This window comes from Pseudomonas sp. MF6747 (assembly GCF_963890955.1).
In the GTDB taxonomy this organism is placed as follows: Bacteria; Pseudomonadota; Gammaproteobacteria; order Pseudomonadales; family Pseudomonadaceae; genus Aquipseudomonas.
Map to the genome: position 1 here is coordinate 57,672 of NZ_CAWPSZ010000045.1, position 230,686 is coordinate 288,357.

General features: G+C 61.6%; 181 protein-coding genes, 1 tRNA gene, 9 pseudogenes and 1 riboswitch (2 of these 192 only partly in view). Of the genes and pseudogenes, 96 read left to right on the forward strand and 95 right to left on the reverse strand.

Annotated features, from left to right (window positions below; all coding sequences use genetic code 11):
- The 4 genes from hflD to AACW30_RS24255 form a co-directional block, all read right to left on the reverse strand.
- Positions 1–616, reverse strand: partial view of a high frequency lysogenization protein HflD gene (gene hflD / locus AACW30_RS24240; protein WP_046068637.1) — the 5' portion only. Its footprint begins 8 nt before the window's first position; only the first 616 of its 624 coding nucleotides appear in the window; its start codon is at positions 614–616; the stop codon falls past the left edge of the window.
- Positions 613–1,737, reverse strand: a complete 1,125-nt coding sequence (mnmA, locus tag AACW30_RS24245) for a tRNA 2-thiouridine(34) synthase MnmA (protein WP_106579866.1) — start codon at positions 1,735–1,737, stop codon at positions 613–615. Before mnmA ends, hflD begins: the two co-directional genes overlap by 4 nt.
- Before the next feature lie 59 nt (positions 1,738–1,796).
- Complete coding sequence (locus AACW30_RS24250) at positions 1,797–2,243, reverse strand: NUDIX hydrolase (RefSeq protein ID WP_200623633.1); 447 nt, start codon at positions 2,241–2,243, stop codon at positions 1,797–1,799.
- 220 nt (positions 2,244–2,463) lie between these two features.
- The gene (locus tag AACW30_RS24255; RefSeq protein ID WP_200623634.1) at positions 2,464–4,689 is read right to left on the reverse strand and encodes an NADP-dependent isocitrate dehydrogenase; all 2,226 of its coding nucleotides are present in this window, start codon (positions 4,687–4,689) and stop codon (positions 2,464–2,466) included.
- Positions 4,690–5,182: 493 nt separating this feature from the next.
- On the opposite strand from AACW30_RS24255, the gene icd reads away from it, so the two are divergent.
- Positions 5,183–6,439, forward strand: a complete 1,257-nt coding sequence (gene icd / locus AACW30_RS24260; protein ID WP_028616796.1) for an NADP-dependent isocitrate dehydrogenase — start codon at positions 5,183–5,185, stop codon at positions 6,437–6,439.
- Positions 6,440–6,518: 79 nt separating this feature from the next.
- Here the strand turns inward: icd and cspD are convergent, their stop codons facing one another.
- Positions 6,519–6,830, reverse strand: a complete 312-nt coding sequence (gene cspD / locus AACW30_RS24265; protein WP_119736261.1) for a cold shock domain-containing protein CspD — start codon at positions 6,828–6,830, stop codon at positions 6,519–6,521.
- A gap of 223 nt (positions 6,831–7,053) precedes the next feature.
- On the opposite strand from cspD, the gene clpS reads away from it, so the two are divergent.
- The gene (gene clpS / locus AACW30_RS24270) at positions 7,054–7,422 is read left to right on the forward strand and encodes an ATP-dependent Clp protease adapter ClpS (RefSeq protein ID WP_005789091.1); all 369 of its coding nucleotides are present in this window, start codon (positions 7,054–7,056) and stop codon (positions 7,420–7,422) included.
- A gap of 29 nt (positions 7,423–7,451) precedes the next feature.
- A complete protein-coding gene (gene clpA, locus AACW30_RS24275) occupies positions 7,452–9,722 on the forward strand; it encodes an ATP-dependent Clp protease ATP-binding subunit ClpA (RefSeq protein ID WP_106579861.1) in 2,271 nt (756 codons plus the stop codon).
- Between the two features lie 239 nt (positions 9,723–9,961).
- On the opposite strand, the gene infA is transcribed toward clpA, so the two are convergent.
- The 3 genes and pseudogenes from infA to aat all read right to left on the reverse strand — a co-directional run bounded on the left by infA (position 9,962) and on the right by aat (position 11,723).
- A complete protein-coding gene (gene infA / locus AACW30_RS24280) occupies positions 9,962–10,180 on the reverse strand; it encodes a translation initiation factor IF-1 (protein WP_002553999.1) in 219 nt (72 codons plus the stop codon).
- A gap of 100 nt (positions 10,181–10,280) precedes the next feature.
- Positions 10,281–10,988 (reverse strand): arginyltransferase, encoded by a 708-nt coding sequence (locus AACW30_RS24285; protein ID WP_106579860.1) that lies wholly within the window; start codon positions 10,986–10,988, stop codon positions 10,281–10,283.
- A 56-nt stretch (positions 10,989–11,044) separates the two neighbouring features.
- Positions 11,045–11,723: pseudogene (gene aat, locus AACW30_RS24290) on the reverse strand (leucyl/phenylalanyl-tRNA--protein transferase).
- 498 nt (positions 11,724–12,221) lie between these two features.
- Between aat and AACW30_RS24295 the strand changes: the two are divergent.
- The 6 genes from AACW30_RS24295 to cysG are packed head-to-tail and all read left to right on the forward strand — an operon-like array spanning position 12,222 to position 19,723.
- A complete protein-coding gene (locus AACW30_RS24295; protein ID WP_106579858.1) occupies positions 12,222–14,630 on the forward strand; it encodes a DNA translocase FtsK in 2,409 nt (802 codons plus the stop codon).
- A gap of 54 nt (positions 14,631–14,684) precedes the next feature.
- Positions 14,685–15,308 (forward strand): outer membrane lipoprotein chaperone LolA, encoded by a 624-nt coding sequence (gene lolA / locus AACW30_RS24300; protein ID WP_106579857.1) that lies wholly within the window; start codon positions 14,685–14,687, stop codon positions 15,306–15,308.
- Positions 15,309–15,335: 27 nt separating this feature from the next.
- On the forward strand, positions 15,336–16,658 hold the full coding sequence (locus AACW30_RS24305) for a replication-associated recombination protein A (protein WP_106579856.1): 1,323 nt from the start codon (positions 15,336–15,338) through the stop codon (positions 16,656–16,658).
- Positions 16,658–17,032 (forward strand): fluoride efflux transporter CrcB, encoded by a 375-nt coding sequence (crcB, locus tag AACW30_RS24310; RefSeq protein ID WP_034098661.1) that lies wholly within the window; start codon positions 16,658–16,660, stop codon positions 17,030–17,032. Before AACW30_RS24305 ends, crcB begins: the two co-directional genes overlap by 1 nt.
- Before the next feature lie 15 nt (positions 17,033–17,047).
- Positions 17,048–18,328, forward strand: a complete 1,281-nt coding sequence (gene serS, locus AACW30_RS24315) for a serine--tRNA ligase (protein WP_106579855.1) — start codon at positions 17,048–17,050, stop codon at positions 18,326–18,328.
- Entirely contained in the window at positions 18,329–19,723 is a 1,395-nt protein-coding gene (gene cysG / locus AACW30_RS24320; protein WP_119736257.1) for a siroheme synthase CysG, read from the forward strand.
- A gap of 190 nt (positions 19,724–19,913) precedes the next feature.
- Here cysG and AACW30_RS24325 read toward each other — a convergent pair whose 3' ends face one another.
- The 6 genes from AACW30_RS24325 to tusD form a co-directional block, all read right to left on the reverse strand.
- Entirely contained in the window at positions 19,914–20,909 is a 996-nt protein-coding gene (locus AACW30_RS24325) for a glutathione S-transferase family protein (RefSeq protein ID WP_106579853.1), read from the reverse strand.
- Positions 20,910–20,997: 88 nt separating this feature from the next.
- A complete protein-coding gene (locus tag AACW30_RS24330) occupies positions 20,998–21,999 on the reverse strand; it encodes a glycosyl transferase family protein (protein ID WP_179677188.1) in 1,002 nt (333 codons plus the stop codon).
- A complete protein-coding gene (locus AACW30_RS24335) occupies positions 21,996–22,331 on the reverse strand; it encodes a TusE/DsrC/DsvC family sulfur relay protein (protein WP_200623635.1) in 336 nt (111 codons plus the stop codon). Before AACW30_RS24335 ends, AACW30_RS24330 begins: the two co-directional genes overlap by 4 nt.
- Complete coding sequence (tusB, locus tag AACW30_RS24340; protein ID WP_106579850.1) at positions 22,328–22,606, reverse strand: sulfurtransferase complex subunit TusB; 279 nt, start codon at positions 22,604–22,606, stop codon at positions 22,328–22,330. The genes AACW30_RS24335 and tusB overlap by 4 nt, the downstream gene beginning before the upstream one ends.
- Complete coding sequence (gene tusC, locus AACW30_RS24345; protein ID WP_106579849.1) at positions 22,606–22,956, reverse strand: sulfurtransferase complex subunit TusC; 351 nt, start codon at positions 22,954–22,956, stop codon at positions 22,606–22,608. Before tusC ends, tusB begins: the two co-directional genes overlap by 1 nt.
- Before the next feature lies 1 nt (position 22,957).
- Positions 22,958–23,350: a sulfurtransferase complex subunit TusD gene (gene tusD, locus AACW30_RS24350; protein ID WP_200623636.1), complete on the reverse strand. Its 393-nt coding sequence runs from the start codon at positions 23,348–23,350 to the stop codon at positions 22,958–22,960.
- Positions 23,351–23,507: 157 nt separating this feature from the next.
- On the opposite strand from tusD, the gene AACW30_RS24355 reads away from it, so the two are divergent.
- The gene (locus tag AACW30_RS24355; protein ID WP_200623637.1) at positions 23,508–24,689 is read left to right on the forward strand and encodes a CaiB/BaiF CoA transferase family protein; all 1,182 of its coding nucleotides are present in this window, start codon (positions 23,508–23,510) and stop codon (positions 24,687–24,689) included.
- A 91-nt stretch (positions 24,690–24,780) separates the two neighbouring features.
- Here the strand turns inward: AACW30_RS24355 and AACW30_RS24360 are convergent, their stop codons facing one another.
- On the reverse strand, positions 24,781–25,275 hold the full coding sequence (locus AACW30_RS24360) for a SprT family zinc-dependent metalloprotease (protein ID WP_064454959.1): 495 nt from the start codon (positions 25,273–25,275) through the stop codon (positions 24,781–24,783).
- 128 nt (positions 25,276–25,403) lie between these two features.
- The gene (locus AACW30_RS24365) at positions 25,404–26,006 is read right to left on the reverse strand and encodes a Yip1 family protein (protein WP_200623639.1); all 603 of its coding nucleotides are present in this window, start codon (positions 26,004–26,006) and stop codon (positions 25,404–25,406) included.
- A 361-nt stretch (positions 26,007–26,367) separates the two neighbouring features.
- Here AACW30_RS24365 and ttcA point away from each other — a divergent pair, with 361 nt between their 5' ends.
- Both ttcA and AACW30_RS24375 read left to right on the forward strand, forming a co-directional pair.
- Positions 26,368–27,192 (forward strand): tRNA 2-thiocytidine(32) synthetase TtcA, encoded by an 825-nt coding sequence (gene ttcA / locus AACW30_RS24370; RefSeq protein WP_106579845.1) that lies wholly within the window; start codon positions 26,368–26,370, stop codon positions 27,190–27,192.
- Between the two features lie 67 nt (positions 27,193–27,259).
- Positions 27,260–27,931, forward strand: a complete 672-nt coding sequence (locus AACW30_RS24375; protein WP_200623641.1) for a DNA-3-methyladenine glycosylase I — start codon at positions 27,260–27,262, stop codon at positions 27,929–27,931.
- 92 nt (positions 27,932–28,023) lie between these two features.
- On the opposite strand, the gene AACW30_RS24380 is transcribed toward AACW30_RS24375, so the two are convergent.
- The 3 genes from AACW30_RS24380 to arsC are packed head-to-tail and all read right to left on the reverse strand — an operon-like array spanning position 28,024 to position 29,391.
- Positions 28,024–28,443, reverse strand: a complete 420-nt coding sequence (locus AACW30_RS24380) for a DUF2069 domain-containing protein (protein WP_106579843.1) — start codon at positions 28,441–28,443, stop codon at positions 28,024–28,026.
- Complete coding sequence (gene wrbA / locus AACW30_RS24385; protein ID WP_106579842.1) at positions 28,427–29,041, reverse strand: NAD(P)H:quinone oxidoreductase; 615 nt, start codon at positions 29,039–29,041, stop codon at positions 28,427–28,429. Before wrbA ends, AACW30_RS24380 begins: the two co-directional genes overlap by 17 nt.
- Positions 29,038–29,391 carry an arsenate reductase (glutaredoxin) gene (gene arsC / locus AACW30_RS24390; protein ID WP_119736241.1) on the reverse strand — a complete coding sequence of 118 codons (354 nt, stop codon included), beginning with the start codon at positions 29,389–29,391 and terminating at the stop codon, positions 29,038–29,040. The genes wrbA and arsC overlap by 4 nt, the downstream gene beginning before the upstream one ends.
- A gap of 117 nt (positions 29,392–29,508) precedes the next feature.
- On the opposite strand from arsC, the gene AACW30_RS24395 reads away from it, so the two are divergent.
- The gene (locus tag AACW30_RS24395) at positions 29,509–29,970 is read left to right on the forward strand and encodes a TlpA disulfide reductase family protein (RefSeq protein ID WP_106579840.1); all 462 of its coding nucleotides are present in this window, start codon (positions 29,509–29,511) and stop codon (positions 29,968–29,970) included.
- Positions 29,971–30,086: 116 nt separating this feature from the next.
- Here AACW30_RS24395 and AACW30_RS24400 read toward each other — a convergent pair whose 3' ends face one another.
- The 4 genes from AACW30_RS24400 to AACW30_RS24415 form a co-directional block, all read right to left on the reverse strand.
- Positions 30,087–30,491: an META domain-containing protein gene (locus AACW30_RS24400; protein WP_200623642.1), complete on the reverse strand. Its 405-nt coding sequence runs from the start codon at positions 30,489–30,491 to the stop codon at positions 30,087–30,089.
- Positions 30,488–30,928, reverse strand: a complete 441-nt coding sequence (locus AACW30_RS24405) for a hypothetical protein (RefSeq protein ID WP_106579838.1) — start codon at positions 30,926–30,928, stop codon at positions 30,488–30,490. Before AACW30_RS24405 ends, AACW30_RS24400 begins: the two co-directional genes overlap by 4 nt.
- 71 nt (positions 30,929–30,999) lie before the next feature.
- A complete protein-coding gene (locus AACW30_RS24410) occupies positions 31,000–31,989 on the reverse strand; it encodes a 2-hydroxyacid dehydrogenase (protein ID WP_200623643.1) in 990 nt (329 codons plus the stop codon).
- A gap of 93 nt (positions 31,990–32,082) precedes the next feature.
- Positions 32,083–34,836, reverse strand: coding sequence for a response regulator (locus tag AACW30_RS24415; RefSeq protein ID WP_200623644.1), 2,754 nt, complete (start codon positions 34,834–34,836; stop codon positions 32,083–32,085).
- Between the two features lie 205 nt (positions 34,837–35,041).
- On the opposite strand from AACW30_RS24415, the gene AACW30_RS24420 reads away from it, so the two are divergent.
- The gene (locus AACW30_RS24420) at positions 35,042–35,767 is read left to right on the forward strand and encodes a response regulator transcription factor (protein ID WP_124417836.1); all 726 of its coding nucleotides are present in this window, start codon (positions 35,042–35,044) and stop codon (positions 35,765–35,767) included.
- On the forward strand, positions 35,754–37,112 hold the full coding sequence (locus tag AACW30_RS24425; RefSeq protein WP_200623761.1) for a sensor histidine kinase: 1,359 nt from the start codon (positions 35,754–35,756) through the stop codon (positions 37,110–37,112). Before AACW30_RS24420 ends, AACW30_RS24425 begins: the two co-directional genes overlap by 14 nt.
- 7 nt (positions 37,113–37,119) lie before the next feature.
- Here AACW30_RS24425 and AACW30_RS24430 read toward each other — a convergent pair whose 3' ends face one another.
- Entirely contained in the window at positions 37,120–37,635 is a 516-nt protein-coding gene (locus AACW30_RS24430; protein ID WP_200623645.1) for a DUF2062 domain-containing protein, read from the reverse strand.
- 135 nt (positions 37,636–37,770) lie between these two features.
- On the opposite strand from AACW30_RS24430, the gene AACW30_RS24435 reads away from it, so the two are divergent.
- The 8 genes from AACW30_RS24435 to murB all read left to right on the forward strand — a co-directional run bounded on the left by AACW30_RS24435 (position 37,771) and on the right by murB (position 44,627).
- The gene (locus AACW30_RS24435) at positions 37,771–39,996 is read left to right on the forward strand and encodes a DNA internalization-related competence protein ComEC/Rec2 (RefSeq protein ID WP_200623646.1); all 2,226 of its coding nucleotides are present in this window, start codon (positions 37,771–37,773) and stop codon (positions 39,994–39,996) included.
- A 109-nt stretch (positions 39,997–40,105) separates the two neighbouring features.
- The gene (locus AACW30_RS24440; RefSeq protein ID WP_106579832.1) at positions 40,106–40,741 is read left to right on the forward strand and encodes a MotA/TolQ/ExbB proton channel family protein; all 636 of its coding nucleotides are present in this window, start codon (positions 40,106–40,108) and stop codon (positions 40,739–40,741) included.
- Positions 40,738–41,166: an ExbD/TolR family protein gene (locus AACW30_RS24445; protein ID WP_106579831.1), complete on the forward strand. Its 429-nt coding sequence runs from the start codon at positions 40,738–40,740 to the stop codon at positions 41,164–41,166. Before AACW30_RS24440 ends, AACW30_RS24445 begins: the two co-directional genes overlap by 4 nt.
- Entirely contained in the window at positions 41,166–42,176 is a 1,011-nt protein-coding gene (gene lpxK / locus AACW30_RS24450; RefSeq protein ID WP_200623648.1) for a tetraacyldisaccharide 4'-kinase, read from the forward strand. Before AACW30_RS24445 ends, lpxK begins: the two co-directional genes overlap by 1 nt.
- 24 nt (positions 42,177–42,200) lie before the next feature.
- Positions 42,201–42,386: a Trm112 family protein gene (locus tag AACW30_RS24455; RefSeq protein WP_003174668.1), complete on the forward strand. Its 186-nt coding sequence runs from the start codon at positions 42,201–42,203 to the stop codon at positions 42,384–42,386.
- Positions 42,383–43,147 carry a 3-deoxy-manno-octulosonate cytidylyltransferase gene (gene kdsB, locus AACW30_RS24460; RefSeq protein ID WP_106579829.1) on the forward strand — a complete coding sequence of 255 codons (765 nt, stop codon included), beginning with the start codon at positions 42,383–42,385 and terminating at the stop codon, positions 43,145–43,147. The genes AACW30_RS24455 and kdsB overlap by 4 nt, the downstream gene beginning before the upstream one ends.
- Positions 43,147–43,611, forward strand: coding sequence for a low molecular weight protein-tyrosine-phosphatase (locus AACW30_RS24465; protein ID WP_200623650.1), 465 nt, complete (start codon positions 43,147–43,149; stop codon positions 43,609–43,611). Before kdsB ends, AACW30_RS24465 begins: the two co-directional genes overlap by 1 nt.
- Complete coding sequence (gene murB, locus AACW30_RS24470; RefSeq protein WP_179608623.1) at positions 43,608–44,627, forward strand: UDP-N-acetylmuramate dehydrogenase; 1,020 nt, start codon at positions 43,608–43,610, stop codon at positions 44,625–44,627. The genes AACW30_RS24465 and murB overlap by 4 nt, the downstream gene beginning before the upstream one ends.
- 62 nt (positions 44,628–44,689) lie before the next feature.
- Here the strand turns inward: murB and AACW30_RS24475 are convergent, their stop codons facing one another.
- Positions 44,690–45,361 (reverse strand): Bax inhibitor-1/YccA family protein, encoded by a 672-nt coding sequence (locus AACW30_RS24475; RefSeq protein ID WP_200623651.1) that lies wholly within the window; start codon positions 45,359–45,361, stop codon positions 44,690–44,692.
- Positions 45,362–45,513: 152 nt separating this feature from the next.
- Between AACW30_RS24475 and AACW30_RS24480 the strand changes: the two genes are divergently transcribed.
- Positions 45,514–45,604: transfer RNA gene (locus AACW30_RS24480), tRNA-Ser, on the forward strand.
- 127 nt (positions 45,605–45,731) lie between these two features.
- On the opposite strand, the pseudogene AACW30_RS24485 reads toward AACW30_RS24480, so the two are convergent.
- The 5 genes and pseudogenes from AACW30_RS24485 to AACW30_RS24505 form a co-directional block, all read right to left on the reverse strand.
- A pseudogene (locus AACW30_RS24485) lies at positions 45,732–46,797 on the reverse strand (tyrosine-type recombinase/integrase).
- A gap of 4 nt (positions 46,798–46,801) precedes the next feature.
- Positions 46,802–46,981: a hypothetical protein gene (locus AACW30_RS24490; protein WP_234452507.1), complete on the reverse strand. Its 180-nt coding sequence runs from the start codon at positions 46,979–46,981 to the stop codon at positions 46,802–46,804.
- A 100-nt stretch (positions 46,982–47,081) separates the two neighbouring features.
- Positions 47,082–47,564, reverse strand: a pseudogene (locus AACW30_RS24495) (DUF4406 domain-containing protein); the annotation flags it as partial.
- 199 nt (positions 47,565–47,763) lie between these two features.
- Positions 47,764–49,909 (reverse strand): annotated as a pseudogene (locus AACW30_RS24500) (DNA cytosine methyltransferase).
- 6 nt (positions 49,910–49,915) lie between these two features.
- On the reverse strand, positions 49,916–50,404 hold the full coding sequence (locus AACW30_RS24505; RefSeq protein WP_200623652.1) for an HNH endonuclease: 489 nt from the start codon (positions 50,402–50,404) through the stop codon (positions 49,916–49,918).
- Between the two features lie 82 nt (positions 50,405–50,486).
- Between AACW30_RS24505 and AACW30_RS24510 the strand changes: the two genes are divergently transcribed.
- A complete protein-coding gene (locus AACW30_RS24510) occupies positions 50,487–50,708 on the forward strand; it encodes a hypothetical protein (protein ID WP_200623653.1) in 222 nt (73 codons plus the stop codon).
- A 104-nt stretch (positions 50,709–50,812) separates the two neighbouring features.
- Here AACW30_RS24510 and AACW30_RS24515 read toward each other — a convergent pair whose 3' ends face one another.
- The gene (locus AACW30_RS24515; protein WP_234452508.1) at positions 50,813–51,352 is read right to left on the reverse strand and encodes a hypothetical protein; all 540 of its coding nucleotides are present in this window, start codon (positions 51,350–51,352) and stop codon (positions 50,813–50,815) included.
- A gap of 103 nt (positions 51,353–51,455) precedes the next feature.
- On the opposite strand from AACW30_RS24515, the gene AACW30_RS24520 reads away from it, so the two are divergent.
- Positions 51,456–51,749, forward strand: a complete 294-nt coding sequence (locus tag AACW30_RS24520) for a hypothetical protein (RefSeq protein ID WP_200623654.1) — start codon at positions 51,456–51,458, stop codon at positions 51,747–51,749.
- Positions 51,750–51,804: 55 nt separating this feature from the next.
- Here AACW30_RS24520 and AACW30_RS24525 read toward each other — a convergent pair whose 3' ends face one another.
- The 4 genes and pseudogenes from AACW30_RS24525 to AACW30_RS24540 form a co-directional block, all read right to left on the reverse strand.
- The gene (locus AACW30_RS24525; protein ID WP_200623655.1) at positions 51,805–52,290 is read right to left on the reverse strand and encodes a hypothetical protein; all 486 of its coding nucleotides are present in this window, start codon (positions 52,288–52,290) and stop codon (positions 51,805–51,807) included.
- Positions 52,291–52,369: 79 nt separating this feature from the next.
- Positions 52,370–52,888 carry a hypothetical protein gene (locus AACW30_RS24530; RefSeq protein ID WP_200623656.1) on the reverse strand — a complete coding sequence of 173 codons (519 nt, stop codon included), beginning with the start codon at positions 52,886–52,888 and terminating at the stop codon, positions 52,370–52,372.
- Positions 52,885–52,962: pseudogene (locus AACW30_RS24535) on the reverse strand (exonuclease); the annotation flags it as partial. The pseudogene AACW30_RS24535 and the gene AACW30_RS24530, both read right to left, overlap by 4 nt.
- Positions 52,963–53,094: 132 nt before the next feature.
- Positions 53,095–53,508: a DoxX family protein gene (locus tag AACW30_RS24540; RefSeq protein WP_200623657.1), complete on the reverse strand. Its 414-nt coding sequence runs from the start codon at positions 53,506–53,508 to the stop codon at positions 53,095–53,097.
- Between the two features lie 99 nt (positions 53,509–53,607).
- On the opposite strand from AACW30_RS24540, the pseudogene AACW30_RS24545 reads away from it, so the two are divergent.
- From AACW30_RS24545 to AACW30_RS24555, 3 genes and pseudogenes are all read left to right on the forward strand, one after another.
- Positions 53,608–53,832 (forward strand): annotated as a pseudogene (locus AACW30_RS24545) (hypothetical protein); the annotation flags it as partial.
- 629 nt (positions 53,833–54,461) lie between these two features.
- Positions 54,462–54,659 carry a hypothetical protein gene (locus AACW30_RS24550; protein ID WP_200623658.1) on the forward strand — a complete coding sequence of 66 codons (198 nt, stop codon included), beginning with the start codon at positions 54,462–54,464 and terminating at the stop codon, positions 54,657–54,659.
- A gap of 215 nt (positions 54,660–54,874) precedes the next feature.
- Positions 54,875–55,033 (forward strand): hypothetical protein, encoded by a 159-nt coding sequence (locus AACW30_RS24555; protein ID WP_177410126.1) that lies wholly within the window; start codon positions 54,875–54,877, stop codon positions 55,031–55,033.
- 59 nt (positions 55,034–55,092) lie between these two features.
- Here the strand turns inward: AACW30_RS24555 and AACW30_RS24560 are convergent, their stop codons facing one another.
- Complete coding sequence (locus AACW30_RS24560) at positions 55,093–55,227, reverse strand: hypothetical protein (protein WP_256660607.1); 135 nt, start codon at positions 55,225–55,227, stop codon at positions 55,093–55,095.
- A 468-nt stretch (positions 55,228–55,695) separates the two neighbouring features.
- Between AACW30_RS24560 and AACW30_RS24565 the strand changes: the two genes are divergently transcribed.
- Positions 55,696–55,992 carry a putative quinol monooxygenase gene (locus tag AACW30_RS24565; protein WP_106579817.1) on the forward strand — a complete coding sequence of 99 codons (297 nt, stop codon included), beginning with the start codon at positions 55,696–55,698 and terminating at the stop codon, positions 55,990–55,992.
- 2 nt (positions 55,993–55,994) lie between these two features.
- On the opposite strand, the gene AACW30_RS24570 is transcribed toward AACW30_RS24565, so the two are convergent.
- The 12 genes from AACW30_RS24570 to AACW30_RS24625 all read right to left on the reverse strand — a co-directional run bounded on the left by AACW30_RS24570 (position 55,995) and on the right by AACW30_RS24625 (position 72,052).
- Positions 55,995–57,044 (reverse strand): hypothetical protein, encoded by a 1,050-nt coding sequence (locus tag AACW30_RS24570; RefSeq protein WP_200623660.1) that lies wholly within the window; start codon positions 57,042–57,044, stop codon positions 55,995–55,997.
- Positions 57,045–57,056: 12 nt separating this feature from the next.
- Positions 57,057–58,865, reverse strand: coding sequence for a hypothetical protein (locus AACW30_RS24575; RefSeq protein ID WP_200623662.1), 1,809 nt, complete (start codon positions 58,863–58,865; stop codon positions 57,057–57,059).
- A 3-nt stretch (positions 58,866–58,868) separates the two neighbouring features.
- Positions 58,869–60,167: a hypothetical protein gene (locus AACW30_RS24580; protein ID WP_200623664.1), complete on the reverse strand. Its 1,299-nt coding sequence runs from the start codon at positions 60,165–60,167 to the stop codon at positions 58,869–58,871.
- Positions 60,168–60,225: 58 nt separating this feature from the next.
- The gene (locus AACW30_RS24585) at positions 60,226–62,589 is read right to left on the reverse strand and encodes a hypothetical protein (protein WP_200623666.1); all 2,364 of its coding nucleotides are present in this window, start codon (positions 62,587–62,589) and stop codon (positions 60,226–60,228) included.
- 10 nt (positions 62,590–62,599) lie between these two features.
- Positions 62,600–63,742: a hypothetical protein gene (locus AACW30_RS24590; protein ID WP_200623669.1), complete on the reverse strand. Its 1,143-nt coding sequence runs from the start codon at positions 63,740–63,742 to the stop codon at positions 62,600–62,602.
- The gene (locus AACW30_RS24595) at positions 63,712–65,157 is read right to left on the reverse strand and encodes an alkaline phosphatase family protein (protein ID WP_200623671.1); all 1,446 of its coding nucleotides are present in this window, start codon (positions 65,155–65,157) and stop codon (positions 63,712–63,714) included. The genes AACW30_RS24590 and AACW30_RS24595 overlap by 31 nt, the downstream gene beginning before the upstream one ends.
- A complete protein-coding gene (gene eboE / locus AACW30_RS24600) occupies positions 65,147–66,361 on the reverse strand; it encodes a metabolite traffic protein EboE (protein ID WP_200623673.1) in 1,215 nt (404 codons plus the stop codon). The genes AACW30_RS24595 and eboE overlap by 11 nt, the downstream gene beginning before the upstream one ends.
- The gene (locus tag AACW30_RS24605; RefSeq protein ID WP_200623674.1) at positions 66,358–67,242 is read right to left on the reverse strand and encodes a TatD family hydrolase; all 885 of its coding nucleotides are present in this window, start codon (positions 67,240–67,242) and stop codon (positions 66,358–66,360) included. Before AACW30_RS24605 ends, eboE begins: the two co-directional genes overlap by 4 nt.
- Positions 67,243–67,282: 40 nt before the next feature.
- Positions 67,283–67,966: an EboA domain-containing protein gene (locus AACW30_RS24610; protein ID WP_200623675.1), complete on the reverse strand. Its 684-nt coding sequence runs from the start codon at positions 67,964–67,966 to the stop codon at positions 67,283–67,285.
- Entirely contained in the window at positions 67,963–68,832 is an 870-nt protein-coding gene (locus AACW30_RS24615) for a UbiA family prenyltransferase (protein ID WP_200623763.1), read from the reverse strand. The genes AACW30_RS24610 and AACW30_RS24615 overlap by 4 nt, the downstream gene beginning before the upstream one ends.
- A 5-nt stretch (positions 68,833–68,837) precedes the next feature.
- Positions 68,838–70,703, reverse strand: a complete 1,866-nt coding sequence (locus AACW30_RS24620; protein ID WP_200623676.1) for a 3-dehydroquinate synthase — start codon at positions 70,701–70,703, stop codon at positions 68,838–68,840.
- 407 nt (positions 70,704–71,110) lie between these two features.
- A complete protein-coding gene (locus AACW30_RS24625; RefSeq protein ID WP_200623677.1) occupies positions 71,111–72,052 on the reverse strand; it encodes a LysR family transcriptional regulator in 942 nt (313 codons plus the stop codon).
- 110 nt (positions 72,053–72,162) lie between these two features.
- Between AACW30_RS24625 and AACW30_RS24630 the strand changes: the two genes are divergently transcribed.
- Together AACW30_RS24630 and AACW30_RS24635 are read left to right on the forward strand one after the other, a co-directional pair.
- A complete protein-coding gene (locus tag AACW30_RS24630; protein ID WP_200623678.1) occupies positions 72,163–73,659 on the forward strand; it encodes a CoA-acylating methylmalonate-semialdehyde dehydrogenase in 1,497 nt (498 codons plus the stop codon).
- Positions 73,660–74,383: 724 nt separating this feature from the next.
- On the forward strand, positions 74,384–76,807 hold the full coding sequence (locus AACW30_RS24635) for a hypothetical protein (RefSeq protein WP_200623679.1): 2,424 nt from the start codon (positions 74,384–74,386) through the stop codon (positions 76,805–76,807).
- Positions 76,808–78,612: 1,805 nt separating this feature from the next.
- Here the strand turns inward: AACW30_RS24635 and AACW30_RS24640 are convergent.
- From AACW30_RS24640 to argP, 5 genes are all read right to left on the reverse strand, one after another.
- Positions 78,613–79,878 (reverse strand): carbohydrate porin, encoded by a 1,266-nt coding sequence (locus tag AACW30_RS24640; protein ID WP_200623680.1) that lies wholly within the window; start codon positions 79,876–79,878, stop codon positions 78,613–78,615.
- A 58-nt stretch (positions 79,879–79,936) separates the two neighbouring features.
- Positions 79,937–82,345: a glucose/quinate/shikimate family membrane-bound PQQ-dependent dehydrogenase gene (locus tag AACW30_RS24645; protein ID WP_200623681.1), complete on the reverse strand. Its 2,409-nt coding sequence runs from the start codon at positions 82,343–82,345 to the stop codon at positions 79,937–79,939.
- Positions 82,346–82,672: 327 nt separating this feature from the next.
- Positions 82,673–83,560 carry a proline iminopeptidase-family hydrolase gene (locus AACW30_RS24650; RefSeq protein ID WP_200623682.1) on the reverse strand — a complete coding sequence of 296 codons (888 nt, stop codon included), beginning with the start codon at positions 83,558–83,560 and terminating at the stop codon, positions 82,673–82,675.
- A gap of 79 nt (positions 83,561–83,639) precedes the next feature.
- Positions 83,640–84,536 carry a bestrophin family protein gene (locus tag AACW30_RS24655; protein WP_106579800.1) on the reverse strand — a complete coding sequence of 299 codons (897 nt, stop codon included), beginning with the start codon at positions 84,534–84,536 and terminating at the stop codon, positions 83,640–83,642.
- 271 nt (positions 84,537–84,807) lie between these two features.
- The gene (gene argP, locus AACW30_RS24660; protein WP_234452509.1) at positions 84,808–85,839 is read right to left on the reverse strand and encodes an HTH-type transcriptional regulator ArgP; all 1,032 of its coding nucleotides are present in this window, start codon (positions 85,837–85,839) and stop codon (positions 84,808–84,810) included.
- Between the two features lie 104 nt (positions 85,840–85,943).
- Between argP and AACW30_RS24665 the strand changes: the two genes are divergently transcribed.
- The 4 genes and pseudogenes from AACW30_RS24665 to AACW30_RS24680 all read left to right on the forward strand — a co-directional run bounded on the left by AACW30_RS24665 (position 85,944) and on the right by AACW30_RS24680 (position 90,087).
- Positions 85,944–86,213 (forward strand): hypothetical protein, encoded by a 270-nt coding sequence (locus AACW30_RS24665; RefSeq protein ID WP_200623683.1) that lies wholly within the window; start codon positions 85,944–85,946, stop codon positions 86,211–86,213.
- A gap of 735 nt (positions 86,214–86,948) precedes the next feature.
- Positions 86,949–88,502, forward strand: a pseudogene (locus AACW30_RS24670) (Ice nucleation protein); the annotation flags it as partial.
- A gap of 393 nt (positions 88,503–88,895) precedes the next feature.
- Positions 88,896–89,474, forward strand: a complete 579-nt coding sequence (locus AACW30_RS24675; protein ID WP_119736146.1) for a papain-like cysteine protease family protein — start codon at positions 88,896–88,898, stop codon at positions 89,472–89,474.
- Between the two features lie 13 nt (positions 89,475–89,487).
- Positions 89,488–90,087 carry a hypothetical protein gene (locus tag AACW30_RS24680; protein ID WP_200623685.1) on the forward strand — a complete coding sequence of 200 codons (600 nt, stop codon included), beginning with the start codon at positions 89,488–89,490 and terminating at the stop codon, positions 90,085–90,087.
- Here the strand turns inward: AACW30_RS24680 and AACW30_RS24685 are convergent.
- The 3 genes from AACW30_RS24685 to AACW30_RS24695 form a co-directional block, all read right to left on the reverse strand.
- On the reverse strand, positions 90,045–91,001 hold the full coding sequence (locus tag AACW30_RS24685; RefSeq protein ID WP_200623686.1) for an HdeD family acid-resistance protein: 957 nt from the start codon (positions 90,999–91,001) through the stop codon (positions 90,045–90,047). The genes AACW30_RS24680 and AACW30_RS24685 overlap by 43 nt on opposite strands.
- 292 nt (positions 91,002–91,293) lie before the next feature.
- Positions 91,294–92,016, reverse strand: coding sequence for a FadR/GntR family transcriptional regulator (locus AACW30_RS24690; protein ID WP_200623687.1), 723 nt, complete (start codon positions 92,014–92,016; stop codon positions 91,294–91,296).
- A 47-nt stretch (positions 92,017–92,063) separates the two neighbouring features.
- Positions 92,064–93,800 (reverse strand): IlvD/Edd family dehydratase, encoded by a 1,737-nt coding sequence (locus AACW30_RS24695; RefSeq protein ID WP_200623688.1) that lies wholly within the window; start codon positions 93,798–93,800, stop codon positions 92,064–92,066.
- Positions 93,801–93,991: 191 nt separating this feature from the next.
- Between AACW30_RS24695 and AACW30_RS24700 the strand changes: the two genes are divergently transcribed.
- The 5 genes from AACW30_RS24700 to AACW30_RS24720 are packed head-to-tail and all read left to right on the forward strand — an operon-like array spanning position 93,992 to position 99,835.
- Complete coding sequence (locus AACW30_RS24700; RefSeq protein WP_200623689.1) at positions 93,992–95,314, forward strand: MFS transporter; 1,323 nt, start codon at positions 93,992–93,994, stop codon at positions 95,312–95,314.
- A gap of 15 nt (positions 95,315–95,329) precedes the next feature.
- The gene (araD1, locus tag AACW30_RS24705; protein ID WP_179677217.1) at positions 95,330–96,322 is read left to right on the forward strand and encodes an AraD1 family protein; all 993 of its coding nucleotides are present in this window, start codon (positions 95,330–95,332) and stop codon (positions 96,320–96,322) included.
- A 10-nt stretch (positions 96,323–96,332) separates the two neighbouring features.
- The gene (locus AACW30_RS24710) at positions 96,333–97,913 is read left to right on the forward strand and encodes an aldehyde dehydrogenase (NADP(+)) (RefSeq protein WP_200623690.1); all 1,581 of its coding nucleotides are present in this window, start codon (positions 96,333–96,335) and stop codon (positions 97,911–97,913) included.
- 15 nt (positions 97,914–97,928) lie between these two features.
- The gene (locus AACW30_RS24715; protein WP_200623691.1) at positions 97,929–98,792 is read left to right on the forward strand and encodes an SMP-30/gluconolactonase/LRE family protein; all 864 of its coding nucleotides are present in this window, start codon (positions 97,929–97,931) and stop codon (positions 98,790–98,792) included.
- A gap of 38 nt (positions 98,793–98,830) precedes the next feature.
- Positions 98,831–99,835 (forward strand): substrate-binding domain-containing protein, encoded by a 1,005-nt coding sequence (locus tag AACW30_RS24720; protein WP_200623692.1) that lies wholly within the window; start codon positions 98,831–98,833, stop codon positions 99,833–99,835.
- 143 nt (positions 99,836–99,978) lie between these two features.
- On the opposite strand, the gene AACW30_RS24725 is transcribed toward AACW30_RS24720, so the two are convergent.
- Positions 99,979–101,127, reverse strand: a complete 1,149-nt coding sequence (locus AACW30_RS24725; RefSeq protein ID WP_200623693.1) for an aldose epimerase family protein — start codon at positions 101,125–101,127, stop codon at positions 99,979–99,981.
- A 138-nt stretch (positions 101,128–101,265) separates the two neighbouring features.
- Between AACW30_RS24725 and AACW30_RS24730 the strand changes: the two genes are divergently transcribed.
- A complete protein-coding gene (locus AACW30_RS24730; RefSeq protein ID WP_200623694.1) occupies positions 101,266–102,033 on the forward strand; it encodes an SDR family NAD(P)-dependent oxidoreductase in 768 nt (255 codons plus the stop codon).
- Positions 102,034–102,038: 5 nt separating this feature from the next.
- On the opposite strand, the gene AACW30_RS24735 is transcribed toward AACW30_RS24730, so the two are convergent.
- Genes AACW30_RS24735 through AACW30_RS24745 form a run of 3 tightly spaced genes read right to left on the reverse strand, consistent with a single transcriptional unit; the run spans position 102,039 to position 104,200 of the window.
- Entirely contained in the window at positions 102,039–102,641 is a 603-nt protein-coding gene (locus AACW30_RS24735; protein ID WP_119736126.1) for a glutathione S-transferase, read from the reverse strand.
- 30 nt (positions 102,642–102,671) lie between these two features.
- Entirely contained in the window at positions 102,672–103,205 is a 534-nt protein-coding gene (gene mug / locus AACW30_RS24740; RefSeq protein WP_200623695.1) for a G/U mismatch-specific DNA glycosylase, read from the reverse strand.
- Positions 103,202–104,200: an AraC family transcriptional regulator gene (locus AACW30_RS24745; protein WP_200623765.1), complete on the reverse strand. Its 999-nt coding sequence runs from the start codon at positions 104,198–104,200 to the stop codon at positions 103,202–103,204. The genes mug and AACW30_RS24745 overlap by 4 nt, the downstream gene beginning before the upstream one ends.
- A 65-nt stretch (positions 104,201–104,265) precedes the next feature.
- Between AACW30_RS24745 and AACW30_RS24750 the strand changes: the two genes are divergently transcribed.
- Positions 104,266–105,456, forward strand: coding sequence for an MFS transporter (locus AACW30_RS24750; RefSeq protein ID WP_200623696.1), 1,191 nt, complete (start codon positions 104,266–104,268; stop codon positions 105,454–105,456).
- Positions 105,457–106,445: 989 nt separating this feature from the next.
- Here AACW30_RS24750 and AACW30_RS24755 read toward each other — a convergent pair.
- Entirely contained in the window at positions 106,446–106,919 is a 474-nt protein-coding gene (locus tag AACW30_RS24755; RefSeq protein WP_234452510.1) for a MarR family winged helix-turn-helix transcriptional regulator, read from the reverse strand.
- A gap of 274 nt (positions 106,920–107,193) precedes the next feature.
- Between AACW30_RS24755 and AACW30_RS24760 the strand changes: the two genes are divergently transcribed.
- Genes AACW30_RS24760 through yghU form a run of 4 tightly spaced genes read left to right on the forward strand, consistent with a single transcriptional unit; the run spans position 107,194 to position 113,821 of the window.
- Positions 107,194–110,373: an efflux RND transporter permease subunit gene (locus AACW30_RS24760; protein ID WP_200623697.1), complete on the forward strand. Its 3,180-nt coding sequence runs from the start codon at positions 107,194–107,196 to the stop codon at positions 110,371–110,373.
- Position 110,374: 1 nt separating this feature from the next.
- The gene (locus tag AACW30_RS24765; protein ID WP_179608544.1) at positions 110,375–111,544 is read left to right on the forward strand and encodes an efflux RND transporter periplasmic adaptor subunit; all 1,170 of its coding nucleotides are present in this window, start codon (positions 110,375–110,377) and stop codon (positions 111,542–111,544) included.
- On the forward strand, positions 111,537–112,982 hold the full coding sequence (locus tag AACW30_RS24770; RefSeq protein WP_200623698.1) for an efflux transporter outer membrane subunit: 1,446 nt from the start codon (positions 111,537–111,539) through the stop codon (positions 112,980–112,982). The genes AACW30_RS24765 and AACW30_RS24770 overlap by 8 nt, the downstream gene beginning before the upstream one ends.
- A gap of 2 nt (positions 112,983–112,984) precedes the next feature.
- Positions 112,985–113,821: a glutathione-dependent disulfide-bond oxidoreductase gene (gene yghU / locus AACW30_RS24775; protein WP_200623699.1), complete on the forward strand. Its 837-nt coding sequence runs from the start codon at positions 112,985–112,987 to the stop codon at positions 113,819–113,821.
- A gap of 1,086 nt (positions 113,822–114,907) precedes the next feature.
- Here the strand turns inward: yghU and rtcR are convergent.
- Positions 114,908–116,509 carry an RNA repair transcriptional activator RtcR gene (rtcR, locus tag AACW30_RS24780; RefSeq protein WP_200623700.1) on the reverse strand — a complete coding sequence of 534 codons (1,602 nt, stop codon included), beginning with the start codon at positions 116,507–116,509 and terminating at the stop codon, positions 114,908–114,910.
- Positions 116,510–116,722: 213 nt separating this feature from the next.
- Here rtcR and AACW30_RS24785 point away from each other — a divergent pair, with 213 nt between their 5' ends.
- The 4 genes from AACW30_RS24785 to AACW30_RS24800 are packed head-to-tail and all read left to right on the forward strand — an operon-like array spanning position 116,723 to position 120,798.
- Entirely contained in the window at positions 116,723–117,949 is a 1,227-nt protein-coding gene (locus AACW30_RS24785; protein WP_200623701.1) for an RtcB family protein, read from the forward strand.
- A 13-nt stretch (positions 117,950–117,962) separates the two neighbouring features.
- Complete coding sequence (locus AACW30_RS24790; RefSeq protein ID WP_200623702.1) at positions 117,963–118,751, forward strand: nucleotidyltransferase domain-containing protein; 789 nt, start codon at positions 117,963–117,965, stop codon at positions 118,749–118,751.
- Positions 118,752–118,759: 8 nt separating this feature from the next.
- Positions 118,760–119,785: an RNA 3'-terminal phosphate cyclase gene (gene rtcA / locus AACW30_RS24795; protein WP_200623703.1), complete on the forward strand. Its 1,026-nt coding sequence runs from the start codon at positions 118,760–118,762 to the stop codon at positions 119,783–119,785.
- A gap of 50 nt (positions 119,786–119,835) precedes the next feature.
- Positions 119,836–120,798, forward strand: a complete 963-nt coding sequence (locus AACW30_RS24800; protein ID WP_106579590.1) for a Dyp-type peroxidase — start codon at positions 119,836–119,838, stop codon at positions 120,796–120,798.
- 11 nt (positions 120,799–120,809) lie between these two features.
- Here AACW30_RS24800 and AACW30_RS24805 read toward each other — a convergent pair whose 3' ends face one another.
- A complete protein-coding gene (locus tag AACW30_RS24805) occupies positions 120,810–121,682 on the reverse strand; it encodes an undecaprenyl-diphosphate phosphatase (RefSeq protein WP_106579591.1) in 873 nt (290 codons plus the stop codon).
- A gap of 189 nt (positions 121,683–121,871) precedes the next feature.
- On the opposite strand from AACW30_RS24805, the gene AACW30_RS24810 reads away from it, so the two are divergent.
- Positions 121,872–122,378 (forward strand): GNAT family N-acetyltransferase, encoded by a 507-nt coding sequence (locus AACW30_RS24810; RefSeq protein WP_119736118.1) that lies wholly within the window; start codon positions 121,872–121,874, stop codon positions 122,376–122,378.
- 195 nt (positions 122,379–122,573) lie between these two features.
- Here the strand turns inward: AACW30_RS24810 and AACW30_RS24815 are convergent, their stop codons facing one another.
- Positions 122,574–123,515 carry a GlxA family transcriptional regulator gene (locus tag AACW30_RS24815; RefSeq protein ID WP_106579592.1) on the reverse strand — a complete coding sequence of 314 codons (942 nt, stop codon included), beginning with the start codon at positions 123,513–123,515 and terminating at the stop codon, positions 122,574–122,576.
- Positions 123,516–123,689: 174 nt separating this feature from the next.
- On the opposite strand from AACW30_RS24815, the gene AACW30_RS24820 reads away from it, so the two are divergent.
- The 3 genes from AACW30_RS24820 to AACW30_RS24830 all read left to right on the forward strand — a co-directional run bounded on the left by AACW30_RS24820 (position 123,690) and on the right by AACW30_RS24830 (position 126,206).
- Positions 123,690–124,304, forward strand: a complete 615-nt coding sequence (locus AACW30_RS24820; protein WP_179608531.1) for a TetR/AcrR family transcriptional regulator — start codon at positions 123,690–123,692, stop codon at positions 124,302–124,304.
- 24 nt (positions 124,305–124,328) lie between these two features.
- Positions 124,329–125,006 carry a type 1 glutamine amidotransferase domain-containing protein gene (locus AACW30_RS24825; protein ID WP_124417785.1) on the forward strand — a complete coding sequence of 226 codons (678 nt, stop codon included), beginning with the start codon at positions 124,329–124,331 and terminating at the stop codon, positions 125,004–125,006.
- 78 nt (positions 125,007–125,084) lie between these two features.
- Positions 125,085–126,206 carry an alkene reductase gene (locus tag AACW30_RS24830; protein ID WP_119736091.1) on the forward strand — a complete coding sequence of 374 codons (1,122 nt, stop codon included), beginning with the start codon at positions 125,085–125,087 and terminating at the stop codon, positions 126,204–126,206.
- A 161-nt stretch (positions 126,207–126,367) separates the two neighbouring features.
- Here the strand turns inward: AACW30_RS24830 and AACW30_RS24835 are convergent, their stop codons facing one another.
- Positions 126,368–127,366: an NAD(P)H-quinone oxidoreductase gene (locus tag AACW30_RS24835; RefSeq protein ID WP_106579596.1), complete on the reverse strand. Its 999-nt coding sequence runs from the start codon at positions 127,364–127,366 to the stop codon at positions 126,368–126,370.
- 144 nt (positions 127,367–127,510) lie between these two features.
- Positions 127,511–128,329 carry an alpha/beta fold hydrolase gene (locus tag AACW30_RS24840; RefSeq protein ID WP_119736088.1) on the reverse strand — a complete coding sequence of 273 codons (819 nt, stop codon included), beginning with the start codon at positions 128,327–128,329 and terminating at the stop codon, positions 127,511–127,513.
- A gap of 147 nt (positions 128,330–128,476) precedes the next feature.
- On the opposite strand from AACW30_RS24840, the pseudogene AACW30_RS24845 reads away from it, so the two are divergent.
- Positions 128,477–129,544: pseudogene (locus AACW30_RS24845) on the forward strand (NAD(P)-dependent alcohol dehydrogenase).
- A gap of 124 nt (positions 129,545–129,668) precedes the next feature.
- Here the strand turns inward: AACW30_RS24845 and mntP are convergent.
- The 4 genes from mntP to AACW30_RS24865 form a co-directional block, all read right to left on the reverse strand.
- A complete protein-coding gene (gene mntP, locus AACW30_RS24850; RefSeq protein ID WP_169367000.1) occupies positions 129,669–130,232 on the reverse strand; it encodes a manganese efflux pump MntP in 564 nt (187 codons plus the stop codon).
- Between the two features lie 12 nt (positions 130,233–130,244).
- Positions 130,245–130,412: riboswitch (yybP-ykoY riboswitch) on the reverse strand.
- 30 nt (positions 130,413–130,442) lie between these two features.
- Positions 130,443–131,225, reverse strand: a complete 783-nt coding sequence (gene scpB / locus AACW30_RS24855; RefSeq protein ID WP_200623704.1) for a methylmalonyl-CoA decarboxylase — start codon at positions 131,223–131,225, stop codon at positions 130,443–130,445.
- Positions 131,222–132,445: a CaiB/BaiF CoA transferase family protein gene (locus AACW30_RS24860; RefSeq protein WP_200623705.1), complete on the reverse strand. Its 1,224-nt coding sequence runs from the start codon at positions 132,443–132,445 to the stop codon at positions 131,222–131,224. Before AACW30_RS24860 ends, scpB begins: the two co-directional genes overlap by 4 nt.
- 17 nt (positions 132,446–132,462) lie before the next feature.
- Positions 132,463–133,758 (reverse strand): MFS transporter, encoded by a 1,296-nt coding sequence (locus AACW30_RS24865; RefSeq protein ID WP_200623706.1) that lies wholly within the window; start codon positions 133,756–133,758, stop codon positions 132,463–132,465.
- A gap of 136 nt (positions 133,759–133,894) precedes the next feature.
- On the opposite strand from AACW30_RS24865, the gene AACW30_RS24870 reads away from it, so the two are divergent.
- On the forward strand, positions 133,895–134,812 hold the full coding sequence (locus AACW30_RS24870) for a LysR substrate-binding domain-containing protein (RefSeq protein WP_200623707.1): 918 nt from the start codon (positions 133,895–133,897) through the stop codon (positions 134,810–134,812).
- A 106-nt stretch (positions 134,813–134,918) separates the two neighbouring features.
- On the opposite strand, the gene AACW30_RS24875 is transcribed toward AACW30_RS24870, so the two are convergent.
- Both AACW30_RS24875 and AACW30_RS24880 read right to left on the reverse strand, forming a co-directional pair.
- Positions 134,919–135,083 carry a hypothetical protein gene (locus AACW30_RS24875; protein ID WP_200623708.1) on the reverse strand — a complete coding sequence of 55 codons (165 nt, stop codon included), beginning with the start codon at positions 135,081–135,083 and terminating at the stop codon, positions 134,919–134,921.
- Positions 135,084–135,284: 201 nt separating this feature from the next.
- Positions 135,285–135,872: a LuxR C-terminal-related transcriptional regulator gene (locus AACW30_RS24880; protein WP_119736077.1), complete on the reverse strand. Its 588-nt coding sequence runs from the start codon at positions 135,870–135,872 to the stop codon at positions 135,285–135,287.
- A 130-nt stretch (positions 135,873–136,002) separates the two neighbouring features.
- Here AACW30_RS24880 and AACW30_RS24885 point away from each other — a divergent pair, with 130 nt between their 5' ends.
- The 4 genes from AACW30_RS24885 to AACW30_RS24900 all read left to right on the forward strand — a co-directional run bounded on the left by AACW30_RS24885 (position 136,003) and on the right by AACW30_RS24900 (position 140,639).
- A complete protein-coding gene (locus AACW30_RS24885) occupies positions 136,003–137,181 on the forward strand; it encodes an acetyl-CoA acetyltransferase (RefSeq protein ID WP_106579606.1) in 1,179 nt (392 codons plus the stop codon).
- Positions 137,182–137,184: 3 nt separating this feature from the next.
- Positions 137,185–138,720, forward strand: coding sequence for a class I adenylate-forming enzyme family protein (locus AACW30_RS24890; RefSeq protein WP_200623709.1), 1,536 nt, complete (start codon positions 137,185–137,187; stop codon positions 138,718–138,720).
- A 43-nt stretch (positions 138,721–138,763) separates the two neighbouring features.
- Complete coding sequence (locus tag AACW30_RS24895) at positions 138,764–140,092, forward strand: MFS transporter (protein WP_106579608.1); 1,329 nt, start codon at positions 138,764–138,766, stop codon at positions 140,090–140,092.
- Positions 140,093–140,165: 73 nt separating this feature from the next.
- A complete protein-coding gene (locus AACW30_RS24900) occupies positions 140,166–140,639 on the forward strand; it encodes a YbjN domain-containing protein (protein WP_177410121.1) in 474 nt (157 codons plus the stop codon).
- A 3-nt stretch (positions 140,640–140,642) separates the two neighbouring features.
- Here AACW30_RS24900 and AACW30_RS24905 read toward each other — a convergent pair whose 3' ends face one another.
- Positions 140,643–141,509, reverse strand: a complete 867-nt coding sequence (locus AACW30_RS24905; protein ID WP_200623710.1) for a LysR family transcriptional regulator — start codon at positions 141,507–141,509, stop codon at positions 140,643–140,645.
- Between the two features lie 93 nt (positions 141,510–141,602).
- Here AACW30_RS24905 and AACW30_RS24910 point away from each other — a divergent pair, with 93 nt between their 5' ends.
- Positions 141,603–142,163, forward strand: coding sequence for a DUF4865 family protein (locus tag AACW30_RS24910; protein WP_106579610.1), 561 nt, complete (start codon positions 141,603–141,605; stop codon positions 142,161–142,163).
- Here AACW30_RS24910 and AACW30_RS24915 read toward each other — a convergent pair.
- Both AACW30_RS24915 and AACW30_RS24920 read right to left on the reverse strand, forming a co-directional pair.
- Positions 142,153–142,881 (reverse strand): CbtA family protein, encoded by a 729-nt coding sequence (locus tag AACW30_RS24915; protein ID WP_124417775.1) that lies wholly within the window; start codon positions 142,879–142,881, stop codon positions 142,153–142,155. The two genes, AACW30_RS24910 and AACW30_RS24915, sit on opposite strands and share 11 nt — an antisense overlap.
- Positions 142,882–142,900: 19 nt before the next feature.
- Positions 142,901–143,113: a CbtB domain-containing protein gene (locus AACW30_RS24920; RefSeq protein WP_119736068.1), complete on the reverse strand. Its 213-nt coding sequence runs from the start codon at positions 143,111–143,113 to the stop codon at positions 142,901–142,903.
- A gap of 197 nt (positions 143,114–143,310) precedes the next feature.
- Between AACW30_RS24920 and AACW30_RS24925 the strand changes: the two genes are divergently transcribed.
- Genes AACW30_RS24925 through AACW30_RS24935 form a run of 3 tightly spaced genes read left to right on the forward strand, consistent with a single transcriptional unit; the run spans position 143,311 to position 145,398 of the window.
- Positions 143,311–143,865, forward strand: a complete 555-nt coding sequence (locus AACW30_RS24925) for a histidine phosphatase family protein (protein WP_200623767.1) — start codon at positions 143,311–143,313, stop codon at positions 143,863–143,865.
- Between the two features lie 45 nt (positions 143,866–143,910).
- Positions 143,911–144,666, forward strand: a complete 756-nt coding sequence (cobF, locus tag AACW30_RS24930; RefSeq protein ID WP_124417773.1) for a precorrin-6A synthase (deacetylating) — start codon at positions 143,911–143,913, stop codon at positions 144,664–144,666.
- 12 nt (positions 144,667–144,678) lie between these two features.
- Positions 144,679–145,398, forward strand: a complete 720-nt coding sequence (locus AACW30_RS24935) for an alpha/beta hydrolase (RefSeq protein WP_200623711.1) — start codon at positions 144,679–144,681, stop codon at positions 145,396–145,398.
- Positions 145,399–147,072: 1,674 nt separating this feature from the next.
- Here AACW30_RS24935 and AACW30_RS24940 read toward each other — a convergent pair.
- Together AACW30_RS24940 and AACW30_RS24945 are read right to left on the reverse strand one after the other, a co-directional pair.
- Positions 147,073–147,630: a hypothetical protein gene (locus tag AACW30_RS24940; RefSeq protein ID WP_124417768.1), complete on the reverse strand. Its 558-nt coding sequence runs from the start codon at positions 147,628–147,630 to the stop codon at positions 147,073–147,075.
- Positions 147,631–147,703: 73 nt separating this feature from the next.
- Positions 147,704–149,512 (reverse strand): monovalent cation:proton antiporter-2 (CPA2) family protein, encoded by a 1,809-nt coding sequence (locus AACW30_RS24945; RefSeq protein ID WP_106579619.1) that lies wholly within the window; start codon positions 149,510–149,512, stop codon positions 147,704–147,706.
- A gap of 303 nt (positions 149,513–149,815) precedes the next feature.
- On the opposite strand from AACW30_RS24945, the gene AACW30_RS24950 reads away from it, so the two are divergent.
- Together AACW30_RS24950 and AACW30_RS24955 are read left to right on the forward strand one after the other, a co-directional pair.
- The gene (locus tag AACW30_RS24950) at positions 149,816–162,499 is read left to right on the forward strand and encodes an autotransporter-associated beta strand repeat-containing protein (RefSeq protein WP_442793491.1); all 12,684 of its coding nucleotides are present in this window, start codon (positions 149,816–149,818) and stop codon (positions 162,497–162,499) included.
- Between the two features lie 327 nt (positions 162,500–162,826).
- Positions 162,827–163,723, forward strand: coding sequence for a LysR family transcriptional regulator (locus AACW30_RS24955; RefSeq protein ID WP_179608494.1), 897 nt, complete (start codon positions 162,827–162,829; stop codon positions 163,721–163,723).
- On the opposite strand, the gene AACW30_RS24960 is transcribed toward AACW30_RS24955, so the two are convergent.
- Entirely contained in the window at positions 163,713–164,114 is a 402-nt protein-coding gene (locus AACW30_RS24960) for a RidA family protein (protein ID WP_106579622.1), read from the reverse strand. The genes AACW30_RS24955 and AACW30_RS24960 overlap by 11 nt on opposite strands.
- Before the next feature lie 81 nt (positions 164,115–164,195).
- Complete coding sequence (locus tag AACW30_RS24965; protein ID WP_200623712.1) at positions 164,196–165,068, reverse strand: EamA family transporter; 873 nt, start codon at positions 165,066–165,068, stop codon at positions 164,196–164,198.
- Positions 165,069–165,165: 97 nt separating this feature from the next.
- Between AACW30_RS24965 and AACW30_RS24970 the strand changes: the two genes are divergently transcribed.
- The 3 genes from AACW30_RS24970 to AACW30_RS24980 all read left to right on the forward strand — a co-directional run bounded on the left by AACW30_RS24970 (position 165,166) and on the right by AACW30_RS24980 (position 168,950).
- Positions 165,166–165,948, forward strand: a complete 783-nt coding sequence (locus AACW30_RS24970; protein ID WP_200623713.1) for an AraC family transcriptional regulator — start codon at positions 165,166–165,168, stop codon at positions 165,946–165,948.
- 87 nt (positions 165,949–166,035) lie between these two features.
- The gene (locus tag AACW30_RS24975) at positions 166,036–167,589 is read left to right on the forward strand and encodes a DUF726 domain-containing protein (RefSeq protein WP_124417764.1); all 1,554 of its coding nucleotides are present in this window, start codon (positions 166,036–166,038) and stop codon (positions 167,587–167,589) included.
- Between the two features lie 41 nt (positions 167,590–167,630).
- Positions 167,631–168,950, forward strand: coding sequence for an Nramp family divalent metal transporter (locus AACW30_RS24980; protein ID WP_106579625.1), 1,320 nt, complete (start codon positions 167,631–167,633; stop codon positions 168,948–168,950).
- Between the two features lies 1 nt (position 168,951).
- On the opposite strand, the gene AACW30_RS24985 is transcribed toward AACW30_RS24980, so the two are convergent.
- On the reverse strand, positions 168,952–169,884 hold the full coding sequence (locus AACW30_RS24985) for a LysR family transcriptional regulator (protein WP_124418885.1): 933 nt from the start codon (positions 169,882–169,884) through the stop codon (positions 168,952–168,954).
- A gap of 117 nt (positions 169,885–170,001) precedes the next feature.
- Here AACW30_RS24985 and AACW30_RS24990 point away from each other — a divergent pair, with 117 nt between their 5' ends.
- The 3 genes from AACW30_RS24990 to AACW30_RS25000 all read left to right on the forward strand — a co-directional run bounded on the left by AACW30_RS24990 (position 170,002) and on the right by AACW30_RS25000 (position 171,208).
- Positions 170,002–170,490 (forward strand): DMT family transporter, encoded by a 489-nt coding sequence (locus AACW30_RS24990; protein ID WP_200623714.1) that lies wholly within the window; start codon positions 170,002–170,004, stop codon positions 170,488–170,490.
- A gap of 4 nt (positions 170,491–170,494) precedes the next feature.
- Positions 170,495–170,950: a DMT family transporter gene (locus AACW30_RS24995; RefSeq protein ID WP_200623715.1), complete on the forward strand. Its 456-nt coding sequence runs from the start codon at positions 170,495–170,497 to the stop codon at positions 170,948–170,950.
- An 87-nt stretch (positions 170,951–171,037) separates the two neighbouring features.
- On the forward strand, positions 171,038–171,208 hold the full coding sequence (locus AACW30_RS25000; protein WP_106579629.1) for a metallothionein: 171 nt from the start codon (positions 171,038–171,040) through the stop codon (positions 171,206–171,208).
- Positions 171,209–171,244: 36 nt separating this feature from the next.
- Here the strand turns inward: AACW30_RS25000 and AACW30_RS25005 are convergent, their stop codons facing one another.
- On the reverse strand, positions 171,245–171,517 hold the full coding sequence (locus tag AACW30_RS25005; RefSeq protein ID WP_179677237.1) for a hypothetical protein: 273 nt from the start codon (positions 171,515–171,517) through the stop codon (positions 171,245–171,247).
- A 119-nt stretch (positions 171,518–171,636) separates the two neighbouring features.
- On the opposite strand from AACW30_RS25005, the gene AACW30_RS25010 reads away from it, so the two are divergent.
- The 4 genes from AACW30_RS25010 to AACW30_RS25025 all read left to right on the forward strand — a co-directional run bounded on the left by AACW30_RS25010 (position 171,637) and on the right by AACW30_RS25025 (position 175,525).
- Positions 171,637–172,401 (forward strand): AraC family transcriptional regulator, encoded by a 765-nt coding sequence (locus tag AACW30_RS25010; RefSeq protein ID WP_124417763.1) that lies wholly within the window; start codon positions 171,637–171,639, stop codon positions 172,399–172,401.
- Positions 172,402–172,490: 89 nt separating this feature from the next.
- On the forward strand, positions 172,491–172,664 hold the full coding sequence (locus AACW30_RS25015; RefSeq protein ID WP_106579632.1) for a DUF1427 family protein: 174 nt from the start codon (positions 172,491–172,493) through the stop codon (positions 172,662–172,664).
- A gap of 30 nt (positions 172,665–172,694) precedes the next feature.
- The gene (locus tag AACW30_RS25020) at positions 172,695–173,654 is read left to right on the forward strand and encodes a quinone oxidoreductase family protein (RefSeq protein ID WP_200623716.1); all 960 of its coding nucleotides are present in this window, start codon (positions 172,695–172,697) and stop codon (positions 173,652–173,654) included.
- Between the two features lie 1,535 nt (positions 173,655–175,189).
- A complete protein-coding gene (locus AACW30_RS25025; RefSeq protein WP_119736030.1) occupies positions 175,190–175,525 on the forward strand; it encodes a DUF6124 family protein in 336 nt (111 codons plus the stop codon).
- A gap of 125 nt (positions 175,526–175,650) precedes the next feature.
- Here the strand turns inward: AACW30_RS25025 and AACW30_RS25030 are convergent, their stop codons facing one another.
- The 3 genes from AACW30_RS25030 to AACW30_RS25040 form a co-directional block, all read right to left on the reverse strand.
- On the reverse strand, positions 175,651–176,676 hold the full coding sequence (locus tag AACW30_RS25030) for a purine-nucleoside phosphorylase (protein ID WP_106579635.1): 1,026 nt from the start codon (positions 176,674–176,676) through the stop codon (positions 175,651–175,653).
- A 14-nt stretch (positions 176,677–176,690) separates the two neighbouring features.
- Positions 176,691–177,638, reverse strand: coding sequence for a nucleoside-specific channel-forming protein Tsx (locus tag AACW30_RS25035; protein WP_169366982.1), 948 nt, complete (start codon positions 177,636–177,638; stop codon positions 176,691–176,693).
- 154 nt (positions 177,639–177,792) lie between these two features.
- On the reverse strand, positions 177,793–178,731 hold the full coding sequence (locus tag AACW30_RS25040) for an AraC family transcriptional regulator (protein ID WP_169366981.1): 939 nt from the start codon (positions 178,729–178,731) through the stop codon (positions 177,793–177,795).
- Positions 178,732–178,941: 210 nt separating this feature from the next.
- On the opposite strand from AACW30_RS25040, the gene AACW30_RS25045 reads away from it, so the two are divergent.
- Positions 178,942–180,252: an ABC transporter substrate-binding protein gene (locus tag AACW30_RS25045; RefSeq protein ID WP_119736023.1), complete on the forward strand. Its 1,311-nt coding sequence runs from the start codon at positions 178,942–178,944 to the stop codon at positions 180,250–180,252.
- A gap of 18 nt (positions 180,253–180,270) precedes the next feature.
- Positions 180,271–181,044, forward strand: a complete 774-nt coding sequence (locus AACW30_RS25050) for an L-iditol 2-dehydrogenase (protein WP_124417757.1) — start codon at positions 180,271–180,273, stop codon at positions 181,042–181,044.
- Positions 181,045–181,182: 138 nt separating this feature from the next.
- Here the strand turns inward: AACW30_RS25050 and AACW30_RS25055 are convergent, their stop codons facing one another.
- Positions 181,183–181,875, reverse strand: a complete 693-nt coding sequence (locus AACW30_RS25055) for an NUDIX hydrolase (RefSeq protein WP_106579640.1) — start codon at positions 181,873–181,875, stop codon at positions 181,183–181,185.
- A 146-nt stretch (positions 181,876–182,021) separates the two neighbouring features.
- Between AACW30_RS25055 and AACW30_RS25060 the strand changes: the two genes are divergently transcribed.
- The 3 genes from AACW30_RS25060 to nadE all read left to right on the forward strand — a co-directional run bounded on the left by AACW30_RS25060 (position 182,022) and on the right by nadE (position 184,809).
- The gene (locus AACW30_RS25060; RefSeq protein WP_200623717.1) at positions 182,022–182,669 is read left to right on the forward strand and encodes a nicotinamidase; all 648 of its coding nucleotides are present in this window, start codon (positions 182,022–182,024) and stop codon (positions 182,667–182,669) included.
- Between the two features lie 11 nt (positions 182,670–182,680).
- A complete protein-coding gene (gene pncB / locus AACW30_RS25065) occupies positions 182,681–183,919 on the forward strand; it encodes a nicotinate phosphoribosyltransferase (RefSeq protein WP_200623718.1) in 1,239 nt (412 codons plus the stop codon).
- Between the two features lie 77 nt (positions 183,920–183,996).
- Positions 183,997–184,809 carry an ammonia-dependent NAD(+) synthetase gene (gene nadE / locus AACW30_RS25070; RefSeq protein WP_200623719.1) on the forward strand — a complete coding sequence of 271 codons (813 nt, stop codon included), beginning with the start codon at positions 183,997–183,999 and terminating at the stop codon, positions 184,807–184,809.
- 25 nt (positions 184,810–184,834) lie between these two features.
- Here nadE and AACW30_RS25075 read toward each other — a convergent pair whose 3' ends face one another.
- From AACW30_RS25075 to AACW30_RS25105, 7 genes are read right to left on the reverse strand one after another with little or no spacing between them, the layout of a single operon-like run.
- Positions 184,835–185,866: an ABC transporter substrate-binding protein gene (locus AACW30_RS25075; protein ID WP_179608471.1), complete on the reverse strand. Its 1,032-nt coding sequence runs from the start codon at positions 185,864–185,866 to the stop codon at positions 184,835–184,837.
- Positions 185,867–185,880: 14 nt separating this feature from the next.
- Entirely contained in the window at positions 185,881–186,978 is a 1,098-nt protein-coding gene (locus AACW30_RS25080; protein ID WP_179608469.1) for an NAD(P)/FAD-dependent oxidoreductase, read from the reverse strand.
- Positions 186,975–188,318, reverse strand: a complete 1,344-nt coding sequence (locus AACW30_RS25085) for an FAD/NAD(P)-dependent oxidoreductase (RefSeq protein WP_179608466.1) — start codon at positions 188,316–188,318, stop codon at positions 186,975–186,977. The genes AACW30_RS25080 and AACW30_RS25085 overlap by 4 nt, the downstream gene beginning before the upstream one ends.
- Positions 188,315–188,605: a (2Fe-2S)-binding protein gene (locus AACW30_RS25090; protein ID WP_106579699.1), complete on the reverse strand. Its 291-nt coding sequence runs from the start codon at positions 188,603–188,605 to the stop codon at positions 188,315–188,317. The genes AACW30_RS25085 and AACW30_RS25090 overlap by 4 nt, the downstream gene beginning before the upstream one ends.
- Positions 188,605–189,399, reverse strand: a complete 795-nt coding sequence (locus AACW30_RS25095; protein ID WP_124417750.1) for an ABC transporter permease — start codon at positions 189,397–189,399, stop codon at positions 188,605–188,607. Before AACW30_RS25095 ends, AACW30_RS25090 begins: the two co-directional genes overlap by 1 nt.
- Before the next feature lie 4 nt (positions 189,400–189,403).
- Complete coding sequence (locus AACW30_RS25100) at positions 189,404–190,249, reverse strand: ABC transporter permease (RefSeq protein WP_200623720.1); 846 nt, start codon at positions 190,247–190,249, stop codon at positions 189,404–189,406.
- The gene (locus AACW30_RS25105) at positions 190,246–191,274 is read right to left on the reverse strand and encodes an ABC transporter ATP-binding protein (protein ID WP_106579702.1); all 1,029 of its coding nucleotides are present in this window, start codon (positions 191,272–191,274) and stop codon (positions 190,246–190,248) included. The genes AACW30_RS25100 and AACW30_RS25105 overlap by 4 nt, the downstream gene beginning before the upstream one ends.
- 241 nt (positions 191,275–191,515) lie before the next feature.
- Here AACW30_RS25105 and AACW30_RS25110 point away from each other — a divergent pair, with 241 nt between their 5' ends.
- The 11 genes from AACW30_RS25110 (at position 191,516) to AACW30_RS25160 (ending at position 202,453) form a co-directional block, all read left to right on the forward strand.
- The gene (locus AACW30_RS25110) at positions 191,516–192,346 is read left to right on the forward strand and encodes an IclR family transcriptional regulator (RefSeq protein WP_200623721.1); all 831 of its coding nucleotides are present in this window, start codon (positions 191,516–191,518) and stop codon (positions 192,344–192,346) included.
- A 721-nt stretch (positions 192,347–193,067) separates the two neighbouring features.
- Positions 193,068–193,985 carry an urea ABC transporter permease subunit UrtB gene (gene urtB / locus AACW30_RS25115; RefSeq protein ID WP_053256607.1) on the forward strand — a complete coding sequence of 306 codons (918 nt, stop codon included), beginning with the start codon at positions 193,068–193,070 and terminating at the stop codon, positions 193,983–193,985.
- A 10-nt stretch (positions 193,986–193,995) separates the two neighbouring features.
- On the forward strand, positions 193,996–195,159 hold the full coding sequence (urtC, locus tag AACW30_RS25120) for an urea ABC transporter permease subunit UrtC (protein WP_200623722.1): 1,164 nt from the start codon (positions 193,996–193,998) through the stop codon (positions 195,157–195,159).
- Positions 195,156–195,914 (forward strand): urea ABC transporter ATP-binding protein UrtD, encoded by a 759-nt coding sequence (urtD, locus tag AACW30_RS25125; protein WP_106579710.1) that lies wholly within the window; start codon positions 195,156–195,158, stop codon positions 195,912–195,914. The genes urtC and urtD overlap by 4 nt, the downstream gene beginning before the upstream one ends.
- Before the next feature lie 10 nt (positions 195,915–195,924).
- Positions 195,925–196,614, forward strand: coding sequence for an urea ABC transporter ATP-binding subunit UrtE (gene urtE, locus AACW30_RS25130; protein WP_106579711.1), 690 nt, complete (start codon positions 195,925–195,927; stop codon positions 196,612–196,614).
- A 219-nt stretch (positions 196,615–196,833) separates the two neighbouring features.
- Entirely contained in the window at positions 196,834–198,063 is a 1,230-nt protein-coding gene (fmdA, locus tag AACW30_RS25135) for a formamidase (RefSeq protein ID WP_106579713.1), read from the forward strand.
- 2 nt (positions 198,064–198,065) lie between these two features.
- Positions 198,066–198,413: an FmdB family zinc ribbon protein gene (locus AACW30_RS25140; protein ID WP_200623723.1), complete on the forward strand. Its 348-nt coding sequence runs from the start codon at positions 198,066–198,068 to the stop codon at positions 198,411–198,413.
- Between the two features lie 15 nt (positions 198,414–198,428).
- A complete protein-coding gene (locus AACW30_RS25145) occupies positions 198,429–199,472 on the forward strand; it encodes an aliphatic amidase (protein ID WP_106579715.1) in 1,044 nt (347 codons plus the stop codon).
- A 3-nt stretch (positions 199,473–199,475) separates the two neighbouring features.
- Positions 199,476–200,432 carry an AAA family ATPase gene (locus AACW30_RS25150; RefSeq protein ID WP_200623724.1) on the forward strand — a complete coding sequence of 319 codons (957 nt, stop codon included), beginning with the start codon at positions 199,476–199,478 and terminating at the stop codon, positions 200,430–200,432.
- A gap of 67 nt (positions 200,433–200,499) precedes the next feature.
- Positions 200,500–201,072 (forward strand): DUF2239 family protein, encoded by a 573-nt coding sequence (locus tag AACW30_RS25155; RefSeq protein ID WP_200623725.1) that lies wholly within the window; start codon positions 200,500–200,502, stop codon positions 201,070–201,072.
- Between the two features lie 25 nt (positions 201,073–201,097).
- A complete protein-coding gene (locus AACW30_RS25160) occupies positions 201,098–202,453 on the forward strand; it encodes an MATE family efflux transporter (RefSeq protein ID WP_106579718.1) in 1,356 nt (451 codons plus the stop codon).
- Here AACW30_RS25160 and AACW30_RS25165 read toward each other — a convergent pair.
- The gene (locus tag AACW30_RS25165; RefSeq protein ID WP_200623726.1) at positions 202,437–203,036 is read right to left on the reverse strand and encodes a TetR/AcrR family transcriptional regulator; all 600 of its coding nucleotides are present in this window, start codon (positions 203,034–203,036) and stop codon (positions 202,437–202,439) included. The two genes, AACW30_RS25160 and AACW30_RS25165, sit on opposite strands and share 17 nt — an antisense overlap.
- A 141-nt stretch (positions 203,037–203,177) precedes the next feature.
- On the opposite strand from AACW30_RS25165, the gene AACW30_RS25170 reads away from it, so the two are divergent.
- Positions 203,178–204,350 (forward strand): MFS transporter, encoded by a 1,173-nt coding sequence (locus tag AACW30_RS25170; protein ID WP_200623727.1) that lies wholly within the window; start codon positions 203,178–203,180, stop codon positions 204,348–204,350.
- Here the strand turns inward: AACW30_RS25170 and AACW30_RS25175 are convergent, their stop codons facing one another.
- A complete protein-coding gene (locus AACW30_RS25175; RefSeq protein WP_200623728.1) occupies positions 204,351–204,716 on the reverse strand; it encodes a type II toxin-antitoxin system HicB family antitoxin in 366 nt (121 codons plus the stop codon).
- A complete protein-coding gene (locus AACW30_RS25180; RefSeq protein WP_169366966.1) occupies positions 204,713–204,964 on the reverse strand; it encodes a type II toxin-antitoxin system HicA family toxin in 252 nt (83 codons plus the stop codon). The genes AACW30_RS25175 and AACW30_RS25180 overlap by 4 nt, the downstream gene beginning before the upstream one ends.
- 209 nt (positions 204,965–205,173) lie before the next feature.
- Between AACW30_RS25180 and AACW30_RS25185 the strand changes: the two genes are divergently transcribed.
- Entirely contained in the window at positions 205,174–219,222 is a 14,049-nt protein-coding gene (locus AACW30_RS25185) for a non-ribosomal peptide synthase/polyketide synthase (RefSeq protein WP_200623729.1), read from the forward strand.
- Between the two features lie 3 nt (positions 219,223–219,225).
- Positions 219,226–230,686 (forward strand): annotated as a pseudogene (locus tag AACW30_RS25190) (non-ribosomal peptide synthase/polyketide synthase) (it continues 392 nt past the right edge of the window).

Consider the following 230,686-nt stretch of genomic DNA (forward strand, 5'->3'; position numbering starts at 1 on the left):
TGCGCATCAACGGGTAAAGCTCTTTGAGCAATTTGCGTCGGCTGATCACCAACTGCCAGCGATGACCACCCAACTGGCGCCACAACCGTGCCGAACGGATACCGGCCAGGAGCAGGGCGCGGATTTTCGAGGCGTTGTTCGGTTGCTGCAGGTTACGCATGTCGCCGTGCACCTGGATGCGTTGGCGCAAGGTGCTCAAGGTGTCCTGGTACAGCGCACCGCAGGCTGCGATCACGTTTTCGTGGGCCGGGCCAAAGTGCTCGACCTGGGATTGGATCTGCGGCAGCCGCTTGCCGATGGTCTCGAGCATGTCGTCACGCTTGGCCAATTGGCGCTCAAGGCCGAGCATCGACAGGGCGTAGCGCAGGGGTTCGCGCTGCAAGGTGCTCGGGTCGCGCTCCAGCGCGCCGATCAGCGCGCGATAGCCTTCGCGCAGCGCCAGGTCGTCGCCACCATAGACTTCCAGGGTGTCCTTGGGGTCGCGGATCAGCAGGCTGCCAAGCATGCAGGTCAGGCCTGCCTCGGTGACCTGGCCGGTCTTGGCGATCTTGTCGACCAGTACCGCAGCGAGGAAAACCCCGCCGAGTGCAGTCAATTGCTCCTGGGTCGGGCTCATGCCGGGTTGCTCCAGGGTTCGGCAACTTCAATCACACCGCCCCCCAGGCAAATTTCGCCGTCATAAAACACCACGGACTGGCCAGGCGTGACCGCGCGTTGCGGGTCATCGAACGTGGCGCGATAGCCACTGGCAGTCTTTTCCAGGGTGCAAGGCTGGTCGCTCTGGCGATAGCGCACCTTGGCGGTCAGGCGGCGCGGCGTGCTCAGGTCGATCGGGTTGACCCAATAGATCTCCGAGGCCAGCAGCGCACCCGAGAACAGCAGCGGGTGTTCATTGCCCTGGCCAACGATCAGCACATTGTTTTCCAGGTCCTTGACCAGCACGTACCACGGTTCTTCACCTGCGTCTTTCAAGCCGCCGATGCCCAGGCCCTGGCGCTGGCCGATGGTGTGGTACATCAGGCCGTGGTGGCGGCCGATGACATCACCTTCGGTGGTTTTGATGTCGCCCGGTTGTGCCGGCAGGTACTGCTTGAGGAAGTCGCTGAAGCGGCGCTCGCCGATAAAGCAGATGCCGGTGGAGTCCTTTTTCTTGGCGGTGGCCAGGCCGTGCTTCTCGGCGATCTTGCGCACTTCGGGTTTTTCCAGCTCGCCCACCGGGAACAGAGTCTTGGCGATCTGTTCGCCGCCGACGGCGTGCAGGAAGTAACTCTGGTCCTTGTTCGGGTCCAGGCCTTTGAGCAGTTCGGTGCGGTCATCCACGTCGCGACGGCGCACGTAGTGGCCGGTAGCGATCAGGTCGGCGCCAAGGATCATGGCGTAGTCGAGGAACGCCTTGAACTTGATTTCGCGGTTGCACAGGATGTCCGGGTTCGGCGTGCGGCCGGCCTTGTATTCGGCCAGGAAGTGCTCGAACACGTTGTCCCAGTACTCGGCGGCGAAATTGGCGGTGTGCAACTTGATGCCGATCTTGTCGCACACGGCCTGGGCGTCCGCGAGGTCGTCCATGGCGGTGCAATATTCCGTTCCATCGTCTTCTTCCCAGTTCTTCATGAACAGGCCTTCCACCTCATAACCCTGCTCCATGAGCAGAACGGCGGAAACGGAAGAATCCACGCCGCCGGACATACCGACGATGACGCGCTTCTTTTGTGTGTCAGAAGGGGCTGGATCACGCATAGGATTTCAACGGGTGTCTTTAAAAAGGACGCGATTCTAGCAGGCTCGCGTCCGCAAGGCTAAACAGAAGGGCGGATCAGTTCCAGACTGTGGCGCTGGCCGCTCAAATAATCATCGATGCAACGGATGATCAACTCGCTGCGCCAGTCGTCGCGCAGGGCCATCAGCTCGTCGCGGGTCAGCCAGCGGGCGCGGACGATGCCGTCGTCCAGTTGATAGTCCGGGTGATGTTTCAGCGCCTTGGCGGTGAAGCAGACGCGCTGGTAGGTCACGCCATTGCTGGGCGCGGTGTACAGGTAGATCCCGACAATGGCGGTGGCCTCGACGTCCCAGCCGGTTTCTTCGAGGGTTTCGCGAACGGCGGCTTCAGTCAGGGTTTCGTTCGGTTCCAGATGGCCGGCGGGCTGGTTGAGCACGGCGCGGCCGCCTTTGAGTTCCTCGACCATCAGGAAGCGGCCGTTGTCTTCGACGAGGGTGGCGACGGTGATGTGGGGTTGCCAGGTCATGGGAGGCCTCGATTCAAGATATGACGCGGTGTTTGGGCGCGATGGCGGTCAGTGTAGGAGGGGGCTTGCCCCCGATGACGGTATATAGGTTACCAATAGCTCGACTGATCCATCGCTATCGGGGGCAAGCCCCCTCCCACATGGGATCCGGTTTCTTGCGTTGAACGGTAGAAACAGAAACCCCGGCACGGGGCCGGGGCTTCTTTGCATCCTTACAACCTTACTTCAACTTGGCAATTGCCGCGTTGAGGGTGTTGCTTGGGCGCATGGCTTTGCTGGTCAGCTCTGGGTTCGGCGCGTAGTAGCCGCCGATGTCCACTGGCTTGCCCTGTACGGCGTTCAGCTCGGCAACGATGGTCGCCTCGTTGTCGCTCAGGGTTTTGGCCAGTTCGCCGAACTGCGCTTGCAGTGCAGTGTCTTCGGTCTGGGCGGCCAGGGCTTGAGCCCAGTACAGCGCCAGGTAGAAGTGGCTGCCGCGGTTGTCGATGTTGCCGACTTTGCGCGATGGCGACTTGTTGTTGTCGAGGAACTGGCCAGTGGCCTGGTCCAGGGTCTTGGACAGCACCAGGGCTTTCGGGTTGTTGTAAGTGACACCCAAATGTTCAAGCGACGCTGCCAGGGCCAGGAACTCGCCCAGGGAATCCCAGCGCAGGAAGTTCTCTTCGACCAGCTGCTGCACGTGTTTCGGAGCCGAACCGCCGGCGCCGGTTTCGAACAGGCCGCCGCCGTTCATCAGCGGCACGATCGACAGCATCTTGGCGCTGGTGCCCAGTTCCATGATCGGGAACAGGTCGGTCAGGTAGTCGCGCAGCACGTTGCCGGTCACCGAGATGGTGTCCAGGCCCTTGCGGGTGCGCTCCAGGGTGAACTTCATCGCGTCGACAGGCGACATGATGCGGATGTCCAGGCCTTCGGTGTTGTGGTCTTTCAGGTAGGCCTGAACTTTCTCAACCACCACGCCGTCGTGAGCACGCTTAGGGTCCAGCCAGAAAATCGCCGGGGTGTTGCTGGCGCGGGCACGGTTGACGGCCAGTTTGACCCAGTCCTGGATCGGCGCGTCTTTGGTCTGGCACATGCGGAAGATGTCGCCGGCTTCAACAGCCTGTTCCATCAGCAGGTTGCCCTTGCTGTCGGTGACGCGGACAACGCCGTCAGCCTTGATCTGGAAAGTCTTGTCGTGGGAGCCGTACTCTTCGGCTTTCTTCGCCATCAGGCCAACGTTTGGCACACTGCCCATGGTGGTTGGGTCGAAAGCGCCATTGGCCTTGCAGTCTTCGATGACGGCTTGGTAGATGGTGGCGTAGCAGCGATCCGGGATCACCGCCTTGGTGTCGTGCAACTGGCCGTCGGTGCCCCACATCTTGCCGGAGTCACGGATCATGGCCGGCATCGAGGCGTCGACGATGACGTCGCTCGGCACGTGCAGGTTGGTGATGCCTTTGTCGGAGTTGACCATCGCCAGGGAAGGGCGAGCGGCGTAGACCGCCTGAATGTCAGCTTCGATCTGCGCCTGTTGCTCGGCAGGCAGGGCTTTGATGCGAGCGTACAGGTCGCCGATGCCGTTGTTCAGGTTGAAGCCGATCTGTTCCAGCACGGCAGCGTGCTTGGTCAGGGCGTCTTTGTAGAACTCGGCAACGATCTGGCCGAACATGATCGGGTCGGAGACCTTCATCATGGTGGCTTTGAGGTGAACCGACAGCAGCACGCCTTGTTTCTTGGCATCTTCGATTTCGGCGGCGATGAACGCGCGCAGGGCTTTTTTGCTCAGCACGGCGGTATCAATGATTTCGCCGGCTTGTACCGAAGTCTTTTCTTTCAGCACGGTGGCGGTGCCGTCTTTGGCAACCAGCTCGATCTTCACCGCGTCAGCGGCTTCGATCTGTACGGCTTTTTCGCTGCCGTAGAAGTCGCCGTTGCTCATGTGAGCGACGTGCGACTTGGAGTCTGCAGCCCAGGCGCCCATTTTGTGCGGGTGCTTGCGTGCGTAGTTCTTGACCGACAGCGGCGCGCGGCGGTCAGAGTTGCCTTCGCGCAGTACCGGGTTCACGGCGCTGCCCTTGACCTTGTCGTAACGTGCACGGGTTTCTTTTTCCGCGTCGGTGGTTACTGTTTCCGGGTAGTCCGGCAGGGCGTAGCCCTGGGCCTGCAGCTCCTTGATCGCAGCTTGCAGCTGCGGGGTCGAGGCGCTGATGTTAGGCAGCTTGATGATGTTGGCTTCAGGCGTAACGGCCAGGTCGCCCAGTTCGGCGAGGTGGTCCGGGATAGCCTTGGTGCCCAGTTGCTCGGGGAAGCTTGCGAGGATGCGCGCGGCGAGGGAAATGTCGCGGGTTTCCACGGCAATATCAGCGGAAGCGGTGAAGGCCTCTACGATAGGCAGCAATGAATAGGTGGCGAGGGCTGGGGCTTCGTCGGTGAAGGTGTAGATGATCTTCGAGCGGGTGGGCATATTCGGATTAACTCTCTTCTTTGCTGAAAGCGTGCGCAGAAACTCGAGATGCGCCGGGTGGAGCGCGTTCGTTCAAAGTCATCCATGAGCGAAATGTCGAGGTTTCTTCGCGGTGATGTTGGGTTGCATCAGTCGAGCGTCAAGCGGGTGGACTATTGTAATAGTCCTGCTTTCTGGCTGAAGGCTACTGTCTAGAGCGGTCAGCTGTCGTGACTCTTGGGTCAGCGGCGGCATTATACATAGGTCGCTATGCTTACGCCGAGCCTTCATACAAAAGGTGCGTCGTCCATTGGTCTAAAGGTCGCAGGTTGCCAGGTGCTACTAACGTCGTACGATGTGCTCAAGATTGGCGATTTTGCCTTTGCTTTCAGGCTTGTAGGCGACCCAATATGCTGTTTTCGATGCAAATGAGCGGGGCGTGAGGTTTCAGTCGCCCTATATCTGGAGTAGGCTCGAACGCAGCCAGATGTTCAATCCATAGATGGAGTTCAGCATGGGATACAAGAAGATTCAGGTTCCGGCAGTCGGCGACAAAATCACCGTCAATGCAGACCATTCTCTCAATGTTCCTGACCAACCGATCATCCCTTATATAGAAGGCGACGGTATTGGCGTCGACATCAGCCCAGTGATGATCAAGGTGGTCGACGCCGCTGTTGAAAAGGCTTACGGCGGCAAGCGCAAAATCTCCTGGATGGAGGTTTACGCCGGCGAGAAAGCCACTCAAGTCTACGATCAGGACACCTGGCTGCCCCAGGAAACCCTGGATGCGGTCAAGGATTACGTGGTGTCCATCAAAGGGCCCCTGACCACGCCGGTCGGCGGTGGCATTCGTTCTTTGAACGTGGCCCTGCGTCAACAACTCGACCTGTATGTGTGCCTGCGCCCGGTGCGCTGGTTTGAAGGGGTGCCCAGCCCGGTCAAGAAGCCTGGCGATGTGGATATGACGATCTTTCGTGAGAACTCCGAAGATATTTACGCCGGCATCGAGTGGAAGGCCGGCTCGCCGGAAGCGATCAAGGTGATCAAGTTTCTCAAGGAAGAAATGGGCGTCACCAAGATCCGCTTCGACCAGGACTGCGGGATTGGCGTCAAGCCGGTCTCCAAAGAGGGCACCAAACGTCTGGCGCGTAAGGCCCTGCAATATGTGGTGGATAACGACCGTGATTCGCTGACCATCGTGCACAAAGGCAACATCATGAAGTTCACCGAGGGCGCCTTCAAGGAGTGGGCCTACGAAGTGGCCGCTGAAGAATTTGGTGCGACGTTGCTCGACGGCGGGCCGTGGATGCAGTTCAAAAACCCGAAAACCGGCAAGAACGTGGTGGTCAAGGACGCTATCGCCGATGCGATGCTTCAGCAAATTTTGCTGCGTCCGGCCGAATATGACGTGATCGCGACCCTCAACCTGAACGGTGACTACCTTTCCGATGCCCTGGCGGCGGAAGTAGGTGGGATTGGTATTGCGCCGGGGGCCAACCTCTCCGATACCGTGGCGATGTTCGAGGCCACCCACGGCACGGCGCCCAAGTATGCGGGCAAGGATCAGGTCAACCCGGGCTCATTGATTCTGTCGGCGGAAATGATGCTGCGCCATATGGGCTGGACCGAAGCGGCCGACTTGATCATCAAGGGCACCAATGGTGCGATTTCGGCCAAAACCGTGACCTATGACTTCGAGCGCTTGATGGATGGCGCGACGCTGGTGTCGTCATCGGGCTTTGGTGATGCGTTGATTTCGCATATGTAAATTACGCGCCATAAAAAACCGGCCATTCTGAAGTCTCGGAATGGCCGGTTTTTTTGAGGCACTTGCTGAAAAAAACTGATCAGGCCGTTTGCTTCTTTTTCGATTGAGTGGGCTGATCTGTCTTGAGCTTCTTTTCGTGCATTTCTTCAGGTGGCAGCGCCTCTGTTTGCGCCTCAGCCGCCGAGATTGCAACGGCGTGCAGTCCCTTGGGCCCCTGAATAGTTTCAAATGTCACTGCTTGGCCCGCTTTCAGCGTCTTGTACCCGTCCATGGTAATCGCTGAATAATGCGCAAAGAGATCTTCTTCGGGTTTTCCTTCTGCATTTATGAAACCGTAGCCTTTGGCATTGTTAAACCATTTGACCTTGCCATTGATCTTGACGCCAGACATACCATATCCCTCTGCACCAGACTCCATCACTGGAGTATCATCCAGTTTATCCGTCCTAACCCGAATAAATAAGGTTGACTGCGCGGACCTTTTTTACCCACTGTGGGCTCTATTGGTTGTAACACTGATTCGCCGATAGTCAAGGCGACCATTGGGTCAGAGTTGAAATTCTGACAGGTCGCCCCCATCACTGTACTTGAGCCACTGACGAACCTTTCTTTCCATGCATGCAAACAGCCAGATTCGACTAACATTCAATCAGGATCGCCCGGATCAGGAACATGACGACGACGGTTCTGCGGGCATTGCTGTTCAGGAAGCGAAGCCTGCCTTACAGGCGCCGCCGATGTACAAGGTGGTTTTGTTCAATGATGACTACACACCGATGGATTTCGTGGTCGAAGTACTCGAGGTGTTTTTTAACCTGAACCGCGAGTTGGCGACCAAGGTAATGCTGGCCGTTCACACAGAAGGACGGGCAGTATGTGGAGTGTTTACCCGCGACATCGCCGAGACAAAGGCCATGCAGGTCAACCAGTACGCCAGGGAAAGCCAGCATCCGCTACTCTGTGAAATCGAGAAGGACGGTTAACGCCGACCACTTGGGTATGAGGTGAAGCTATGTTAAACCGCGAGCTCGAAGTCACCCTCAATCTTGCCTTCAAGGAGGCCCGTTCGAAGCGTCATGAATTCATGACCGTCGAGCACCTGCTGCTGGCACTTTTGGATAACGAAGCTGCCGCCACCGTTCTACGTGCATGCGGCGCCAACCTCGACAAACTCAAGCATGACCTGCAGGAGTTTATCGACTCCACTACGCCACTGATCCCCGTGCATGACGAGGACCGCGAAACCCAGCCAACCCTGGGCTTCCAGCGGGTCTTGCAGCGTGCGGTATTCCACGTCCAGAGCTCCGGCAAGCGTGAAGTCACAGGCGCCAATGTGCTTGTGGCTATCTTTAGCGAACAGGAAAGCCAGGCAGTGTTTCTGCTCAAGCAGCAGAGCGTTGCGCGTATTGATGTCGTCAACTACATCGCCCACGGTATCTCCAAAGTGCCAGGGCACGGCGATCATTCCGAGGGTGAGCAGGATATGCAGGACGACGAGGGCGGTGAGTCTTCTTCTTCAAGCAACCCGCTGGATGCCTATGCCAGCAACCTCAACGAGTTGGCGCGCCAGGGGCGGATCGACCCGCTGGTGGGTCGCGAGCTTGAAGTTGAGCGCGTAGCGCAGATCCTCGCGCGTCGTCGCAAAAACAACCCATTGCTGGTGGGCGAGGCGGGCGTGGGTAAAACCGCGATTGCTGAAGGCCTGGCCAAGCGAATTGTCGATAACCAGGTGCCTGACCTGCTGGCCAACAGTGTCGTCTACTCCCTTGACCTGGGCGCGTTGCTCGCCGGGACCAAGTACCGTGGCGACTTCGAGAAGCGCTTCAAGGCGCTGCTCGGTGAGCTGAAAAAGCGCCCGCAAGCAATCCTGTTTATCGATGAGATCCACACCATCATTGGTGCCGGTGCGGCTTCCGGTGGGGTGATGGACGCCTCTAACCTGCTCAAACCGTTGCTGTCGTCGGGTGATATCCGTTGCATCGGTTCGACCACGTTCCAGGAATTTCGCGGGATCTTCGAGAAAGACCGTGCCTTGGCGCGTCGCTTCCAGAAAGTCGACGTGTCCGAGCCTTCGGTTGAAGACACTATCGGCATCCTGCGCGGGCTCAAGGGGCGTTTCGAAGCGCACCATGGCATCGAGTACACCGATGAGGCGCTGCGCGCAGCGGCTGAACTGGCGTCGCGCTACATCAATGACCGGCATATGCCAGATAAAGCCATCGACGTGATCGACGAAGCAGGTGCCTACCAGCGCCTGCAACCTGTCGAGAAGCGCGTGAAGCGCATCGACGTGCCTCAGGTTGAGGACATCGTGGCGAAGATCGCGCGGATTCCGCCAAAACACGTCACCAGCTCCGACAAAGAACTGCTGCGTAACCTGGAACGTGACCTCAAGCTCACCGTGTTCGGCCAGGACGCGGCCATCGACTCGCTGTCTACCGCGATCAAGCTGTCGCGTGCGGGCCTCAAGTCGCCGGACAAGCCGGTCGGTTCGTTCCTGTTCGCAGGCCCTACCGGCGTCGGCAAGACCGAGGCGGCGCGGCAGTTGGCCAAGGCCATGGGCATTGAGCTGGTGCGCTTTGACATGTCCGAATACATGGAGCGCCACACGGTGTCGCGCTTGATCGGTGCGCCTCCGGGCTACGTCGGTTTCGACCAGGGCGGTCTGTTGACCGAGGCGATTACCAAGCAGCCCCACTGCGTGTTGCTGCTCGATGAAATCGAGAAGGCCCACCCGGAAGTCTTCAACCTGCTGCTGCAGGTTATGGATCACGGGACCCTGACTGATAACAACGGGCGCAAGGCAGACTTCCGCAACGTGATCGTGATCATGACCACCAACGCCGGTGCTGAAACCGCCGCGCGGGCTTCGATTGGCTTTACGCATCAGGATCACTCCTCTGATGCGATGGAAGTGATCAAGAAAAGCTTCACGCCGGAGTTCCGCAACCGCCTGGACACCATTATCCAGTTTGGTCGCCTCAGCCATGAGGTCATCAAAAGCGTGGTGGACAAGTTCCTTACCGAGCTTCAAGCACAGTTGGAAGACAAGCGCGTGCAGCTGGATGTAACGGACGCGGCACGCAATTGGCTGGCGGAGGGTGGTTACGACGCGGCAATGGGCGCTCGCCCAATGGCACGTCTGATCCAGGACAAGATCAAGCGGCCACTGGCCGAAGAGATCCTGTTCGGCGAGCTTTCCGACCATGGTGGCGTGGTGCATATCGATCTGAAGGACGGCGAGCTGACCTTCGATTTCGAAACCACGGCCGAAATGGCCTGATATCGCTGACCGCAACAAAGCAAAAAGGCGCCCAAGGGCGCCTTTTTGCTGTCTGTCTCAAACGCTGAGGATCAATTGTGGGGGCTGGCTCGCCTGCGATCAGATAGATCAGTCAGCGACGTGCTCACTGTGATTACGCTATCGGCGGTAAGCCAACTCCCTTATTAATCTCGCGCGTCTGGATAGACAGCGCACACACAAAAACGCCCGGCAGAACCGGGCGTTTTGTATTGACTTGATTAACGAGCGCGGTAAGTGATGCGCCCTTTGCTCAAGTCATAGGGCGTCAGCTCAACGCGCACCTTGTCACCGGTAAGAATACGAATGTAGTTCTTGCGCATCTTGCCGGAGATATGCGCGGTTACGACGTGCCCATTTTCCAACTCCACACGAAACATGGTGTTGGGCAGGGTGTCGACGACAGTGCCTTCCATTTCGAAGCTGTCTTCTTTCGACATGCAGTAAAGCCCTCGGTATCCAGTGAATGGCCCGGTGCAACTGCGCCAGGCAAAAGCGGCGTGCATTGTGCCCGAAAAAGGGTGTTTAAGCCAAGGGGTTCTAGTTAAGCGTGACCCATCTTTGATTAATAAGTAGCTCAATGGGCCGATATTGGGTCTTGTAGTTCATCTTTTTGCAGTTTTTTATCCAGTAACCGAGGTACACCGCCTCCAGTTCCAGACGCAAGGCTTCGCCGATTTGCCACAAAATTGCAAAGCGTCCCAAGCTGCGACGTTCTTCGCCTGGCTCGTAGAACGTATACACCGCCGACAGGCCGTTAGGCAGCAGATCGGTCACGGCCACCGCGAGCAGGCGTCCGTCCAGGCGAAACTCATAGAACCGAGAAAACGGCAGGTCGCGCACCAGGAACGTCGAAAACTGATCGCGACTGGGTGGGAACATGTCGCCGTCGGCATGGCGTTGTTCGATGTAGCGCTGGTAGAGGTCGAAATATTCTTCGCTGTACTGAGGCTTGGTGGCAGTCACCGTCAGGTCGGCATTGCGCTTGAGGATGCGTTTCTGGTTACGGTCCGGCAAAAACTGCGCAGCCGGGATGCGTGCCGGTACGCAAGCATTGCAGTTCTGGCAATGGGGGCGGTACAGGTGATCGCCGCTGCGCCGAAAACCCATCTCTGACAGGTCGGCGTATACGTGCACGTCCATTGGCTGGCTGGGGTCGAGGAACAGCGTGGTGGCCTGCTCGTCGGGCAGATAGCTGCAAGAGTGGGCTTGAGTGGCATAAAACTTCAAGCGCGCCAGCTCGGTCATGATCAACCCTCGGGATAAGCTTTGAAATAAGTGTAAGCCACGTGTGAGGAAGTCGCCTAGGAAACCCACGGTCCAGAGCTGGGTTGGTCCAAATGGTTGCGCAGGAAGGCCGCGAAATCACTGCGCGGTATGGCGCGCGCCAAGGCTGTGCAAGTGGTCATTGGGCATCTGGCAGTCGATCAGCACAAAACCCCAGGCCTGCAGCTGCCGGGTCAAGGTGGCGAAACCGAATTTCGACGCGTTGTCGGCACGGCTGAACATGGATTCGCCAAAGAACAGTTGGCCCATCGCCAGCCCATACAGACCGCCAACCAGTTCGCCACCATCCCACACTTCCACCGAGTGTGCGTAGCCGCGCTGGTGCAGCTCCAGGTAGGCGTTCTGGATGCCCTCGGTGATCCAGGTGCCATCGGCGTAGCTGCGCGGTGCGGCGCACGCCTGGATGACGGCAGCGAAGTCCTGATCGAACGTCACGCTGTAACGCTGTTGACGCAGCAGTTTGCCGAGGCTGCGCGAGACATGCAGTTCGTCGGGGAATATCACGGTGCGCGGGTCGGGTGACCACCAAAGAATCGGTTGGCCTTGCGAGAACCATGGAAAGCAGCCATGCCGGTAAGCCTGGATCAGGCGTTCGGCCGACAGGTCGCCACCGGCGGCAAGCAGGCCATTGGGTTCGCGCATGGCCTTGGCCAGCGGCGGAAAAGTCAGGGAGTCGCGTTGTAACCAGGTCAGCATGGCATCCAGGCTTACGGAAGGGGAGGGGAGTGGCAGGCGGGTCGCCGGCCGCAGCAACGGTGATTATTGTCGACACAGCGCTGTGGGGCCAGCCCGAATCGGGTATCGGCGAGGATTAGCGTGAGCGCGTGTTTCTGCAACTCTGTGCCCGAGTCGCGGTCGTAATCGGGTCCAGACAATGCAGGCCATTTGCCAAGCTTGCCTGGATTGCTAAAAACAGCTCATAAGCCTTTGTCAGCAAAGACAATGCATGCTCAAATTGAACATGCTGTGACGCTTCATTTGTCTATGCTGCTCAGTGATGGGCAAGGGCGTGGCATCGCGGGCGCAAACCCGTACAATGCGGCCATTGTGGCGTTATCGCCATTTCACCCTTTCATCACCCAGTGTTAAAAGTAGATTCAGCGACGTTCGTTCATTTTTCAGCCGCTCGGATTGAGCGGTAGTGTGCAGTCATTCAACAGATGGACGCGCTAAAGGCGCAGGAAAAGACCCGTTTTGAAGAAATCCGCCGCAACACCTAAAGCAGCAGTCGTGCCGGCCTGGCGCCAGCACCTGCACTACCGACTCAAGGAAGGGGCGCTGATCGCCATCGGCGCCCTGTGCCTGTTCCTGATGATGGCCTTGCTGACCTATGGCAAGGACGATCCAGGCTGGAGCCACAACAGCAAGATCGAAGACGTGCAGAACTTCGGTGGACCTGCCGGTTCCTACAGTGCCGACATTCTGTTCATGGTGCTGGGTTACTTTGCGTACATCTTCCCGTTGTTGCTGGCGATCAAGACCTGGCAGATCTTCCGCCAGCGCCACGAGCCGTGGCAGTGGAGCGGCTGGCTGTTCTCCTGGCGTTTGATCGGCCTGGTGTTTCTGGTGCTGTCCGGTGCGGCCCTGGCGCACATCCACTTTCATGCGCCCACCGGTTTGCCGGCGGGCGCGGGCGGTGCGCTGGGCGAGAGCCTTGGCGACCTGGCGCGCAAGAGCCTGAATATCCAGGGCAGCACCTTGATGTTCATCGCGCTGTTCCTGTTCGGCCTGACGGTGTTCACCGACCTGTCGTGGTTCAAGGTGATGGACGTCACCGGCAAGATCACCCTCGACCTGCTCGAATTGTTCCAGGGTGCGGCCAACCGCTGGTGGTCGGCGCGCGTTGATCGCAAACGCATGGTTGCGCAGCTGCGCGAGGTGGACACCCGCGTCAACGAAGTGGTGGCCCCAAGCACACCGGACCGACGCGAACAGGCCAAGGTCAAGGAGCGCCTGATCGAGCGCGAGCAGGCCCTGAGCAAGCACATGTCGGACCGCGAGAAGCAGGTGCCGCCGGTGATCGCCCCAGCGCCGCCCAAGGCTCCCGAGCCGAGCCATCGCGTACAGAAAGAGAAACAGGCGCCGTTGTTTATCGACAGCGCCGTGGAAGGCACCTTGCCGCCGATCTCGATTCTCGACCCGGCCGAAAAGAAACAACTCAATTATTCCCCGGAGTCCCTGGCGGCCGTCGGCCATCTGCTGGAAATCAAACTCAAGGAGTTCGGCGTCGAAGTTTCCGTCGACTCGATCCACCCGGGCCCGGTTATTACCCGTTACGAAATCCAGCCCGCCGCCGGCGTCAAGGTCAGCCGCATTTCCAACCTGGCCAAAGACTTGGCCCGCTCCCTGGCGGTGACCAGCGTGCGTGTGGTGGAAGTGATCCCCGGCAAGACCACCGTGGGCATCGAGATTCCCAATGAAGACCGGCAGATCGTGCGCTTCTCCGAAGTGCTGTCGACGCCGGAATACGACAACTTCAAATCGCCGGTCACCTTGGCCCTGGGCCATGACATCGGCGGCAAGCCGGTGATCACCGACCTGGCGAAAATGCCGCACCTGCTGGTGGCCGGTACCACCGGTTCCGGTAAATCGGTGGGCGTGAACGCGATGATCCTGTCGATCCTGTTCAAATCTGGCCCGGATGACGCCAAGCTGATCATGATCGACCCGAAGATGTTGGAATTGTCGATCTACGAAGGCATTCCGCACCTGCTCTGCCCGGTGGTCACCGATATGAAGGACGCCGCCAACGCCTTGCGCTGGAGCGTGGCCGAGATGGAGCGCCGCTACAAACTGATGGCGAAGATGGGCGTACGAAACCTGTCGGGCTTCAACGCCAAGGTCAAGGAAGCCCAGGACGCCGGCACGCCGCTGACCGACCCACTGTACAAGCGCGAAAATATCCACGACGAAGCGCCGCTGCTGACCAAGCTGCCGACCATCGTGGTCGTGGTCGACGAATTTGCCGACATGATGATGATCGTCGGCAAGAAGGTTGAAGAGCTGATCGCACGTATCGCTCAGAAAGCCCGGGCGGCCGGTATTCACTTGATCCTGGCGACCCAGCGGCCATCGGTGGACGTGATCACGGGTCTGATCAAGGCCAACATCCCGACGCGCATGGCGTTTCAGGTTTCCAGCAAGATCGACTCGCGCACCATCATCGACCAGGGCGGCGCCGAGCAACTGCTGGGTCACGGTGACATGCTCTACATGCCGCCCGGCACCAGCCTGCCGATTCGGGTTCACGGCGCGTTCGTTTCCGACGACGAAGTACACCGTGTGGTGGAAGCCTGGAAACTGCGCGGCGCGCCGGAATACAACGACGACATCCTCGCCGGTGTCGAAGAGGCCGGCAGCGGCTTCGACGGTGGCAGCAGCGGTGGTGACGACGACGCCGAAACCGACGCGCTGTACGACGAAGCCGTGGCGTTCGTGCTTGAAAGCCGCCGTGCCTCGATCTCTGCGGTGCAGCGCAAACTGAAAATCGGCTACAACCGCGCCGCCCGCATGATCGAAGCCATGGAAAACGCTGGCGTCGTGACCGCAATGAACACCAACGGCTCGCGCGAAGTCATCGCCCCCGGGCAGATGCGCGACTGATCTCGTGCCGTGTGGTAGCACGCGGCTCGCCTTAACGACTCAATGAGGACTCCCATGCGTCTTATCCGCATGCTGTTGTTGCCGGCCCTGGCCCTGACTGCTGTTTCGGCCCACGCTGATCCGGCCTCCGTGGCCAGCCTGACCAACCTGTTGGACAAATCCAAGACCCTGACGGCGCGCTTCTCCCAGCTGACCCTGGATGGTGGCGGCACCCAGTTGCAGGAAACCGCCGGTGAAATGGCCGTACAGCGCCCGGGCCTGTTCTACTGGAAAACCGACGCGCCGAACGAGCAGACCATCGTCTCCGACGGCCAGAAAGTCACCTTGTGGGACCCGGACCTGGAGCAGGCGACCATCAAAAAGCTCGACCCGCGTTTGAACCAGACCCCGGCGCTGCTGCTGTCGGGCGATGTGTCGAAAATCAGCGACAGTTTTGATATCACCTCCAAGCAAACCAGCAACGTAATTGAGTTCACCCTCAAGCCCAAGTCCAAGGACACGCTGTTTGACAGCCTGCAACTGTCGTTTGGCAATGGCGTGATCAACAACATGCGCCTGATCGACAGCGTTGGTCAGCGCACCGATATCCTGTTCTCCGCGGTCAAGGCCAACGGCGTCGTGGATGCTTCCAAGTTCAAGTTCGTCATCCCCAAGGGTGCCGACGTGATCCAGGAATAAACTGTTTAGAGGTTTCAAGCGCTGCCCATGGATTTGTTTCGAAGTGACCCGATTGCTCAACCCTTGGCCGCGCGTTTGCGTTCGACCAACCTGGACGAGTACGTCGGGCAAGAACACCTGCTCGCTCGCGGCAAGCCATTGCGCGAAGCCCTGGAGCAGGGTGCGCTGCACTCGATGATTTTCTGGGGGCCGCCAGGCGTGGGTAAAACCACCCTGGCGCGCTTGCTGGCGAAGGTCTCGGATGCGCACTTCGAAACGGTTTCGGCGGTGTTGGCCGGGGTCAAGGAGATCCGTCAGGCGGTTGAGGTGGCCAAGCAGCAGGCCGGGCAATACGGCAAGCGCACCATCCTGTTCGTTGATGAGGTGCACCGCTTCAACAAGTCGCAGCAGGATGCGTTTTTGCCGTATGTCGAAGACGGCACACTGATTTTTATCGGCGCCACCACCGAAAACCCGTCGTTTGAACTCAACAACGCATTGCTGTCGCGGGCGCGGGTCTATGTGCTCAAGAGCCTGGACGAAGCCGCGATGCGCAAGCTGTTGCAGCGTGCATTGAGCGAAGACAAGGGCTTGGGCAAACGCCAGCTCAGCCTCAGCGACGAAGGCTTCAAGATTTTGATGAGCGCCGCCGATGGCGACGGTCGGCGCTTTCTCAACCTGCTGGAGAACGCGTCGGATCTGGCCGAAGACCACAGCGAGATCGGCGTCGACCTCCTGCAGAGCCTGCTGGGCGACACTCGCCGGCGCTTTGACAAGGGGGGCGAAGCCTTCTACGACCAGATCTCGGCGCTGCACAAATCCGTACGCGGCTCCAACCCCGACGGCGCGCTGTATTGGTTTGCGCGCATGATCGACGGCGGCTGCGACCCGCTGTACCTGGCGCGCCGTGTGGTGCGCATGGCCAGCGAAGACATCGGCAATGCCGACCCGCGCGCGCTGAGCCTGTGCCTCGCCGCCTGGGAAGTGCAGGAGCGCCTCGGCAGCCCGGAAGGCGAGTTGGCGGTGGCGCAGGCCATCACTTACTTGGCCTGCGCTCCCAAGAGCAACGCCGTTTACATGGGCTTCAAGTCGGCCCTGCGCGCTGCGGCCGAACACGGCTCGCTGGAAGTGCCGTTGCACCTGCGCAACGCCCCGACCAAGCTGATGAAACAACTGGGCTACGGTGACGAATACCGCTATGCCCATGATGAGCCGGACGCCTACGCCGCCGGTGAAGACTATTTTCCCGATGAGCTTGAGCCGCAGCCGTTCTACCAGCCGGTGCCCCGTGGGCTGGAGCTGAAGATTGGTGAAAAGCTCAATCACCTCGCCCAACTCGATCGCCTCAGCCCCAAACAGCGGAGAAAGTAGTGCTCAAGACCATTCTTGCCGTGTCCGTAGCCGGCATCGCTGGTACATTATTGCGTTTCGCCACCGGTACGTGGGTGAGCGCCAACTGGCCCAAGCATTTTTATGCGGCGACCCTGGCGGTCAACCTGGTGGGCTGCTTGATCATCGGGCTGTTGTACGGCTGGTTCCTGTTGCGCCCGGAAGTGCCGATTGAGATTCGCGCCGGCTTGATTGTCGGCTTTGTAGGCGGTCTGACGACCTTTTCATCCTTTTCACTGGATACGCTGCGCCTGCTGGAAAGCGGGCAAGCCCTGGTCGCCTTCGGCTACTTGGGCATCAGCGTGTTCGGCGGGCTGCTCGCCACCTGGGCTGGCCTGTCCTTGACCAAACTTTGATAACGAGAGACCGACATGCTCGATTCCAAACTGTTACGTAGCAACCTTCAGGACGTAGCGGACCGCCTGGCATCCCGTGGCTTTGCCTTGGATGTTGCGCGCATCGAAGCGCTGGAAGAACAGCGCAAGACCGTCCAGACCCGCACCGAAGCACTGCAGGCTGAACGCAATGCGCGCTCCAAATCCATCGGTCAGGCCAAGCAGCGCGGTGAAGACATCGCGCCGCTGATGGCGGACGTCGAGCGTATGGGCACCGAGCTGTCCGACGGCAAAGTCGAGCTGGAAGGCATTCAGAGCGAGCTGGACTCGATCCTGCTGGGCATCCCCAACCTGCCGCACGAATCCGTGCCGATTGGCGAAGACGAAGACGGCAACGTCGAGGTGCGCCGCTGGGGCACGCCTAAGGCCTTTGATTTCGAGATCAAGGACCACGTTGCGCTTGGTGAGCTGACCGGTGGCCTGGATTTTGAAACCGCCGCCAAAATGTCCGGCGCACGCTTTGCCTTGCTGCGCGGCCCGATCGCGCGCATGCACCGTGCCCTGGCGCAATTCATGATCAACCTGCACACCGGCGAGCACGGCTACGAAGAAGCCTACACCCCGTACCTGGTGCAGGCGCCGGCGCTGATGGGCACCAGCCAGCTGCCGAAGTTCGAAGAAGACCTGTTCAAGATCAGCCGCGACGGCGAAGCCGACCTGTACCTGATCCCGACGGCCGAAGTGTCGCTGACCAATATCGTCGCGGGCGAAATCCTCGATGCCAAGCAGCTGCCGATCAAGTTCGTGGCCCACAGCCCGTGCTTTCGCAGTGAAGCCGGCGCTTCGGGGCGTGACACGCGCGGCATGATTCGCCAGCACCAGTTCGACAAAGTCGAGATGGTGCAAGTGGTCGAGCCGTCGACCTCGATGGAAGCCCTGGAAGGCCTGACCGCCAATGCCGAACGCGTGCTGCAACTGCTGGAGCTGCCGTACCGCGTCTTGGCGCTGTGCACTGGCGACATGGGTTTCAGTGCCGTGAAGACCTACGACCTCGAAGTGTGGGTACCGAGCCAGGACAAATACCGCGAGATTTCGTCGTGCTCCAACTGCGGTGATTTCCAGGCCCGTCGCATGCAGGCGCGTTTCCGCAACCCGGAAACCGGCAAGCCGGAGCTGGTACACACCCTCAACGGTTCGGGCCTGGCCGTAGGCCGTACGCTCGTAGCCGTGCTGGAAAACTATCAGCAAGCCGACGGTTCCATCCGCGTGCCGGAAGTGCTCAAGCCGTACATGGGCGGCGTTGAGGTCATCGGCTAAATGGAATTTCTGCCGCTGTTTCATAACCTGCGCGGCAGTCGTGTGTTGGTCGTCGGTGGTGGGGAGATTGCCTTGCGCAAATCCCGGCTGCTGGCCGACGCCGGTGCGTTGCTGCGGGTGGTTGCTCCCCAGATCGAAGACCAGTTGCGTGAACTGGTGCTGGGCAGTGGCGGGGAACTGATTTTGCGCGGTTATCAGGAGCCCGACCTCGACGGTTGCACCCTGATCATCGCCGCGACCGATGACGAACCACTGAACGCGCAAGTGTCCAGTGATGCCAAGCGTCGCTGCGTGCCGGTCAACGTGGTGGACGCGCCAGCCTTGTGCAGCGTGATCTTTCCGGCGATTGTCGACCGTTCGCCCTTGGTGATTGCAGTGTCCAGTGGCGGCGATGCGCCGGTACTGGCGCGCTTGATCCGCGCCAAGCTGGAGACCTGGATTCCGTCCACCTATGGCCAATTGGCTGGGTTGGCGGCGCGTTTTCGTGCTCAGGTCAAAGGTTTGTATCCGGATGTGCAGCAGCGTCGCGCGTTCTGGGAAGAAGTTTTCCAGGGCCCGATTGCCGACCGCCAGTTGGCCGGGCAGGGCGATGAGGCTGAGCGCCTGCTGATCGAAAAGGTCAACGGGAAACCACCACATGCGCCGGGCGAAGTTTACTTGGTGGGCGCAGGCCCGGGTGATCCGGACCTGCTGACCTTCCGCGCCTTGCGTCTGATGCAGCAAGCCGACGTGGTGCTGTACGACCGCTTGGTGGCGCCGGCCATTCTCGAACTGTGCCGTCGCGATGCCGAACGGGTTTACGTGGGCAAACGTCGCGCCGATCATGCTGTGCCGCAGGACCAGATCAACCAGCAATTGGTGGACCTGGCCAAGCAAGGCAAGCGTGTACTGCGCCTCAAGGGTGGCGATCCGTTCATCTTTGGCCGTGGTGGCGAAGAGATCGAAGAGTTGGCGGCCCATGGCATTCCGTTTCAGGTGGTGCCGGGTATCACGGCGGCCAGTGGTTGCGCGGCGTATGCCGGAATTCCGCTGACCCATCGCGACTATGCGCAGTCGGTGCGGTTTATCACCGGGCATTTGAAAAACGGCACCTCGGACCTGCCTTGGCATGACCTCGTTGGCCCGTCGCAGACCTTGGTGTTTTACATGGGCTTGATCGGCTTGCCGATTATCTGTGAACAGCTGATCAAGCATGGTCGCTCGGCGGATACGCCGGCGGCGTTGATCCAGCAGGGCACCACCTCCAACCAGCGTGTCTTCACCGGCACCCTGGCGGATTTGCCGCGCATGGTGGCGGAGCATGAAGTGCATGCGCCAACACTCGTCATCGTCGGTGAAGTGGTGGTATTGCGCGAAAAGCTGAAGTGGTTCGAAGGCGCACAATCCCAGGTGTGACACCGCCCTTGAGTGCGTGATTTGAGTGTGGCGAGCGGGCTTGCCCCGCGTTGGGCTGCGCAGCAGCCCTAAAGCCAGACACCGCGGTTTGCCTGGCAGAACGCGGTGTTTTTACTGGGGCTGCTGCGCAGCCCCACGCGGGGCAAGCCCGCTCGCCACGAAAGCCCAATCGCTACCGGAAGAGGGGTTGTCAGTTCCAGACGGCCTTACCGCTCAGCCGCTCGCGATCATGGCCAGCATCAAAATTGTGCAACGGCCCTTTCGGCACAATCCCCGTCGGATTGATGGTCCGGTGGCTCGCGTAGTAATGCCCCTTGATATGCGCAAAATCCACCGTCTCGGCCACGCCTGGCCACTGATACATCTCCCTTAGCCAGTTCGACAAATTCGGATAATCGGCAATCCGCCGCAGGTTGCATTTGAAGTGGCTGTAATACACCGCATCAAAGCGAATCAGCGTGGTGAACAGCCGCACGTCGGCTTCGGTCAGGTATTCGCCGGCCAGATAGCGGTGCTTACCCAAGTGCTGCTCCAGGTGGTCCAGCTCGGCAAACACATCGTCAAACGCGCTTTCATAAGCCTTTTGCGAGGTGGCGAAGCCTGCGCGGTACACGCCGTTGTTCACCGCGGGGTAGATGCGCTCGTTCAGCGCGTCAATCGCCTCGCGAAGCTCCTCGGGGTAGAAGTCCAGCGTGTTGCCGGTCAGGTGGTTGAACGCGCTGTTGAACATGCGGATGATCTCCGCCGATTCATTACTGACGATGCGCTTGAGCGTCTTGTCCCACAGCACCGGCACGGTCACGCGGCCAGTGTAGTCGGCGGTGTCGGCGGTATAGCGCTGATGCATGTAGGCAAAATCATCGAGCTTGTCGCCGGTAGAGCCGTGGGCCTTGTCGAAGGTCCAGCCGTTTTCCAGCATCAACCAACTGACCACGGACACCTCGATCAAGCTTTCCAGGCCCTTGAGCTTGCGCAGGATCAGGGTGCGATGCGCCCAGGGGCAGGCGAGGGACACATACAGGTGGTAGCGACCGGCTTCGGCCTTGAAGCCACCTTCGCCACTCGGGCCGGGCTCACCGTCGGCGGTCACCCAATTGCGGCGCTGTGCCTGCTCGCGCTGGAAAGCGCCGTCTGCGCTACTTTCGTACCACTGGTCTTTCCAGTGTCCTTCGATCAGCAAACCCATGACTGGCTCCTTGGCTAATAAGCGTTGGAGGCCAGTCTAAAGGGATGAGTTCGAACTAAAAGCGCAAAGACTGCGGGGCAATGATCGATTAAATCGATTTGTCCCGCGCATCCCAGTATTGCTGGGCCAATGCGAACGCCTGCTCTCGCGGATGGCCGATGCCGCGTAAGGCCAGGGCCATGGTCGCGATCAGCGCCAGTTGCGGGTAACTGTCTTGAGCGTCACCACGCCACACGGCTTTCAAGTGTTCAGGTTCCAGGCTGGCAGGTTTGACGTGGCGTTGGGCGGAGAGGGCGGGCCATTCTTCATCCCAGCTTTGGCCGCCAGTGGTGCCATACAGGTGACTGATTGTGTCCGGGTTGATCTCGACTTCGCCGCCATCGCCCTTGACCACGATCACATTGTCGCCAAGCAGGCCGCTGGCATCGCGGTGTACGCCCTGGTAACCGGGATGGAAAATGCTTTGCAGGCCGCAGCGCGCATTCAGCGGGTTGAGCAGGCGCGCCAGCGAGTGGATCGGCGAGCGCAGGCCCAGGGTGTTGCGCAGGTCAATCATGCGTTGCAGTTGTGGTGCCCAGTCGCCCAGGGGAATAAACGCCAGGTTGCCGTGTTCGAACGCCGTTTCGACCTGCTGCCAGTTGCGGCACAACGGGATCTGTAAACCGTCCAGCAATTGCTCGGTGTACAACCGGCCGGCGGTGTGCGCACCGCCGCCGTGCATGAGGATGCGCACTCCGTTTTGCGCCAGGCACTTGGCCGCCAGCAAATACCACGGCAGATGGCGTTTTTTACCGGCGTAGGTTGGCCAGTCGACATCCACCTTCAGCGCCGGCGCGTTCAGGCGTTCGCGCACGGCTTGGGTGAAACCTGCGAGCTCTTCCGGGCTTTCTTCCTTGTGGCGCAGCAACATCAGGAAGGCGCCGAGCTGGGTGTCCTCGACCTTTTCGTCGAGCAGCATGCCCATGGCTTCACGGGCTTCCTCACGGGTGAGGTTGCGCGCGCCGCGCTTGCCTTTGCCCAGGATGCGTACGAACTGCGCAAACGGGTGCTCGGCAGGGGTTTCAAAGGTCAGCGGGGCAAAGTCGGTCATAAGCAATTCGTCGGCCTGGGCAGGCCCGCCAACTTGGCGGCGAGTTTGGCGGGAGTGCCGTTGAACAGTGTGTTGAGGTGCAGGCTGTTGCCCTTTTCCGGTCCCAGCTTCAAGGCGGTGTACTTGATCAGTGGGCGCGTGGCAGGGGACAGCTGGAACTCTTCATAGAACCCGCGCAGCAGTTCGAGGATCTCCCAATGGGCGGCGGTCAATTCCAGGGGCTCCGCGGCGGCCAGCGCGTTGGCGACCTCTGCAGACCAGTCATTGAGGTCGACGAGGTAGCCGTCCTTGTCCAATTCGAGGGGGCGTCCGCCTACGGTCAAGGTGTTCATAGCCAGCTGTTGACCTTGTCGTAGTCGATGGACAGCTGCACGAAACCCGGGTAGTCCACGCTGTCGGCCCAGTCCGGTAGCGGCAGATTGCGCGCCAGCATGTCTTCAGCCAGTACAAAAACCTTCACGCCCCTGGTTTGCAGCGCCGCGTTGTGCAGGCCGTAGGCGCCGTCGCCGCACAGCAGAATCGCGTCCGCACTGCCGCATACGCGCAGGCAACTGGCGAGGCGGCTATCGGTAAACGGTGAGTGAGACACCACATGTAAAGTCGACATCAGAGGGTAATCACCTGGTCGTAACGGTCAATCAATTTGCCAATAGCATCGTTGCCAAGTGCCTGGGCGCTGGCAGGGGCTGTGAGCCCGCGTTCGGCCAGGCTGTGGCCGCAGGCGAACACGTCATCAATGCCAAACAGGCCCAACGCTTGCAGGTTGGCGCTCAGGTCTTTTTGCTGCACGGCTTTGGCGTTTTGCTGCGGCGCCAGTTGAAACACGCCGTCGTCCATAAACAGCAGGCCGATCGGTAAGTCGAACGCACCGCCGGCCAGCACAATATCCAGGGCTTCGCGCGCGCTTGGCCCGGACCACGGCGCCTGGCGGCTGATGACCAATAAGGATTTGGACATGTCACGGCCCTCCAAAACAGATCAGGCGGTCGGCAGCCTGGGCGGCATCGTGCAATTGCCCAAGGCCCGACAACGCCCACGGCGCATCCAGGTTCACCGCGCTGCGTTGGTAGCGTTTGGCTTCTTCGCCATTGAGCACGCCACGGCGCAAGGCAGCGGCAATGCACACCACGCCGTCCAACTGGTGCGCGCTGACAAACTCGCGCCATTGCCGGGCAATATCTTGCTCATCCTGGGGCGCGACGATGTTGCTGGAGGCGCTGTACACGCCGTCCTGATAAAAAAACAGCCGCACAATCTCATGCCCACCGGCAATCGCCGCTTGGGCAAACAGCAAGGCGCGGCGCGAGGAGGGCGCGTGGGCGGCGGAAAACAGCGCAATTGCGAACTTCATGGAACACTCTGCAAGCAAACGTGGGCCAATGATAAAGCCGCCGCGGCGAAAAAGCCCGCCGTGATCAAAACGGTCACCCTCGCTGATCGTTCTGACGATTGCCGGTAGGATCAAGCCTGCCTACGCTGTGGGCATTCGAAACCGAAATGGAGTCTCCATGTCAGGTCCCTTGGCGTCCCTCAAAGTGCTGGATTTTTCCACCTTGCTACCTGGCCCGTTTGCATCCTTGATGCTCGCGGACATGGGCGCCGAGGTGCTGCGGATCGAATCGCCTACACGCGTGGACCTGTTGCGCGTTCTGCCGCCGCACGATCACGGCACGTCGGCCAGCCACGCCTACCTCAACCGCAATAAGCGCAGCCTGGCGCTGGACCTCAAGCAGGCCGAGGCGCTGGAGATCGTGCGTGAGCTGGTCAAGGACTACGACATCGTCCTCGAGCAGTTTCGCCCCGGCGTCATGGAGCGTTTGGGACTGGGCTATGCGGCGCTCAATGCGATCAACCCCAGGTTGATCTACGTGTCGATCACCGGCTACGGCCAGACTGGGCCCTATAAGGACCGTGCCGGACACGATATCAATTACCTGGCGCTGGCCGGCATTGCCAGCCACACCGGGCGCCAGGACAGCGGACCTCTGCCGCTGGGCGTGCAATTGGCGGATGTGGCCGGTGGTTCGCTGCACGCGGTGGTGGGGTTGCTGGCGGCGGTGATAGCGCGTCAGCACAGCGGCGTGGGCCAACACCTGGATGTGAGCATGACGGACTGTTCGTTCAGCCTGAACGCCATGGCCGGCGCGGGTTACCTGGCCTGTGGGGTCGAGCCGGATTGGGAGGCCCAGGTGCTCAACGGCGGCAGCTTTTATGATTACTACCGCACGCGCGACGGGCGCTGGATGTCGGTCGGCAGCCTGGAGCCTGCGTTTATGCAGCAACTGTGCGAGGCGTTGGGCCGACCGGAGTTGGCAGCGCAAGGCCTGTCGCCCAGGCCGGAACAGCAAAAAGCCCTGAAGCTTGCGCTGCAGGTCGAGTTTGAAAAGCGCAGCTTTGAGCAGTTGTGCGAGCTGTTTGCCGGGGTGGATGCGTGTGTGGAGCCTGTATTGAGCTTGAGTGAAGCGGTGGAGCATCCGCAGTTGAAGGCGCGGAAGCTGATCAGCCAGGTGCCACGCGGCGATGGCTCGACTCAGGCGCAAATCGCCTGCCCGTTGAAGTTTTCACAGGGGTTGCCAGAGCCTCGGCACACAGGTGCGGCGGTGGGGGCGCATTCAGATGAAGTGTTGGCTGAGCTGGGGCTCAGTGCGCAACGAATAGCAGCATTGCGTCAGGCCAAGGTGGTTGGGTGACTGCTCGGCCGCTTTCACGGGCCAGCCAGCTCCCACCTTTGATCGGCGGCTCGGTCAACAGGTGGGCGCTGGCTTGCCTGCGATGGGGCCCTCACTCCACCCGGGTTTCCCCGGTGTACACCAAGGTATGCCGGCAACGCCTGCACAAGTACCGTCGGCCCTGGTTCACCAACCCATGGCGCTGGGCTGAAAACGGGAAATCACTGTCGGCACATGGGCAGCGATAGATGTAGCGCGTGACTTGCCGACGCTTGATTGCATAGGTGTGGCAGCGATCCGGCGGCAGTTCGTATACCCCGCGCATGATCAATTGCCATTCCTCGCCATGGGGCTGGATGCGTTCGCCAAACAATTGATGGGCGATCAGGTGCGCAACCTCATGGGCCACGGTCTGCTTCAGGAAATGTTGGCTGTTTTCACGGTACAGCTGTGGGTTGAAGCGCAGCAGGTTCTCGTGCAAATGCGCGACACCGGCCTTCTGGCCCCGCAGCTTGAGGCTGACCTGGGGCCGTTTGAAGCTTCGTTTAAAAAAGGATTCTGCTTGCAGGAAACAATCTTCGACGCGGGTATTGAGTTGCTCGGGCATGCTGACCATATCTCCAGAGGCGCCCAGTATGCCGCAAAAGCAGGTGTTTCCGAATCTGTCAGGCGCCGAATGGTCATGCATGACGCACAAAGCCACCTTGCGGTGGCTTTGCCTGCGGGGTCAGCCGCTCAGTTGGTGTAGATCGGGCCTACGCCCAAGCCCCAGACGACCACGGTGAACGCCATGATCGCCACCAGTACCACCAGGCCCACCGCCAGCACCGAGCTGGAAAACAGGAACCCCTCGTCCGGGTCGATGCTCATGAACGTGGGCAGCCCCACATACAGCAGGTACACCGTGTAACAGATGGCGGCCGTGCCGACGACCATTCCCAGCCACATATGCGGATACAACGCTGCCAGCCCACCGATAAACAGCGGGGTAGCGGTGTAGGTGGCAAATGCTACGCACCGCGCCATGCTGGGGCTGGCGTCGTAGGTACGGGCCATCCAATGAATGAACGCGCCCATGACCGCCACGCCGCCGAGCATGGCCGCGTATGACATCAGGGTCATCCATAGGGCGCTTTCCTGGGTCAGCATCACCGGCGCGCGGCTGCCGATGACCCAGCCCACCCGGGTAGTGCCGATAAACGCCGATACGGCGGGGATTGCCGCGAGAATCAGGGTGTGAGTGAGGTACATGTGGCCGATGCTTTCTTCCTTATCGCCACGAATTTCCCGCCATTCCTGGTCGGGATGGGTAAACAGCCCCACGACGTGATGGATCATGCCAGTCACTCCTGTCGTTATTACCATCGCCCCCCATCGGAGCGCCCACGGGCCAAAGGCCTCAAAGGTCCCGGATAGCTGTGCGACCTTACGTCGCAGTATAGGAAGTGATGACCGGAAAAACTGCAGGGCTTTAGAGCAAATTGCGCTGTAAACAGGGGCGCTAATCGCGGTGAGGTCTGTCAGTAATGATGGGGTCCACCGTGGGAGCCGGCTTGCCTGCGCCAGCGATGGGTCAGCCAGTTACACGTGTGTGTCACAGCGCCATCGCAGGCAAGCCAGCTCCCACATTGGAACTCGGTCGGTCATGAAGGTAAAATGCCGGGCTTTTCGTCACACACCTCTAGCGGATCCAAGCGCCATGGGCACTCTTACGGTCAACCAGAACAAACTGCAAAAACGCCTGCGTCGCCTGGCCGGTGAAGCGGTCGCCGATTTCAACATGATCGAGGACGGCGACAAGGTCATGGTCTGCCTCTCCGGCGGCAAAGACAGCTACACCATGCTCGACGTGCTGTTGCACCTGCAAAAGGTCGCGCCGATCAAGTTCGAGATCGTCGCTGTCAACATGGACCAGAAACAGCCCGGCTTCCCCGAGCACGTATTGCCCGCCTACTTGAAAGCGCTGGGCATCGAGTACCACATCGTCGAAAAAGACACCTATTCGGTGGTCAAGGAGTTGATCCCGGAAGGCAAGACCACCTGCTCGCTGTGCTCGCGCCTGCGCCGTGGCACGCTCTACACCTTTGCCGATGAGATCGGCGCGACCAAGATGGCCCTCGGTCACCACCGTGACGACATCGTCGAGACGTTCTTCCTCAATATGTTCTTCAACGGCTCCCTCAAGGCCATGCCGCCCAAGCTGCGCGCCGATGACGGCCGCAACGTGGTGATCCGGCCGCTCGCGTATTGCAACGAGAAAGACATCCAGGCCTACTCCGACTTCAAGCAATTCCCGATCATCCCGTGCAACCTGTGCGGCTCCCAGGAAAACCTGCAGCGCCAGGTGGTCAAGGAAATGCTCGTGGACTGGGAGCGCAAGACCCCGGGCCGCACTGAAAGCATCTTCCGCAGCCTGCAGAATGTGATCCCCTCGCAGCTGGCCGACCGCAACCTGTTCGACTTCACCAGCCTGAAAATCGATGAGAGCGCCGCGTCGCGCTTCGTCAATGTTGTGAACCTCTAACCCGTTTCGACGCTCTGAAAGACGGCGCTCACGGGCGCCGTCTTCAATTCAATTGCCAGGAGAGGGCATGCGCGATTACAAGTGGCTGCACGAATATTGTCTGAACCGTTTTGGTTCAGCGGCCGAGTTGGAAGCCCATCTGCCTGTTCCCAAGACCCCGGCACAGTTGCGCAAAATCAGTGACGACCGCTACCTGTCGACCCTGGCCCTGCGGGTATTTCGCGCCGGTCTCAAGCACAGTGTGGTGGATGGCAAGTGGCCTGCGTTCGAGCAGGTGTTTTTCGGTTTTGACCCGGAAAAGGTCGTGCTGATGGGCGCCGAACACCTGGAGAGCCTGATGCAGGACACGCGCATCATTCGTCACCTGGGCAAGCTAAAGAGCGTGCCGCGCAATGCGCAGATGATTTTGGACATTGAGCAGGAAAAGGGCAGCTTCGGCGCCTTTGTCGCGGACTGGCCGGTGACCGATATCGTCGGCTTGTGGAAGTACCTGAGCAAGCACGGCCACCAGTTGGGCGGGCTGTCGGCGCCGCGTTTTTTGCGCATGGTGGGCAAGGACACGTTTGTACCGAGCTATGACGTGGTGGCGGCGTTGAATGCGCAGAAGATCGTCGACAAAGTACCGACCAGCCTGCGCGATCTGGCGACGGTGCAGGGCGCATTCAACCAATGGCATGCCGAGAGTGGGCGGCCGATGTGTCAGTTGTCGATGATGCTGGCTTACACAGTGAATCATTGAGACCGAGGTGAGGCTATCGCAGGCAAGCCAGCTCCCATATTTTGACCGCCGCCGATCAAGTGTGGGGGCTGGCTTGCCTGCGACAGCGGTCTTCAGGCCGGCTGCACATCTGCCGCCAGCCGCCGATTCAACTGATGCCGCCACCGCACATATAACAGTGCGGTACAAAACACCGCCAGGCTCGCGAGCATTTCCAGCACCCCGAACCACTGCCGGTTCGGGTCATAGGCCGCCAGCGCGCCCTTGATGAAATACAAATTCACCACAAAGCACATCCACGAATGCCCACGTGCGCTGCCGAGCAGCATGCCCGGCGCCAGCACCAGCAGCGGCACCAATTCGATCAGCAGGATCACCCACGGGCGCGCGCCGTGCAGGTCGGCGACGAACAGGTAATACCCGCACAGCAAACCCACTAGCCCAAAAAACGCCAGCAGGCTGAGCGCGCGTGCGACGTTGACCCGTGGTTCCAGCCACGCCTGGGGCGGCAGGACCTTAGGCTTTCTGGCCACGGCCGTTCTCCAGCAACATGGCGGTGGTGGCCAGGCGCAGGCCGAGGGCGCGGCACAGGGTGATTTCGTGTTGGTCGAGCATGCGCTTGCCGTCGGGCCCCGAGTGATGGCTGGCGCCGTACGGCGTGCCGCCGCCCTGGGTGTCGAGCAGTGCTTGTTCGCTGTAGGGCAGGCCGGTAATCAACATGCCGTGGTGCAGCAATGGCAGCAGCATCGACATCAGCGTGGTTTCCTGCCCGCCGTGCAGGCTGGCCGTGGAAGTGAACACGCCGGCTGGCTTGCCGACGAGGGCGCCGGTCAGCCACAGGTTGCTGGTGCCGTCGAGGAAATACTTGAGCGGCGCGGCCATGTTGCCAAAGCGGGTCGGGCTGCCAAGGGCCAGGCCCGAGCAGTTTTTCAGGTCATCGAGGCTGGCATACAGCGCGCCTTCGTCGGGAATGCTCGGTGCCACCGCTTCGCACTCGGTGGAGATCGCCGGCACGGTGCGCAATCTTGCTTCCATCCCGCCTTGCTCGATACCGCGGGCAATTTGCCGGGCCATTTCGCTCACCGAGCCATTGCGGCTGTAATACAACACCAGCACATAGGGCGCGGTCACGGCAGCAACTCCAGCAGGTTTTCCGGCGGGCGGCCAATGACGGCTTTATCGGCGGTTTCCAGGATCGGACGTTCCATCAGCTTCGGGTGTTCGGCAATCGCGGCAATCAGTTGCGCTTCGCTGAGGCTGGCGTCGGCCAGGTTGAGGGCTTTGTATTCGTCTTCGCCGGTGCGCAGCAATTGGCGTGCGCTGATGCCCAGCTTGCCCAGCAGCGCCTTTAATTGCGCGGCGTTCAGCGGGGTTTCGAGGTAGCGCACGACGGTGGGCGTGAGCCCACGGGCTTCCAGCAGTTCGAGCGCTCCGCGGGATTTCGAGCAGCGCGGGTTGTGATAAAGCGTCAGATCGGTCATGTGCGGGTCGCATCTTGCGTAAGGTGGCGGGTATTCTACCTGCGCAGCGTCCTGTCCTTAAACCGTAAGAGGCGATAGGTCGCAGCCAACGTTCATTTTTTTGCGAAGGATTACCCCATGACAAGGCGACTGATCGGTGCATTGGCGATCATCACAACCCTGCTGCTCAGCGGCTGCGGTAACGACTACGGCGTTGACCAATACGGTAACAAGGTCGCGTCAGAGCGCTTGGACAAACACTGGGTGGTGGTCAACTACTGGGCGGAATGGTGTGGCCCGTGCCGCACGGAGATCCCGGAACTCAATGCCTTGGCCGAGCAGCTGAAAGGACAGAACGTTGGGGTTTTCGGGGTCAACTTTGACAATGTGCAGGGTGAAGAACTCAAGGCCGCCAGCGAGAAGCTGGGGATCAAGTTCACCGTACTGGCGCAGAACCCGGAAGAGATTTTCGATATCCCGCGCAGCGAGGCGTTGCCGGTGACCTACATCATTGATGACAAGGGCAAGGTCCGCGAGCAGTTGATGGGCGAGCAGACGGCGCAAGGGGTGCTCGCCAAACTCAAAGCCCTACGCGGTTAACTGTGCGGGAGGCGGCTAGCCTGCGATGCGGGCGACCCGGTACGTCTGTGATACCGAGTCGATGCTGTCGCAGGCAGGCCAGCTTCCACAACAAAGCCCGTTTGCAATGATGTCGATCAGCCTTCTTCAAGCCACAGCCGAATAGGCTTGCCTTCAGCCGGCCAGAAACGCGTCTGCTCGATCGGCGAGATGTCCCAACGCTCGACGCCTTGCAGGGCCTGGAAGAAGCGGTGCTCCTGCTCCATCAAGGCCTCGGCGCAGAGTTTGCGCGTGCTGCCGATCTTGCCGAAGTTCAGCTTGTTACCCTCTACGGTGTACGGCGCAAACCAGTGGTTGCAACCGCCATTGCCGTAGGCGCGACCATCGGCGCCAAGGGTGACGGTCAGGTGCGCGTAATCCATCAGCGGCCGCTCACCAATCCATTCCACCACATAGCTGTGATCCTGCTTGAGCTTCACCGCGTCGCCGGCGCAGCCGGTCAAGCCTATGCCGACGGCCGCGAGCAGCAGCGGGCCTTTCATTGCGCGGCCTGCTGGCATTTAGGGCAGCGATGCTTGTCGCCTTCGCTGGCCCAGCCCAATGCCTTGATGCGCGCGTTGGCGGCAGGTTGCAGCGGCTCTTTGGTCAGTTTGGTTTCTACCGCGAATTCAAATTCCAGCACGGTGTCGCAGCTGTCGCAGTTGACCTTCCAGGTATGAATTTCCAGCTCGCCGAATTTTGGCCCCTGGGCCATGGCGACCCATTGGCCTGCCGGGCGAATGGAGTAGCGCGCATCACCTTCGACGGTCAGGCGCATCGACAGGGTTTTACTGCCACGCAGGGTGACGATCAGCACGTCGCCGTGTTTGATCGAACCACCGTTGCCGGTGACTTGATAACGGCCCGGCACCAGGGCGCGGCATTCGATCAGGGTGTGTTGCGGGCTCAGCAAGCTGAAGCGGAAATCGTGTTCGGCCATGGATCCTCCAAATAGGCGCGGCATCCTATCACGGGTGCCGGCCCATCATGAGCCTGGTATGTGACCGCCGATCATCCTTCGACCAGGTTCTGCGGCTGGCCTTTGGCCCACGCGGCAATATTGCCCAACGTGGTGCTGGCGATGGCGGCCAGGGCCTCGCGGGTGAGAAATGCCTGGTGGGCGGTGATGATCACGTTGGGGAACGTCAACAGGCGTGCGAGCACGTCGTCTTGCAGCGGCAGGTCGGAGCGGTCTTCGAAAAACAGCTGGGCCTCTTCTTCATACACATCTAGCCCGAGGTAGCCGAGTTGGCCGTCCTTGAGGGCTTCGATCAGCGCCGGCGTGTCCACCAGGCCGCCACGGCCGGTGTTGATCAGCATCGCGCCGCGCTGCATCTGCGCCAGGGAGCGGGCGTTGATCAGGTGTTGGCTGTCGGCGGTCAGCGGGCAATGCAGGCTGATGATCTGCGCGTGCGCCAGCAGCTCGGGCAGGCTCACGTAACGTGCGCCAAGGGCCTGCACCTGCGGGTTGGGGAAAGGGTCGTAGGCCAGCAATTGGCAGCCGAAGCCGGCCATTATCTTGGCGAACGTGGCGCCGATCTGCCCGGTGCCGACCACGCCGACGGTCTTGCCCACCAGGTCGAAACCGGCCAGCCCGTGCAAGCTGAAATCGCCATCGCGGGTGCGGTTGTAGGCGCGATGCAGGCGGCGGTTAAGGGCGAGAATCAGCGCCACGGCATGCTCGGCCACCGCGTGGGGCGAGTAGGCCGGCACCCGCACGATGGTCAGGCCCAGGCGCTGGGCGGCGGGCAGGTCGACATGGTTGTAACCGGCCGAGCGCAGGGCAATCAGACGCGTGCCGCCTGCGGCCAGTTGCTCCAGCACCGGGGCGCTGAGGTCGTCATTGATAAACGCGCAAACCACTTCGTGGTGTTCGGCCAGGGCCACGGTGTCGAGATTGAGCCGCGCAGGCTGAAATTGCAGCTCAAGGCCGGCCGGCAGTGGCTCGCCAAGAAAACTGTCGCGGTCGTAGGTCTGGCTGCTGAAAAGAATGACGCGCATTAAAAAGCTCCCTGCAAGTTGCGAGTTGCAAGCGCAGACCCTTGAAGACAGGAGCAAACCCGCGCCGCAAGTGCCCGCGCCTATAAAATAAACTCAGGCGCTGACGCGCGCCTCACTGGCCAGGCGGGCAATCGCCATGTCCAGTTCATCCAGGGCCGCCATGGCCTTGGCGTCGTCCTGCTTGAGCAAGGTCTCGGCGCGTTGGCAGGCGGCGCGCAATTGCGGCACACCGCAGTAACGAGTGGCGCCATGCAGCCGGTGGACGCGCTCGATCAGGGCATTGTTGTCTTTGGCTTCGCGGGCGAGGGTGATCGCCAGGCGGTCGGCTTCCAGAGAGGCCAGCAGCATGGCGAGCATGTCGGCGGCCAGATCGGATTTGTTGGCCGCCAGACGCAGGCCTTCCTCATGGTCCAGTACCAACAGTTTCACGCCTGTGCCCGAACTGTCGTTGGTGCGTTCCGGGCCCTGGTTGCGCAGGGCCAGGCCGGTCCACTTCAGCACCACTTGGGCCAGTTGGCGTTCGCTGATGGGTTTGGTCAGGTAGTCGTCCATGCCGCTTTGCAGCAGCGCGCGTTTTTCGTTGGCCATGGCATGGGCGGTGAGGGCTACCACCGGCAACGGCGTGCCGTGGCGCTCGCTTTCCCATTGGCGAATAGCCTCGGTGCTTTGGCGGCCGTCCATGCCGGGCATTTGTACGTCCATCAGCACCAGGTCGAATGTTTCCTGTTTCACCGCGTCAATGGCGGCATAGCCGCTTTCTACCGCCTGCACCTTGGCGCCCATGTCTTCGAGCAGGGTTTGTACCAGCAACAGGTTTGCCGGGTTGTCATCCACGCAGAGCACGCGCGGCGCTCGGCTGGACAGCGGCTCGCCGGGTTCGCTGCGCAAGGGGCGCGGGCTGATCAGGTCGGCCAGTGCGCGGCGCAACTTGCGCGTGCAGGCGGGTTTGGCCTGCAACTGACTGTTGGGGTTGGGCACCGACTGGTTGAACAGCATCTGCTCGGTGGTCGGGCACAGCACCAGCACTTTGCAGCCCAAGTGTTCCAGGTCCCACAAATGCTGGTTGAGGCGTTCGGGCGGAATATCATTGGCCGTGACGCCGAGTACGGCAAGGTCGATGGCCTGCTCGGTCTGATGCGCGCTGGTGATGCCGTTGGTGAGGCTTTCCAGGGTGTTGAACGGCGTCACTTCCAGGCCGCAATCCTCCAGTTGGTGTTGCAGGGCCTGACGCGCCAGCTCGTGGTTTTCCAGCACCGCCACGCGACGCCCCAGCAGTGGCGCAGAGGGCAGGTCGTCGACGTCATCGCGGGTTTTCGGCAGGTTGAGGCTGATCCAGAATTCAGAGCCTTCTCCCGGCGTGCTGTCGACACCGATCTCACCGCCCATCTGCTCGATCAGTCGTTTCGAGATCACCAGGCCCAAGCCGGTACCGCCCGGTTGCCGTGACAGGGAGTTGTCGGCCTGGCTGAACGCCTGAAACAGTGCGCGCACGTCCTGGTTGGACAGGCCGATGCCGGTGTCTTGCACACTGATGCGCAGCTGTACGCTGTCCTCCTGTTCGTCCTCGACCATCGCGCGGGCCACGATAGTGCCTTCGCGGGTGAACTTGATCGCATTGCTGATCAGGTTGGTGAGGATCTGCTTGAGTCGCAACGGGTCGCCGACCAGCGCCAACGGGGTGTCGCGGTACACCAGGCTGACCAGTTCCAACTGCTTGGCATGGGCGGCGGGCGCGAGGATGGTCAGGGTGTCTTGCAGCAAGTCGCGCAGGTTGAAAGGCACGCTGTCGAGTACCAGCTTGCCGGCCTCGATTTTCGAGAAGTCGAGAATTTCGTTGATGATGCCCAGCAGGTTGTCGGCGGACTTTTCGATGGTGCCCAGGTAGTCCAGTTGGCGCGGCGACAGTTCGCTTTTTTGCAACAAGTGAGTGAAACCGAGAATGCCATTGAGCGGGGTGCGGATTTCATGGCTCATGTTGGCCAGGAACTCCGACTTGATACGGCTGGCCTCCAGGGCCTCTTTGCGCGCCAGGTCCAGCTCGATGTTCTGGATTTCAATGGTTTCCAGGTTTTGGCGCACGTCTTCGGTGGCCTGATCGATGCTGTGCTGCAGCTCTTCCTGGGCATTTTGCAGGGTTTCGGCCATGCGATTGATGCCCGAGGCTAGTTGGTCCAGTTCCTGGCTGCCCAAGGGTGGCAAGCGGGTTTCCAGGTTGCCGTCCTTGAGTTGGGCCACGGCCAGCTTGATCTGGCCAATCGGCGAGTTGATCGTGCGGCTGATCCGCAGCGCAAGCGCGGCGGTGCAGATCAGGCCGATGGCGATCAACAGCAAGCTGGCGAACAGGCTGCGATAGCCGCGCAACAACATGCCATTGTGCGACAGCTCTACCTCGACCCAGCCCAGCAAACGATCGGCTTCATCGGGAATCAGCTCGCCTGCGAGGTTGCGGTGGCGGCCAAATACCGGCAGCAGGTAGCGCGTGGCGTCATTGCCGGTGCGCTGCAGCAGGTGGGAGCTGTTACCGACGGGCGGCTGGTTGAGCATGGTCGGGCCGGCGTGCGCCAGGGGCGAGCGGTCCGGCGCCAGAAACGACACGGCACGCACGTCCGGTTGTTCCAGCGACTGGGTGGCGATGCGTTCCAGCAGGTCGGTGTTCTTGCTACTCAGGGCAGGGGCTACCAGCGGCGCCAACTGCTCGGCAATCATTTCGCCACGCTGCAGCAATTGGGTTTGCAACTCCGAGAGCTGCATCCAGGTGAAATAACCCCCCAACAACAGGGCCATCAGGCTGGTCGGTAATAAGGTCAGCAACAGTACGCGGCCTTTTATCCCCATTCTTCTAAGCACGCCACTCTCCTGCTACCACATTGTTTTCGATTATCTGCGCGGGCATCCGGCCCACGCCACCTGCGCAGTGTAGCCATTTGCGCGGTCTGGAATCTCGCAAATTAATGACATACCGCAATCTTCGGGCCATTGAGAGCCGGGTGGCGATTGCCTGGGGCAGTTTAATCTTGAATAATCAGCGATTGAGAATGACTTGCAGACGCTAATGACTCCCGCAGCTGGCTCACCCAGTATCCTGACAATCGAAGATGACCCTGTGCTGGGTGCTTATGTGCATGAGCATCTGGGCCGCTGTGGCTTCCAGGTGACCTGGTGCCAGAACGGCCAGCAAGGTCTGCAAATGGCCCGCGACCAGGCGTTCGACGTGGTGTTGATGGATATCCTGCTGCCCGGGATGGACGGGTTGTCGATCCTCACCCACCTGCGCCAGAGCCATGCGATCCCGGTGATCCTGATGTCGGCGCTGGGCGCAGAAGCCGACCGTATCAGTGGCTTTCGCCTCGGTGCGGACGACTATCTGCCCAAGCCGTTCAGCATGATCGAGCTGCGGGTGCGCATTGAAGCGATCTTGCGCCGCGTGGCCCTGGATCGGCGCCCGCTGCCCACGCCTCGGGCGGTGCGCGACGACACTCGCACGCTGCGCTTTGACGACGAGCTGTGCGATGTCTTTTATCAGGCACACTGGGCCGGGCTGACCCGCAGCGAATACCGTCTGTTGGAAACCCTGCACCGCAATGCTGACGAAGTGCTCAGCAAAGCCTTCCTTTATCAGCATGTGTTGCAGCGCGGTTATGCGCCCCACGACCGCAGTCTGGACATGCATGTCAGCCAGATTCGACGCAAGCTCAAGGCCATCGGCTACAGCGAGTGTGAAGTGCGCACGGTATGGGGCAAGGGTTACGTACTGAGCGGCCATGATGAAGGGCTTTGAGCGGTTGCCGGGCAAGCATTCGTTATTCTGGAAACTGGCCTGCCTGCTGATCGCTTTCTGTTTGCTGATGATTTGGCTCAGTTGGTCCTGGGGCCGCTACATGGAAGAGCAGAATGCCTACGTGGCCGAGGAGTCGCGCGAGATTCTGCGGGGTTATGCCGCGGGCGCCGAACTGGCCTGGAGTACCCAGGGCAGGGCAGGCGTGGATGCCTGGTTAGCGCTTATGGCCAAGCGTGAGTCCACGTGGATCGGTGTGATCGGCAACGACTTGCAGTCTTTGAGCAGCACGCCACTGAGTGACAAGGAAAGCCAGCGCCTGACCTTTCTGCGCGGGTTGGAGTGGCCTGTCAGCCGGCATGTCAAAGGCCTGCCGTGGATGAAAATCCCGTTTCCGGTCGACCCAGGCGCGGGTTCACTGGTGATTGAACTGCCCCAGCGTTTCATGCCTGGGCGCTACCAGTTGTTTTGGCGCGTGGTGACCAATGGCGTGATTCCAGGCCTGTTTACGCTGTTGCTGTGTATTGGGCTTTACCGGCTTTTGATCATGCCCCTGAATCAATTGCGTGAGCAGGCCAATGCCTGGCGCGCCGATCAATTGAATACGCGCATGTCGCGCGAGGCTACCAGCCGTCAGGACGAGCTGGGTGAACTGGGCCGGGCCTTTGACCATATGTCCGAGCGCTTGCAGGGCACGGTGGTGTTGCAGCAACAACTGTTGCGGGACATGTCCCATGAGCTGCGCACACCGTTGAGCCGTTTGCGCGTGGCCTGCGACAGCGAACAGGATTTGACGCAGTTGCGTGAGCGCCTGGGCCGGGAAATCGATGCCATGCAGCGCCTGGTGGAAGACAGCCTGCAGCTGGCCTGGCTGGACAGCGAACGCACGCCGTTGCCCAATGAAGATATTCAACTTCCGGCCCTGTGGGACATGCTGAGGGAAAACGCCTGCTTTGAAAGTGACTGGCCGGCGTCGCGTTTACCTTGCCGGTTGCCCGCAGACTGCTGGGTACAGGGCAACCTGAACGCGCTGGCTCAGGCCCTGGAAAACATCCTGCGTAACGCCATTCGGCATTCGCCCCCGCACGGGCGGGTGCTGCTTGATGGCTGTCGAGACGCTGATTACTGGCATATCTGGCTGGAGGATCAGGGCGCCGGCATTGATGAGCGTGACCTGGAGCGAATTTTCGCGCTTTTCACACGCTTGGAAGGGTCACGGCCCGGTGATGGCGGTTTCGGCCTGGGCCTGAGCATCGCCCGTAATGCCATACAGCGTCAGGGCGGGCGTTTGTGGGCGGAAAATACCGGGCAAGGCCTGCGGGTCCATTTGCGTCTGTTGGCGCGTTAGCTTTTTTTCACGCGCGACGCTGCTTGCGCTTCTTCCACTGGTGCGCGACCCACCAACGCCAATAGCCCATGGTCAGGCAGTAGGCCATCGCGCCCAACACCAGCCCCAAGACCACCGACCCCAACAGGAATGGCTGCCACAGCGTGCTCAACTGGCCGCTGATCCACTCCCAGGTGAGGTTGTCCGGCAGGCTGCGCGGCGGCACGTTCATCAGCCAGGCACCGGTCAGGTAAGTGCAGATAAACACCACCGGCATGGTGATCGGGTTGGTCAGCCACACCAGGCTGACGGCGATAGGCATATTGCCGCGCACCACAATCGCCAGGATCGCGGCCAGCAACATCTGCAGCGGAATCGGGATGAATGCCGCGAACAGGCCCACCGCCATGGCGCGCGCGACGGAGTGCCGGTTCAGGTGCCAGAGGTTGGGGTCATGCAGCAACGTGCCGAGAAATCGTAAAGACTTGTGTTCCCTGATACTCGTGGGATCGGGCATGTACCGTTTGAATAAGCGGCGGGGCATAAGGGGTCCAGGTCAGTTCGAGGGGCAAGTATGCCCGCATTCTATAAACAGAAAATTCAGACTTTGTGACAAAACATCATCGGCAGCGCTGGGCGAGCGACTAAGACTGAGTGGATCACTTGCAAAGGATGATTCATGAAAATCGGCATGTTTGCGCTCGGACTTGGCCTGCTTTCGTTGCGACTTTTGCCCGCACTGCCGCCTACCGGATGGTTACTGGCCATTTGGGTGATTGCATTGATGTTGTTGCCTTTTCGCACCTACCCGGTGGCCTTTTTCCTGTTCGGATTGGGCTGGGTGTGCCTGAGCGCGCAGTGGGCGTTGGACGACCGTCTGAAGCCGGCGCTGGATGGTCAGACGCGCTGGGTAGAAGGCCGCGTGACCGGGTTGGCGCAGCAGACGAGCACCGGCGTACGGTTTGAACTGACCGACAGTCGGTCACGCACAGCCCGCTTACCCAAGCGCATTCGGGTGTCCTGGCACGGTGGCCCGCCAGTCAACAGCGGTGAGCGTTGGCGCCTGGCGATCACGTTGAAGCGGCCAACTGGGCTGCTCAACTTTCACGGTTTTGACCACGAAGCCTGGCTCCTGGCCCAACGTATCGGGGCCACGGGATCGGTCAAGGACGGCCAGCGCCTGGCGCCAGCCCGCAATGCCTGGCGCGATGCTGTCCGGCAACGCTTGGCGGCGGTGGACGCCCAAGGGCGCGAGGCGGGTTTGGCGGCGTTGGTATTGGGCGATGGCTCTGGGCTGGCTGCCAGCGACTGGCAGGTATTGCAGGACACCGGAACCGTGCACCTGCTGGTGATTTCCGGCCAGCACATCGGCTTGCTGGCAGGGTTGATCTACGGCCTGGTGGCCGGGCTCGCCCGCCACGGCTGTTGGCCTCGAGCCTTGCCGTGGCTGCCATGGGCGTGTGGCCTGGCCTTTGCCGCCGCGCTGGGATACGGCCTGTTGGCTGGGTCTGGTGTGCCGGTACAACGGGCCTGTGTGATGGTTGGCCTGGTATTGCTGTGGCGTTTGCGCTTCCGGCATTTGGGGATCTGGTGGCCACTGTTGTTGGCGCTCGACGCCGTGCTGGTGCTGGAGCCGTTGGCGAGTTTGCAGCCGGGGTTCTGGTTGTCGTTCGCGGCCGTCGCGGTGCTGGTACTGGCCTTCAGCGGGCGCTTGGGGCCATGGAGTCTGTGGCACGCATGGATGCGTCCACAGTGGTTGATTGCCATCGGTTTATTTCCGTTACTGCTGGTGCTGGGCTTGCCTGTAAGCCTGAGCGCGCCAGTGGCGAATCTGTTTGCCGTGCCATGGATCAGCCTGGTGGTATTGCCATTGGCGCTGCTGGGGACTGCACTGCTGGCGATTCCGTTTGTGGGTGAAAGCTTGCTGTGGCTGGCCGGCGGCACCCTTGATGGGCTTTTCAGGGCCCTGACGCTGCTGGCGAGCCAGCAGCCCGCCTGGATACCGGCCGAGGTGCCCCTGGTGTATTGGTGTGTAAGCCTGGCGGGCGCGGTGTTGTTGCTGCTGCCCCAAGGCCTGCCGTTTCGGCTGCTGGGCTGGCCAATGCTGATGCTCGCGGTCTTTCCACCCAGGCAGCCCGTGCCTGTTGGGCAGGTTGAAGTGGTGCAGTTGGATGTCGGCCAGGGACAGGCGCTGGTCCTGCGCACGCGTCATCACACCTTGCTTTACGATGCGGGGCCGCGTTCCGGCGAGTTTGATCTTGGCGCGCGTGTGGTGCTGCCCGCGTTGAAAAAGCTCGGGGTCGAGACCTTGGACCTGTTGGTGATCAGCCATGCTCACGCGGACCACGCGGGCGGTGCGGCAGCAGTTGCCCAAGGGCTTGCAGTCCAGCGGGTAATCGGAGGAGAAACCCAAGGCTTGCCGGCATTGCTCGATGCTCAACCCTGTGTCAGTGGCGAGCAATGGGAGTGGGACGGTGTGGCGTTTGAACTGTGGCAGTGGCCTGGCGCCACTAGCAGCAATCCGAAATCCTGTGTATTGGGTGTAAGCGCCAACGGCGAACGCCTGCTGTTGACCGGCGATATTGACCGCGCTGCCGAACGGGCCTTCCTCGCGTCCCCCCTGGCGGTACGGACCGATTGGCTGCAGGCGCCGCATCATGGCAGTCGCAGTTCTTCATCCTGGCCCTTGCTGGAACAACTTGCGCCCAAATCGGTCCTGATCTCACGGGGGCGTGGCAACGCGTTCGGTCATCCGCACCCGCAAGTGCTGGCGCGTTATCAGGCGTTGGGCAGTCGCGTGTACGACAGCGCCGAGCAAGGCGCCGTGCGGGTGCAATTGGGCGCCTTTCAACCACCTGATGTTGCTCGCAGTCAACGCCGCTTCTGGCGTGACGCGTTACCCTAAACCAACATCGCCCAGGGCCCGGGCCCGCGACGGGCGGGCCGGTGGCTGACGAGCCACGCTGACGAACCTATATGGTAAAGTGGCGCACTTTTTCGAGGGGACATTCACTGTGTGGGAATTGGTCAAATCCGGCGGCTGGATGATGTTGCCGATCATCTTGAGCTCCATCGCCGCACTCGGCATCGTCGCCGAACGCCTGTGGACCCTGCGTGCCAGCCGCATCACGCCCGAGCATTTGCTGGGGCAGGTGTGGGGCTGGATCAAAAACAAGCAACTGGATAAAGACAAACTCAAGGAATTGCGCGCCAACTCCCCCCTGGGTGAAATCCTGGCTGCCGGCCTTGCCAACTCCAAGCATGGTCGCGAGATCATGAAAGAGTGCATTGAGGAAGCCGCCGCCCGGGTCATCCACGAGATGGAGCGCTATATCAATGCGCTCGGCACCATCGCGGCCATGGCGCCATTGCTCGGCCTGCTGGGGACGGTGTTGGGCATGATTGATATTTTCAGCTCGTTCATGGGCTCAGGCATGACCACCAATGCCGCGGTATTGGCAGGCGGTATCTCCAAGGCCTTGATTACAACGGCTGCGGGTCTGATGGTCGGTATTCCTTCGGTGTTTTTCCACCGTTTCCTGCAACGCCGCATCGATGAACTCGTCGTCGGTATGGAGCAGGAAGCCATCAAACTGGTGGAAGTGGTGCAGGGCGATCGTGATGTCGATTTCGTCGAGGGCCGGGTGTGAAATTTCGCCGCAAGCAACGGGAAAACGTTGATATCAACCTCGCGTCGCTGATTGACGTGGTGTTCATCCTGCTGCTGTTCTTCGTCGTCACCACCACGTTCACCCGGCAAACCCAGCTGCGTGTCGACTTGCCGGAAGCGGTGAGCGGCTCGCCGGCCGAGGACCAGGATGCCAAGCAATTGGATATTGCCATCAGCGCCGACGGGGTGTTTTCGGTGAATAACCAATTGCTTGAGAAAAATGACCTCACCAGCCTGATGGACGCCTTGCAGAAAGAATCCGGCGGCGATACCAACATGCCACTTTCGATCAGTGCAGACGGCAAAACCCAGCATCAAGCCGTGATCACCGCGATGGATGCTGCCGGCAAGCTCGGCTTCACCCATCTGCGCATGACCACCGTAGAGGCGGCGGCCCAACCCTGATGGCCATGTCCGATCGTTTGCTCAAGGCCTGGTACGAAGGCCACCCGGCACTCACGCTGCTGCGGCCGCTGGAGTCTTTGTATCGCCGCGTGGTGCAGCGCAAACGTGCGCGTTTTCTGACGGGCGAGGGCGCGATCTATCAATCGCCGGTACCGGTGGTGGTGGTCGGTAATATCACTGTGGGCGGCACGGGCAAAACGCCGCTGATTCTGTGGCTTATCGATCACTGCCGGCGCAGTGGTTTGCGGGTAGGGGTGGTCAGTCGCGGTTACGGGGCCAAACCGCCGCAGTTGCCGTGGCGGGTCGAGGCCAGCCAAAGCCCTGAAGTGGCCGGTGACGAGCCGTTGCTGATCGTGCAGCGCAGCGGCGTCCCGCTGATGATTGACCCAGACCGCAGTCGCGCGGTGAAAGCGCTGCTGGCCAGCGAGCCCCTTGACCTGATTCTTTCCGACGACGGCCTGCAGCATTACCGCCTGGCCCGAGACCTTGAACTGGTGTTGATCGACGCCGCCCGTGGCCTCGGCAACCGCCGTTGCTTGCCGGCCGGGCCCTTGCGTGAGCCGGTCGAGCGTCTGCAGAGTGTCGATGCGCTGCTCTATAACGGTGCCGCGTCCGATCGCGAGGATGGCTTCGCCTTCCGTCTGCAACCCACAGCGCTGATCAATTTGAAAACCGGTGAGCGCCAGCCCGCCGATTATTTTCCGGTGGGCCAGCAGGTCCATGCGGTCGCGGGTATTGGCAACCCGCAGCGTTTCTTCACTACCCTTGAAACGCTACACTGGCTGCCGATACCGCATGCGTTTGCCGACCACGCGCCCTACAGCGCCGATGTCTTGAATTTTACGCCGGCATTGCCGCTGGTCATGACCGAAAAGGACGCGGTGAAGTGCCGCGCCTTTGCCCGTCCCGACTGGTGGTACCTTGCAGTGGATGCGCTGCCGTCACCGGCGTTTGTCGCCTGGTTCGACACGCAACTGATGCGCTTGCTGCCCGCCCGACTCTTGCCTTAAATCGCTTTTACCCAGGAAACGCTCATGGACACCAAACTGCTCGACATCCTCGCTTGCCCGATCTGCAAAGGCCCGCTCAAGCTAAGCGCCGACAAAACCGAGCTGATCAGCAAAGGCGCCGGCCTGGCTTACCCGATCCGCGATGGCATCCCGGTGATGCTGGAGAGCGAAGCCCGTACCCTGACCACCGATGAGCGTCTGGATAAATGACCACCGCCTTTACCGTTGTCATTCCTTCGCGCTACGCATCGACCCGCTTGCCGGGTAAGCCGCTGCAATTGATCGGCAACAAGCCGATGATCCAGCTGGTGTGGGAGCAGGCCTGCAAAAGCAGCGCCGAACGGGTCGTGGTGGCCACCGATGACCCGCGCATCATCGAGGCCTGCAAAGGTTTTGGCGCTGAAGCGGTGTTGACCCGCGAAGACCACAATTCCGGCACCGACCGCCTGGCCGAAGTCGCCACACAGCTGGGCTTGGCGGCGGATGCAATTGTGGTCAATGTGCAGGGCGACGAGCCATTGATCCCGCCGAGCGTGATCGATCAGGTCGCCGCCAACCTGGCTGCCCATGGCGAAGCGCGCATGGCGACCCTGGCCGAGCCTATTGAAGACATCGACACCCTGTTCAACCCGAACGTGGTCAAGGTGGTCAGCGACATCAATGGGCTGGCGCTGACCTTCAGCCGCTCGACCCTGCCCTGGGCGCGCGATGCGTTTGCCAAGCGCCGCGACGTCTTGCCGGAGGGCGTGCCTTACCGCCGCCACATCGGTATCTATGCCTATCGCGCAGGTTTCCTGCATGACTTTGTCAGCTGGGGCCCGTGCTGGTTGGAAAACACCGAATCTCTGGAGCAACTGCGTGCCTTGTGGCATGGCGTGCGTATCCATGTAGGCGACGCGCTGGAAGCACCGCCGGCCGGTGTCGATACCCACGAAGACCTTGAGCGCGTCCGTCGCCTGCTGGGGGCCTGATGGAGGTTCTGTTTGTCTGCCTGGGCAACATCTGTCGTTCGCCCACCGCCGAGGGCGTATTGCGCCATAAACTGCGCGAAGCGGGCTTGGCAGGCCAGGTCGAAGTGGCGTCTGCGGGCACCGGTGAATGGCATGTCGGCAACCCGCCGGACCAGCGTAGCCAGCGTGCGGCGTTGCTGCGCGGGTATGATCTGTCGGCTCAGCGCGCCCAACAGGTCTCGCGTGCCGACTTCGCGCGTTATGACCTGATTCTGGCCATGGACCACAGCAACCTGCGCAACCTCAAGGCGCTGCACACCGGGCAGGGTAAAGCAGAGCTGGACTTGTTCCTGCGCCGTTTTGAGTCTGAAGTGGACGAGGTGCCAGACCCTTACTACGAAGGTGAACAAGGCTTTGAACGGGTTCTTGACCTGATCGAGCGCGCCTGTGATTTATTGGTGATCGAATTGAAGGGGCGGTTATGACCTTGCACGTGCTTGCGCAGGTATCGCTCAAGCCATTCAACAGCTTTGGCATCGACGTACGCGCCCAATTGTTTGCCGAGGCCCATAGTGACGCCGATGTCCGCGAGGCCCTGGCTTATGCGACTGCGCACGCAGTGCCGCTGCTGGTGATCGGTGGCGGCAGCAACTTATTGCTGACCCAGGACATTCAAGCGTTGGTGTTACGCATGGCGACCCAAGGCATTCGCGTGTTGCAGGATGATGGGCAGCAGGTGGTGGTCGAGGCCGAAGCGGGCGAAGCGTGGCACCCGTTTGTACTGTGGACCCTGGAGCACGGTTTCTGCGGTCTTGAAAACCTCAGCCTGATCCCCGGCACTGTCGGTGCCGCGCCGATGCAGAACATTGGTGCCTATGGTGTAGAGATCAAGGATGTGTTTGCCGGCCTGACTGCTCTGGACCGCCAAACGGGCGAGCTGCGCGACTTCAGCCTGCAAGAGTGCAACTTCGCTTACCGCGACAGCCTGTTCAAACACGAAACCGGGCGCTGGTTGATTCTGCGCGTGCGTTTTGCCTTGAGTCGCACCAGTCACCTGAAGCTCGACTACGGCCCGGTGCAGCAGCGCCTGGCCGGGCAGGGGATCACCGAGGCGACGCCCAGCGACGTCAGCCGCGCAATCTGCAGCATCCGCCGCGAAAAACTGCCGGACCCGGCGGAGCTGGGTAATGCCGGGAGCTTTTTCAAGAACCCGCTGGTGTCTCAAGCGCTTGCCGCAGAGCTACAGGCGCTGTATCCGGACCTGGTGGCTTACCCGCAGGCTGACGGGCAGATGAAACTCGCGGCCGGCTGGCTGATCGATAAGGCCGGCTGGAAGGGCTTTCGTGATGGCGATGCGGGCGTGCATAAGATGCAAGCACTGGTGCTGGTCAACTATGGTGCGGCGACAGGGCACGATATTGCCGACCTGGCGCTGCGTATCCAGCAGGACATTGCTGAACGCTTCAAGGTTGAGCTGGAAATGGAACCTAATCGGTATTGAACCGTTAGAAACAAAAATGCCCCGCATCTTTCGATGCGGGGCATTTTTTATGGCGCTAGCAATCAGTCATCACGGCCCATGATGCCGAAGATCTGCAACAGGCTGATGAACAGGTTGTAGATCGATACATACAGGCTGATGGTCGCCATGATGTAGTTGCGCTCACCGCCGTGGATGATGGCGCTGGTCTGGAACAGGATGCAAACAGAGGAGAACAGCACAAACCCTGCGCTGATCGCCAACTGCAGGCCGCTGATCTGGAAGAACATGCCTGCGACCACTGCTGCCAGCAACACGAAGAAGCCAGCGGTGATGAAACCGCCCAGGAAACTCATGTCCTTGCGGCTGATCAGCACGTAGGCCGACAGACCACCAAAGACCAGGGCCGTCATGGCAAACGCCGAGCTGACCACTTCCGCGCCGCCGGCCATGCCGAGGTAGCGGTTGAGGATCGGGCCGAGTATAAAGCCCATGAAACCCGTCAAGGCAAACGCCGACACCAGACCCCAGGCCGAGTCACGCAGCTTGTTGGTCAGGAAAAACAGACCGTAGAAACCGATCAATACGACAAAGATATTCGGGTAGCCAACGCGCATTTGCTGCGCTACATACGCCATTAAGCCGCTGAATGCGAGGGTAAGGGCGAGCAAGCCGTACGTATTGCGCAACACGCGGCTGACTTCAAGCTGCTCAGCCTGCGCGTTACCATTCACTGCGTAATTCTGTTCGCGCATGGCGACACTCCTTCAGTTTTGAAACGTTCAGTCGCAAAGATCATAACAGACGCTCTGTAACAAGCGATGCCGAGAGTTTGACAGTGTGTTTCATTCGGGTATTATGGCGCCCGCTGACACGGGATGGGCTACTATAATCCTGTGATGCAAAAGGGAAATTGGCAGAGTGGTTGAATGCACCGGTCTTGAAAACCGGCGAACGTTAATAGCGTTCCCAGGGTTCGAATCCCTGGTTTCCCGCCAAGATTTACAAAAAAGCCTCGCGAAAGCGGGGCTTTTGCGTTTCTGGGGGTTGGTGTCGCCGCCATCTTAACGGCTGATCGTTTCCGCATCATTTCAGGCAGTTTCCGCAACTCGTTGCAAATTGCGGTCACCGAGTTGGCTTCACGATCTCTCCGACACGTCGATAAACTGTTTCGGTTATCCGCTTGTCCGTGTGTCCCAACAGTCGGCTTGCATCCCCCAGGTCGAGGATCTCGCTTGCCGCTTTCGGGCGAATATCACGGAATTGGAATTGGCGAATGCTGGCCGCCAACACCCCGTCGCCTTTCTCTTTGGCGGTTGCGATAGCCTTGTCGCGTGCGTCGTCGAAGCGAAGGCGAAGCATGTGCTTGGTAACCTGCCGGCCATCCTCGGTGATGATCAGGTATGGGTTGCGCACTCCTCGCGAATGTCTCTGCTCGATAAGTCTTGCAACCAGGGTGCCCAGGTCATTGAACGCGCCGGCGGCGGTCAGGCGTATGCGCAGCTTCTTGGATGTCTTGCCTTGGGATACCTGCAGGAATTCGTTAACGGCGTCCGCCTCCCGCATCGACAGCGTGTCCGCTGGGCGTTGGGCAGTAAGATAGGCCAAGCCCATTGCATCACGCAGTTCCGAGGCCGCAACTGCGTATACCGCGCTCCATATCTCCTCGGTAGCGTAAAAGTCTCGCGGAGCTTCTTTGTTCTTGCGCACGCCGGCAGCAGGGTTGTTTTCAGTAAGACCCCATTCGCGCGCTATGTTGTAGATGTGCGACAGCAGTGAGAGCTCGCGGTTGGCCCGTACCTTCGCTGTCCTGCTGTCTCTGTACTGCGCGATGATCTGCGGCGTCACAGCATCAATGGGCGCATCGTTGAACGCTTTGCGCAGTTGCTTCAGGCTCAGCAGATTATCGCTTTGTGTCTTTGGCGCCTTGCCTGGGATGATCTCCCGCTCGTAACGATCGAACACCTGGGTCAGCAGTGCGTTTTTCGTCGGCACTGGCCTTGCAATCGAGCTTTGCCCATTCAGCCTTGGCGATATCCAAGTCACCCCCGAGCGGGATCTCAACCCGCTTCCCGTCTTCATCCCTCCCGTCGTAGTAATACCCAACCCACTCATTACCACCTTTCAGCGTGCGCACCCGCCGAATCATTCGCGGCGGTAGGTCCCTGTTTGCCGCCTTTTTTGCTCGCATCGTTTTATCCTACTTTTGACAGATCCAGCGACCAGGCTTCAGCCGCGACGTTTTCTGCTGATGGTTTCACGCCGGCCAGCTTCAGCCGGGCATAGACCCGTCCGACAACCGGCCGGCGCGCTCGGGTCAGCAGGTACTTCCAGCCGTTCCGGTTGTGCCAGGCGATCTGGCCTGACGGGATCATGTAGCCAGTGATTGCCACTCTGAAAGGGGGGATGGTCACTTTTAGCTCTTGACCCTTCAGTGTTCTTCGTTAACAAATCATGGGCCTCCACAACCGTCATGCCGAGGCGTTCGGCGATCAGGACTTCCAGGCGGGCGCCCTTTGAATGCTCCCAGCCGGGCAACAGGGCGATCACACCGCACAGTCCAAGGCGGGTCAGGTCATAGGCCATGTAGTCGGCCCACTGGGTACCCTCAACGATGCCGTGGTCTGCCGGATTTTCGACTTCGTAGCCTTGGGCGCGCAGTTGATCGGCCACGGCGTTGAAGGCCGGGTAGTTGAAGTCGTCGATGCCAGTCATGGGCCCGGCAACGTAGACGCGGTTGGCGTGGGATGCCTGGAGGGTCACGCCTGGCAGCAGGAACGACTTGATGCGATCAACTGCCCGATCAACAGGCGCCTGGATGAATGACGGAAGAGGCTCGTTCGCCGGCGGCGTGGTTCGAGTAACAGCAGCGATCATGCCGACGAGTGAGTCGGTAACAATGCTTCGGATGTCTGTCTTGCGGTTTTCTGTAGGCATGGGGAGTCCTTGCCGGGCCATGCCCGGGCGGAGGAGTGGATTGATTTGAACTGCTGATTCCACCAGGTGCCGAAACAGCTACCACCCAGAGGACATAGCGATGACTGAAGAAAAGAAGAAAGAGCCTGAGCAAGAAACCCCAGCGCATTCCACCGAGGAAGAGCGGGAACGCCTAAAGGACTTCAACAAAGACGGCATACCGCCTGGCGCTTGCTGATCGTCAAGCCACGCGTGCTTGGCGTTGTTCGGCGCGCCATGGGCCATTGGCGCGCACCAGCGCTGCCATCGGCGGCGGGCTGACGCTGTTGCCACACATGTGCACCTGTTGGGTTTTGGTGAACGGCTTTCCGTCGGCGCCGTGGCTGATGATGTAGTCAGCCGGGAAGCCCTGGGCCTTGTACAGTTCGGCCGGCTTCAGCATCCGCAGGCAGATATCGACGATCACGTAGGGCGTGCCCTTCACCATCACGGTGACCATGGCCAGGCGGTCCATGGTGGTGATCGTCGGCGCCGGAGAGTCGCATGGGCTGATGTTCTCGGTACCGTAGTAGCTGATCAGGAACGCAGCGACCCGCAGGGCACCGGCTTTGTGCTCAGGCGATAACGTGAGCGACACCAGCGAGCTCTTGCCCCCGCCACCGGCAGTCATGGTCGGCGCCGGCTCTTCCAGGCCCTGGCCAATGCTGCCGCCGAATGCCCGCTCCATGAATGCGCTGACCAACCCGTGGTGCTGGCCGCCGGCGCTGATGGTGTGCAGCGGATCATTTACGTCCCGTGCATCGCAGTTGCCGCGCATGTGCACCAGGTTTGCTGCAACCAATGCGTGGTGTTGGCCGGTGGTCACCGTCGGCACTGGCCCGGCAAGATCGCTGGGAGCATGGCCCGTGGTGTTCGTGATCAAAGTCGCGCTGACCAACTGCTGCTGGCTGCCGGTGTCGGTCACCGTGGTCATGGGTTCGTGCATGCCCTCGGCGTGCGTGGTGTTGAATCCGCCGTTCGCCTGGATCATCACCGCCGTGCTGACGGACTGCCCGCCGCCGCTTGCAGTGACGGTGCCCACCGGCCCGCAGATGTCATTGACCCCGTGGGAGCGGCGTTTGTTTGCGCCAGAACCTTCGCCGTGCCCGGCCTGGACGATGCAGGCCGAAGCCGGCGCTCGGTGGTTCTGTGTCATAAGCGTGCCGGTCGGCTGGTCGACGCTCACCGGCTTGCCGGAATACTCAGGCCCACCGGCTCCAACCATCAACGGGCTGATCAGCGTCAGCTCGCCGCGGTTTGCGCAGGTCACCGTCGGCAACGGGTCGAGCGGGTCGTTGATTCGGTCGCTGCTCTGGTGCGTTGCCGGTGCGATGATCGGGCTGACCACCGAGAAGGCGCCGCCCTTTGGGTAGGAGGTGATTGTGCGCAGCGGTTCACCGGCTGACTGCACTGCCTCGCCGGACCAATTGGCGATCGGCACAATGAATGGCGCGGCACTATCGATGACGAACTTCTTCATGCCCTTGGCAACGCGGCGCAGGGTGGCCGGGGCCAGGTCTTTCTTGCGGCCGAAAAATGCTTTTGCCCAGGTCGGTGAAGTCGATGCAGTCGGCGGCTGTTTTCCACTTCTGCTGGCCTTTGGCAGGGTTCTTGGCGTGGGTCGGCTCCGGCCACACGATTGGCTGGCCGTCGCACCGGGCGATCATGAACAGGCGTTCCCGGCTGGTCGGCGCGCCGAAGTCGCAGGCCTTGATGACTTTCCACTCAACGACATAGCCCATGCCCTCGAGCAGAGCCACGAAGCGGCGCCAGGTACGGCCGCGCCGCTTGGGGTCAGGGATCAGGAACTGCTGGCCCACCGGCACGACCTCACCAGGTGCGGCAACGTCGCCGCCGAGTTTCACCACCCGGCCGGTGGCCTTGTCGCGCTTGGCGATCAAGCGGCCCCACTGCAGGATCTGCTTCACGTTCTCCAGGCTGATCACCCGGGGCCGCTTCATGCCAGCCCACTTGAGGCCGATCCACGAAAGGTTGCGGATCTCGCGTTTGCGCGGCTGGCCGCCGGCCGCCTGGCGGTGGTGCGTGCAGTCCGGCGACATGTGGAACCATCCCACGGCCTTGCCGCCGCACTCGGTGTCCGGGTCACCCTCGAACACGTCGGTGGTGAAGTGCCGGGCGCCTGGGTGATTCACGGTGTGCATGCTGATCGCTTGCGGGCTGTGGTTCTTCGCCACGTTCACCGTGCGGCCCAGGCCCATTTCCAGGCCGGTACCGGTCCCGCCGCCACCACAGAAGAAGTCGACAACGATCTCATCGTCCTGAGTGTTGAAGCCGAGTCCGTATTGGGTTTTGAAATCGAAGGGGTGTTTCTTCTGTTGTGCGGACATAGGGGCTTATCTCCCGTGATTTTCGTGATAGCCGAGACTGTTTTCGAAGGATTTTCTGGCGGCCGCTGCATCAAACTTTGATGAGTAGCGCCCCAGGGTTATTTGTTTGCCTGCCAGGTATCCGAAAGATCGCCATAGACCTCGCGAATCCCACGAGACACCGGAGACTCCGCTGGAGTTTTTGCAACTGCGCTTTTGGTTTCTGGCGTTTTCCACTGGGCTCGCCGCGCGGAGGTTGATCCAGCGGTTGTCAGTCTTTTGGCCGTTGATGTGATCTACGAACTCGGGCGGGTGCTGGCTGAGCATGTAGACGAATGCGAGTCTGTGCAGGTTGTGCCGCTTCCTGTCGATCATCACCGTCAGATAGCCACTGGAAACCAAGCTCCCCGCTATTGAGCCCGCGGGTGTTCGGCTTCTGCTCACCAGCCAGGTGAACACGCCAGTCTCAGCGGAGTAGGCGAGGATTGATTTCAGGTATTCCGGGGTAATAGGCATGGCTTCGCCTCGCCGGCTGGCGTGATTCGTTGATATGGGGTATTACGGGTGACCGGCATGGAGCCGGATCAAGGAGAGATAAATGGCTGGATCACGTGAAATCGCACTTGAACAAGCACTGGTTGCTTTAATCGCTGCAGCAGAAAAAAGCGATGTTGATATGCATGCGTGGCTGGGCAAAGCCACCGGTTACATCATGGATAGCGGTGGACATTTCAACCTCGGTTCTGCATACAGCGTCAGGGCATGCAAGGAAATTAGCGACGCGCACGCGGACGTATTAACGAGAATCGAAGCTGACTAGGAGATAGGACCAGGTGCTTGAATTCTTGGCGATGAAGTCGTCCCAAGCGGCTTTGTCGCCCTGAGCCACATACCATTTCAGGTCCTCGCTTTCTTCCGAGTCAGTCACTGAGCCGCCGTATTTGCCACCGGGAAAGTAAACAGCCCTTTGTTGCCGCACCATGGGTAACCGCCGATGAACTCGGTGAAGGTGACGCCTGGCCTCGCCGCCGAGATCCGAACCTTGAACTCTTCGAATCTTGCATTGCGGGCCGCGACCTCGGCTTCGTGTCCGGACTTACAGTCCGCAGAGCAGTAGACCACGCGATCATCGAACACCAGGTTCAGTGCAATATCAGTTTCTGTCTTTTCATCCCAATAGCTGGCATCACTGTCGCACCTGGCCCCGCAATGGTTGCAGCCGAACCACCAGCCGGCGTCGATGTAAGCCTTCGCCGGGATAAAGCGCTGGCCCGCATACTGGTCAGCCCAATGCGCGCGCCGGCAGGACACCGCACCGAAGTCTGTGCCAATCTCATCCGCACCCTGGCGCTGCGCTGCGGCGTTCGAGGTGGCGAACTGGATGTTGGATTCTTCGGGGTCGTTGGTCTCTACGGAGTAGGCCAGCACCTTACGCGATGCCGGAACGACTTTTGGCATGGTCATGGATTATCTCCAGTCAGGCGCCGCCCTCCGGTGGCCGGTGGTGGCAATTTGGTTTTGGTTGGGGTATTACGGGAGATCACACTGAAGCCAATGGAGTATTTTCGTGTCTGATCTACCAGCTGATTTTCGAGAAAAAGCATTCCAGTTATCTGCAGAGTGCAAGGAGAAAGCACTCTGCGCCCTTATTCGTGCGCTTGAAAACAAAGGCGCCGATATCAACGAACTCATTAACATGGCTGAAGATGATTTAAGGAGCAACTTCAAAGAAGGCCACGCGATAACGGTGTTGAACGAGCTAAAAATGGCCTATGGACAAGTCGGAGGATGGTTCCGTAAGACTGATCCGGCCTTAGACGACCCATCAAATAAAGACGTGAAGGAGTGGCCTCGTCGATAGCATTGGTCGGAGACACTTTCAGGTAGCGAACGCTTGGTGTTGCCGTTAGGGCCTGTTATTCGTCGCCGTCGTCTTCGGCGTTCATCTGGAGCGATTCGGCAAAGCCTGCTTGCCGTAATTTGCGCGCCACGGTTTCGGATATCTCGTAACTGTGGCGCTTAATTTCGAAGAGTGGCGATGACTTCTCGGCGCCAAGCGAGTGGGCAAGTGCGATCAGTCGCCAGATGGTAGCCCGGTCCTTTGTTTCGCCCAGCTCGGCAGTGAACGTTGCCAACCGATCACGCATTCCCTGTCGAAAGTAGTGGCGGATGATGTCGGACGGCCCTTTGACCTTCGGCGGCGCCGGCGGCAGATCCTCGACCCGGCCATTCAGCACCAGTAGCTGCACCGCCTCGCTGACTTCCTCGATCTCATGCCGCCGCATCAGCTCATCGAGCATCTGCCGGGTGCCGTACGGCACCGTGTGCCGCAATTCCTGCTCGCCCAGCTCCAGCCGCTTCTCGGCAAGCTTGGCCGTGCGTTCCTTCTGTTCGGCGGCCATGGCCTACCTCTTCTATTCCGCTGGCCGGCAGTGCGAGCCAGGTTTGACGAGCGTTGCTGGGGGCGGGCTATGGATCGTTTCAAGGCTTGGTCTTTCCGTTCCTTAGGTGAAACGGGAGCGCCGGGAATTCGATCTTGTAGTCCTTCAGCAGACGGTGGAATTTCTCGTAACACATGCCGGTCTGCTTCATGACCTTGGAGCGGCTCAGGCCTACGTCGCGCAGGGCAATGATCCGCTCAACCATTGGGCCGTCGGCAGCCTTGTGCCCCTGGTTGGTGGTGTAGCCGCGCTTGAACTTGAAGCCCATGCGGGACGCCATCAGTTTTAAATCTCGCTCACTGAGGTGGAGCGTTTTCATGGCCTCGGTGACAGTCAGCGTTGGCGCTGCTGCCGCAATCTTGGACTCCAGCGAAGGGTTAGGCTCGGCCCGCGAACCATCCTTGGCCTTTCCATTGAACATCGTGCCGAAGTCAACGTCGCGGACCTGCATTGGCAGTGTTTCGAGGGTGCCACGGCCTTCGTATTCGGCCATGGCGCGGGCGATCCAGTCGCGGTCTAAATCCTTTTGGCGGATGGTGCTGAGTTCCGGGCTGATCATGCTGCGATCCCCAAGACCCGATTCATCCGGTCGTCCAAGATTTCGTAGAAGGTACCGACCCGCTCCGACAGCCTCGGCCCTAAGTGCGACGACCTGCAATGCCTGGGTGCCATGCGCCTGGGAGAGCAGAAGTTGATTGATGTGCTGCTGGATAACGCGGAAGGGTAGGTGTGCCGCAGGTGAGTGCGGCACGGATGGATCACTCTTTATCTGCCATCGATCGAATACTTTCCTGGGCCGGTAATGCCTAGCAACAGTAAGCCGCCCATGATGCTGATGTTTTTAAAGAAGTGGATCATGTTGGCCGACCGCTCTGGGTCAACCATCGTCCAGAAGTGATGCCCGATCAGCGAAGTGCCGAGTACGAACAGGATGTACAAAAACGCGAGTGGTCGAGTGTAAAAGCCCAAGACGATCACGATAGCGACAAAGAACTCCATGACGACCGCAATGCCCGCAGCCAGCATGGGCAGGGGAGCACCAAGTGAGCTCATGTAAGTAACGGTACCGTCAAAGTTAGTCAGTTTTCCCCAGCCGGTAATGAGGAAAAGGATCATTAGCAGGATGCGCGCGAGCAAGATGAGCTCGTTTCTCTGATTCTCGAACAGGCTGTATCTCATGATGACCTTCCTTCATTGATGGGCGATTTGATATTAGCACCCTTCCAAATATTCTCCGTGCACTGCCAAGGTCATGTTTTCACAATTTGAAGGATCATTATGACAACCAAGCAACCCGACTGGGAGGCAATCGAACGTGCCTACCGGGCCGGTCTGCTTTCCATTCGCGAGATCGCATCAACCCAAGGCATCACTCACGGAGCAATCAACAAACGCGCCAAGCGGGATGGATGGGAGCGAGACCTCAGGGCGAAGCTCCAGGCTAAGGCTGATTCGCTGGTATCCAAACGTACGGTAACCGCGGCAAACAAGCACGCCGATACCGCCTTGAGGGTTTTTTTTCGCCTAGAGAAAGGATCAGCTCAGCGCTTCGAACTTTAAAAGCCGCTACCACGAATGAAAAAATGGTCAGGGAGCTTGGTCCACCAAGAGGGGGGCGGGGTGTAGCATCCGGGCTGATTGGCTGGGGTTGCAGTGCAACTGACCTGAAGTCCGCCAGCCTTAATGTCAGGGCCATCTTGGCCACCGCTGTAAGTTTTACAGCCGCTAAAAGTAAGGACGCCTAAGAGAAGTATTCCGTATTTCATGGGATCCATCCCTGTTCGCTCCGATAATTAATCGGAGTATATCGAAAGAGTCTCGCCCGACAAGGCGCAGGCTTTTTTTGTCTGGAGAAAAAATTGCGGTGGAGCGAAATATAGGTTGGTCAATTATTGACCTTCAATATCGGCGTTGCATAAATGTGAGTTGTTTCACGTTGTGCGTCGGCCATCGCCGGCGGCCCATCAGGTTTTTTTGCGTTTCTGCCAGCGTGCGGCAGTAAACATCCCAAGCTTAAAGCCTCAATGCCAAGCATTGATTGGCACCATTCGTCTAATGCTTTGCACTCTGAATGCTGCGCCGTCTCTCAAGCTTAAGTGCGCATTTCCCGTGCGCCGAAGCGGAGAGTCAACATGGAAATCAATGAGAAGGCGCCAGGAAACCTTTCCCAGCAAGCAGTGACGCGCGGCACAGACAACGAAACGGGCCATGATCCGCGTCGAGACGAGGACGCGCTCCCATTGCCGCCTGATGACGACGCGCCCTTGGAAGAAGATATGTCGGATGTCGACGCGGCTGATTCGGTCGCGAGTGAACACCCTGATAACTGATCATTCCCACGTCAGCGAATCCGGCCCCTGCGCCGGGTTTTTTATTGCCTGCAGAACGCGATCACCCAAGCAACCCGTCTAGGTCAATGGTTTTAAGCCGATTCGGGGTTGCCATGCAGGGTTTTGGCGATTAACCTGAAAATGTTTGAATTGTTACGAATAATTTCGGGTGCGACCGATTTCGGTTCGCACGACTTCAGGATGAGGAACGAAAAATGTTTTCACACGAAGGTCCCGCACTAGAGCTGTTGCTGTTCGTTTTTGGCTTGGCAGGCCTGCTTCTGGTCGTCTGGTTCTGTCATCACCAATACGAGCGAAAAACCGGGAAAGGCGTTAAAAAACAACAAAATCGTAACGAAAGCCGCTCGACGTAGGGTGATCAACGCGGTGCCAGCGGTCGGCCATTAAGCCTGACCGCCGGCAAAATGCAGCATTACGCGACGGTGCAAATCCAGCGGTGGTTCTGCCGGTACGGCGCGCGGGTGAAGTGCACATCTGAAACCAGATTCAGGCCGCGTTCCTGAAGCGCTTCGGTCAGTTCTACGAGTGTCTCTGCTTGGATAGTCATCACTGTTACCTCGTCAGATTTACTGCGTTCATAGTTCTTGACCGGGCGGGCAACTGACTAATTCAAATTTTCTATGCGCGTGTTTGATTTATCGCGCTGGGTTGCGATGGGTTCAGCGTCATCGCCAAGTCATGCCGTTCAGTCAACGGATGAAGCGGAGCAAAACCGCGCTGGGTGAGTTTACTTAAGCTTGGGCGCAAAAGCGTTTGAGCGATGGGCTACGTAAACGCTGAGTTCTGGCGTGCGATGGATAAGGGATTAACCGCCGCGCATTCAGAATCGCAGACAAAGAAAAGCCCACGATGGGGGCGCGGGCTTAAAGGTGTTCACTTAGGAGCTAAGTTGAGCCTATGCGTGCGACTGTGAAAACCCTGTGAAACGCGCCCCTCGGTTAAGCTTTTTTTGCACCTGGTTGGTGTGCTCACGTACTGTGCGGCTTCCTTAACCAACCTTTGCGGTGGTGTTTGCATGTCAGATGAAGTGCGGCTTGTCGTCATGATCAATACGCAGCCCGGCAAGGGCGCCGAGCAACGTGCAGCGTTCGCGAAACTGGCCCCATTGGTCAGGGCCGAGCATGGCTGTCTGCACTACGATTTGCACCCCGTGGTCGGCAACCCTGACAGTTTTGTCTTGATCGAAAAGTGGGCCTCGAAGGACGCCCTGGCCGCCCACCATGTGGCCGCTCATATGGTCGAAGCGGCCCGGCACAATCCGTCCTTTCGCGCCGGCCCCGCGACCGTTCTGCTGTTGGAGGATGCGGTTTAGGCTCATAGCTGCACCCGCCGCAGCCTACCACTGAGCGGCGCCACACTGCCGCCGGGTGTCGGCAGCGGTCGGCCCGTCAAGCCCATGCCTTCGCTCACCACTACCGCGTCCTGCACCACACACAGGTTGGACGGCGTATCCAGACCGCGCGCGAGCACTTCAACCGTTGCGTTGTGCAGGTCACAGCGCAACAGCCGCCCGGTAAAGCGGGTAAAGCCTCCGTGCAGCGGCTCGCCATTCCAGTTCGGCAGCAAGGGTTGTTGCAGATGGCTGCACAGCTCCAGCACCAGCAGATTGCCTTGCGGGCACAGCGCCAGCCCGGTGGGCAGTTGCAGGCCGCGAATCACCACTTCGGTCTGCCCGCTGGCCGGGTGAACTCGAATCACTTGCCCGGCGTAGTCGGCAAAGTCGATGCCTTTGCGCGCGGGGTCGCCGTGCAATTCGCCGGAGAACAGGCTGATCAACACGGCGTCTGTGTGCGGCTCGTACACCAGGGTGACAGGCACAGCCTCCTGACCCTCATCCAGAACAGACAATTGCGCGAGCACGCGTTCTTGCTCACCGTGGCTGAACTCCACCAGTTGATTGGTATCCGGTTTCACCGCCAGCCAACTGCGTCGCGTCGGGTGGTAGCACAGCGCGTTCAGGTTGCCACGGCTGTGGAACACCGGCTCGGGCGGGCTGTATTGCAGATCGAGCAGTCTGGAACCGCCGACGTAATCGGTCTGGCTGGCCAGGCAACGTCCGTCACCGCAGGCGATGTCGGACAGGCCCATGATTTCATCGCGCAGCATGCGCGCCTGCAGGTTCATGCTGCGAAAACCCTGAGCGAGCACTTCGCCGGGCAGATAGGCGCCCGGCCTTAGAGGGTCGGGCGGCAGTCGACTGATGCGACTGCTCAAAGGCTGGTCCGCCGAGCCTGAGCCGGCTTCGGCCAGCAACAGGCTGCCATCGGCCTGCAGGCACACACCACGCGGGTTGAGCAGGCCTTCGGCGATAACGCTGCTCGGGCGCAGGGCTTCGATGGGTTGTACGGGAATATGGAGTGTCATAGCGTTTGCCTCCTATTGCGGTGGCTGCCACGGGCTGCCGGTGAGATAGGCCCGCAGCAGTGCGCGCTGGGCGGGGGACATCGAGCGCACGACCGGCATGAACAACGTGGTGCCTTTGTAGGCGTCCGAGGTGCGCGCGAGGATGGCGTTCTTCGCGCCCATGATCGCGTCAGGCTGGTTCAACGGCACGTAGCGCGACATGGCGGGGAACGCCAGGTAGTGAAAGCGCAGCACATTCGGGTACACCTGTTGCCAGGTAATGACGCTGCCCCTGGCGATGCCAAAGTCTGTCTGAGCATATTTTCGAAAGTTGGTGAAAAAGGCGCCGTTGTCCACGCCATTGGCCGTGTAGGTCAGGGCCACGAAGCCCGCCTGGGCGGCGCTGCCGGATGTGAGCGTCACGGGAAAACTCACCGTCTGTTGGCCCGCATTCACGGCCAGCGAGCGCGGAAAGTTGAGAAAGTCCGTGTACTGCTTCTGCTCGTAGACGCCCGGTGGGCTCGCTGCCAGGCTGATCGTGGTGGCGCCGGGCACCGGCCCGCCGAGGTAGCGAACCTGCAAGGTGATCGTCAGGCCGTTGGGGTAATCCTCCAGGTACACATTGCGCTGATCCGCATACACCCGATAGGTCGACTCGGTCGCCTGCAACTGAGTCCCGGCCACCTGGCCAGGGGCGTTGATCGCCAACGGCGTGGTCCTGACGGCCTGCTGCTGGCTGGTGGTCAGCGCCACATCGACGATGCCGCCATACACGTAGTAATTGACCAGTGGGCTGGCAGTCGGGTTGAGGGTGATCAGCGGCGCGGCACCGGCCGAAATGGTCACCGGCCCATAATTCGCATTCGGCCCGATCGGGCTGGTGATGTCGTCCCGTACCGCGCGGAAGGTTTGCTTGGGAATCACGTTGACCATGTCCAGGCTCAACAGCCCGTTATTGCCCAGCGCCGCGTAGGCGGCGTTGTTCGTGGCCGCATTGATCAATTGCCGTCCCGGCTGGCAGCTCAGCGGCTCGCCGGCAAAGGCCGGGGCCAGCGTACCGATGACCCGGCCGATGCTCGGGTTGGGCGTGTATTTGCCGGCAGCATAATCGGCATCGAGCTGCGCAGTGGTCATCTGCGGGCACATCTCGAACATCACGAAACGCAGGACGATGCCCGTCGCGCCCGGCGCCTGGATGATCGCCTTGAGGCCGCTGCTGTTTGGGTTCCAGCTGACGATGCTGCTCAGCGGGAACGTCAGCTGGAACGTGCCGCTGGCATGGAACGACCCCGGAGCGTCCATCTTTGCCGGCTCAAGCACGCGCCCGGTCACGTCGAAACTGCTGCACACCGCATTGCAGCGAATCAGCAGCTGGATATTGTCGTTGCTGCCGATTTGCAGGCCGCCGACAAAAATCTGCGTGGTGGTCGTGGCACTGGGGTCCAGATCCACCATCATCGGCCCGGACACCGGTGCCTGGCCGCTCACCGGGTCCACTGACCCGAGCAGGTACACCGGCTGACCGACCTGGTCACCCGTTGTACTGATGTTGCCGGGGCTGCCCTGGGAACTGATCAAGGCGTTCTGCAGGTCCACCACGTGCTGGCCGTAGTGGTTCCAGCCGCCGGCGGTGTAGTAGTTGCCGGCGGGCGCGTTGATCATGCTGTTCAACTGGTCGTCGGTGTAAGGCTGCGCGCCGGGTGCCAGGGTCGAAGTGGTCAGGTCGAAGAGTGGCCATTGCTTGTTGCCATTGAAAGGAATGGTCGGCGAGTTATTTGGCAAGCTTACGTCCGTGCGGATGCCGCCCCAGAAATTCAGTCGTGGTCCGTTGAGGATGCTCATGGTCTATTCCTTGCCCGTGGCGTGTGGGGTGATGGGGCTGTTGGCAAATTTGAACAAGTAGGAGAAGTCGGACTTGAACGGGCTCTTCACCGGTGTCGCCATCGAGTGGCAGTTCATGCAACTGCTGGTGGGCTGGATATAGCTTTCCATGGTCACGTTGGCCGACAGCGCCGGGGTCGGCTGGCCCAGCGGATTGCCTGGGTTGTTCGGCATCAGCGGGCGCTGGGTGGTGATCAACTGGTAGTACTTCAACACGCTGCGTTGCAGGCCCGGATCGTTGCGGTAGTTGTTGTTGACCCAGTTCGTCACATCCGCGATGGGCGTCACGCGGTTCAGCGGGTTAGGCGTCTGGAACGTGGTGCCGGGCTTGGGCACGCAGACCAGCTGGGTGCCTTGTGTTTGCCAATTGCAGGGCGACTGGTTCAGCGCGGCGGCGGGCGCGGCCGCATTGAAGTAGGAATAGGCGGTGCCGGGCGCCGGTTGATCGACCCATTGACCGTTGACTTTGGCTTTGGGCGGCACGTTTTCGACCTGCTCGAAGGTGGACCAGATCCACTGCGGGTAGCCGTTGACCTTGGTGATGATGTGCAAGCCCACCAGGCCCAGGTACGCCTCGCCGACGCCAATGCGTTGCCCCTGGCTGTTGAACCGCGCGACGCGGGCAAACTGCGTGAGGTAATGGCTGGCATTGTCACGGGCGGTGAGCACGCGCCAGCTGGATTTGACCTCGATCACGCCATTGGGGAAGTTGATGGTGTTGGCCTTGGACACCACATTCGCGTTGTAGAAGTTATTGCTGACGATGTAGTTGTAGGACGCCTGGTTGGCCGAGATATCGTAGTAGGTCGGGTTGCCTGCCTGATCGATCAGCCAGCCGCCCACCGCCTGGTCGATGGAGTTGACCAGTGAGCTGTTTTTCAGCGCTGCGATGTTGATGATGCCCAGGCTTCTGGCGATCAGCGGGCTATTCCACGGCCCGGGGTTGGCGGCCCCCGGCAGGAAAATTTCGCTGACGGTCTTGTAGGTCTGCCACACGGTGTAGCCGGGGTCGCCGGGTTGTTTGCTGCAATTGGGCGTGCCGCGCTGCCCGTCCTGTGCCGGCCAGTTCAAGGCGATAAACAGCTGCCAGCTGTATTGATCGAACTGGTCCTGGCTGGCATTGGCTGCGGGCGCGCGCGTCGGCGTCTGGCAATTGAGTTGCGTGGCCAGTGCCAGGGGCTTGCCGCTGTCGTCCCCGGCAAAGGCGCCGTGGCTGAGCAGCATCAGCAATAGCAACAGTCGGCTCAAGCGGCTGGCGTTCATACAACACTCCTTTGAAAACCGGGTGACAGGTGCGTCACCCGGTGGTCCTGTGCGCGGTTTACGCGTAGTCGTTCATGCTCAGCGGGACGGGCGGGTAGTTACGCTTCACCAACGCCTGCGCCCACAGTTCCAGCACCGCGCGACGGCTTTGCGGCATGTCCCGCGTGATGGGCATCGCCAGCGTGCTTTCCTCCTGATAGGCCTTGCTGATCAACACGATCAGTTGGTCGACCGCGCCCTCGATGCGCGTCAGGTTATTGAGCGGCATGTACTTGCTCATGATCGGGTAGAGGTAATAGAACGGCTGCAGGATGAATGGGTAGATGAAGGTCTCCCAGATCAGCTGGCCGGCATTTTCACGCTGATAAATCAGGTTCCAGGCGTTGACGAAATCCTGTTGCATTTGCGGTTCCAGCGGCAGCACACGCAGCGGCGCGAGAAAATCGGTAAAGGCCTGGTTGAGCGGAAAGCTGAAGGGGATCTCCGGTTCCTGCTGACCGTCCTGGACAAAGAAACGCAAGGTCGGAAAGCCCGGCGCCTGGGCCGTGACCGTCAGGTTGGCGATGCCGTTGGCGTCGGTCTGGATCTTGGTCAGGCTAAATTGCACCGGGCTGTTCAGCGGGTCTTGCAACGTGCGTTGCAGGGTGATCGGGTTGGCGAACGTCAGCGTCGGGCTCAGGGCGACAGCGGCGGGCGTCGGCAGAAATTGCTGGTAGGTCACCGGCACGGTTTGATCGGCGGGCACCGCCAGCCGGGTTGCCATGAGCTGGCGACCCGTGCCTTCGGTGATCTGGCCGGCCAAGGTCTTCGCCCCGGCAAATTGCGGCAGGCAGGGGCTGTTGTTGGCCGGGTTCTGCGGGTCGTTGTTGAACAGCGAAAAGTCCGCCGCGTTACTGAACGCCAGGTAGTAATCGGTGGTGCACAGCATGTAGGCATTGCCGTATTCGGCCACCCACAACGTGGTGCCGGCCGGTGCGGGCTGGCCGTCGTATTGCACCATCACCTGCAACGTCTTGGTGTCGCCCACGTCGATAAAGCTGGCGCTCTCTACCACCTCGGCGGTCCACAATTGCTGGGTCGCGGCGATGATCGGCGTGGTGCCTTGCTGTTGCAGCTCCAGCGTGCCGGATTGCAGCTGCGCCTGGGCCTCGACGGTGAGGGCCAGGTCGAGGATGCCGGCGCGCTTGTCGAACGCCAATTGCTGGTAATCGTCATAGCCAAAGCTGGCCAACGGGCTGAATTGCGTGCCTTGGCGGATGCCGATCTGGTAGTCGCCGGCCTGGTACTTGGCCGCGACCGGGATGTCGGCCTTGCTGTCGATGGGGTAGAACGGAAAGGCGTTGCCCAGGTCCAGCGACAAGGTATTGCCATGGGCCTGGGCCGAGATCACGCCCAGTTGGACCTGGCTGGTGGTGCCCGGTGAGGTTTTGTAGATCGCCACCTTGGCGGCCGGCACCAGGCGCCTGCCGGCCGGCGCGGTGGGGAATTCGTCGTCAAACCACAACCCCAGGCTGCCCACGGTACGGCTATAGGCCGGGTTGAAGAAAATATCGCCGACGTTATCCAGCGCCTGCTGATACATGGCCTGTACCTTGGCCTGGGCCTCGGGCGTGGAGCTGTGGGTGTCGATGGGTGGGTAGTTGTTGAAGATGCCGTTCTTGTCGTAGCAGGTCAGATAGGTGGTAAAGCGGAACATCAGCCCCTTGGCGTTTTGTTGCGCCATCTGCGCCTGCAGGTTTTGCAGCAACGCCGAGTTGCCGATCACCCACGCCAGGTTTTCCTTCGGGAAGCAGGTCTGCCAGGTGGTGGTCACGTACGCCAGGCCGCCGAGGTTGGCCCAATTGAAATTGAGGAAACGGTCGAGCATGCGGTGTTCGCGGTTGAGCGTCAGGCCGCATTGCGCATTGCCCAGCACCAGCTTGTCGAAGTACAGCGCGGTGAAGGTGTTCTGCCACGGGCTCACGTCGACAAACCGTGCCGGCGACGTCGGCGCGCCGCCAAACGGATTGCCGAGCAACTGATAACTTTGATTGATCAGCGGGTCCTGGCTGACGTAACCACCGTCGGGCAACTCGCCGCCGGTGATCACCGACTGGGTCTGGTTGTAGCTCACGGTGCCGCAGGCGTTATCGCCGAACAGGTTCCATTCGCCGGGAATCATGGGGGATGCCAACTGCCCGGCATTGCCCGGCACCTGCATCACGTAGTCCGGCACGGCGGCCGGCGCCAGTGGCGCGATGGTCCACGGCAGCAATTGGCTGGCGGCGTTCAGCGGCGTGATCTTGAAGGCTTCCAGGAACCGCCAGTTCATCTGCATTTTGACCGCATCGTAGAGCGGGTACATGTCGTTGTTGTTGGCGGTCGGCGGGTTCCAGAACATATGGCCGCCCAGGTAGATACGCGGGAAATTCAATACGCTCATGTGAGGCTCCTTAGCGTTGCCACTGGGCGCGTTTGAGCGACCAGACAAAGTCCAGTTTGTGATACCCGACAAAGTCGGAAGCCGGCAGTGCAGCGGTGGGGTAGACGATGCCGCCGTCTTGTTTGAGGGCGAAGTTGAAGTAGCCCTTGGTGGGCGAATACGCGGCGGTGCCGTGGCAGGCGAAACACGACGACTGGTTCTGGAACGCCGATTCCAATTGGGAGTTGGCGAGCAGGGTAGGCGTGGTATTGGACTGCACGCCGATCAACTCGTATTGCGCCAGTGTCGGGTTGCTCGCCTGAAAACTCGTATTGACCGGTTGCGCCGCCGGGGTCGGCCCGGTGCTGTTGGTCATCGGCGTGGGCGGGATCGCGTTGGTCACGGTGTACTTGCTGTTGTTGCGGTTTTCGAAGGTGGTCCACACCCAGTCGGGGTTCAATTTGTTGATCACATGCAAGCCGCTCAACGCGGCATAGCCCACCACGTACTCAGTGCCTTGCTGGTAGTAGGTCTGGGCGATGTAGTAGCCATCGTTGGCCAACTGCTGCTGGTAGGTCGGGTTGTTACCGATCCACAGCCAGGCGGCCTTCAGTTCCCAGGCCGTGGAGGGAAAGTTGAGGTCGCTGGTCAATGCGGCCTGGCCATTCACGTTGTAGACCTTCTGCTGCACGATGTAGTTGAAGGTGTCCGGCCCCATCAGCAGTTGAAACCGCACCGCCTGGCCTTGCTGGGCTTGCGGCACCTGGCCGCCCATTTCCAGAATCAGCCCGTCCACCTGTTGCGTGGCGTTGAGGTTGTGGAACAGACGATTGACGTTCATGCCCATCGCCTGGGCTTGCGTCAGCACCGCGGCGGGCACGGGTGTGCGCTGGGCGTAGGGCAGGGGTTGCGCGCCATTGGCCAGGTAAACCTGGTCTGAAGGCTTCATGGTTTCCCAGGCCCGATCAGGGCTTTGTGCCGCAGCCGGTTGGTTGAGGCAGACAAACCAGTTCCAGGCCAGGGTCTCGGGGCTTTGGGTGAAGGTGGTTCGCGTCTTGTCGATATTGCCGCCAAACTGCAGAAAATCCGTGCAGTCGAAGGCCGTGTTTGCGCCTTGGGCCTGGGCCAATCCGGCCAGTGCACTCAGGACAGTGATAGATAAGGCTCGCCGCATGGAAGCTCCTTGGCATTGGCCAGTTCGAGGTGTGGGCGCCCCAGGAAGTGTTCCAGGAGCAGTTGCTTGACTGCCGTCGCCGCAAGCTGCTGCGGCAACGCCAGATCGCAATTGGTGATCAGCAATGGGCCGGTCTGTGCGCTGCTGGGCAGGCGCCCGTGGCTGCCACGCACCAGCGTGGTGTCCAGCGGGATCAGGTCCATGTAGTAGCGAAAGCCGAGCTTTTTTTGCAGCAGGCGGCGCGCCATTTTCAGTTTGGGGAAGCGAATCGCCGGGTCGATGAACAGCTCGACCGGGTCGTAGCCAGGCTTGCGGTGGATGTCCACGGTGCGCGCAAAGTCCGGCGCCTTGCGCTCATCCAGCCAGTAGTAGTAATCGAACCAGTAACCCGCGGCGGCCACGGCCACCAGCTCGCCGCTGCGCGGGTGATCGAGCTGCCAGACGCGTTGCTCGGCTGTATCGAGCACCTGCTCGATACCGGGCTGGCGCTGCAGCAAGGCTTTGATCCGCGCAATGTCCTGTGCCTGCTTTACGTAGATGTGCGCAACCTGATGATCGGCCACCGCAAACGCCGCACTGGCGCCCGGGTCGAGCAGTTCCCAGCTCAAGGATTGGCGCACCTGCAACAGGTCTTCGGCGCGCAGCACGCGGTTGATCGACACCGACTGCTCGACCGCTTCGATGCCGTACTCGGACAGCACCATCACCGCCGCCCCCTGCGCCTCGGCGAAGGCCAGCAGGCGCCCCACCTCGGCGTCGATGGCGCGTACTTCATCGGCAATCGAGGGATGTTCAGGCCCCACGCGCTGCAAGCTGTAGTCGAGGTGAGGCAAGTAGATCAATTGCAGGTGAGGGCGATTGATCTGGAACTCGGCCATCGCGCAGTCGACGATCCAGCGGCTTGATGCAATGCCCGCTGCCGGCCCCCAGAAGCCATGGAAAGGGAACTCGCCAATCTGCGCCTCGATCTGCTCATGCAGCCCGGGCGGTGACGAATACAGCCCGAACTGTTTGCGCCCATCGGCCGGGTAATGCGGGCGCGGGGTGATGGCGGCGTCCACGTCGGCGTACATGTTGTACCACCAGAACAACTGGCTGCAGCGAAAGCCCGGGAGCTCGCGCTTGAGCGTGTGCCAGACCTTTTCGCCCTGGATCAACCCATTGGGTTGCAGCCAGAAACGCACCTCGGCCTGATCGCGAAAGTACCAGCCATTGCCGACAATCCCGTGCTGCGACGGCGGTGCGCCAGTGAGGATCGAGGCCTGCACCGTCGAGGTTACGGCGGGGAACACCGGTTGCAGGCTGGCCATCTTGGCGGTCTTGAGCAGGGAGTTGATGTGCGGCGTCGCTTCGCCCAACAGCGAGGGCGTGAGCCCGACCACATTGATCAACAGCAGCGGTTGTTCAGAGGGCATCGGCGTAGGCCTCCTGCACGTGCAACAGGTTGCGCTGGCGCAGTTGCTCTTCGACCCAGCGCAGCTCAGCGGCGATGCCGGCCAATTGAGCGGCCTCGGTAGCGGGCCGCAATTCAACGGGCAGCACGCCCCAGCTATAGGTTTCCACCTCCAGCACCGGGCGCACATCGGCATGCGCCGCCAGGTAGTCGAAGGTCTGCGCCAGGGCAATCTGGCTGCCGCTGAGTTCGGGCAGCAACAGGTGCTCGCTGAACAGCGGGATGTGGAAGTGGATGCGCAGTTCGCCGAACCCGGAGCAGTCCTTCAGGGCGGCCGGCAGGTCTGGCCAGGCCACTCGATGGCCCTGGGCCGTGAGCGCTTTCACCTGATGCAAGTACGTGAGTTCGGCGAAGGTGCTCAGGGTTGTGAGCACGTGTTCGCGCCGGTTGGCGTCGTCCGATGGCAAGCGACAAATCATCGCGTTGGACAGCTGGATCTTGCCCACCGGCACCTCGGCCGCGCGCAGCCGTTCCAGCGACTGGTAGCAGTCTTCGAACATCACCGCCTGATGGCACACATCGAAGCACAACGCCAAGTAGGCATGGTTGGGGTCCATGGATTGCCGGCGCTGGAAAAACGCGATGGCCTGCTCGGTGTTTTCCAGCACGCAGTCCGGTTCCATCTCCAGGCAGAACACGATTTTCTTGCCGGTTTCCCAATGCAGATGGGCGAGTGCGGCGGTGAGTTGGCTCAGTTGCTCGTCGGCGCGCGCCTGCAATGCCGGCGTCCAGGTGGCGGCATAGCCCAGCGGTACCGTGGAGATCACGCCGTGGACGCAGTCGTTTGGCAAGGCATGGGCGAGGAGGCGCGCCAGGTCCAGGCTGTAGGCCAGGCGTTGCGGGTCGGCCCAATTGGGCAGGTAGACGTCGGCTTTGACGGCGCCCTGATGAAATTCGCCATAGGGAAAACCGTTCAGCGAGGTCAAGCGCAGGCCGCTGTGCTTGAGCAATGCCAGGAACTGCACGCGCGCCGATTCCTGCTGCAGCTGCGCCGCCGCGTGAGCGCAAATCCAAAGGCCGCTGTCCTGTTGCTGCAGCCCGCGCAAATTGCGCACGCCTTGAAAATGCTGCTTGATCGAGGCCCGTAATCCGGCCAGGTCACGCGTTGGGTGCACATTGCTGCAATACCCGAGTTGGGCGGCCGTCCAGCCGCTGCCGGCACTCATTTGACCACCGGTTCCTGGCCGCGCAGGGCCGAGTTTTCCTGCCATTGCTTGCGCTGGTCGATGGGCAGCGGCGTGCTCACCCGCGCCTTGTCGAGCTGGCCACTTTGGGCGAAAAAGTCCACCGGGTTATGGAACAGCACCTGCTCGACCTGGGCTTCCGTGAAGCCTGCGGCCAACATCGCCTGGCCGGTCTTGGGCACTTTGAGTGGGTCGCTGATGCCCCAATCCGCCGCGCTGTTGACCACCATTTTTTCGGTGCCGTATTCCTTGAGCAGCGCGACCATGCGCTGCTCCGACATCTTGGTGTTGGGGTAGATGGAATGGCCGCGCCAGCACTCGCTGTCGAGCACCAGCGGCAAGGTCAGTTCGTTGAGGTGGTCGATGATCACCAGGTGCTCGGCGATGCCCACTTCACGGATCACCGCGAGGGTGCGTTTGGTGCCGCCGATCTTGTCGCGGTGCGGCGTGTGCACCAGCACCGGCAGGTTGAATTGCTTGGCCAGTTCCAGCTGCGCGGCCAGAAAGCGGTCCTCTTCAGGGGTGATGTCGTCGTAGCCGATTTCGCCCACTGCCACCACGCCGTCCTTGACCAGGTAGCGCGGCAGAATCTGCAGCACTTCATTGGCGATCGACAGGTCATTCGCCTCTTTGGGGTTAAGGCCGATGGTGCAGAAGTGATGAATGCCAAACATGCTCGCGCGAAAGCGTTCCCAGCCGAGCAACGTGTCAAAGTAGTCGACGAAACTGCCGACACTGGTGCGTGCCTGGCCCTGCCAGAACGCCGGTTCGATCACGCCGGTGATGCCGGCGGCGGCCATGTTCTGGTAGTCGTCGGTGGTGCGGCTGACCATATGAATATGCGGATCGAAGTACTTGAGCATGGTGAATCCTCGTCAAGGGCAGGGGCGGCGTTGTGCGGTGTCAGTTCAGGTAGGCGCGCCATTGCGGCGGCAGGCTCAGGCTTCGCAGGCGCTGGCGTTGCGCGGCGCTGAGCAGGTCAAAGGCGATGACGGTGGGCAACCCGGGGGACACGGTGCGCTCGGCCGCGAGCTGTTCATCGAGCAGGTCAAGGGCCAGTTGGTTGAGCGTGACGCCCTGGCGCTGCGTGAGCCCCACCACGCGCCCCACGTCGAGGCCCATGCCGAGCGCTTTGAGTACCAGTTGGTGAAAGGCGCGCTCCGGGTAATGGCGTGACGGGTAGGCCGTGTCGAGGGCGAGGGCGGCGAATACCTGCGGGTTGCTGGTGCGCCCGGCCTGCAGGGCCAGCGCCACGCAAAGGCCGTCGCTGTCGAGCCAGTCGAGGGCACCCAGCAGGGCGATTTTTTCCTGGTCGTCACCCCACAGGAACAGCTGACGCAGCAGCGGCACCTGCTCGGTTACCGGGGTGTGTTCGAGTGCTTTGGCCAGCACCAGTGCACGTGCCAACTCCACGGCCGACGCGGGCAGCAGGCGCTTGCATTGGCCGCTCAACAACGCCGCCAGGGTGGCGCTGGGTTGCTGGGCAAGCTGCGCCTGTGCCTGCTGCCACCACTCCAGTTGGGCGGCGGTCAGTTGCTGGGGCAGGGCTTGAAGGTGTGCGGCGAGGCCATCCTGGCGCATGTTCATGTCGGCTTGATCCAACGTTGGAAGTGGGGAAGCAGGAAAAACACCACCACACACAACAGGCTGCCCATCGGTTGGTTGGCCACCGCCAAAACCAGTGCGTCAAACAGCGGCAAGGCGGCCAGCCCTGCACCGATAAACGCCCTGACTTGCCGGTGTTGGGGGTTGGCCAGGTACTTGCGGTAATGCCAGCCCAGCCAGCCCAGCCACAGCAGCAGCACCGGCCAGAACCACAGCGTGTTGGAGTAGAACGCCAGGGCCAATGGGCTGAGCATCAGCAGCAATGGCAAGCGGCTGATCAGCTGGTTGCGGTGTTCCTGGCGCGCCAGGTAGGTCAGGCCGCTGATGTACACGCCGAGCAGAATCGCGCACAGCCAGATCGGCTCCGGCGGCACCGCCAGGCTGGCCGCCGCCGTGAGGTACAGCGCCGAGCGACAGGCGCCCATCAGCCACACGCTGTGGGCGTATTTCTTGTGCAGCAGGTTGTAGCCGACGATGCAGCCCACCAACAGCACCACGCTGCCAAGCAGCCAATGCGGCTCGTCGATCAAGCGGCTTAGGCCCAGCACCGCTGCGGCGGCGAGTATCAGCAGCAGCGCCGTGGCCAGGCCGACTTGCTGCCGGCTGGCCAAACCCAGCGTGATCGGACGCGGGTTATGGTGTTGCCGGTCCCAGTCGGCGTCGAGCCAGTCGTTCAACAGCATGCCGGCCAGGTACAGCAACGACAGCGTGATCAGCAGCAGCCCCCACACCAGCGACGACGGCGGTGCCAGGGCGCCGGCGCTGCTGGCGAGCAGGGCCGCAGCGAGGGTGTTGGTCCATACCGTGGGCAGGTTGGAGACGCGGCCCAGGGTCATCCAGGTTTTCATCGGGCTCATTGTGCGTAACCCTCGTCCAGCGTCAGCGCTGCTTCGCTTGCGGTCGACAAGCGTTGCAGCGCGGCCTCCATCGTCGCGCTGTCGATTTCATGCAGGTCCACCGACTGGCCGATGCGGTTGAGCATGGGGATCGACAGTTGCCCTCCCAGGTGCTGGCGGAACTCCTCCAGCCCCAGCAACAGCGGCGAGCGGCCCTGCGCATCTCTCAAGGTCAGTTCAGGCGGGCACAGGTTGAACCCCAGTTTGCGCAGCAGGCTCATCACTCGCTCAGTGTCGGTATCGCTCAACAACCCCAAGGCATTCGCATACAGCCCATCCAATGCCATGCCCACCGCGACCGCTTCGCCATGGCGCAGCCGGTGGTGGCTGAGGTTTTCCAATTTGTGCGCGGCCCAGTGGCCGTAATCCAGCGGCCGACCGTTGCCGCGTTCGAACGGGTCGCCGGCGCCGGTGATGTGCGCCAAGTGCAGCTCGGCGCAGCGGCGAATCGCGTGGCGGCTGGCCGGGTGATCAAAGCGGGCGAGGGCATCGGCGTGTTGTTCCATCCACGCGAAAAACGCCTGGTCCTTGATCAGCGCTACCTTGACCGCTTCGGCCAGCCCGGCGATCTGGTCGCGGCGGGTGAGGCTGGTGAGCAGTTGGAAGTCGTTGATCACCGCCGTGGCAGGGCAGAAGGTGCCCAGCAGGTTCTTCTGGCCGAAGGCATTGATGCCGTTTTTCACGCCGATGCCGGCGTCGTTCTGGGCCAGCACCGTGCTGGGAATACGGATCAGGCGGATGCCGCGGTGGAAGGTGGCGCAGGCATAGCCCACCGCATCCAGCACCGCGCCGCCGCCCAGGGCCAGCACGTAGCAATGCCGGTCCAGGCCGTGTTGCAGCATGTCGGTGTAGAGCTGCTCCAGCACGCGTGCGGTTTTGCTCAGTTCACCTGCCGGCACGGCGATAGGGGCGGTTTGCAAATGCAGGTCTGCATGGGCAGCGAAATAGGCGTCGATTTGAGCCAGCAACTGTGGGGCGCTGTGCAGCAGTTGCGCATCGGCGAACACCATCACCGTCACCGGTGCCGCGTGCTGGGTGATGAGCGCGCGGTGCAGGCACGGGTTAAGCGGATCAAACACGTGATCGGTGAACATCACCGGGTAGTCGTAACTGACCTCGAACCGTCCGCGCAGCGGCTGCTGCCCAGCGGGTTTGCGTTTGAGCAGGCTATAACCGGCCATAAACGCCAGCGGCAACACCATGCTGGCGAGGAGGGTGACCAGCAGTGAGTTCTGCTCGATCAGCAGCGTGCCGATGGCGGTGTAAGCCAGTGCCAGTCCGGCATTGGCCAGGGTGGTGATCAGCAAAAATGCGCGCAGCGGATAGCGTTGCATGCCGGCGGCGACCACCGAGGTTTCCGCCAGCACCGGCACGCCACGCAGGCAAATCAACGACAACGTGCTCAACCGATACGCCAACTGCCCTGGCTGGCGCTGATGCAAGCCAAGGCGGCCGGACAGCAAGCGCAAATAGCCGGCGCCCAGCGCATAGCCCAGCCCGGCGCCCAGGCACAGCCCAATGAAAATCACCAGGTAACCGCCGAGGCCGCCGAGCATGGCCACCGCCAGCAACGCCACCAGGCTTGACGGCACCGGCAACACCACATCGAGGGCGAGCAGGGCGAGCAGCAGCAGTGCCAGGTTGAATGCTTGGGCAGGCGTCGAAGGTTGATACAGGTTGAGGTGAAGCAGGAAGTCTTGGATCTGTTGTTCAAACAACAGGAAGCTGGCGATCACCAGCACAGCAAAGCCTATCAACGACAGCCAAAAATGTTCGGCTGGCCCCTTTTTCGAGAACGCACGGTACCACCGGCTGCGCTTCATCAAAGCATCCCTTTTGAGAGTTAAGACTAAGTTCCGTGTCAGTGTTAAGCGCTGTTTTCAGAGCAATAGAGTCCCTCGCCCGTTGGGCTGGCTGTGTGCGTAATGGCTGATGGCTTTCACGGTATTCATGAACGTAGCCGGTTGTGGTTTTTTTGCAAGTTTGCGCATCAAGGAGTTTAAAGCCGGGAGGTTGGCGCGGTTTAAACAGCGCTGTTTATTTACGCTTTACAATTAGTTGTATGGCTTTTTTCAAAGCGTCAAGAACCCGTTGTTGCGGGCTTTCGCCGGTAACAAGTTCACTACAAGGTCTTGAAGTTTGTTATTTGGATTATTGCCGCTGGCTATAAGTAGATCGGTAATAACTACTTGTCGAGAATGGTTCCGCTTAAGTTGTCTGCATGAGTGTGTCACTTACCCACAAATCGAAAACCGCCGGATAACTTATCCTTTAGATAGCCCACTAACGTACTGACCGATTTCGGTACATGGGGTGAATACGGTCGAATCAGGTAAATCTCATCGGCAAACGCGCCCTTGAGCGTCCAGCCCGTGAGCACTTGCACCAAGTTGCCATGGGCCAGTGCGGCCTGCGCGCTGAAATCCGGAAGCAGGGCGATGCCCAGGTGGTTCATCGCTGAGTCGCGCAGCGCTTCACTGTTATTGGTCGAAAAACTCCCAGAGATCGGCACGGTCACCCGTTCAACCTGTTTGCCGCCGCGTTCAAAGGTCCATGCCGGCTGGTCGGTGCCCCGAGGGTAGTACAGGCAGTTATGCGCGGTGAGGTCGCCAGGTTCGCGCGGTTCGCCTTGCTGATGCAGGTACTCGCGCGTGGCGACCAGCACCGAGCCGGTGTCGCACAGCTTCCACGCTACATGGGTTTCCGGTACCTGGAAGCCGTGCCGTACCGCCAGGTCGTAGCCTTCGGCCGCCAGCGAACTCAAGGCATCCGAGACGTCCAGCTGGATGCGCACCTGCGGGTAAAGTTGCAGGAACTCGGACAGGTGCGGCACCAGTTGCTGGCGGGCAAATGCCACTGGCGCGGTGAGGCGTACCAGGCCGCGAATTTCCCCGGCAGCGTCACGCACCGAAGAGAAACTACGGGCGATCTGCGCATAGGCGCTGCGCACTTCGCGGGTCAGTGACAGGCCCGCATCGGTCAGCCGCACGCTGCGTGTGGTGCGGGTGACCAGCCGGGTGCCGGTGGCTTTTTCCAGGTCTGAAATGCGCTGGCTGACAGCGGATTTGCTCACGCCCAGGCGCGCGGCAGCGGCGGTGTAGGTGCCTTGCTCCTCAAGCACCGACAGCCAATGAATGTGAGTCCACAGCCCTTCGATCTCAGCCTTTTCCATGATTCTATTGTTCGCCTATGAGGACAATCAGTTCTGGATTCTGCTATGGTTCGGAACAAACTGAAAGCCTATCGTGGGCTCCAACGTTTACCGACCTGGGACCCATTGCCATGAGCATCCTCGAGCATTACATCAACGACCAGCGCGTTTCCCGCGATGATCGCTATCAGGACGTCTACAACCCGGCCACCGGTGAGGTGAGCGGTCGCGTGGCCTTGGCCAGCCGCCAGACCGTGGGCGAGGCCGTCGCCGCCGCCCAGGCCGCCTTCGCCGGTTGGGCCGACACCCCGCCGATCCGCCGTGCCCGCGTACTGTTCGAATACCTGCACCTGCTGCGTGACCGCAAAGACGACCTGGCGCGCATCATCGTCGCCGAACACGGCAAGGTGTTCACCGATGCCCAGGGCGAAGTCGACCGGGGCATCGACATCCTCGAATTCGCGTGCGGCATTCCCAACCTGCTCAAGGGCGAACATTCCGACCAGGTGTCGCGGGGCATGGACAACTGGACCCTGCGCCAACCCTTGGGCGTGGTGGCCGGCGTGACGCCGTTCAACTTCCCGGTGATGGTGCCGATGTGGATGTACCCGATCGCCATCGCGGCGGGCAACACCTTCATCCTCAAGCCCAGCCCGACCGACCCGAGCGCTTCGCTGTTCATGGCTGAGTTGCTGCGCGAAGCCGGCTTGCCCAAAGGCGTGTTCAACGTGGTACAGGGCGACAAGGAAGCGGTGGATGCCCTGCTCGAACACCCGGACGTCAAGGCCGTGAGCTTTGTCGGCTCCACGCCGATTGCGCAATACATCTACGAGACCGGCGCGCGCAATGGCAAGCGTGTGCAAGGCCTGGGCGGCGCGAAAAACCACATGGTGGTGATGCCCGACGCGGACATCGAAAAAACCGTCGACGCGCTGATGGGCGCCGCCTATGGCAGTGCCGGCGAGCGCTGCATGGCGATTTCGGTGGCGGTGCTGGTGGGTGATGTGGGCGATAAGATCATCGCCGCCTTGACCGAGCGCGCGAAGACATTGCGCATCACCGACGGCCGCGATTTGAAAGCCGAGATGGGCCCGATCGTGTCGCGGGCTGCGTTGGAGCGCATCAGCGGCTATATCGAACAAGGCGTGCAAGCCGGGGCAAAACTGCTGCTCGACGGGCGCGACTATGTGCCCAGCGAACCGGGCCTGGAAAACGGCTTCTGGCTCGGCGCAACCTTGTTCGACCACGTGACGAAAGACATGAGCATCTACCGCGAAGAAATCTTCGGCCCGGTGCTGGCCTGCGTGCGCGTGAATGACTTCGGTGAGGCGATCAAGCTGGTCAACGACCACGAATTCGGCAACGGCGTCAGTTGCTTCACCCGCGACGGCAACATTGCCCGCGAGTTTGCCCGGCGTATCGAAGTGGGCATGGTCGGCATCAACGTGCCGATTCCGGTGCCGATGGCCTGGCACGGCTTTGGCGGCTGGAAGAAGAGCTTGTTTGGCGACATGCACGCCTACGGCACTGAAGGCGTGCGCTTCTACACCAAGCAGAAGTCGATCATGCAGCGCTGGTCAGAGAGCATCGAGCAGGGCGCGGAGTTTGCGATGCCCGTGTCCAAATAACCTCAGCGCGCTGTAGATCAACGGTGGGAGCTGGCAAGCCAGCTCCCACATTTTTTTGACCGCGTTTATTCAGGCCGTGGTTTTTGTTGGGTTCAGGCATTCGCTGGAGCGATCCACTGTGGTCTTGGCCATCTCCAGCCAATGCCACACCGCCAGAATCTTCCCCCGCCCGGGCTTTGGCTTAACCGAGGGGCCGGTTGGGGACGACTTTATCCATGGTGCAGCTGCTATTGAACAAGGACGCTAGCGCCAACGCGGCTAAACGAGGGTGGCGGCTGTAGGCGGGCTAGCAGACCGGTCAATAGGAAAACCGGCGCACCCGAAGGTGCCCTACGCACAGCTACCGTAGGAATTGGCGAAAACACCACGTAACAAACGACGTTTTCAGTGAGGGAACCTATTCACTCTGGCGTACGACTGATTGGTCGCTGGTGTAGGTAAGTTCGTGCGGTTTTTGTACGAAAAAACAACACCGGTGAACGAGGCTCCCCAAACCGAAGCATCCGGTGCTTGATCCGGCCTGGATCTTCAATTGCGGGGGGGCTTATCCAGGGCAACAGTCAGAAAAAGCCAGCCGATGATGAATATAAGTCCGTCTTCCCCCGTTCCTCCAGCCGCCAACGCCAACCCCTTTGGCGCCGGTATCGGACCCGCTCACGGGCAGAGCCGTAATCCCCGAGCAGTCGACGCGTCGCCACCTTTGCAAAACAGTGTTCCGGGAGAAATGACCGGTTCTGAGGATAAACAGGTCAGTCTTGGGCAGAAACCGATTGCCCCTCCAGCCCCCAATCACGAGTCTGATGTTGCCAAAGCGGTGATCTATGGAGCCGTTACCGTCACCCCGCCGACGGCGAGCTATACGCAACAGGAGCGACTGAAGCGCATCGATGCCTATGCCGGTCGTGTCGTGACGCAAATCCAAAACATAGAAAGTGGTAGCGAAGGCGAAAGCAATATCAGGTTCCAGAAGGTGCGCCAGTTCCTGGAACCGGCGGGTTACTTCAGCGGTGGGTTATTGGCGGCAGGGTACGACCCGCATGAAAAGGTCACAGTGACGTTCACCTCCTACACCGGCAAAGGGCGACCCGAAGCACTGACCAACACCGATAAACGCACCTACTTTGCCTGGGAAATTGCAGCCGGCGCCCTCGCGCATGACAAAGTGCAGCGGGGAGGGCCGGTCAATTTCCAATTCATGGAAATCGAAAAACAAGACCTGACCAAGGTCGCCGATCTGGAATTACAGGGCAAGCAGCTTCAGAAACATTGGGAAAATGAAATAGCAACGCCCATGCGGGATGCTAACGGCGCGCTGTCCAAACGCTCCGGAAAAGCGGACGCCTATGCGGTACGCGGCACCTTGCAGCACCTGTCTAACGATAAAGAAAGTTTCGAAAAGTTAAGCCTTGAAGGTCAAGAGGCTATCAAGCGAACGTTGCAAAAAAATGGGCAGGTCATTATTCCCAACCTGTATGGCTATCCATTGGCAGGGTATGCCTTTATTCCCAATACCCCCTATGACGGTAAGCCTGAGCACAGGCCTAACCAGGGCGTGATGGTCGACTTAAAGAACGGCATGGTCCATGAAATAACGGGCGACAAGGCATTCGCCCAGTGGGCTAAAAACAATCGAAGTGATCTGCTGCGCGGTTTCAATGCCAGCGACAGACAAGGCAGGCACGATGCACATTGGCCAAAGGCGGAACGTGTGCTTGATAGTTTTATTGAGGGCACTAATGCCCACTATCCGGGGTACGCCAGTTTTCTCAAAGATAAAGGGGTGCCGGTCTGGGAGACGTTTAACTACACCGAGTCGCGAGCGACGGATTATCGGTTGAAATACGGCGATTTGGATGCCGGTATTGCCACTCAATACCAAGAGGTCAACGCCAAAAATGCCGTGTGGTCCGACCAAACTGAAGTATTTGGTTCCTCACAGCAAAACTGGAAGTCTGCGAAAGACTTTTGGGGCAATACCTTCGGTTACCTACCTGTGGTGGGCAATGTGGGCAATGTGGTCTTTGGCGTCCATGACGCCATCTATGGCATGACCGCCGACGACCGTGTAGGCGGCAGTGCGGCGGCAGTGTTATCAGGCCTGCAACTGGTACATGAACTTGCCTCAATTGGTGTGGAAGTGGGGTTAGGTGAACGACCTGCCGCCGCAACTCCTCTGAAGTACTTCTGGAAACACAACCCTGAGACCAACGATTTCGAATTGGTGCGGGTTAACAATGCGTTGAAAAATACCGAGGCGGTGTCCGTTCCCCTTGAGGGTGCGCCTAAGGTGAGTCCTGCGCCTGATACGTCTGGCGCTATCGGCCAGATGCGAGAAGTAGAGTATGCGGGGCAAAAGTACTTCGTCGCTGATAAGCCAGATGCGGGGGGCGGCTATTTTCTATTGCGTGTCAAAGACCCGCACAACCCCGGAAAACTAGTCAGTAGCGGGAAAATTGCCAAGCCGGACAACGCCGGTATTTGGAAACGAAGAGGGGTTGCCGGCGGGGGCAGAACTGAATTCGTTCCACTCAAGGAACACATTGCAGGCACCACGCAACAAAGACCCGCGGCCCCTGAACAAATATTGGAGTTCAATCGAAGGCCAAGTGGGCGCTATGCGTTGACTTCGCAAGACCCGCGGGACGCCAAGCCGTTTATTGCTGATGGTGCGTACGCATTTGTTATACGTGCGGATGAACCGGACAGGGTGTATGTCGGCTCGATGAACAAAGGCCTCACCCCTCAAGGCAAGCCTTACCCCTACAACTTGCGAACCAACCCCGGCTGGGTGGAGGGGCACTCAGCACTGACCAGCGGGCTGAAATCACTGAAGGGAGGGACTACTGATGTGATGTATGCGGGGACTGTTTACATAAAAGATGGCCAGCCCGAGTTTTGGACAAACTCGAGCGGTCACTACACGCCTTCCGCCGAACTGCGCGATACGAACCTCACACCCGAAGTCAAAAACATACTGCCTGCAGAACGATTTGTGGATGAAGATGACCTGACGCCCGCACAACGAAGACTGTGGGATGAAAGCACACACTTGACCCCGGCGGAGAAAGAGGAAAACGACCAGTTCATGCTCGAGCAATACAGTGCGCAGGATAGCGGCAGTGACGATAGCGACGATGACTATGATTGATTCGACCGCAAATGTTGCTGCGTTGCGCAACAGGGGTGAGCTGAAGCACCGCCTTGGCGCGCAGAGCCCTGGCCTGCGTTTTGTCGATACCGGTGCCCAAGTCACCCAAGGCGGTTGATGACCCAGGGCTTGCATCGCAAATGCAGCGTGTCAGTCGCCGACTAGATCGACGGAGCTACCGCCATCGCAGGCAAGCCAGCTCCCACATTTTTTACCGTATTCAGGCGGTGGTTTTGCGCCAGCAGAAGATCGAATGTGGGAGCGGGCTTGCCCGCGATGAGGGTGTGACGGTCAATCTGTTGGGGACTGGTCTACCGTTATCGCAGGCAAGCCAGCTCCCACATTTTTTACCGTGTTCGGGCGGTGGTTTTTGCGTCAGCGAAAGATCAATGTGGGAGCGGGCTTGCCCGCGATGAGGGTGTGACGGTCAATCTGTTGGGGACTGGTCTACCGCCATCGCAGGCAAGCCCGCTCCCACACTGTTTACCGTGTTCAGGCGGTGGTTTTTGCGTCAGCGAAAGATCAATGTGGGAGCGGGCTTGCCCGCGATGAGGGCGTGACGGTCAGCCTGTTGGGGACTGGTCTACCGCCATCGCAGGCAAGCCAGCTCCCACATTTTTTACCGTGTTCGGGCGGTGGTTTTGCGCCAGCAAAAGTTCGAATGTGGGAGCGGGCTTGCCCGCGATGAGGGTGTGACGGTCAATCTGTTGGGGACTGGTCTACCGCTATCGCAGGCAAGCCAGCTCCCACATTTTTACCGTGTTCAGGCGGTGGTTTTGCGCCAGCCGAAGATCAATGTGGGAGCGGGCTTGCCCGCGATGAGGGTGTGTCAGTCAAGCTGTTGGGCACTGGTCTACCGCCATCGCAGGCAAGCCAGCTCCCACACTTTTTACCGTGTTCAGGCGGTGGTTTTGCGCCAGCAGAAGATCGAATGTGGGAGCGGGCTTGCCCGCGATGAGGGTGTGACGGTCAATCTGTTGGGGACTGGTCTACCGCTATCGCAGGCAAGCCAGCTCCTACACTGTTTACCGTGTTCAGGTGGTGGTTTTGCGTCAGCGAAAGATCAATGTGGGAGCGGGCTTGCCCGCGATGAGGGTGTGTCAGTCAAGCTGTTTGGAACTGGTCTACCGCCATCGCAGGCAAGCCAGCTCCCACACTGTTTACCGTGTTCAGGCGGTGGTTTTGCGCCAGCCGAAGATCAATGTGGGAGCGGGCTTGCCCGCGATGAGGGTGTGTCAGTCAAGCTGTTGGGGACTGGTCTACCGCTATCGCAGGCAAGCCAGCTCCCACATTTTTTACCGTGTTCGGGCGGTGGTTTTGCGCCAGCAAGAGATCAATGTGGGAGCGGGCTTGCCCGCGATGAGGGTGTGACGGTCAGCCTGTTGGGCACTGGTCCACCGCCATCGCAGGCAAGCCAGCTCCCACATTTTTTACCGTGTTCGGGCGGTGGTTTTTGCGTCAGCGAAAGATCAATGTGGGAGCGGGCTTGCCCGCGATGAGGGTGTGACGGTCAATCTGTTGGGGACTGGTCTACCGCTATCGCAGGCAAGCCAGCTCCCACACTGTTTACCGTGTTCAGGCGGTGGTTTTGCGCCAGCAGAAGATCAATGTGGGAGCGGGCTTGCCCGCGATGAGGGAGTGTCAGTCAATCTGTTGGGGACTGGTCTACCGCCATCGCAGGCAAGCCAGCTCCCACACTTTTCACCGTGTTCAGGCGGTGGTTTTTGCGCCAGCCAAAGTTCGAATGTGGGAGCGGGCCTTGGGCACGGCGGTACCGGCGGCGTTTTGTGGCTGAACGGCGCGGCCTAGAACACTGCCTTGACCTGCAAGCCCAGCACCAGTGCATTGTCGATCTCTGTACCCGCAAACGCCCCCGGCTCAATGATGTATTGCACATCCGGACGCAACGTCAGCCACGGCGTGGCCTGGTAGCCATAACTGAGTTCGATCAACTGCTCGGCATTGTTCAGGTTCGGATAGTCCGTCCCCGCGTTGAACGCTGCCAGTTCCTGCACGTCGCGACTGCGCGGGTTCGGCACCGCGCGGCCGTAACCCAGGGCGACGGTGTCGCGCGGGCGGCCTTCGAACGGTTTGTACAGCACTACGCCCGCGCCATACCACTTGCTGAACGGCGAGGCGGCCTCACTGGCGGCCGAGTATTGGCCGAAGGCGTGCAGCACGCGACCGGCGGATGCGCTGGACGACCACACGGCCTGGTCGATCAGCAGGTAGTGACCGTCGCGACCGCTGACGGTTTTATTGCTGCCGATGCGTTTCACATCGGAGCTGTCGTAGTAATACCCCAGCTTGTATTCACCCGGCAGCGTGCCCGCGTGTTTGTAGACCAGCTCGATAGGCACCACGGTGCCGGTGGTGTGCTTGGGCCCCAAGTGCCAGGCGCGGCTGGAATTGCCGTTGCTCGACGGGTCGACATTAAACGCCGCCACGCGCAGTTGCCACGCCGGGGAAAAGTCGTATTTCACCCGTGCGCCCAGGTGTGCGTTGGGGTAGTTGGCCCAGCCGCTGCCGCCGGACATGTTCAGCGGGTGCCCGCAGAAACCGGCGTTCATGAAGTTGCACAGGATGCCGCTGTCGAGGCCGCCGAGGTCGTTGCCCATGGCCATGTAGCCAAGCTTGACGTTCAGCGCGGGGGTGAACAGCGTGCGTTCGTAGCTCAATTCGGTGAGGCGGGTGTAGAGGCCGCCGTAGTTTTCCTGGATCGGCAGACGGTTGCCCACCAGGTCTTCGGAGGCGCTGTTGCCGCGCCGGTCGTTGATGGTCAGCTGGATGCGGTCGCCATTGTTCAGGCCGTAGAGCTTGCCGAGGTCGAACTGCACGCCAAGCTTGATGTTTTGCGAGTAGCGCGCCGAACGGTGTTGGCCGCCGTCGGCGTTGTAGGCGGTTTCGCCGCTGTAGTCGCCGGTGAAGCGGATGCCTTGCTCGTCGAGTTCACGGCGCAGGCCGCCCCAGTCGCCGGTCAGGGTGGTGTCGTCAGCTTGAACCGGCAGGGCGGCAGCAAAAGCCAGGCCCAGCACCAGGCGGCCAAGGGGCAAATGAGAAGTGGGGGTCATGCGTGGTTTTCCAGACAAAAAAGCGCGGTGCCGGGGGCGGCACCGCGCGAACACAGGGTTATGGCAGGGCGTAGGCGATCACGTAGTCGCCACGGTCAGTGGACTGGCGCGCGCCGCCGGCGGTGATGACGATGTATTGCTTGCCGGTTTTCGGCGACACATAGGTCATCGGGCCGCCTTGGCTGCCCACCGGCAGGCGGGCCTTCCAGACTTCATCACCGTTGCCGCTGTTGAAGGCGCGCAGGTAGAAGTCCTGGGTGCCGGCGATAAAGATCAGGCCGCCCTGGGTGGACAGCGTGCCGCCGAGGGTCGGCAGGCCAATCTTGATCGGCAGGTGCATGCGGATGCCCAGCGGGCCGGTGTCTTCAACCGTGCCCACCGGCACTTGCCAGGCGATCTGCTGGGTCTTCATGTCGATGGCGGTCAGGGTGCCGAACGGCGGCGCCTGGCACGGGATGCCGGCCACCGACAGGAAGCGGTTTTTGTTCACCGCATACGGCGTGCCCTTGAGTGGCACCGCGCCCATGCCGGTGTTCAGCGCTTCGCCACCGGACGAGGCCTGGGCCTTGTTCTGCGACGGCACCATCTGGATCCACAGGCCCAGGCGCATGTCGTTGACGAAGATAAAACCGTGCACCGGGTCGGTGGAAATGCTGCCCCAGTTCATGCCGCCCAGCGAGCCCGGAAAACTCAGCGATTTATCGGTGCCCGGCGCGGTGTACAGGCCTTCGTAGCGCATGCCCTTGAAGTCGATACGGCACAGCAATTGGTCGTAGGGCGTGGCGCCCCACATGTCCGATTCGTTCAGGGTTTGCGCGCCGATCTGAGGCATGCCCACCGATTTAGGCTGGGTCAACGAATACGGCTCGTTGGGAATGTTCGCGGCCTTGACCGGCACTTCCTTGACGTCTGTCAGCGGCTTGCCGGTGGCGCGGTCGAGCACGTAGATCTGCCCGGCCTTGGTGCCGATCACCACAGCCGGTACTGCCTTGTCGCTGCCCGGTGGGGTGAAATCGATCAGGCTCGGCTGCATCGGCAGGTCGAAGTCCCACAGGTCATTGTGGACGGTCTGGTACACCCACTTTTCTGCGCCGGTGGAGGCGTCCAGCGCCAGCACCGAGGCGCCGTATTTGTGATTCAGTTGGGTACGTTCAACGCCATAGATGTCGGTGGACGAGCTGCCCATCGGCAGAAAAACCGTGTTCATCAGCGGGTCGTATGACATTGGCGCCCAGCTGTTCGGCGTGCTGCGCACATAGGTGCTACCGGCGGCTGGCGCTTGTTTGTCTTCGGGATTGCCCGGGTCAAAGGCCCAGCGCATTTGGCCGGTGATCACGTCGAAACCACGGATCACGCCGCCGGGCATGTCGGTTTGTACGTTATCGGCGACGCGGCCACCCACCACGACGGTGGTGCCGGCCATCAACGGTGCCGACGACAATTGGTAGTAGCTGTCTGGCACATCGCCCAGGCCGGCTTTCAGGTCCACTTGGCCGTGGGTGCCGAAGTCTTCGCAGAACTTGCCGGTGTCGGCATCCACCGCAATCAGGCGTGCATCAATGGTGTTGGTCAGCAGGCGACGCTGGCATTGCGCACCGGCTGGCACGCTGGCGGCCATGATCGGCGAGCTGTTGGGTTGGGTCGGCTGAGCGATGGGCGCGGTGGCGTCGAAATACGCCATGCCACGGCAACGCTGCCACACCGCCGATTTGGCATTGACTTCGTTCTTCCACAGCTCTTTGCCGGTGTCGGCATCCAGCGCGATCAGGTTGTTGTGCGGCGTGCAGATAAACACCTTGTTGCCGATCTGCAGGGGCGTCAGTTGGTCTTCGGCACCGTTGCCGTCGCTGATGGCAACGTCGCCGGTGTGGTAGGTCCACGCCACTTTGAGCTTGTTGACGGTGTCGCGGTTGATCTGGTCCAGCGCTGCAAAACGGCTGCCGCCTTCGGTGTTGCCGTAGTGCGCCCAGTCTTTTTGTGCATCGGCTGCAGCCACTGGCGTGATGCCTGGGCCTTTACCGGTGGGCGCCACGCTTGGGTGCGCCACGAACATGTTGCCTGCAGCGACGGCCACGCCTACTGCCAACACGGCAGCAATGCCATACGCGCCGCGAGCGGGCTTGCCCACCAGCAACGGATACACCAACGCCACCACCACGCCGATCACCGCAAACATGAACAGCCGCGAAAACAGCGGCCAGTACACCAGCCCTACGTCCGCCACTGCCCAGACAGCCGTGCCCACCAGAAAAGCGGCGAACAGCCACGCGCCAGCCGGGTTGCGCCGCGCGATCAACAGGCCGGAAACGGCCATGGCCACGCCACCGATGAGGAAGTACCAGGAACCGCCCAGGCTGACCAGTTTGGCGCCGCCAACGGCCAGGGCCACGCCGAGCAGGGCAATGATGATGCCCAGGCCCAGCAGAAGATATCGTGAGGCGCCAGCGGCGCGGGATGCTCGTTTCATGTCGACAGGACTCGAAGGTGAGTGACTAAAGGTCGAATGTTAGCAAGATAAGTAACTGGTTAGTACATTCTACTGGGTAATAGTCTTTTACAGCCTTCGGGATGGTGTTGTTGCAAACCGGCTTGGAGGCGCCGGCAGGCTTTGTGTGGCGAGCAGGCTTGCCCTGCGTTGGGCGGCGAAGCAGTCCTGAAAACAAACACCGCGTTCTGGCTGGCAGACCGCGGTGTTTTTATTGGGGCCGCTTCGCCGCCCAACGCAGGGCAAGCCTGCTGGCCACTTCAAGGATGTTGGCCAGTTAAAGCCTGCCCATCACAGAGCGTCGTGTTTTCACTCCAGGGAGGCAAGAAACTCGGCTACACACGTCATGCACGCGTCACGCTCTTCAACATGCGGCATATGGCTGGAATGCTCGAAAATCTGCCAGCGCACGTCGCTGATGCCGTCGGCAAACGGCTGCACCGTGGCTGGTGTGGCTTCGTCGAAGCGGCCGGAGATCAACAGCGTCGGCACCTGGATCTGCGGCAGCCGATCAATGATCGTCCAGTTGCGCATGCTGCCGATCACATGGAACTCAGTGGGACCATTCATCGCGTGGTAAACGGTAGGGTCTTCTTCGATGGCGGCATTGGTGCGCTCAACTTCGGCGGGCACCGGCAGGGTACGGCACACATGGCGCGCATAAAACACCTCCGCCGCGGCGAGGTATTCAGCGGTGTCGGTGGTGCCGGCGGCTTCATGGCGCAGCAACGTGGCCTGCACCTCAGGCGGCAGCGCCTGGCGCAGCTCATTCGCTGCTTCGCACCACAAATCCATCGAGGCTGGCGAGTTGGCAATAATCAACGCTTTCAAGCCGGCAGGCTGGCGCACCGCGTGCTCGGCGCCGAGCATGCCGCCCCAGGACTGGCCCAGCAGCGCGTAGTCACTGATCTCAAGGTGCTCGACCAGGTTGTCCAGCTCTGCCAGGAACAGCTCCACGCTCCAGAAATCGACGGAGGCGCCGGGTAAGTGGGTCGAGCGGCCATTGCCGACCTGATCGTAGTGCACCACCGAGCGGCCAGTGGCGGCCAGGTCTTTGAAACTGTCGACGTAGTCATGGGTGCAGCCCGGGCCGCCGTGGGCAATGATCAAGGGCAGGCGCCCTGAACTCAAATCGCCAGTGACCCGGAACCACGTCCGATAGCCACGGAAATCGGCATAACCTTCGCGAACCTGCATGCTGTGTACCTCCTTGGAATTGATGCGGTACAGGCTAACCAAAACCGCGCGTCAGGTGCACTGGTAGAAATGATAGGTTCTACGCGTGCAGCAAACGGTCACCGCCCAACGCATCACGCTGCATCGATTGCAGGTTTTTCTCGATGGTCTCGCAGAGGGTTTCCATCTGGATCTGGTGTTCGCTGGAGTGAAACGGGCTTTGCAGGTCGGTGCCGATGCGTTCGATCGCCAGCAGCATAAAGCCCACCACCGTCGACGCCAGCGGCGTGAACCAGCCCAGGGATTCCACCAGGCCCACCGGCACGATCAGGCAGAACAGCGAGATAAACAGCCGCGGGAAATACACGTAAGGGTAGGGCAGCGGCGTATTGGCGATGCGTTCCATACCGCCCTGGGCGTTGGACAAGTCCACCAGAGTGGACTCCAACCGAGCCAGGCGAATGCTGTCCAGGTGCCCAGTCTTGTATTCACGCGCCAATAACGCTGCAGAGCCGGTGAGGATGTCATTGGCAAAGTTATTGGTGGCGCCCTTGCGCGCGAACTCTTCAGCCGGGATAAACGCACGCACCTCGTCCGGGCATGGATTGCCCCTTAGGTGTGCCGCCAGGCAATTCACATACGCCACATGGCGGCGCAACAGCGTGGCCTTGGCTGGGTTCACCTCGCCTTCAGGGTCGTCGAGCAGGGTCAGTACCTGGCGTGCAAAGCTGCGCGAGTTATTCACCATCGCGCCCCACAGCGTGCGGGCTTCCCACCAGCGGTTATAGGCGCTGCTGTTGCGAAAACTGATCAGCACCACCAGGGCCGAACCCAGCAATGTCAGCGGCATCAGCGGCAGATTGATCTTGGTGGTCAGAAACAGCATGAAATCCACCGTGACGGCGACATCCCACAACAATAGCCAGAACAGGGACCAGCCCACATAGCCCATGGTCTTGATGACCAAGCGGTATTTTTTGATGATGGCGGCTTTCAAACGTGAACCTCGAAGCGGGCGATAAGCAACAGTGCTTAAGCTCGGACGCCCGTTTGCGGAGAAAGGTTCGCATTGGACCTGAATCGTTTAAGTTGCGGGTTATCAGGTTTCACACGCTGACTTACTAGGCGGGGGCGGCCGGCGTAAGTGGTCCGCAGCACAGACGCCGTTGATGTTTACCCTGCAAATCCGGCGATTTGGATAAATGGGAGCCTGAAAGTGAGGCGTTTATCTGCGCATTGCATGAGTGTGGGTTGAAACGGCGAGGGTGTTATCTGATCGACGTGCCAACCACGAATGTCTCTTGCCTCTTGAAATTCAAGATGCGCCTGGCAGCCGCTACCGCATGCTTGGAGAGCGCTTCCATGCGTGGAGATTGCAAAGCCCAAGCGTGCCAATACAACGCAACGTCGGTGAAATGCCCAGGGACCAGATCCACGAGATCTCCATTTTTAAGCAAGGTACTGGCTTTCATCTGCGGAACCATGCCGTAGCCGAGGCCATGACGTATCGCCCGAAAGCGCGCTTCGGGCAGCGACAGGTAGTGGCTCGGAAAGGCATCTGCATGCAGGCCCAAACGCGACTGTAAAAATTCTGACTGCAATGTGTCTTTGCGAGAGTAGGCAAGCACCGGTGCCCTGCGTGCGGCGTCGCGTGTCAGCCCGGACGGGAACCATCGCGCCTGAAAGGCCTTCGATGCCACCAATTGGTAGCGAACCGACCCTAGCGGTTCTGCAAAGCAGCCACGCATCGGCACTGGACGCGTGCCTATACACCCAATGACTTGCCCACTTTCCAGCAGGGCATACGTATGGTCCTGATCATCGACCACGAGCTCCAAGAGAATCTTTTCGCTGACAAACGTCTCTGCCAATGCCGGGAAAAACCATGTGTTCAAGGTGTCGCCGTTCACGCCTATTACCAACCGTACATAGTCCTCGCCGGTTCCTGCTATATCGTTGAGCAATTCTTCCTCCAGCACTGTCGCGCGACGCAGGTAAGTCATCAACTTCCTCCCAATCTGAGTCGGCTCGCACGGCCGCCCCCGTACCACCACGGAGCTACCCAGACGCGCTTCCAGTGCATGTATCCGCTGTGAGACGGCTGACGGAGTCACTTTCAGGTATTCGGCTGCCTTTTCGAAGCTGCCACCTTCGATGACGGCCATAAATGCCTGCATGTGCTTCGCATCGAGCTTCATCGTCGAATTCCTGATTAAGTATTTCTTATGGGTACTGAAATATACTTCGTTGTACTTCACTTTTATTTCAATGCATTCAATGATGACTTCAGGGCGACACAAGGTAATTTCCCGGTGCAGTGCCCGACCCGATCTTCGCCACAGTTTAGAGGTGGCGCAGGGGAGGTACTGTTTAACCCCAGGCGTTAAGCATGAGATGTGTGTTTATGATTTTGCTCGCGTTGACGTTGTGTGCGTGCACAACCTCTGTCCGCAATTGGACGAGAATAGACGGGCAAACCACGGATATAGCGCAAGACAAAGCCCGTTGTCAGTACGAGGCCAAAGCGACGACGGCAAGCTATCACTCCTCGCCCTCGGCTGACGACAAAACGTCCGGCATGGGCAATGCCGTGGGTGACGGGATTGTTATTGCGCAAAAACAAGTTGAACTGATCAACGACTGCCTGCGGGAAAAGGGTTATGTCGGGCAATAAAAAATAGACACAGGGTGGGCCGTTGATAGTCGCCTGGCTGTGCTGTCGAGTTGTGTGCCGGTGGTTTTATACCACCGGTGTTTTCCTGATTATTCAAGATTAAGGCATTTGGTTTTCAGCAGGGTGCAGTCAATTTAATTGGTCAGTGCTCGCGTTATCGGCCGCCTTGATATTGTTTATGTGTTTGTTATGGAAGTTTGCCTCCAAAGGATTTTACAGAAGTAGTTGTAAAGGTGTTTCAAAATGAAAGCCGAAAAAGTTCTGGTGCTGCGAACATGCGCAAATAATATGGCCGACCACTGTGGTCTGATCTGGCCTGTTTCAGGACGGGTCGAATGCAAGTTTTGGGAACCCACCCTAAAGCTTGAAAATGGGTTGACTGGCGTGTTGTGGGGGCAGGGCGCGAGTGCGCAGTTGAGCCCGCAGGCAGACGCGAGATGGGTAGTGTGTGAAGTGGCAGTGAGTGACCTGATTTTCCTCGAAGAGGATGAAGGCGTGAAATTTTCTCGTGCTGAAGTTGTTCATGTCGGTACGCGAAGCAGTGCACTGGACTTTATTCAGGACAATGCCTGCAAGTATGAAGCCTCCACGACAAATTTGATTGAGGCCTTGGTTATTCCTGATGCGCAATCAGGGACGAAGGCTGTTCTTCCCGCCCTGCCGGTTGTGACCAAGGCTCCTGCCGATGTGGTCACTCGCCGTACTACGGTGCGTTCTACGCAAACGCTGGAAACGGCCGTTTATGGCAGTACCCTCACTGGCGCTAATCAGAGCCAACTCATTGCAGGCTACGGCAGCACTGAAACTGCCGGAGACAGCAGCACATTGATTGCAGGCTATGGCAGTACCGGAACGTCGGGTTCTGATAGCTCAATCATTGCCGGCTACGGCAGTACACAAACCGCGGGCGATGAAAGCTCCCTGATGGCGGGGTACGGCAGTACACAAACAGCCAAGGTGGGCAGTGATCTCACCGCCGGCTACGGCAGCACCGGCACTGCCGGCTCCGACAGTTCGCTCATTGCCGGGTATGGCAGCACGCAAACGGCAGGCGGCGAAAGCTCGTTGACCGCCGGTTACGGCAGTACCCAAACGGCCCAAGTGGGCAGTGATCTCACCGCCGGCTACGGCAGCACTGGCACTGCCGGCTCCGACAGTTCGCTCATTGCCGGGTATGGCAGCACGCAAACGGCAGGCGGCGAAAGCTCGTTGACCGCCGGTTACGGCAGCACTCAAACCGCCGGCTACAACAGCAGCCTGACGACGGGTTATGGCAGCACCCAGACTGCGGGTTACGACAGTGTCATGACTGCGGGGTATGGCAGTACGCTGACCGCCCTGGACAGCAGTACGCTGACTGCCGGCTATGGCAGCACGCAAACCGCCGGATTTGGCAGTTCGTTAATGGCCGGCTACGGCAGTTCGCAGACTGCCGGTTGTGAAAGCACATTAACGGCCGGTTATGGCAGTACCCAGATGGCGGAGCGCGACAGCACGCTCACCGCAGGCTATGGCAGCACCGGTACTGCCGGGCAGGACAGCTCGCTGATTGCCGGTTATGGCAGCAGCTTGACCAGTGGCACGCGCAGCTTTTTGACCGCGGGCTACGGCAGCACACTCATCAGTGGACTGCACAGTGTACTGACGGCGGGCTACGGCAGCAGTCTTACCTCAGGCATGCGCAGCAGCCTGACGGCGGGATACGGCAGCAACCAGATTGCGAGCCATAAGAGTTCGCTGATTGCGGGCCATGAGAGCACCCAGATTGCAGGGCACAAAAGTATGTTGATTGCCGGCAAAAACAGTTCGCAAACTGCGGGTTCTCGCAGCACGTTGATCGCCGGCGCTAAAAGTATCCAGATGGCGGGCGACCGCAGCAAGCTGACTGCCGGTGCAGACAGCACCCAGACAGCCGGCGATCGCAGCAAGCTTTTGGCCGGTAGCAACAGTTACCTGACGGCTGGCGACCGGAGCAAACTCACTGCCGGCGACGATTGTGTGCTGATGGCCGGGGACCGTAGCAAGCTGACGGCTGGCAAGAACTGCGTATTGACCGCAGGCGCTGACAGCAGGCTTATAGGGAGTCTGGGCTCGACGCTTTCAGGCGGGGAGAACTCGACACTGGTGTTCCGCTGCTGGGACGGTAAGCGCTACACCAACGTGGTCGTCAAGACGGGCAACGACGGCGTAGAAGCTGATGTTCCGTATCAAATTGACGAGGACAGCAACGTTCTAATCAAGGCTGAGGACAGCCACAGTGTGGCGGACCCGTCTCAGCTTCAGCCATGAACTTATTCTCTAAACCCGCCTGGGGCCGAGCGCTGAAAACCTAACCCCCCAGGTGCTTTCAATCATTCTTGTGAAGGGCAACATGACGCTGTGACGAAGCCCCGATGAAGGCCAATGCAAAACGCCCCGACTTGTTTGGGGCGTTTTGTCATCAATCGGCGAAAGGCAGGTAGAGGAAACGAACACGGTGATCCTCGTCGTCTGCCATCTTCTTCAATGATTATGCAATTGTGCATTTATATGTTTGCGTTAATGCATATTAACGCCTAGGGTTAGGTCGAGCCAGATCGGAACGCGCCCTCTAATCCGGGCATCTCGGAACGTCGATAGCTCAGCTGCACCGCTGTACCTTTACACGCTGGATGCGTGTTTTCATTCATGGAGGATTGAAAAATGTTAACCCCTGAAACAACCCGATTCACCGGCGACACACAGCCCAACTGCCTGATCGGCCATCTGCTCGACCCGCAACTGGTCGAAGCGGCGCATCAGACTAAAGCAATGGCTGGCGCCAGCCTGAATTTCAGCATGCAGAAACAAACCCAGACCAACTGGTGCTGGGCGGCGGTTTCCGCGTCGGTCGGCAACTACTACGGCACCGGGTCCTGGACCCAGTGCGGTGTCGCCAGCAACGCGCTGGACCGCAACTGCTGCAATCAGCCCGGCCCGTGCAACGTCTACGGCTATCTGGATTCCGCCCTGCGAATCACGCGCAGCTACAACGGCATGAATCAAGGCTCGCTGCAGATGTCGGCTATCCAGAACCAGCTCAACATGGGCCGCCCTATCGGTTTGCGTTGCGCCTGGTACGGTGGCGGTGCGCACTTTCTGGTGATCTATGGCACCAACGGCAACTACCTGTTGATCGCAGATTCGATCTACGGCTATTCGACTCGCGCATTGAACTCGTTCCCCGGTTCTTACAACGGCGGCGGCAATTGGACCAACACTTACTTCACCGTAAAGAACTGAGGAGGGCTGCATCATGCAACTGACTTATCCAAAGGCGCCTTCCAACGGCGTACAGGTACTGCGTCCGGCGCTGCAAGCCGCGCTGCAAACTCAGGGCTTCGGCGTCAATCGCCAATTCGCAGCCGCCGTGCCAGGCCAAATCAGGCTGAGCGAAGGCTATCGTGGCTACTCGCTCAGCCTGGAGGACCTGAGCCTCGGTAAGGGCCTCAAAGACGCTGAGGTCGGCGATTGGCATTACCTGGTATTTGCCGATGGCGCGACGATTGCGGACGCGCAATTGGCCGACGTACGTGGGCATGTCGAGTTCGCTTCGCTCAACCACGGGACGTTGGCAGCGGCGACGGTGGATGCGCTGAAACTGGCGGAACAGTCGCCGCAATTGCAGGGTAAAACCGTGGAACTGCGCGTGTTGTTTATCTCGGCACTGCACGTTGTGGCCATCTGGCTGCACGCCGACGGCGAAGAGGTGCTGATCCCGATTGAGCCGACCCCCAAGGAACTGGCGGCCACTCAGTTGTACAGTGAGGCGGCACTGCTCGCTTTGCTCAAGCCGGCGGCTGATCAGGCCCGTCAGCGCTTCGACGCCGACACCCGTGGCGAGTTGGGCAGTTGATAAAACCCTAGGGTAAAAAAACCCGGACATTGTCCGGGTTTTTTATCGAAACGGCTCAGCGAATCAGGGTCAGTCAGACGTGATACGCAGCCTGGGGCGGCGGAGAAAAAATCACATAGGTTTTTCGAGATCATCCGGCGTTGATTTTCGACCGGACTCGGCTGATGTTTTTTCATTTTTCCACTGACGGCGTAAAGCGATGGGCGGCGTACCACTTCAGCATTCGCTACACCCAGCGGCGTCCAAATATGGAAGATAAGGGGCCGGGCATTCTCTCCTGTGGGACGCTCACACGTGGTTTGCTCTGTGTGACCTGGCCCAGGCATGGGGCGATCAGCATCCTCGTTTAGCGCCGGGTTGGAGATCATTCGCCGGGCGCGGCCCGCAACAAGCAACATATTCCAACCCGCAAAAAACAATCCCAGCCCGAGGCAGTAGGGGACCGTGCCGATATAGTGTGTTGGGTAGGGTTGGAAGAAGAACACGGCCAGAGCGATTTCGACCCCGCCGCCGAACATTGCGATACGAAAGGTTCGGTAGCGGACAACGTAAACGGACACGATCTGCAGCAAGCCGTCGGCTAAAAACAACGTGCCGAAGATCATGGAAAGAATAAAGTTGCCGTGGTGGTGGCCTGCCAGGATCAGTGCTGCAGCCGTCACGAAAGACAAGCCTTTGAGGTAGCGAAGCTTGCGCTGCCCGACGATCCCGCTGTGTGCCACGACCAACGTCGCACTGCCTTCGATCAACAGTAACCAGGCGAAAGGGTTTATCGGGAAGTACAGTGCGTCATCCAGTGCATCAATGAATAGGATGCTCCCGCACAGGGTGCCGACAACCCCAATGGCTGTCAGCGTGCGCCAATATGACCGAAGGTAATCAACCCCCAATAGCAGTATGACAAGCCTGACCATTGCACCGTCCTCTACCCTTGAACCAGCGTATTAAGCCGGCAGTGGTCACGTTCCCATTTGGGTGTTGAGTCTCCAGCACAACGCGATGTGCACCGCCGCTTGACGGGCAGCCTGCGGTTCTGAGAACAAAGCGTGTTCTCAGCCAGAGGACAGAAGCGCGGTCGGCGTGCAACAGGTCATTTTCAAGCTGCAGCGGGGCGAGAGGCGTGGAGGGCGCCGCGAAGGGGGACTGCGAGCATCGTGCGCACATGGCCGGTTCCTCGAACTGACCTCCTGAGCGTAGACGATGAATTTACAGCGGCGTCAGCACGTTCATCACCGTGTCCAGCGCCACGCGCGTGTCATCCAGCTGCACCAGCGAGGCGTGCCGGGCGCCGAGGGCATCACGGTTTTGGATCGCCGTGAGAATGGCCTTGTGGCGGGGCAGGCTCAGGCCCTGGATGTCCGGGCGGCGATTGGTGATGTTGATCGACTCGCGCAGCGGCAGCGACAGCATGTTGCACATGTAGGCGAGCAAGTCGTTGCGGGTGGCGTCAGCAATCGCGCGGTAGAAGTCCAGGTCGGCCTGCAGCAGGTCGTCATGGGTCTTCGCGGTTTCCATGCCCAGGTAGGCTTTTTCGATGGTGGCGATGTCTTCATCGGTGGCGGTAGTCGCGGCCATGGCGGCGATTTCCGGTTCGAGGATGCGTCGCACGCCGGCCAGGGTGTTGAAAAACTCACTGTGAGGCGTGGTCTGCATCAGCCAGGACAACACGTCAGGGTCGAGCAAATGCCATTTCAAGCGCGGGCGCACCACCGCGCCCACCCGAGGTTTGGAATACACCAGGCCCTTGGCGCTGAGCACGCGCGTCGCCTCGCGCAACACCGAACGGCTGACCTTGTACTCCTCGCACAGCGTGGCCTCCATGGGCAGGCGTTCTTCGGGTTTGAAGCGACCGGAAACGATGTGCATGCCCAAGTCCTGGACGATCTGGGCATGCATGCTCTTGCGCGGCTTGGACGGCTGGTGATCCATAACGAACGGGAGGCCCTGGCTAAATAGGCGGCATCATAGCATCCCAATTAGTGGGAATGACGCGGGACTTCAGCCCCACGGCAGCCCACCAGGAAGTCAAAGTCACAGCCTTGGTCGGCCTGCAACACGTGGTCGATATACAGCTGACGGTAGCCGCCGACGATCAGCTTCTGCGGTGGCGGCAGGTCAGCCATGCGTGCCGCCAGCTCTGCGTCGGGGATGTCCAGGTGCAGGCGGCCATTGGCGCAATCGAGTTCAATCCAGTCGCCTTCCTTCACCGTGGCCAGCGGCCCACCGGCGGCGGCTTCCGGTGCCACGTGCAATACCACCGTGCCGTAAGCGGTGCCGCTCATGCGCGCATCGGAAATCCTCACCATATCGGTCACGCCCTGGGCCAGCAGCTTGGCCGGCAAGCCCATGTTGCCGACTTCGGCCATGCCCGGGTAACCCTTGGGGCCGCAGTTTTTCATGACCAGGATCGAATCGGCATCCACGTCCAGCTCCGGGTCATTGATGCGCGCCTTGTACATGTCAAAGTCCTCGAACACCACTGCCCGGCCACGGTGCTGCATCAACTCGGGGCTGGCGGCCGATGGTTTGAGCACGGCGCCCAACGGCGCCAGGTTGCCACGCAGCACGCAAATGCCGCCGTCGGCGCGGATCGGGTTGTCGAGGGTGCGGATCACTTCGTCCTGGCCGTAAATCGGCGAGTCCTTGGTGTTCTCGCCCAGGGACTTGCCGTTGACGGTCAAGGCGTCCGGGTGGGGGATAAGGTTGGCTTCGCCAAGACGGCGCAGCACAGCGGGCAGGCCGCCGGCGTAATAGAACTCTTCCATCAGGAAGCGCCCAGACGGTTGCAGGTCGACGATGGTCGGCACGCCGCGGCCCATGCGCGTCCAGTCATCCAGGTCGAGCTCGACACCGATGCGCCCGGCGATGGCTTTCAAATGAATCACCGCGTTGGTTGAGCCGCCGATGGCGGCATTCACGCGGATCGCGTTTTCAAACGCTTGCTTGGTGAGGATCTTCGACAGCTTCAAGTCTTCGCGCACCATTTCTACCGCGCGCATGCCGGACATATGCGCCAGCACATACCGACGCGCATCCACCGCCGGGATCGCCGCGTTGTGGGGCAGGGAAGTGCCCAGTGCCTCGGCCATGCAGGCCATGGTGGAGGCCGTGCCCATGGTGTTGCAGGTACCGGCCGAGCGCGACATGCCGCCTTCGGCCGCGAGGAAATCGTCCAGGGTGATGGTGCCGGCCTTGACCTGTTCGCTGAGCTGCCACACCACCGTGCCCGAGCCGATGTCCTGGCCTTTGTGTTTGCCATTGAGCATCGGCCCGCCGGTGACGACGATGGCCGGCACGTCGCAACTGGCCGCGCCCATCAGCAGCGCCGGGGTGGTTTTGTCGCAACCGGTCAGCAGCACCACGCCGTCGATGGGGTTGCCGCGAATCGCTTCCTCCACGTCCATGCTCGCCAGGTTGCGGGTGAGCATGGCGGTGGGCCGCAGGTTGGACTCGCCATTGGAAAACACCGGGAATTCCACCGGGAAGCCACCGGCCTCGATGACACCACGTTTGACATGCTCGGCGATCTGGCGGAAGTGCGCGTTGCACGGCGTCAGCTCCGACCAGGTGTTGCAGATCCCGATGATCGGTTTGCCATGGAACTGATGGTCGGCGATGCCCTGGTTCTTCATCCAGCTGCGGTACATGAAGCCGTTCTTGTCGGCGGTGCCAAACCAATGGGCGGAGCGGAGGGTGGGCGTTTTATCAGGCATGGTGGTCTCTCTTATTGTATGACTATATGTTCTATATGCGGCTAAACACATGCGCAAAATCGAGGCTTTGGAAGTGTTGTTTTGCAAATAGTCCTACTATATAGTCAGACTTAACTGAGGCATGACCCTGGCGGTTTTTCGCGAGAGGCGCCCCCCGAGCTTCTATAAAAACAACAATCGGAGATCGACCCATGAGCCAGGAGCTGCGGCTTATTCGGCGCATCACGCTGAAACTGATTCCCTTCCTGATCCTGCTCTACCTGATCGCCTACGTGGATCGCTCGGCAGTGGGTTTCGCCAAGCTGCACATGGGCGCCGATGTCGGCATTGGCGACGCCGCCTATGGCCTGGGCGCGGGGCTGTTCTTCATTGGCTACTTCCTGTTCGAGATTCCCAGCAACCTGATGCTCGACCGTTTCGGCGCGCGGCGCTGGTTTGCGCGCATCATGCTGACCTGGGGCGCGATCACTATCGGCATGGCCTTCGTGCAAGGGCCGCACAGTTTCTACCTGATGCGCTTTTTGCTCGGCGCGGCGGAGGCGGGTTTCTTTCCGGGCGTGCTGTACTACATCACCCAGTGGTTCCCGGTGCGCCATCGCGGCAAGATCCTCGGGCTGTTCATCCTCTCCCAACCCATTGCGATGATGATCACCGGCCCCGTGTCCGGCGGCTTGCTGGGCATGGACGGCATCCTCGGCCTGCATGGCTGGCAGTGGTTGTTCGTTGTCATCGGCACGCCGGCGCTGTTGCTGACCTGGCCTGTGCTGCGCTGGCTGCCGGACGGCCCCCAGCAGGTCAAGTGGATGAGCGAGGCCGAGAAAACCTGGCTCACCGGCGAGCTGAATAAAGACCTGCAAGCCTACGGCCAGACCCGCCATGGCAACCCGCTGCATGCGCTGAAGGACAAGCGAGTGCTGCTGCTGGCGCTGTTCTACCTGCCCGTAACCCTGAGCATTTATGGGCTCGGCCTGTGGCTGCCGACGCTGATCAAGCAGTTCGGCGGCAGTGACCTGGTCACCGGTTTTGTCTCGGCGGTGCCGTATATCTTCGGCATCCTCGGCCTGCTGATCATCCCGCGCAGCTCCGACCGTTTGAATGATCGCTACGGCCATCTCGCGGTGCTGTATGTGCTGGGCGCCATCGGGCTGTTCTTGAGTGCCTGGCTGAGCTTGCCGGTGCTGCAAATGGCCGCGCTGTGCCTGGCGGCGTTCGCGCTGTTTTCCTGCACGGCGGTGTTCTGGACCTTGCCGGGGCGCTTTTTTGCCGGCGCCAGTGCGGCGGCGGGCATTGCGTTGATCAACTCGGTGGGCAACCTCGGCGGCTACATCGGCCCGTTCGTGATCGGCGCGCTCAAGGAGTACACCGGCAACCTGGCCTCGGGCTTGTACTTCCTGTCGGGTGTGATGGTGTTCGGGTTAATCCTGACCGGCGTGGTGTATCGCGTGCTGGAACGCAAGCACGTGCTGCCCGCCGAGCAATTTGCCGCCAGCGCCCGGGGTGCCACGCGTACTTAATCGAGGAGAAATTTCATGCGTTTAGTTCAGTTTGAGTTACGCAACGGTGAGCGCCGTGTCGGCGTCGTAGAAGGCACCCAGCTGCGCGAAGTGCAAACGGCCCGCAACGTGCGTGAGCTGGCGTTGGCGGCCATCGAGGCGGGCATCAAGTTGGCGCAGCAGGTCGACAGGCTGGGCCTGGGCGACAGCTACGACTACGGTGCACTGCTGGCCGACCTGAAAATCCTGCCGCCGCTCGACCACCCGGACCCGGCTCACCTGTTGATCAGCGGCACCGGCCTGACCCACCTGGGCAGCGCCTCGGCGCGGGACAAGATGCACCAGCAGGCCGGTGACGACAGTGCGATGACCGACACCCTGCGCATCTTCAAATGGGGCGTGGAGGGCGGCAAGCCCGCGTCTGGCCAAGTCGGTGTGCAACCGGAGTGGTTCTACAAAGGCGACGGCAGCATCGTGGTGCGCCCGGGCCAGGCTTTCCCGGTGCCGCCGTTTGCCGAAGACGCCGGTGAAGAACCGGAAATCGGCGGCCTCTACGTGATCGGCCACGACGGCAAACCCTATCGCCTTGGTTTTGCCATGGGCAACGAATTCTCTGATCACGTGATGGAGCGCAAAAACTACCTGTACCTGGCCCATTCCAAGTTGCGCAGTTGCAGCTATGGCCCTGAGTTACGCGTTGGCGAGTTGCCGCAGCACCTGGCGGGCACCAGCCGCATCCTGCGTGACGGCGAAGTGATCTGGCAAAACGAATTCCTCAGCGGCGAGGCCAATATGTGCCACAGCCTGGAAAACCTTGAGTATCACCACTTCAAATACAGTCAATTCCTCACACCGGGCGACGTGCACGTGCATTTTTTCGGCACCGCCACCTTGTCATTTGCCGACGGTATACGTACCCAACCGGGCGATGTGTTCGAGATCAGCCAGGCCGAATTCGGCGCGCCGCTGGTCAACACGGTCGGCAAGGCCGACGCGGTGTTCGAGCCCGGCAATGTCATCACCCTTTAAGGAGATCTACATGACCCAATTCCTCGGCCACAACTACATCGGCGGCCAGCGCAGCGCCCTCGGCAGCATGACCCTGCACAGCGTCGATGCCAGCACCGGCGAGGCCTTGCCGCAGGATTTTTTCCAGGCGACCCCCGAAGAAGTCGACGCCGCCGCCACGGCGGCCGCCGCTGCTTACCCGGCATACCGCGGGTTGAGTGCTTCGCGGCGCGCGCAGTTTCTCGACGCAATAGCCGACGAGCTGGACGCGCTGGGTGATGAGTTCATCGCGTTGGTCTGCCGCGAAACCGCGCTGCCCGCCGCGCGCATCAACGGCGAGCGCGGCCGCACCAGCGGCCAGATGCGCCTGTTCGCAACGGTGCTGCGCCGTGGCGATTTCTACGGCGCACGCATCGACAAAGCGTTGCCCGAGCGTCAGCCGTTGCCGCGTCCGGACCTGCGCCAGTACCGCATTGGCCTCGGCCCGGTTGCCGTGTTTGGCGCGAGCAACTTTCCCCTGGCATTTTCCACCGCCGGTGGCGACACCGCAGCCGCGCTGGCGGCGGGTTGCCCGGTGGTATTCAAGGCCCACAGTGGGCACATGGCTACGGCCGAGCAGGTCGCCGATGCAATCCTGCGCGCGGCCCACGCCACCGAAATGCCGGCGGGCGTGTTCAATATGATCTTCGGCGGCGGCGTCGGTGAGGCGCTGGTCAAGCACCCGGCGATCCAGGCGGTCGGCTTTACCGGCTCGCTCAAGGGCGGTCGCGCCTTGTGCGACATGGCCGCCGCCCGGCCGCAGCCGATCCCGGTGTTTGCCGAGATGTCGAGCATCAACCCGGTGATCGTATTGCCGCAGGCGTTGCAGGCGCGGGCGCACACCATCGCCCGCGACCTGACGGCCTCGGTGGTGCAAGGCTGTGGTCAGTTCTGCACCAACCCAGGCCTGGTGATCGGCATCGCATCGCCGCAGTTCAGCGCATTCACCCAGCAGGTGGCCCGCCTGATCAATGATCAGCCGGCACAAACCATGCTCAACGCCGGCACCTTGAGCAGCTATGGCAAAGGCCTGGAAAAGCTGCTCGCGCACCCAGGTATCCAGCATCTGGCGGGCAGTGCCCAAGCGGGCAATCAGGCGCAGCCGCAGCTGTTCAAGGCCGACGCCCGCCTGCTGATCGACGGCGATGACGTGTTGCAGGAAGAGGTGTTCGGCCCGACCACAGTGGTGGTCGAAGTGACTGATCAAACCCAACTCGGCGCCGCCTTGCAGGGGCTGCACGGCCAACTGACGGCGACGATTATTGGCGAGCCGGCCGACTTTGAGCAGTTCACCGAACTGACCCCGCTGCTGGAACAAAAAGTCGGCCGCATCCTGCTCAATGGCTACCCAACCGGCGTTGAAGTCTGCGACGCGATGGTCCACGGCGGGCCCTATCCGGCCACCTCGGACGCGCGCGGCACTTCGGTCGGTACCCTGGCCATCGACCGCTTTCTGCGTCCCGTGTGCTTCCAGAATTACCCTGATAGCCTGCTGCCCGACGCGTTGAAAAACGCCAACCCGTTGCGCATCCAGCGGCTGGTCGATGGCACGCCATCGCGCGAGCCGCTGTAAAAAACAGGAGTTCACATGCCGTTTAATGCCGTCACCGCACACCGTGCACAGTTGGGCGAAGGCCCGTTTTGGGATGCGCCGACCCAGGCGCTGTATTGGGTCAATATTATCGGCAAACAGGCGTTGCGCCTGATGGACGGGCACTTGCAGATCTGGCAGTTGCCCGAGCACGTTTCGGCGTTTATTCCGTGTGAAAGCGGCGATGCGCTTGTGACCTTGAGCAGCGGCGTCTACCGGCTCGACCTAGTGACCGAAGCGCTGACGCTGCTGTGTGTGGCCGACCCGCAACCTGGCAACCGGGGCAATGAAGCGCGCTGCGATGCCCAGGGTCGCCTGTGGCTGGGCACCATGCAGAACAACATTGGCGAGCAGGGCGAAGACCTGCCGATCACCCGACGATCCGGTGGCCTGTTTCGCATCGACGCCGATGCGCAGGTCACGCCGCTGCTGGGCGGCCTGGGCATTCCCAACACCTTGCTGTGGAGCGAGGACGGCAGCCAGGTGCATTTCGGCGACAGTATGGACGGCACGCTTTATCGGCACGTGATCCAGGAGGGCGGCCACCTCGACCCGGCGCAGGTCTGGTTTGGCCCGCATCCACGCGGTGGGCCGGACGGCTCGGCAATGGACAGTCAGGGCTATGTCTGGAATGCACGTTGGGACGGCAGTTGCCTGCTGCGCCTGACGCCCGACGGTGCAGTGGACCGCGTCATCGAACTGCCCGTCAGCCGCCCCACCAGTTGCGTATTTGGTGGGCCCAATCTCACCACGCTCTATATCACCAGCGCCGCCAGCCCATTGGATCACCCCCTGGATGGCGCGGTATTGGCCATCGAGGTCGATGTACCCGGTACACCGTGTCACCGCTTTGCCGGTTAAATCCTGACATTCAAAAACAACAACAAGGAGTCACCCGTATGAATCGTCGTCGTGGTTTGCGTTCCCTGTGCTGCGCCGCTGTGGCGGTGTCAGCCCTGGGCCTGAGCGGCCTGCTGCTGGCTGCTGAAGAAGTGAAGATCGGTTTCCTGGTCAAGCAGGCTGAAGAGCCGTGGTTCCAGACCGAATGGGCGTTTGCCGAAAAAGCCGGCAAGGAACATGGCTTCACCGTGATCAAGATCGCCGTGCCCGATGGCGAGAAAACCCTGGCCGCCATCGACAGCCTGGCGGCAAACGGCGCCAAGGGCTTTGTGATCTGCCCGCCGGACGTGTCCCTCGGCCCGGCCATCGTCGCCAAGGCGCGCGCCAACGGCCTGAAAGTGATTGCCGTGGATGATCGCTTTGTCGATGCCAAGGGCAACTTCATGGAGGACGTGCCGTACCTGGGCATGGCCGCTTTTGAAGTCGGCCAGAAGCAGGGCGCGGCGATGGCGGCTGAAGCGAAAAAACGCGGTTGGGACTGGAAGGAAACCTATGCGGTGATCAACACCTTCAACGAACTCGACACCGGTAAAAAGCGCACCGACGGCTCGGTCAAATCCCTGGAAGATGCAGGCTTTCCAAAGGATCACATCCTGTTCACCGCCGCCAAGACCCTCGACGTTCCGGGCAGCATGGACGCCACCAACTCGGCCTTGGTCAAACTGCCCGGCGGCGCGAAAAACCTGATCATCGGCGGCATGAACGACAACACCGTGCTCGGCGGCGTACGCGCCACCGAAACCGCAGGCTTTGCCGCGGCCAATGTGATCGGCATCGGCATCAATGGCACCGACGCCATCGGCGAATTGAAGAAAGCCAACAGCGGCTTCTTCGGCTCGATGCTGCCCAGCCCGCACATTGAAGGCTACAACACCGCGAAGATGATGTTCGACTGGGTCACCACCGGCAAGGAACCGCCCAAGTACACCGCCATGGATGAAGTGACGCTGATCACCCGCGAGAACTTCAAGCAGGAACTGGAAAAAATCGGCCTCTGGAACTGAGGGTTGGCCAAACCGATGAACCACTGCTGAGTTACGCCGAGACATCACTGAATGTGGGAGCGGGCTTGCTCGCGAAAGCGCAGTGTCAGTCACTGCATCTGTCGCTGAACCAGCGCTTTCGCGAGCAAGCCCGCTCCCACAGTTCAGTCGGCGGAGAACTTGAACACGGTGTTCTGGGTGTAGGTCTGCCCAGGGTTCAATCGGGTCGAAGCAAATGTTGGCTGGTTGGGTGCATCCGGAAAGTGCTGGGTTTCCAGGGTAAACGCGCTCCAATGCGCATACGCCTTGCCGGCCTTGCCCTTCACCGTGCCATCCAGGAAGTTGCTGGTATAGAACTGCACGCCGGGCTCGGTGGTGTAGAGCTGCAAGCGGCGGCCGGAGGCGGGGTCGTGCACCTCGGCGGCGAGTTGCTTGATATCGCCTTTGGTGTCCAGCGCCCAGTTGAAGTCAAACCCACCCTGTTTGGGCTCGGCGAACTTGAGCTGCGGATGGTCGTCCTTGATGCGCTGGCCGATTGGCGTGGGTGTGAGGAAATCCATCGGCGTGCCTTTGACCGGTGCCAGTTCGCCAGTCGGAATCAACGTGGCATTCACCGGCGTGTAGTGGCTGGCATGCAAGGTCGCCACTTGCTTGAGGATGTCGCCATTGCCCGCGCCGGCGAGGTTGAAGTAGCTGTGGTTGGTGAGGTTCAGCACCGTGGGTTTGTCGGTGGTGGCCTTGTAGTCGATGTGCAGTTCGTTTTTATCGTTGAGGCTATAGGTGACCTCGGTCTTGAGGTTGCCGGGGAAGCCCATTTCACCGTCCTTGGACAGGTAGCTCAGCTTCACGCCGACCGAATCCTTACCCTTGACCGGTTCGGCTTGCCACACGTGCTTGTCGAAGCCCTGAGCACCGCCGTGCAGCGAGTTGGGCCCATCGTTGAGCGGCACCTGGTAACGCTTGCCATCGAGTTCGAACGCCCCGGCGGCCAGACGGTTGCCGAAGCGGCCGATGCTCGCGCCGAAAAAGGCCGTACCGCTCTGATAGCCCTGCACGTCGTCGAAACCGAGTACGACGTCATCGACCTTGCCGTTTTTATCCGGCACTTTCAGCGACTGCAATACGCCGCCGTAAGTGATCACCGTGGCTTGCATGCCATGGCTGTTGCGCAAGATGTATTGCTCGACGGCAGTGCCGTCGTTGGTTTTGCCGAAAGGCTTGTGTTCACTGCTAAGCCCGGCGGCCTGGGCGCCACCGCTGGCAATCAGCATGGACAGGGCGAGGCCCGAAAGCAGGTGTCGAGGGTGCTTCATGGTCGAACTTCCTTTTGTTGTTTTCAGTGGAATAGTTCTACTAATGTGCGATATTTCGTCGAGTTGACAGCGAATTTATAGCGTTAAACCCCAGATACGCAAAATAAAATAAGACTAATTGATTGAGGCAAGCGTTATATGAGTACTGCACACGCCGTTTATCCCGACCTGAAGGGTAGGACCGTACTGATTTCCGGAGGTGCCTCGGGCATTGGCGAATTCATGGTGCGCGCTTTCGCCGCGCAAGGCGCCAAGGTGGCCTTTGTGGACCGCGCGCAGAGCCAGGGCGAGCGTCTGGCGGCGTTGTTGAGTGACCAAGGGCATCGCGTTGAGTTCGTGTGCTGCGATATCACTGATGAAATCGCCTACAAAGCGGCGATAGCCCGTTTTGAGCAAACGCTGGGGCCGATCACCGTGTTGGTGAACAACGCGGCCAATGACGTGCGTCATACGCTGCAAGAGGTCGATTCGCAGATGTTCGACAGGCTGATCGCCGTCAACCTCAAGCACGCTTTTTTTGCTGCCAAGGCGGTGGTGCCGATGATGAAAAGCGCGGGCGGCGGGGCGATTATCAACCTCGGCTCGGTCGGCTGGATGATGGCGTCGGCGGGCTACCCGGTGTATGCCGCCAGCAAGGCGGCGGCCCATGGCATGACCCGAGCGTTGGCGCGGGAATTGGGCCCCAGCCGTATTCGGGTCAACACCCTGGTGCCCGGCTGGGTCATGACCGAAAAACAGCTGGCGATGTGGGTGGACGATGCGGCCAGGGAACTGATCAGCCGCAGCCAGTGTTTGCCAGGCAGTGTGCTGCCGGAACACATCGCCAACATGGCGCTGTTTCTTGCCTCCGATGCGTCGGCGATGTGTTCGGCACAAAACTTTATTGTGGATGGGGGCTGGGTGTAGGCCAGTTATTCGATGGGGTATTTCCTGAACGCCGGGTGCTGTTCCAGCTGATCGGCGTGGCGTTGCAGGTTGGGAAACGCCTGGGCCTTGAGCACCGTCGGCAGTTTTAACTGAGTGAACGACCAGGCGACGGCCGCCGTCAGCGCGGCCTGGTTCAGGCGTTCACCGCTCGCCTGGGCCAGGTGTGTTTCCAGCAGCGAATAAGCGGCCAGCAGCTGCCCGGTCACGCGATCCAGCCACGGTTCATGCAATTTTTCCGCTGGGCGCAAGTGGTGCTCGTAGACGATCTGCACGGTTTTCTCACACGCCGCCAGGGCCAGGCCGAGCACTTGCAGTTCTTTGGCGCGTGCACCGGCGTTGTGTGGCAGAAGCTTCTTGTCGGTCGGCGCCAGGGTTTCGAAGTAGTCCAGGATCAGGCTGGAATCCATCAGCACCGTTGCATCATCGAGCACCAGCGTGGGCGCCTTGACCACCGGGTTGATCGCGGAAAATTCAGCGTAGGTGCTGAACACCGAGAGCGACTCGTGTACGAAATCCACCCCGTACAGTTCAAGGGAAATTGCGACGCGACGCACGTAAGGCGAGTCCAGCATGCCGACCAGTTTCATGCAGCCTCCAAGGCTCTCGGGGTGTTTGGCTCAAGAGATTAAGGGCTCCGGGCCGGCCTGCGCAATGGCCGCGCGCAGCGGCTGATAGGCTTGCACGAGTTGCTCCAGACTGAACGCCAGGTTGCGCCCGCTCGGGTTGGGTAACACCCACACCGAGGCGCCGCCCATTCGCTGCGGCTGCAGCCCCCAGGCGATCTTGCGCTGGCCGGACAACGCGCTGTAACCGGGCTTGCCGAGGAACGCCACGATGCGCGGCCGGCAGTGGCGGATCTTGTGTTCAAACGCCGTCGCCGCTTCGGTGAATTCATGCCGCGCCAATTCCCCTGCGCTCGCCGTCGGGCGCTCGACCAAGGTGGTCAGGCCACAGTGATAGTCAAGCAGGCTGCGCCCATCCTCCGGGCGAATTTCATGCGGGGTAAAACCCGCCAGGTGCAACGTGCGCCAGAAGCGGTTGCTGCGATTGGCGAAGTGCTGGCCGAGGGCGGCAGAGCCCTTGCCCGGGTTGATGCCGCAGAACACCACGTGCAGGTGGTCGGCAAGGATGTCTTGGAGTCTGTCGCTCATGCTGGGCTCCTGGCACGACTCGCCCCGGGCGGTTGCCCGGTAATGCGCTTGAAGGCGCGGCTGAAGGCGGTCTGGGAGGTATAGCCCAGGCGCTGCGCGACTTCTTCGATCGGCAACCGCTCCAGGGTCAGCCATTGGCTGGCCAGGCGCATGCGCAGTTCCGTGGCGTAGCGCAGTGGCGGAATACCGAGGGTCGCCTGGAAGCGGTCGGCGAACACCGAGCGCGAGGTGTGCCCCTGCGCTGCCAACTCGGCCACGCTCCAGTCGCGGCCCGGTTGCTGGTGCAAGGCGAGGAGGGCGCGCGCCAATCGCGGGTCACGCAACGCGGCCACCAGGCCTGACGCGTTGCCACAGGCGCATTCGACCCAGCCGCGCACAATCATCGCCGCCACCACATCGGCAAGGCGCGCCAGGATGCCCGCGTAGCCGATACGGGCACTGCAGACTTCGCGCTCCATGGTCGCCAGAATCGGCATCAGCCCCGGATAACGCTGGCCCCGCGCATCGATCAGCATCATCGCGGGCATCAGGCGACCCAGCCCCTGGATGCTGCCCAATTCAAATTCCATGCAGGCGCTGAACAGCAAGCTGCCAGCTGAACTGTCGGCGTCGGTGGGGGCCTTCACGGCGCACACCGCATCACCGAGCGAGGCCGCTTCGAAGCTGCCGATATCCCGCACCGCTGCGCCCGGGCTCGACAAGAGTTGATGAGCGCCGCCATGGGAGATGAACACCGCATTGCCGGCCGACAGCGCGTAGAGGCTGCCGTCGTCCAGGCGCAAAGTGGCGCAACCCGCGGCCAGGAAGTGGAAATACGCGTGCCCGGGCTTGGCCTCAAAACCGACGCCGAACACAGGCCCGGCTTCGATGCGACGGTACTGCACCCCGCGCAGGCGCATGCCCTGCAGCAGCTCATTGATGAGGTCGGAAGAGACGGTAAACGCGTCAGTTGAAGTCATGCTCGGGGTTTCGGTCAAAAACTCAAGGGTTTGCATCATAGATCATCCTGGAGGGCGAACCTAGACTGGCGACCTCGCTCATTTCCTGAGGATGTTTTGTGATGAATGATTATGCAGCCCATGTCGGCACCAGGGCGCAGCCGACCACCCCGGCCTGGATGGCGGTGTTCTCCCTGGCAATGGGGGTGTTCGGCCTGCTGACGGCGGAATACTTGCCGGCCAGCCTGTTGACGCCGATGGCCTTGGACCTTGGGGTCTCGGAGGCATTGGCCGGCCAGGCGGTCACGGTGACGGCGGTGGTGGCGTTGTTCGCCGGCTTGCTGGTACCGGGCTTGACCCGTGGCCTCGACCGGCGCCTGGTGTTGCTGGGCTTTTCCACTCTGATGATTGCGTCGAACCTGCTGGTGGCGCTTTCGTCCAGCCTGGCCGTATTGCTGTTGATGCGCATCCTGTTGGGCATCGCCCTTGGTGGTTTCTGGAGCATGGCGGCAGCCGTGGCGATGCGCCTGGTGCCGCCTGCGCTGCTGCCACGGGCGTTGTCGATTATTTTCAGCGGGATTGCGGTGGGTACCGTCGTCGCCGTGCCGTTGGGCAGCTACCTTGGCGGTGTGTATGGCTGGCGCAGTGCGTTTGTCGCGGCGGCTGCGGTGGGGGTGGTGACGCTGGTGTTTCAACTGTTCACGTTGCCGCGCCTGGCGCCGACCGACACCGCGCGCCTGCGCACCGTGCTGGAGGTGCTGTTGCGCCCAGGCATTGCCATGGGCATGTTCGGCTGCGTGCTGGTGCACACCGGGCATTTCGCGCTGTTCACTTATATCCGGCCGTTTCTGGAAAGCACCACAGGGGTTGGCGCTCAGGGGCTGGCGTTGATGCTGCTGGGGTTTGGCGCGGCCAATTTCGTCGGCACGCTGCTGGCCGGGTGGATGCTGGTGCGCAACCCGCGCGGTACGTTGGTGCTGATGCCGGTGTTGGTGGGCGTTGCGGCGCTCGCGTTGGTGCTGCTGACGGCTTCGCTGCCGGGGCAAGCGATGCTGCTGGCGTTATGGGGGATGGCGTTTGGCGGCGTGCCGGTGGCGTGGTCGAACTGGGTGGCGCGTGCTGTGCCGGACCAGGCGGAAAGCGCCGGAGGCATGGTGGTTGCGTCGGTGCAGTCGGCCATTGCAGCGGGGGCTGCGGGGGGCGGCGCGATGTTTAGTCTGAGTGGGATTGGTGGCGTGTTTGTTGCGGCTGGGGTTTTGATGCTGCTGGCAGCTTTGTTGATTGCGTGGCGGGTGCGGGTGCCTGGGGGCTAGGCGAGTAGGTTTTAGTACATATCCATTATTTGCGAGAAGGCGAATATCGGTTCCGCTCTTACAGCGGGTCACTTTTGGAAAAGAGCCCCAAAAGTAACCAAAAGGGCTCTTGCCCCACCACTCGGCACCTCGCTCACGCTTCGGTGTGCCCTCACGCAGGCTTTGGAGCGGGGGCCGCCGCGATGGGCCATCCATGGCCCAACACGGCTAAACCGGCGTCCTGCCGGTTTACCCCCGCTCCAAAGCCTGCGTTCGGCCAGCGTGGTTTAACGGGGCGCCTAAGATCAAAATCAAGATCAAGATCTACAGCACGGCGGCCTAGTAGCCGACCTGAGTGGTTGAAGCAAAAGCAGGGCAAAAGCAGAGCTGCTTTTCTGTGGGAGCTGGCTTGCCTGCGATGCAGGCACCTCGGTACATCAGGCAAACCCAGTGGATGCCATCGCAGGCAAGCCAGCTCCCACATTGACCGAGTACACACACATCTACCTGATGTACTGAGCTCCAAATGTGGGAGCGGGCTTGCTCGCGAATGCGGTGGGTCAGTTACAAATTAGCTGAATGACACCCAGCCATCGGGAGCAAGCTCCCTCCCACAGTTAACCGAGTTCAGTTTCCAAGATCAGGTCGGCTGTCAGGCCGCCTCGCTCTTGCTTTTGATCTAACCACTCAGGTCGGCTACTAGGCCGCCGTGCTGTAGATCTTGATCTTGATCTTAGGCGCCCCGTCAAACCACGCTGGCCGAACGCAGGTAGTACGGAGCGGGTAAACCGGCAGGACGCCGGTTTAGCCGCGACGGGGCGGGGACGCCCCGTCGCGGCGGCCCGCTGCGTACTACCTTCGTTCGGGCACACCGAGCCTAAGCGAGGTGCCGAGTGGTGGGGCAAGAGCCCTTTGGTTACTTTGGGGCTTTTCCAAAGTGACCCGCCGTAAGGGCGGAACCCATACCCGCCATCACCCAAACAACGGATATGTACTCAAAAGCCCCGCGTTCAGTCTTCCAAGTTGGCCAGCAACGTCTTGGCAAAGTCATCGGAGGCAATAAAGTCCAATGTCTGGCGCAACTGCGCCGCCGCTTCCCGGCCGAACGCCTGATCAAAACGCTCCGCCATTTTGTTCGAAATACGCTTGGCCGCCGCATGTGTGCGCTTGCCCTGTTCGGTCAGCAGCACACGGCGCGTGCGGCGGTCGAATTCGTCCACCTGCAGTTCCACCAACCCATCGCGTACCAGCGGCTTAAGCGTATGGCCGAGGGCGGAAAGGTCCATCACCAAGGCTTGGGCCAGCTCGCCCATCTTCGGCGTACCCGCCTTGGCAATACGGTTGAGCACCGCAAATTGGGTAGCTTTCAACCCGCAGGGCGCATACGCCTCGTCATAGATCTGACCCAGGCGACGGGACGTGCGGCGCACGGCACCGTTCACGCAGGCGCTGGGGCTATCGGAGCAAGGCGGGGCAGATTTCAAGGGCAGATACTCTCTGATACAAAACACGACGCGGGTGATTATGCCTGCGCGACCTGTCAGGACAAGGCCTTTCAGACCGAAGATAGCTCGCAGATGAAGACTGAGACAGCTTGAAACAAATTAGTTGCGTACGCCACTAAATTAGATATCGTGGCATATGCCTCTTTGTGACCCGGATGTCGTTACAAACTCCCCAGGAAACGCATGGGGCGAGGCGGGAAAACGGCACGGCTCTGCCTGCTTGATCATCCAACCCCTGTCTGGATCACCTCCTATGCTGAGCCTCGTGCGCATCGCGTTGCGGCGCCCCTATACCTTTCTGGTATTGGCTATTTTCATCCTGATCATCGGCCCATTGGCGGCCTGGCGCACGCCGACCGACATCTTTCCCGAAATCCGTATCCCCGTCATCGCGGTGATCTGGCAGTACACCGGCCTGCCGCCCGACCAGATGGCGGGGCGCATCACCTCGCCGTTCGAGCGCGTGCTGACCACCACGGTCAACGACATTCGCCATATCGAGGCGCAGTCGATGAATGGCTACGGGATCGTGAAGATCTTCTTCCAGCCCGGCGTCAACATCAGCACGGCCAACGCTCAGGTCACTTCGGTGTCCCAGGCGATCCTGCGGCAATTGCCGCCCAGCACCGTGCCGCCGCTGGTGCTCAATTACAGCGCCTCGACCGTGCCCATCGTGCAACTGGCCCTGTCGGGCCCCGGTTTGAGCGAGCAGCGCCTGGGCGATATTGGCCTTAACCAGGTGCGCCTGATGCTCACCACCGTGCCCGGTGCGGCGCTGCCATACCCCTTTGGCGGCAAGAGCCGCCAGGTGCAGATCGACCTTGATTCGGCGCGCATGCAGGCGCGCGGTCTGTCGGCGCAAGACGTCGCCACCGCGCTGGCCACGCAGAACCTGATCACGCCGGTGGGCACGCAGAAGATCGGCAGCTACGAATTCAACCTGCAACTGAACAACGCACCGTCGGATTTCCATGACCTGGAAAACCTGCCGATCAAAACCGCCGACGGCACCACCGTGTTGATCCGCGATGTGGCCACCGTGCGCGACGGCAACCCGCCGCAAACCAACATCGTGCACGTGAACGGCAACCGCTCGGTGCTGCTGCCGGTGCTCAAGACCGGCTCGGCCTCGACCTTGGGCGTGATCGCCGGGATCAAGGAAAAGCTCGCAGACAACAAGGCCGCCTTGCCGCCTAACCTGAACATCGACCTGATTGGCGACCAGTCACTGTTCGTGCGCTCGGCGATCAGCGGCGTGGCCCGTGAAGGTTTGATCGCGGCGGCGCTGACCAGCCTGATGATCCTGCTGTTCCTTGGCAGCTGGCGTTCGACGGTGATCATCGCCACGTCGATTCCGTTGGCGATCCTGGCGTCGATTGCCACGCTTTCGGCCCTCGGCGAAACCCTTAATATCATGACCCTCGGCGGCCTGGCGCTGGCAGTCGGCATCCTGGTGGACGACGCCACGGTGACCATCGAGAACATCAACTGGCACCTGGAGCAGGGCAAGCCGGTGGAGACCGCCATCCTCGACGGCGCGGCGCAAATCGTCACGCCGGCGTTCGTTTCGCTGCTGTGTATCTGCATCGTGTTTGTGCCGATGTTCTTCCTCGACGGCGTGGCGCGCTTTCTGTTCGTACCGATGGCCGAAGCGGTGATTTTCGCCATGATCGCCTCGTTCATCCTGTCGCGTACGCTGGTGCCGACCCTCGCTAACTACCTGCTCAAACCGCATGGGCACGGTGAGGACGGGCACGCGCCATCGCGCAACCCGCTGGTGAATTTCCAGCGCGGTTTCGAACGGCGTTTTGAAGGGTTTCGCGAGCGCTACCACAGCGTGTTGGACAGTGCCTTGCACCATCGCCGCACAGTGGTGATCGGCCTGCTGGCGTTTGTTGCGGTGTCGTTTGCGCTGGTGCCGTTCCTGGGGCGCAACTTCTTCCCCGAGGTCGATTCCGGGCTGATCCTGCTGCACGTGCGTGCCCCGGTGGGCACGCGGGTGGAAAGCAACGCGCATTTGATCGCCGACATCGAAAACGCGATCCGGCGCAAAGTCCCGGCCAATGAGCTCAAGGCGTTGGTCGACAACATCGGCCTGTCTATCAGCGGTATCAACGTGGTGTACAACAACACCGGCACCGTGGGTTCCCAAGACAGCGACATTCAGATCAGCCTCAATGAAGGCCACCGCCCGACGGCGGAATACATGCGCATATTGCGTGAAACCCTGCCACGCGAGTTCCCCAGTGCGGTGTTCTCGTTCCCGGCATCGGACATCGTCGGGCAGATTCTCAACTTCGGCTCGTCGGCGCCGATTGACCTGCAAATCACCGGCAATAACCTGGCGGGCAACTTCACTTACGCCAGCGCGTTGCTGCGCGATATTCGCCGCGTGCCGGGCGTGGTCGATGCGCGTATCCAGCAGTCGCGGCAACTGCCGACGTTCAATATCGACGTGGACCGCACCCGTGCGCAATTGGTCGGCCTTACCGAGCGTGACGTGACCAACAGCCTGGTGGTCAACCTCGCCGGTTCCAGCCAGGTGGCGCCGACCTTTTGGTTGAACCCGGCCAACGGGATCTCTTACCCGATCGTCATGCAAACCCCGCAGTACAGCCTTGAAAGCCTGGCGGCGCTGCACAACCTGCCGTTGAGTGGCAGCAGCGGGGCGGCCACCGACCAGACATTGGGCGGCCTGGCGAATATCCAGCGCAGCCACAGTAATTCGGTGTTCACCCAATCGGATATCCAGCCGGTGGTCGAAGTGCTGACGGCGATCCAAGACCGCGACCTCGGTGGCGTTGCCGCCGATATCCAGAAGATCATCGCCGCCCACGCCGGTGAAGTGCCGACCGGCTCCAAGGTCATCCTGCAAGGGCAGGTGCAGACCATGAACGCGGCGTTCAGTGGCTTGCTGTTTGGCCTGCTCGGCGCAGTGGTGCTGATCTACTTGCTGATCGTGGTCAACTTCCAATCCTGGGCCGACCCGTTTGTGATCATCACCGCATTGCCGGCGGCACTTGCAGGCATTGTGTGGATGCTGTTTGTCACCCACACGCCGCTGTCGGTGCCGGCGCTGACCGGGGCGATCATGTGCATGGGTGTGGCCACTGCCAACGCCATTCTGGTGGTGAGCTTCTGTCGCGAACGCCTGGCGGTGCACGGCGATGCGGTGCAGGCCGCGCTCGAAGCCGGCTTCACCCGGCTGCGGCCGGTGTTGATGACGGCCATTTCGATGATCATCGGCATGGCGCCCATGGCCTTGGGCCTGGGCGAGGGCGGCGAGCAGAACGCGCCACTTGGCCGTGCGGTGATCGGCGGCCTGGCCTTTGCCACCATTGCCACGTTGATTCTGGTTCCGTTGATTTTCAGTCTTGTCCACGGGCGTCGCCAGCACGCCACGCGTGCGACCACCGTTACCCAAGGGGTTTGACATGTCCGTTTCCGTTTCTAAATCCAAGTCTTCCCGTGGCCTGTTGTGGCTGATCGGGGGCGCGGCCGTGGTGGTTGTCATCGTCGGTGTCGGCATCGGCGTGCGCGCCAGTGAATCGCGCGACCTCAAGACCTGGACCGACGCCCAGGCGCTGCCCAGCGTCAACCTGATCAAACCGGTGGTGCAAGCCCAGGGCCCGGTGCTCAACTTGCCGGGGCGGATGGAGGCGTATTCACGCGCGTCGATCTTTGCGCGGGTCAACGGCTACCTGAAATCCTGGAATGTCGACATCGGCACCCGCGTCAAAGCCGGACAAGTGTTGGCGGAAATCGACACCCCGGAACTCGACCAGCAACTGCTGCAGGCCCGTGCCACGTTGGCCTCGGCCCAAGCCGATGAACACCTCGCCGACACCACCGCCAAACGCTGGCAGGCCATGCTGGCGAACGACTCGGTGTCGCGCCAGGACGTGGATGAACGCACCGGTGATCTGACCGCCAAGCAAGCCAAAGTGGCGGCGGCCAAGGCCAATGTCGACCAGTTGGTCGCAACCAAGGGCTTCCAGCATCTGGTCGCGCCGTTTGCCGGTGTGGTCACCGCGCGCAGCACTGACGTAGGCGCGTTGATCAGCGCCGGCGGCACCGCCGGCAAAGAGCTGTTTGCGGTGGCCGACGTCAGCCGCCTGCGCGTGTATGTGCAGGTGCCGCAAACCTTCTCGCCACAGATTCGCGAAGGCACCACCGCGCGCCTCAGCGTGCCGGAGTACCGCGGCGAAACCTTTACCGGCAAAGTGATTGCCACCGCCGACGCGGTCAACGCCGCCTCTGGCAGCACGCTCGTGCAATTGCTGGTGGACAACCCCGGTGGCCGCTTGCTGCCCGGCGGCTACACCAGCGTGCAGTTTGACCTGCCGGTGCAGGCCGACGTCATCCGCGTGCCGTCCAGCGCCTTGGTGTTCGATGACAAGGGCATGCGCGTCGCGACCCTGGACGCCAACAACCATGTGCACTTCAAGACCGTCAGCATCGCCCGCGATTTCGGTGACAGCGTTGAAATTGCCAGTGGCCTGCAAGCCGCCGACCGCGTGATCGACACGCCGCCCGATGGCCTGGCTGATGATGATTCGGTGCAACTGGCTGTCGCCGCCACTGAGGTCAAACCCCATGGCTAAGCGCAATGTGCTGGGCCTGATCGCCACGTTGAGTTTGGGCGCCTGCTCGTTGGCGCCACCGCTGACCGTGCCGCAAACACCGATGGCCGCGCAGTTTCACACCCAAGGCCCGTGGACGGTCGGCACGCCGAACGATCAGGCCAACCGGGATGGCTGGTGGCGCGTATACAACGACCCGCAACTGGATGCGATGCAGCAGCAGTTGCTGAAAAACAACGCCGACCTGAGCGCCGCGCTCGCGCATTACCAGCAGTCTCAAGGGTTCCTGGCCCAGGACCGTTCGGGGCTGTTCCCGAAGATCTCGGCCATTGGCAACGGCCAGCGCATTCGCCAGTCAGACACCAAACCGCTGCGCTCGGCCACTTCACCGGATGTCTACAACTCCGCGACCCTGGGCCTGGAAGTCGACTATGAAGTCGACCTGTGGGGCCGGGTGCGCGACACCGTGGCAGCCGGCACCAGCGATTCGGATGCGGCCAGGGCAGACCTGGCGTCGGTACGCCTGAGCCTGCAGGCGCAATTGGCCGACAGCTACATCCGCCTGCGCGGCATCGACTGGCAGAACCAGTTGCTGGAGCAGACGCGCGACGCTTACGCCAAGGCCCTTGGCCTGACCGAAGGTTTGCATGGCGGCGGTATCGTCTCCGGCCTGGATGTGGCGCGGGCGCGTACGCAGTTGTCGACGGTCAAGTCGCAGTTGAACCAGAGCCAGGTGCAGCGGGCGCTGCTGGAGCATTCGATAGCGGCGATGCTCGGTGAGTCGGCTTCCACTTATAGCGTCGCCGTGAACGTGGCGCCGATTGCCTTGCCGAACGTGCCGACCGGCGTGCCTTCCAGCCTGTTGCAGCGCCGGCCGGATATTGCGGCGGCCGAGCGTCGCATCGCTGCGGCCAATGCGCGGATTGGCGTCGCCAAGGCGGCGTGGTTCCCGCAGATCACGCTGAGCGACCAAGGCGGTTATCAGAGTGACGAGTTTGCCCGCTTGCTCAGCGCGCCCAACCTGTTCTGGGCCATCGGCCCGTCGCTGGTAGGAACCCTGTTTGATGGCGGCGCGCGGCAGGCCCAGGTGGACATCGCCAAGGCCGCCACCGATGAAGCAGCGGCCAAATACCGGGGCGTGGTGTTGGGCGCGTTCGAGCAGGTGGAGGACAACCTGTCGCAAATCGCCGGACTGGGCGCTGCGCTGGATGATCAGCGCGATGCGGCGGCGGCGGCGCAATACGCCGAAGACCTGTCCACCTCGCGTTATCGCCAGGGCGCCGTGGCGTATCTGGATGTGGTGACCGCGCAAGTGGCGGCGCTGGAAGCCAAGCGCAGCGTGTTGCAATTGCAAACCCAGCAGTTGAGCGCCAATGTGGGCCTGATCAAGGCGCTGGGCGGCGGATGGAACGTGGCTCAATTGGCTGCGTCGACCCCTAATGAAACCAAGGAGAAGTGAGCATGACCGAGTACGTACCCCCGAAAGTCTGGACCTGGGACACTGAAAGCGGCGGCACCTTTGCCAGTATCAACCGGCCTATCGCCGGTGCGACCCACGAGCAGGAACTGCCGGTTGGCAAGCACCCGTTGCAGCTGTATTCGTTGGCCACGCCCAATGGCCAGAAGGTCACGATCCTGCTGGAAGAGCTGTTGGCCTTGGGGCATACCGGCGCAGAATACGACGCCTGGCTGATCAAGATCGGTGACGGTGATCAGTTTGGCAGCGGGTTTGTGGCGGTGAACCCGAATTCGAAGATCCCGGCGTTGCTGGATCGCAGTGGGGATACGCCGATTCGGGTGTTCGAATCGGGGGCGATTTTGCAGTACCTGGCGCAGAAGTTTGGGGCGTTCTTCCCCAATGAGCCGGCGGCGCGTGCGGAGTGTTTGTCGTGGTTGTTCTGGCAGATGGGCAGTGCGCCGTACCTGGGCGGCGGGTTTGGGCACTTTTATGCGTATGCGCCGAGCAAGATGGAGTACCCGATCAATCGGTTCGCTATGGAGACCAAGCGCCAGCTGGATGTGCTGGATCAGCGGTTGGCGGTGAGTGAGTACATTGCCGGGGATGAGTACACCATTGCTGATATTGCGATCTGGCCTTGGTATGGCGGGTTGGTCAAAGGCCGGTTGTATGGGGATTCGGCGCAGTTTTTGTCGGTGCATGAGTACAAGCATGTGCTGCGTTGGGCGGACGCCATTGAGGCGCGGCCGGCGGTGCAGCGGGGGCGGCGGGTGAATCGGGTTTCCGGGGAGGTTTCGGAGCAGCTGCGTGAGCGGCATGATGCGAGTGATTTGGACTGACTTTTTTTGGGGGGGGGAGTACATATCCGTTGCTGCGGTAACGGCGGCTGGCGGTTCCGCTCTTACAGCGGGTCACTTTTGGCAAACGCCCCAAAAGTAACCAAAAGGTCTTTGCCCCACCACTCGGCCCCTCGCTTAGGCTCGGTGTGCCCTCACTCCGGCTTGAATCCGTGGGCCGCCGCGACGGGCCATCCATGGCCCAACACGGCTAACCCGGCGTCCTGCCGGGTTACCCACGGATTCAAGCCTGCGTTCGGCCAGCGTGGTTGACGGGGCCTGTCAGATCAAGATCAAAAGCAGATCAAGAGCAGAGCACGGCGGCCTAGTAGCCGACCTGAGTGGTTGAAGCAAAAGCAGGGCAACAGCACAGCAACACACTTCTATCTGATGCACAGAGTTCTAAATGTGGGAGCGGGCTTGCTCGCGAAGGCGGTGTGTCAGTTAGCTCATGTGTAGCTGACCCACCGCCTTCGCGAGCAAGCCCGCTCCCACAAGTTGACCGAATTCAGCCTCCACCACCGCACTGCTTTTGCTTTTCTGTGGGAGCTGGCTTGCCTGCGATGCAGGCACCTCGGTACATCAGGCAAACCCAGCCGATGCCATCGCAGGCAAGCCAGCTCCCACCTTTGATTGAGTTCAGCCTTCAAGATCAGGTCGGCTGTCAGGCCGCCGTGCTGTAGATCTTGATCTTGATCTTAGGCGCCCCGTTAAACCACGCTGGCCGAACGCAGGCTTGAATCCGTGGGTAACCCGGCAGGACGCCGGGTTAGCCGTGTTGGGCCATGGATGGCCCGTCACGGCGGCCCACGGATTCAAGCCGGAGTGATGGCACACCGAGCCCAAGCGAGGTGCCGAGTGGTGGGGCAAGAGCCCTTTGGTTACTTTGGGGCTTTCCAAAGTGACCCGCTGTAAGAGCGGAACCGATATCCGCCATCACCCAGCCAACGGATATGCCCCCCACCCCCCAAAGAGCCGCCAACTCAATTCCCCCAGAGCGCCAACTACCCAGACCCAAGAACCCGATAAAACCCACCTCAACCCCCACTAACACCGCGAAAAAATCCCCAGCAAATCAAGCGGCCAACCTCAGGCCTGCACAGACGCTACCTGCTTCCAATCCAGCGCAAACCGCGCCAGGTACTTACGCAAACGGTCCGCGTCATTCGGTTGCGCCTTGGCCTGACGCGACACGCCGAACAACCGGCGCCCCGCATCGGAGAGGCTGTCGGACTGCCGACACACCTCAATCACCGCCTTCAGTTGCACCTGATCAAACAGATCCAGCTCCGCCGGCAGCAAGGCTTGCCAATCAGCCTGCGGCGCAGACAACCCCCAGGCATAACGCAAACGCTGAATTTCCTCTTCAGCCTGCGCCTCATCAATACGCCCACTGTCCGCCAGCGTGGCCATGCGCGTGATCGAGGCCGACAACTCACGAAAGTTACCCAGCCAGGCGGCTTCGCTGGAGCAGGCAAACGCCAGGTAACGCCGCCGCGCCTCCAGGTTGAAACGCACGCGCCGGCCCTGCTCGCGGGCATGGCGCTCCAGTTCGAAATCGATATTGGGTTCGATATCCTCACGCCGGCCCGCAAGGCCCGGCAGGTCAAAGGTCCACAGGTTGATCCGCGCGTAAAGGTCTTCACGAAACAACCCTTGCGCCACCCGCTCGCGCAGGTCGCGGTGGGTGCCGGCGATGATCAGGAAGTCGCTGCCCACCTCTTGGTCGGCACCCAATGGGTAGAAGCGTTTTTCTTCGATGGCCTTGAGCAGCATCGCCTGCTCATCCAGACCCAGTTCGCCGATTTCATCGAGAAACAGCATGCCGCCATCCGCCGCGCGCAGCAGGCCGTCGCGGGCATTTTGGGCGCCGGTGAAAGCGCCCTTGATGTGACCGAACAACGCCGACATCGCGCCATCGCCGCGCAATGTTGCGCAGTTCACTTCAACAAAGCGCCCCTGGATTTGGTGGCGGCTGCGCTTGAGTGCGTAGATGCGCCGGGCGAGGAATGACTTGCCGGCGCCGGTGGGGCCGATCAGCAGCATCGGCGCCTTGGAGCGCACGGCCACGCGTTCGATCTGCTCGATGGAGGCATTGAAAGCGCTATTGCGCGTGGCGATGCCTGACTTGAGAAACGCCAAGCCCTCCAGGCGCTTGTGGGCAAAGCGCGACGCGATGCGGTCGTAGCGCGACAGGTCGAGGTCGATCAGCGTGTGCGTGCCGGTGGCGGGCGCGGTGTCGTCACGGCGGCGGGCCGGTGCGGTCTGGATCAAGCGCGCCGGCAGGTTGCGCGCCTCGGTCAACAGGAACCAGCAAATCTGCGCCACATGCGTGCCGGTGGTGATGTGGACCAGGTAGTCCTCGTGCTCGGTGTTAAAGGCATAGTCGGTGGTGAAATCGTGCAGCGCGGCATAGACCTCTTCGAAATCCCACGGGTTTTGCAGCGGCATCGCGTGCAGGCGCACCTCGGTGTGCGGGGAGATCTGCAGGATGTCGGCGCGCACCCGTTCGGCGAGGCTGACGTCGCGGGCATCGACGTCGTGGATCAGCTCCAGGCGATCAATCAGCACATCGGCCTGCTGGCACAGACCGACGCTGGGGCGCCAGTGGTTCCAGCGGTTGGCGCCTTTGCCGACGCGGTCCAGCTTTGACCCGATAAACCCGATGGCGACGGTGCGCTTGTGCTTCATGGCTAGACCAAAATATAAGTGACGATAAGCAAGGATATGAATTGGCGAAGATGCTTGCCATCGATTTTCAGCGTTTAAATTCCATACCGGATGAATATCTATACAAAACAATGAGATAAAGATTTTATCTGGGTTTCGTAAAAAGCTGGCACGCCCGCTGCTATAGCCTGTTCAACGCCGCGATGACGGCTTTCCAAAAAAAGAATCGAGATCATGCAAGAGAAAACCTACCAACTGCTGGAAGTGGCCAACGGCAAGCCGATCAAACTCTGGACCCAGGGCGTGCCGGTTGAGCCTGAAGCCCGCCAGCAATTGATGAACACCGCCAAGATGCCGTTTATCTTCAAGCACCTCGCGGTGATGCCGGATGTGCACCTGGGCAAGGGTTCGACCATCGGCAGCGTAATCCCCACGGTGGGCGCGATAATCCCGGCGGCGGTGGGCGTGGACATCGGCTGCGGGATGATTGCCGCGCGCACCACGCTGACCGCCAGCGATTTGCCCGACAACCTCCACGGGCTGCGTTGTGCCATCGAGGCCGCCGTGCCCCATGGTCGTACCCGCAGCCGTAAAGGACGTGACAAAGGCGCCTGGGAGGACGTGCCGGCCCAGGCCGATCAGGTATGGGCGACGCTGCACCCCAGGTTCAAGGCAATTACCGATAAGTACCCGCAGCTTGAGCACAGCAACAACCGCCAGCATTTGGGCACGCTCGGCACGGGTAACCACTTTGTCGAGGTGTGCCTGGATGAAGCCAACCGTGTCTGGTTCATGTTGCACAGCGGTTCGCGCGGCGTGGGCAACGCCATCGGCAACCTGTTTATCCAGTTGGCGCAGGCGGACATGCGCCAGCACCTGGCCAATTTGCCGGACCGCGACCTGGCCTATTTCGAAGAGGGCAGCCAGCACTTCGATGACTACGTGCAAGCCGTGGGCTGGGCGCAGGATTTTGCCCGGCAGAACCGCGAATTGATGATGCGCGCGGTGGTTCAGGCCACGCGCCAGGTGATCAGCAAGCCGTTTGAGGTGGTGCTGGAAGGGGTGAACTGCCATCACAACTACGTGCAAAAAGAGCGGCACTTTGGTGAAGAGATCCTGGTGACGCGCAAAGGCGCGGTGTCGGCGAAGAAGGGCGAGCTGGGGATTATTCCGGGTTCCATGGGCGCAAAAAGTTTCATCGTGCGCGGCCTGGGCAACGAAGAGTCGTTCTGCTCGTGCAGCCACGGCGCCGGCCGCACCATGAGCCGCACCAAAGCGAAAAACACCTTCACGGTGGCCGACCAGATCCGCGCCACGGCCCACGTGGAGTGCCGCAAGGACGCCGATGTGATCGATGAAATTCCGATGGCCTACAAGGACATCGACGCCGTCATGCATGCCCAGCGCGAGCTGGTTGAAGTGCTGCACACCCTGCGTCAGGTGGTGTGCGTAAAAGGTTAAGAGGAGCACAACGATGGAAAGGGAAGAACGTCACCCACTCAGCGACGCCATGCGCGCGCGGGTGCTGGATGAGTTGGAACGCATAGAGCGCGAGCGCAACGTGAGCGTGCTGTATGCCTGTGAGTCGGGCAGTCGCGCCTGGGGGTTTGCGTCTACCGACAGCGACTACGACGTGCGCTTTGTCTACGTGGAAAAGCCTGATTGGTTTATGCAGGTGGATGCGCCGCGGGATGTGATCGAGCGCCCGCTGGACGACGAGCTGGATGTCAGCGGATGGGAGCTGCGCAAGACCTTGGGGCTGTTGCGCAAGTCCAACCCTACGTTGCTGGAGTGGCTGGATTCGCCCCTGGTGTATCGCCAGGAAACTGAGGCGACGGCGCAATTGCGGGCCTTGGCCGAAACGTTCTACAGCCCGCCGGCGGCGCGTAATCACTACTTGTCGATGGCCAGGAAAAATTTTCGTGGTTACCTGCAAGGCGAGGAGGTGCGGTTCAAGAAGTACTTCTACGTGCTGAGGCCGTTGCTGGCAGTGCGTTGGATCGACCTGGGCCTGGGACGCCCGCCGATGACGTTCGCCGACTTGCTTGGCACGGTGGATGACCCGCAACTGCTCGACGAAGTGGCAATGCTGCTGGCCCTCAAGCGCAATGCCGGCGAGGCCGCTTATGGACCACGGCGCCCGGCGCTGCACGCATTTATCCAGCGCGAGCTGGAACGCGAAGTGCCGGTTTTGCCACGCACGCAAGCAGACGCAAAGCGCCTGGATCATTACCTTCGACACACGGTTAACCGCTACGCATAAGGACGAACATGAAACAGGACGTGATTGAACTCGACGGCGCCATTGGCGGTGGCCAGGTGTTGCGCAGTGGCTTGAGCCTGGCAATGGTGACCGGGCTGACGTTGCGCATCAAAAACATCCGCGCCAGGCGCAGTCGGCCAGGCTTGATGCGCCAACACCTGACCGCCGTGCTGGCCGCCGCCCACGTGTGTGGCGCCACGGTGCAAGGGGCTGAGCTGGGCTCGCAGAGCCTGCTGTTCGAGCCCGGGCCGATACAAGGCGGCGAGTACCGCTTTGCGATCGGCACGGCCGGCAGCTGCACCCTGGTGCTGCAGACGTTGCTACCGGCGCTGTTGCGCGCGCCAACCGCCAGCCGCGTGACGATCAGCGGCGGCACCCATAACCCGCTGGCGCCGCCGGTGGACTTTTTGCAGCGGGCCTGGCTACCGCTGTTGCGGCGCATGGGCGCGCGCGTCGAGTTGAACCTCACACGCCATGGTTTCGTCCCGGCGGGCGGCGGCGAAGTGGAGGCGTTTATCCAGCCATCGGACCTGCAGGCGTTGCAGCTGATGCAGCGCGGCAAGCTGCTGGAAAAACGCGCCATCGTCCTGAACGCCGGCCTGGCGGATCAGGTGAGTGAGCGTGAATTCAAGCGCGTCCGCCAGCGCCTGGGGTTCACCGAGGCGCAGCTGTTCCCGATAGACATTGACCCGCAGCAAGGACCGGGCAATGTGCTGATGCTGGAATACGTCCACGCGCAGGTCACCGAAGTATTCAGTGCGTTCGGCATGACCACCGTGCGGGCCGAGGCCGTGGCCGATGAGGCCATCAACCAGGCGATGGAGTGGCAGGGCACCGACACCGCGGTGGGTGAGCACCTGGCGGATCAACTGCTGTTGCCGATGGCGTTGGCCGGCGGCGGGCGTTTTACCACGCCACACATGAGCGAGCACTTGCACAGCAATATGACGGTAATTCAACGCTTCCTGCCGGTGGTGATCGAAAGCCGTGTGCGCGAGGAGGGCGGGTTGCTGGTCGAGTGTCGCAGGGTCTGATCTGCTAACCTGCGCGGGTCAAAACCGCCCTTAGCCTGTGGATCTTCATCATGAATACGTGCCCCGTTCAGCCACCCCTTGAACCGCAGTCCGTCTGCCACCCCATCACCAGCAGCGCGATTTTCATGGTCGCCACCCTGACGCCCGGCAATCTCGACACTGTGCGGGCCTGGTGCGGTGACATAGCCGGGCTGGTGCGTTCGGTCGGCAAGCGCGTACCGGCAGGCAACCTGACCTGCGTCTGCGGGTTTGGCTCGGATGCCTGGGACCGGCTGTTCGGCGCCCCACGCCCGGCGGCGTTGCATCCATTTCGCGAGTTTGGTGTGCAAGGGCGCAAGGCCGTCTCGACCCCTGGCGACATCCTGCTGCACATCCGTGCCGAGCAGATGGACCTGTGCTTCGAGTTGGCCACCCAACTGATGGCGGCCCTGGGCGACAGCGTCCAGGTCGTGGATGAGGTCCAGGGTTTTCGCTACTTCGATATGCGCAGCATCATCGGCTTTGTCGATGGCACCGAGAACCCGGTGGGGCGCAAGGCGGTGGGTTTCACTATCGTCGGCGACGAAGACCGCGAATTCGAAGGTGGCAGCTACGTGCTGGTTCAGAAATACCTGCACAACATGGCGGCCTGGAACGACCTGACCGTGGAAGCGCAGGAGAAGGTGATCGGGCGCACCAAGCTGGCAGACATCGAACTGGATGAAGAGACCAAACCGAGCAACTCACACAGCGCGTTGACCGTTATCACCGACGAGCACGGTGAAGAGGTGAAGATCCTGCGCGACAATATGCCCTTTGGCCGCCCGGGCGCCGGTGAGTTCGGCACCTACTTTATCGGCTACGCGCGCTCGCCGAAGCCGCTGGAGCAGATGCTGGAAAACATGTTTGTCGGCCGCCCCGTGGGTAATTACGACCGCTTGCTGGACTTCAGCACGGCGGTCACCGGCGGCCTGTTTTTCGTGCCCTCGGCCGACCTGCTCGAAGCGTTGGCCGACCGCCAGCCTGGGGCTTAGCTCGGCACGGTTTAACTCAAGAAGCCGGTGCTGACCGCCACGATCAGGAAAATCCCCAGCAGCGCGCGGTAGATCACGAACGGCCAGGTGGAGAACCGCTCCAGGAACTTCATCAGGCCCCAGATGGCAAAGAATGCCGAGACGCTGGCGACCACAAGCCCAAAGATCAAGTGTGACCAGGCGTGGGCGGGCATGTCGGCGTGCAGCAGCACCCACAGTTCTTTCAAACCGGCGAGGGCGATGGCCGGCAGGCCCAGCAGGAAGGAAAAGCGCGCAGCTTCTTCACGCTTGAAGTTCAGGAACAGCGCGGCGGTGAGTGTCGAACCGGAGCGCGACACCCCAGGAATCAGCGCGCCAATCTGCGCGATACCGACAATCAGCGCATCGCGCAGACGCATTTCGCTCATCTCACGGGTGTGGCGCGCGCGCACTTCGGCCACTGCCAGCAATACCGCCATCACCACACAGGCAATCCCGATCACCATCAGGCCGCGTAGCGGCGAGTTGCAGGTATTCAAGGTCGAAGACAGCGCCAGGCCGGCAATCCCAATCGGGATAGTGGCCAACACAATCGCCACGGCCAGTTTGAACCACCGGTCGTTGTAGTCGCCGCGGCGCACCGCACTGATGCTGCCGGTGGTCACCTGGCGCACGTCACGCCAGAAATAACTGACCACCGCCGCCAGCGCCGCCAACTGCATGGCCGCGGAAAACGCCGAGCCCGGGTCTTGCCAGCCGAGCAGGGCGGGCACCACTCGCATGTGGGCCGTGGACGACACCGGCAACAGCTCGGTAATGCCCTGGATTACGCCCAGGATGAAGATCTGCAGGTAGTCCAGGGAGGCAAAGCCCACATCCAGGCCGGCGGAACAGACGTTTGTCAAAATACGTGTCCTTGAAAAAAGGGGCTTTTGAAGAATCAGTGGGCGAAGTTTATTCTAAATGTTTCAGGATATTGGACGCGGAAAAGCAAATTCGCAATCGGTTCAGCAAACAGAAAGGTTATGCAATGTATTGGCGTGTGTATCACTTTTGTGAACAATGGGGCCTTGCGTATTTTCACCGAGAGCCCAATGCCTGAAACCACCGTCGAATTGATCCAGACCGGCCCCGATGCGTCTGAGCTGATCCGTAATCTTTACCAGTACTATGCCTATGAGTCGTCAGACTGGGAGCAGGAAGATGTGGAGTCGGATGGCCGTTTCTACATCCATGACGAGCACCTGACCCGCTACTGGCACGACCCGCAATGGAGCGCCAACCTGCTGCTGGTGGATGGCTACATCGCCGGTTTCCTGCTGATCGAAGGCAGCGAACTGCCGGGCATCGACGCGCTGGAACTGGCCGACCTGTTCATTCTCAAGCGCTACCGCCGCAAGGGCATTGGCCGCGCTATCGCCACCCAAGTGCTGCGCAGTGGCGAGGCCAATTGGCTGGTGCGGTTCTACGATCAGGATGAAGTGTCGCAGGCGTTCTGGCGCGCGGTGCTCGATGACCTGCCGCGCCCGGTGCAGATGCTTGAGCTGGATGACGATCCGCAGTTGGTCAGTTACTTGATTACGCGGGCCGCGCTGCATTAAACACGATGTTGAACTTGGCCGGGCACGGCCGCACTTGAACTCGTCGGCCGGTTTCGCCCTGAATGGCACACGCCCAAGGGCGTCGCATCTGCTCTATTCGCAGTGCGTTTTGCCTGAATATCCGAAGGGCACGGTGACCAGCCCTGACCGGGATACGGGTAAACAACGTAAAAGCCAAAGCCCTGATCACTGCCGCTAGGCACCCGCGTTGAACAACACTTGCTGCATCGCTTGCGGCGGCTGACCGAACGCGCGCAGAAACGCCTGGCGCATGCGCTCGCGGTCACCGAAGCCGGTTTCGCGGGCCACCACTTCGACCGGGTGACGGCTGGTTTCCATCATCGCCCGGGCAGCTTCCACCCGCAGCGACTCGATGGCCTTGGCCGGCGTTTGCCCGGTTTCTTCGCGGAATACTCGGCTGAATTGACGTGGGCTCAGCCGGGCCACCTCGGCCAAGGCTTCCACCGACAGGTCGTGGGTCAGGTTTTCGCGCGCGTAGGCCAGGGCCAGTTGCACGCGGTCGGATTTGGGGTCCAGTTCCAGCAACGCCGACAATTGCGATTGCTCACTGCCGCGGCGCTGGGCAATCACCAGCTTGCGGGCGATACGCCGGGCGAGGTCGCTGCCCAGATCGGCTTCCACCATGGCCAACGCCAGGTCGACTCCGGCGCTCATGCCGGCGCCGGTCCAGACCTGGCCGTCAACCACGAACAGCTTGTCTTCTTCGAGTTGAATATCCGGGTAGCGCTTGCGAAACGCCGGCGCGTGGATCCAGTGGGTGGTGGTGCGCTTGCCTTCGAGCAAACCGGCTTCGGCCAGCACAAAAATGCCCATGCACAGCGAGGCCACGCGCCGCGACTGGGCAGAGGCGGCTTTGACCAATTCCAGCAGGTTGGCCTCGGGCAGGCGAAATTCCAGGTAGCCGCTGACGATCAGCGTGTCATAACCCTGTGGCCGAATCGGGCTGGTATTCACCGAAAAGCCCTGGGAGGTCATGACCGCGCCGCCGCTCTCCGAGACCAGATGAAACTCATAAGCCGGCTCACCGCGCAGCAGGTTCGCGCACTCGAACACCGAACCCAGGCTGAGGCTCAGGGACTGGAAATTCGGGTAAACCATCAGCGCAACGCTGTGCATCGTCATTCTCCAAAGGGCGCGGGAGAGGGGATTGTCGGCGGGTGCCAGGTAAACGGCAACCGACTTTGTGCCATGTCCGAAATCCTTGCGGATATGACATTGTTGAAGTTTTTCTCGACGCCTAACATCCCCTCAACGAACTAGACGACTGGTCTAATCGGGACGGGATAAATAATGACTAACGCGACTAACAGTACAAGGCAGACCATTCTGGATACGGCGCAATTGATTGTGAGCCGCAAAGGATTTTCTGCGGTGGGGTTGAACGAAATACTTCAAGCCGCCGATGTACCCAAAGGTTCGTTTTATCACTACTTCCATTCCAAAGACGCATTCGGCGTGGTCTTGCTCGACACCTATTTCGACCAATACCTCAAAGGCATGGAGCAACTGTTCCAGCAACCCGGACTGTCCTGGGCCGCCAGGTTGATGCGCTATTGGCACACCTGGATCGACAACCAGACCGGCTGCACCGACGCGGGCAAATGCCTTGCCGTCAAACTCGGTGCCGAGGTGTCAGACCTTTCAGAGCCAATGCGTTTGTCCCTGCAGCGCGGCACCACTCGCACCATCGCTTTGCTGGCCGAGGCCTTGCAGCACGGCATCCAGGACGGCTCGCTGGCGGTTCGGCAACACCCCGACAGCCTGGCTCGGCGCTTGTATGCGCTGTGGTTGGGGACCAGCGTCATGAGCAAGATCACCCGAACATCCGCGCCTTTTGACGAGGCGCTGCTGCTGACCCGACAGTTATTGGGTTGCCCTGAACCTGCTGATGCATACACCTACTGAAACCATCGATCGAGGCACTGGAAAATGAAAGTATTAATGGTACTGACCTCTCACGACCAGCTTGGCAATACCGGTCGTAAAACCGGCTTCTGGCTCGAAGAATTTGCGGCGCCCTATTACACCTTCAAAGACGCGGGTGCCGAACTGGTCCTGGCATCCCCGGCTGGCGGCCAACCACCGCTGGACCCGGTCAGCGATCAGCCGGATGCACAGACCGAGCAAACCCGTCGTTTCGCTGGCGACCCGGCAGCCCAACAGGCCCTGGCCAACACCGTCAAGCTGGACACGGTCAACGCCGACGACTTCGATACCGTGTTCTACCCAGGCGGCCACGGCCCGTTGTGGGACTTGGCCGAATCGCAAACGTCGATCGCACTGATCGAGGCCTTTGAGCGTGCCGGCAAGCCGATCGGTTTTGTCTGCCACGCGCCGGGCGCTCTGCGTCATGTCAAGGCCGTGAATGGCGAGCCGCTGGTCAAGGGCCGTCGCGTTACCGGCTTCTCCAATGCTGAAGAAGCTGCGGTTGGCCTGACCGATGTGGTGCCGTTCCTGATTGAAGATGATTTCAAGGCGCTCGGCGGCCACTATGAAAAGGGTGCTGACTGGCAGTCTTTTGTGCTCGAAGACGGCTTGCTGGTGACCGGGCAGAATCCTGCCAGTTCCAGTGCCGTGGCCGAGGCCCTGCTCAAACTCACCGCCTGAATTAATCACACGCGTTATTGATTGGCGGCTCCTTGGAGCCGCCAATGCTTTTGCTCGCCCTGAATTTGGAAGTTTCACATGACTCATCATTTGAATACCCCGGTAAAACTGGGTCATCACACGCTCAATAACCGAGTTGTCTTGCCGCCTCTGACGCGTCAACGCAGCGCGCAACCCGGCGATATCGCCACCGACCTGATGGCCGAGTATTACCGCCAGCGCGCCACGGCCGGTTTCATGGTCAGCGAAGGCACGCAGATCGAACCGCGCGGCCAGGGTTACGCCTGGACGCCGGGTATCTACAGCCCAGCGCAAATCGACGGCTGGCGCAAAGTCACCGACGCCGTGCATGCCGAAGGCGGCGTGATCTTCGCCCAGCTGTGGCATGTGGGGCGTGTGTCCCATAATGCGCTGCAACCGGAGGGCGCCGCACCGGTCGCGCCGTCGGCCATTGCGGCGGAACAGGCGAAAGCCTTTATCGAAACCGGGCCTGGCGTCGGCGAGCTGATGCAGCCGCCCGTACCGCGTGCCTTGAGCAGGCTGGAAATTGAAGAGTTGGTAGGGCACTACGCACAGGCGGCGCGTAATGCGTTGGACGCCGGTTTTGACGGGGTGGAAATCCACGCCGCGAATGGTTACCTGGTCAACCAGTTCATCTCCGCCCATGCCAACCAGCGTGACGATGAATACGGCGGTTCGCTGCACAACCGCCTGCGCTTTCTGCGCGAGATCGTCGAAGCCGTGACCGCCGTGGTCGGCCCGCAACGCCTGGGTGTGCGTTTTTCTCCGCTGTTCAGCGGCACGGACCAGGACCGCGTGTACATCGGCCTGGTCGAGGAAGATCCGCATCACACCTACATTGAAGCGATCAAGGTGCTTGAGGCATCGGGCATTGCCTATGTGTCTATCGCCGAGGCTGACTGGGACAACGCTCCCGACCTGCCCGAAACTTTCCGTCAGGCGGTGCGCAGCACGTTCAGCGGGCGCATCATCTACGCCGGTCGCTATACCGCTGAGCGCGGGGCAGCACTGGTGGAGGCGGGGCTGGCAGACTTGATTGCCTTCGGCCGTCCGTTCATTGCCAACCCGGACCTGCCGCAGCGACTGTTCAACGGCTGGCCCCTGAACCCGCTGCGGGCGCAGGGCATGTACGGCGGCTCGGAACAGGGCTACACCGATTACCCGGCGTTCGCCGAGTAACCATTCGATGCCCCGGCACAGCTGCGTTGTCGGGGCCGTCGAGCAGTAGCACGGCGGCGAAGGCGGCGGGGCAGGCAACAACAGGGTGACCCTGCCGCCGCCATCGCAGCCTCGCTGGCTCTACAGCTGCCACCGTTGATCTTCAGCAGGGTGGATGAGCGTCATTCCACGCGCAATACGATCTTGCCAATGTGATCGCCGCCTTCCATTCGCGCATGGGCCTGGGCGGCGTCGGTGTATTCGTACACCTTGTCGATCATCGGCAGGCAGCGTCCGGCGGACAGCACCGGCCACACGTATTCGCGCAGTTGTTCGGCAATGGCAGCCTTTTCGTCCTTGGTGCGTGCGCGCAGCAAGGAGCCGGTGATGACTGCGCGCTTGCCGAGGATGGTCAGCAGGTCGACGTCATTGGCCTTGCCGCCGCCGAGGAAGCCCAGCATCACCAGGTGCCCGTCCATGGCCAGGGACTTGAGGTTATTGTTCAGGTACGAGGCGCCCATGATGTCGAGGATCACATTCACGCCCTTGTTGTCGGTCTTCTGCGCGATGACCTCGGCGAAGTCCTGCTCGCGGTAGTTGATCGGCTCGGCGCCCAGCTTGGCGATCGCCGCACATTTGTCGGCGCTGCCGGCGGTGGCGAACGCCTGGATACCGTATTCGCGGCACAGCATCAAAGCGGTGGTGCCGATGCCGCTGGTGCCGCCGTGGATCAGCACGCGCTGGCCGGTATGAGCGTCACCCAGGCCAAACAGGTTGGCCCAGACGGTGAAGAACGTTTCCGGCACGGCGGCGGCTTGAATCCAGTCCATGCCATCCGGAATCGGCAAGGCCTGGCTGGCAGGCACTGCACAAAATTGTGCGTACCCACCGCCGTTGGTCAGGGCACACACCTTGTCACCCAGCGCGTACTCGCTGACACCTTCGCCCAATGCAACCACTTCGCCGGCCACTTCCAAACCTGGAATGGGGCTCATGCCGGGCTTCATCGGGTACTTGCCGGCGCGTTGCAACGCATCCGGGCGGTTGACGCCGGCCGCGTGCACGCGGATCAGGATTTCACCGGGACCTGCCACCGGCACATCGGCCCGGCGTGGTTGCAGGACCTCGGGGCCGCCAGGGGCGGTGATTTCGATCAGGGTCATTTCTTTTGGCAGTGACATGTGCGATTACCTGCAGCGATGAGCGTATGGGTTGGGACCGCGTCGGGCAGTCGCCGGTTCAGCCGCATCATACCGAGGGTCAGCGCCGGTCGAAAAAAAAACCGGGCAAGCCCGGCAAAATAAGGAGAGGGTGATTCACTCGCTTCAGCGATTGAGGAACGCCAACAAGTCTTCGTTCAACTGCTGGGTGTGGGTGGCGGCAAAACCGTGCGGCGCATCCTTGTACACCTTCAGTTGCGCGCCCTTGATCATCTCGGCCGCGACTTTGCCGGTGGTTTCGAACGGCACGATCTGGTCGCCGTCACCGTGGATCACCAGGGTTGGCACCTCGATCTTGGCCATGTCCGGGCGGAAGTCGGTCTCGGAGAACACGGTGACACAATCCACGGTCGATTTAAGCGACGCCAGCAGCGCGACCTGCAAGGTCTGCGTCAGCACGCCCTGGGAGACTTGCTGGCCCTTGTTGATGCCATAGAACGAGACATTGAAGTCGCTGATAAATTGCGCGCGATCCTTCAGCAGCCCGGCCTTGATGCCATCGAACACTGCGGTAGGCACGCCCTGCGGGTAATCCGGTTTTTGGCCGAAGATCGGCGTGACGGCGCCCAGCAGCACGAGGCCGGCCAAACGCGAGTTGCCGTGGCGAGCGATGTAGCGCGCCACATCGCCGCCGCCCATCGAGAAGCCCACCAGGGTCACGTCTTTAAGGTCCAGGTGTTCGATCAGTTGGGCGATATCGTCGGCGAAGGTGTCGTAGTCGTTACCGGTCCACGGTTGGTCCGAGCGGCCAAAACCCCGGCGGTCGAAGGCGATGGTGCGAAAGCCACGGCTGCTCAGGTATTCCATCTGGTATTCCCACATGTCGGCATCCAGTGGCCAGCCGTGGCTGAACAGCACGGGTTTACCGCTGCCCCAGTCCTTGAAATAGATCTGGGTACCGTCTTTGGCAACGAATGTGCTCATGGAAAACTCCTTAGGGTCAGGGGGCAAACGCTCAGTCTCACTATCGCGTTAAACCGGCCCAGGGGCTTGTACGGATGTGCTCGGTTGAACGCTTGCGCGTCTGCGTTGGTCCACTGACCTCTACCATCAGTTCAACAGGTGAACCAAATGGCCAAGACTTACAGCTACGCCGCTCGGGATTCCAGGGATGCACTCAAGCCTTTTACCTTCGAGCGACGCGCGCCGGGGGCGGACGACGTTCAGATCGATATTCTCTATTGCGGCGTGTGCCACTCCGACCTGCACACCGTGCGTAACGAATGGCACAACACCTTGTACCCGTAGGTGCCCGGCCACGAAATCGTCGGCCGCGTCACGGCAGTCGGTGCCAACGTGAAAAAATTCAAGGTCGGTGACCTCGCCGGTGTCGGTTGTATGGTCGACAGCTGCCAGCACTGCGCATCCTGCGCCGAGGGCGAGGAGCAATACTGCGAGAACGGGTTTACCGGCACCTACAACGGCCCGGTGTTCGGCGGCGAAAATACCTTTGGCGGCTACTCGGACAATATCGTGGTCAAGGAGAAGTTCGTGCTGCGCATCTCCCACGATGATTCGAACCTGGCAGCGGTGGCGCCGCTGCTGTGCGCCGGCATCACCACTTACTCGCCGCTGCACCACTGGAAGGTGGGGCCCGGCAAAAAAGTCGGGGTGGTCGGCCTCGGCGGGCTAGGGCATATGGCGGTGAAGATCGCGCATGCCATGGGCGCGCATGTCACGCTGTTCACCACCTCGCCGAACAAGCGCGAAGACGGCCTGCGCCTGGGTGCCGATCAAGTGGTGGTGTCGAAGGACCCGGACGAGATGGCCAAGGTCGTCAACAGCCTGGACTTCATCCTCAACACCGTTGCCGCGCCGCACGACCTCGATGCGTTCCTCAACCTGCTCAAGCGCGATGGCACCATGACGCTGGTCGGCGCACCCGACAGCCCGCATCCGTCGCCAACGGTGTTCAACCTGATCTTCAAACGCCGCAGCCTGGCCGGTTCGTTGATTGGCGGTATCCAGGAAACCCAGGACATGCTGGACTTCTGCGCCAAGCACAAGATTGTCTCGGACATCGAGATGATCGACATCCAGGGCATCAACGAGGCGTACGAGCGGATGCTCAAGGGCGACGTGAAGTATCGCTTCGTGATTGATATGGAGAGCTTGAAGAAGGAAAGTCACGCGGCTTAAAACGCTGCAGACCTGCTGTGGGAGCGGGCTCGCTCGCGAAGGCGCAGGGTCAGTCAAAAAATGCATCGACTGATTCACCGCCTTCGCGGGCAAGCCCGCTCCCACGTTTGTTCAGTGCGAGCCGTTAAGCCGACAAATGCTCGTAGAGAATCGTCGCACCCACCAGCATCAACACCACGCCGCCGACCATTTCGGCGCGCTTGCCCACCACCGTGCCCAGCACCCGACCGAGCATCATGCCGATGGTTACCATGGTCATGGTCGCCAGGCCGATGGCTGCCGACGCCACCAGAATATTCACATCAATAAAGGCCAGGCCCACACCGACGGCCATCGCATCAATGCTGGTCGCAAAGGCGGTGATGGCCAGGATCATGAAGGAATGCTGGGTAGGCTTTTGCGCCTCCTCATCGTCCGCCTTGAGCCCGTTGTAGATCATGTGCAAGCCCAGCGCGACCAGCAGGGTAAAGGCGATCCAGTGATCCCAGTCCTGCACCCAACGCGTGGCTGCATGGCCGATGGCCCAGCCGATCATCGGCGTAATGGCTTCGATCACACCAAAGATCAGGCCGGCGCGCAGTGCTTCGACCAGACGCGGTTTGTGCAGGCTGGAGCCTTTGCCGATGGCCGCCGCAAAGGCGTCCGTGGACATGGCCAGGGCGAGAAAAATCAGAGAAATGGGGTTCACGGTGAGGCTTCCAGTCGGGCTGTATGAGTCAACGACACAACCACACGCCCGACTTTAGGCATGGATGTGTCGCTGGTCTCACCAACCTCAACGGTGTTCGTACCACGGCAGGTTGCCGAATATGTTGATACGAACGCTTCTGAGCGGGTCAGAAGCCGGTTACTCCCCAACGAAGGGGCGCATCATAGACAGCCCAATATGAAAATTGCGTCAACGCCCTTCAAATACCGGTGGACGGCGCTCGGCGAACGCCGCCAGCCCTTCACCGAAATCAGCACTGGCGCACGCCTGGCGGCGCAGTTCGGCGATGTGCTCCATGGCTTGCACGGGCATCGGCTGCAGGTCTTCGAGGATGCGCAATTGTTCCTTGACCGCCTGAATCGCCAGCGGCGCCTTGGCCGCAATGCCCTGGGCGTATTCCAGGGCGGTGGCCTCGAGGGCATCGGTAGGCACCAGCCGGTTGATCACGCCAAAGCGCTCGGCCCGTTGGGCGTCGAGTTTTTGCGCGCAGAAGAACATTTCCTTGAGCACATGAATCGGCAGGTTATTGAAGAACCGCAACAGGCCGCTGGTGGTGTAGGGCAGGCCGATGTTGGCCGGGGTCATGGCGAAGCTGGCGCTGGGGTCCGCCACCACCAGGTCGCAGCTCATGGCCAGGTCCACGGCGCCGCCCCAGGCCGAGCCCGAGATCAGCGCGATGACCACGCCAGGGTAGGCGCGGATACGCCGCAGTACTTGCTCCAGCGGTTTGCCGTAGGCGACGGGGTCGCGGTCACGCGCCACTTCGCCGATATCGTGGCCGGCGCTCCATACGCTTTGGCCGACGTCGGCGCCGAGGATCACCACGCGGACGCGCTGGGCGGTGAGGGCGACCAGGCTTTCGTCCAGGCTGTCGAGCAGCTGCGCGCTCAGGGCATTGCGCTGGCTGGGGTTGCTGAAGGTCAAGCGCGCAATGCGCGTGTCGATGAGCTTGAGTGACACAGTGGCAGTCATGGTGCAGTTCCTGTTGAACGGTCGGATGGAGTGGCCTGCAACAGCACGTTGGCCCGCAGCAAGGTTTGCACCGAGGCCGGATCAAAGCCGGCTTCGAGCAACACCTCGACGCTGTGTTCGCCTAACAACGGCGGTGGCCGCTGCGCGCCGGCCTGTGCGGCCTCGGTGAACACCGGCGTCACCACCTGGCGTAATGCGCCCAGAGTGGGATGGTCCAGGGTTTGGGTCAACCGGCTGTGCAGCACCTGTGGGTCGGCGAACACTTCGTCAAGGGTGTTGATGGGGCCGGCGGGCAAGCCAGCGGCGGTGAAACGCTCGGTCCAGTCGCGTTTGCCGCGGGTTTTCAAGCGGCTCTCCAGCAGCGCTTTCAACGCATCGCGGTGCTCCACGCGCGCTTCATTGCTGGCAAAGCGCGGGTCGTCCGGCAGCTCGGGCAGGTCCAGCAGCACACACAGCTTGCTCCACATGGCCGAGGTGATCGGCGCCAGGTTCAACGGGCCGTCCAGGGTCTGGAACACGCCGTATGGCGCGATCACCGCGTGGGCATTGCCGGTGCGCCGTGGGACATCGCCCAGGCTCAGGTAGCGTTGGCCGTGCACGCTGAGCAAACCCATCAGGCTGGCAAGCAACGAGGTGTGTACGTGTTGGCCGCGACCGCTGCGTTCACGCTCCAGCAGCGCAGCGAGGATGGCGGTCACCAGCCACATGCCCGACGTCAGGTCGCCGATGGCGGTGCCGGTACGGGTAGGGTCGCCGTCGCTGAAACCGGTGAGGCTCATCAGCCCGGAGTAGCCTTGGGCGATCTGATCGAAGCCCGGCCAGCTGCTCATCGGGCCGTCACTGCCAAAGGCGTTGATGCTGCCCAGAATCAGCCGTGGGTTGCGGGCGCTGAGCACCTCGAAACCCAGGCCCATGCTCTGCAGGGTGCCGGGTTTGAAATTCTCGATCACCACGTCGGCGCCGTCGATCAATTGCTGGATCGTGTCCAGGCCGCGGGGGTTGCGAAAGTCCACGCACAGCCCGCGTTTGTTGCGGTTGCACGACAGGTAGTACGTGCTCACGCCACGGTCGAACGGGCCCCAGGTGCGGCTCATGTCGCCGGCGGGGCCGGGTTCGACCTTGATCACATCGGCGCCCAGGTCGGCCAGCACCATGCTGCAGAACGGGCCGGACAACGCGCGGCTGAGGTCAATGATCTTGATGCCTTGTAACGCTTGCATGGGCGTCTCCAAATAGGTTACTGCGGCAGGGACTGGTGGCGGGTTTCAACCGCAAACGGCAGGATCAGCACGCCCAGTACGAAGGCGGCGGCGGTCCAGGCAATCGGTACGCCGATAGAGCCGTACGCATGGATGGCCGCGGCCAGCAGGAAGTTGACCCCGGCACCGATAAAGCGCCCCACCGAGGCATTGAACGCAAAGGCTGTGGCGCGGATGCGGGTTGGGTATTGCTCGGGCAACCACAGGGAAAAGATCGCGAAGTTGCCGCCGAAGAACCCGAGGAACACCAGCGAAATCATGAATAGATGCAAGCCGTCGTCGAGGTAGAACACCCAGCCGAACGCAAACACGATGGCCGCCGCCATGCCGGTAAAGTACAGGCCCAAGGCGTTGCGTCGGCCCACGCGTTCCGCCAACCATGGCGCCACCAGGCAGCCCAGAATCGTGCTCAGCGACAACACCGCCGCGCCGATGGACGCCAGGTGCACGGCGCCGACGTGATCGATACCGGCGCGGGTGGCCAGGGTGACCACGGCGGTGGCTTCGTACACCGAACCGGCCCACAGGCCGACAATCGCCACGCCGACCAAGGCTGAACTGGTCAAGGTGCGGCGGCGAAAGGCGGGCGCAAAGATTTCCCACCAGGGCGTGCGCGGGGCGGCCTTGACGATGTGGCGCTGCGGTTCCTTGACCTTCAAGGCGGTGTAGATCGCGACCACCGCCGGGAACAACCCGCACAGGAACATCACGCGCCAGCCATAGGTGGCGCCGACGGTGTAGTTGAGCAACGCGGCGATGAAGAAGCCCAGGTAATAGCCGGTTTGCAGGTAACCGGCGCCCATCTTGCGGCGGTCCTCGGGCCAGCTCTCGGCCACGTAGGTGCCTGCCAGCGCCCATTCACCGCCGACGCCGATCCCTGCGATCAAGCGGAAAATCGCCAGTTGCCAGAGGTTGTCGGAAAACGCCGCCGCGCCGGTAAACAGCGAATACACCAGAATGCTCGCCGCCAGCACCTTGACCCGGCCGAAGCGGTCGGCCAGCGGTCCCCAGATGAACGACAAGCCCCAGCCGACCAGAAACAGCCCGAACATGATCGAGCCGTACATGGCGATATTCGCGGCGGTGGGGGCCAGGCCCGAGCGCGGCAGCAGTTCGGTAAGGGCGGGGATCAGCACCAGGGCGAAGATGACGGAGTCCACGCCGTCCAGGACCCAGCCGAGGTACACCGCCCAGAAGCCGCGGATCTGCTCGCGGGACAACGGTGTTTTGTAGGGTTTTACCCGCATCGCCGACGCGATTAACGTTTTGGACATGACGACCTCCCATGGCCCTGAGCGGGCCTTTTTGTTGTGAGGTCAATCTAGGCTTGAGGGTCATAAGCAACAAATATGAAATTCCTTTGGTGGCATCGGATTTCTATATAGAGTCGAGGCTTTCCGGGAGGCTCCCATGGACCTGCGCCAGTTGCGGTACTTCGTCAAAGTGGTCGAGTGCGCCAACATCACCCGCGCCAGCGAGGCGTTGCACATCGCTCAACCGGCGATCAGCCAGCAGATGCGCAACCTGGAGCAGGACATGGGCATGCAACTGCTGGAACGCAGCGCCCAAGGCGTGGTGCCCACCGCCGCCGGCCAGACCTTGTACCGACACGCCGTCGACCTGTTGCGCCAGGCCGATGCCACCCATGAACTGTTGCGCCAGGACGCCGAGTACCCGCAGGGCAAGGTCTCGGTGGGCATGCCCTCGAGCACCGCGCGGATGCTCGCGATGCCGCTGGCACGCACGATTCGCAGCCGTTATCCGGGGATCAAACTGGAGCTGATCGACGCGCCAAGCGCCGACCTCGCAGGCCTGATCACCGTGGGGCGCGTGGCGCTGGCGGTCGAAGTTGATGGCGTGCCGACACGCGGCGTGGTGTCCCAGCGGTTATTCAGTGAAACCCTGTACCTGGTGGCATGGCCGGAATTTGAATTGCCGCAGATGTCGGTGAGCCTGCAGAGCCTGGCGCAGATGCCGTTGGTGTTGCCCTGCGTGCCCAACACCATTCGCAGCCGCGTAGAGTCCGCCATGCAGGAAGCGGGGCTGCCATTCGCCGTGGAGTTTGAAGCCAATTCCACTGATCTATTGTTCTCGGCGGTACGGGCGCGGCTTGGGGTAACCATCCTGCCGTGGGCGGCGGCGCACGTGGAGTTGGCGCAACAGTCGCTCAAGCTGGCGAGCATCGATCACCGCTTGTTCAGCCGCGAACTGTCGTTGTGCTGGCCGGATACGGCGGTGCACAGCAATGCCGTGCAGAAAGTGAAAGAGACGATTCTGGAATTGTTCGAAGCGTTTGAGCAGCAACAAGGCTGGGCGGCGGCTGGCTGATTGCGAACCGGCCGCCGCTGCCCCTTGGATGGGTCTTGATCGGGTCGCGAGTGTGCGGCGGCAGGGTCAGCACGAACGCGTTGGACTGCTCGATCAGCGACATGACCTACATGCGGTACACGCTGTGGGTGGTCACCCAGTGTTTGAATTCCACCAATTGCGGCTGCATCGGCGCGAGGGGGCTAGCCTTTTTCATGGCGTCGATGTAGTCGCGCAGTGGCACCAGAAAGTTGGCGGTGGCCCACACGCGGTTAGGCACCCAGAAGCCCATTTGCACGGGGCCGGCATTGTCCAGGTGAGCAGGTTTGAACCGCTGCCCTCGACGGGTGGCGGAGTCTTGCGAGGTTGGGGGGCGGGTGAAGAGCGGTCGGAGTGCGCCATATCATTAGTCCTTTAAACGTAACTGCGTGGGAAAGCTCCTTTTGAGCATTCTCAGCGTAGCTAGCGCGGGACCGGGGTTTGTAATGGTTGGCTATAACCAGGCGCGCCCGCCGACGAAAATCATTTTCGACACCAGCTCCACGATGTTTTTCACCTCGAGTTTCTTCATCAGCCGTGCCCTGTGCACTTCCACCGTACGGTGAGAGATCGCCAGGCGCTGGGCGATTTCCTTGGATTTAAGGCCGTTGACGATGTGCATGGCGATTTCCCGCTCACGTGGCGTCAGGTCGCCGGTGCCTTGGTGCGTGCGGTCCAGGCGCTCGAAGTGCCAGATCATCAGCTTGAACGGGTCTCTGGGCGTGAGGGTGTAGCCGTGGGACTTGGCCCAGAACACCTCGCCGCTTTTGTGCTGCATGAAGCGTTCATCGGAGTAGAAGCCGTTCTCGCTCTCCAGCAGCCAGTCGTGGCTACGCTTGCCGATGGCGTGATAATCGGCCTGGGACGGGTAGATCAGCAGGGTCAGTTGGTTGACCAATTCGTCGCGCGAATAGCCGAACAACTGCAGGAAGGCCTCATTGCAATCGACCATCACGCGGTTGCGCGTGACCAGTTGCGGGGCCGGGGAGAGCTGGAACGCCAGGCGTTCGATATCTTGAAGTTGCTGGGTAAACGCGTTCATTGGGCATCCTGCCTCGTTGCTTTTCTCACCGGGCCTACTTATCCATGTAAGTAGTTACACGAATTGGCGAGCGCTCAGCGGTGCGTCATTGTAGGTAAATGTCCGCATCAAAAATAGAAGAAAATTGATTATGCCAGCTGATTGCGTCTCCATTGTTGCCGCCGGTCATTCGCGTTTTGGTCGCCTGGAAGGCACCACCCTTGAAGACCTGATCGTGCAGGTTACCCGCGAAGCCCTGGCCGACGCGGCCATTGATGCGTCACAAATCGATGCGTTGTTCCTGGGTCACTTCAACTCGGGGTTGGTGCCTGACGGGTTTGCCAGCTCCTTGCTGTTGCAGGCCGACCCGGGCCTGCGCTTCAAACCGGCCACGCGCTGTGAAAACGCTTGCGCCTCCGGCTCGGCGGCGATCCAGGCCGGGGTCAATGCGATCCTCTCCGGCAGCGCCGACCTGGTGCTGGTGGTCGGCGCCGAGAAGATGACCCACACGTCCACCGCCGAGGTTACCCAGGCCCTGGCCGGCGCCGGTTATCAGAACGATCCGGCCGAAGCCGGCTTGAGTTTCCCGCAGTTGTTCGGCCGTGCGGCGCGCCAATACACCGAACGCTACCACTGCCCGCTGGGCTCAATGGCCGCCATCGCCACCAAGAACCACACCAATGCCATGGCCAACCCGCTGGCGCAAATGCACCGGGTGATGGATTTCGAACACTGCAACAACGTGTCCAAGAGCAACCCCTTTGTGGCCGAGTCGCTGCGCCTGACCGATTGCTCGTTGATCAGCGACGGCGCCGCCGCGATCATCCTGGCCTCACCCAAGCGGGCGCGCGCGTTTCGTCGGGATGTGCAGATTCGCGCAATGACCCAGGTCAACGACTGCTTGCCCATCGCCCAGCGCGACATCCTGGCGTTTGAAGGCCCGCAACGGGCCATCCACTCGGCGCTGCGCGGGGCGAATATCACCCTGGCCGACCTGAGTTTCGCCGAGGTGCACGACTGCTTCACCATCGCCGAACTGCTGATCTACGAAGCCATGGGCCTGGCGCCCAAGGGCGAGGGCCATCGCGTGCTCGACAGTGGCGTGGTGCGCGCCGGCGGGCGGCTGCCGGTGAATCTTTCGGGTGGGCTCAAGGCCAAGGGGCATCCGGTGGGGGCCACCGGCGTGTCGATGCACGCCTTGGCGTTCCGCCAATTGACCGGCGAACCGATTGGCCTGGCGGTGCCCAACCCGGAGTTTGGCCTGGTGTTCAACATGGGCGGCATGGCAGTGGCCAACTACGCCTCGGTCCTGCACGCGCGCCGGTACTGACCCATGAACATTGCCAACTGGTTGCACGACACCCAGCGCCGCGACCCGCAGCGACCGGCATTGTTCGAAGGCACGCGGCAAGTGGCCGACTACGCCACCTTTGCTGCGCATGTTCGCCAGCGCGCCGCGCACTTGGTAGACCAGCACGGCGTGACGGCCGGTGATGCGGTCGCCGTGCTGATGAAGAACAGCTGCGATTACCTGGAAGTGCTCTACGCCATCTGGTGGCTGGGCGCAGTGGTTGTGCCGATCAACGCCAAATTGCACCCGGCTGAAGCGGCCTGGATCGCCGACAACGCCCAGGCGCGCCTGATCTTTACCGACGGCGGCCGAGTATTTTCGGCGTCGCGGGACTTGCCCCCGCCCTGTAAGGAACTGGACGGCCACACACTGCCGCCGACACGTGGCTGGCCAACCCTGGCGCAGCCCGAGCCACGCCAGGACCAGGACCTCGCATGGCTGTTTTACACCTCCGGCACCACCGGGCGCTCCAAGGGCGTGATGCTGTCCCATGGCAACCTCATGGCGATGTCGTTGTGTTACCCCACTGACGTGGATCCGGTCAGCGCCGATGACGCGGTGCTGTATGCCGCGCCAATGTCCCACGGCGCCGGGCTCTACAACTTCATTCATGTGCGCTGCGGCGCGCGGCATGTGGTGCCGGCCTCCCACGGTTTTGACGCCGCCGAGCTGTTTGGCCTGGCGGCCGAGCTGGGCAACGTCTCACTGTTTGCGGCGCCGACGATGGTCAAGCGCATGGTCGAACAGGCGCGGCGCCAGGGCTATCGCGGCGAAGGCATCAAAACCATCGTTTACGGCGGCGGCCCGATGTACGTGGCCGATCTGTGTGAGGCCGTCGACACCTTTGGCCCGCGGCTGGTGCAGATCTACGGCCAGGGCGAGAGCCCGATGACCATCAGCGTGCTGCCTCGCGCGCTGATCGCCGACCGCCAACGCGCAGACTGGGCCACGTTGGCTGCCTCCGTCGGCCACGCGCAATCGTGCGTTGAAATCCGCATCCTCGACGCACAGCACCAGCCGGTGCCGACGGGCGAGCGCGGCGAAATCGCTGTGCGCGGTGCCACGGTGATGCAAGGCTACTGGCGCAACCCCGAGGCATCGCGCCAAACCCTGGTCGAGGGCTGGCTGATGACCGGTGACGTCGGCTTTCTCGACGCGGCGGGTTATCTCACCCTCACGGACCGTTCCAAGGACGTGATCATCAGCGGTGGCAGTAACGTGTACCCGCGTGAAGTCGAGGAAGTGTTGGCGCAACATCCTGAGGTGTTCGAGGTGTGCGTCGTGGGGGAGCCGGATGCGCAATGGGGCGAATCGGTGGTGGCGTTTGTGGTGACGCGCAGCGGCCAGCCCCTCGATGAAGCCGAGCTGACGGCATGGTTTTTACAGCGCATGGCCTCGTTCAAGAAACCCAGGAAGTACCTGTTTCCCGGCGAATTGCCAAAGAACAGTTACGGCAAAATCCTCAAGACTGACTTGCGGCAGTGGCTGAAAGCAGCGAGTATCGCCGCGCTTCCCTAGACCCGTTTTTCATGGACAGAACATCAGACAAGGAGTCCCTTCGATGGGCAATCAAGCGCAAGACACGGTCCGCAAGCGGCGCCGTGCGTTTCTCGGTGCCACTTCCGGTCACTTGATCGAGTGGTACGACTACGGCGTCTACGGCTTTCTCGCCGTGTACATCGGCCAGGCATTTTTCGTCTCCGATGACCCGACCACCAGCTTGCTGGCCAGCTTCGCAGCGTTTGCCCTGAGCTTTTTCATCCGGCCACTGGGCGGGCTGTTCTTCGGTCCGCTGGCGGACAAGATCGGGCGCCGCAAAACCCTGATCATGGCGCTGGTGATGATGACCGGTTCCACCGTCATGCTCGGCCTGTTGCCCACGTACGCCACGCTGGGCATTGCTGCGCCGGTGCTGCTGATTCTGGTGCGCTGCGTGCAGGGTTTTTCGGCGGGCGGCGAGATCGGCACAGTGACCAGCTTTATCTCCGAATACGCCGGCCCCGGCCGACGCGGCTTTGCCACGTGCTGGCTGATGGTCACCGCCGTGCTCGGCCTGTTGCTGGGCGGCGCCGTGGCCAATGGCATGACCTGGATCCTGGGCGCCGAGGTGATGCAGGAATGGGCCTGGCGTGTGCCGTTCCTGATCGCCGCACCGTTGGGTTTTATCTCCATGTACATCCGCCTCAAGCTGGAAGACAGCCCGGAGTTTCTCGCCTTGCAGCGCGCAGGGCAGACTTCCCGTGCACCGTTGCGCGAAGTCTGGCAGTGGAAGCGCGCAATTGCCCTGGTGTTCTTCATTATCACCTTGCACAGCTCGATCTTTTACCTGGTGCTGACCTTCGCCTCGACCTACATGGCCAAGATCCTCAAGTTCGACAGCGGCACCACGCTGCTCTATGTGTTCGTCGCGAGTTTCTCGGCCGCGTTCGTGATGCCGTTTGGCGGTGCGTTCACCGATAAATACGGGCGTAAGCCGTTTCTGATGGTGATCGGCACCCTGGCCACGCTGGCGATGTTCTGGCTGTTCAAGTCGGCGCCGACGGCCACTGCTGCGTCGTTCTTCGCGCCATTGATGGCGGTGGCGATCCTGTTCGGGCTGTATGCCTCCTCGACCTATGCGCTGATGAGCGAGCTGCTGCCCACGCGCATCCGCTCCACCGGGATTGCCGTGGCGTACAACGTGCCGGTCGCGGTGTTTGGCGGCAGCGCGCCGCTGATCTCCACCTGGCTGATCAAGGTGACGGGCGACATCACCTCACCCTGGTATTTCTACGTGGCAACCGGTGTGGTGTCGTTGATCGCTCTGGTGGTGCTGCGCAAGGAAGATTTCGTCGCCAGTGGCAGCCCGTTGGTGGCGCCGGCGGGGGCCGTGCTGGCCACCGCCGCCTGATCGACTGCGGTTTTCGAAAACCCGGCTACGCTGTTTCAGGCGCCTATCATTGATCTTCAAGGAAGACCTGACCATGAGTGAACTGATCAACAGCGTTACCCCGAAAAGCCTGACTGAATTGCTGCAGGAAGCCGGCTATCGCGTCAACCAGACCGAACAGAACGGCATCGTGCAATTGCTCAGCGCGAGCCAGGGTATCGGCTTTGCCGTGCGCTTCGGCAACCCGGCGGCGGAGCAGGGCAGTTACGTCGACTTCACCTACAGCTGCGCCCTGCGCGTGCAAGGCGAATTGCCCGAAGGCCTGGCCCAGGTATGGAACGCATCGCGCCGTTTTGCGCGGTTGTCGGTGCAGGGTGAGTTCCTGCTGATGGAAATGGATGTGGTGGTGGCCGGTGTTGGCACCACGCACCTGCGCAGCCAGCTGGAACTGTGGGATCGCCTGCTGCAGGAGTTCATCGTCTACCTGCGTGACTACAGCCAGCAGGCGGCTCAGTTGCAGGCCCAGGCCGCCACCGCTGTGGCCAGCGAAGAAGCGCCCGTCGCCTGACACTCAGCGCTGCAGCACACCGCGAAACGTTGCGCTCAACGCGCGCAACGTTTCGCGCGAGCGTGCATCACTGATCCGGCTGTACAGCAGCACTTCACTGACGGGTAATGCGGGCAGGCCGTATTGCTCGCTCACGTCCACCGCCCCGGCCGGGGCCACGCGTGGGGCGAGGGCGGCGACCCCCAATCCGGCGCTCACGGCGGCGCCTACCGCCATCACACCACCGCCGACAAACACTTCCATCCAGTCGATACGCGCTGCATCCAATGCTCTGACCGCCAGGTGCCGAACGCCACAGGGCGCGGCCATGGTCGCCATGCGCAGCGGTGTGCCGGGGCTGTGTTGCCAGTGGGGCGCGGCGAACCAGCCAAAGCGTTCGACCGCCAGCACTTCGCCGTCCTGGCGATCGCCTTCGTTGCGCACGATCACCGCGTCCAGTTCATTGCGATCAAACGCAGCCACCAGGTCGCGGGACGAGGCGATGCGGACCTCGAGAATCACCAGCGGGTCGTAGGCCGCGAGGCGGCTGAGCCAGGTGGGCAAGTCCGGCCCGGCCACGTGGTCGCTGATGCCGATCACCAAACGCCGTGGCGCGTGGGTACCCAGGTCCGCCAGTGCCCGCTCATGGGCATTGAGCAGGGCACGCGCGGCCACGATGAACTGCTCGCCCTGGGGCGACAGTTGCACATGGCGAGGCGTGCGTAGCAACAGGCGGTAACCGAGGCGTTCTTCCAGGCGCTTGAGCTTCAGGCTGATGGCGGCCTGGGAGGTGTCGAGCGCCTCGGCGGCGCGGGTGAAGCTGGCAAAATCAGCCACCAGCACGAAGGCATGCACGGTGTCGATGTCCAGGGGTTTGAGCGCGTCAGTCATATCCAATCCTTATCGCACTTATATTCGGCCATATCTTGTTGAAATCATCGCCAGTGCGCAAGCTCAGTCCACATCTTGCACAGGAGCTTTGCCATGTTTGCCAAACAGTATTCACACCGCCTGCCTGCCGACTACGACATGGACGTGATACGCCGGCGCGCCGCGCAATTGGGGCCGTTGTGGGATGACGCGCAAGGGCTGCTGTTCAAGGCGTTTATCGCGCAGACGCGTGGGCAGGCGCCGGGCAATGTGTATGCGTCGGTGTACCTGTGGGCCGACCCGTTGCAGGCCGCCGACTTTCTACTGGGCGAGCGTTTTCAAAAGGTGCTCGACAGCTTTGGCCGTCCGCACATCGAAAGCTGGTTGCCGCTGGATGTGCAGCGTGGGCCCGCGCAGCACGCGTTGAGCCTGTACCGAGAGGAGTGGCCGCTGGTGCCGGGGGCGGATCGGGCCGGGATCGTCGCCGAGGAGAAACGGCGCAATCAGCAGGTGGCTGACAGCCGCGACACGTTCGCGGTATGCCTGGCGTTGGATGTGCAGGCGTGGCGGCTGGTGCGTATCACCTTGTCGGGCAAGGCGCTGGATGCGGCGCATCCCGGAACGGGCTATGAGGTGTTGTACCTGGCCCGCCCCGGGAGTCAGTTCAAGGGTTGAAGCGCGCTTTTGGCTGGCTGAGCTTGCGCTCGGCCACCGCGCCAAACACCAGGCCGAGGGTGGTCCACAGCACCAACTGGATACCCAGCGACGCTACGCGGAACTTCCACAGCAGCACAGCCGAAAACGCCTCCGGCACTTCGTTGATCACCGGGAACAGGCTGCCGGCCACCGACACAATCACGATGTACAACGCCGCACCCAGAATCGCCCCGGCCCAGATGCCACGGCGGGCAATCAGCTTGCGTGCGGCGTTGATCGCAATCACCGCGGCCGCCACTGACACCAGCAGCATCAGGAAGAACAGCTTGGTGCGCTGCGCGATGGTTTCGGGGTCGCCCACCGATGGCGGGTTGGCCGGGTACTTGAGCCCTGGCACCACGGTAATTGCCACACATGCCGCCAGTGCCAGCAGCGCCGCCAGGCCACGCGGGCCGACCTTGCCGATGCGGCCCAGGGCGTAAGCGAACACCAGGGCGAAGAGGCCGCCCAGTGACACGCTGTACACCACCACGCCGGTGAACAGGCCGAAGGTGCTTTGCACCTCGCGGCTCACCAGTTCCTCTTCCGGCGCATCGCCGTGCATCTGTGCCATGTGGTCTTCAAAAGCGATGGCCTTGTCGATCTGCGGTTCACCAAAGGCCTTGGCGAAGCCGAAAGCCAGCACGCCGGCGAGCAAGCCCACCAGCATCCCGCGTAGGAGTAAATGCCCTGTCATGTCGTGTCTCTCTTATCGATTAATGGCAGGGGAAACCCAGCAGGTGGCGGCCGTCGTGCACAAATTCATGCACATACATGCCTTTGAACACAGCGGTGGCGCCTTGCTCGGCGCCGACAAAATAGAGCGCCAGCAACAACAACAGGCCACCGAAGATCGCCCAAGGCAGAATTTCGCCCAAGGGCAGGGTGGGTCCATACACATCAGGGTTCGTTGCAGCAGTGTTAGCCATGAAAACCTCCAGGGATGACGCGTCCCGAAATGGATTGCGATTGGGCTGAAACAGGGTCTGGCTTACGGCTAAAAGGCCGAATACAGTGGCGCGACCGCGCCGGGTTCGAACCGGCTTCCTCTTTCGTGTTTGTTGTAACATGTTGAAACAACTTTGCCAGTCTACGCCGACTGCGCGTCGAAACAGAGTGAATTGTGATGCAGGCCACCCGCTTGACCTTGATATGCCATGCCGCCACGCCGTTGCAAAAACAGGGGCGGTTTCCCGATGACGAATCGGTGGCGATGCAGTGGCAGCCCGCGGCGTTGTCCCTGGCGGGGCGTTTCAAGAAACGCTCGCGACTGGTGTGTGGGCCCGAGGCCCGAACCCGACAAACCGCGGGCTTGTTCGGCGACAACGCGCAGGTCGAAGACGCGTTGCGCGACGGTGATTTTGGCACCTGGAAAGGCCAGGCCATCGCCCAGCTCGACAGCCATGCATTGAGTGACTGGATGACCAACAGCACCAGCGCGCCTCACGGCGGTGAGTCGGTGGAGCAGATTTGCGTGCGAGTCGCTGACTGGATGAAAAGTCTCGAAACCCAGCCCGGGCACGTAGTGGCTATCACCCACCCGTTTGTGATTCGCGCCGCGATGCTGTACGTGTTGCAGTTCCCTGTCTCGATGTTCTACCTGATTGACGTCGAGCCGCTGTCCGCCACTGAACTGCGCTTTAACAACGTGTGGCGCCTGCGTCTGGAAACTCACGCCTGAGCGCGTGAACATGGCAAAATCCACGCCCCGCAATGAGAGCAACCCATGAAACGCATCCTGATCATCGGCATTGGCGCCGGCAACCCTGACTACATCACGATGCAAGCCGTCAAGGCGCTGAACCGCACTGACGTGTTTTTTCTGATGGACAAGGGCCAAAGCAAAGACAAGCTGATCGACCTGCGCCGCGAGATCTGCCAAACCTATATCACCGAGCCTGGCTACCGTTTCGTCGAGGCCGACTGCCCCGAGCGCGTGCGCGGCGATATCGATTACACCACCGCCGTGCAGGACCTGAATCGCGACAAGCAGCAGACCTTCGAGCACATGATCAACGAGCAGATGGCTGACGGTGAAGTGGGCGCGTTCCTGGCCTGGGGCGACCCTGCGCTGTACGACAGCACCATCCGCATCCTGCAGGCGATTCTGGCCAGTGGCCGCAGCGTCTTCGAGTTCGAAGTGATCCCCGGCATCACCAGCGTGCAAGCCCTGGCCGCCCAGCACAAGGTGGCGCTGAACCGCATCGGTCGCTCCATCGAGATCACCACCGGGCGCCGGTTGGCGGCGGGGCAGGCGAGTGATGCGGACACTTTGGTGGTCATGCTCGACGCCGAAGATTCCTACCGCAGCGTGGCCGATCAGGATATGGATATCTACTGGGGCGCCTACCTGGGCACGCCGGACGAAATCCTCATCAGCGGCAAGGTCAGTGAAGTGGCTGAGCAAATCCAACAGGTGCGCAAGGCGGCGCGTCTGGAAAATGGCTGGATCATGGACACTTACTTGTTGCGCAAACCCTGAGGTCACTTTCCCATGCTCAAACTGTTTGCCCTGGCACTGACCCTGATGGCCAGCGCCGCCCACGCCGACGCCACGCTGCACACCGATTTGCCCCTGTCTTATCTGGAACAGACCCAGAGCGATGCGCGCAATCAGCCGTTGGTGATTTTCCTGCACGGTTTTGGCAGCAACGAGGAAGACCTGTTTGGCATCAAGGACGCGCTGCCGTCCACCTGGACCTACCTGTCGGCACGTGCGCCGATGCCCGTGGACCCCCAGGGTTATCGCTGGTTTACCAAGACGCCGGGTGACGGCGACTACAATGGCGAAACCGCCGACCTGCAACGCAGCGCCGCGCTGATCGAAGACTTTGTGGGCAAGGCCACAGCCAAATACCACACGCACAGCGATCGGGTGTTTCTGGTGGGGTTCAGCCAGGGCGCGATCATGTCGTACGAGGTGGGCTTGCGAAAGCCCGCGTTGGTGCGCGGCATCGCGGCCTTGAGTGGCAGTGTATTGCCGGTGCTCAAGGCTGAACTCAAGCCCAGCGAATCCTTGGGCAAATTGGCGATCTTTATCGGTCACGGCACTCTCGACCAGGCGCTGCCGTATGCCTCGGCGACGCAGGCCAATGAAGTACTGGTGGGCCTTGGATTGACGCCGGAGTTTCACGGGTATCCGGGCATGCCGCACACCGTCAGTGACACCGAAGTGCAGGACCTTAAAGCCTGGCTGGAGAAAAGCCTGAAGTGAACCCGCGGGTGAGGGCTGCTGCGATAGTCATTTTTCGATTGCTAGCTTTGAGTGCCTGCTGGTTGCTGCGCTAATGGCCTTTCTGTGCGAGCAGGCTTGCCCGCGATGGGAGCGCCTCGGTGCATCAGGCATACCCAGGTGATGCAATCGCAGGCAAGCCAGCTCCCACATTTGACCGGGTACACCCTTGATTGGGTGCACCAAGATCCAACTGTGGGAGCGGGCTTGCTCGCGAATGCGGTGGTTCAGTCAGCTCATGTATCACTGGCACACCGCCTTCGAGAGCAAGCCCGCTCCCACCAGTTGACTGAGTTCAGCCGCCAGCACCGCACTGCTTGGCTTTTCTGTGGGAGCGGGCTTGCCCGCGATGTGGGCGCCTCGGTACATCAGGCATACCCAGTGGATGCCATCGCAGGCAAGCCAGCTCCCACATTTGACCGGGTACACCCTTGATTGGGTGCACCAAGATCCAACTGTGGGAGCGGGCTTGCTCGCGAATGCGGTGTTTCAGTCAGCTCATGTATCACTGGCACACCGCCTTCGCGAGCAAGCCCGCTCCCACAAATTGACCGAGTTCAGCCGCCAGCACCGCACTGCTTGGCTTTTCTGTGGGGGCGGGCTTGCCCGCGATGCGGGCGCCTTGGTGCATCAGGCATACCCAGTGGATGCTATCGCAGGCAAGCCAGCTCCCACATTTGACCGGGTACACCCTTGATTGGGTGCACCAAGATCCAACTGTGGGAGCGGGCTTGCTCGCGAATGCGGTGGTTCAGTCAGCTCATATATCACTGGCACACCGCCTTCGCGAGCAAGCCCGCTCCCACAAGTTGACCGAGTTCAGCTGCAAGCACCGCACTGCTTGGCTTTTCTGTGGGAGCGGGCTTGCCCGCGATGTGGGCGCCTCGGTACATCAGGCATACCCAGGTGATGCCATCGCAGGCAAGCCAGCTCCCACATTTGACCGGGTACACCCTCGACCAAGGTGCACCAAGATCCAACTGTGGGAGCGGGCTTGCTCGCGAATGCGGTGTTTCAGTCAGCTCATGTGTCACTGACATACCGCCTTCGCGAGCAAGCCCGCTCCCAAAAGTTGACCGCGTTCAACTGCCACTAGCGCAGTGCTTGGCTTTTTTGTGGGAGCTGGCTTGCCTGCGATGCAGGCACCTCGGTGTATCAGGCACACCCAGTTGATGCCATCGCAGGCAAGCCAGCTCCCACCTTTGATTGAGTTTAGCCTTCAAGGTCAGGTCGGCTGTCAGGCCGCCTCGGCTGTGCTTTTGCTTCTACCACTCAGGTCGGCTACTAGGCCGCCGTGCTCTGCTTTTGATCTTGATCTGCTTTTGATTTTGATTTTGATCTTAGGCGCCCCGTTAAACCACGCTGGCCGAACGCAGGTAGTACGGAGCGGGTAAACCGGCAGGACGCCGGTTTAGCCGCGACGGGGCAGGGACGGCCCGTCGCGGCGGCCCGCTGCGTAGTACCTTCGTTCGGGCACACCGAGCCTAGGCGAGGTGCCGAGTGGTGGGGCAAGAGCCCTTTGGTTACTTTGGGGCTTTTCCAAAGTGACCCGCCGTAAGGGCGGAACCCATACCCGCCATCACCCAACCAACGGATATGCCCCCGTCCCCCTGCAACACCCCGCACCATCACCCCTCAATCACCCGCAAAACCCGACTACTTACCCCCAGTAATCTGCTTCACCAACTCCGCATGCCCCTTCACATCATCCGCCCGCGAAATCGCCTGAATCACCAGCAAGTGATTGCCCGAGCCTCCCAGGAATGTCGAGTTCAACGTCTTGCCGCCACCCTGGGTGGCCGTGCTGTCGACCTGACGCAGGCCAAGACCTTTGAAGGTCAGTTTCTTCTCGTTCTGCTTCTTGAAATCAGGCAGGGCAGCGCTCTGGTCCTTGACGAAATCAGCCACGGCGCCATCCAGAAACTGCGGGTCATTGTCTTTGATTGTGGCCCCGTCGTTGCGCACCGTTTCAGCCACGATCACCACACTCTTCGTGGTCGAGTTGGCGTACAGCGTGCCTTGGGTGTCGGCGGTGCCATCCTCAACCTTACCGGTCGGCAGCGTGTCGGCGACGTAAGCCTTGGGCAAGTTGAAGGTGAACTTGCCACCCAGCGTCGAAATGGTTTGTGTAGCGGTCGGCTTGGTTGCCGCGAACACGCCGCCGGCGGTAAGCGCCAGGGCCAGCAGGACGGCGGTCTTGGTGAAAGTGGCCATGAAGCGCTCCAGTGGATGAACGAAATTGCGGCGTATTCTGTCAGAAAACTCGCCAGATCGTTCATCCCTGTCCTCACACTTTGTCGGACTCTTCCTCAAGCCGATCCATCTCAAACAGCCGCGCCAGTTCCGTACGCGCTTCCTGGGCGGTTTGCATGACCTTGGCCGCATCGTCATATACCGCGTGTTGCGCAGCGAGCACTTGCAGGTCGTGGTTTTTGAAACGGGTGATGCGCGCATCGGCCTGGGCCTGGGTCAGACCGAGACCCACCAGGGTGCGGCGGCTCATTTCCAGGCTGGAGTAAAACGTTTCGCGCACCGGTGACGCGTCCAGGTCGACCAGGCGGTGTACGTGTTGGCGGTTACGTGCACGGGCGATGATTTTCATGTGCGGGTAGAGGTTGCGCACCAGTTCGGCGGTCTTGATGTTGATCTCCGGGTCGTCCATGGCAATCACGAAGAACTCGGCCTGATCGACCTTGGCCGCGTGCAGGATTTCCGGACGCTGCGGGTCGCCGTAGAACACCGGCATACCGCCGAAACTACGGGTCAGCTCGATGGTTTCCACCGAGGTGTCGAGGGCGATAAACGAGATGTTTTGCGCACGCAGAATCCGCGCCACGATCTGGCCCATACGGCCCATGCCGGCAATCACCACACGCGGTGCATCGCTTTCGATGGCGCGGTATTCCTCCGGCACTTCCACCGGTTTGACCTTGGGCTTGAACAGCTTTGGGCACACCAACAGCAGCAGCGGCGTCACGGCCATGGACAGTGTGATGGTCAGCACCAACACATCGTAGAGGTGCGGTTCGAACAGGCCCTGGTCGCGCCCGATCTTGAACACCACAAAGGCAAACTCACCGCCGGCGGCCAGCACCACGCCCAGGCGCAACGCGCTCTCGCGATTGAGGTCGCCTGCCATCCGGCCAACCGCATACAGCAGCGGCAGCTTCAAGCCGATCAACAGCAGGGTCAGGCCGATCACCACCAGCGGCGAACTGAGCAGCAGGCTGAGGTTGGCGCCCATGCCCACACTGATGAAAAACAGGCCGAGCAACAGGCCTTTGAACGGTTCGATCTGCGCTTCGAGTTCGTGGCGGTATTCGGAGTCCGCCAGCAGCAGCCCGGCGAGGAAGGCGCCGAGGGCCATCGACACGCCCACCAGCTCCATCAACCAGGCCGTGCCGATCACCACCAGCAGCGCGGTGGCGGTGGACACTTCGCGAAGGCCGGTCTTGGCGACAATGCGAAACACCGGACGCAGCAGGTAGCGTCCGCCGATGATCACCACCGCGATGCTGCCGAGTATCTGCAACACGTGTTGCAAGCCCTGGGCTTCAGTGGTCGGGTGATCACTGCCGGCCAGCAGCGGCACCATCGCGATCAGTGGAATCGCGGCGATGTCCTGGAACAACAGAATCGCAAACGCCAGGCGCCCGTGCGGCTGATTCAGCTCTTTGCGTTCGGCCAGGCTTTGCAGCCCAAACGCGGTGGAGGACAGCGCCAGGCCCAGGCCCAGCACAATCGCACTGTTCCAGGCTTGGCCAAACAGCCACAACGCCACCACCGCCATCACCAGCCCGGTCAGCAACACTTGGGCCAGGCCCACGCCGAACACCGCTTTGCGCATCACCCATAAACGCTTGGGCGACAGCTCCAAACCGATGATGAACAGCAGCAACACAACGCCCAATTCAGAGAACTGCGCCACGCTTTGCGGGTTGCCGATCAGGCCCAATACAGAAGGGCCGATGATCACACCCGCGAACAGATAACCCAGCACTGCGCCCAGTTGCAGACGCTTGGCCAACGGCACGGTCAGCACGGCGGCGAGCAGGAACACCACGGCTGCTTGTAACAGGTTGCCTTCATGGGGCATTGCGAACTCCAGGATCTTTAAAGCCAATCAACAGGGCGCCATTAGAGCGCTTTTTTACATTTCGAAACTTGTATTTTTGACGCGACAGGCAATGGATATTGGCTGTAGTCCCATTCTTACCGGGCGCTTACGAAAGTATTAATACCATTTAATTCAATGACTTTTCTGTAGGTCTACTACCGTTTCGACAAACTAGATCAGTTGTCACCACGGTCAGGTATTTCGAATTCGATGCGTGTGGGTCAATAGCGTTGGGCTTCTGCGCATTCATGGATGAAAGCTTGGACCACGAAGGAGTTGGACGTGGATAGAAGACTTGCTGCTGCCGGTGTATCGCGTATCGCCCCTCTGAACATGGCCATTCGACTCGGGATTGTCGGGTTGATGGTTGGCCTGGCAAGTCCTGAGGCATTAGCCACCTGTTCGACGGCAGGTTCTACCGTGACCTGTACGGGCGTGCCGAGCCTGCCGCTGTTTCTGAATAACTTCAGCAGCGCCACCAACGGCTTGACCGTGAATGTCAACGCGGGCGCGCAGATGAATGCGACGCTGGGCGGCCACGTGCTGGACCTCACCGGCGTCAACATCAGCTTGAACAACTCGGGCACCCTCGACCCGGCACTTCTGGGCCTCGTGTCGGTACTCAGTGGTGGCGCTTTCATCGGCACTGGCGCGTCGAGTACGGTCAGCGTACTCAACAATGCCAGTGGCATCATGCGCGGCACCGGGATGTTGCTTGGGCTCAATCTCACGAGCCTCGGCGGCCTGGCGCTTTCAGTTAACAACGCAGCGACCGGCACCACGAGCATCACCAACAACGGCACGATTACCTCCACCGGTTTGTCGGTGGGCGGCATAACGCTGGCCGACACGCCGGTGGTCGGGGTATACGGCGGTTCCCAAGTCAACATGGTCAACAGCAGCACCGGCGTTATCAATGGTCGGGTGGCGTTCGAAACCTCTGCGGCGGGCAACACGTTCACCAACGCCGGTGCGATCACGGGCGGCGTCTCGATGGGGGCGAACGGCACCAACACCTTCACTGCCGTTACCGGCTCAAGCGTGAGCGTGGGCGACGGTCTCCAGGTCAGTGTGGGGTTGGGCGGCCTGGCTGGGATCAATTTGACCTTTGGCCCGACGGGCACGGTCGATGGCGGTGCGGGGGGCGTCAACTCACTGATTCTGCAGAACCCTGTCGGCGTCGGCGGCGGTACTACGGGTGTGGGCACTGCGTCGAGCGCCAATTACGTCAACTTCAACAACCTGACGATCAACAGTGGCACCTGGACCCTGCAAGGTCCGCTGGTGTCGGGCAGTACCACGCTCAATGGAGGGGTTGCGCAGTTTAATAACAATGCGTCGTTTGGCAGCGGCGTGCTGACCTCCAACGGCGGGGTCCTGCAGGCGAGCAACGCGGGCTTGAACGTCAGTAATCTGGTGTCGCTCGGCGCGGGCGGTCTCACGGTCCAGGGTACCAACGCCACGACGTTGTCCGGCGTAGTCTCAGGCGCCGGGGGCTTGACCAAGGTCGGCAGCGGCCAACTGTCCCTGACCGGCATCAACACCTACCTCGGTAACACCACGCTCAACGGCGGCACGGTGCAACTGGGCAATAACCAGGCTTTCAGTACCGGCACGGTGACGTTCACAGGCGCGACGTCACTGTCGGCGCCTGGCACGATCAACCTGAACAACCTGATCACCCTAAACGGTGCCATGACGGCCACCGGCACCGGCGCCCTGACGCTGGCCGGCGCGATCAGCGGCGCGTCGGGCATCAGCAAAACCGGCACCGGCAGCCTGACCCTCAGCGGCAACAACAGCGGCTACACCGGCACCACCAGCCTGGGCGCCGGCACGTTGGTGTTGACCAGTGGCAATGCCCTGGGCAGCGGCGCCTTGAGCGTGACGGGCAATGCCAGCCTGGACGCCAGCGGGGCGCCGACACTGAACAATAACCTGGCCCTGACCGGCGACCTGACGCTGACCGGCACCAACCCGCTGACCCTCGCTGGCGTGATGTCCGGCGCCGGTGGCTTGATCAAAACCGGCGCAAGCCTGCTGACTGTGACCGGCAACAACACCCGCAGCGGGCTGACCTCGCTTAACGGCGGTGGCCTGGTGGTGGGTTCCAACACCGCCTTGGGCGCGGGCGCGCTGAATACCGCAGCGGGCACCTCGCTGGACGCCAGCACCGCTGTCACCCTCGGCAACGCCGTCAATCTGACGGGCGCGTTGACGGTTGGCGGCACCCAGGCGCTGGGCCTTGGCGGCGTCATCTCCGGCAACGGGGGCCTGATCAAAAACGGCGCCGCTGCATTAACCCTCACAGGTGCCAACACCTTCACCGGCAACACCAGCCTGAATGCCGGTGCGCTGGTGCTGGGCAACAACACGGCATTGGGCGCAGGCGGCACGCTGACCACCGCCGACAACACCACGCTGGATGCCAGCAGTGCAATCAACCTCAACAACGGCCTGAACCTGACCGGCAACCTGAACATTGCCGGTAGCAATACCCTTGGCCTGACGGGCGTCCTCAGTGGCGCAGGCGGGCTGACCAAGAATGGTACGGCCGCGCTGATTCTCAGCGGCGCCAACACTTTCCTCGCCGGCACCACGCTCAATGGCGGCACGTTGAACGTCGGTAACGACCTGGCCTTGGGCACTGGCGCGCTGAGCGTGGCCGGTGTTTCGACGCTGGATAACGCGGCGGGTGTCAACCTGGCAAATGCCATCAACCTGGGCGCCGACCTGACCCTGGCCGGCACCACCCCATTGACCCTCAGCGGCGTGATTGATGGCGCCTCGGGCCTGATCAAAAACGGCGTTTCCAGCGTCGTGCTCAATGCTGCGAACACCTTCCAGGGCGGCACCACGCTCAACGGCGGTACGCTCACAGTGGGCAACGCAAGCGCGCTGGGCACCGGTGCCCTGACCGTAGGCGGCGCAGCCAGCTTGAACAGCAACGCGGGGCTCGCCCTCAATAACGCGATTACCCTCAACGCCAGCCTGACGGCAGGCGGCGTCAGCCCGTTGACCTTGAACGGCATCATCAGCGGCGCGAATGGTTTGGTCAAAACCGGCACGTCGAGTCTCACCCTCAACGGTGTCAACACCTACACCGGCCCCACTGCACTGAGCGCCGGTTCGTTGGTTGTTGGCTCCAACACCGCGCTGGGCACTGGCGCGTTGAACGCAACGGGCGGCACCACACTGGACGCCGGTGCTGCGGTGAGCCTGAGCAACAACGTAAACCTGGGCGGCACCGTGACCGTGGGTGGCAGCAACGCGCTGACCCTCAATGGCGTCGTCGCGGGCATTGGGGGATTGATCAAAAACGGCCCGGCCGACCTGGTCCTGAACGGTGCCAATACATTCCTGGGTGATACGGCGCTCAACGCCGGCAAGCTGGTGGTCGGTGCCAACGCCGGGCTCGGCGCCGGTACGCTGAATGCCGCCGCCGGTACCGGCCTGGACGCCAGTACCGCAGCCAGCTTGAACAACGCGGTCAACCTTGCCGGTGCGTTGGCTATCGGCGGCACTGCCGACCTGACACTGACCGGGCTGGTCAATGGCGCAGGCAGCCTGGTCAAGAATGGCGCGGCTAACCTGATTCTCAATGGCGCCAATGGGTTTCTGGGCGGCACCACGCTCAATAACGGCACGTTGACGGTCGGCAATAACACCGCCCTGGGGCTTGGCGACTTGACGGTTGGCGGCGCCGCTACCCTGGACAGCAGCGCGGCTGTCAACCTGGGCAATAACGTAGCCCTCAATGCCGGCCTGAGCGTGGGCGGCACCAATGGCCTGACCCTGGGCGGCGTGATCAGCGGCACTGGCCCCTTGATCAAAAACGGCGCCGCCAACCTGACCTTGAATGGCATCAACACCTTCAGCGGCGGCACCACCCTCAATGCCGGGGCCTTGACCTTGGGTCACGCCAATGGCCTGGGCAGCGGCGCGTTGACTGTCGGTGGCGCGGCGACCCTGGACAACAGCGCATCCTTTGGCATCGGCAATGCCATTGCGCTGAATGCCGACCTGACCATCGCCGGTAACAACAACCTCAACCTGAACGGTGTGGTCAGCGGCGCCGGCAACCTGATCAAAAATGGCCTGGCTGACCTGACATTGAGTGGCACCAACACCTTTACCGGTGCGGTGAATGTCCTCTCCGGCAGCGTGACCACGCTCAGCACCGGTGCCCTGGGCAACACCTCCGGCGCCAACATCAGCGCCGGGGCGGCACTCAACCTCGGTGTGGACAGCAGCCTTGCAGCATTGACCGGCAGCGGTTCGGTGCAGCTCGGCACAGGCACCACACTGAGCGTCGGCGGCCTCAACACCACCAGCACCTTTGACGGCGACCTCAGTGGCGGCGGCGGCCTGACCAAAGTCGGCATCGGCACCCTCAACCTCACCGGCATCAACGGCCTCACCGGCAACACCGCCATCAATGCGGGCACCCTGAACCTCAGCGGCTCGTTGGGCAGCAACCTGGTCGATGTCAACAGCGGCGGCACCCTGACCGGCACCGGTTCGCTGTTGGGCACAGTCAACATCAACACAGGCGGGCACCTGGCGCTGAGCAGCGGCAATACCTTGTCGGCCGGCGCGCTGGCATTGGGGGCAGGCGCCAATCTGGATGTGGCCCTGGGCGCACCGTCGACGACATCCTTGCTGAATGTGGGCGGCAACCTGACCCTCGCCGGTAACCTGAACGTGACGGATGCCGGGGGGTTCGGCGTTGGCGTCTATCGCTTGATCAACTACACCGGCGTGCTCACCGACCTGGGCCTGAATGTGGCGAGTGTGCCGGTCGGATTTGGCCTGGGTGACCTGGTGGTGCAAACCTCCGTGGGCAACCAGGTCAACGTGCTGGTATCGGCGCCCAACGCCAATATTCGTTTCTGGGACGGCAGCCAGACCATTCCTAACGGTACCGTGGATGGCGGCACCGGTATCTGGACCAGCGCCGGCACCAACTGGACCAACGTCAACGGCACGCTCAACCAGGCATGGGCCAGCGACTTTGCGGTGTTCCAAGGCGCGGCGGGCACCGTCACGGTGCAAGGGCCGCAACTGTTCACGGGCATGCAGTTCGCCACCGACGGCTACACCCTGGTCAGCGGCGCCGGCGGGCAATTGACGGCTGTCAACGGCACCACCGGCAACACTGCCATTCGTGTTGACCCAGGCGCCACCGCGACCATCGGCGTGAACATCGACGGCATCGGCACGCTCAATAAACTCGACACTGGCACCCTGGTCCTCAGTGGCGCCAACACATACAGCGGCGGCACCACGCTCAACGGCGGCACGCTGGTGGTTGGCAGCAACACCGCGCTGGGCAGCGGTGTGTTGACGACGGTGAGCGGCACGACTCTGGACAGCAATGCCGCAGTGACCCTGGGCAATGCGCTGCTCTTGAACGGCAACCTGAGCGTGGCGGGCAGCAATGCGCTGACCCTCAACGGTGCGGTCAGCGGCGTCGGCGGCTTGATCAAGAACGGCACGGCCAACCTGACATTGGGCGGCACCAATACCTTCCTCGGCCCGGTGGCCTTGAACGCGGGTGGGCTGATCCTGGCTTCCAACACGGCGTTGGGCAGCGCCACCTTGAATGCGGCCAACGGCACGACGCTGGACGCCAGCACTGCGGTCACGGCCAATAACGCGATCAATCTTGCCGGCAACCTGGGCATCGGCGGAACGGCCGACCTGACACTGGCGGGCAGCATCAACGGTGCGGGCAGCCTGACCAAAAACGGCGCGGCCAACCTGATACTCAGTGGTGCCAATGGCTACCTCGGCGGCGTGACGCTGAACGCGGGTACCCTGACCCTGGGAACGGGCACCGCCCTGGGCCTGGGTAACCTGAGCGTCGACGGTGCCTCGACCCTGGACAACAGCGCCGCGCTGGCCGTGGCCAATAACGTGGCGTTGAACGCCGCGCTGACGGTGGCCGGCAGCAACGACTTGACCCTGGGCGGTGTGCTCAGCGGCAATGGGGCGCTGGTCAAGAACGGCGCGGCCAACCTGACGCTCGCTGGCGTGAATACCTATCAAGGCGGCACCACCCTGAACGCAGGCACCCTGACCCTGGGCACCGCAACCGCCCTGGGCACTGGCGCCTTGACCGTCGGCGGTGCAGCCACCCTGAACACCGCTGCTCCCTTGGTGCTGGCCAATGCGGTCAACGTCAATGCCGCGTTGACGGTGGGCGCTCTCAATAACAACCTGGGCCTGACCGGCGTGCTGGCGGGCAGCGGTAACTTGATCAAGACTGGCACCGGCGACCTGAATCTGGCCGGCAACAACAGCTTCTCCGGCCTCTTCGATGTACAAGCCGGCAGCCTGACCACGGTGGGCAATGGCGCGCTGGGCGTAGGCGCCGGGGTCAACCTCGGCAGCGGCACGCAACTGAACCTGGGCGGCTCGGCCAGCCTCGGCGCCCTGAGCGGCAACGGCGTGGCCCAGGTCGGCACCGGCAACACGTTGAGTGTGGGCGGCAACAACCTGGATGGCAGCTTCGGTGGCGTGCTAACCGGCGCGGGCAACTTCACTAAAATCGGTAGCGGTGCATTGACCCTCGGCGGCGTCAGCTCGCTGACCGGTGATACCCAGGTCAATGCCGGCAGCTTGCTCGTCAACGGTTCGCTGGGCAGCGCCACTGTGGGCGTCGCCAGCGGCGCCACCCTGGGCGGTACCGGCACCCTGGCGGGCAACGTGAACATTGCCGATGGCGGCCATCTGGCGGTGAACTCGGGCAATGCCCTGACCGTCGGCTCGCTGGTACTCAATGGCAACTCCAACCTCGATGCGGGCCTGGGCGCGGCGTCCACCGGCGGCACGGCACTGATCAATGTGGGCGGTAACCTGACCCTCGACGGCACGCTGAATGTGCACGATATCGGCGGCTTCGGTGTCGGTCTCTATCGCCTGATCAACTACACCGGCAGCCTGACCAACAACGGCCTTGCACTCGGCAGCGTGCCGGTGAACGTGTCGCTGGGCGATCTGGATGTGCAGACCAGCATCGGCAACCAGATCAACTTGCTGGTCAATGGCAGCACCAACGTGCAGTTCTGGGATGGCAGCCAATTGTTGCCGAACGGCACTGTCGATGGCGGCACCGGCAGCTGGAATGCCGGCGGCACCCACTGGACCAGCCTCAACGGCCTGGCCAACACTGCCTGGAGCCCCAACAGCTTCGCGATCTTCCAGGGCGCGGCGGGTACTGTCACCGTGGACGGCGCTCAAGCAATTACCGGCCTGCAATTTGTCACCGACGGCTACAACCTGGTCGGCGGCGCGGCGGGGGCCTTGACCTTGTTCAACGGCACCGGCGGCAATACGGCCGTGCGTGTTGACCCTAACGCCACCGCGACGCTGGGCGTCACGCTCAACGGTGGCGGCACGTTGGCCAAACTGGACGCGGGCACCCTGGTGCTCAACGGCGCCAACACCTATACCGGCGGCACCGTGCTCAACGGCGGCACCCTGGTGGTCGGCAATAACAGCGCGCTGGGTACCGGTGCGCTGACCACGGCCAACGGCACGACCCTGGACAGCAACGCTGCGGTCAGCCTGGCCAACGACGTGACTGTCAACGGCACGCTGACGGTTGGCGGCAGCAATGCGCTGACCCTGGCCGGCACGGTGGCGGGCACCGGCAGCCTGATCAAAAATGGCATCGCCAGCCTGACCTTGAGTGGCAACAACAGCTATGCCGGGCCTACCGCGCTGAACGCTGGCGGGCTGATTCTGGCTTCCGACACCGCGTTGGGCGCCGGCGCCTTGAATGTCGCTGCCGGAACCACCCTCGACACCCGTTCCGCCGTGACCCTGGCCAATGCGGTGAACCTGGCGGGCAACCTGGGCATTCTCGGCAGTGCAGACCTGACCCTCAACGGCCTGGTCACCGGTGCCGGTGGCCTGACCAAAAGCGGCGCGGGCAACCTGACGCTCAACGGCAACAATGCCTACCTCGGTGGCACGCAGTTGAATGCAGGCACCTTGACCCTGGGCAACGGCGCGGCACTGGGCAGCGGCGCGCTGGCCGTCAACGGTGCGGCAACACTGGACACCAGCACTGCACTGGCGCTGGCCAATAACACCACGCTCAATGCTGCGCTGACCATTGGCGGCACCGATGGCCTGAGCCTTGACGGCGTGGTGGATGGCAGCGGTTCGTTGAGCAAAAACGGCACCGCCAACCTGACACTCAATGGCGCCAACACCTACAGCGGCGGCACCACCCTCAATGCCGGTACGCTGACCATTGGCACCGCCACCGCCCTGGGCTCGGGCGCGCTGACCGTGAGTGGCGCGGGCACGCTGGACAACAGTGCGCCGCTGGTACTGGCAAACGCGGTTAATCTCAACGCCGACCTCAGCGTGGCCGGCAGCAATGACCTGACCCTGGCCGGTGTACTGGCGGGCAACGCGGCGCTGATCAAGAACGGCGCTGCAGACCTGCTGCTCAGCGCCAACAACACCTTCACCGGCCCGCTCACGGTGGTGGGCGGCAGTGTGACCACCGTGGGCAATGGAGCGCTGGGTAACACGTCGGGCGTCAACGTTGGCGCGGGCACCCGTCTCAACCTGGGTGGCAATGCCAACCTCAACAGCCTGGCCGGCAACGGCACGGTTCAGGTGGCGGGCGGCAGTACCCTGGCGGTGGGCGGCAGCAACCTGGACAACACCTTCGCGGGTGCGCTGAACGGCGCCGGTAACCTGGATAAAAACGGCACCGGCGCGCTCAACCTGACCGGCGCAAACGCCATCAGCGGCGGCGCCAACGTCAATGGCGGCACCTTGAATGTCAGCGGCTCGCTGGCCAGCGGCACCGTCGCGGTCAACAACGGCGCGACCCTGACCGGCACCGGCTCATTGGCGGGCGCCGTGACGGTGGCCGACGGTGGTCACATCGGCCTGAACACCGGCAGCACCTTGTCGGTGGGCTCGTTGGTGCTGGGCGGCAACGCCAATCTGGACGTCGGACTCGGCGTTCCGGTGGTGGGTGGCGGTAATGGGCTGCTCAATGTCGGCGGCGACCTGACCCTGGGCGGCAACCTTAACGTCACCGATGTCGGTGGTTTTGGCAGCGGCGTCTATAACATCATCAATTACGGCGGGGCCTTGACCAATAACGGCCTGACCCTCGGCACGCTGCCCGGCAGTGTGATCCCGGGTGACGTAGAGGTGCAGACGGCCATCAGCAACAAGGTCAACGTGTTGGTGACGGCGCCCAATACCACCGTGCAATTCTGGGATGGCGGCAACCTGATCGGCAATGGCGCCATCGAAGGCGGCAACGGTACCTGGGGCACCGGCCTCACCAACTGGACCAATGTCGATGGCACGCTCAACCAGAATTGGGGCAGCAGTTTTGCAGTGTTCCAGGGCGCTGCGGGTAACGTGAGCGTGGATGGCACGCAAACGATTACCGGCATGCAGTTCGTCACCGACGGCTATAACCTGGCCTCCGGCACGGCGGGCGTGCTCAATCTGGTCAACGGCGGCACCGGCAACACCGCGATTCGGGTCGACCCGAACGCCACCGCCACCCTGGGCGTGACCCTGGCTGGCGCGGGCACCCTGGCCAAACTCGACAGCGGCACCCTGGTGCTCAACGGCAGCAACACCTACACCGGCGGCACCGCGCTCAATGGCGGCACGCTGGTGGTGGGCAGCAACAGCGCGCTGGGCACAGGCACGCTGACGGCCGCTGACGGCACCACGCTGGACAGCAACGCAGCCGTCACGCTCGACAACGCTGCGGTACTCAACGGTGCATTGGCCATTGGCGGCAGCCGTGCGCTGACGCTCAACGGCCGGTTCAGCGGCAACGGCAGCCTGTTGAAAAAAGGCGCGGCGACACTGACCCTCAACGGCGCCAACACCTACAGCGGCGGCACCGGCTTGAATGCCGGCCAACTGGTCCTGGGCAACAACGCAGCGCTCGGCACCGGCGCGCTGACCGTTAGCGGCGCTGCCGCTCTGGATACCAGCACCGACCTGCAACTGGCCAATGCCATCAACCTGGGCGGCCCGCTGACGCTGGCCGGCAGCCATGACCTGGCCCTCAACGGCGCGGTCAGCGGCACCGGCAGCCTGGTAAAAAATGGCACTGGCGCGTTGCTGCTGACCGGCGCCAACACTTACAGCGGTGGCACCACACTCAATGTCGGCAACACCACCGGCAATACCACCAGCCTGCAAGGGGCGATTGCCAACAACGCGACACTGACCTTCGAGCAGGGCGCCGACGGCACCTACACCGGCAACCTCACCGGCGCCGGCGTGTTGAATAAAACCGGCACCGGCGCGTTGCTGCTGACCGGCAATAACACCTTCACCGGCAACACCAACGTCAACGCGGGCAGCGTGCTGGTCAATGGCACGTTGAACAGTGCGGCGGTACAGGTTGCCAACGGCGCGACGCTCGGCGGCAGCGGCACGCTGGGCGGCGCAGTGAACATGGCCGATGGTTCGGTACTCAAGGCCGGGGCGGCGACGCCGCTGTCGGTCGGTTCGCTGGCGTTGTCGTCCGGCACCACTCTGGACTTCACCCTCGGCGCACCGGGTGCGTCGACCACGGCGGTGAATGTGGCGGGTAACCTGACCCTGGATGGCACGCTCAACGTCACTGACGCGGGCGGCTTTGGTGCCGGCGTTTATCAACTGTTCCGCTACGGCGGCAGCCTGACCGACAACGGTTTGACCCTTGGCACACTGCCCGTCGGCGCAGGCGACCTGACCTTGCAGACGGCACTCGCCAACCAGCTCAACCTGCTGGTGCAAACCGCACCCGGGCAAATCCAGTTCTGGAACGGCGGCACCACCAACCCCGACGGCACCATCACCGGTGGCAGCGGCACCTGGGGCCCTGGCACCAACTGGACCGATCCGACCGGCACCCAAGGCCAGGCATCGAACAACCAGTTTGCCGTGTTTGGCGGGCAGGGCGGCACGGTCACCGTGGTCGGCAACCAAGGCTTTACCGGGCTGCAATTTCTTGACCCTGGCTACACGCTGACGGCGGGGGCAGGGGGCACCGTGTCGCCTACCGGCACGGCGGTGGTGCGGGTCAATTCGGGCGTCACCACGGAGATTGCTGCGCCGATCGTGGGCGGCGGGGCGATCAACAAACTTGATGCCGGCACCTTGTTGCTGACCGGCGCCAACACCTACACCGGTGGCACTACCGTCAGCGGCGGTACGTTGGCCGGTAACACGCTCAGCTTGCAAGGCCGGTTCCTGAACAATGCGCGCATGCTGTTCGTGCAGGCCACCAATGGCACCTTCAAGGGCACGTTGACCGGCACCGGCAGCCTCACCAAACAAGGCGCCGGGGCGCTGTTGCTGACCGGTAATCAGCCGTTCAGCGGCACCGTGGCAGTGGATCAAGGCGTGCTGCAAGTCGGCAACGCGGCCAATCCGGGCACGGTGTTCGGCGGGCAAGTGACGGTCGCCAATGGCGCGGGCCTGACCGGTAACGGCAGTGTCGGTTCGCTGGTCAACAACGGCAGCGTGACACCCGATGGCGGCAAGCTGACAGTGGCCGGTAACTTCACCAACGCCAGCACGGGCGCACTGAACCTGGTCATCACGCCTTCGGTCAGCAGTTCTCTGGCGGTCGGCGGCACGGCTAACCTGGGCGGCACCCTGAATGTGATCAACCTGGCGCCGTACACCGGGGCAACCACCTACACCCTGCTGACTGCCGGCGCGGTGAACGGCACCTTCAGCAACACCAACCTGGAGAACCTGGCGTTCCTCTCCACCTCGCTGGACTACAGCCCTACTCAAGTGGCGTTGGCGGTCAGCCGCAATAACGTCAGCTACGCCAGCGTAGCGGCCACCGGTAACCAGCGTGGCGTGGCGGCTGCACTGGACAGAGGCGCCGCCGTGGGCGGGGCCGCGGTGCAAAATGCGTTGCTCAACACCGATCCTGCCGGGGCGCGTGCCGCTTTTGACAGCTTGTCCGGCGAGATCCACGCCAGCACCGCCAGCGCAATGCTTGAGGATTCGCGCTACATCCGTGACGCGGTCAACGAGCGCCTGCGCCAACCTGGCTGCTATCGCGAGGACGACCCACGCAACAGCCTGGCGCCAAGCGAAAATCGCTTGAGCAGTGCCGGTTGCCACGGCGAGATGGTCGGCTGGATGCGCGTGCTTGGCACCTGGGGCCACATGGGCGGCGACAGCAACGCCGCCAAGCTGGACCGCAACCTTGGCGGCTTCCTGCTTGGCACCGACAAGCAAGTGGATGACGCCTGGCGCGTCGGCGTGGCCGCCGGCTACACCCGCAGCGACCTGGACGCCAAGCGCCGCAGCTCCAGCGCCGACGTCGACAGCTACCACTTGATGGCCTACACCGCTTACCAACAGGAAGCATTCGCCGCGCGTATGGGCGTGGCCTACAGCTGGCATGACATCGAAAGCAAACGCGACGTGGCGGTCGCTGGCGAAGGTCAGCGTCTGAAAGCCGATTACAAGGCACGCAGCGCGCAAGTGTTCGGTGAAGTGGGCTACACCCTTACAGCCGGCAGCGTGGCAGTCGAACCGTTCGCCGGCCTGGCCTACGTCAACTACGACAGCGACACACTCAAGGAGAAAGGCGGGTCGGCGGCGCTGCGCGGCGATGCTGATCAGGACGTGACTTTCTCCACCTTGGGCGTGCGTGTTGGCCAGACCATCACCCTGGGCAACGGCTCGAAAATCACTCCTCGGGGCAGCATCGGCTGGCGCCACGCCTTCGGCGATACCAAGCCCGACGCCGACTTGAGCTTTATCAACGGCGGGGGTTCGTTCAGCACCCAAGGTGTACCGATTGCCAAGGACAGTGCGGTTCTGGAGGCGGGGCTGGATTACCAGATCAGCCAGAACGGCAAGCTGGGCCTGGGCTACTCGGGTCAACTCTCGCGTAACGATAAGGACCACGCGATGACCGTCAGTTTCTCCCTCGGTTTTTGATCAAGGCCGAGCACCTTTAACCGCCCGTAAGGGCGGTTTTTTTTTGGGTTTTTGATCGCCCCAGTTACCCGACACGCTCTCTGTGGCGAGGGGGCTTGCCCCGCGTTGGGTTGCGAAGCAGCCCTTCAAACAAGGATGCGATGTGTCAGATACTCCGCAGCGGCTGAATATGGGGCTGCTGCGCAACCCAACGCGGGGCAAGCCCGCTCGCCACACGCTGTGTTTCAATCTGGGAATACGCCCATTAAAAATAGTCAATCGCGACGTTTGCCGGTGGCGAGGTCATGATCGACAACTTCGCTGACTAAGTCGCATTGAGGCACTCACATGAACCAACTTCTCGCCCTGCGCGCCTTTGTCCGTGTCGTCGATACCGGTTCGTTCAGCCGTGCGTCCGACCAGCTGGCGCTGCCACGCTCCACGGTCAGCAAGCTGATCACCGACCTTGAAAAACACCTGGGCCTCAAGTTGATACACCGCACCACCCGCGCCTTGGCGCCGACGTCCGAAGGGCTCGAATACTATGGCCATGCACGGCGGCTGGTGGCTGAGCTGGATGAAGTGGACAGCGCCGCGCGCGGGCAAATCCTCAAGCCCGGCGGGCATCTGCGCGTGGACGCACCGGCCTCGTTTGCCAATTGCCTGTTGATCCCGGCGCTGGTGGATTTTCATCGGCAGTACCCCGACATCACTATTGCCCTGGGGATCAGTGACCGTGCCGTGAACATCGTCGGGGAGGGCGTTGACTGCGTGATCCGTGCCGGCACGCTGGACGACATGGCAATGATCGGGCGCAAGGTGGCTGACCTTGAGTACCTCACCTGCGCGGCGCCCAGTTACGTTGCCCGCAGAGGGCTGCCGGCCTCGCCCGAGGACCTGCAGAACAACCACCTCAAAGCCGGTTATTTCTTCACCGGCTCGGGCAAACCGGAGCCGCTGATTTTCGAGAAGGGCGGGCAGCGTATCGAGGTCAACGGCTGCGCCTTCTCGACCAACGAAGGCAATGGCCTCAAGGAAATGCTGCTCGCCGGCCTTGGCGTCGGGCAGCATTTGACCTCCATCGTGCAGTACTACCTGGACACCGGCCAATTGGTCAGCGTATTGCCGGACTGGTCGCGCCCGCCCACGGCGCTGCACATTCTTTACCCGCCCAACCGTCACCAGAGCGCACGGCTCAAGGTTTTTACCGAATGGGTGATGCGTACGTTCGGTGTCAGGGAATAATCGCGGTCACACGAATCTCTACACGCATGGTCGGCAGACCCAGCGCCTGCACGCCGACCTGCGTCCAGATCGGCGCGTGGTCGGGCATGTAGCGCCGGTACTGCTTGACCATCGCCTCGTTGACCTCCGGTGGGAAGCCACCGACGTGGTAGGAGTTGACGTGAATCACGTGCGCCCACTGCGCGCCAGCGCTGGCCAGGGTGCGCTCCAGGTTATGAAAGGCCCGGGCGATTTCTTCGCCGAGGTCGGCAGGGATCTGGAAGTCATCATCCCAACCGCCCTGGCCGGAGGTTTCCACGCGGTTACCGACTTTGACCGCCTGGGAATAGTGCAGGTGTTCGCGCAGGTAATCGCCATAACCTGGGGTGACAAAAAACTCGGGCGTGCTCATGGTGTTTCCTCGGTTCAGTACTAGACAGGGCGAATGCTAGTGGACTGAATGCGCGAACAACATCCCGGTTTTTTGCCATGACTATCTATCGGTTTGCACAATCGGCTTGCGGTAAAGCCCTATCGCCAGGCCGCTGATGATGACCGTGATGAACACCAGGTGGGGCGTAGAAATGCGCTCGCCCAGTATCAGCATCGAACTGCCGATGCCGAATACCGGTATCAGCAACGACAGCGGCGCCACGGTCGAAACGGGGTAGGCCTTGAGCAACGAATTCCAGCCCCAGTAGGCAAAGTGCGTGGCCAAATAAACCTGAAACAGGATCGACATCACCGCGGTGAGGTCAAGGCTGGCGGGCACGTTCTCGAACGCGGTGCTGCCGTGCATCCACCAGGCCATCAGACACAACGGCACCGGCGGAAACAGGCTGGCCCACACCATGAACGAGAAAATTTCCTTCACCCCCGACGCTTTGATGATGATGTTGCCGATGCTCCACGCCAACGCGCTGAGCACGATCAGCAGCACGCCGAGCACCGCATGCTCGCCGTCTTGGGTGCAGATGATCCCCGTCAGGCCAATCAGGGCGAGCAAAGCGCCGACCCACTGCGCACGGCGAATGTGTTCCTTGAACAACAGATAGCCCCAGCCCAGCGTGAAAAACACGCTGAGCTGAATGATCAGCGAGGCGATTCCAGGGCTGACGCCTGCCTGGATGCCATAGTTGATCACGCCCCACATGCCCAGCCCGAAGATAACGCCATAGGCCGCCACATAGCCGAACTTGACGGCGGGGCGCTTGATGAAGAACACCAGCGGCAAGGCGGCGAGGGCAAAGCGGATGCCGGTCAGCACAAACGGGTCGATTGAGCGCAAGCCCAACTGGGTAATGGGGAAGTTCAAGCCCCACACCAGGGTGACGAGCAGGGCGAGGGCGAGGTGTTGCTTGTGCATGAGCGGGCCTTTGAATGGGTTGATCCGGGCCATCATGCTAGGGCGGGGCCGTATGGCCCGCTTGCTATGTCAGGTCATAATTTGACACTATCGGGCCATGATCCCGACATTCGAAGCCACTGACCCTGAAGCCGTCGTCACGCTGCGCGACTATGCGTGCGGCACTGTCTTCGAGCGGCATACCCATGCACGCGGGCAATTCGCCTACGCCTCTACCGGCGCGTTGAGAATGTTCACCGACCTCGGCAATTGGGTGGTGCCGCCGCAGCGGGCGATCTGGGTGCCGGGCGGTGTGCCCCATGAAATGCACATGCGCGGCGACGTGGTGATGCTCAATACCTACCTCGATGACCAGGCTGCCAAACGGGCAGGGCTGCGGGATCGTTGCCAGGTATTCGAGGTGTCGCCATTGCTCAGGCATCTGTTGGAAGCGGCACTGGCGATCGCGCCGTCGGCAGCGATTACGGTCCGTCAGCAGTGCATATTGACGCTGTTGATCGATGAAATAAGCGCCATGCCCGAAGTGCCCCTCAGCGCGCCGTTGCCTGCCGAGCCACGTCTGGCCCAGGCTTGCCGGCGTTTTCTGCAGGCCCCTGCGCAGACCATCTCCCTGGATGAGATGGCCCTGTGGTCGAACATGAGCCGACGCACCTTCACTCGCCATTTCCACGAAGGCACCGGCATGACGTTTGTGGCCTGGCGTCAGCAGGTCTGCCTGCTTGAAGCCACTGCGCGGCTCAGTCATGGCGCCTCCATTACCGAGGTGGCGTTGGGGTTGGGTTTCAGCAGTTCCAGCGCCTTTACCGCGGTGTTCCGCCGAAACCTGGGAGACGCGCCCGCGCGCTACCTGGCCAAATCCAGGGCAGCGTCTGCGTTCTGAAAACGGCACACGTCGGTCAGGATTCACCTTCACCAAGGTCATGCTTTGTTACTATCGCCGTCCATCGTCACCAGGAGTCACCGGCCCATGCAACACCAGTGGGATGAAATGCACCGCACCCGCAAGCCCACGTTTGTACTGTGCGGCGAGCCTCAGGGGGATGTGCTCAATCTCTACGTTCACGGTTATTCGGCCTTCTTCAACCGCCAGCAACTGGGCAATTTCAAACAGCAGCTGGCGAGCATCGAAGGCTCGACCAACCTGATGCTGTTCTGGCCGGCGGGGCATTTTCTCGAAAACCTGTTTGCGCCCTTCAAGGATGTGATCACCTCGATGCTTGGCGGCGGCGGCCTGGGCGCCGCAACGGTGGGCGTGGGCAAGGCGATTGCCTATTTCCTCGACCATTACAAAAGTGTCGAGGCGCGCGTCGATGAAGTGGCCAAGACCCTGTTGCCTGAACTGGCCAGTTACCTGCACGCCGAGTCGCTGGAGGTACGGCGCATCAACCTCATCGGGCATTCGCTGGGCGCGCGCATTCTGGTCAAGAGCGTGCTGGCCAGCCCCGAGGTGGCTCGCGAACTGCCGCTGAATAACCTGTTGCTGATGGGCGGGGCGATCTGTACGTCGAGCCCGTGGGATGAAGTGTCGGCGCCGCTCAAGGGCCGTGTGATCAACTGCCACTCCAGCAAAGACTGGGCGCTGGCCATGAAACCGGACACCGAACGTTGCATTGGGCGTTATGCAATTGATGTCACGCCGGCGCTCAAGGCCAAGGTCACCAATGTGCACCTGGCGACGTTCGACCATGCCGCCTACTGGCCGCAGCTGAAAACGGTGGTGCAATACACCGACCTGTTGCAGGAACGGCGCGGCATGATCCGCGCCGATCAGCGCAGCACTGAAGTGCGCTTTGCCGAGGAGGACGTGGAGTTGTTCCCCGCGTTGGTGCAGGCGCGGCCGGACGAGTTGAAATTCCTGGCCGAATTGATGGCGCAAAAACGCAGTGCATCGATCGATGCCGGCGTGCGCGAACCGCTGAAACTGGCCATCGAGTTGCAGCGCATGGGCGGTGACAGCTTTATGAACCTGGCCCGTGGCCATGGCGTGAGTTATCGCCAGATCGCCGAAGATGTGGCGCAGCGCCTGGGGATCAAGTTTGACCAAGCGCTGGAAACCGTCGCGCTGGCGGACATCGAGGCCCAGGTCGCAGAGAAACTGATCGAGCAATACAAGGACAAGCTCAGCCGTGCGGACCGTCAAGCCTTCGACGCGGAACTCAAGGCGGCCGCGCAAAAAGAGCAGGGCTTGTTCAACCGCTTCGATGTAGGCCGCTCGGCCACCACGGCCTTGAGTGGCACGGCGTTGGCGGGGTTGACCGGGTTTATCGTGCGCCGCGGTGCCGCCACGGCGATTCCGGTGGTGGGCCAGGCATTGGCCGCGGCGATGCTGCTGGTGACGGGAGTGCGGGCGTTTTCCGGCCCGGCGTACTCGATTACTACCTTATCGGTGTTGATGATCGGCATGATTCGCCAGCGCATGGAGCGCGAGGCGCTGAACCAGGAGATGGACCTGGTGGTGCAGGTCGTGGACACGTTCCACCTGCCGCGGGAGACGGTGATGCGCACGGTCGTGTCGGACTGATAAGCTGCGGCTCTGACTTGTATGTTTGCCTGGGATACCGCGTGAAATTCAGCCTGCCGAAAATCGCTACTGCCCCATTCTGCCCGCCGGAAGTGGCCGGCTCCGTCATCGTTGACCCCAAGGCTTCGTTTTTCAAACGGGCGCTGATGTTCGCCGGCCCCGGCCTGCTGATTTCGATTGGCTACATGGACCCCGGCAACTGGGCCACGGCCATCGAGGCCGGCTCGCGCTACGGGTACAACCTGTTATTCGTGGTGCTGCTGGCCAGCCTGGCAGGCATGGCTGTGCAATGCCTGTGTTCACGGCTGGGCATCGCCACCGGCAAAGACCTGGCGCAACTGTGCCGTGAGCGCTACAGCAAACGTTCGGCGCGCACGCAGTGGGTGCTGGCGGAAATTTCGATCATCGCCACCGACCTTGCCGAAGTGCTCGGCTGCGCCCTGGCGTTTCACCTGTTGCTGGGCGTGTCGCTGACCACCGGCATCGTCATTACCGCATTCGACACGCTGTTGATCCTGGCCTTGCAAAACCGGGGTTTCCGCCGACTGGAAGCGATCATGCTGGCGCTGGTCGCGACCATCGGCGTGTGCTTCTTTATCGAACTGGTGCTGATCAAACCCTACTGGCCGGACGTGTTGAGTGGCTTCGCCCCGTCACTGTCGGCCATCAGCGACGCTGCGCCGTTGTACCTGGCCATCGGGATCCTGGGTGCCACGGTAATGCCGCATAACCTTTACCTGCACAGCTCCATCGTGCAAACCCGGCTGATCGGCAAAGACCTCGCCAGCAAACAGGACGCGGTCAAACTGGCGCGTATCGACACCATCGGCTCACTGGCCCTGGCTTTGCTGGTCAACGCGGCAATCCTGGTGCTGGCCGCCGCTGCGTTCTACAAGACTGGCCACACCGACGTGGTCGAGATTCAGGATGCTTACCACCTGCTCGACCCACTGGTGGGCGGGGCTTTTGCCAGTGTCCTGTTTGGTATCGCGTTGCTCGCCTCCGGGCAAAGTTCGACCTTCACCGGCACGATTGCCGGGCAGGTGATCATGGAGGGTTACCTCAACCTGCGCATTCCCTGCTGGCAGCGCCGCCTGATCACCCGAGGCCTGGCACTGATCCCGGCGTTTTTGGGGGTGTGGCTGATGGGCGACGATGCCATTGGCAAGTTGCTGATTCTGAGCCAGGTGGTCCTCAGCCTGCAGTTGCCGTTCGCGCTGTACCCACTGATCCGCATGACGGGTGACAAGCAATTGATGGGGCCGTTTGTGAACCGCCTGCCCACGCGGCTGTTGGCGTGGTTTCTGTTTGCCGTGATCAGCGGGGCGAACGCGTGGTTGATTGGGCAGTGGTTGTTTTGAGTCACCGGTCCCAATACGGCACCGCGCCAAAACACTCGACAAAATAATCAATCACCGTGCGCACCTTCAATGACAGCCGGCGGCTGCCGGGCCATAACGCGGCAATCTGCTGCGGCTCAAGCGTCGTCGCCACGTCGTATTCGGTCAGCACCGCCTGCAAGGTGCCGGCGCGCAAGCCTTCGCCGATCAGCCAGGACGGAAACACCACCAGCCCCAGGCCTTGTTCGGCAGCGTGGGTGAGGGTGTCGGCGTGGTTGCCGGTGATCGGGCCTTTGACGCTGTAGGGCGTCCAATCGCCCTGGTCGCGGCGGAAAAACCAGCGTTGCTGGCCGGTGATGCCCTTGTAGGCCAGGCACTGATGGTTGACCAGCTCGTCGGGGTGGCGCGGTGTGCCATGCCGGGCCAGGTAGGCAGGGCTGGCGGCGATGCGAAAGCGCTGCGGCGCGAAGATGCGGGCCTGCATGCCGGAATCGTTGAGCACGCCGATACGAAACAGCAAGTCGGTGCCGTCTTGCAATGGGTCGACGTAGGTGTCGGTTTGCTGGATATCCAGTTGCAACTTGGGATAGCGCCGGCACAGCTCGCCCAGCCACGGCGATAGATGACGCTGGCCGAACACCATCGGCGCGTTGATGCGTACCAGGCCGCTGGGTTCGCTTTCCTGTTCCTGCAACGCCTGGCCGGCTGTTTCCAGTTGCTCCAGCATCAAGCGCGCATGATGCCCGAGCAGGCGCCCGGCTTCGGTAGGGCTCACGGCGCGGGTGTGGCGGTACAACAACTGTTGGCCGAGTGCCTGCTCCATCAACTGGATCTGCCGAGAAATGGAGGAGGGCGCCAGGCTTTCCCGGCGCGCGACTTCAGAAAAGCTGCCGTGATCCAGCACTGCGACAAACAGGCGCAACGCCTTGAAACTCAATTCATTCAAGCCCTGCATCATGGCCTCCAAGCTGTGCGTTATGCGCAAAGGTGTTATCCGCATGCTCCCATTTATCGCACAGCACGGCCACCGGATAATGCGCGCCATGTCTACTTCTTGAAGCGCAGGTGATGTATGCAGGCAAGTTCGATCGAGGGTGTGGCTCAGGCCACGCCGAAGAAAAACCTTCTACGGCTGTCGTTGTTGCCGTTGGTGATTTTGGCGGGCATGGGCCTGTCGGTGGAGGCCGGGTTGCTCGGGCCGCTGGGCGTACAGGTAGGCCACTTGTGGGCGACCTTGAGCATTTTCGGCGTGGGCACGGCGATCCTGTTTTTGCTGTTGCTGTTCAGCGGCCCGCAAAAAGGCCCGGCGCTGACCGACCTGCCACGCTGGCAGTTGATCGGCGGCTTCCTGGGGCCGATGTATGTGGTGGTGTTGACGTTGGCCACGCCGCATATCGGTATCGCCATGACCATGATCGCGATCCTCTCGGGCCAGGTGGGCAAGAGTGTGTTGATCGACCATTTCGGCTGGTTTGGCACGGCACCCAAGCGGGTCAATGGAGAGCGCTGGATTGCGTTGGCGCTGATTGTGGCGGCACTTGTTCTGATTGCACGAGGGTAAGGCGATGAATCTGATTCTGTTGTTGGTACTGGTGATTGCCGCCGGTGCGGTACTGAGTGTGCAAGCGGCCATTAACGGCCGCCTGGGCCAGGCAGTGGGCGTATTGCGCAGCAGCTTGCTGACCTTTGCGGTGGGCGCCATGACCACGGCGCTGTTGATTTTCTTTTTCGAGCCGGCCCAGGCCGTCAGCTTGCTCGAGGTGCCCAAGTGGCAACTGACCGGCGCGTTGTTCGGCGTGGTGTACATGATGGTGATGGTTGGCGCGGTGCCCATCGTCGGCACGGCGGTGGCAACGGTGGCGGTGATCGTCGGGCAGTTGGGCATGGGCATGCTGATCGACAACTTCGGCTGGCTGGGTAACCCGGCGATCGAACTGTCGGGCAGCCGTATCGTGGCGATGCTCTGTCTGGCGCTGGCGCTGGTGTTCATGTACCGCAGCAATACCCGTCAGGCCGATTAACGGGCTGAACCTTGCTGCGTTGCCGGGAGTCATTGCTTAAGGTGCTGCGTTCGCAGCACTTGGACGACCATGAAAAGGAGTCTGACCATGCCAGATAAAACCTGTGCTTGCCCACACTGCAAATGTGTACTGGGCGCCGACGCGGTAATGAAGGACGGTAAAGGCTATTGCTGCCAAGGCTGTGCCGAGCACCATGCCCATGGTGAGCCGTGTATGGCGCCAACGGGCTGTGAGTGCGCCAAGTCGGCTCACGGCTAAGCGTGTTGGCGGGAGGCCGGTGTTACCGGCCTCTTTTTAGTGGGGTTTGAGTTCGAACCTGACGCTGTGGTCGGCCAGGCGCTGACGGCCTTTGACCACCGCGCTGATCCGCCGTCCCTGGAGCGCAAACACCACGGTTTGCGCCGCGTGCAGATCATCCGGCAGCGGCTGGAACACCCGCAGCACGGTGCGCTCCGGTGTGCGCTGAACACTCACCTGGCACTCGGCATGCTTGGACATCGGTCCGAATAAAGTGTCCTGGGTGTAGTCGATGCGCGCCTTGCCATTGACCGGTTCTGATCCGTCCATTGTTAGAGCTCCCTACTCTCAAGGTGTAAGCAAGTGATCGTTGCGGGCAGCAAAAATTCACTCGGATTGTGGGGCGCCGGTCATTACCATGGCGGCTCACCCTTGATGATGTGTAGCCCATGGCCCTGGCCGCGCCCCCCGACCTCAGTGATCACGCCGTGCCCGTGCAACCCCTGGCGCGCACCTACCCGCGTGGGTTGTACGTCGAGCCCCACAGCCACGACTGGGGCCAGTTGCTCTACGCCATGAGCGGCGTGATGTGGGTCGAAACGCCTCGCGAAGCGCTGGTTGTGCCGCCCCAGCGCGCGGTGTGGCTGCCGCCGGGCGTGGAACATGGCATCCGCGTGGTCTCGGACCTGCAGATGCGCAATATCTACCTGCGCCCGGCCCTGGCGGCGACGCTGGACAGCCAGGTGCAGGTGATTGAAGTCGGCGGGCTGTTGCGCGAGCTGATCGTCACCTTGGTCGACCAGGGCGACAACGGCGATACGGCCTACTACGACGCCGTCGTCGGCCTGGCCCTGCTGGAATTGCAGCGGGCCCGTCGTTCGCAGATCCGCATCGCCATGCCGGTGGGCGCCGACCGTCGCTTGATCAACGCCTGCCAGGCGGTGATGGCGGCGCCGTCGCTGGAGGTCCCGTTCGAGCAACACGCCGAGGCCGCCGGTGCCAGCGTGCGCACCCTGGCGCGGCTGTTCCAGAACCACCTGGGCATGGGCTTTGCCGAATGGCGCCGCCAAGTGCAACTGGCCACGGCGGTGGCGGAGCTGATCCAGGGCCAGTCGGTGAGTGGCATTGCGCGGTCTCTGGGCTATTCGCCCAGCAGCTTCAGCGACATGTTCCGGCGTGAACTTGGCGTGGCGCCGTCGCACTACACAGGTTGAGGGTTTGGCCGAAATCCTGAAGCACTTGGCCGATGCTTCAGGCAGGCGCTCACTACACTGAGCGCATCAACCTACAAGGCGCCGTCCTCATGAACTACCTGCTTTCCCTCGCCATCGGCCTGTTTGTCGGCGTGATCTACGGCGCCTTGGACTTCCGCTCACCCGCGCCGCCCGCCATTGCCCTGGTGGGCCTGATGGGCATGTTGCTCGGCGAGAAACTCTGGCCCATGGGGCGCGAGTGGGTCAGCGGTTGGTTGTCCTGATTCCCTTTTTCCCTTCGATGGATATTGGCCATGAAAGCACTGCAATTTTCCGCCACCGGCGACCTCGCCGCCCTGAGTTTCGTTGACGTCGCCAAGCCGGTGCCGGCTGCCGGTGAAGTACTGGTGCAAATCAAGGCTGCCGGCCTGAACCCCAGCGACGTCAAGAACGTGCTCGGTCGTTTCCCATACACCACATTGCCGCGTATTCCCGGCCGGGATTTTGCCGGGGTTGTGGTCGAGGGGCCGCAGGCACTGGTCGGTCAAGAGGTGTGGGGCACCGGGCGCGACCTCGGCTTTTTCGCCGATGGCTCCCACGCTCAATACGTCACCGTGTCGGCCAAGGGTGTGGCGCATAAGCCAACGCATTTGAGTTTTGCCCAAGCTGCCAGCCTTGGCGTGCCCTATACCACCGCATGGGATGCGCTTGAGCGCAGCGGTGTGGTTAAAGGCACGCGGTTGTTGGTGATTGGTGCCAATGGCGCCGTCGGCAGCGCGGCCTTGGCGTTGGCGAAGATCCGGGGTGCGCAGGTGCTGGCGGCGGTGCGCAAGGCTGATCAGGTTGAGGTGCTGCAGGCTCAAGGGTTTGAGGCAATTACGCTGGGCAAGCCGGAAGAGTTGGGCGTGCAGGTTAATGCCGTGTTCAAGGGCGGCGCGGATGTGATTTTCGACACCACCGGTTTCTGGTTGCCGGCGTCTGTTGCTGGTTTGGCGCCGTTCGGCCGTATTGCAATCATCGCCGCACCGGTGGATGGGCATGTGCAACTGCCGGCTCTGGCGCTGTATCGCAAAGGCGGTTCGGTGGTGGGGATCAACTCGTTGCTCTACAACTGTGAGCAGTGCGCGGTGATGCTGGAGCAGTTCGGGCGTTTTTTTGATGAGGGGTCGTTGCCGTTGCCCACCGGCTTGCGCGAAGTGGCGTTGGCGGATGGCGTGCAGTGCTACGAAGAAGTGAACACGGGCAGTGCGGACAAGATCATCTTTGTGCCTTAACTCACTCGCCAATGTGGGAGCTGGCTTGCCTGGGATGGCATCACCTTGGTTTGGGTAGATTGAGTACATATCCGTTGCTGCGGTAACGGCCACTTAGGGTTCCGCTCTTACAGCGGGTCACTTTTGGCAAACGCCCCAAAAGTAACCAAAAGGTCTTGCCCCACCACTCGGTGCCTCGCCTAGGCTCGGCATGCCCTCACTCCGGCTTGAATCCGTGGGCCGCCGTGACGGGCCATCCATGGCCCAACACGGCTAACCCGGCGTCCTGCCGGGTTACCCACGGATTCAAGCCTGCGTTCGGCCAGCGTGGTTGACGGGGCCTGTCAGATCAAGATCAAAAGCAGATCAAGAGCAGAGCACGGCGGCCTGGTAGCCGACCTGAGTGGTTGAAGCAGAAGCAGGGCAACAGCACAGCAAAAACAGGGCAAAGGCAGAGCTGTTTTTCTGTGGGAGCTGGCTTGCCTGCGATGCAGACACTTCGGTACATCAGGCATAACCAGTTGATGCCTTCGCAGGCAAGCCAGCTCCCACATTGACCGAGTACACACATCTACCTGATGTACTGAGCTCAAAATGTGGGAGCGGGCTTGCTCGCGAATACGGTGTGTCAGTTACTAATTAGCTGACTGACACACCGCCATCGGGGGCAAGCCCCCTCCCACAATTCAACCGAGTTCAGCTTCCAAGAACAGGTCGGCTGTCAGGCCGCCTCGCTCTTGCTTTTGATCTAACCACTCAGGTCGGCTACTAGGCCGCCGTGCTCGGCTTTTGATCTTGATCTGCTTGTGATCTTGATCTTAGGCGCCCCGTTAAACCACGCTGGCCGAACGCAGGTTTTGGAGCGGGGGTAAACCGGCAGGACGCCGGTTTAGCCGCGCTGGGCCATGGATGGCCCATCGCGGCGGCCCCCGCTCCAAAGCCTGCGTGAGGGCACACCGAAGCGTGAGCGAGGTGCCGAGTGGTGGGGCAAGAGCCCTTTTGGTTACTTTTGGGGCTCTTTTCCAAAAGTGACCCGCTGTAAGAGCGGAACCCATATCCGCCATCACCCAAACAACGGATATGTACCCAGCGGCCTCCGCAACCCCCACAGAACTAAATTCGTAAAAAAGATGTGTAGAAACCTATGCCGCGATGGCGGTGAGTCAGCCCACAATTTTTACCTGATAGGCCGCCATCGCGGGCAAGCCCGCTCCCAAATTTTGATCTTCATTGGGCTTCAGGAGGCGCGCTCGATCAGACGTTTCCCACAAGGGTTTCAGGTTGTCGCTCGGAAGGGCGTTGACTAACCTCACTGCCGTCGCTGCCCATTCAGCGGCCGGATTTGACCGTCCGACCTTGTTAACGAAACGCTACGCCCTGTACCTATCTCAGGCGTTTTTTTTATGCCTGAGGTATGGTGTCGCGGCAGTTGTGCGCGGGATACCTTTGGGTATGCCGGGTTCGTTGACAACCGGTCGGTCAACCCGCGTACAGCTGCCACCTTAACTCGCTTGACCGCGAGCGTTGGCAGCTCCACTTGTCGACGGAGTTCCACCATGATCAAAGACAGCCCAAATCCCCCAGGCCAACCAGACTTCGATACCAGCACCCTGCACGAAGTGGCCTACCGCGCGATCAACCACTACCTCAACCCCGCAAAACCCATCCCCGAAGCTGCCGACGGGCTCTTCACCGTGCGCGCCGATCTGGGCACAGAAACCTTGCTGGTCAATGCTTCCCAGGATTTGGCGTCCATCAGCGAGATTGCTCACCATATGGCGTTTGAAATCGAAGGGTCGCAACGTAATGTCGCGCTGGGCATCTGCCGGATGCTGGAGGGGGTGCAGCTGTTGGTGGATAAGGCGCTGAATGTGGCCCATCCGACGGCATAAGGATTGTTAACACGGTCGAAAAAATGTGGGAGCTGGCTTGCCTGCGATGGCGACGCATCAGTCAACCACTCTCGGACTGACAGATCGCTATCGCGGGCAAGCCCGCTCCCACAGTTTGATTTGTATCAGGCTTCGGGGACGCCTTTTTCCCAGGCGGACCAGTTCTTGAGAATCGCCTGTACCAGCGGATTGCCCGTGCGATACAGGTTTTCCAACGCCGGCACAAACCCGCCTTGGTCGGCATATTTCAGCAGGTTGTCCACCTCGCTGTAGCCAGGGTACGGCCGGTCGAAATCGGACCCGGCACGCACCACGGCCAGGCGCTGGATATCCACCAACCCTTCGCGGCTGGCGCGCAGCAGGGCTTCATAGGTGGAGTTGTCTTCCTGCTGAGTGGTGCAGTACTCGCCTTTGTTGTCGGTGAGCAGCTTGGTCCAGACCTCGGCGCGCTCGCTCAGACGTGTACCGGAGAACCAGGTGTTGCCGGCCACGGTGTCACATTGGGTCACTTGCGGCGGCTGATTGGCCGGGGCCGCCGGGTAGTGTTTGCGCCAGGCGGTGGATTCCTTGCTTTCGCTCAACTCAACCTTGTGCGACAGGGCAAATGCCTTGGCTTGCAGCTTGGGGTTGAGCTCAAACACTTCGGTTTTGTAGTCCAGCGGCGGTTTCTCGTTCGGGCCTTTGGTGTTGATGCCGATGTATCCGGTCGGCCAGCCTTTAGGCGCATCGCGCGAGTCGATTTCCCACTGGGTGCCGAACTCCACCAGGTAATGCGCCCAGGCGGCGGTGCCGATGGTGCCGTGTTTGGGGCTGATGCCGGCAATCCCGGCAATCAGGAAATAGCTCTGGCGCAGGTCGAACTTGGGCGACAAGGCCAATGCCAGGGTGGAGGCGGCGGCGTTGGTTTGGCCCATGCCGGTGACCAGCAGGCACACGTCCTGGGTGTTGCAGCGGATCACCGGGTATTCGGCGGACAGGCCGGGCACGCGCACTTCCTGCTTGAGTTCCAGGCGATCGATCCAGGTTTGCGCCTCGGGGGCAAACATGGTGATCAGCATCACTTTAGGCTTGATCGGCGCGGTGTCCGCCAGCACCACATGGGGCAACACAGCCAGGCCGACGGCCAGCGAAAGACGGGTTAATGCGTTCATCTAATACTCCTTGATCAGAATTGGTAGCCGACACCGGCGTAGTAGCCCCAGCCATCCGAGCGGGCGCGGAAGTTGCCTTCGCCAAAATTAAGCTCGCTGCCGTCCTCCCAGTTGCCGCCGTTGTGAAAGTAACGGCCGACCAGGGTGAAACGCAGGTGGGTGAACGAGTACAGCAGCACGTTGGTGGCCACCACCGAATTGGCGGTACGTGCCGGGTTGTCCTTGTGCAGGTCCGAGCCGAAGTCGTAGTTGGTGAAGCCGATGTAGGTCAGCGACGCGCCGTTGTCGAACTTGCTGATGGGCACGATGTACTTCATTTGCGCACGGTAGCCATCCCACTGGTATTCATTGCTCGCGCCATAGTTTTCCCACTGGTAACGCCCATAGAAGTTGGCCGACAGGTTGACCCGCGAGTGCGTGTCGATGTCGGTGCCCAGGCCGCTGTACAGGGTGTTGGCGCGGTTCGACTTGTTGCTGCCGTGGTCGTAGATCCAGTCAAACGCCACGTACCATTCCTTGAACGGCCCGATGGCCAGGCTGCGACCGGCCAGGTAGTCGATGGAGATGCGCGGCTCGTGCTCCATGAACACCGGCGAGCCATGGTCCCATGCGCCTTTGTCATTACTGTTACCGATACCGAGAATTTTCGGCACGTCGATATAGCCATACAACTCGAACGGGCCCTTGCGACCGAAGTACTCGTATTCCAGGTACACGTCATCCTGCGGTTTGGGGCCGAAGCTGATGTCTTTGCTGCCGATCAGTGTCAGGTCCTGGTTGAACCATTCCGACAGGTACGCGCCTTTTTTCGTCGGGCTGGCTTCAGGGGCCAGGGTTTCGCCCTGTGCTGAGTCATCGGCGGGTTTTTCCTGCGCCAAAATGGGTGCGCTGAGTACTCCCGTAACGGCGGCCAGTAGCAAGGAAACACCAAAGGAAGCAGGACGCCTTGAGGTGGAGTGCATGGAAAATCCCTATTCGTACGCGGTTTGACCCGATTCCTCGGGCAAAGGAGAACTTGCCTACCAAGTTCGTTCCGCAAACGTTTGCACAGGCTGTACCAACTTTGCTCAATGGCTTGAATAAAATGGAGAAAAGCAGAATTAGTCGACGCTTTGATCAAAAATGACTGGGTGTCATTTTCTCGATCCGGTTGAACAAATGCATCGCCGTCTCCCGTCGATACTCGCTCGGCGTCTGGTTCATCTCGATCCGAAAATGCCGGTTGAAGTTGGACAGGTTGGCGTAGCCCACTTCAAAACAGATATCCGCCACCGACATGTCGCTTTGCAGCAACAGCCGGCAGGCGCGCTGTACGCGAAACTTGCGCATCAGGTCGATAAAACCGTGGCCGGTGTTGCGTTTGAAAAACCGCGAGAAGCCCGGCTCGCTCATGTCCAGCTGTTGCGCGATGACGGACAAGCGCAAGTCGCCGGTCAGTTCCCTCATCAGGTAATCGAAGGCTTTGTTGATGCGCTCGGCGCTGCGTGCGTCCAGGGTGGGGGCGTAGCAGGGGCTGGCCAGCGCCTGCACGTTGGGCACCGGGGCGTTTTTCAGGGTGTCGAGCAGTTGCAGGAACAGGATCAGCCGTTGCAGGCCTTGGGCGCTGCCGATGTCTTCGAGCAAGCGCGCGGCGTGCACGGCGGTGTCGCCGCTGAATTGCAGGCCGCGCCGGGCGTGTTCGAACAGCGGTTGCAGGTCGCCGAGTTCCGGCAGGGTTTTGCGCAGGGCGAGGAGGGCGGCGCCGTCGAATTGCAGCACCACGTCGCGCCCGGTCAGGTATTCACCGGGGGCCAGGTCGCCGATCCAGTCGTGGGGCAAGTCCGGACCGATCAGCGCGACATGCCCGGCACTGAACGCGCCGATATAGTCGCCGGCCACCAACTTGCCGCTGCCCTGGCGGATCAGGTGAATTTCGAACTCGGGGTGGTGGTTCCAGCGCGCCAGGTCATAGGGGTAGTCGTGTTCGAACCAGCGAAAGCAGTGGTCCGGCTCGGGCAGGATGACTTCGAGTTCGGCGGGGCGGTGCTCGAACAGTTTGGCGCGGCTGATGGGCATGGTGATGCCTCTTTTACGGCTGGAATTCCAGCAAAATACCCGCGTTGGCAGCGGCTGCGCTACCCCCGGTTTCGCTCGGCACTGATACTTTTTTGATCTGCGCGCCTGGGTTAAAAAAGTATCAGTGGCGCATTCGCCATTCGTTTGTGAGGGCTTGGCCAAGCTGCTGTAATCGGCGCTCGACAACAAAAACAACAGGTGGATACCGCCATGTCAAAGCTCCCGCAAGCGCTTTTCCTGCTGTCCGGCCTGGCCTTGGCCCTGCCCAGCTATGCCGCCGACACCGTCACCATCGCCACCGTCAACAACAGCGACATGATCCGCATGCAACGGCTGTCCAAGGTCTTTGAGGCCCAGCACCCGGACATCAAGCTCAACTGGGTGGTACTGGAAGAAAACGTGCTGCGCCAGCGCCTCACCACCGATATCGCCACCCAGGGCGGCCAGTTCGACGTGCTGACCATCGGCACCTACGAGACGCCGTTATGGGGCGCCAAGCACTGGCTGGAACCCCTGACCCAACTGCCGGCCGACTACGACGCCGAGGATATTTTCCCATCGGTGCGCCAGGGCCTGTCGGTCGATAACACCCTGTACGCCTTGCCGTTCTATGGCGAAAGTACGGTCACCTACTACCGCACCGACCTGTTCAAGCAAGCCGGGCTGAGCATGCCCGCGCATCCCACCTGGACCCAGCTGGGTGAGTTCGCCGCCAAACTCACGGCCAAAGACAAAGACCAATACGGCATGTGCCTGCGCGGCAAGGCCGGCTGGGGCGAGAACATCGCGCTGCTGAGCACCATGGCCAACGCCTTTGGCGCACGCTGGTTCGACGAACAGTGGAAGCCGGAACTGACCAGCCCCGAGTGGACCGCCGCCGCCAACTATTACGTCAACACCCTGAAGAACTACGGCCCGCCTGGTGTTTCCAGCAATGGCTTCAATGAAACCCTGGCGCTGTTCAACAGCGGCAAGTGCGCGATCTGGGTCGACGCCAGCGTCGCCGGCTCCTTTACCACCGACAAGAGCCAGAGCAAGGTCGCCGACGACGTAGGTTTTGCTGCGGCCCCCACCGAAGTCACCGACAAAGGCTCTTCCTGGCTCTACGCCTGGTCCCTGGCGATTCCGGCGACCTCCAAGCACAAAGACGCCGCCAAGGCGTTCATCACCTGGGCAACGTCCAAGGATTACATCCAACTGGTCGCTGATAAGGAAGGCATCACCAACGTACCGCCGGGCACCCGCCAGTCCACCTACAGCGAGGCTTACCTGAAGGCCGCGCCGTTTGCCCAGGTGACCCTGGAAATGATGAAGCACGCCGACCCCGCGCACCCCTCGGCCAAGCCGGTGCCGTACGTGGGCATTCAGTACGTGACCATTCCGGAATTCCAGGCCATCGGCACCTCGGTCGGCAAGCTGTTTTCGGCGGCGCTGACCGGCGGCATGACGGTTGACCAGGCGCTGCTCGAAGCTCAGTCCACCACCGAGCGCGAGATGAAACGCGCCGGCTACCCGAAATAATTTCTACAGGACAGCCCCATGAAACGACTCGAAGGTAAGAGCGCGCTGATCACCGGATCGGCGCGCGGCATCGGTCGCGCCTTTGCCCAGGCGTATATCGCCGAAGGCGCTACGGTAGCCATCGCCGACATCAACCTGCAACGCGCCCTGGCCACCGCCGCAGAGCTGGGCCCACAGGCGTATGCCGTCGCGATGGACGTCACCGACCAGGCCTCCATCGACGCCGCGATTGCCGCCGTGGTGGCCCATGCCGGCAAGCTCGACATCCTGATCAACAACGCCGCGCTGTTTGACCTGGCGCCCATCGTCGACATTACCCGCGACAGCTATGAGCGCCTGTTCTCGATCAACGTCGCCGGCACGCTGTTCACCCTGCAGGCCGCCGCCCGACAGATGATCAGCCAGGGCCACGGCGGCAAGATCATCAACATGGCCAGCCAGGCCGGGCGGCGGGGCGAGCCGTTGGTGGCGATCTATTGTGCGACCAAGGCGGCGGTGATCAGCCTCACGCAATCGGCGGGGCTGAACCTGATCAAGCAGGGCATCAACGTCAACGCCATTGCCCCAGGCGTGGTGGACGGCGAGCACTGGGATGGCGTGGACGCGTTGTTTGCCCAGCATGAAGGGTTGGCGCCGGGCGAGAAGAAGAAGCGGGTAGGGGCCGAAGTGCCGTTCGGGCGCATGGGCACGGCAGAGGATTTGACCGGGATGGCTATCTTCCTGGCTTCCAAAGAGGCCGACTATGTAGTCGCCCAAACCTATAACGTCGATGGCGGCAACTGGATGAACTAGCGCCTTGCACCAATCAAAAATGTGGGAGCGGGCTTGCTCGCGAATGCGGTGGGTCAGCTAATCCATCCGGTGACTGACACACTGCTTTCGCGAGCAAGCCCGCTCCCACATTTGATCTTCATTGTTGGTGATATCGAGTCAGTCAGCAAAACTGCGATCAAAAAAATACACTTCCCCAGGCTTCAGGTTCTCCACCGTCGCCTGGGGCCTGCCGCCTTCGCCATTCTTCTTGCGCCCCGTCTCACGCAAATACCCCGCCTCAGTCAGCTTCAACAAACGCTGGCGAATACTGGTCTTCAACACCGGCCGCGCCAGCACCAGCGAGAAGATCGTGGTCGCTTGCGGCGCGCTGAACTCGTTGCCCAAAAACATCAACGGCAAGTTGCTGTACAGCGACTTGGACAACAGCCGCTCCTGCACGGCGGCGACGATCAGGTTGTGGTCGAACGGCAGCTTGATACTGCCGTCGGCCACTGCATTCAGCGAAAACCAGGCCTGATGCTCACCCAACGCCACGTCATCGGCCACGATCGCCAGGTAGTAGGTGGACGACGACCAGCAGCGCGGGTCGCGAAACGCATCGCCCACCGTGCCGACTTGCTCGCTCCAGGCCAGATCAAAGCCGACCTTATCACTGGCCCGCAAGCGCTCCACGGCGTCCTTGAGGCTCAGATCTTGCACGCCGCCGTTGACCACCACGCCCGGTAACGCCCAATGCCCGGCAAACGGCTCGGCTTCGCGCTTGTTCAGCAGCAGCTTCAATTCCCCGGAGGCGCGGCAGTAGAACAACACGCACAGGTCGACGGTGTGGAGGTAGGCGCTAAGTGGCATGTGACATCCTTCTGAACAGCGGTGGGGCACAGTCTAACGGATCGAACAGCGATGTCATGTACTTGCTCCAGGATAGATAACTAAATGTTTCTTGCAATGAAAGTACATGACGTGTACTTTTGTTTCCAGGCCACCGGAGAATCACCATGACCCTCTTGAGAACTGCCATTGCTTCATTCGACGTCGACGCCCAGAAGAGCTTCACGCCGCTGTGCCCCGACGAATTGCCGGTGGTGGGCGGTGACCAGATCGGTGCCGAACTCAACTACATGGCCAGCCTCGCCGGCCACCGTGTCGGTAGCAAAGACGCGCACACCCCGCACGCCCCATGGGTGGTCACCCAGCACAGTGAGATGCTGCAACCCACCGGGCTGGCCCACGCCGATGTCACCTGGGTCAGCCACTGTGTGCCGGGCACCGAGGGTTTTACGCTGCTGGACGAATTGCCCACGCCGTATGACTACGACTACTTCATCTGGAAAGGCGTCGAGCCCGATCTGCACCCCTACGGTGCCTGCTACCACGACCTGCACGACAAGCTGTCGACCGGCGTCATCGAATATTTGAACGCCCAAGGCGTGCGCCGCGTGATCGTCGGTGGCCTGGCCCTGGATTACTGCGTCAAGACCACCGCGTTGCAACTGCTCAAGGCTGGCCTGGAGGTGGTCGTGCATTTGCCGGCCTGCCGAGGTATCAGCGAGGAGGGCGGCGTACAGGCGGTGAATGAGTTGCTCAAGGCCGGTGCTGTCATCAGCAGCACCCGCGAAGAACTGGCCGCGATGGCCACGCGCTAAGGAGAAACACCATGGAAAGTGCCTACGACTACGATTCCCCGGTAATCCAGGGCTTGCTCGACACCGACTACTACACCTTCACCATGATGCAGGCCGTGCTGCACCAGCACCCGAATGTCGACGTGGAATACAACTTCATCGTCCGCGCCAAGGAAAAGCTCGGTCACCTGATTCCGCAATTGCGCGACGAGCTGGAGAAACTCGCCGGCCTGCAGATGCGCGAAGGCGAACTGCGTTTTCTGTTCAACCCACGCTTTCGCGAATACCTGACCCCCGATTACGAGCGCTTCCTGGGCCTGTTCCGCTTCAACCTGCGCTACATCCACGTCAGCGAGGTCGATGGCCAACTGAACATCCGCGTGGTCGGGCCGATGCTGCACTGCATCATGTTCGAGCAGCCGGTGCTGGCGTTGGTCAGCGAATTGCGCAACCGCGACAAATACCCCGACGTGAGCCTGGAAGACGTCACCCGCAAGCTCTACCAGAAGTTCGACTGGCTGGAAAAAAACCTCAGCCGTGAGGAGCTGGCCGACCTGCGCGTCTCGGACTTTTCCACACGTCGGCGCCTGTCGTTCAAGGCCCAGCGCGAAGTGGTGGACATCATGCGCCGCGACTTCCCCGGGCAGTTCATCGGCACCAGCAACGCCCACCTGGCCTACGAATTCGACCTGCCGCTGATCGGCACCATGGCCCACCAATGGCTGATGGTGCACCAGCAACTGGGGCGCCTGCGCGAGAGCCAGAACGCCGCATTGGAAAACTGGGTGCGCGAATACCGCGGTCGCCTCGGCATCGCCTTGACCGACTGCATCAGCACCGATTTTTTCCTCAAGGATTTCGACCTGTACTTCGCCAAGCTCTACGACGGCCTGCGCCAGGACTCCGGTGATCCCATCGTCTGGGCCGACAAAGTCCTGGCGCGCTATAAGCAGCTGGGCATCGACCCGATGACCAAGGACCTGATGTTCTCCGACGGCCTGAATTTCGAAAAATGCCTGCCGATCCTGCGACACATCCGTGGCAAGGCCAGGTTCGGTTTCGGCATGGGCACCAGCTTGGCCTGCGATGTCGAGGGTGTGGAGCCGTTGAGCATCGTGATGAAACTGGTGCGTGTGCACGGTGAGCCGGTGGTGAAGTTTTCCGATGACCCGATCAAGAACGTCTGTGAAGACGCCTCGTTTTTACAGTACGCGGCGAAGGTGTTTTCTGTGGGAGGGGGCTTGCTCCCGAAGGCGGTGGCTCAGCCTTGAAGGTGTTGACTGACACGCCGTCTTCGCGGGCAAGCCCGCTCCCACAGGTCAATCCACGTCATATAGAGAGGTGTGATATGCAAACTCAGGCACGTATCGCCCAAGAACTGAACATTAACCGCGCGCTCGTCAAGGGCGGCGAGCCGCAGGAGATTCAGCGGCGCATCGCTTTCATCAAAAGCACCTTGCGTAGCTCCGGTTGCAAGGCGCTGGTGCTGGGCATCAGCGGCGGTGTCGATTCCCTGACGGCGGGGCGCCTGTGTCAGTTGGCCGTGGAGCAACTGCGTGCCGAAGACTACGCCGCGCGTTTTATCGCCATGCGCCTGCCGTACAAAACCCAGGCCGATGAAAGCGACGCCCAGGCCTCTTTGGGTTTCATCAAGCCGGATCACATCGACACCTTGAATATCGCCGCCAGCGTTGACGGTCTGATGGCCAGCCTCACCGCGACCGAAGCCAGCGCCGCGCATGTCGACTTCGTCAAAGGCAACGTCAAGGCGCGCACGCGGATGATCGCGCAGTACGCCGTGGCCAACCTGCACAACGGTTTGGTGGTCGGCACCGACCATGGCGCCGAAGCGTTGATGGGCTTCTTCACCAAATTCGGCGACGGCGCCTGCGACCTGGCACCGCTGTCGGGCCTGACCAAAACCCAGGTTCGGCTGTTGGCTACGGCCCTCGGCGCTCCCGCGAACCTGGTGCACAAACACCCGACCGCCGACCTCGAAGAATTGGCGCCGGGCAAGCTGGATGAGCATGCCTATGGCTGCTCTTATGCAGAGATCGACGCGTACCTGATGGGCGAGCCAGTGAGTGAGCGGGTGCGGGCGATTGTTGAGGGCGCTTACAGCAAGACAGCGCACAAGCGAGCACTGCCGATTGCCCCGTGATCGTTCCCACGCGTGGGAACGATCATCAGCGCTCGATCGAGCGACTCCACCGCGCGTTCCACTCCGGCCGCGCCTGATTCACCTGGTCCCAATCAATCGAAATCGCCGTCTGCAAGTAGCCCTGCATGGCCTCCACCCGCGCGCGGGTTTTATCGGTGGTCGGCGTGGTCGGGTTCGACGGGATCTGGTCACCTTCCTCCAACGCCGGCGCCTGGGCTTGCGCGGTCAGCAGGAAAGCTGCGAGTTTCTGCGCCAATTCCGGCTGGTCGTTACGCGCGATCACGCACTCGGCCACATTGAGCACCACGGCGCCTTCCTTGGGTTGCGCATATTCCATCGGGATGCCCAGCAGTTTCTGTGTGGTCACCTGGGTCGGCGTCAGAGGGAAAATCGCCGCCTCGTCGGTTTGCACCATCTCGGAAATCTTCGCCGAGCTGGCGATGTATTCCAGCACGTTGGGGCCGATGGTTTTCGGCCAGGCCTTGAAGCCCGGTTCTACGTCTGTTTCGGAGCCGCCCTGGATACGGTTGAACATCAGGAAACCGTGCAGGCCGAAGGTGGAGGAGGCCAGGGACTGGAACACCACCTTGTCTTTGAAGCGTGGGTCGGCCAGGTCCATCCACGAGGTGGGTGCGGCCCAGCCTTTTTCCTTGAACATCTTGGCGTTGTAGCCAAGGCCGGTGACGCCCAGGGTTACCGCCACGGCTTCGTCCTTGATTTTGGCCTTGGCCGGTATCTGGTCCAGGGGCGCGCTCGGTGCAAGTTTGTCGCACAGGCCCATGGAGATGGCGCGGTACATGATGCCGTCGTCGAGGAACATCACGTGCATTTGCGGGTTGTCTTTGTTGGCCTGGACCTTGGCGAGGATGTCCGACGAGGTGCCGGGCACGATCACCACCTTGACGTTATTGGCTTTCTCGAACGCGGGCAGCACCTTGTCGGCGTACACCCGCTCCATGGTGCCGCCGTTCATGCCCAGGTACAGCGTGGGCGCGGCATGCGCGGTGGAGGCGAGCAACGTGAGGGACAAGCAGGACAGCGCGATACGTGTGTGCATGGGTGTTTTTCCTCTCAGGCTTGGAAACGACGGATGGAAAACGCTTCGATGGGTTGCCGGCTGGCCCCGCTGCAGACGATCTCTGCCAGGGCTTCACCGACCGCAGGGCCGAGCTGGAACCCGGCGCCGGCAAAGCCGAAACCGTGAAGCAGGCCAGGCTGGGTGCCGCTGGGGCCGATCACCGGTTCGTGATCGGGTAAGTAACCTTCGGTGCCGCTCCAGGTACGTATCGCCTGGGCACCTTTGAGAAACGGGTACAACTCGCCGGCGTTGCGCAAAATCTCCAGCACCGCCGCCTGCCCCGGACGCGCCGTCAGCGGGCCAAGGGCAAAGCCCCGGCCGCCGCCAAGAATGCAATTGCCACGGGCGACCTGGCGCGCATAAATGCCGCCGCCTTCGACGCCGGTACTCACGTCCATCACCACCGGCAACGGCTCGGTCACCAGCATCGCCGGGTGCGCCGAGGTGATCGGCACCGGTTCGCCAAATTGCGCGGCGACGGTCCCGGCCCAGGCGCCGGCGCAGTTGAGCAGCCACGGCGCTTGCAGGTGCAGGCCGTTGGCGCAGTGCACCTGGAACCGCTGGCCGTCATGTTCGATGCGCATCACTTCGGCCTGCTCGTATACCTCAGCACCCTGGCGCTGCGCGGCGCGGGCAAAGGCGGGCGACACCAGGCGCGGGTTGGCGTGCCCGTCTTCAGGGCACAATGAAGCGCCGACCGCGATATCGCCGACCCAAGGGAATCGCGCGCGCAGCTGCGCGTGATCCAACAACTGCAAGCCCAGCCCAAAGCCTCGGGTTTGCTCGGCATAGGTGTGCAGCGCGGCAAAATCGGCATGGCTGCGCGCCAACTTCAAATGCCCGGAGCGCACGTACTCGCCGTCGATGCCGATCAGCCCCGGCAAGTCGGCCCACAACTGATGGGCGCGCTGCGACAGCGGCAATTGATGCAATGGCCGACCCTGACGGCGTACGCCGCCGTAGTTGACGCCGCTGGAATGCGAGCCGCAAAAGTCGCGCTCTACCAAAGCTACGCGCTGACCTTTTTGCGCCAGCATCAAGGCCGCCGAAGCGCCGACGATGCCGCCGCCCAACACGATCACGTCGATCATGGCTGCACCTCTACGCCAAACGGCAGCGGCTTGATCGGCGCCTGGCCGCGCAGGCGCCCGACGTGTTCAATCCCGCGGCCACTGCGCTCGGCGACAATCTCCGCCGCTGCCAGCCCGCACATGCGGCCCTGGCAGCGGCCCATGCCGACGCGGCAATGGGCTTTGACCCGATTGATTTCCCAGTGGCCTTCATCCACCACTGCGCGCACCTCGCCGACGCTGACTTCTTCGCAGCGGCACAGCATCAATTCATCCGGCGCCTGCGCGGCCCAGTGTTCGGGGAAGGGGAATGCGGTTTCCAGGCCGTGGCGAAAGCGCTGGATGCTCGCCAGTTGCTGTTCCAGGAAGGCGATGCGGCGATGATCAGTGGCCATACCAGCGTCTTCCAATACCGCCAACGCAGCGCGCTCACCGGCCATCTGCGCCGCGTCGGCGCCCATGATTCCGGCGCCATCGCCTGCCAGGTACACGCCGTGGACACTGCTGCGCCCGGCGCTGTCGCGTTGTGGCAGCCAGGCGCGGTTCAAGCTGTTCCAGGCAAACTCACAGCCGAGCAAATCCGCCAGCTGTGTTTCGCTGCGCAAAGCATGGGCGAAGGCCACGGCATCGCATTCCACCGTGTGCTCGCCCCAATGAATACCGTTGACCCGTTGTTCGCCGTCGATCTGCGTGAGCGTCGCGCCCTGGTGCACGGGAATGCCATGGGCCGTGAGCCAAGCGCGGTAATACACACCCTTGGCCAGCGTCGCCGGTTGCCCGAGCAATGCAGGCAAGGCGCGGCATTGCGCGCTGAAGGGTGCGCTGTCGAGCACCGCGACCACCTTGGCCCCAGCCTTGGCGTATTGATACGCCACCAGGTACAGCAACGGTCCGCTGCCGCAAAACGCCACGCGCTCACCGATGGCGCAGCCTTGATACTTCAAGGCGATTTGCGCCGCGCCCAGGCTGTAGACGCCGGGCAAGGTCCAGCCGGGCACCGGCAGGATGCGGTCGGTGGCGCCCGTGGCGACGATGAGTTGCGCGTACTCGACGCTCTCGGCACGGCCGTTGTTGAGCATATCCAGGCGCCCGTCCTCGGCGTTCCACACCAGGGTTTGCGGCCGGTAGTCGATCAAAGGTGCCAGCTCATCCATGGTGCGGTGCACGGCCTCGGCCTTGCTGGCGTCAAACCCGTAAAGCTGCTTGGCCGAGCGCTGGAAGTTGGCCGGTTGGCGCCGGTAAATCTGCCCGCCGCCGCGCAGGCTTTCATCCACCAGGCACGGCGTGACGCCGTGGTCGAGCAGGGTGCGCGCCGCGCTGATGCCGGCCGGGCCTGCGCCCACAATCACAATCGGCTTCATGCTTGGCGCCCCGGATCGCGGCTGATCGCCTGGCCTTCTTCCAATAACGTCGCACAGGCGCGCACGCGGCGCCCGTCCTGCAGCCGCACCCAACAATCCTGGCAAGCGCCCATCAGGCAGAACCCGGCCCGGCGCTCGGCGCTGAAATCGCTGCCGCGCAGGTGCTCGGCACAGGTCAGCACGGCGGTCAGCAACGTGTCGCCGAGCAAGCCCGTAGCGGGTTGCCCATCCAGGGTGAAGGCCACAGCCGGGCGCTGGGTTTCGGCCAATCGTTTGAACAGCGCCATCAATGTTTCCCCACCAGCACGCGGTCCAGGCCGTAGACCCGGTCGAGCAGAATCATGGTTGCTGCGGTCAGCGCAATCACCAGCGCCGACACCGCCGCCATCATCGGGTCGATGGACTCGGTGGCGTACACGTACATGCGCACCGGCAGGGTTTGCGTGGCCGGCGAGCTGACGAAGATCGACAGCGTCACTTCATCGAAACTGTTGATGAACGCCAACAACCAGCCGCCGGCCACACCGGGCAGAATCATCGGCAGGGTGATCTGGCGAAACAGCGTAAAGCGGCTGGCCCCCAGCGACTGCGCCGCCTGTTCGGCGCTGCGGTCAATGCCGATTGCCGCTGCCAGCACCAGGCGCAGCACGTACGGGGTGATGATCACCACGTGGGCGAGCATCAGCCAGGTGAAGCTGCCATTTACGCCCATCAGCGCAAACAAACGCAGCATCGCCACGCCCAGCACCAGGTGCGGGATGATGATTGGCGACAGGAACAATGCACTGAAAAAGTTGCGCCCCGGGAACTGATAACGGCTGATGGCCAAGGCCGCCGGTACTGCAATCAGCGTGGCCAGGGTAGCGGCGGTAAACGCCAGGATCAGGCTGTTATAGAACGCCTGGATAAAGTCGGCGCGCTCGAACACCGCGCGAAACCAGCGCAGCGAGAAGCCCGACGTCGGCAGGCTCAAGGTGTTTTCCGGGGTGAAGGCCACCAGGCACACCACCACCAGCGGCGCCATCATGAACAGCACCACCACACCATGAAAGCCGAGCGCCAAAGGACCGTTTCTGGACATGCGCTTAAACCCCCAGGGACTTTTTGTAGCGGCTTTCGACCATGCGGTTCCAGCTCAGCATGATCAGCAGGTTGACCAACAGCAGCACCACCGCGATGGTCGCGCCCATGGGCCAGTTGAGTTCCGAGAGGTACTGGTCGTACACCACCGTGGCGACCATTTTCAGGCGGCGTCCGCCGAGCAGGCCGGGGATCGCAAACGAGCTGGCCGCCAGGCCGAACACAATCAACGTGCCGGACAGCACGCCGGGCATCACCTGCGGCAACACGATCTTGCGCATCATCGTGGCCTGGCTGGCGCCGAGTGACAGCGCCGCCTGTTCTGCCGACGGGTCGAGTTTTTGCAGCGAGGTCCACACCGGAATGATCATGAACGGCAGCATCACGTGCACCAGCGCGATGATCACCGCAAACGGTGTGTACAGCAGTTTCACCGGGCGCCCGCCGAGGGCCTGGATCACTTGGTTGACCAGCCCGTCGGCGCCGAGCAACAGGCTCCAGCCAAAGGCGCGCACCACCACCGAAATCAGCAACGGCGTGAGGATCAGGATCAGGAAGATCGAGCGCCACGGCGTGCCCATGCGGCTCAGAATGTAAGCCTCGGGCACGCCGATCACGACGCACAGCAAGGTCACCAGCGCGCTGATCCAGAAGGTGCGCCAGAAGATTTCATAGAAGTACGCATCACTGAACAGCGACAGGTAATGCGCCAAGGTCCATTCATCCGCCTTCACGCCCACCTGGTAGTCGAACACGTTGAACGACAGCACCAGCGTCATCACCAGCGGCAAAATCAACAGCCCGGTGAACAGCGCCAGGGCCGGCAACGACAGCAGATAACCCCGACTCATGCGCGCACCTCATCCGCCGCCAGCACGCGCAGCAGGCCGGCGTGCCAGTCCAGGCCGACTGCCGCGCCGCAACCGAGCGGCGCGCTGCCGTCGTTGCTGCGCACCACGGTGATTTCTCCAAGCGAGGTGTGGACGCGGTACAGCCATTGGCTGCCGAAAAAGTAGCTGTCGAGGACCTTGCCTTGCACGCGCCCGCTGCCTGCGGCCACCAAGGTGATTTTTTCCGGGCGCAGGCTCAGGGTCAGCTCGCCGTCGCCGCTGGCGTGGCGCACTTGTGGGGTACCGAGTTCGTCGTAGTCGCCCGGCAGCAGGTTGGCCTTGCCGACGAAGTCCGATATGAAGCGCGTGCGTGGGTGTTCGTAGAGCTTGTAGGGTGCGTCGATCTGCGTGACGCGTCCGGCCTGCATCACCACCACGCGGTCGCTGATCGACAGCGCTTCGGCCTGGTCGTGGGTGACCATCAAGGTGGTGATGCCCACGGCGCACTGGATGCGGCGGATTTCAAACTGCATTTCCTCGCGCAGGTTGGCGTCGAGGTTGGATAACGGTTCATCGAGCAGCAGCACCGGCGGCTCGATCACCAGCGCGCGGGCCAGCGCTACACGCTGGCGCTGGCCGCCGGAGAGCTCACGCGGGTAGCGCTCGGCGTGCGGGGCCAGGCGCACCAGTTCCAGCACGGTCTTGACCTTGCTGGCGATTTCGGCGGCCGGCACTTTGCGCATCTTCAGGCCGAAGGCGACGTTGTCGCGCACGGTCATGTGCGGGAACAGCGCGTAGCTCTGGAACACCACGCCCAGGCCACGGCTGGCGGGTTTGGCGTGGGTGATGTCGCGGCCGTCGAGCAGGATCTGCCCGCCGCTCACGTCGACGAAGCCGGCGATCATTTGCAGGGTGGTGGTTTTGCCGCAGCCCGAGGGACCGAGCAGGGAAACGAACTCGCCTTTTTCGACCGCAAGGTCAGTGGCGACCACCGCGTCGACGGCGCCGTAGCGTTTGCTCAAGGCGTTGAGTTGGAGAAAAGCCATGTCTGCGTTCCACCTTTTTGAGTCGCGTCGAAACGCGCTTTTTTGTTTTGGGCAGATGCGAAAAGAGTGTTGCGGGTGCGCTGGCGCTCGATCTCGAGTCGGCTGCCGTTTGTTGTTCATTTCGCCCCTGTGGACGCAGATTAGGACGAAGACTAGGATGGGCGGAAGATGGAATTTCACTCAACGAACTATTATTTTCAAATTTATTCATTCAGCAGAATTTACGCCGAGATTATGTGATATGGATTCCACTGAGCGGAATGACAGCGGCAAAGAAGTGGGTTCGGGCAGTGTGTCGCGGGTGTTCGCGCTGTTGCGTGCATTGGGCGAGGTGCCTGAAGGCGGCGAACGCGTGACTCAACTGGCGCAGCAGGTGGGCCTGTCGCAGCCCACCACCCATCGCCTGTTGCGCAGCCTGATGGACGAGGGGATGGTCGAGCAGGACGCGCGCAGCAAGCGTTATCGCCTGAGCCTGGAGTTCTTCGCGCTGGCGGCGAACGCGGGCAAGACCGGCAACCTGCGCGACCTGGTGCGGCCGAGCATGTTGCGCTTGAGTGCGTCGTTGGGTGATTCGCTGTTTTTGCTGGCACGCAGTGGTTTTGATGCGGTCTGCCTGGACCGCAGCGAAGGGCCGTACCCGATCCGCACTTTTACCGGGGATATTGGCGGGCGTGTGGCGTTGGGCGTAGGGCAGGGCAGTTTGGCGATTCTGGCGTTCTTGCCGCAGGAGGAGCGTGAGACGGTGATTCGCTACAACTTGCCTCGGCTCAAGGATTTTCACCTGTATGACGAGGTGCTGCTGCGTTCGGAGGTGGAGAATGTGCGCAGCCTGGGGTATGCCGCGCGCAACACCGGCGTGCTGGAAGGCATGGCGGGGTTGGCGGTGCCGATTTTGAATCGGGAGGGGTATGCGGTGGCGGCGTTGAGTGTGGCGACGATCAGTGATCGTCTGGGGCCTAGCCGGTTGCCGATGGTGGTGGAGTTGCTCAAGCGTGAGGCGGCGGCGATCGGGCCGAGGATTAATCCGTTTGATCCGACGTTGCGCCGGCCTTCGCAGACTTTTGGTGGGTAGCTTGGGTGGTTGCCGACGGAAGGCCGTGGGTGGTTTTGGTAGATATGAGTGCGTATCCGTTGCTGCGGTAACGGCTACTTAGGGTTCCGCTCTTACAGCGGGTCACTTTTGGCAAACGCCCGGGATGCCGGCCCAGCCAAAAGTAACCAAAAGGTCTGTGCCCCACCACTCGGCCCCTCGCTTAGGCTCGGTGTGCCCTCACTCCGGCTTGAATCCGTGGGCCGCCGCGACGGGCCATCCATGGCCCAACGCGGCTAACCCGGCGTCCTGCCGGGTTACCCACGGATTCAAGCCGGCGTTCGGCCAGCGTGGTTGACGGGGCCTGTCAGATCAAAGTCAAAAGCAGATCAAGAGCAGAGCACGGCGGCCTGGTAGCCGATCTGAGTGGTAAAAGCAAAAGCACAGCAACAGCACAGCAACGCGCTTCTATCTGATGCACAGAGCTCCAAATGTGGGAGCGGGCTTGCTCGCGAAGGCGGTGTGTCAGTCAGCTCATGTGTCACTGACCCACCGCCTTCGCGAGCAAGCCCGCTCCCACAATTTGACCGAGTGCAGCCTCCACCACCGCAGTACTTTTGCTTTTCTGTGGGAGCTGGCTTGCCTGCGATGCAGACAACTCGGTGTATCAGGCATAACCAGTCGATGCCTTCGCAGGCAAGCCAGCTCCCACATAAATCAACAGCAGATTGCATTTCAACCTCCCGCTCAGGAGACCATCATCATGGAATGGCTATCGGAATTTGGAGCCATCGCGGCGATGCAGGGGTTCAACGGTTTGTCCGTGTTCTGCGTGCTGTTGCTGATGGCATTGGGGCTGGCGATCATCTTTGGCCAGATGGGCGTGATCAACATGGCGCACGGGGAGTTCCTGACCATTGGCGCCTACACCACCTACGTGTGTTCCAGCCTCACCGCGCACTTTGCGCCGAGCTTTCAACCGTATTACTTTTTCTTCGCCATTGCCCTGTCATTCCTCGTCGCCGGTGCCGTCGGCTGGCTGGTGGAGTGGGCGATGATCAGCCGTTTGTACAAGCGTCCGCTGGACACCTTGCTTGCCACCTGGGGGTTGTCCCTGGTGATGCAGCAAACCTTTCGCTCGGTGTTCGGCGCACGTGAAGTCAGCGCCGAACCGCCGGCCTGGCTGATGGGCTCGGTGAATTTCACCGATGCCATCGAAATCCCGCGCAACGGCCTGTTCATGATGGGCCTGACCCTGCTGCTGACCGCCGCGATCTTCCTGATGCTGTACCGCTCGCGCTGGGGCCTGCAGGTGCGCGCCACCGTGCAGAACCGTCTCATGAGCCGCGCAGTGGGGATCAATACGCGCAAGGTCGACCGCATGACCTTCGCCCTCGGCTGCGGCGTCGCCGGTGTCGCGGGCGCGGCGTTTACCACCATCGGCTCCACCGGGCCGACGGCGGGTTCGCAGTACATCGTCGACACCTTCCTGGTGGTGGTGTTTGGCGGTGCGCAGAGCCTGTTCGGCACCATCGCCTCGGCGTTCGTGATCGCCCAGACCCAATCGCTGTCGGAGTTTTTCCTCAGTGGCTCGATGGCCAAGGTACTCACGTTGTCCTCGGTAATTCTGATCCTGATGCTGCGCCCGCAAGGGTTGTTCTCCATCAAAGTGCGCAAGTAGAGGCGAGCAGATGAAGGCCTTAGACAAGCTGCTGGGCGGCCAGCAAAACCTGATCGGTATCGTGTTGTTGGCGTTGCTGGTGCTGGTGGTGTTTCCCCTGACGTTGGACGCGTTCCGCCTGAACATGGTCGGCAAATACCTGACCTACGCGTTCGTCGCCGTGGGCCTGGTGCTGTGCTGGGGCTATGGCGGCATTCTCAGCCTGGGGCAGGGTGTGTTCTTCGGCGTCGGCGGTTACTGCATGGCGATGTTCCTCAAGCTGGAAGCCTCCGACCCCGAGAGCACCAAGATCCAATCCACACCGGGCATTCCGGACTTCATGGACTGGAACCAGATCACCGAACTGCCCTGGCTGTGGCAGCCGTTTCACAGTTTCAGCTTCACGCTGGTGGCGGTGATCGCGGTGCCGGTGCTGCTGGCATTTATCATCGGCATAGCGCTGTTCAAACGGCGCGTGGGCGATGTGTATTTCTCCATCGTCACGCAGGCGATTGCGCTGATCCTTACCGTGCTGATCGTCGGCCAGCAAGGGTTGACCGGTGGCGTCAACGGCATCACCGACCTCAAGACCCTGCTGGGCTGGGACCTGCGCACCGACAGCGCGAAAATGATCCTGTATTTCATCAACGCCGGCCTGCTGTTCGGCTGCATCTTTATCGGCCGTTTTATCCTCGCGTCCAAGCTGGGCCGGCTGCTGATGGCGATGCGCGACAAAGAAGAGCGCGTGCGGTTTTCCGGCTATGACGTGGCCAGTTTCAAGATCTTCGTGTTCTGCGTGGCCGCCGCGTTTTCGGCGATTGGCGGGGCGATGTTCGCCTTGCAGGTGGGCTTTATGTCGCCGTCGTTCGTGGGCATCGTGCCGTCGATCGAAATGGTGATTTTCGCCGCGGTGGGCGGGCGCATGTCGCTGCTTGGCGCGGTGTATGGCGCGCTGCTGGTGAACTACGGCAAGACGTATTTTTCAGAGTCCTTTCCTGAGTTATGGCTGTACCTGATGGGCGGGCTGTTCATCGCCGTGGTCATGTACTTCCCCAATGGCCTGGCCGGGTTGTGGGACAGCCACGGTCGCCAGGCATTGGCCAAGCTGCTGCGGCGCAAACCCGTGGCGGCGCCCCCGGTGAGTCCGGCAATTAAACCCAACGCCAAAAGCAACATCCTGGAGACCCAGCCATGACCGCCGTCGGCTTTGAAATGAAAAAACCGGTGCTGGCCATCGAAGGCCTCACCGTGTCGTTCGACGGCTTCAAGGCGGTCGACAACCTCAACCTGTACATCGACCGCAATGAAGTGCGCGTGGTGATCGGCCCCAATGGCGCCGGCAAGACCACGGTGCTCGACCTGATCTGCGGCAAGACCCGCGCTACCAGCGGCAGCATCCAGTTCGACGGTCAGGAACTGACCAGGATGCGCGAGTACAACATCGTGCGCGCCGGCGTGGGCCGCAAATTCCAGAACCCGTCGATCTACGAAAACCTCACGGTGTTTGAAAACCTCGAGATGTCTTACCCCGCCGGGCGCAAGGTGTGGGGCGCGCTGTTTTTCAAGCGCAGCGCTCAGGTGATTGCGCGGGTGGAAGAAGTGGCGCGGGAAATCTTCCTCGGTGATTTGCTGCAGCAACAGGCCGACCTGCTGTCCCACGGGCAAAAGCAGTGGCTGGAAATCGGCATGCTGCTGATGCAGGACCCGGAGTTGCTGATGCTGGATGAACCGGTGGCGGGCATGAGCGTCAACGAGCGCACGCAAACTGCCGAGTTGCTCAACCGCATCAGCCAGGGCCGCTCGGTGCTGGTGATTGAGCACGACATGGAGTTCGTCAAAAGCATCGCTCACAAGGTCACGGTGCTGCACCAGGGCAAGGTGCTGGCCGAGGGCAGCATGGAGTCGGTGCAAAGCAACCCTAAAGTTATCGAAGTGTATTTGGGCCACTGAGGAAACCGGCATGTTCAAGATCGACCAGTTGTCCTGTGGTTACGGGCAGAGCCAGATCCTCCACGATCTGCAGCTGAATGTGGCCAAGCGCGAGATCGTCGCGGTGATGGGTCGCAATGGCATGGGCAAGACCACGCTGTTCAAGAGCCTGATGGGCATTTTGCCGCAGTGGCAAGGCTTGGTCAGTGTGGACGGGCACGATGTGTCGGCGCTGGAGACCCATGAGCGGGTGGCGCGCGGGATTGCGTATGTGCCCCAGGGCCGCATGATTTTTCCGAGCATGACGGTGCTGGAAAATATCCAGACCGGGTTGCCGGCGTCGGCCCGCGGCAAGGTGCCGGAGGACTTGTATGCGCTGTTTCCGGTGCTGCATGACATGCAGTCGCGCAAGGGCGGCAACCTGTCCGGTGGGCAGCAACAGCAACTGGCGATTGCGCGGGCGCTGGCGACCAACCCCAAGGTGTTGTTGCTCGACGAGCCGACGGAGGGCATCCAGCCGTCGATCATCAAGGACATTGCGCGCACGCTCAAAGAGATTCGCAACCTGCGCGATTTGACCATCGTGGTGTCCGAGCAAGTGCTGTCGTTCACCCTGGAGATTGCCGACCGCTTTCTGGTGATCGAGAAGGGCCGTTTCGTGATCGAAGAGACCCGCGACCGCGTGGATGAAGCGACCATCAGCCGCTACCTGTCCGTCTAAAACAATACCGTTCAACTGTGGGAGCGGGCTTGCTCGCGAATGCGGTGTACCAGTCGACTTATCTGTTAACTGACACACCGCTTTCGTGAGCAAGCCCGCTCCCACAGTTGTTTTGTGTCTGCTCTGAAAATCTCATACGTCATCCAACGTATTTCCCGTTTTCCCTGGCTCCCCGAGACTGGATTCCACGCACCAGACCATCCGCCCAGGAGCCAGCCCATGACCGAAACGCTGATCAAAGTCGACCTCAACCAGCCCGTCACTGAAAACGAAAATATTCATAACCGCTGGCACCCGGATATCCCGATGGCGTGCTGGGTGAAGCCCGGTGATGACTTCATCCTGGAAACCTACGACTGGACCGCCGGCGCAATCAAGAACAATGACGATGCCAGTGATGTGCGCGACGTGGACCTGTCCACCGTGCATTACCTGTCAGGCCCGGTGGGTGTGCACGGCGCCGAACCGGGTGATTTGCTGGTGGTGGACTTGCTCGATATCGGCGCCAAGGCTGACTCGCAGTGGGGCTTCAACGGCTTCTTCTCGCGGCAGAACGGCGGCGGTTTTCTTACCGATCATTTCCCCAGCGCGCAAAAAGCCATCTGGGATTTCAAAGGCATGTTCACCCGTTCGCGGCACATTCCGGGGGTTAACTTTGCCGGCCTGATCCACCCCGGCCTGATCGGCTGCCTGCCCGACCCGGTGATGCTCGCCGACTGGAACCGCCGCGAGCAGGAACTGATCGACACCAACCCGACCCGCGTGCCGCCGCTGGCCAATGCGCCACTGGCCGCCACTGCACACATGGGCAAGCTCAAGGGCCAGGCCCGTGACGACGCGGCTGCGACCGGCGCACGCACGGTGCCGCCGCGTGAGCATGGCGGCAACTGCGATATCAAGGACCTGTCGCGCGGTTCGAAGATTTTCTTCCCGGTCTATGTCAACGGCGCCGGGCTGTCGGTGGGCGACCTGCACTTCAGCCAGGGCGACGGCGAAATCACCTTTTGCGGCGCCATCGAAATGGCCGGCTGGGTGCACATGAAAGTCGAGCTGATCAAGGGCGGCATGGCCAAGTACGGGATCAAGAACCCGGTGTTCAAGCCCAGCCCGATCACGCCCAACTACAAGAACTACCTGATCTTCGAAGGCATTTCGGTGGACGAACAGGGCCAGCAGCACTACCTGGACGTCAACGTCGCCTACCGCCAGGCCTGCCTGAATGCGATCAACTACCTGACCAAATTCGGCTACTCGCCGGCCCAGGGTTATGCCTTGCTCGGCTCGGCGCCGGTGCAGGGGCATATCAGCGGCGTGGTGGACATTCCGAATGCCTGCGCGACCTTGTGGCTGCCGACGGAAATCTTCGAGTTCGACATCAACCCCAACGCCAACGGCCCCACCAAGTTCCTCGACGGCAGCATCGACCTGCCCATTGCCCCGGACCTGTAGCCATGCCGACCTACGAATATGCCTGTGCCACCTGCGGCACGTTCACGATGCTGCGGCCCATCGCCCAGCGCAACGAACCCAGCCAATGCCCGTACTGCGAAGGGCCGGGCGGGCAGCTCAGGGTCTCGGCCCCGGCCTTGCAAACGCTGTCGGCCAACCAGCGCAAGGCGATCGCCGGCAACGAGCGCAGCGCCCATGCGCCGCAAACCGTCGGCGAATACCAGGAAGGCCGCAAACATCCGGCCGGTTGCAGTTGCTGCGGCACCAGCAAGAAAGTCGAACCGAGCAAGGCCAACCCCTTGGGCCTCAAGACCAGGACCGGGCCTCGGCCGTGGATGATCAGTCACTAGACCAGGAGCGTTGTTATGCGTCATGGCGATATTTCCAGCAGCCCGGACACCGTCGGTGTCGCGGTGGTGAACTACAAGATGCCGCGCCTGCATTCCAAGGCCGAAGTCATCGACAACGCGAAGAAGATTGCCGAGATTATTCTCGGCATGAAGCAGGGCCTGCCCGGCATGGACCTGGTGGTGTTCCCCGAATACAGCACCATGGGCATCATGTACGACCACGACGAGATGATGGCCACGGCCGCGAGCATTCCCGGCGAAGAGACGGCGATCTTCTCGGCCGCGTGCCGTCAAGCCAACACCTGGGGCGTATTTTCCCTGACCGGCGAGCGCCACGAGGAGCACCCGCACAAGGCGCCCTACAACACGCTGGTGTTGATCAATAACCTTGGCGAAATCGTGCAGCGCTACCGCAAGTGCATTCCCTGGTGCCCGATCGAAGGCTGGTATCCGGGCGATCGCACCTATGTGTGCGACGGGCCCAAGGGCATGCAGATCAGCCTGATCATCTGCGATGACGGTAACTATCCGGAAATCTGGCGCGACTGCGCCATGAAGGGCGCCGAGTTGATCGTGCGTTGCCAGGGCTATATGTACCCGGCCAAGGAGCAGCAGGTGCAGATGTCCAAGAGCATGGCTTGGGCGAATAACTGCTATGTGGCGGTGGCGAATGCGGCGGGGTTCGACGGGGTGTATTCGTACTTCGGTCACTCGGCGATCATCGGCTTTGACGGGCGCACCTTGGGCGAGTGCGGCGAGGAAGAGATGGGTATTCAGTACGCGCAACTGTCGGTGTCGCAGATTCGCGATGCGCGGGCCAACGACCAGTCGCAGAACCACCTGTTCAAGTTGCTGCACCGTGGCTACACCGGCATGCATGCCTCGGGCGATGGCGACAAGGGCGTGGCGGACTGCCCGTTCGAGTTCTACCGCACCTGGGTGCTGGACGCGCAAAAGGCTCAGGAAAATGTCGAGAAAATCACCCGCAGCACCGTGGGTGTCGCCGAGTGCCCGGTGGGGCAACTGCCCCATGGCGGTAAAGAAAAAACAGCGGAGTAGGGCATGCGGTTTACCTTTGACCCGGCGCAGGTGATGGCGCTGTTGCGCAGCCGCATCGTTGGCCAGGACGCGGCGTTGGCGCAGGTGGAGCGGCTGCTCAAGGTGGTCAAGGCCGATATCGGCGAGCGCGATCGGCCATTGAGCGTCAACCTGTTCATGGGCCCGACGGGCGTGGGCAAAACCGAAATCGTGCGCCTGCTGGCCCAGGCGCTGCATGGCCGGGCCGACGGGTTTTGCCGCATCGACATGCACACCCTGGCCCAGGAGCATTACGCCGCCGCACTGACCGGCGCGCCGCCGGGGTACGTGGGCAGCAAGGAAGGCATCAGCCTGTTCAACAGCGAATTGATCCAGGGCAGCTACAGCCGCCCTGGCATCGTGTTGTTCGATGAGCTGGAAAAAGCCAGCCAGGAGGTGGTGCGCAGCCTGCTGGGCATTCTTGAAAACGGCCAACTGACCCTGGCGGGTGGCACGCGCACCTTGGATTTTCGTAACAGCCTGATTTTCATGACCAGCAACATCGGCGCGCACCAGGCGCGTCGTCATCGCCAACGCTTCACTCAGGGCTGGCGGCGGCTGCTACGGGTGTTTGTAAGAAGCGAAGCGGCGGTGTTGGAGGAGGCGTTGCATGGGCATTTCGAGCCGGAGTTTCTCAACCGCATCGATCGTATCCTGATGTTCGAACCTCTCGACAGGCACTGGCTTGATGCGCTACTGGACGTGGAGCTGGAGAAGCTCAATCAGCGTCTGGCGGCGCACCAGCGCTCATTAAGCGTGGATGCGTCGGCGCGGGCATGGTTGTGTCGTCAGCACGACGCTCGGTTTGGCGCGCGTGCGCTGGGCCGCCGCGTGCGGGTGGAGCTGGAACCGGCGATTGCGGAGTGCTTGCTGCGCGATCCTGCTGTGCAAGGGATGCGGGTAACGGTGCGGGGTGAACAATTGGATGTTTCGAGACAATAGCCTTGCATGTCGACCCATTACGGCTAATATAATCCGGGTAAAACAAATAACATCCGGGTAATAAGCCATGCCAACGCAACACACGCCTCTGTGCACTGCCTTCTTGCGTCACCAACGGGTGGCGGCCGGCGCCTATTCGGCGGTGGCCGAAACCCTGGCGGGGCTGGACCTGACCGCCGGCACCTTTCTGGTCTTTGATGACGCCACCGGCGCCCAAGTCGATTACCCATGGCCAGGCGGTTATGCGCCCGAGCAACCCGCAGACACGTCACTCGACGAAGAGCTTCGGGCAGCCCCTACGGTGGGCCGCCCGAAGCTGGGTGTGGTCGCGCGGGAAGTCACGCTGCTGCCGCGCCATTGGGAATGGCTGGGCCAACAACCCGGCGGCGCCTCGGCGGCCTTGCGCCGGTTGGTGGATGAAGCGCGAAATGCCAGCGCTGGCCGTGATCAGGCGCGCCAGGCCAAGGAAGCCAGCTATCGTTTCATGAGCGCCATCGGCGGCGACCTGCCTGGGTTTGAAGACGCTTCGCGGGCATTGTTCGCTGAAGATGCGGCGGCCTTCGCCAGCAAGATCGGGCACTGGCCAAAGGATGTGCAGACGTACCTGGCCTGGCTGTCGCGCAATGCTTTCCCCGTCTAACAATAATTCCGGGACTCGAACGACCATGGAAGTCACTCAGCAACGGCCGTTGTGGCAGATCTACCTGATTTTTTTGGCACCGATGGTGCTGTCCAATTTTCTGCAAAGCTTTTCCGGCACCCTCAATGGCATCTATGTCGGGCAAATGCTCGGCACCCAGGCACTGGCGGCGGTGTCGGGGATGTTTCCCATCGTGTTTTTCTTTATTGCCCTGGTGATCGGCCTGGGGGCGGGCGCTTCGGTGCTGATCGGCCAGGCCTGGGGCGCGCAGGAAACCGGGATGGTGAAGGTGATCACCGGTGCGACGCTGACCCTTGGCGCGCTGGTCGGCCTGATCGCGGCGGTGCTCGGCAGCCTGTTCGCGCGCCCGGCGTTGCAGGGGTTGGGCACCCCGGTGGATGTGCTCGACGATGCCGTGGGTTATGCCCAGGCGATGATGCTGATCATGCCGTTACTGTTGGTCTTCATCCTCTACACCCAGTTGCTGCGCGGCGTGAGTGACACGGTCTCGCCGCTGCTGGCGCTGATGGTCTCGACCCTGGTCGGCCTGTTGCTGACGCCGGCGCTGATTCGCGGCTGGATCGGCCTGCCGCCCATGGGCATCCAGAGCGCGGTGTACGCGGGCCTGGTCGGTAACGCCTTGGCGATGCTGTTCTTGATCTTGCGCCTGCGCCACAAAAACCATGTGATGGCGCCGGACCGTGAGTTGCTGGCTGCGTTGCGCCTGGACCGGGCGATCCTCGGCAAAGTGCTGCGCATCGGCTTGCCGACGGGCTTGCAGATGGTGGTGCTGTCGCTGTCCGAATTGGTCATCCTGGCGCTGGTCAACAGCCACGGCTCCCAGGCCACAGCGGCGTACGGCGCGGTGACGCAGATCGTCAATTACGTGCAGTTCCCGGCGCTGTCGATTGCAATCACCGCCTCGATCCTCGGGGCCCAGGCGATCGGTGCCGGGCGCCTGGAGCGAATCGGGCCGATCCTGCGCACCGGCCTGCTGATCAACACCTGCCTGACGGGTGGATTGATTGTGCTCGGTTACCTGTTGTCGCACTGGCTGTTGGGGCTGTTCATCACCGACGACGCGGCGCGGCTCAATGCCGAGCACTTGCTGCACATTATGCTCTGGAGCGTTTTGGTCTTCGGCTTCCAGGCGGTAGTGGGCGGGATCATGCGCGCCAGCGGCGTGGTGCTGATGCCGGTCGCCATCTCGATTTTCTGCGTACTGTGCGTTGAGCTGCCGATGGCGTATTTGCTCAATGCGCACTTCGGCCTGGAAGGGGTGTGGATGGCGTTTCCGGTGACCTACCTGGCGATGCTGGCGCTGCAGACTGCGTATTACCGGCTGGTGTGGCGGCACAAGCAGATCAAGCGGCTGGTGTAGCGCGGGCTTGTTGCTTCAACCCGCGCAGCAGTAATTCCAGACCTTGCAAACCTTGCTCCAAGCGATCGCCCGGGTGTTCATCGCGGGCGATCCACAGCGCGGTGTTGACCAGGCTGCCATTGATCAACTGCGCCAGTGCGACGCTGGGGCCTTGTTCGATGGCTCCGGCCTGCATCAAGTCCTCAAGCAACTGGCCCAGCGACGCGACGCAGTGATGCTGCGACCCGGTATCGCCAAGCACGGCCGGCGCATCCTGCAATACGATGCGTTGGATTTCGTCGTCCTGGGCCATGCGCAAATACGTTCGGCAGCGTTCGCGAAACCCTTCCCACGGGTCCTGGGCCTGATCGGTGATGTGCTGCAGTCGCGCGTCCATTTCGCTGTCGAGTTGGGCGACCACGGCGGCCAATAGGCCTTTCTTGTCACCAAAGTGATGGTACAACGCACCACGGGTCAGGCCGGCGCGTGCAGTGAAGTCGTCCATCGACGTGTTGGCATAGCCCTGTGTGGCGAAGGCTTGGCGGGCGCTGGCGATCAGGCGGGCGCGGGTTTCTTCGATCATTTCGGCACGGGCTCGGCTCATGGGTAGGGCTCGCGAAGGTGTTTGAGAGATTGACATACGCTGCGTATGTTACGCATGATTTGCCACATACGCACCGTATGTATTTTGCCTTGATGACTGCCGATAGCAAGCTTCAAGGTCTTGAGGATGAGGACAAGCAGGATGGCAAATCCCTACGCCGAGTTGTTCCACGCTCCTGGCAGCAAGGCATTTGTGCTGGCCGGCATGCTTGCGCGCATGCCGATATCGATGACCGGTATCGGCCTGATCACCATGCTGTCGCAAGTGCACGGCGGCTTTGGTCTGGCGGGCGCGGTGGCGGCGGTGTTCGCCCTGGCCACGGCGTTTTGTGCACCGCAGGTTTCGCGGTTAGTGGACCGCTACAGCCAGGGCAGGGTGCTGCCGATCGCGGCGCTGATTGGCGGTGGGGCGTTGTTGCTGTTGCTGCTGTGCACTGGGTTGCAGGCGCCAAGCTGGACGTTGTTTGTGTTCGCCGCCCTGGCCGGTTGCATGCCCAATATGTCGGCCATGGTGCGGGCGCGCTGGACCGAGTTGTACCGCGGCCAGCCCAAGTTGCAGACCGCATTTGCCCTTGAGTCGGTGCTCGACGAGGTGTGTTTCATCATCGGCCCGCCGATCTCGGTTGGCCTGAGTGTGGTGCTGTTTCCGCAAGCAGGGCCCTTGGTGGCAGCGCTGCTGCTGGCGGTGGGGGTGACCACCTTCGTGCTGCAACGCGCAACTGAGCCACCGGTACATGAACACGAGAACCATCACGGCGGTTGGCTGATCGCCTCACCGTCGGTACTGATCCTGATGATCCTGTTGCTGGCCATGGGCGTGATCGTCGGCGTGGTGGATGTAGTCAGCGTCGCATTCGCCCAGCATCAGGGCCAACCGGCGGCTGCGAGCATTGTGCTCTCGGTGTATGCCATCGGCTCCTGCCTGGCGGGGTTGGCCTTTGGCACGCTCAAGCTCAAGGCGCCGTTGCCGCGCCAGTTCCTGTTCTGCGGTGTGGCGACGGCGTTGACCACCTTGCCGTTGCTGCTGGTAACCCACATTCCCGGATTGGCCGTCGCGGTCTTTATCTCCGGCCTGTTTTTTGCTCCGACGCTGATTGTGTCCATGGCGTTGGTGGAGCAAATCGTCCCGCCCAGCCGCCTGACCGAAGGCATGACCTGGTTGATCACTGGCCTGAGCATCGGCGTGGCCATCGGCGCCGCCAGCTCCGGTTGGATGATTGACCATTTCGGCGCTACCAGCGGCTTTTGGGTGGCGTTGGCGGCGGGCGCAGTGGTGTTGGGGTCGGCTGTGCTGGGTTATCGGCGGTTGGGCTGATCAGCCGATTGCCGGTAAAGGTTCTGAACAGTGATGTTGCAAAAACTCATTCAATGCTTGGCGAGTCAGGTCGTTGAGCGTCACCTTCTTACGGGTCGCCGCCAGGGCTGCCGCTAAATGTAGGTCATGGCCGACCCGCACGTTGAATGAACCCTTGCACGGCTTTTCCGGCGTTTGCCCCAGGCGCAGGCACGTAGCGAGATAGTCATCCACGGCTTCCCGAAAAGCGCTGTCCAGCTCCGCGACGGTTTTGCCCTCATAGCTGACCAGCGCCTTGATAAACAGCACTTTGCCAAACAGGCAATTGTCTTCGAGGCTGGCTTCGATAGAGCCGATGTAGCCCTTGTGTTTCAGTTGGTTGTTCACTGAATCAGGTCTCCTGATTTCAATTGTTCGATGATCTGGCGCCGAATGTAGTGTTTCAGTTCGTTGCCGGGGTGAGGCCTGTGCAAGGTGATCATTGCACTGGGGTCGCCGATGTCGAATTTGACGCGGCTTCCAGCCCCTTCAATCTGTGTGTAGCCAAGACGCTTGAGTAGCGTTTCGAGCTCTGGCCAGGTAAAGGCCATGCGCTCGTTGAGCAGTTTGGCAAGCAGCTTTTCATTTTTGGACACGGCGTTCCCTGCGTGTAACTAAATGTAGTTGCAAAAAGTGGTGTTCGTCAATGCTAGCCCGGCTTCGTGTGTCTTGGCTGAGATTGATGTAACCCTTGATGACACCTCGCTCCAGGCCTCTCATCCCCCGCTAATTTTTCCCCGCCCGGTTCGTTTTATAGGGACGACGTGCCTTTGTGCTTCCTGCCTATTGCTCCGGACTCCAAGAAATGAATGCTGAAGACTCCTTGAAACTTGCTCGCCGGTTTATCGGGTTACCCCTGGAAAAACGCCAAGTATTCCTGCAGGCCTTGCAGAAAGAGGGCGTGGATTTTTCCCGGTTTCCGATTCCGGCAAGCGTGGAGGCAGAGGATCGCCAGGCGCTCTCGTACGCGCAGCAGCGTATGTGGTTTCTGTGGCAATTGGACCCGGCCAGTGGCGCCTACAATCTGCCCGGCGCCGTGCGACTCAAGGGTGCGCTCAGCCTGCGTGCGCTGGAGCAAGCCTTCGCCAGCCTGGTGGCGCGGCATGAAACCTTGCGCACAGTCTTCCAACGCCAGGCCGATGAACGTCTGACCCAGGTTTCGATAGAGCCCTCGCTTGTCGTCGAGCATCTGGACTTCAGCGCCATGGCCGCCGTTGAGCAGGAGCAGGCCGTCAACGACGCGGCGACGCGTCAATCGCTGCTGCCGTTCGATCTGGAACACGGCCCGTTGCTGCGCGTGCAATTGCTCAAGCTCGATACGCAGGAGCATGTGTTGCTGCTGACCCTGCACCACATCGTCTCCGACGGCTGGTCGATGAACGTGCTGATCGACGAGTTCATCCGCTGCTACGACGCCCACGAGCGCAATGAGGCGCCGCAATTGCCGGCATTGCCGATCCAGTACAGCGACTACGCCCTGTGGCAGCGCCGCTGGTTGGAAGCGGGAGAGCAGGCACGTCAGCTCGAGTACTGGCAGGCGCGTCTGGGCGACGAGCATCCAGTGCTGGAACTGCCAACCGACCACCCGCGCCCGGCGATGCCGAGCTACCAGGGCACTCGCCATAATTTCGCGATCGACCCAGGCCTGGCTGCGCAACTGCGCGCCTGCGCGCAAAAACACAACGTCACGCTGTTCATGCTGTTGCTGGGTGCTTTCAATGTGCTGCTGCACCGTTACACCGGGCAGGCAGACATTCGCGTCGGCGTGCCGATCGCCAATCGCAACCGTACCGAAGTCGAAGGGCTGATCGGCTTTTTCGTCAACACTCAAGTCCTGCGCACCGAACTGACCGGGCAAACCCGTGTTGGCGAACTGCTGCAAGGCATCAGGGAGCACGCGCTGGGCGCCCAGGCTCATCAGGAATTGCCCTTTGAGCGCCTGGTGGAGGCCCTCAAGGTCGAGCGCAGCCTGAGCCATACGCCGCTGTTTCAGGTGATGTACAACCACCAGCCGGTGGTGGCCGACATTGCCAGCGTCAACACCGCTTCAGGCCTTGAGCTTTCGCTGGTGGAATGGCAAGGGCGCACCACCCAATTCGACCTGACCCTCGATACCTATGAGAAATCCGGCACCCTGCATGCTGCGCTGACCTACGCCAATGACCTGTTCGAGGCGCCTTCCATTGCGCGCATGGCCCAACACTGGATCAGCCTGCTACAGGCGATGGTGGCCGACGGCGAACAGCGCGTGGGTGAATTGCCGATACTGGCTGACGATGAGCAGCACGTACTGGTCCATGCGTGGAACCAGACCGGCGAGGCGTACCCGACCGAGCGCGGCATCCACCAACTGATCGAAGACCAGGTGCAGCGCACACCGGACGCGCCAGCCTTAGTGTTTGGCGCAACCACCTTGACCTACGCCCAACTCAATGCCCGCGCCAACCAACTGGCCCATGCTTTGCGCGAGCAGGGCGTGGGCCCGGACGTGCTGGTGGGGCTGTGCGTCGAGCGCTCCGTCGAAATGGTGGTGGGCCTGCTGGCCATCCTCAAGTCCGGTGGCGCTTACGTGCCGCTGGACCCGGAATACCCGCAGGAACGTCTGACCTACATGATCGAAGACAGTGGCATCACGCTGCTGCTCAGCCAGCAAAGCCTGCTCGCCGCCTTGCCGGTCGAGCGTATTCAGGTGATTGCCCTCGACCAGTCGGCCAGTTGGCTGGAAGGCTACAGCAATGCATCGCCCGACAGCGGCGTCCACGCACTCAACCTGGCCTACGTGATTTACACCTCCGGTTCGACCGGCAAGCCCAAGGGCGCAGGCAACAGCCATCGCGCCTTGGTCAACCGCTTGTGCTGGATGCAGCAAGCCTACGAATTGACGGCCAGTGATGCGGTGCTGCAGAAAACCCCGTTCAGTTTTGACGTGTCGGTGTGGGAGTTTTTCTGGCCGCTGATGACCGGCGCGCGCCTGGTGGTCGCAGCCCCTGGCGAACACCGCGAGCCGGCCCGGCTGATCGAAACCATTGACCGCCACGCCATCACCACTTTGCACTTCGTGCCGTCGATGTTGCAGGCGTTTATCCATGAGCCCGGCGTGCAAGGCTGTGCCAGCCTCAAGCGCATCGTCTGCAGCGGTGAAGCCTTGCCGCTGGATGCGCAACGGCAGGTCTTTGCCAAGCTGCCAGCAGCCGGGTTGTTCAACCTCTACGGCCCGACTGAAGCGGCCATCGACGTGACCCACTGGACCTGCATCGATGAAGGCGCCGACAGCGTGCCCATCGGCCGGCCCATCGCTAACCTCGCCACCTACGTGCTCGACGCTCAGCTCAACCCGGTGCCGGCCGGTGTGTCCGGCGAGCTGTACCTGGGCGGTACCGGCCTGGCGCGCAGTTATCACCGGCGCCCGGCGCTGACTGCCGAGCGTTTTGTGCCGAGCCCGTTCGTCAACGGCGAGCGCCTTTATCGCACCGGCGACCGCGTGCGCCAGCGCACTGACGGCGTGATCGAATACCTCGGCCGTCTTGACCACCAGGTAAAGTTGCGCGGCTTGCGCATTGAGCTGGGCGAAATCGAAACGCGCCTGCTCCAACACCCTTCGGTACGTGAGGCAGTGGTGCTGGTGCAGGGTGGCAAGCAGTTGGTCGCCTACCTGGTGCTCGACAGCGAGGAGCCAGCGGACCTCAAGGCCTGGCTGCTCAGCAGTTTGCCGGAATACATGGTGCCGACCCATTTCGTCGTGCTGACCCAGTTACCGGTCACCGCCAACGGCAAGCTCGATCGCAAAGCCTTGCCACTGCCGGAGGCTGCGCCGCAACAGGCATTCATCGCGCCTTCGAGCGACCTGCAAAAAGCCCTCGCGGCGATCTGGAGTGATGTACTCGGCGTTCCACACGTGGGTGTGGACGACAACTTTTTCGAGCTGGGCGGCGATTCGATCATCTCCATCCAGGTGGTCAGCCGTGCCCGTCAGGCAGGCATTCGCCTGAGCCCGCGCGACGTGTTCCAGTACCAGAGCGTGCGCAGCCTGGCGCTGGTGGCGAGCTTCGAGCACGCAGTGGTTATCGATCAGGGGCCGGTCGCCGGTGAGGTGATTCTGACCCCGGTGCAGCAGGCCTTTTTCAGCCAGGCAATTGCTGCGCGCCACCACTGGAACCAGTCACTGTTGCTGACCCCGCGCGAAACGCTGGAACCGGCGCCGCTGGACGCCGCCCTCACACAGTTGATCAACCACCATGACGCCCTGCGCCTGAGATTCACCCGGCAGGCCGAAGGCTGGCAGCAAGCCCACGCCGCACCGGCTGCTGAATCTGTGCTGTGGCAATCGAGCGTCGACACCAAGGCTGAATTGGCCGCGTTGTGCGATGAGGCTCAGCGCAGCCTGAACCTGGAACAAGGCCCGATGCTGCGCGCGGCGTTGGTCACCCTGGCTGATGGCGCCCAGCGACTGCTGTTGGTGGTCCATCACCTGGTGGTCGATGGTGTGTCGTGGCGCGTCCTGCTGGAGGATCTGCAAAAGGCTTACCGCCAGGCCGCATTGCCCGCCAAAACCAGCAGCTATCAACAGTGGGCGCAGCAGCTGCAGGCGCACGCGCACACGCTGGATGAGCAACTGCCTTTCTGGCTGGCGCAGTCCGGCGATGCCGAGCTGCCATGCGATAACCCGCAGGGCGGCCTGCACAATCGCCTGGGCGCCACGCTTGAAACCCGCCTTGACGCCGAACACACCCGGCAACTGCTGCAAGACGCGCCAGCGGCTTATCGCACCCAGGTCAACGACCTGCTGCTGACGGCGCTGGCGCGCGTGATCAGCCGCTGGAGCGGCCAGGCCGCCGCGCTGATCCAGCTGGAGGGCCATGGTCGCGAAGACCTGTTCGACAGCCTCGATCTGAGCCGCACGGTCGGCTGGTTCACCAGCTTGTTTCCGGTGCGTTTGCAGGCCGCAGGCACACTGTCGGATGCAATCAAGTCGATCAAGGAGCAACTGCGCGCGGTTCCGCAAAAGGGCGTGGGCTACGGCCTGCTGCGCTATCTGGGCAAACCGCAATCGCGTGAAGCCCTGGCCGATTTGGCTGCGCCGCGTATCACCTTCAACTACTTGGGGCAGTTCGACCGCCAGTTCAATGAGTCAGCGCTTTTTGTCCCGGCCAGCGAAGGCAGTGGCCAGGCGCAGGACCCCGAAGCACCGTTGGCCAACTGGCTGACGGTGGAAGGGCAGGTGTATGGCGGTGAGCTGTCGCTGCAATGGGGTTTCAGTCGCGAGATGTTCAACGCTGCGACCATTCAGCGCCTGGCGGATGACTACGCCACGGAACTCAAGGCGTTGATCGAGCATTGCTGTGCGACGCCTGCCGGGCAGGTCACACCGTCGGACTTCCCGCTGGCGCGTATTACGCAGCAGCAGCTGGATGCGCTGCCCGTGGCCGGGCCGGACATCGCCGAACTTTACCCGCTGTCGCCGATGCAGCAGGGCATGCTGTTCCACACCCTGTACGCGCCCGAGGGCCAGGCCTATATCAACCAACTGCGCCTGGACATTGAAGGCCTTGACCTGCTGACTTTCGGCCGCGCCTGGCAAGCGGCACTGGACCGGCACGACATCTTGCGCAGCAGCTTCCACTGGCTGGGCCTGGACAGCGCCCATCAGGTAATCAGGCGCCAGGTCGACGTGCAGTTGCAGGTGATCGAGGACGTGAATGCCGACCTCGATGCGCTGGCCGATGCCGAGCGCTCAAGCGGCTTTGAACTCAATGCCGCACCGCTGTTTCGCCTGATGCTGGTGCGCAGCACAGGGTCGGCCTGGCATTTCATCTTCACCAGTCACCACATCTTGATGGACGGCTGGAGTAACGCGCAGTTGCTCGGCGAAGTGCTTGCCCATTACGCAGGCCAGACGGTGTCGGCGCCGCTGGGGCAGTTCCGCGATTACCTGGGCTGGCTGCAACAGCAGCCGTCGGGCGAGATGTTCTGGAAAAATGCCCTGGCGCCTTTGCACGCGCCAACCTTGCTGGCTCAGGCACTGCGTGCGCCGGCTGGTGGCGTGGGCATGGCTGACCATCAAGTGCTGCTGGGCGACGACTTTACCCAGGCCCTCAGCGAATTTGCCCGCCAACAAAAAGTCACGCTCAATACCGTGCTGCAAGGCGCCTGGAGCCTGTTGCTGCAACGCTACAGCGGCCAGGCTTGCGTGGTGTTCGGCGCGACCGTCGCCGGGCGTTCAGCGCCGCTGCCGGGGATTGAGCAGCAGTTGGGCTTGTTCATCAACACCTTGCCGTTGATCAGTGCCGCGTCGCCCGCCCAATCGGCCGGCGCCTGGCTCAATGAGCTGCAAGCCTTGAACCTCAGCTTGCGTGACCATGAACACGTGCCGCTTTACGACATCCAGGCGTGGGCCGGCCAGCAAGGTGCGGCGTTGTTCGACACCCTGCTGGTGTTCGAAAACTTTCCGGTGGCTGAAGCATTGAAGCAAGGCGCACCGGCAGGCCTGACCTTCGGCCGGATGCATAACCACGAGCGCACCAACTACCCGCTGACCCTGGGCGTCGAGCTCGGTGCCGGCCTGCGCCTTGACTTCAGCTACGACCGCGCGCATTTCAGCGAGCAACAGGTCAAGCAGCTGGGCGCCAACTTGCGTCATCTGCTGGCGCAACTGGTGGCGGACGCCGGTGTGCCGCTGGGTAACCTGCAGTTGCTGGACGCCACGGCACAGCGCGACGTACTCACCCTCAGCCAATCTGCCGGTGCCGCCCAGCGTCCTCAGCGCGTGCATGAGCGCATCGCTGCCCAGGCCCACGCCACTCCTGATGCGCTGGCAGTTCAGGCGGGCGATGAGCGCCTGAGCTACGCCCAGCTCAACGCGCGGGCCAACCGCTTGGCGCATCGCCTGTTGGCGCTCGGCGTGGGGCCGGGCCAGCGTGTAGGCCTGGCCAGTCGGCGTGGCCCGCAGCTGATCGTCAGCCTGCTGGCGGTGCTCAAAAGTGGCGCTGCCTACGTGCCCCTGGACCCGAAATACCCGGCCGAACGCTTGGCCTATATGCTGGCCGACAGCCGTTTGGACCTGCTGCTCAGCGAAACCGGGTTGCTTGCCGATTTGCCGTTGCCACAAGGCTTGACTCGTGTGGACTTCGGCGCATCCGGTGAAGAACTGCACACCTTCGCGGCGACCAATCCACCCAACCAAGCGGCGGCGGCCGACCTGGCCTATGTGATCTACACCTCCGGCTCCACCGGCCTGCCCAAGGGCGTAGCCATCGACCATGCTGCCCTCGGCCAATTCTGCGACAGCGCTGAGGCCTACAGCCGGCTGAGTGCAGAAGACCGCGTTTTGCAATTTGCGACCTTCAGCTTCGACGGTTTTGTCGAGCAGTGCTACCCGCCGCTGTGCGTGGGCGCCGCCCTGATCATGCGCGGCGATGAGCTGTGGGACGCCGGCCAACTGGCCCGCGAGATCGTCGAGCAGGGCGTGACCCTGGCCGACTTGCCGGCCGCTTACTGGTATTTGCTGGCCAAGGAGTGTGCCGTCGACCAACGCACCTTGGGCAACCTGCGCCAAGTGCACGTGGGCGGCGAGGCCATGTCGGTAGAAGGCGTACGCGCCTGGCACGCCGCAGGGCTGGGCAGCGTACGCCTGGTCAACACCTACGGGCCGACTGAGGCGACGGTGGTGTCCAGCGTGCACGATTGCCAACTGGCGGATGCCAGTGATGCGTTTGGCGTGCCGATCGGGCGGGCCATTGCCGGCCGGTCGCTGTACGTGCTCGACAGTGGTTTCGAACTGCTGGCCACTGACGGCGTCGGCGAGCTGTGCATTGGCGCCGAAGCAGGCCTGGCCCAGCGTTATTTCGACCGCCCGGCCTTGACCGCCGAACGCTTCCTGCCTGACCCGTTTTCCGCGGTGCCCGGTGCACGCCTCTACCGCAGTGGCGACCTGGCGCGTTACAACGAAGCCGGTGCGTTGGAGTACGTCGGGCGTATCGACCATCAGGTGAAAATTCGCGGCTACCGCATCGAAATGGGCGAAATCGAGGCCTGCCTGCAAGCCTTGCCGCAGGTGCGTGAAGCCGCGGTCATCGCCCAGCCGAGCGCGGTCGGCATGCAACTGGTCGCCTATGTGGTGCCTGCCCATGGTCAAACCCTGGACGGGCAAGCCCTGGCGGCCACCTTGCGCGAGTCTCTGCCGGATTACATGGTGCCGGGGCATTGGCTGGTACTTGACGCTTTGCCACTGAACAACAACGGCAAGCTTGACCGCCGTGCGCTGCCGGCGCCTGACCTGAACCTGCGTCAACAAGCGTATGTGGCGCCACAAAGCACGCTGCAAGTACAGCTGGCGGCGATCTGGCAAGCGGTGTTGCAGGTTGAACAGGTCGGCCTCACGGATCACTTTTTCGAGCTGGGCGGGCATTCATTGTTGGCCACCCAAGTGATTTCCCGCGTGCGCCATGACTTGAAACTGGAAGTGCCGCTGCGCGCACTGTTTGAGCAGCCGACGTTGCAAGCATTTGCCACGGCCTGCCTGGGGTTGCGTGAGCACAGCGCGCCACCGTTGCTGGCCCTGGGCCGTGGGCAGCCGATGGCGCTGTCTTTCGCCCAGGAACGCCAGTGGTTTTTGTGGCAACTGGACCCCGCCAGCGCCGCGTACCACGTTCCCACGGCGCTGCATCTGCGCGGTGAACTCGACATCGGCGCACTGGAGCGTGCTTTCCAGGCACTGGTGCTGCGCCATGAACCATTGCGCACTACGTTTGTTGAAGACGCTGAGCAGACCTGGCAGGTGATCCATCCCACCCTGGCGATGCCGGTACAGCAGGCGAGGGCGCAGGCTGCGCAAATCCAGCAGTGTGTGGAGCAGGAAATCCAACGCCCGTTCGACCTGCGCAACGGCCCGTTGATGCGCGTCAAGCTGCTGGTGATTGCGCCCGAGCACCATGTGCTGGTGATCACCCAACACCACATCATCTCTGACGGCTGGTCGATGCACGTGATGGTGGATGAGTTGGTGGCGCTGTATCAGGGCCAAGCTCAGCTGTCGGCGTTGCCGATCCAATATGCCGACTACGCCGCGTGGCAGCGCAGCTGGATGGCGGCCGGTGAAAAACAGCGCCAGCTCGATTACTGGCAAAGGTGCCTGGGCGATGAACATCCAGTACTGGAGCTGCCTCTGGACCACCCGCGCCCTGCGGTGCAGAGCTTGCGTGGCGCGCGTCAACGGGTTCAGCTCGAGCCTGCGCTGTTGGCCGACCTGAAAACCTTGGCCCAGCGCCAAGACGTGACCCTGTTCATGCTCTTGCTGGCCTCGTTCCAGACCTTGCTGCATCGCTACTGCGGGCAAAACAGGCTGCGTGTCGGGGTGCCGATCGCCAACCGCAACCGCCTCGAAACCGAGCGGCTGATCGGTTTCTTCGTCAACACCCAAGTCATCCAGGTCGACCTTGACGGGCAGATGGCCTTCGAGCAATTGCTCGGTCAGGTCAAGCAGCGCGCCCTGGAGGCCCAGGCCCATCAGGACCTGCCGTTCGAACAGTTGGTAGAAGCGCTGCAGCCAGCGCGCAGCCTGAGCCACAACCCACTGTTCCAGGTGCTGTTCAATCACCAGGACAACCTGCGCTCCGCCCCGGTGCAATTGCCGGGCCTGGCGTTAGAGCCGCTGGATTGGGACGGCCACACCACGCAATTCGATTTGAGCCTGGAAACCGAAGAGTCTGCCGACGGCCTGTGGGCCTCGCTGACCTACGCCACCGACCTGTTCGAACCCGAGACGCTTGCGCGCCTGGCGCAACATTGGCAAAACCTGCTGCGCGCTGTGGTGAATGACGCGTCGCAGGCGCTGGATGAACTGCCGATGCTCAGCGAGCAGCAATGGCAACAGACGGTGCACAGCTGGAACGACAGCCACGCCGCGTACCCGCACACGCGGTGCGTGCATCAGTTGTTCGAAGCGCAAGTACTGGCAACACCGGACGCAAGCGCACTGCAATTCAATGGCGACACCCTGAGTTACTGCGAACTCAACCGCCGCGCCAACCGCTTGGCCCATCGCCTGATTGCGGCGGGCGTCGGCCCTGACGTGCTGGTGGCGGTGCATGTCGAGCGCTCGCTGGACATGGTCGTCGGCCTATTGGCGACCCTCAAGGCCGGCGGCGCCTATGTGCCGCTCGACCCGCAGTTCCCGGCGGATCGGCTGGCCTTCATGCTCCAAGACAGCCAAGCGCAGGTGTTGCTGACCCAGCCACACCTCAATGGTCGCCTGGCGCAGCCGCAGGGCCTGCACGTGTTGCTGGTCGATGAGGCGGGCGTGGACGAACACAACCCGCAGGTCCGTGTCACGCCGGAGCACTTGGCCTACGTGATTTACACCTCTGGTTCCACCGGCAAGCCCAAGGGCGTGATGGTGCGGCATCAGGCACTGTGCAGCTTTACCTGCGGCATGGCCGACACCCTGCAGATCGGCAGTGATGCGCGGGTTTTGTCGCTGACCACTTTCTCATTCGACATCTTCGCCCTCGAGCTATACGTGCCACTGACCGTGGGCGCCACGGTGCTGCTGAGCGGCCAGGAACTGGCGCTCGACCCGGAGGCGATTCTCGATCTGGTGCACAACCAGAGCGCCAATGTGCTGCAAGCCACGCCTTCGACCTGGCGCATGCTCCTGGAAAGCCCGCGCGCGTCGCTGCTGCAGGGCATCAAATGCCTGTGTGGCGGCGAAGCGCTGCCGGTCGACCTGGCCCAACGGCTGCTCGACCTGCAGGGCCCGGTGTGGAACCTTTATGGCCCGACGGAAACCACCATCTGGTCGGCTGCTCACCGCCTGGAGCAGGCGCAGCCTTTTGTTGGTCGCCCGATTGCCAACACGTCGCTGTTCATTCTCAACGCCGGGCTGACGCCATGCCCACAAGGGGCGGCCGGTGAATTGCTGATCGGCGGCGCTGGTCTGGCGCGCGGTTATCACGCGCGCCCGGCGCTGACCGCCGAACGGTTCGTGCCCAACCCATATGGCGCACCCGGTGAACGCCTGTACCGCACCGGCGATTTGGCGCGCTATCGCCCGGAGGGCGTAGTGGAGTACATCGGTCGCGTGGACCATCAAGTCAAGGTGCGCGGTTTCCGTATCGAGCTGGGTGAGATCGAAGCCTGCCTGCGTGAGAACGCGGCGGTGCGTGAAGCCGTGGTACTGGCCGACAACGACCGTTTGATCGCCTACCTGGTGACCTGTGCTCCCGAGCAACAGGCAAGCCTGCGTGAGCAGTACAAGGCTGATCTGCGCGCGCGTTTGCCGGATTACATGGTGCCTGCGCACCTGATATTCCTTGAAACCCTGCCGCTGACTCCCAACGGCAAGCTCGACCGCAAGGCGCTGCCCAAGGCGGATGCCGAGCTGTTGCTCAAAGCCCATGTGGCGCCCGTCAGCCCGCGCGAACAGCAAGTCGCGGCGATCTGGGCCGACGTGCTGGAGGTGCCGCAGGTGGGCCTCGATGACCACTTTTTCGAACTGGGCGGGCATTCGCTGCTGGCCACGCGCGTGGTGTCGCGAGTACGTCAGGTATTGGCGTTGGAAGTCGCGCTCAAGACCCTGTTCGAACAGCCTGTGCTCGGTGACTTTGTGCGTGCATTGGGTGAGGAGGGCGTCACCGCGCCTGCACTGCTTAAGGCCGACCGCGCGCAGCCGTTGCCACTGTCTTACGCCCAGGAGCGCCAGTGGTTCCTTTGGCAGCTCGACCCCAACAGCTCGGCGTACCACATCCCCAGCGCCTTGCGCTTGAAAGGCGCGTTGGACGTGGCCGCGCTGCAACGCAGTTTCGACACCTTGCTGGCGCGCCATGAAAGCCTGCGCACGCATCTGCGCCAAGATGCGAGCGGCGCGGTGCAAGTGATTGAAGAGCTGGGCCTGATTGAAATCGAACGTTGCGATACCGATGAAGCCGGGCTCAAGAAGCAGGTGGCCGAGGCGGTCGCGCAGCCGTTTGACCTGCTGCGCGGGCCGTTGCTGCGCGTGAAATTGTTGCGCCTGGCCGCGGACGATCATGTGGTGGTGCTGGTGCAGCACCATATCGTCTCCGATGGCTGGTCGATGCAGCTGATGGTCGAGGAGTTGGTGAAACTCTACGCCGCCTTCAGCGACGGCCACACGCCGAATCTGCCGGCGTTGCCGATTCAATACGCCGACTACGCCCTGTGGCAACGCAACTGGATGGAGGCCGGCGAGAAAGCGCGCCAGTTGACGTACTGGCGTGAACAGTTGGGCGGTGAGCAGCCGGTACTGGAGTTGCCGTTTGACTACCAGCGCCCGGCGTTGCCGACCCATCGCGGTGCGCGCCTGGGCATTGAATTGGCACCGCAGCTGTTGGCTGGCTTGCGGCGTGTGGCGAAACAGGCCGGGGTCACGTTGCCGATGGTGTTGCTGGCGGCCTATCAGGCCTTGCTGCACCGCTACAGCGGTCAGGAAGATGTGCGCGTTGGCGTGCCGATCGCCAACCGCAACCGCCTTGAAACGGAGGGCCTGATCGGCTTCTTCGTCAACACCCAAGTGCTCAAGGCTGACGTCAACGGCCAGATGAGCGTGGCGCAACTGTTGCATCAGGTGCGCCAACGCTCCCTCGAAGCCCAGGCCCATCAGGACCTGCCTTTCGAGCAACTGGTGGAGGCGCTGCAGCCCGAGCGCAGCATGAGCCTGAGCCCGTTGTTCCAAGTGCTGTTCAACCACCGCGTGACCTCGGCGGGCAGCCATTTGCAGCGTTTGCCGAGCCTGCAGGTCGAGGTGTTGAGTTGGGATGAGGGCGTGGCACAGTTCGACCTGGCGTTGGATGTGGAGGAGTCGCGCGAAGCACTGCATTCATCCCTGAGTTACGCCACTGATCTGTTTGCCCCCGCGACCATCGAACGCATGGCCGGGCATTGGCAGAACCTGTTGCAGGCCATGGTCGATGATCAGCAGCAGGCCATCGGGCAGTTGAACCTGCTGAACCCGGATGAGCAGCAGCACATTCTGCACCTGTGGGATTGCACCGGCTCGGGCTTCTCAGCCGCACGCTTGGTGCACGAACTGATCGCCGACCGCGCGCGGGAAACCCCGGATGCCGTGGCGGTGAAATTCGATTTGCAGACCCTGACTTACGGCGAGCTTGATGCACAGGCCAACCGCCTGGCGCATGCGCTGAGCGCTCGTGGTGTGGGGCCGGAAGTGCGTGTGGCGATCGCCATGCCGCGCAGCGCCGAAATCATGGTGGCGTTCCTCGCCGTGCTCAAAGCCGGTGGTGTGTATGTGCCGCTGGACATTGAGTACCCGCGTGATCGCCTGCTCTACATGATGGACGACAGCCGCGCACAGTTGCTGTTGACGCACACCAGCGTCTTGCAGCAATTGCCGGTCCCGCAGGGGGTGAACACGCTGGCAATCGATCGCACCGAAGACTGGGCCCACTATAGCGACGCCGCACCGCAGGTCGCACTGGATGGCGACAACCTCGCCTATGTGATCTACACCTCCGGCTCCACCGGCATGCCCAAGGGCGTGGCGGTGTCCCACGGCCCGTTGGTGGCGCACATCATCGCCACCGGCGAGCGCTATGAAACCGGCCCGGCCGACTGCGAGCTGCACTTCATGTCGTTCGCTTTCGACGGCTCCCACGAAGGCTGGATGCACCCGCTGATCAACGGCGCCAGTGTGCTGATCCGCGACGACAGCCTGTGGCTGCCGGAGTACACCTATGCCCAAATGCACCGCCACAATGTGACGATGGCGGTGTTCCCACCGGTTTACCTCCAACAACTGGCCGAGCACGCCGAACGCGATGGCAACCCACCGGCAGTGCGCGTCTACTGCTTTGGCGGTGACGCGGTAGCCCAGGCGAGTTACGACCTGGCATGGCGCGCACTGAAACCCACCTACTTGTTCAATGGTTACGGCCCGACCGAAACCGTGGTGACGCCGCTGCTGTGGAAAGCCCGTAAGGGCGACCCGTGCGGCGCGGTGTATGCGCCCATCGGCACGTTGCTGGGCAACCGCAGCGGTTACGTATTGGACGCGCAGCTCAACCTGCAACCCATCGGCGTCGCGGGTGAGTTGTACCTCGGCGGCGAGGGTGTGGCGCGTGGTTACCTGGAGCGCCCGGCCCTGACCGCCGAGCGTTTCGTGCCCGACCCGTTCGGCAAACCCGGCAGCCGTGTGTACCGCAGCGGCGACTTGACCCGTGGTCGCCCGGACGGCGTGGTGGATTACCTGGGCCGTGTCGACCATCAGGTGAAAATCCGGGGTTTCCGCATCGAACTAGGTGAAATCGAAGCCCGTCTGCGCGAGCAGGACAGCGTCGGTGAAACCGTGGTGGTGGCACAGCAAGGCCCGACCGGCAAGCAACTGGTGGCGTATGTCGTACCCGCCGATCCGGCCCTGATCGACCAGGCCGAGTTCCGCGATGCCTTGCGCCGTGCACTCAAGACCCGCCTGCCGGATTACATGGTGCCCACGCATTTCATGTGCCTGGCGCAGATGCCGCTGACCCCCAACGGCAAGCTCGATCGCAAAGGCTTGCCCGCGCCGGATGTGAGCCTGATGCAGCAACGCTACGTGGCCCCGCAAACCGAACTGGAACAGCAGATTGCGGCGATCTGGGCCGAGGTGTTGCGCCTGCCGCAAGTGGGCCTGGACGACAACTTCTTCGAAGTCGGCGGCCATTCTTTGCTGGCGATCCAGATCACATCGCGGGTCCAGTCCGAGCTGGGCCTGGAGGTGCCCCTGGTTGAAGTGTTCCAGACCGAAACGCTGCGCGCCTATGTGCAGGCCGCCGCCACCTTCCGCGCCGGCAGCGCGGAAGATTTTGATGATCTTCGTGACTTTTTGAGCGAACTAGAGGCGATTTGAACCATGCTTTCCAACCCTAATATCGATCTGGTCTCGCGCTTTCTTCGCCTGCCGCTTGAACAACGTCAGCAGTTTTATCAGCGCCTGCAAGCGCGTGGCATGAGCTTCGCGCAACTGCCGATTGCCCCGACCCGCCACGAGGTCCAGGCACTGCCCTTGTCTTACGCTCAGGAACGCCAGTGGTTCCTCTGGCAGTTGGACCCTGACAGCGCCACCTATCACATCCCTGGCGCGCTGCGCCTGCAAGGCCAGTTGGACCTGGTGGCGCTGCAACACAGTTTCGACCGTTTGGTGGCGCGCCACGAAAGCCTGCGTACCCGCTTGGTGCAGGACGGTGAGCAGTTGTTGCAGGCCGTGATGCCTGAGGCTCGCATCGAAATCGTGCAGGTGCGTACAGACGAACAGCACGTGATGGCGCAGGTGGAAGCCGAGGTCGCGCGGCCTTTCGATCTACTCCAGGCGCCGCTATTGCGCGTGACACTGCTGCAACTGGCCGACGATGAGCATGTGCTGGTGATGGTGCAGCACCACATCATTTCCGATGGCTGGTCGATGCAGGTCATGGTCGATGAGCTCGTGCAGCTCTATGCCGCCTGCAGCCAGGGCCTAACCCTGAAATTGCCGGACCTGCCGATCCAGTATGCTGACTACGCCCTGTGGCAGCGCGGCTGGATGGAAGCGGGCGAGAAAGCCCGTCAATTGGCTTACTGGCAGGCACTGCTGGGCGGCGAGCAACCCGTGCTGGAATTGCCCCTCGACCACCCGCGACCGGCGCAACAAAGCCATCGCGGCGCCAGCTTGCAGGTAGATTTGCCACCGGCATTGGTCAGCGGTATCAAGCGCCTTGCGCAGCAAGAGGGCGCGACCCCGTTCATGTTGTTGCTGGCTGCGTTCCAGACCTTGCTCTATCGCTACAGCGGGCAGTCGGATATCCGCGTCGGCGTGCCGATTGCCAACCGCAACCGTGTCGAGACGGAGCGGTTGATCGGCTTTTTCGTCAACACCCAGGTGCTCAAAGCCGACCTTGACGGGCAGATGAGTTTCGTCGAACTGCTGCAGCAGACCAAGCGTCGCTCGCTGGAAGCCCAGGCGCATCAGGACCTGCCCTTTGAACAACTGGTGGTGGCGTTGCAGCCCGAGCGCAGCCTGAGCCACAACCCATTGTTCCAGGTGATGTTCAACCACCAGACCGACGCCCAGGGCGGTCGCGAGGGCCAGCAATTGCCCGGTCTGCGCGTCTCGGAATTGGACTGGGACAGCCAGACCACGCACTTCGACCTGAGCCTGGACACCCATGAATCCGTAGAAGGCATTTGGGCGGCACTGACCTACGCCACCGACCTGTTCAACGCTGCAACGATAGAGCGTCTGGCTCAGCACTGGCAGAACCTGCTGAGCGCGGTGGTGAGTGCACCTCACAGCCGCCTCAGTGATGTCGTGATGCTCGGCGCGGCCGAACACGCGGTGGTCCTTGAGGATTGGAACGCGCCGGCTACCGGTATCGAACTGCACGCGGTGCACCAGTTGTTTGAGGCTCAGGCCCAGCAGAACCCTGAGCGTCAGGCGTTGGCGCTGGATGAGCAGGCCATCAGCTATGGCCAATTGAACCGTCAGGCCAACCGCCTGGCCCACTACTTGATCGCCCAGGGCGTCGGGCCGGACGTGCTGGTGGGCATTGCTGTGGAACGCTCGTTTGCCATGGTGGTGAGCCTGCTGGCGGTGCTCAAGGCAGGCGGCGCCTACGTGCCTCTCGACCCTCAATACCCGCGTGAGCGCCTGGCACACATGCTCGAAGACAGCGGCGTACGCCTGGTGTTGACCCAGTCGTCACTGCGTGAACGCCTGCCAATGGCTGAGCAGCTGTTGGCCCTGGACATCGATTTGGCTGATCCGCAACTGGCGCAGTGCGCCGAGTACAACCCGGGGCTCGACTTCGAGTCGCGCAGCCTGGCGTACGTTATTTACACCTCGGGCTCTACCGGTAAACCCAAAGGCGTGGCCATCGACCATGGCGCCTTGAGTGAGTTCGCGCGCATGGCCGCCGACTACTCGTGCCTGACCCCGGATGACCGGGTATTGCAGTTCGCGACCCTGAACTTCGACGGTTTCGTCGAGCAGTTGTACCCGGCGCTGACCCTCGGAGCCACCGTGGTTTTGCGTGGCCCGCAGCTGTGGGACGGCGCCGAGCTGTACCGGCAGATTATCGCTCAGGGCATCACCCTGGCCGACTTGCCCACGGCCTACTGGAAACTGTTCTTGCAGGATTGCCTGGTGGCCGGCTCGCGCACTTACGGTGCGCTGCGCCAGGTGCATATCGGCGGCGAAGCCATGCCGTTGGACGGCCCGGCGCTGTGGCGTCACGCGGGGCTTGGGCATGTACGCCTGCTCAATACTTACGGGCCTACCGAGGCGACCGTAGTGTCCAGTGTGTTGGACTGCAGCGACGCCACCACCGTGATCGGTGCCAGCGCCAGCCCTATCGGCCACGCGCTGGCGGGGCGTGGTCTGTATGTGCTCGATCGCGATTTGAACCTGCTGCCGGCCGGTGCCGTGGGTGAGCTGTATATCGCCAGTGAAAGCGGCCTGGCGCGTGCTTATCTGCAGCAACCTGCGCTGACCGCAGAACGTTTTGTGGCCGACCCATTCGGCCGCTCGGGCCAGCGTCTGTACCGCACCGGTGACCTGGCACGCTGTCGCGCCGATGGGGTGATTGAGTACGTGGGGCGGGTTGACCATCAAGTAAAAATCCGTGGTTTCCGTATCGAGTTGGGTGAAATCGAAGCGCTGCTGCTGGCCCAGGCCGGCGTGCGCGAAACGCTGTTGCTGGCGGCTGACAATCAACTGCTGGCCTATGTGGTGCCGACGCAACCGCTGGCCGAGCAAGAACAGTTGGCTGCCGGTGAGCAACTCAAGGCCAGCCTGCGCGAGCAATTGCCGGATTACATGGTGCCGGCGCACCTGATCTTCCTCGCGCGCATGCCGTTGAACCCCAATGGCAAGCTGGACCGCCAGGCCTTGCCCAAACCCGATGCCACGTCGGCGCAAGCCGATTGGCAAGCGCCGGTTACCGCCCTGCAACAGCAGGTTGCGGCGATCTGGGCCGACATCCTGGGCACCGAGCGGGTCGGGCTGACTCAGCACTTCTTCGAGCTGGGCGGGCATTCGTTACTGGCGATGCAGGTGGTCTCGCGCCTTCGGCAGGCGCTGAACCTGGAAGTGCCGCTCAAGGCTCTGTTCGAGCAGCCGCGCCTGGACGGTTTTGTCGCCGCTATTGAAGCCCATTCCCCGAACGCGCCAAAGGCGCCGGCGCTGGTGCCGGTGGGGCGTGATCAGCCGCTGCCTTTATCGTATGCCCAGGAGCGTCAGTGGTTCCTCTGGCAACTGGAGCCGCAAAGCGCTGCGTATCACGTGCCCAGCGCTTTGCGCCTGAAAGGGCAGTTGGACACGGCGGCGCTGCAGCGCAGTTTCAACACGTTGCTGGCACGGCATGAAAGCCTGCGCACGCATGTGCGCCAGACCCACGACGGCGCGGTGCAGGTGATTGACCCGCTGGCGTCGGTACAGATCGTGTGCGGCGACGTCGAGGAAGCTCAACTCAAGGCGCGCGTAGAAGCTGAAATCGCCCAGCCGTTCGACCTGCAACAGGGGCCGTTGCTGCGCGTGACGCTGCTGCGTCTGGCTGCTGACGAACATGTGCTGGTGCTGGTTCAGCATCACATCGTGTCCGATGGTTGGTCGATGCAGCGGGTGGTGGAGGAACTGGTACAACTTTACGCCGCATACAGCCAAGGGCAGGGCGTGCAATTGCCGGCGTTGCCGATTCAATACGCTGACTACGCCGTGTGGCAACGCAACTGGATGGACGCGGGGGAGAAAGCGCGCCAACTGGCGTACTGGCGCGAGGTACTGGGCGGTGAGCAGAGTGTGCTGGAGTTGCCCTTCGACCACCCACGCCCGGCCGTGCAGAGCCATCGTGGCGCACGCCTGCCTATCGAGCTGGCGCCGACACTTGCCCATGACCTCAAGGCATTGGCCCAGCAGCAAGGTGTGACGCTGTTCATGCTGTTGCTGGCGTCGTTCCAGACCTTGCTGCACCGCTACAGTGGCCAGGAAGAAATCCGCGTCGGCGTGCCGATTGCCAACCGCAATCGCAGCGAGACCGAGCGCCTGATTGGCTTCTTCGTTAACACGCAAGTGCTCAAGGCCGACCTGCATGGCCAGATGAGCGTCGAGCAGTTATTGCAGCACACGCGCCAGCGCGCGCTGGATGCCCAGGCGCATCAGGACCTGCCGTTCGAGCAACTGGTCGAAGCCTTGCAACCGGAGCGCAGCCTGAGCCACAACCCGTTGTTCCAGGTGATGTTCAACCACCAGACCGATGTCGGCCAGGCCCAGGTCCAGCACCAACTGCCGCAGTTGCGGGTAGAAGGACTGGACTGGGAGAGCAAGACTGCGCACTTCGATCTGGACCTGGATATTCAGGAATCCAACGAGGGTATCTGGGCCACGCTGGGGTATGCCCAGGATTTGTTTGAGGCCGGCACCGTGCAACGTATGGCTCGCCATTGGCAGAACCTGTTGCAGGGCATGGTCGCCAACCCGCAGCAAAGCCTCAGCCAATTGCCGCTGTTGGACAGTGCCGAGCAGCAACAGATTCTGCACCTGTGGAACTGCGCCGATTCGGGCTTCTCGGCCAAGCGCCTGGTACACGAATTGGTCGCCGACCGTGCGCGGGAAAACCCGAATGCCGTGGCAGTGAAATTCGATTTGCAGACCCTGACGTATGGTGAACTCGATGGCCAGGCCAACCGCCTGGCGCATGCGTTGATCGCCCGAGGTGTGGGGCCGGAAGTGCGCGTGGCCATCGCCATGCCGCGCAGTGCCGAGATCATGGTGGCGTTTCTGGCGGTGATGAAATCCGGTGGCGTCTACGTACCGTTGGACGTGGAATACCCGCGCGATCGCCTGTTGTACATGATGCAAGACAGCCGCGCCAAACTGTTGCTGACGCATTCGGCGGTGCAGCAGCGATTGCCGATTCCCGAAGGCCTGGAAGCACTTGCCGTTGATCAGACCGAAGCCTGGGCCGACGCTGACGACAGCGCTCCACAGGTTGTACTGGACGGCGACAACCTCGCCTACGTGATTTATACCTCCGGTTCCACCGGCATGCCGAAGGGCGTGGCGGTGTCCCACGGTCCGTTGGTGGCGCATATCATTGCGACCGGCGAGCGCTACGAAACCAGCCCGGCGGATTGCGAACTGCACTTCATGTCGTTTGCCTTCGATGGCTCCCACGAAGGCTGGATGCACCCGCTGATCAACGGCGCCAGCGTACTGATTCGCGACGACAGCCTGTGGCTGCCGGAATACACCTACGCCCAAATGCATCGCCACAACGTGACGATGGCCGTGTTCCCGCCCGTTTATCTGCAGCAACTGGCCGAGCACGCCGAGCGCGACGGCAACCCACCCGCAGTGCGCGTCTATTGCTTTGGCGGTGACGCGGTGGCGCAGGCCAGCTATGACCTGGCCTGGCGTGCGCTGAAACCAACCTACTTGTTCAATGGCTACGGCCCGACCGAAACCGTGGTGACGCCGCTGCTGTGGAAGGCCCGCAGGGGTGACCCTTGCGGCGCCGTCTACGCACCGATTGGTACGTTGTTGGGCAACCGCAGCGGTTACGTATTGGACGCGCAGCTCAACCTGCAACCCATCGGCGTCGCGGGTGAGTTGTACCTCGGCGGCGAAGGCGTCGCCCGAGGTTACCTGGAGCGCCCGGCACTGACCGCCGAGCGTTTCGTACCGGACCCGTTCGGCAAACCCGGCAGCCGTGTGTACCGCAGCGGCGACTTGACCCGTGGTCGCCCGGATGGCGTGGTGGACTACCTGGGCCGTGTCGACCATCAGGTGAAGATCCGTGGTTTCCGTATCGAATTGGGTGAAATCGAAGCCCGTCTGCGCGAGCAGGACAGTGTCGGTGAAACCGTGGTGGTGGCTCAGGAGGGCCCATCCGGCAAGCAATTGGTCGCCTATGTGGTGCCGTTGGACCCGGCGCTGATCGACGACGCCGTGGCGCAATCGAACGGCCGCGAAGCGCTGCGCCGCGCCTTGAAAACCCGCCTGCCGGATTACATGGTGCCCACGCACCTGATGTTCCTGCCACGCATGCCGCTGACCCCCAACGGCAAGCTGGACCGCAAAGGCTTGCCGTTGCCGGACGTGAGCCAGATGCAGCAAGTGTATGTCGCGCCACAGAGTGACCTGGAGCAGAAAATCGCTGCGATCTGGTCCGACGTGCTGCGCCTGCCGCGCGTTGGCTTGCATGACAACTTCTTCGAACTGGGCGGCGACTCGATCATTTCGATCCAGGTGGTCAGCCGCGCCCGCCAAGCGGGTGTGCGCTTCACGCCCAAGGACCTGTTCCAGCACCAGACGGTGCAGAGCCTGGCGGCCGTCGCCCGGGAAGGTGAGGGCGCAGTGGTGCTGGATCAGTCGGCGCTGACCGGCGAGTTATTGTTGCTGCCGATCCAGCACGCGTTTTTTGCCGACGACATCCCGCAGCGCGAGCACTGGAACCAGTCGGTGGTGCTGCAGCCGCACCAACGGTTGGAGGTGCCTTTGCTGTTGGCAGCACTTGAGGCGTTGATCGTGCATCACGACGCCCTGCGCACCAGGTTTGTCCAAGGTGCAGACGGCTGGCATGCGGTGTATCGAACTGCACAGCAGCATCAGGCCGAACAGGTGCTGTGGCAGACCACGCTGAACACCGTCGAAGAGCTTGAGGCCCTGGGCGAAGAAGCCCAGCGCAGTCTCGACCTGAGCCAAGGCCCGTTGCTGCGCGCAGTGCTGGTGGGCATGGCCGACGGCTCGCAACGCTTATTGTTGGTGATCCATCACTTGGTGGTGGACGGTGTGTCCTGGCGCATCCTGTTGGAAGACCTGCAAACCGCTTACCGCCAACTGATCGAAGGCGTCAGCGTGGTGCTGCCGGCCAAGACCAGTTCCACCCGCGCCTGGGCCGAGCGTTTGCAAGCGTACGCCGGCACTGCGGCACTGGCCGAGGAGTTGGCGTGGTGGCAGACGCAGTTGCGGGGCAGCCGCACTGGTTTGCCGGGCGCTGACCCACAGGCCAGTGTCAGTAACCGGCATGCCCTGAGCGTGACGACGCACTTGGATCAAGGGTTTACCCGGCGCTTGTTGCAAGACGCTCCAAGTGCCTACCGGACCCAGATCAATGACGTGCTGCTGACCGCTTTGGCGCGCGTTATTGTGCGCTGGACCGGTGATGCGTCGATGCTGATCCGCCTGGAAGGCCACGGCCGTGAAGACCTGTTCGACGAGATCGACCTGACTCGCACCGTCGGGTGGTTTACCAGCCTTTATCCATTGCAATTGGCACCGACCGACTCCCTAGCGGGTTCGCTCAAACAGATCAAGGAACAGCTGCGCGCGGTGCCGGACAAAGGCCTGGGTTTTGGCGCCTTGCGTTACCTGGGCAGTGCCGAGGCGCAACAGGCATTGGCGGGTCTGCCGCGCCCGCGTATCACGTTCAATTACCTGGGACAGTTCGACGCCAGCTTCGAGAGCGGCGAACAGGAGGGCTTGTTCGCGCCTTCCGGTGACGCCAGTGGCGCCGAACAAAGCCTTGATGCGCCGCTGGGCAACTGGTTGGAAATCAATGGCCAGGTGTACGGCGGCGAGCTGAAGTTGAACTGGAGTTTCAGCCAGGCCATGTTCGCCCAAGCAACCGTGCAACAGCTGGCTGATGAGTACGCGTTGGAACTCAAAGCCTTGATCGAACACTGCTGTGCTGCGGCCAATCAGGGCGTGACGCCGTCGGACTTCCCGCTGGCGCGCCTGTCGCAAGTTCAACTGGATGCGTTGCCGCTTGCCGTTTCTGAGGTTGAAGACCTGTACCCGTTGTCGCCGATGCAGCAAGGTATGTTGTTCCAGTCGTTGTATGGCGAAGGGTCGGGCGATTACATCAACCAGATGCGCATCGATGTGGACGGTTTGGATGTACCGCGCTTCCGCCAGGCCTGGCAGGCGGCGGTTGACCGGCATGAAATCCTGCGCAGCGGCTTCCTCTGGCAGACGGATGTGGAGCAACCGTTGCAGGTGGTCTACAAGCAGCGACGAATGCCGCTTGAGGTGCTTGATTGGCAGGACCGCGCCGATTGCCCTACGGCCCTCGACAGCCTGGCCGAATCGGCACGCGCCCAGGGATTTGTAGTGGAGCAGGCGCCGCTGTTGAGCCTGTCGGTGATACGCACGGGTGCGTCGAGTTACCACTTGATCTACACCAATCACCACATCCTGATGGATGGCTGGAGTGGTTCGCAGCTGTTTGGTGAGGTGTTGCAACACTATGCCGGCGAGCCGCTGTCTGCACCGACGGGGCGTTACCGCGACTACATTGCCTGGTTGCAGGCGCAGGACAAGGCCGTCAGTGAAGCCTTCTGGAAAGCTCAACTGGTTAATCTGCAGGCGCCTACGCGTCTGGCACCTGGCCCGTCTAACGATGAGCCTGCTGCGGTGGCGGCCAATGGCGAACATCGCCTGAGCTTTGACGCCGCTCACACCGAACGCCTCAAAGCGTTCGCGCAAAGCAACAAGGTTACCCTCAATACCTTGGTGCAAGCTGCCTGGTTATTGCTCCTGCAACATCACACCGGGCAGGCCACCGTGGCCTTCGGCGCCACCGTGGCGGGTCGCCCGGCCGAGCTGCGCGGTATCGAGCAGCAAGTCGGTTTGTTCATCAACACGCTGCCTGTGGTGGCCACACCTGAAGCGCAGCTGTCGGTCAGCCAGTGGCTGCAACAGATCCAGGCGCAGAACGTGCGCTTGCGCGAGCAGGAACACACGCCGCTGTTCTAGATCCAGCGCTGGGCCGGGTTGGGTGGCGAGGCGCTGTTCGACAGCATCCTGGTATTCGAGAACTACCCGGTTTCGGAGGCGTTGGAGCAAGGCGCTCCGTCGGGCCTGCGCTTTGGTGCGGTGCACAGCCTGGAGCAGACGCACTATCCGTTGACCGTTTTGCTGGGCATGGGCGACAGCCTCGGGCTTGAGTTCAACTATGACCGTCAGGCCTTCAGCGCCGCACATATCCAGCGCTTGGCCGAGCACTTCCAGCAGTTATTGAATGCCTTGATCGTCGATGCCGACCAACGCCTGGCCGCACTGCCGTCCGTGACCCAGGCCGAGCGTGAGACGTTGCTGGCCTGGAACGCCACGGCTCAGACTTACCCGCTGCATCAGGGCGTGCATCAGTTGATTGAGGCCCAGGTGCTACGTACGCCGCACGCCCCGGCCCTGGCCTTTGCCGGGCAGCAGTTGAGCTACGCCGAACTTAACCGTCGTGCCAACCGCCTGGCGCATCGTTTAGTGGCGGCGGGTGTCGGGCCGGACGTGCTGGTGGGGCTGGCGGTGGAGCGCTCCATCGAGCTGGTCGTCGGCCTGTTGGCCGTGCTCAAGGCCGGCGGCGCCTATGTGCCGCTGGACCCGGAATACCCGCGTGACCGACTCAGCTACATGCTGCAAGACAGCGGCGTGAATCTGCTGCTGACCCAGGCACATTTGTTGGCGCAACTGCCGCTCCCGACAGGCGTGCAAAGCCTGGTGCTGGAGACCGGCGAAGCATGGCTTGAAGGTTACAGCGAGCACAATCCTGATGTCGCAGTGGATGGCGAGAACCTGGCGTATGTGATCTACACCTCGGGCTCGACCGGGCAGCCCAAGGGCGCTGGCAATCGGCATTCGGCACTGACCAATCGACTCTGCTGGATGCAGCAGGCATACAGCCTGGATGGCGGCGATACGGTGCTGCAGAAAACCCCGTTCAGTTTTGACGTGTCGGTGTGGGAGTTCTTCTGGCCACTGATGACCGGCGCGCGCCTGGTGGTGGCGGCGCCGGGGGATCATCGCGATCCGGCCCGGTTGGTCAGCTTGATCAACGACGAGCAGGTCACCACGCTGCACTTTGTGCCGTCCATGCTGCAAGCCTTCTTGCAGGACACGGCGGTCGGCTCTTGCCAGAGCCTGCAACGCATTGTGTGCAGCGGCGAAGCATTGCCGGTCGACGCGCAGCAACAGGTTTTTGCCAAGCTGCCCGCTGCCCGGTTGTACAACCTGTACGGGCCGACGGAAGCCGCGATTGATGTGACCCACTGGACCTGTGTCGAGGAAGGCAGTGATGCCGTGCCGATTGGCCGGCCCATCGCCAACCTGGGCTGCTACGTGCTGGACGGCAACCTGGAGCCGGCGCCGGTGGGCGTGTTGGGCGAGTTGTACCTGGGCGGTATTGGCCTGGCGCGGGGTTATCACCGTCGGCCGGCGTTGACCGCTGAACGTTTTGTGACTGACCCCTTCGGCAGTGGAGAGCGGCTGTACCGCACTGGCGACCTGGCGCGCTATCGCGACGACGGTGTGATCGAGTACGCGGGCCGCATCGACCATCAGGTCAAACTGCGTGGGCTGCGCATCGAGTTGGGTGAAATCGAGGCGCGTCTGCTGGAGCATGAGTGCGTGCGTGAAGCGGCCGTGCTGGCCGTGGACGGCACGCATTTGGTGGGTTACGTGGTATTGCAGGCGCCGAGTGAGGATTGGAAAACCGTGGTCGGCACGCACTTGTCCGCGCACTTGCCGGACTACATGGTACCCGCGCAGTGGGTCGTGCTTGAGCAGATGCCGCTGAGCCCGAATGGCAAACTGGATCGCAAGGCGCTGCCCAAGCCTGAAGCCAACGGCGCAGAGCAATACCAGGCGCCGCACAGCGAGATTGAGCAACAGGTAGCAGCGATCTGGAGCGAGGTGCTGGGTGTTGAGCGGGTGGGGTTGAATGACAACTTCTTCGAGTTGGGCGGCCACTCCTTGCGCGTGCTGTTGCTCAAGGAACGCATCCGGCAGGTCAGCGGGGTCAACCTGTCTGTCAGCCAATTGATGCTCAACCCAACTGTGCGCGGGCAGGTTAATTGCCTGCAGGGTGATGCGCGCAGCGAGTTGATCGTCAAGCTCAACAGCCAGACCCAGGGTACGCCGCTGTTCATGTTCCACCCAAGCTTTGGTTCGGTGCATTGCTACACCGCGATCGCCCTGGCGCTGCGCGAGCAACGCCCGGTGTACGGGGTGATCTGCCGTGCGCTGGTGGAAGAGGGCGCGTCGGTGCCTGAGTGGCAGGCGATGGTTGATGATTACGCCGCGCAATTATTGGCAGCACAGCCACAGGGTGCCTATCGCCTGGCCGGTTGGTCGCTGGGCGGCAACCTGGCGATGGAAGTCGCCTACGCGCTGGAGCAAGCAGGGCGTGAGGTAGAGTTTGTCGGCTGGATCGATTCGGCGCCGCCGCAGTGGCTCAAGCCGTATTGGGACGCGGTGATCATCGAGGAGGGGCGCGAGGCATCCGCCAATGAACGCCGTGCGGCGTTGCTTGGGGTCATGTTCCCGGCGTTTGCCGAGCAGATTG

Coding starts and splice junctions, on each gene's coding strand:
- mnmA (WP_106579866.1), bottom strand. CDS start 1,737: ATGCGTGATCCAGCCCCTTCTGACACACAAAAGAAGCGCGTCATCGTC.
- AACW30_RS24250 (WP_200623633.1), bottom strand. CDS start 2,243: ATGACCTGGCAACCCCACATCACCGTCGCCACCCTCGTCGAAGACAAC.
- AACW30_RS24255 (WP_200623634.1), bottom strand. CDS start 4,689: ATGCCCACCCGCTCGAAGATCATCTACACCTTCACCGACGAAGCCCCA.
- icd (WP_028616796.1), top strand. CDS start 5,183: ATGGGATACAAGAAGATTCAGGTTCCGGCAGTCGGCGACAAAATCACC.
- cspD (WP_119736261.1), bottom strand. CDS start 6,830: ATGTCTGGCGTCAAGATCAATGGCAAGGTCAAATGGTTTAACAATGCC.
- clpS (WP_005789091.1), top strand. CDS start 7,054: ATGCATGCAAACAGCCAGATTCGACTAACATTCAATCAGGATCGCCCG.
- clpA (WP_106579861.1), top strand. CDS start 7,452: ATGTTAAACCGCGAGCTCGAAGTCACCCTCAATCTTGCCTTCAAGGAG.
- infA (WP_002553999.1), bottom strand. CDS start 10,180: ATGTCGAAAGAAGACAGCTTCGAAATGGAAGGCACTGTCGTCGACACC.
- AACW30_RS24285 (WP_106579860.1), bottom strand. CDS start 10,988: ATGACCGAGCTGGCGCGCTTGAAGTTTTATGCCACTCAAGCCCACTCT.
- lolA (WP_106579857.1), top strand. CDS start 14,685: ATGCGTCTTATCCGCATGCTGTTGTTGCCGGCCCTGGCCCTGACTGCT.
- AACW30_RS24305 (WP_106579856.1), top strand. CDS start 15,336: ATGGATTTGTTTCGAAGTGACCCGATTGCTCAACCCTTGGCCGCGCGT.
- serS (WP_106579855.1), top strand. CDS start 17,048: ATGCTCGATTCCAAACTGTTACGTAGCAACCTTCAGGACGTAGCGGAC.
- cysG (WP_119736257.1), top strand. CDS start 18,329: ATGGAATTTCTGCCGCTGTTTCATAACCTGCGCGGCAGTCGTGTGTTG.
- AACW30_RS24325 (WP_106579853.1), bottom strand. CDS start 20,909: ATGGGTTTGCTGATCGAAGGACACTGGAAAGACCAGTGGTACGAAAGT.
- AACW30_RS24330 (WP_179677188.1), bottom strand. CDS start 21,999: ATGACCGACTTTGCCCCGCTGACCTTTGAAACCCCTGCCGAGCACCCG.
- AACW30_RS24335 (WP_200623635.1), bottom strand. CDS start 22,331: ATGAACACCTTGACCGTAGGCGGACGCCCCCTCGAATTGGACAAGGAC.
- tusB (WP_106579850.1), bottom strand. CDS start 22,606: ATGTCGACTTTACATGTGGTGTCTCACTCACCGTTTACCGATAGCCGC.
- tusC (WP_106579849.1), bottom strand. CDS start 22,956: ATGTCCAAATCCTTATTGGTCATCAGCCGCCAGGCGCCGTGGTCCGGG.
- tusD (WP_200623636.1), bottom strand. CDS start 23,350: ATGAAGTTCGCAATTGCGCTGTTTTCCGCCGCCCACGCGCCCTCCTCG.
- AACW30_RS24355 (WP_200623637.1), top strand. CDS start 23,508: ATGTCAGGTCCCTTGGCGTCCCTCAAAGTGCTGGATTTTTCCACCTTG.
- AACW30_RS24360 (WP_064454959.1), bottom strand. CDS start 25,275: ATGCCCGAGCAACTCAATACCCGCGTCGAAGATTGTTTCCTGCAAGCA.
- AACW30_RS24365 (WP_200623639.1), bottom strand. CDS start 26,006: ATGATCCATCACGTCGTGGGGCTGTTTACCCATCCCGACCAGGAATGG.
- ttcA (WP_106579845.1), top strand. CDS start 26,368: ATGGGCACTCTTACGGTCAACCAGAACAAACTGCAAAAACGCCTGCGT.
- AACW30_RS24375 (WP_200623641.1), top strand. CDS start 27,260: ATGCGCGATTACAAGTGGCTGCACGAATATTGTCTGAACCGTTTTGGT.
- arsC (WP_119736241.1), bottom strand. CDS start 29,391: ATGACCGATCTGACGCTTTATCACAACCCGCGCTGCTCGAAATCCCGC.
- AACW30_RS24395 (WP_106579840.1), top strand. CDS start 29,509: ATGACAAGGCGACTGATCGGTGCATTGGCGATCATCACAACCCTGCTG.
- AACW30_RS24400 (WP_200623642.1), bottom strand. CDS start 30,491: ATGAAAGGCCCGCTGCTGCTCGCGGCCGTCGGCATAGGCTTGACCGGC.
- AACW30_RS24405 (WP_106579838.1), bottom strand. CDS start 30,928: ATGGCCGAACACGATTTCCGCTTCAGCTTGCTGAGCCCGCAACACACC.
- AACW30_RS24410 (WP_200623643.1), bottom strand. CDS start 31,989: ATGCGCGTCATTCTTTTCAGCAGCCAGACCTACGACCGCGACAGTTTT.
- AACW30_RS24420 (WP_124417836.1), top strand. CDS start 35,042: ATGACTCCCGCAGCTGGCTCACCCAGTATCCTGACAATCGAAGATGAC.
- AACW30_RS24425 (WP_200623761.1), top strand. CDS start 35,754: ATGAAGGGCTTTGAGCGGTTGCCGGGCAAGCATTCGTTATTCTGGAAA.
- AACW30_RS24430 (WP_200623645.1), bottom strand. CDS start 37,635: ATGCCCCGCCGCTTATTCAAACGGTACATGCCCGATCCCACGAGTATC.
- AACW30_RS24435 (WP_200623646.1), top strand. CDS start 37,771: ATGAAAATCGGCATGTTTGCGCTCGGACTTGGCCTGCTTTCGTTGCGA.
- lpxK (WP_200623648.1), top strand. CDS start 41,166: ATGGCCATGTCCGATCGTTTGCTCAAGGCCTGGTACGAAGGCCACCCG.
- AACW30_RS24455 (WP_003174668.1), top strand. CDS start 42,201: ATGGACACCAAACTGCTCGACATCCTCGCTTGCCCGATCTGCAAAGGC.
- kdsB (WP_106579829.1), top strand. CDS start 42,383: ATGACCACCGCCTTTACCGTTGTCATTCCTTCGCGCTACGCATCGACC.
- AACW30_RS24465 (WP_200623650.1), top strand. CDS start 43,147: ATGGAGGTTCTGTTTGTCTGCCTGGGCAACATCTGTCGTTCGCCCACC.
- murB (WP_179608623.1), top strand. CDS start 43,608: ATGACCTTGCACGTGCTTGCGCAGGTATCGCTCAAGCCATTCAACAGC.
- AACW30_RS24475 (WP_200623651.1), bottom strand. CDS start 45,361: ATGCGCGAACAGAATTACGCAGTGAATGGTAACGCGCAGGCTGAGCAG.
- AACW30_RS24490 (WP_234452507.1), bottom strand. CDS start 46,981: ATGATCCCGTCAGGCCAGATCGCCTGGCACAACCGGAACGGCTGGAAG.
- AACW30_RS24505 (WP_200623652.1), bottom strand. CDS start 50,404: ATGCCTATTACCCCGGAATACCTGAAATCAATCCTCGCCTACTCCGCT.
- AACW30_RS24510 (WP_200623653.1), top strand. CDS start 50,487: ATGGCTGGATCACGTGAAATCGCACTTGAACAAGCACTGGTTGCTTTA.
- AACW30_RS24515 (WP_234452508.1), bottom strand. CDS start 51,352: ATGACCATGCCAAAAGTCGTTCCGGCATCGCGTAAGGTGCTGGCCTAC.
- AACW30_RS24525 (WP_200623655.1), bottom strand. CDS start 52,290: ATGGCCGCCGAACAGAAGGAACGCACGGCCAAGCTTGCCGAGAAGCGG.
- AACW30_RS24530 (WP_200623656.1), bottom strand. CDS start 52,888: ATGATCAGCCCGGAACTCAGCACCATCCGCCAAAAGGATTTAGACCGC.
- AACW30_RS24540 (WP_200623657.1), bottom strand. CDS start 53,508: ATGAGATACAGCCTGTTCGAGAATCAGAGAAACGAGCTCATCTTGCTC.
- AACW30_RS24550 (WP_200623658.1), top strand. CDS start 54,462: ATGGAAATCAATGAGAAGGCGCCAGGAAACCTTTCCCAGCAAGCAGTG.
- AACW30_RS24555 (WP_177410126.1), top strand. CDS start 54,875: ATGTTTTCACACGAAGGTCCCGCACTAGAGCTGTTGCTGTTCGTTTTT.
- AACW30_RS24560 (WP_256660607.1), bottom strand. CDS start 55,227: ATGACTATCCAAGCAGAGACACTCGTAGAACTGACCGAAGCGCTTCAG.
- AACW30_RS24565 (WP_106579817.1), top strand. CDS start 55,696: ATGTCAGATGAAGTGCGGCTTGTCGTCATGATCAATACGCAGCCCGGC.
- AACW30_RS24570 (WP_200623660.1), bottom strand. CDS start 57,044: ATGACACTCCATATTCCCGTACAACCCATCGAAGCCCTGCGCCCGAGC.
- AACW30_RS24575 (WP_200623662.1), bottom strand. CDS start 58,865: ATGAGCATCCTCAACGGACCACGACTGAATTTCTGGGGCGGCATCCGC.
- AACW30_RS24580 (WP_200623664.1), bottom strand. CDS start 60,167: ATGAACGCCAGCCGCTTGAGCCGACTGTTGCTATTGCTGATGCTGCTC.
- AACW30_RS24585 (WP_200623666.1), bottom strand. CDS start 62,589: ATGAGCGTATTGAATTTCCCGCGTATCTACCTGGGCGGCCATATGTTC.
- AACW30_RS24590 (WP_200623669.1), bottom strand. CDS start 63,742: ATGCGGCGAGCCTTATCTATCACTGTCCTGAGTGCACTGGCCGGATTG.
- AACW30_RS24595 (WP_200623671.1), bottom strand. CDS start 65,157: ATGCCCTCTGAACAACCGCTGCTGTTGATCAATGTGGTCGGGCTCACG.
- eboE (WP_200623673.1), bottom strand. CDS start 66,361: ATGAGTGCCGGCAGCGGCTGGACGGCCGCCCAACTCGGGTATTGCAGC.
- AACW30_RS24605 (WP_200623674.1), bottom strand. CDS start 67,242: ATGCTCAAGTACTTCGATCCGCATATTCATATGGTCAGCCGCACCACC.
- AACW30_RS24610 (WP_200623675.1), bottom strand. CDS start 67,966: ATGAACATGCGCCAGGATGGCCTCGCCGCACACCTTCAAGCCCTGCCC.
- AACW30_RS24615 (WP_200623763.1), bottom strand. CDS start 68,832: ATGAAAACCTGGATGACCCTGGGCCGCGTCTCCAACCTGCCCACGGTA.
- AACW30_RS24620 (WP_200623676.1), bottom strand. CDS start 70,703: ATGAAGCGCAGCCGGTGGTACCGTGCGTTCTCGAAAAAGGGGCCAGCC.
- AACW30_RS24625 (WP_200623677.1), bottom strand. CDS start 72,052: ATGGAAAAGGCTGAGATCGAAGGGCTGTGGACTCACATTCATTGGCTG.
- AACW30_RS24630 (WP_200623678.1), top strand. CDS start 72,163: ATGAGCATCCTCGAGCATTACATCAACGACCAGCGCGTTTCCCGCGAT.
- AACW30_RS24635 (WP_200623679.1), top strand. CDS start 74,384: ATGACCGGTTCTGAGGATAAACAGGTCAGTCTTGGGCAGAAACCGATT.
- AACW30_RS24640 (WP_200623680.1), bottom strand. CDS start 79,878: ATGACCCCCACTTCTCATTTGCCCCTTGGCCGCCTGGTGCTGGGCCTG.
- AACW30_RS24645 (WP_200623681.1), bottom strand. CDS start 82,345: ATGAAACGAGCATCCCGCGCCGCTGGCGCCTCACGATATCTTCTGCTG.
- AACW30_RS24650 (WP_200623682.1), bottom strand. CDS start 83,560: ATGCAGGTTCGCGAAGGTTATGCCGATTTCCGTGGCTATCGGACGTGG.
- AACW30_RS24665 (WP_200623683.1), top strand. CDS start 85,944: ATGATTTTGCTCGCGTTGACGTTGTGTGCGTGCACAACCTCTGTCCGC.
- AACW30_RS24675 (WP_119736146.1), top strand. CDS start 88,896: ATGTTAACCCCTGAAACAACCCGATTCACCGGCGACACACAGCCCAAC.
- AACW30_RS24680 (WP_200623685.1), top strand. CDS start 89,488: ATGCAACTGACTTATCCAAAGGCGCCTTCCAACGGCGTACAGGTACTG.
- AACW30_RS24685 (WP_200623686.1), bottom strand. CDS start 91,001: ATGGTCAGGCTTGTCATACTGCTATTGGGGGTTGATTACCTTCGGTCA.
- AACW30_RS24690 (WP_200623687.1), bottom strand. CDS start 92,016: ATGGATCACCAGCCGTCCAAGCCGCGCAAGAGCATGCATGCCCAGATC.
- AACW30_RS24695 (WP_200623688.1), bottom strand. CDS start 93,800: ATGCCTGATAAAACGCCCACCCTCCGCTCCGCCCATTGGTTTGGCACC.
- AACW30_RS24700 (WP_200623689.1), top strand. CDS start 93,992: ATGAGCCAGGAGCTGCGGCTTATTCGGCGCATCACGCTGAAACTGATT.
- araD1 (WP_179677217.1), top strand. CDS start 95,330: ATGCGTTTAGTTCAGTTTGAGTTACGCAACGGTGAGCGCCGTGTCGGC.
- AACW30_RS24710 (WP_200623690.1), top strand. CDS start 96,333: ATGACCCAATTCCTCGGCCACAACTACATCGGCGGCCAGCGCAGCGCC.
- AACW30_RS24715 (WP_200623691.1), top strand. CDS start 97,929: ATGCCGTTTAATGCCGTCACCGCACACCGTGCACAGTTGGGCGAAGGC.
- AACW30_RS24720 (WP_200623692.1), top strand. CDS start 98,831: ATGAATCGTCGTCGTGGTTTGCGTTCCCTGTGCTGCGCCGCTGTGGCG.
- AACW30_RS24725 (WP_200623693.1), bottom strand. CDS start 101,127: ATGAAGCACCCTCGACACCTGCTTTCGGGCCTCGCCCTGTCCATGCTG.
- AACW30_RS24730 (WP_200623694.1), top strand. CDS start 101,266: ATGAGTACTGCACACGCCGTTTATCCCGACCTGAAGGGTAGGACCGTA.
- AACW30_RS24735 (WP_119736126.1), bottom strand. CDS start 102,641: ATGAAACTGGTCGGCATGCTGGACTCGCCTTACGTGCGTCGCGTCGCA.
- mug (WP_200623695.1), bottom strand. CDS start 103,205: ATGAGCGACAGACTCCAAGACATCCTTGCCGACCACCTGCACGTGGTG.
- AACW30_RS24745 (WP_200623765.1), bottom strand. CDS start 104,200: ATGCAAACCCTTGAGTTTTTGACCGAAACCCCGAGCATGACTTCAACT.
- AACW30_RS24750 (WP_200623696.1), top strand. CDS start 104,266: ATGAATGATTATGCAGCCCATGTCGGCACCAGGGCGCAGCCGACCACC.
- AACW30_RS24760 (WP_200623697.1), top strand. CDS start 107,194: ATGCTGAGCCTCGTGCGCATCGCGTTGCGGCGCCCCTATACCTTTCTG.
- AACW30_RS24765 (WP_179608544.1), top strand. CDS start 110,375: ATGTCCGTTTCCGTTTCTAAATCCAAGTCTTCCCGTGGCCTGTTGTGG.
- AACW30_RS24770 (WP_200623698.1), top strand. CDS start 111,537: ATGGCTAAGCGCAATGTGCTGGGCCTGATCGCCACGTTGAGTTTGGGC.
- yghU (WP_200623699.1), top strand. CDS start 112,985: ATGACCGAGTACGTACCCCCGAAAGTCTGGACCTGGGACACTGAAAGC.
- rtcR (WP_200623700.1), bottom strand. CDS start 116,509: ATGAAGCACAAGCGCACCGTCGCCATCGGGTTTATCGGGTCAAAGCTG.
- AACW30_RS24785 (WP_200623701.1), top strand. CDS start 116,723: ATGCAAGAGAAAACCTACCAACTGCTGGAAGTGGCCAACGGCAAGCCG.
- AACW30_RS24790 (WP_200623702.1), top strand. CDS start 117,963: ATGGAAAGGGAAGAACGTCACCCACTCAGCGACGCCATGCGCGCGCGG.
- rtcA (WP_200623703.1), top strand. CDS start 118,760: ATGAAACAGGACGTGATTGAACTCGACGGCGCCATTGGCGGTGGCCAG.
- AACW30_RS24800 (WP_106579590.1), top strand. CDS start 119,836: ATGAATACGTGCCCCGTTCAGCCACCCCTTGAACCGCAGTCCGTCTGC.
- AACW30_RS24810 (WP_119736118.1), top strand. CDS start 121,872: ATGCCTGAAACCACCGTCGAATTGATCCAGACCGGCCCCGATGCGTCT.
- AACW30_RS24815 (WP_106579592.1), bottom strand. CDS start 123,515: ATGCACAGCGTTGCGCTGATGGTTTACCCGAATTTCCAGTCCCTGAGC.
- AACW30_RS24820 (WP_179608531.1), top strand. CDS start 123,690: ATGACTAACGCGACTAACAGTACAAGGCAGACCATTCTGGATACGGCG.
- AACW30_RS24825 (WP_124417785.1), top strand. CDS start 124,329: ATGAAAGTATTAATGGTACTGACCTCTCACGACCAGCTTGGCAATACC.
- AACW30_RS24830 (WP_119736091.1), top strand. CDS start 125,085: ATGACTCATCATTTGAATACCCCGGTAAAACTGGGTCATCACACGCTC.
- AACW30_RS24835 (WP_106579596.1), bottom strand. CDS start 127,366: ATGTCACTGCCAAAAGAAATGACCCTGATCGAAATCACCGCCCCTGGC.
- AACW30_RS24840 (WP_119736088.1), bottom strand. CDS start 128,329: ATGAGCACATTCGTTGCCAAAGACGGTACCCAGATCTATTTCAAGGAC.
- scpB (WP_200623704.1), bottom strand. CDS start 131,225: ATGACTGCCACTGTGTCACTCAAGCTCATCGACACGCGCATTGCGCGC.
- AACW30_RS24860 (WP_200623705.1), bottom strand. CDS start 132,445: ATGCAAGCGTTACAAGGCATCAAGATCATTGACCTCAGCCGCGCGTTG.
- AACW30_RS24865 (WP_200623706.1), bottom strand. CDS start 133,758: ATGTCCAAAACGTTAATCGCGTCGGCGATGCGGGTAAAACCCTACAAA.
- AACW30_RS24870 (WP_200623707.1), top strand. CDS start 133,895: ATGGACCTGCGCCAGTTGCGGTACTTCGTCAAAGTGGTCGAGTGCGCC.
- AACW30_RS24875 (WP_200623708.1), bottom strand. CDS start 135,083: ATGGGCTTCTGGGTGCCTAACCGCGTGTGGGCCACCGCCAACTTTCTG.
- AACW30_RS24880 (WP_119736077.1), bottom strand. CDS start 135,872: ATGAACGCGTTTACCCAGCAACTTCAAGATATCGAACGCCTGGCGTTC.
- AACW30_RS24885 (WP_106579606.1), top strand. CDS start 136,003: ATGCCAGCTGATTGCGTCTCCATTGTTGCCGCCGGTCATTCGCGTTTT.
- AACW30_RS24890 (WP_200623709.1), top strand. CDS start 137,185: ATGAACATTGCCAACTGGTTGCACGACACCCAGCGCCGCGACCCGCAG.
- AACW30_RS24895 (WP_106579608.1), top strand. CDS start 138,764: ATGGGCAATCAAGCGCAAGACACGGTCCGCAAGCGGCGCCGTGCGTTT.
- AACW30_RS24900 (WP_177410121.1), top strand. CDS start 140,166: ATGAGTGAACTGATCAACAGCGTTACCCCGAAAAGCCTGACTGAATTG.
- AACW30_RS24905 (WP_200623710.1), bottom strand. CDS start 141,509: ATGACTGACGCGCTCAAACCCCTGGACATCGACACCGTGCATGCCTTC.
- AACW30_RS24910 (WP_106579610.1), top strand. CDS start 141,603: ATGTTTGCCAAACAGTATTCACACCGCCTGCCTGCCGACTACGACATG.
- AACW30_RS24915 (WP_124417775.1), bottom strand. CDS start 142,881: ATGACAGGGCATTTACTCCTACGCGGGATGCTGGTGGGCTTGCTCGCC.
- AACW30_RS24920 (WP_119736068.1), bottom strand. CDS start 143,113: ATGGCTAACACTGCTGCAACGAACCCTGATGTGTATGGACCCACCCTG.
- AACW30_RS24925 (WP_200623767.1), top strand. CDS start 143,311: ATGCAGGCCACCCGCTTGACCTTGATATGCCATGCCGCCACGCCGTTG.
- cobF (WP_124417773.1), top strand. CDS start 143,911: ATGAAACGCATCCTGATCATCGGCATTGGCGCCGGCAACCCTGACTAC.
- AACW30_RS24935 (WP_200623711.1), top strand. CDS start 144,679: ATGCTCAAACTGTTTGCCCTGGCACTGACCCTGATGGCCAGCGCCGCC.
- AACW30_RS24940 (WP_124417768.1), bottom strand. CDS start 147,630: ATGGCCACTTTCACCAAGACCGCCGTCCTGCTGGCCCTGGCGCTTACC.
- AACW30_RS24945 (WP_106579619.1), bottom strand. CDS start 149,512: ATGCCCCATGAAGGCAACCTGTTACAAGCAGCCGTGGTGTTCCTGCTC.
- AACW30_RS24955 (WP_179608494.1), top strand. CDS start 162,827: ATGAACCAACTTCTCGCCCTGCGCGCCTTTGTCCGTGTCGTCGATACC.
- AACW30_RS24960 (WP_106579622.1), bottom strand. CDS start 164,114: ATGAGCACGCCCGAGTTTTTTGTCACCCCAGGTTATGGCGATTACCTG.
- AACW30_RS24965 (WP_200623712.1), bottom strand. CDS start 165,068: ATGCACAAGCAACACCTCGCCCTCGCCCTGCTCGTCACCCTGGTGTGG.
- AACW30_RS24970 (WP_200623713.1), top strand. CDS start 165,166: ATGATCCCGACATTCGAAGCCACTGACCCTGAAGCCGTCGTCACGCTG.
- AACW30_RS24975 (WP_124417764.1), top strand. CDS start 166,036: ATGCAACACCAGTGGGATGAAATGCACCGCACCCGCAAGCCCACGTTT.
- AACW30_RS24985 (WP_124418885.1), bottom strand. CDS start 169,884: ATGCAGGGCTTGAATGAATTGAGTTTCAAGGCGTTGCGCCTGTTTGTC.
- AACW30_RS24990 (WP_200623714.1), top strand. CDS start 170,002: ATGCAGGCAAGTTCGATCGAGGGTGTGGCTCAGGCCACGCCGAAGAAA.
- AACW30_RS24995 (WP_200623715.1), top strand. CDS start 170,495: ATGAATCTGATTCTGTTGTTGGTACTGGTGATTGCCGCCGGTGCGGTA.
- AACW30_RS25000 (WP_106579629.1), top strand. CDS start 171,038: ATGCCAGATAAAACCTGTGCTTGCCCACACTGCAAATGTGTACTGGGC.
- AACW30_RS25005 (WP_179677237.1), bottom strand. CDS start 171,517: ATGGACGGATCAGAACCGGTCAATGGCAAGGCGCGCATCGACTACACC.
- AACW30_RS25010 (WP_124417763.1), top strand. CDS start 171,637: ATGGCCCTGGCCGCGCCCCCCGACCTCAGTGATCACGCCGTGCCCGTG.
- AACW30_RS25015 (WP_106579632.1), top strand. CDS start 172,491: ATGAACTACCTGCTTTCCCTCGCCATCGGCCTGTTTGTCGGCGTGATC.
- AACW30_RS25020 (WP_200623716.1), top strand. CDS start 172,695: ATGAAAGCACTGCAATTTTCCGCCACCGGCGACCTCGCCGCCCTGAGT.
- AACW30_RS25025 (WP_119736030.1), top strand. CDS start 175,190: ATGATCAAAGACAGCCCAAATCCCCCAGGCCAACCAGACTTCGATACC.
- AACW30_RS25030 (WP_106579635.1), bottom strand. CDS start 176,676: ATGAACGCATTAACCCGTCTTTCGCTGGCCGTCGGCCTGGCTGTGTTG.
- AACW30_RS25035 (WP_169366982.1), bottom strand. CDS start 177,638: ATGCACTCCACCTCAAGGCGTCCTGCTTCCTTTGGTGTTTCCTTGCTA.
- AACW30_RS25040 (WP_169366981.1), bottom strand. CDS start 178,731: ATGCCCATCAGCCGCGCCAAACTGTTCGAGCACCGCCCCGCCGAACTC.
- AACW30_RS25045 (WP_119736023.1), top strand. CDS start 178,942: ATGTCAAAGCTCCCGCAAGCGCTTTTCCTGCTGTCCGGCCTGGCCTTG.
- AACW30_RS25050 (WP_124417757.1), top strand. CDS start 180,271: ATGAAACGACTCGAAGGTAAGAGCGCGCTGATCACCGGATCGGCGCGC.
- AACW30_RS25055 (WP_106579640.1), bottom strand. CDS start 181,875: ATGCCACTTAGCGCCTACCTCCACACCGTCGACCTGTGCGTGTTGTTC.
- AACW30_RS25060 (WP_200623717.1), top strand. CDS start 182,022: ATGACCCTCTTGAGAACTGCCATTGCTTCATTCGACGTCGACGCCCAG.
- pncB (WP_200623718.1), top strand. CDS start 182,681: ATGGAAAGTGCCTACGACTACGATTCCCCGGTAATCCAGGGCTTGCTC.
- nadE (WP_200623719.1), top strand. CDS start 183,997: ATGCAAACTCAGGCACGTATCGCCCAAGAACTGAACATTAACCGCGCG.
- AACW30_RS25075 (WP_179608471.1), bottom strand. CDS start 185,866: ATGCACACACGTATCGCGCTGTCCTGCTTGTCCCTCACGTTGCTCGCC.
- AACW30_RS25080 (WP_179608469.1), bottom strand. CDS start 186,978: ATGATCGACGTGATCGTGTTGGGCGGCGGCATCGTCGGCGCTTCGGCG.
- AACW30_RS25085 (WP_179608466.1), bottom strand. CDS start 188,318: ATGAAGCCGATTGTGATTGTGGGCGCAGGCCCGGCCGGCATCAGCGCG.
- AACW30_RS25090 (WP_106579699.1), bottom strand. CDS start 188,605: ATGGCGCTGTTCAAACGATTGGCCGAAACCCAGCGCCCGGCTGTGGCC.
- AACW30_RS25095 (WP_124417750.1), bottom strand. CDS start 189,399: ATGTCCAGAAACGGTCCTTTGGCGCTCGGCTTTCATGGTGTGGTGGTG.
- AACW30_RS25100 (WP_200623720.1), bottom strand. CDS start 190,249: ATGAGTCGGGGTTATCTGCTGTCGTTGCCGGCCCTGGCGCTGTTCACC.
- AACW30_RS25105 (WP_106579702.1), bottom strand. CDS start 191,274: ATGGCTTTTCTCCAACTCAACGCCTTGAGCAAACGCTACGGCGCCGTC.
- AACW30_RS25110 (WP_200623721.1), top strand. CDS start 191,516: ATGGATTCCACTGAGCGGAATGACAGCGGCAAAGAAGTGGGTTCGGGC.
- urtB (WP_053256607.1), top strand. CDS start 193,068: ATGGAATGGCTATCGGAATTTGGAGCCATCGCGGCGATGCAGGGGTTC.
- urtC (WP_200623722.1), top strand. CDS start 193,996: ATGAAGGCCTTAGACAAGCTGCTGGGCGGCCAGCAAAACCTGATCGGT.
- urtD (WP_106579710.1), top strand. CDS start 195,156: ATGACCGCCGTCGGCTTTGAAATGAAAAAACCGGTGCTGGCCATCGAA.
- urtE (WP_106579711.1), top strand. CDS start 195,925: ATGTTCAAGATCGACCAGTTGTCCTGTGGTTACGGGCAGAGCCAGATC.
- fmdA (WP_106579713.1), top strand. CDS start 196,834: ATGACCGAAACGCTGATCAAAGTCGACCTCAACCAGCCCGTCACTGAA.
- AACW30_RS25140 (WP_200623723.1), top strand. CDS start 198,066: ATGCCGACCTACGAATATGCCTGTGCCACCTGCGGCACGTTCACGATG.
- AACW30_RS25145 (WP_106579715.1), top strand. CDS start 198,429: ATGCGTCATGGCGATATTTCCAGCAGCCCGGACACCGTCGGTGTCGCG.
- AACW30_RS25150 (WP_200623724.1), top strand. CDS start 199,476: ATGCGGTTTACCTTTGACCCGGCGCAGGTGATGGCGCTGTTGCGCAGC.
- AACW30_RS25155 (WP_200623725.1), top strand. CDS start 200,500: ATGCCAACGCAACACACGCCTCTGTGCACTGCCTTCTTGCGTCACCAA.
- AACW30_RS25160 (WP_106579718.1), top strand. CDS start 201,098: ATGGAAGTCACTCAGCAACGGCCGTTGTGGCAGATCTACCTGATTTTT.
- AACW30_RS25165 (WP_200623726.1), bottom strand. CDS start 203,036: ATGAGCCGAGCCCGTGCCGAAATGATCGAAGAAACCCGCGCCCGCCTG.
- AACW30_RS25170 (WP_200623727.1), top strand. CDS start 203,178: ATGGCAAATCCCTACGCCGAGTTGTTCCACGCTCCTGGCAGCAAGGCA.
- AACW30_RS25185 (WP_200623729.1), top strand. CDS start 205,174: ATGAATGCTGAAGACTCCTTGAAACTTGCTCGCCGGTTTATCGGGTTA.